Origin of the sequence: Micromonospora sp. LOL_021, from assembly GCF_048060215.1 — a bacterium.
In the GTDB taxonomy this organism is placed as follows: Bacteria; Actinomycetota; Actinomycetes; order Mycobacteriales; family Micromonosporaceae; genus Micromonospora_E.
Map to the genome: position 1 here is coordinate 1 of NZ_JBHMIN010000003.1, position 230,686 is coordinate 230,686.

Annotated in this window: 194 protein-coding genes, 2 tRNA genes and 2 pseudogenes (1 of these 198 cut by a window edge); 74 read left to right on the forward strand and 124 right to left on the reverse strand. The window is 71.3% G+C overall.

Annotation, left to right across the window (positions count from 1 at the left end; translation table 11 throughout):
* Positions 1-129 precede the first annotated feature (129 nt).
* Positions 130-1,083, reverse strand: coding sequence for an ABC transporter substrate-binding protein (locus tag ACFHWT_RS03740; protein WP_416593338.1), 954 nt, complete (start codon positions 1,081-1,083; stop codon positions 130-132).
* Positions 1,084-1,746: 663 nt separating this feature from the next.
* On the opposite strand from ACFHWT_RS03740, the gene ACFHWT_RS03745 reads away from it, so the two are divergent.
* The 4 genes from ACFHWT_RS03745 (at position 1,747) to mmsB (ending at position 7,000) form a co-directional block, all read left to right on the forward strand.
* The gene (locus ACFHWT_RS03745) at positions 1,747-2,730 is read left to right on the forward strand and encodes a LacI family DNA-binding transcriptional regulator (protein WP_416593339.1); all 984 of its coding nucleotides are present in this window, start codon (positions 1,747-1,749) and stop codon (positions 2,728-2,730) included.
* A gap of 409 nt (positions 2,731-3,139) precedes the next feature.
* Positions 3,140-4,261, forward strand: coding sequence for a multiple monosaccharide ABC transporter substrate-binding protein (chvE, locus tag ACFHWT_RS03750; protein ID WP_416593340.1), 1,122 nt, complete (start codon positions 3,140-3,142; stop codon positions 4,259-4,261).
* Positions 4,262-4,271: 10 nt separating this feature from the next.
* Positions 4,272-5,822, forward strand: coding sequence for a multiple monosaccharide ABC transporter ATP-binding protein (gene mmsA / locus ACFHWT_RS03755; RefSeq protein ID WP_416593162.1), 1,551 nt, complete (start codon positions 4,272-4,274; stop codon positions 5,820-5,822).
* Complete coding sequence (gene mmsB, locus ACFHWT_RS03760; RefSeq protein ID WP_278170952.1) at positions 5,819-7,000, forward strand: multiple monosaccharide ABC transporter permease; 1,182 nt, start codon at positions 5,819-5,821, stop codon at positions 6,998-7,000. Before mmsA ends, mmsB begins: the two co-directional genes overlap by 4 nt.
* Positions 7,001-7,220: 220 nt before the next feature.
* On the opposite strand, the gene ACFHWT_RS03765 is transcribed toward mmsB, so the two are convergent.
* Complete coding sequence (locus tag ACFHWT_RS03765; RefSeq protein ID WP_416593163.1) at positions 7,221-8,639, reverse strand: condensation domain-containing protein; 1,419 nt, start codon at positions 8,637-8,639, stop codon at positions 7,221-7,223.
* Between the two features lie 183 nt (positions 8,640-8,822).
* Between ACFHWT_RS03765 and ACFHWT_RS03770 the strand changes: the two genes are divergently transcribed.
* The 5 genes from ACFHWT_RS03770 (at position 8,823) to ACFHWT_RS03790 (ending at position 20,889) form a co-directional block, all read left to right on the forward strand.
* Positions 8,823-14,450 carry an amino acid adenylation domain-containing protein gene (locus ACFHWT_RS03770; RefSeq protein WP_416593164.1) on the forward strand — a complete coding sequence of 1,876 codons (5,628 nt, stop codon included), beginning with the start codon at positions 8,823-8,825 and terminating at the stop codon, positions 14,448-14,450.
* Positions 14,451-14,482: 32 nt separating this feature from the next.
* A complete protein-coding gene (locus tag ACFHWT_RS03775; RefSeq protein ID WP_416593165.1) occupies positions 14,483-16,036 on the forward strand; it encodes a class I adenylate-forming enzyme family protein in 1,554 nt (517 codons plus the stop codon).
* 93 nt (positions 16,037-16,129) lie between these two features.
* Entirely contained in the window at positions 16,130-19,255 is a 3,126-nt protein-coding gene (locus ACFHWT_RS03780) for a non-ribosomal peptide synthetase (protein ID WP_416593166.1), read from the forward strand.
* A 44-nt stretch (positions 19,256-19,299) separates the two neighbouring features.
* Positions 19,300-19,581, forward strand: a complete 282-nt coding sequence (locus ACFHWT_RS03785) for an acyl carrier protein (protein WP_282231970.1) — start codon at positions 19,300-19,302, stop codon at positions 19,579-19,581.
* A 105-nt stretch (positions 19,582-19,686) separates the two neighbouring features.
* Positions 19,687-20,889, forward strand: coding sequence for a PP2C family protein-serine/threonine phosphatase (locus ACFHWT_RS03790; protein WP_416593167.1), 1,203 nt, complete (start codon positions 19,687-19,689; stop codon positions 20,887-20,889).
* A 64-nt stretch (positions 20,890-20,953) separates the two neighbouring features.
* On the opposite strand, the gene ACFHWT_RS03795 is transcribed toward ACFHWT_RS03790, so the two are convergent.
* Positions 20,954-21,664 (reverse strand): iron transporter, encoded by a 711-nt coding sequence (locus ACFHWT_RS03795; RefSeq protein ID WP_416593168.1) that lies wholly within the window; start codon positions 21,662-21,664, stop codon positions 20,954-20,956.
* 181 nt (positions 21,665-21,845) lie between these two features.
* On the opposite strand from ACFHWT_RS03795, the gene ACFHWT_RS03800 reads away from it, so the two are divergent.
* Positions 21,846-22,043, forward strand: coding sequence for a hypothetical protein (locus ACFHWT_RS03800; protein WP_416593169.1), 198 nt, complete (start codon positions 21,846-21,848; stop codon positions 22,041-22,043).
* Positions 22,044-22,130: 87 nt separating this feature from the next.
* Here ACFHWT_RS03800 and ACFHWT_RS03805 read toward each other — a convergent pair whose 3' ends face one another.
* The 3 genes from ACFHWT_RS03805 to ACFHWT_RS03815 all read right to left on the reverse strand — a co-directional run bounded on the left by ACFHWT_RS03805 (position 22,131) and on the right by ACFHWT_RS03815 (position 23,901).
* Complete coding sequence (locus tag ACFHWT_RS03805; protein ID WP_416593170.1) at positions 22,131-22,559, reverse strand: hypothetical protein; 429 nt, start codon at positions 22,557-22,559, stop codon at positions 22,131-22,133.
* A 238-nt stretch (positions 22,560-22,797) separates the two neighbouring features.
* Positions 22,798-23,193, reverse strand: coding sequence for a hypothetical protein (locus tag ACFHWT_RS03810; RefSeq protein WP_416593171.1), 396 nt, complete (start codon positions 23,191-23,193; stop codon positions 22,798-22,800).
* 36 nt (positions 23,194-23,229) lie between these two features.
* Positions 23,230-23,901 carry a DUF433 domain-containing protein gene (locus ACFHWT_RS03815; protein WP_416593172.1) on the reverse strand — a complete coding sequence of 224 codons (672 nt, stop codon included), beginning with the start codon at positions 23,899-23,901 and terminating at the stop codon, positions 23,230-23,232.
* Positions 23,902-24,128: 227 nt separating this feature from the next.
* On the opposite strand from ACFHWT_RS03815, the gene ACFHWT_RS03820 reads away from it, so the two are divergent.
* A tRNA-Arg gene (locus tag ACFHWT_RS03820) sits at positions 24,129-24,201 on the forward strand.
* A 9-nt stretch (positions 24,202-24,210) separates the two neighbouring features.
* Here the strand turns inward: ACFHWT_RS03820 and ACFHWT_RS03825 are convergent.
* Positions 24,211-24,417 (reverse strand): hypothetical protein, encoded by a 207-nt coding sequence (locus ACFHWT_RS03825; RefSeq protein WP_416593173.1) that lies wholly within the window; start codon positions 24,415-24,417, stop codon positions 24,211-24,213.
* 156 nt (positions 24,418-24,573) lie between these two features.
* On the opposite strand from ACFHWT_RS03825, the gene ACFHWT_RS03830 reads away from it, so the two are divergent.
* Positions 24,574-26,118 carry a trypsin-like peptidase domain-containing protein gene (locus tag ACFHWT_RS03830; RefSeq protein ID WP_416593174.1) on the forward strand — a complete coding sequence of 515 codons (1,545 nt, stop codon included), beginning with the start codon at positions 24,574-24,576 and terminating at the stop codon, positions 26,116-26,118.
* Here ACFHWT_RS03830 and ACFHWT_RS03835 read toward each other — a convergent pair whose 3' ends face one another.
* The 17 genes from ACFHWT_RS03835 to ACFHWT_RS03915 form a co-directional block, all read right to left on the reverse strand.
* Positions 26,119-27,360: a DUF1501 domain-containing protein gene (locus ACFHWT_RS03835; RefSeq protein ID WP_416593175.1), complete on the reverse strand. Its 1,242-nt coding sequence runs from the start codon at positions 27,358-27,360 to the stop codon at positions 26,119-26,121. It lies immediately after the preceding gene.
* A gap of 1 nt (position 27,361) precedes the next feature.
* Positions 27,362-28,633 (reverse strand): DUF1800 domain-containing protein, encoded by a 1,272-nt coding sequence (locus ACFHWT_RS03840; RefSeq protein ID WP_416593176.1) that lies wholly within the window; start codon positions 28,631-28,633, stop codon positions 27,362-27,364.
* Between the two features lie 61 nt (positions 28,634-28,694).
* Entirely contained in the window at positions 28,695-30,113 is a 1,419-nt protein-coding gene (locus ACFHWT_RS03845) for a Wzz/FepE/Etk N-terminal domain-containing protein (RefSeq protein WP_416593177.1), read from the reverse strand.
* Positions 30,114-30,188: 75 nt separating this feature from the next.
* On the reverse strand, positions 30,189-31,574 hold the full coding sequence (locus ACFHWT_RS03850) for an O-antigen ligase family protein (RefSeq protein WP_416593178.1): 1,386 nt from the start codon (positions 31,572-31,574) through the stop codon (positions 30,189-30,191).
* Complete coding sequence (locus ACFHWT_RS03855) at positions 31,574-32,716, reverse strand: glycosyltransferase (RefSeq protein ID WP_416593179.1); 1,143 nt, start codon at positions 32,714-32,716, stop codon at positions 31,574-31,576. The genes ACFHWT_RS03850 and ACFHWT_RS03855 overlap by 1 nt, the downstream gene beginning before the upstream one ends.
* 1 nt (position 32,717) lies before the next feature.
* Positions 32,718-33,623: a glycosyltransferase family 2 protein gene (locus tag ACFHWT_RS03860; RefSeq protein ID WP_416593180.1), complete on the reverse strand. Its 906-nt coding sequence runs from the start codon at positions 33,621-33,623 to the stop codon at positions 32,718-32,720.
* Positions 33,616-34,773 (reverse strand): lipopolysaccharide biosynthesis protein, encoded by a 1,158-nt coding sequence (locus ACFHWT_RS03865; protein ID WP_416593181.1) that lies wholly within the window; start codon positions 34,771-34,773, stop codon positions 33,616-33,618. The genes ACFHWT_RS03860 and ACFHWT_RS03865 overlap by 8 nt, the downstream gene beginning before the upstream one ends.
* A 98-nt stretch (positions 34,774-34,871) precedes the next feature.
* Complete coding sequence (locus ACFHWT_RS03870) at positions 34,872-35,756, reverse strand: hypothetical protein (protein ID WP_416593182.1); 885 nt, start codon at positions 35,754-35,756, stop codon at positions 34,872-34,874.
* 135 nt (positions 35,757-35,891) lie between these two features.
* Positions 35,892-37,115, reverse strand: a complete 1,224-nt coding sequence (locus tag ACFHWT_RS03875) for an MFS transporter (RefSeq protein ID WP_416593183.1) — start codon at positions 37,113-37,115, stop codon at positions 35,892-35,894.
* 49 nt (positions 37,116-37,164) lie between these two features.
* Positions 37,165-37,854 (reverse strand): GntR family transcriptional regulator, encoded by a 690-nt coding sequence (locus tag ACFHWT_RS03880; protein WP_416593184.1) that lies wholly within the window; start codon positions 37,852-37,854, stop codon positions 37,165-37,167.
* 116 nt (positions 37,855-37,970) lie between these two features.
* Positions 37,971-39,314 carry an MFS transporter gene (locus ACFHWT_RS03885; protein WP_416593185.1) on the reverse strand — a complete coding sequence of 448 codons (1,344 nt, stop codon included), beginning with the start codon at positions 39,312-39,314 and terminating at the stop codon, positions 37,971-37,973.
* Positions 39,315-39,318: 4 nt separating this feature from the next.
* Positions 39,319-40,509, reverse strand: coding sequence for a M24 family metallopeptidase (locus ACFHWT_RS03890; RefSeq protein WP_416593186.1), 1,191 nt, complete (start codon positions 40,507-40,509; stop codon positions 39,319-39,321).
* Positions 40,510-40,617: 108 nt separating this feature from the next.
* Positions 40,618-42,387, reverse strand: coding sequence for an ABC transporter permease (locus ACFHWT_RS03895; RefSeq protein WP_416593187.1), 1,770 nt, complete (start codon positions 42,385-42,387; stop codon positions 40,618-40,620).
* Positions 42,388-42,392: 5 nt separating this feature from the next.
* The gene (locus tag ACFHWT_RS03900) at positions 42,393-43,508 is read right to left on the reverse strand and encodes an ABC transporter substrate-binding protein (protein ID WP_416593188.1); all 1,116 of its coding nucleotides are present in this window, start codon (positions 43,506-43,508) and stop codon (positions 42,393-42,395) included.
* The gene (locus ACFHWT_RS03905; RefSeq protein ID WP_416593189.1) at positions 43,505-44,227 is read right to left on the reverse strand and encodes a cysteine hydrolase family protein; all 723 of its coding nucleotides are present in this window, start codon (positions 44,225-44,227) and stop codon (positions 43,505-43,507) included. The genes ACFHWT_RS03900 and ACFHWT_RS03905 overlap by 4 nt, the downstream gene beginning before the upstream one ends.
* A gap of 42 nt (positions 44,228-44,269) precedes the next feature.
* Positions 44,270-45,031, reverse strand: a complete 762-nt coding sequence (locus tag ACFHWT_RS03910) for an isochorismatase family cysteine hydrolase (protein ID WP_416593190.1) — start codon at positions 45,029-45,031, stop codon at positions 44,270-44,272.
* Positions 45,032-45,080: 49 nt separating this feature from the next.
* Positions 45,081-46,289, reverse strand: a complete 1,209-nt coding sequence (locus ACFHWT_RS03915; RefSeq protein ID WP_416593191.1) for an ABC transporter ATP-binding protein — start codon at positions 46,287-46,289, stop codon at positions 45,081-45,083.
* Positions 46,290-46,522: 233 nt separating this feature from the next.
* Between ACFHWT_RS03915 and ACFHWT_RS03920 the strand changes: the two genes are divergently transcribed.
* Positions 46,523-47,353 (forward strand): siderophore-interacting protein, encoded by an 831-nt coding sequence (locus ACFHWT_RS03920; protein ID WP_416593192.1) that lies wholly within the window; start codon positions 46,523-46,525, stop codon positions 47,351-47,353.
* An 18-nt stretch (positions 47,354-47,371) separates the two neighbouring features.
* On the opposite strand, the pseudogene ACFHWT_RS03925 reads toward ACFHWT_RS03920, so the two are convergent.
* From ACFHWT_RS03925 to ACFHWT_RS03935, 3 genes and pseudogenes are all read right to left on the reverse strand, one after another.
* A pseudogene (locus ACFHWT_RS03925) lies at positions 47,372-47,518 on the reverse strand (ATP-dependent DNA ligase); the annotation flags it as partial.
* 287 nt (positions 47,519-47,805) lie between these two features.
* Positions 47,806-48,165, reverse strand: a complete 360-nt coding sequence (locus ACFHWT_RS03930) for a hypothetical protein (RefSeq protein ID WP_416593193.1) — start codon at positions 48,163-48,165, stop codon at positions 47,806-47,808.
* A gap of 70 nt (positions 48,166-48,235) precedes the next feature.
* Positions 48,236-48,937, reverse strand: a complete 702-nt coding sequence (locus ACFHWT_RS03935; RefSeq protein WP_416593194.1) for a TetR/AcrR family transcriptional regulator — start codon at positions 48,935-48,937, stop codon at positions 48,236-48,238.
* A gap of 268 nt (positions 48,938-49,205) precedes the next feature.
* Here ACFHWT_RS03935 and ACFHWT_RS03940 point away from each other — a divergent pair, with 268 nt between their 5' ends.
* A complete protein-coding gene (locus ACFHWT_RS03940; protein ID WP_416593195.1) occupies positions 49,206-50,801 on the forward strand; it encodes an MFS transporter in 1,596 nt (531 codons plus the stop codon).
* A gap of 121 nt (positions 50,802-50,922) precedes the next feature.
* Positions 50,923-51,948: a ketoacyl-ACP synthase III family protein gene (locus ACFHWT_RS03945; RefSeq protein ID WP_416593196.1), complete on the forward strand. Its 1,026-nt coding sequence runs from the start codon at positions 50,923-50,925 to the stop codon at positions 51,946-51,948.
* Positions 51,949-52,028: 80 nt separating this feature from the next.
* On the opposite strand, the gene ACFHWT_RS03950 is transcribed toward ACFHWT_RS03945, so the two are convergent.
* The 4 genes from ACFHWT_RS03950 to ACFHWT_RS03965 all read right to left on the reverse strand — a co-directional run bounded on the left by ACFHWT_RS03950 (position 52,029) and on the right by ACFHWT_RS03965 (position 57,130).
* Positions 52,029-52,652, reverse strand: coding sequence for a response regulator (locus ACFHWT_RS03950; RefSeq protein ID WP_123603269.1), 624 nt, complete (start codon positions 52,650-52,652; stop codon positions 52,029-52,031).
* Between the two features lie 336 nt (positions 52,653-52,988).
* Positions 52,989-53,786 (reverse strand): AfsR/SARP family transcriptional regulator, encoded by a 798-nt coding sequence (locus tag ACFHWT_RS03955; protein WP_416593197.1) that lies wholly within the window; start codon positions 53,784-53,786, stop codon positions 52,989-52,991.
* Positions 53,787-53,870: 84 nt separating this feature from the next.
* Entirely contained in the window at positions 53,871-54,665 is a 795-nt protein-coding gene (locus ACFHWT_RS03960; protein ID WP_416593198.1) for a thioesterase II family protein, read from the reverse strand.
* Positions 54,662-57,130: a beta-ketoacyl synthase N-terminal-like domain-containing protein gene (locus ACFHWT_RS03965; RefSeq protein WP_416593199.1), complete on the reverse strand. Its 2,469-nt coding sequence runs from the start codon at positions 57,128-57,130 to the stop codon at positions 54,662-54,664. Before ACFHWT_RS03965 ends, ACFHWT_RS03960 begins: the two co-directional genes overlap by 4 nt.
* A gap of 272 nt (positions 57,131-57,402) precedes the next feature.
* Here ACFHWT_RS03965 and sbnA point away from each other — a divergent pair, with 272 nt between their 5' ends.
* From sbnA to ACFHWT_RS04030, 13 genes are all read left to right on the forward strand, one after another.
* Positions 57,403-58,389, forward strand: a complete 987-nt coding sequence (gene sbnA / locus ACFHWT_RS03970; RefSeq protein ID WP_416593341.1) for a 2,3-diaminopropionate biosynthesis protein SbnA — start codon at positions 57,403-57,405, stop codon at positions 58,387-58,389.
* 17 nt (positions 58,390-58,406) lie between these two features.
* Complete coding sequence (locus tag ACFHWT_RS03975; RefSeq protein ID WP_416593200.1) at positions 58,407-59,363, forward strand: TauD/TfdA family dioxygenase; 957 nt, start codon at positions 58,407-58,409, stop codon at positions 59,361-59,363.
* A 5-nt stretch (positions 59,364-59,368) separates the two neighbouring features.
* On the forward strand, positions 59,369-59,884 hold the full coding sequence (locus ACFHWT_RS03980; protein ID WP_416593201.1) for a GNAT family N-acetyltransferase: 516 nt from the start codon (positions 59,369-59,371) through the stop codon (positions 59,882-59,884).
* A 2-nt stretch (positions 59,885-59,886) separates the two neighbouring features.
* Positions 59,887-60,417 carry a hypothetical protein gene (locus ACFHWT_RS03985; RefSeq protein ID WP_416593202.1) on the forward strand — a complete coding sequence of 177 codons (531 nt, stop codon included), beginning with the start codon at positions 59,887-59,889 and terminating at the stop codon, positions 60,415-60,417.
* Positions 60,414-62,258: a non-ribosomal peptide synthetase gene (locus ACFHWT_RS03990; protein ID WP_416593203.1), complete on the forward strand. Its 1,845-nt coding sequence runs from the start codon at positions 60,414-60,416 to the stop codon at positions 62,256-62,258. The genes ACFHWT_RS03985 and ACFHWT_RS03990 overlap by 4 nt, the downstream gene beginning before the upstream one ends.
* On the forward strand, positions 62,255-62,467 hold the full coding sequence (locus ACFHWT_RS03995; protein WP_416593204.1) for an MbtH family protein: 213 nt from the start codon (positions 62,255-62,257) through the stop codon (positions 62,465-62,467). The genes ACFHWT_RS03990 and ACFHWT_RS03995 overlap by 4 nt, the downstream gene beginning before the upstream one ends.
* 98 nt (positions 62,468-62,565) lie before the next feature.
* Positions 62,566-63,591 (forward strand): 2,3-diaminopropionate biosynthesis protein SbnB, encoded by a 1,026-nt coding sequence (gene sbnB, locus ACFHWT_RS04000; protein ID WP_416593205.1) that lies wholly within the window; start codon positions 62,566-62,568, stop codon positions 63,589-63,591.
* Positions 63,592-63,682: 91 nt separating this feature from the next.
* A complete protein-coding gene (locus ACFHWT_RS04005; protein ID WP_416593206.1) occupies positions 63,683-64,753 on the forward strand; it encodes a 3-oxoacyl-ACP synthase III family protein in 1,071 nt (356 codons plus the stop codon).
* Complete coding sequence (locus ACFHWT_RS04010; protein WP_416593207.1) at positions 64,743-66,752, forward strand: HAD-IIIC family phosphatase; 2,010 nt, start codon at positions 64,743-64,745, stop codon at positions 66,750-66,752. The genes ACFHWT_RS04005 and ACFHWT_RS04010 overlap by 11 nt, the downstream gene beginning before the upstream one ends.
* Positions 66,742-67,011, forward strand: coding sequence for an acyl carrier protein (locus tag ACFHWT_RS04015; protein ID WP_278171030.1), 270 nt, complete (start codon positions 66,742-66,744; stop codon positions 67,009-67,011). The genes ACFHWT_RS04010 and ACFHWT_RS04015 overlap by 11 nt, the downstream gene beginning before the upstream one ends.
* Positions 67,008-68,270 carry an FAD-dependent monooxygenase gene (locus tag ACFHWT_RS04020; RefSeq protein ID WP_416593208.1) on the forward strand — a complete coding sequence of 421 codons (1,263 nt, stop codon included), beginning with the start codon at positions 67,008-67,010 and terminating at the stop codon, positions 68,268-68,270. The genes ACFHWT_RS04015 and ACFHWT_RS04020 overlap by 4 nt, the downstream gene beginning before the upstream one ends.
* A 76-nt stretch (positions 68,271-68,346) precedes the next feature.
* A complete protein-coding gene (locus tag ACFHWT_RS04025) occupies positions 68,347-74,745 on the forward strand; it encodes an SDR family NAD(P)-dependent oxidoreductase (protein ID WP_416593209.1) in 6,399 nt (2,132 codons plus the stop codon).
* 20 nt (positions 74,746-74,765) lie between these two features.
* Positions 74,766-84,179, forward strand: a complete 9,414-nt coding sequence (locus ACFHWT_RS04030; RefSeq protein WP_416593210.1) for an SDR family NAD(P)-dependent oxidoreductase — start codon at positions 74,766-74,768, stop codon at positions 84,177-84,179.
* Between the two features lie 115 nt (positions 84,180-84,294).
* Here ACFHWT_RS04030 and ACFHWT_RS04035 read toward each other — a convergent pair whose 3' ends face one another.
* Positions 84,295-85,167, reverse strand: a complete 873-nt coding sequence (locus tag ACFHWT_RS04035) for an alpha/beta fold hydrolase (protein ID WP_416593211.1) — start codon at positions 85,165-85,167, stop codon at positions 84,295-84,297.
* 260 nt (positions 85,168-85,427) lie between these two features.
* Here ACFHWT_RS04035 and ACFHWT_RS04040 point away from each other — a divergent pair, with 260 nt between their 5' ends.
* Positions 85,428-85,676 carry a DUF5988 family protein gene (locus ACFHWT_RS04040; RefSeq protein WP_416593212.1) on the forward strand — a complete coding sequence of 83 codons (249 nt, stop codon included), beginning with the start codon at positions 85,428-85,430 and terminating at the stop codon, positions 85,674-85,676.
* A gap of 54 nt (positions 85,677-85,730) precedes the next feature.
* Here ACFHWT_RS04040 and ACFHWT_RS04045 read toward each other — a convergent pair whose 3' ends face one another.
* On the reverse strand, positions 85,731-86,879 hold the full coding sequence (locus ACFHWT_RS04045; protein WP_416593213.1) for a sensor histidine kinase: 1,149 nt from the start codon (positions 86,877-86,879) through the stop codon (positions 85,731-85,733).
* A 131-nt stretch (positions 86,880-87,010) separates the two neighbouring features.
* The gene (locus ACFHWT_RS04050; RefSeq protein WP_416593214.1) at positions 87,011-88,186 is read right to left on the reverse strand and encodes an FAD-dependent oxidoreductase; all 1,176 of its coding nucleotides are present in this window, start codon (positions 88,184-88,186) and stop codon (positions 87,011-87,013) included.
* Positions 88,187-88,446: 260 nt separating this feature from the next.
* On the opposite strand from ACFHWT_RS04050, the gene ACFHWT_RS04055 reads away from it, so the two are divergent.
* Positions 88,447-89,508, forward strand: coding sequence for a YihY/virulence factor BrkB family protein (locus ACFHWT_RS04055; RefSeq protein ID WP_416593215.1), 1,062 nt, complete (start codon positions 88,447-88,449; stop codon positions 89,506-89,508).
* A gap of 30 nt (positions 89,509-89,538) precedes the next feature.
* Here the strand turns inward: ACFHWT_RS04055 and ACFHWT_RS04060 are convergent, their stop codons facing one another.
* The 3 genes from ACFHWT_RS04060 to ACFHWT_RS04070 form a co-directional block, all read right to left on the reverse strand.
* The gene (locus ACFHWT_RS04060) at positions 89,539-90,273 is read right to left on the reverse strand and encodes a Clp protease N-terminal domain-containing protein (protein WP_416593216.1); all 735 of its coding nucleotides are present in this window, start codon (positions 90,271-90,273) and stop codon (positions 89,539-89,541) included.
* A gap of 53 nt (positions 90,274-90,326) precedes the next feature.
* The gene (locus ACFHWT_RS04065) at positions 90,327-90,746 is read right to left on the reverse strand and encodes a roadblock/LC7 domain-containing protein (protein ID WP_416593217.1); all 420 of its coding nucleotides are present in this window, start codon (positions 90,744-90,746) and stop codon (positions 90,327-90,329) included.
* A 133-nt stretch (positions 90,747-90,879) separates the two neighbouring features.
* Positions 90,880-91,251: a hypothetical protein gene (locus ACFHWT_RS04070; RefSeq protein WP_416593218.1), complete on the reverse strand. Its 372-nt coding sequence runs from the start codon at positions 91,249-91,251 to the stop codon at positions 90,880-90,882.
* Between the two features lie 227 nt (positions 91,252-91,478).
* Between ACFHWT_RS04070 and ACFHWT_RS04075 the strand changes: the two genes are divergently transcribed.
* Both ACFHWT_RS04075 and ACFHWT_RS04080 read left to right on the forward strand, forming a co-directional pair.
* Positions 91,479-92,504 carry a glutathione S-transferase family protein gene (locus ACFHWT_RS04075; protein WP_416593219.1) on the forward strand — a complete coding sequence of 342 codons (1,026 nt, stop codon included), beginning with the start codon at positions 91,479-91,481 and terminating at the stop codon, positions 92,502-92,504.
* 36 nt (positions 92,505-92,540) lie between these two features.
* Positions 92,541-92,825, forward strand: a complete 285-nt coding sequence (locus ACFHWT_RS04080) for a putative quinol monooxygenase (protein WP_416593220.1) — start codon at positions 92,541-92,543, stop codon at positions 92,823-92,825.
* Positions 92,826-92,876: 51 nt separating this feature from the next.
* Here ACFHWT_RS04080 and ACFHWT_RS04085 read toward each other — a convergent pair whose 3' ends face one another.
* Complete coding sequence (locus tag ACFHWT_RS04085; protein WP_416593221.1) at positions 92,877-93,101, reverse strand: hypothetical protein; 225 nt, start codon at positions 93,099-93,101, stop codon at positions 92,877-92,879.
* A gap of 10 nt (positions 93,102-93,111) precedes the next feature.
* Positions 93,112-94,497: a dipeptidase gene (locus ACFHWT_RS04090; protein ID WP_416593222.1), complete on the reverse strand. Its 1,386-nt coding sequence runs from the start codon at positions 94,495-94,497 to the stop codon at positions 93,112-93,114.
* A 91-nt stretch (positions 94,498-94,588) separates the two neighbouring features.
* Here ACFHWT_RS04090 and ACFHWT_RS04095 point away from each other — a divergent pair, with 91 nt between their 5' ends.
* On the forward strand, positions 94,589-96,067 hold the full coding sequence (locus ACFHWT_RS04095) for a plasmid pRiA4b ORF-3 family protein (RefSeq protein WP_416593223.1): 1,479 nt from the start codon (positions 94,589-94,591) through the stop codon (positions 96,065-96,067).
* 42 nt (positions 96,068-96,109) lie between these two features.
* On the opposite strand, the gene ACFHWT_RS04100 is transcribed toward ACFHWT_RS04095, so the two are convergent.
* From ACFHWT_RS04100 to ACFHWT_RS04125, 6 genes are all read right to left on the reverse strand, one after another.
* A complete protein-coding gene (locus tag ACFHWT_RS04100) occupies positions 96,110-97,216 on the reverse strand; it encodes a M48 family metallopeptidase (protein ID WP_416593224.1) in 1,107 nt (368 codons plus the stop codon).
* A gap of 31 nt (positions 97,217-97,247) precedes the next feature.
* The gene (locus ACFHWT_RS04105; protein ID WP_416593225.1) at positions 97,248-97,958 is read right to left on the reverse strand and encodes a uridine kinase family protein; all 711 of its coding nucleotides are present in this window, start codon (positions 97,956-97,958) and stop codon (positions 97,248-97,250) included.
* Positions 97,955-99,565: a cobyric acid synthase gene (locus ACFHWT_RS04110; protein WP_416593226.1), complete on the reverse strand. Its 1,611-nt coding sequence runs from the start codon at positions 99,563-99,565 to the stop codon at positions 97,955-97,957. Before ACFHWT_RS04110 ends, ACFHWT_RS04105 begins: the two co-directional genes overlap by 4 nt.
* A gap of 31 nt (positions 99,566-99,596) precedes the next feature.
* The gene (locus ACFHWT_RS04115; protein WP_416593227.1) at positions 99,597-100,622 is read right to left on the reverse strand and encodes a cobalamin biosynthesis protein; all 1,026 of its coding nucleotides are present in this window, start codon (positions 100,620-100,622) and stop codon (positions 99,597-99,599) included.
* A 137-nt stretch (positions 100,623-100,759) separates the two neighbouring features.
* On the reverse strand, positions 100,760-101,620 hold the full coding sequence (locus ACFHWT_RS04120) for a single-stranded DNA-binding protein (protein WP_416593228.1): 861 nt from the start codon (positions 101,618-101,620) through the stop codon (positions 100,760-100,762).
* Positions 101,621-101,866: 246 nt separating this feature from the next.
* Positions 101,867-102,304 (reverse strand): SRPBCC family protein, encoded by a 438-nt coding sequence (locus ACFHWT_RS04125; protein WP_416593229.1) that lies wholly within the window; start codon positions 102,302-102,304, stop codon positions 101,867-101,869.
* Positions 102,305-102,615: 311 nt separating this feature from the next.
* Here ACFHWT_RS04125 and ACFHWT_RS04130 point away from each other — a divergent pair, with 311 nt between their 5' ends.
* A complete protein-coding gene (locus tag ACFHWT_RS04130) occupies positions 102,616-103,053 on the forward strand; it encodes a nitroreductase/quinone reductase family protein (protein ID WP_416593230.1) in 438 nt (145 codons plus the stop codon).
* A gap of 88 nt (positions 103,054-103,141) precedes the next feature.
* Positions 103,142-103,621 (forward strand): winged helix-turn-helix transcriptional regulator, encoded by a 480-nt coding sequence (locus ACFHWT_RS04135; protein ID WP_416593231.1) that lies wholly within the window; start codon positions 103,142-103,144, stop codon positions 103,619-103,621.
* Positions 103,622-103,771: 150 nt separating this feature from the next.
* Here the strand turns inward: ACFHWT_RS04135 and ACFHWT_RS04140 are convergent, their stop codons facing one another.
* The 3 genes from ACFHWT_RS04140 to ACFHWT_RS04150 all read right to left on the reverse strand — a co-directional run bounded on the left by ACFHWT_RS04140 (position 103,772) and on the right by ACFHWT_RS04150 (position 107,648).
* Positions 103,772-104,956 (reverse strand): acyl-CoA dehydrogenase family protein, encoded by a 1,185-nt coding sequence (locus ACFHWT_RS04140; RefSeq protein WP_416593232.1) that lies wholly within the window; start codon positions 104,954-104,956, stop codon positions 103,772-103,774.
* A 281-nt stretch (positions 104,957-105,237) separates the two neighbouring features.
* Positions 105,238-105,975 (reverse strand): SDR family NAD(P)-dependent oxidoreductase, encoded by a 738-nt coding sequence (locus tag ACFHWT_RS04145; RefSeq protein WP_416593233.1) that lies wholly within the window; start codon positions 105,973-105,975, stop codon positions 105,238-105,240.
* 44 nt (positions 105,976-106,019) lie between these two features.
* Entirely contained in the window at positions 106,020-107,648 is a 1,629-nt protein-coding gene (locus ACFHWT_RS04150) for an FAD-binding oxidoreductase (protein ID WP_416593234.1), read from the reverse strand.
* A gap of 584 nt (positions 107,649-108,232) precedes the next feature.
* Between ACFHWT_RS04150 and ACFHWT_RS04155 the strand changes: the two genes are divergently transcribed.
* Both ACFHWT_RS04155 and ACFHWT_RS04160 read left to right on the forward strand, forming a co-directional pair.
* Entirely contained in the window at positions 108,233-109,252 is a 1,020-nt protein-coding gene (locus ACFHWT_RS04155; RefSeq protein WP_416593235.1) for an alpha/beta fold hydrolase, read from the forward strand.
* 355 nt (positions 109,253-109,607) lie between these two features.
* On the forward strand, positions 109,608-110,099 hold the full coding sequence (locus ACFHWT_RS04160) for an SRPBCC family protein (protein WP_416593236.1): 492 nt from the start codon (positions 109,608-109,610) through the stop codon (positions 110,097-110,099).
* Between the two features lie 102 nt (positions 110,100-110,201).
* On the opposite strand, the gene ACFHWT_RS04165 is transcribed toward ACFHWT_RS04160, so the two are convergent.
* The gene (locus ACFHWT_RS04165) at positions 110,202-110,612 is read right to left on the reverse strand and encodes a PPOX class F420-dependent oxidoreductase (RefSeq protein ID WP_416593237.1); all 411 of its coding nucleotides are present in this window, start codon (positions 110,610-110,612) and stop codon (positions 110,202-110,204) included.
* 116 nt (positions 110,613-110,728) lie between these two features.
* Here ACFHWT_RS04165 and ACFHWT_RS04170 point away from each other — a divergent pair, with 116 nt between their 5' ends.
* Together ACFHWT_RS04170 and ACFHWT_RS04175 are read left to right on the forward strand one after the other, a co-directional pair.
* Complete coding sequence (locus tag ACFHWT_RS04170) at positions 110,729-111,754, forward strand: alpha/beta hydrolase (RefSeq protein ID WP_416593238.1); 1,026 nt, start codon at positions 110,729-110,731, stop codon at positions 111,752-111,754.
* Positions 111,755-111,810: 56 nt separating this feature from the next.
* A tRNA-Arg gene (locus ACFHWT_RS04175) sits at positions 111,811-111,883 on the forward strand.
* On the opposite strand, the gene ACFHWT_RS04180 is transcribed toward ACFHWT_RS04175, so the two are convergent.
* The 7 genes and pseudogenes from ACFHWT_RS04180 to ACFHWT_RS04210 form a co-directional block, all read right to left on the reverse strand.
* A complete protein-coding gene (locus ACFHWT_RS04180; protein WP_416593239.1) occupies positions 111,872-112,027 on the reverse strand; it encodes a hypothetical protein in 156 nt (51 codons plus the stop codon). The genes ACFHWT_RS04175 and ACFHWT_RS04180 overlap by 12 nt on opposite strands.
* Positions 112,024-112,161 carry a hypothetical protein gene (locus ACFHWT_RS04185; protein ID WP_416593348.1) on the reverse strand — a complete coding sequence of 46 codons (138 nt, stop codon included), beginning with the start codon at positions 112,159-112,161 and terminating at the stop codon, positions 112,024-112,026. The genes ACFHWT_RS04180 and ACFHWT_RS04185 overlap by 4 nt, the downstream gene beginning before the upstream one ends.
* A gap of 122 nt (positions 112,162-112,283) precedes the next feature.
* A pseudogene (locus ACFHWT_RS04190) lies at positions 112,284-112,349 on the reverse strand (hypothetical protein); the annotation flags it as partial.
* A gap of 2 nt (positions 112,350-112,351) precedes the next feature.
* On the reverse strand, positions 112,352-112,819 hold the full coding sequence (locus tag ACFHWT_RS04195; RefSeq protein WP_416593240.1) for a histidine kinase dimerization/phosphoacceptor domain-containing protein: 468 nt from the start codon (positions 112,817-112,819) through the stop codon (positions 112,352-112,354).
* 11 nt (positions 112,820-112,830) lie between these two features.
* Entirely contained in the window at positions 112,831-113,289 is a 459-nt protein-coding gene (locus tag ACFHWT_RS04200) for a hypothetical protein (protein ID WP_416593241.1), read from the reverse strand.
* Between the two features lie 27 nt (positions 113,290-113,316).
* Positions 113,317-113,937, reverse strand: coding sequence for a SigE family RNA polymerase sigma factor (locus tag ACFHWT_RS04205; protein WP_416593242.1), 621 nt, complete (start codon positions 113,935-113,937; stop codon positions 113,317-113,319).
* Entirely contained in the window at positions 113,934-114,602 is a 669-nt protein-coding gene (locus ACFHWT_RS04210) for a permease-like cell division protein FtsX (RefSeq protein WP_416593243.1), read from the reverse strand. Before ACFHWT_RS04210 ends, ACFHWT_RS04205 begins: the two co-directional genes overlap by 4 nt.
* A 137-nt stretch (positions 114,603-114,739) precedes the next feature.
* Here ACFHWT_RS04210 and ACFHWT_RS04215 point away from each other — a divergent pair, with 137 nt between their 5' ends.
* Both ACFHWT_RS04215 and ACFHWT_RS04220 read left to right on the forward strand, forming a co-directional pair.
* Entirely contained in the window at positions 114,740-116,506 is a 1,767-nt protein-coding gene (locus ACFHWT_RS04215; protein ID WP_416593244.1) for a sulfatase-like hydrolase/transferase, read from the forward strand.
* Positions 116,507-116,697: 191 nt separating this feature from the next.
* Positions 116,698-120,144: a M12 family metallo-peptidase gene (locus ACFHWT_RS04220; protein WP_416593245.1), complete on the forward strand. Its 3,447-nt coding sequence runs from the start codon at positions 116,698-116,700 to the stop codon at positions 120,142-120,144.
* A 102-nt stretch (positions 120,145-120,246) separates the two neighbouring features.
* Here the strand turns inward: ACFHWT_RS04220 and ACFHWT_RS04225 are convergent, their stop codons facing one another.
* Both ACFHWT_RS04225 and bluB read right to left on the reverse strand, forming a co-directional pair.
* Positions 120,247-121,899: an FAD-dependent oxidoreductase gene (locus ACFHWT_RS04225; RefSeq protein ID WP_416593246.1), complete on the reverse strand. Its 1,653-nt coding sequence runs from the start codon at positions 121,897-121,899 to the stop codon at positions 120,247-120,249.
* 100 nt (positions 121,900-121,999) lie between these two features.
* The gene (gene bluB, locus ACFHWT_RS04230) at positions 122,000-122,614 is read right to left on the reverse strand and encodes a 5,6-dimethylbenzimidazole synthase (RefSeq protein WP_416593342.1); all 615 of its coding nucleotides are present in this window, start codon (positions 122,612-122,614) and stop codon (positions 122,000-122,002) included.
* A 78-nt stretch (positions 122,615-122,692) separates the two neighbouring features.
* Here bluB and ACFHWT_RS04235 point away from each other — a divergent pair, with 78 nt between their 5' ends.
* Positions 122,693-123,241, forward strand: coding sequence for a GNAT family N-acetyltransferase (locus ACFHWT_RS04235; RefSeq protein ID WP_416593247.1), 549 nt, complete (start codon positions 122,693-122,695; stop codon positions 123,239-123,241).
* A gap of 4 nt (positions 123,242-123,245) precedes the next feature.
* Here ACFHWT_RS04235 and ACFHWT_RS04240 read toward each other — a convergent pair whose 3' ends face one another.
* The 3 genes from ACFHWT_RS04240 to ACFHWT_RS04250 all read right to left on the reverse strand — a co-directional run bounded on the left by ACFHWT_RS04240 (position 123,246) and on the right by ACFHWT_RS04250 (position 124,263).
* Positions 123,246-123,512, reverse strand: a complete 267-nt coding sequence (locus ACFHWT_RS04240; RefSeq protein ID WP_416593248.1) for a hypothetical protein — start codon at positions 123,510-123,512, stop codon at positions 123,246-123,248.
* Between the two features lie 132 nt (positions 123,513-123,644).
* Positions 123,645-123,845 carry a hypothetical protein gene (locus tag ACFHWT_RS04245; RefSeq protein ID WP_416593249.1) on the reverse strand — a complete coding sequence of 67 codons (201 nt, stop codon included), beginning with the start codon at positions 123,843-123,845 and terminating at the stop codon, positions 123,645-123,647.
* Complete coding sequence (locus tag ACFHWT_RS04250; protein WP_416593250.1) at positions 123,835-124,263, reverse strand: hypothetical protein; 429 nt, start codon at positions 124,261-124,263, stop codon at positions 123,835-123,837. The genes ACFHWT_RS04245 and ACFHWT_RS04250 overlap by 11 nt, the downstream gene beginning before the upstream one ends.
* Positions 124,264-124,489: 226 nt before the next feature.
* On the opposite strand from ACFHWT_RS04250, the gene ACFHWT_RS04255 reads away from it, so the two are divergent.
* Complete coding sequence (locus ACFHWT_RS04255) at positions 124,490-125,002, forward strand: mycothiol transferase (RefSeq protein WP_416593251.1); 513 nt, start codon at positions 124,490-124,492, stop codon at positions 125,000-125,002.
* A 116-nt stretch (positions 125,003-125,118) separates the two neighbouring features.
* Positions 125,119-125,772, forward strand: coding sequence for a class I SAM-dependent methyltransferase (locus tag ACFHWT_RS04260; protein ID WP_416593252.1), 654 nt, complete (start codon positions 125,119-125,121; stop codon positions 125,770-125,772).
* Positions 125,773-125,836: 64 nt separating this feature from the next.
* On the opposite strand, the gene ACFHWT_RS04265 is transcribed toward ACFHWT_RS04260, so the two are convergent.
* Positions 125,837-126,511 carry a potassium channel family protein gene (locus ACFHWT_RS04265; RefSeq protein ID WP_416593253.1) on the reverse strand — a complete coding sequence of 225 codons (675 nt, stop codon included), beginning with the start codon at positions 126,509-126,511 and terminating at the stop codon, positions 125,837-125,839.
* Positions 126,504-127,997 (reverse strand): TrkH family potassium uptake protein, encoded by a 1,494-nt coding sequence (locus tag ACFHWT_RS04270; RefSeq protein ID WP_416593254.1) that lies wholly within the window; start codon positions 127,995-127,997, stop codon positions 126,504-126,506. The genes ACFHWT_RS04265 and ACFHWT_RS04270 overlap by 8 nt, the downstream gene beginning before the upstream one ends.
* Here ACFHWT_RS04270 and ACFHWT_RS04275 point away from each other — a divergent pair.
* Positions 127,996-128,814, forward strand: a complete 819-nt coding sequence (locus tag ACFHWT_RS04275) for an ion channel (protein WP_416593255.1) — start codon at positions 127,996-127,998, stop codon at positions 128,812-128,814. The genes ACFHWT_RS04270 and ACFHWT_RS04275 overlap by 2 nt on opposite strands.
* 63 nt (positions 128,815-128,877) lie before the next feature.
* On the opposite strand, the gene ACFHWT_RS04280 is transcribed toward ACFHWT_RS04275, so the two are convergent.
* The 5 genes from ACFHWT_RS04280 to ACFHWT_RS04300 all read right to left on the reverse strand — a co-directional run bounded on the left by ACFHWT_RS04280 (position 128,878) and on the right by ACFHWT_RS04300 (position 138,311).
* On the reverse strand, positions 128,878-129,756 hold the full coding sequence (locus tag ACFHWT_RS04280; RefSeq protein WP_416593256.1) for an LLM class flavin-dependent oxidoreductase: 879 nt from the start codon (positions 129,754-129,756) through the stop codon (positions 128,878-128,880).
* An 81-nt stretch (positions 129,757-129,837) separates the two neighbouring features.
* Complete coding sequence (locus ACFHWT_RS04285; RefSeq protein ID WP_416593257.1) at positions 129,838-131,907, reverse strand: glycogen debranching N-terminal domain-containing protein; 2,070 nt, start codon at positions 131,905-131,907, stop codon at positions 129,838-129,840.
* On the reverse strand, positions 131,904-132,335 hold the full coding sequence (locus tag ACFHWT_RS04290) for an SCP2 sterol-binding domain-containing protein (protein WP_416593258.1): 432 nt from the start codon (positions 132,333-132,335) through the stop codon (positions 131,904-131,906). Before ACFHWT_RS04290 ends, ACFHWT_RS04285 begins: the two co-directional genes overlap by 4 nt.
* Before the next feature lie 109 nt (positions 132,336-132,444).
* Positions 132,445-133,107, reverse strand: a complete 663-nt coding sequence (locus ACFHWT_RS04295) for a GNAT family N-acetyltransferase (RefSeq protein ID WP_416593259.1) — start codon at positions 133,105-133,107, stop codon at positions 132,445-132,447.
* Between the two features lie 137 nt (positions 133,108-133,244).
* Complete coding sequence (locus tag ACFHWT_RS04300; protein WP_416593260.1) at positions 133,245-138,311, reverse strand: NAD-glutamate dehydrogenase; 5,067 nt, start codon at positions 138,309-138,311, stop codon at positions 133,245-133,247.
* Positions 138,312-138,560: 249 nt separating this feature from the next.
* Here ACFHWT_RS04300 and ACFHWT_RS04305 point away from each other — a divergent pair, with 249 nt between their 5' ends.
* Positions 138,561-140,486, forward strand: coding sequence for a penicillin-binding transpeptidase domain-containing protein (locus tag ACFHWT_RS04305; protein WP_416593261.1), 1,926 nt, complete (start codon positions 138,561-138,563; stop codon positions 140,484-140,486).
* A gap of 45 nt (positions 140,487-140,531) precedes the next feature.
* On the opposite strand, the gene ACFHWT_RS04310 is transcribed toward ACFHWT_RS04305, so the two are convergent.
* The 9 genes from ACFHWT_RS04310 to ACFHWT_RS04350 all read right to left on the reverse strand — a co-directional run bounded on the left by ACFHWT_RS04310 (position 140,532) and on the right by ACFHWT_RS04350 (position 154,097).
* On the reverse strand, positions 140,532-140,906 hold the full coding sequence (locus ACFHWT_RS04310; RefSeq protein WP_416593262.1) for a type II toxin-antitoxin system VapC family toxin: 375 nt from the start codon (positions 140,904-140,906) through the stop codon (positions 140,532-140,534).
* Positions 140,903-141,157, reverse strand: a complete 255-nt coding sequence (locus tag ACFHWT_RS04315) for a type II toxin-antitoxin system Phd/YefM family antitoxin (protein WP_416593263.1) — start codon at positions 141,155-141,157, stop codon at positions 140,903-140,905. The genes ACFHWT_RS04310 and ACFHWT_RS04315 overlap by 4 nt, the downstream gene beginning before the upstream one ends.
* A 75-nt stretch (positions 141,158-141,232) precedes the next feature.
* On the reverse strand, positions 141,233-142,429 hold the full coding sequence (locus ACFHWT_RS04320; RefSeq protein WP_416593264.1) for an arginase family protein: 1,197 nt from the start codon (positions 142,427-142,429) through the stop codon (positions 141,233-141,235).
* 9 nt (positions 142,430-142,438) lie between these two features.
* A complete protein-coding gene (locus ACFHWT_RS04325) occupies positions 142,439-143,359 on the reverse strand; it encodes a tetratricopeptide repeat protein (protein WP_416593265.1) in 921 nt (306 codons plus the stop codon).
* Positions 143,360-143,365: 6 nt separating this feature from the next.
* Complete coding sequence (locus ACFHWT_RS04330) at positions 143,366-146,434, reverse strand: FtsX-like permease family protein (RefSeq protein WP_416593266.1); 3,069 nt, start codon at positions 146,432-146,434, stop codon at positions 143,366-143,368.
* Positions 146,431-149,553, reverse strand: a complete 3,123-nt coding sequence (locus ACFHWT_RS04335; RefSeq protein WP_416593267.1) for an ABC transporter permease — start codon at positions 149,551-149,553, stop codon at positions 146,431-146,433. Before ACFHWT_RS04335 ends, ACFHWT_RS04330 begins: the two co-directional genes overlap by 4 nt.
* A 5-nt stretch (positions 149,554-149,558) precedes the next feature.
* Positions 149,559-150,470: an ABC transporter ATP-binding protein gene (locus ACFHWT_RS04340; protein ID WP_416593268.1), complete on the reverse strand. Its 912-nt coding sequence runs from the start codon at positions 150,468-150,470 to the stop codon at positions 149,559-149,561.
* Positions 150,471-150,607: 137 nt separating this feature from the next.
* Entirely contained in the window at positions 150,608-152,296 is a 1,689-nt protein-coding gene (locus ACFHWT_RS04345; RefSeq protein WP_416593269.1) for an acyl-CoA mutase large subunit family protein, read from the reverse strand.
* 94 nt (positions 152,297-152,390) lie between these two features.
* Positions 152,391-154,097, reverse strand: coding sequence for a proline--tRNA ligase (locus tag ACFHWT_RS04350; protein ID WP_416593270.1), 1,707 nt, complete (start codon positions 154,095-154,097; stop codon positions 152,391-152,393).
* Between the two features lie 91 nt (positions 154,098-154,188).
* Between ACFHWT_RS04350 and ACFHWT_RS04355 the strand changes: the two genes are divergently transcribed.
* The 4 genes from ACFHWT_RS04355 to ACFHWT_RS04370 all read left to right on the forward strand — a co-directional run bounded on the left by ACFHWT_RS04355 (position 154,189) and on the right by ACFHWT_RS04370 (position 157,737).
* A complete protein-coding gene (locus tag ACFHWT_RS04355; protein WP_416593271.1) occupies positions 154,189-155,745 on the forward strand; it encodes an arylsulfotransferase family protein in 1,557 nt (518 codons plus the stop codon).
* A gap of 57 nt (positions 155,746-155,802) precedes the next feature.
* Positions 155,803-156,732: an LLM class F420-dependent oxidoreductase gene (locus tag ACFHWT_RS04360; RefSeq protein ID WP_416593272.1), complete on the forward strand. Its 930-nt coding sequence runs from the start codon at positions 155,803-155,805 to the stop codon at positions 156,730-156,732.
* Positions 156,733-156,854: 122 nt separating this feature from the next.
* Entirely contained in the window at positions 156,855-157,256 is a 402-nt protein-coding gene (locus tag ACFHWT_RS04365; RefSeq protein ID WP_416593273.1) for a hypothetical protein, read from the forward strand.
* 73 nt (positions 157,257-157,329) lie between these two features.
* Positions 157,330-157,737 carry a hypothetical protein gene (locus tag ACFHWT_RS04370; protein WP_416593274.1) on the forward strand — a complete coding sequence of 136 codons (408 nt, stop codon included), beginning with the start codon at positions 157,330-157,332 and terminating at the stop codon, positions 157,735-157,737.
* 142 nt (positions 157,738-157,879) lie between these two features.
* On the opposite strand, the gene ACFHWT_RS04375 is transcribed toward ACFHWT_RS04370, so the two are convergent.
* The 3 genes from ACFHWT_RS04375 to ACFHWT_RS04385 all read right to left on the reverse strand — a co-directional run bounded on the left by ACFHWT_RS04375 (position 157,880) and on the right by ACFHWT_RS04385 (position 160,892).
* Positions 157,880-158,548, reverse strand: a complete 669-nt coding sequence (locus tag ACFHWT_RS04375; RefSeq protein ID WP_416593343.1) for an ABC transporter ATP-binding protein — start codon at positions 158,546-158,548, stop codon at positions 157,880-157,882.
* A gap of 128 nt (positions 158,549-158,676) precedes the next feature.
* Entirely contained in the window at positions 158,677-159,660 is a 984-nt protein-coding gene (gene meaB / locus ACFHWT_RS04380) for a methylmalonyl Co-A mutase-associated GTPase MeaB (RefSeq protein ID WP_416593276.1), read from the reverse strand.
* Positions 159,661-159,704: 44 nt separating this feature from the next.
* A complete protein-coding gene (locus ACFHWT_RS04385) occupies positions 159,705-160,892 on the reverse strand; it encodes an acetyl-CoA C-acetyltransferase (RefSeq protein WP_416593277.1) in 1,188 nt (395 codons plus the stop codon).
* A 76-nt stretch (positions 160,893-160,968) separates the two neighbouring features.
* On the opposite strand from ACFHWT_RS04385, the gene mce reads away from it, so the two are divergent.
* The 3 genes from mce to ACFHWT_RS04400 all read left to right on the forward strand — a co-directional run bounded on the left by mce (position 160,969) and on the right by ACFHWT_RS04400 (position 165,315).
* Positions 160,969-161,454 carry a methylmalonyl-CoA epimerase gene (gene mce / locus ACFHWT_RS04390; RefSeq protein ID WP_416593279.1) on the forward strand — a complete coding sequence of 162 codons (486 nt, stop codon included), beginning with the start codon at positions 160,969-160,971 and terminating at the stop codon, positions 161,452-161,454.
* A 468-nt stretch (positions 161,455-161,922) separates the two neighbouring features.
* Positions 161,923-163,173: a DivIVA domain-containing protein gene (locus ACFHWT_RS04395; RefSeq protein WP_416593280.1), complete on the forward strand. Its 1,251-nt coding sequence runs from the start codon at positions 161,923-161,925 to the stop codon at positions 163,171-163,173.
* Positions 163,174-163,422: 249 nt separating this feature from the next.
* Positions 163,423-165,315 carry a hypothetical protein gene (locus tag ACFHWT_RS04400; RefSeq protein WP_416593281.1) on the forward strand — a complete coding sequence of 631 codons (1,893 nt, stop codon included), beginning with the start codon at positions 163,423-163,425 and terminating at the stop codon, positions 165,313-165,315.
* Positions 165,316-165,348: 33 nt separating this feature from the next.
* Here the strand turns inward: ACFHWT_RS04400 and ACFHWT_RS04405 are convergent, their stop codons facing one another.
* Entirely contained in the window at positions 165,349-165,960 is a 612-nt protein-coding gene (locus tag ACFHWT_RS04405; RefSeq protein ID WP_416593282.1) for an acyltransferase, read from the reverse strand.
* 394 nt (positions 165,961-166,354) lie between these two features.
* On the opposite strand from ACFHWT_RS04405, the gene ACFHWT_RS04410 reads away from it, so the two are divergent.
* The 8 genes from ACFHWT_RS04410 to ACFHWT_RS04445 are packed head-to-tail and all read left to right on the forward strand — an operon-like array spanning position 166,355 to position 174,662.
* Positions 166,355-167,410 (forward strand): Gfo/Idh/MocA family protein, encoded by a 1,056-nt coding sequence (locus ACFHWT_RS04410; RefSeq protein ID WP_416593283.1) that lies wholly within the window; start codon positions 166,355-166,357, stop codon positions 167,408-167,410.
* Positions 167,407-168,450, forward strand: a complete 1,044-nt coding sequence (locus ACFHWT_RS04415; RefSeq protein ID WP_416593284.1) for an SDR family NAD(P)-dependent oxidoreductase — start codon at positions 167,407-167,409, stop codon at positions 168,448-168,450. Before ACFHWT_RS04410 ends, ACFHWT_RS04415 begins: the two co-directional genes overlap by 4 nt.
* Positions 168,447-169,595: a DegT/DnrJ/EryC1/StrS family aminotransferase gene (locus ACFHWT_RS04420; RefSeq protein ID WP_416593285.1), complete on the forward strand. Its 1,149-nt coding sequence runs from the start codon at positions 168,447-168,449 to the stop codon at positions 169,593-169,595. Before ACFHWT_RS04415 ends, ACFHWT_RS04420 begins: the two co-directional genes overlap by 4 nt.
* Positions 169,592-170,338, forward strand: coding sequence for an acetyltransferase (locus ACFHWT_RS04425; RefSeq protein WP_416593286.1), 747 nt, complete (start codon positions 169,592-169,594; stop codon positions 170,336-170,338). Before ACFHWT_RS04420 ends, ACFHWT_RS04425 begins: the two co-directional genes overlap by 4 nt.
* On the forward strand, positions 170,335-171,465 hold the full coding sequence (locus tag ACFHWT_RS04430) for a DegT/DnrJ/EryC1/StrS family aminotransferase (RefSeq protein ID WP_416593287.1): 1,131 nt from the start codon (positions 170,335-170,337) through the stop codon (positions 171,463-171,465). The genes ACFHWT_RS04425 and ACFHWT_RS04430 overlap by 4 nt, the downstream gene beginning before the upstream one ends.
* 14 nt (positions 171,466-171,479) lie before the next feature.
* Complete coding sequence (locus tag ACFHWT_RS04435) at positions 171,480-172,757, forward strand: MFS transporter (protein ID WP_416593288.1); 1,278 nt, start codon at positions 171,480-171,482, stop codon at positions 172,755-172,757.
* Positions 172,757-173,776 (forward strand): hypothetical protein, encoded by a 1,020-nt coding sequence (locus ACFHWT_RS04440; RefSeq protein WP_416593289.1) that lies wholly within the window; start codon positions 172,757-172,759, stop codon positions 173,774-173,776. The genes ACFHWT_RS04435 and ACFHWT_RS04440 overlap by 1 nt, the downstream gene beginning before the upstream one ends.
* A 19-nt stretch (positions 173,777-173,795) precedes the next feature.
* Positions 173,796-174,662 (forward strand): DUF6492 family protein, encoded by an 867-nt coding sequence (locus tag ACFHWT_RS04445; RefSeq protein WP_282232069.1) that lies wholly within the window; start codon positions 173,796-173,798, stop codon positions 174,660-174,662.
* Between the two features lie 8 nt (positions 174,663-174,670).
* On the opposite strand, the gene ACFHWT_RS04450 is transcribed toward ACFHWT_RS04445, so the two are convergent.
* A complete protein-coding gene (locus tag ACFHWT_RS04450) occupies positions 174,671-176,071 on the reverse strand; it encodes a hypothetical protein (protein ID WP_282232070.1) in 1,401 nt (466 codons plus the stop codon).
* A gap of 241 nt (positions 176,072-176,312) precedes the next feature.
* Between ACFHWT_RS04450 and ACFHWT_RS04455 the strand changes: the two genes are divergently transcribed.
* The gene (locus tag ACFHWT_RS04455) at positions 176,313-177,386 is read left to right on the forward strand and encodes a glycosyltransferase (protein ID WP_416593291.1); all 1,074 of its coding nucleotides are present in this window, start codon (positions 176,313-176,315) and stop codon (positions 177,384-177,386) included.
* 67 nt (positions 177,387-177,453) lie between these two features.
* Here the strand turns inward: ACFHWT_RS04455 and ACFHWT_RS04460 are convergent, their stop codons facing one another.
* The 4 genes from ACFHWT_RS04460 to ACFHWT_RS04475 all read right to left on the reverse strand — a co-directional run bounded on the left by ACFHWT_RS04460 (position 177,454) and on the right by ACFHWT_RS04475 (position 185,836).
* A complete protein-coding gene (locus ACFHWT_RS04460; protein ID WP_416593292.1) occupies positions 177,454-178,569 on the reverse strand; it encodes a glycosyltransferase family 2 protein in 1,116 nt (371 codons plus the stop codon).
* 11 nt (positions 178,570-178,580) lie between these two features.
* Positions 178,581-180,146 carry a lipopolysaccharide biosynthesis protein gene (locus ACFHWT_RS04465; protein WP_282232073.1) on the reverse strand — a complete coding sequence of 522 codons (1,566 nt, stop codon included), beginning with the start codon at positions 180,144-180,146 and terminating at the stop codon, positions 178,581-178,583.
* Positions 180,136-181,350, reverse strand: coding sequence for a glycosyltransferase (locus ACFHWT_RS04470; RefSeq protein WP_416593294.1), 1,215 nt, complete (start codon positions 181,348-181,350; stop codon positions 180,136-180,138). Before ACFHWT_RS04470 ends, ACFHWT_RS04465 begins: the two co-directional genes overlap by 11 nt.
* Before the next feature lie 67 nt (positions 181,351-181,417).
* Positions 181,418-185,836: a DUF4082 domain-containing protein gene (locus ACFHWT_RS04475; protein WP_416593295.1), complete on the reverse strand. Its 4,419-nt coding sequence runs from the start codon at positions 185,834-185,836 to the stop codon at positions 181,418-181,420.
* On the opposite strand from ACFHWT_RS04475, the gene ACFHWT_RS04480 reads away from it, so the two are divergent.
* Positions 185,829-186,191, forward strand: coding sequence for a hypothetical protein (locus tag ACFHWT_RS04480; protein ID WP_416593296.1), 363 nt, complete (start codon positions 185,829-185,831; stop codon positions 186,189-186,191). The genes ACFHWT_RS04475 and ACFHWT_RS04480 overlap by 8 nt on opposite strands.
* Before the next feature lie 196 nt (positions 186,192-186,387).
* Here the strand turns inward: ACFHWT_RS04480 and ACFHWT_RS04485 are convergent, their stop codons facing one another.
* The 4 genes from ACFHWT_RS04485 to ACFHWT_RS04500 form a co-directional block, all read right to left on the reverse strand.
* Complete coding sequence (locus tag ACFHWT_RS04485; RefSeq protein ID WP_282232076.1) at positions 186,388-187,758, reverse strand: O-antigen ligase family protein; 1,371 nt, start codon at positions 187,756-187,758, stop codon at positions 186,388-186,390.
* Positions 187,759-187,777: 19 nt separating this feature from the next.
* Positions 187,778-188,989 carry a hypothetical protein gene (locus ACFHWT_RS04490; protein WP_416593297.1) on the reverse strand — a complete coding sequence of 404 codons (1,212 nt, stop codon included), beginning with the start codon at positions 188,987-188,989 and terminating at the stop codon, positions 187,778-187,780.
* A gap of 305 nt (positions 188,990-189,294) precedes the next feature.
* Complete coding sequence (locus ACFHWT_RS04495) at positions 189,295-191,325, reverse strand: DUF4082 domain-containing protein (protein WP_416593298.1); 2,031 nt, start codon at positions 191,323-191,325, stop codon at positions 189,295-189,297.
* Positions 191,326-191,661: 336 nt separating this feature from the next.
* Entirely contained in the window at positions 191,662-192,591 is a 930-nt protein-coding gene (locus tag ACFHWT_RS04500) for a glycosyltransferase (RefSeq protein ID WP_416593299.1), read from the reverse strand.
* A 114-nt stretch (positions 192,592-192,705) separates the two neighbouring features.
* Between ACFHWT_RS04500 and ACFHWT_RS04505 the strand changes: the two genes are divergently transcribed.
* Both ACFHWT_RS04505 and ACFHWT_RS04510 read left to right on the forward strand, forming a co-directional pair.
* A complete protein-coding gene (locus ACFHWT_RS04505; protein ID WP_416593300.1) occupies positions 192,706-193,635 on the forward strand; it encodes a WecB/TagA/CpsF family glycosyltransferase in 930 nt (309 codons plus the stop codon).
* A complete protein-coding gene (locus ACFHWT_RS04510) occupies positions 193,632-194,606 on the forward strand; it encodes a glycosyltransferase family 2 protein (protein ID WP_416593301.1) in 975 nt (324 codons plus the stop codon). Before ACFHWT_RS04505 ends, ACFHWT_RS04510 begins: the two co-directional genes overlap by 4 nt.
* Positions 194,607-194,660: 54 nt before the next feature.
* Here ACFHWT_RS04510 and ACFHWT_RS04515 read toward each other — a convergent pair whose 3' ends face one another.
* The 4 genes from ACFHWT_RS04515 to ACFHWT_RS04530 form a co-directional block, all read right to left on the reverse strand.
* Entirely contained in the window at positions 194,661-195,476 is an 816-nt protein-coding gene (locus ACFHWT_RS04515) for an alpha/beta hydrolase (protein WP_416593302.1), read from the reverse strand.
* A gap of 43 nt (positions 195,477-195,519) precedes the next feature.
* Positions 195,520-195,879: a hypothetical protein gene (locus ACFHWT_RS04520; RefSeq protein WP_281551343.1), complete on the reverse strand. Its 360-nt coding sequence runs from the start codon at positions 195,877-195,879 to the stop codon at positions 195,520-195,522.
* Positions 195,880-195,914: 35 nt separating this feature from the next.
* A complete protein-coding gene (locus tag ACFHWT_RS04525) occupies positions 195,915-197,528 on the reverse strand; it encodes a 3-hydroxyacyl-CoA dehydrogenase family protein (RefSeq protein ID WP_281551344.1) in 1,614 nt (537 codons plus the stop codon).
* A 70-nt stretch (positions 197,529-197,598) separates the two neighbouring features.
* Complete coding sequence (locus tag ACFHWT_RS04530) at positions 197,599-198,141, reverse strand: FHA domain-containing protein (RefSeq protein ID WP_281551345.1); 543 nt, start codon at positions 198,139-198,141, stop codon at positions 197,599-197,601.
* A gap of 327 nt (positions 198,142-198,468) precedes the next feature.
* Here ACFHWT_RS04530 and ACFHWT_RS04535 point away from each other — a divergent pair, with 327 nt between their 5' ends.
* Positions 198,469-199,971: an aldehyde dehydrogenase family protein gene (locus ACFHWT_RS04535; RefSeq protein ID WP_281551346.1), complete on the forward strand. Its 1,503-nt coding sequence runs from the start codon at positions 198,469-198,471 to the stop codon at positions 199,969-199,971.
* A 7-nt stretch (positions 199,972-199,978) separates the two neighbouring features.
* Here the strand turns inward: ACFHWT_RS04535 and ACFHWT_RS04540 are convergent, their stop codons facing one another.
* Both ACFHWT_RS04540 and nucS read right to left on the reverse strand, forming a co-directional pair.
* Positions 199,979-201,373, reverse strand: coding sequence for a DUF2786 domain-containing protein (locus ACFHWT_RS04540; RefSeq protein WP_281551347.1), 1,395 nt, complete (start codon positions 201,371-201,373; stop codon positions 199,979-199,981).
* A gap of 119 nt (positions 201,374-201,492) precedes the next feature.
* Positions 201,493-202,149, reverse strand: a complete 657-nt coding sequence (nucS, locus tag ACFHWT_RS04545; RefSeq protein ID WP_278171154.1) for an endonuclease NucS — start codon at positions 202,147-202,149, stop codon at positions 201,493-201,495.
* A gap of 69 nt (positions 202,150-202,218) precedes the next feature.
* Between nucS and ACFHWT_RS04550 the strand changes: the two genes are divergently transcribed.
* Positions 202,219-202,836, forward strand: coding sequence for a DUF4126 domain-containing protein (locus ACFHWT_RS04550; protein ID WP_281551348.1), 618 nt, complete (start codon positions 202,219-202,221; stop codon positions 202,834-202,836).
* Between the two features lie 31 nt (positions 202,837-202,867).
* Here ACFHWT_RS04550 and ACFHWT_RS04555 read toward each other — a convergent pair whose 3' ends face one another.
* The 5 genes from ACFHWT_RS04555 to ACFHWT_RS04575 are packed head-to-tail and all read right to left on the reverse strand — an operon-like array spanning position 202,868 to position 206,512.
* Positions 202,868-203,611: an ABC transporter permease gene (locus ACFHWT_RS04555; protein WP_416593303.1), complete on the reverse strand. Its 744-nt coding sequence runs from the start codon at positions 203,609-203,611 to the stop codon at positions 202,868-202,870.
* Entirely contained in the window at positions 203,608-204,510 is a 903-nt protein-coding gene (locus tag ACFHWT_RS04560) for an ABC transporter ATP-binding protein (protein WP_289213523.1), read from the reverse strand. Before ACFHWT_RS04560 ends, ACFHWT_RS04555 begins: the two co-directional genes overlap by 4 nt.
* Positions 204,511-204,531: 21 nt before the next feature.
* Positions 204,532-205,257: a hypothetical protein gene (locus tag ACFHWT_RS04565; protein WP_281551351.1), complete on the reverse strand. Its 726-nt coding sequence runs from the start codon at positions 205,255-205,257 to the stop codon at positions 204,532-204,534.
* Entirely contained in the window at positions 205,254-206,147 is an 894-nt protein-coding gene (locus ACFHWT_RS04570; protein ID WP_289213524.1) for an ATP-binding cassette domain-containing protein, read from the reverse strand. Before ACFHWT_RS04570 ends, ACFHWT_RS04565 begins: the two co-directional genes overlap by 4 nt.
* Positions 206,144-206,512, reverse strand: coding sequence for a GntR family transcriptional regulator (locus ACFHWT_RS04575; RefSeq protein ID WP_281551353.1), 369 nt, complete (start codon positions 206,510-206,512; stop codon positions 206,144-206,146). Before ACFHWT_RS04575 ends, ACFHWT_RS04570 begins: the two co-directional genes overlap by 4 nt.
* A 146-nt stretch (positions 206,513-206,658) precedes the next feature.
* On the opposite strand from ACFHWT_RS04575, the gene ACFHWT_RS04580 reads away from it, so the two are divergent.
* Together ACFHWT_RS04580 and ACFHWT_RS04585 are read left to right on the forward strand one after the other, a co-directional pair.
* On the forward strand, positions 206,659-207,519 hold the full coding sequence (locus ACFHWT_RS04580) for an ABC transporter ATP-binding protein (RefSeq protein WP_282232093.1): 861 nt from the start codon (positions 206,659-206,661) through the stop codon (positions 207,517-207,519).
* Between the two features lie 29 nt (positions 207,520-207,548).
* The gene (locus ACFHWT_RS04585; RefSeq protein WP_416593344.1) at positions 207,549-208,391 is read left to right on the forward strand and encodes an ABC transporter permease; all 843 of its coding nucleotides are present in this window, start codon (positions 207,549-207,551) and stop codon (positions 208,389-208,391) included.
* 163 nt (positions 208,392-208,554) lie between these two features.
* Here ACFHWT_RS04585 and ACFHWT_RS04590 read toward each other — a convergent pair whose 3' ends face one another.
* The gene (locus tag ACFHWT_RS04590) at positions 208,555-209,109 is read right to left on the reverse strand and encodes an AAA family ATPase (RefSeq protein ID WP_282232094.1); all 555 of its coding nucleotides are present in this window, start codon (positions 209,107-209,109) and stop codon (positions 208,555-208,557) included.
* 293 nt (positions 209,110-209,402) lie between these two features.
* On the reverse strand, positions 209,403-209,621 hold the full coding sequence (locus ACFHWT_RS04595) for a winged helix-turn-helix domain-containing protein (RefSeq protein WP_281551357.1): 219 nt from the start codon (positions 209,619-209,621) through the stop codon (positions 209,403-209,405).
* Between the two features lie 354 nt (positions 209,622-209,975).
* Between ACFHWT_RS04595 and ACFHWT_RS04600 the strand changes: the two genes are divergently transcribed.
* A complete protein-coding gene (locus ACFHWT_RS04600) occupies positions 209,976-210,380 on the forward strand; it encodes a DivIVA domain-containing protein (RefSeq protein ID WP_281551358.1) in 405 nt (134 codons plus the stop codon).
* Positions 210,377-211,042 carry a GNAT family N-acetyltransferase gene (locus ACFHWT_RS04605; protein WP_416593304.1) on the forward strand — a complete coding sequence of 222 codons (666 nt, stop codon included), beginning with the start codon at positions 210,377-210,379 and terminating at the stop codon, positions 211,040-211,042. Before ACFHWT_RS04600 ends, ACFHWT_RS04605 begins: the two co-directional genes overlap by 4 nt.
* A gap of 13 nt (positions 211,043-211,055) precedes the next feature.
* Here ACFHWT_RS04605 and ACFHWT_RS04610 read toward each other — a convergent pair whose 3' ends face one another.
* From ACFHWT_RS04610 to murA, 3 genes are all read right to left on the reverse strand, one after another.
* On the reverse strand, positions 211,056-211,343 hold the full coding sequence (locus tag ACFHWT_RS04610; RefSeq protein ID WP_282232097.1) for a type II toxin-antitoxin system RelE family toxin: 288 nt from the start codon (positions 211,341-211,343) through the stop codon (positions 211,056-211,058).
* A 107-nt stretch (positions 211,344-211,450) separates the two neighbouring features.
* Positions 211,451-212,299 carry a 3-hydroxyacyl-CoA dehydrogenase family protein gene (locus ACFHWT_RS04615; protein ID WP_416593305.1) on the reverse strand — a complete coding sequence of 283 codons (849 nt, stop codon included), beginning with the start codon at positions 212,297-212,299 and terminating at the stop codon, positions 211,451-211,453.
* Positions 212,300-212,422: 123 nt separating this feature from the next.
* On the reverse strand, positions 212,423-213,838 hold the full coding sequence (murA, locus tag ACFHWT_RS04620) for a UDP-N-acetylglucosamine 1-carboxyvinyltransferase (protein WP_416593306.1): 1,416 nt from the start codon (positions 213,836-213,838) through the stop codon (positions 212,423-212,425).
* Between murA and ACFHWT_RS04625 the strand changes: the two genes are divergently transcribed.
* Positions 213,837-214,409, forward strand: coding sequence for a cob(I)yrinic acid a,c-diamide adenosyltransferase (locus tag ACFHWT_RS04625; protein ID WP_416593307.1), 573 nt, complete (start codon positions 213,837-213,839; stop codon positions 214,407-214,409). The genes murA and ACFHWT_RS04625 overlap by 2 nt on opposite strands.
* Before the next feature lie 25 nt (positions 214,410-214,434).
* Positions 214,435-214,842 carry a VOC family protein gene (locus ACFHWT_RS04630; protein WP_416593308.1) on the forward strand — a complete coding sequence of 136 codons (408 nt, stop codon included), beginning with the start codon at positions 214,435-214,437 and terminating at the stop codon, positions 214,840-214,842.
* 4 nt (positions 214,843-214,846) lie between these two features.
* Here ACFHWT_RS04630 and ACFHWT_RS04635 read toward each other — a convergent pair whose 3' ends face one another.
* From ACFHWT_RS04635 to prmC, 15 genes are all read right to left on the reverse strand, one after another.
* Positions 214,847-215,284, reverse strand: coding sequence for a DUF2550 domain-containing protein (locus ACFHWT_RS04635; RefSeq protein WP_278171179.1), 438 nt, complete (start codon positions 215,282-215,284; stop codon positions 214,847-214,849).
* 13 nt (positions 215,285-215,297) lie between these two features.
* Positions 215,298-215,588 (reverse strand): F0F1 ATP synthase subunit epsilon, encoded by a 291-nt coding sequence (locus ACFHWT_RS04640; protein ID WP_416593310.1) that lies wholly within the window; start codon positions 215,586-215,588, stop codon positions 215,298-215,300.
* Positions 215,589-215,673: 85 nt separating this feature from the next.
* The gene (locus ACFHWT_RS04645) at positions 215,674-216,816 is read right to left on the reverse strand and encodes an LCP family protein (protein WP_416593311.1); all 1,143 of its coding nucleotides are present in this window, start codon (positions 216,814-216,816) and stop codon (positions 215,674-215,676) included.
* 215 nt (positions 216,817-217,031) lie between these two features.
* Positions 217,032-218,486 carry a F0F1 ATP synthase subunit beta gene (atpD, locus tag ACFHWT_RS04650; protein ID WP_278171181.1) on the reverse strand — a complete coding sequence of 485 codons (1,455 nt, stop codon included), beginning with the start codon at positions 218,484-218,486 and terminating at the stop codon, positions 217,032-217,034.
* Positions 218,486-219,415, reverse strand: coding sequence for a F0F1 ATP synthase subunit gamma (locus ACFHWT_RS04655; protein ID WP_282232102.1), 930 nt, complete (start codon positions 219,413-219,415; stop codon positions 218,486-218,488). The genes atpD and ACFHWT_RS04655 overlap by 1 nt, the downstream gene beginning before the upstream one ends.
* A gap of 11 nt (positions 219,416-219,426) precedes the next feature.
* Positions 219,427-221,073: a F0F1 ATP synthase subunit alpha gene (gene atpA / locus ACFHWT_RS04660; RefSeq protein ID WP_416593312.1), complete on the reverse strand. Its 1,647-nt coding sequence runs from the start codon at positions 221,071-221,073 to the stop codon at positions 219,427-219,429.
* A gap of 56 nt (positions 221,074-221,129) precedes the next feature.
* Positions 221,130-221,954, reverse strand: coding sequence for a F0F1 ATP synthase subunit delta (locus ACFHWT_RS04665; RefSeq protein WP_281551366.1), 825 nt, complete (start codon positions 221,952-221,954; stop codon positions 221,130-221,132).
* Positions 221,954-222,496: a F0F1 ATP synthase subunit B gene (locus tag ACFHWT_RS04670; RefSeq protein ID WP_278171188.1), complete on the reverse strand. Its 543-nt coding sequence runs from the start codon at positions 222,494-222,496 to the stop codon at positions 221,954-221,956. Before ACFHWT_RS04670 ends, ACFHWT_RS04665 begins: the two co-directional genes overlap by 1 nt.
* 89 nt (positions 222,497-222,585) lie before the next feature.
* Positions 222,586-222,798, reverse strand: coding sequence for an ATP synthase F0 subunit C (gene atpE, locus ACFHWT_RS04675; protein ID WP_123603394.1), 213 nt, complete (start codon positions 222,796-222,798; stop codon positions 222,586-222,588).
* A 113-nt stretch (positions 222,799-222,911) separates the two neighbouring features.
* Positions 222,912-223,712: a F0F1 ATP synthase subunit A gene (atpB, locus tag ACFHWT_RS04680; RefSeq protein ID WP_282232106.1), complete on the reverse strand. Its 801-nt coding sequence runs from the start codon at positions 223,710-223,712 to the stop codon at positions 222,912-222,914.
* Positions 223,713-223,740: 28 nt separating this feature from the next.
* Complete coding sequence (locus tag ACFHWT_RS04685) at positions 223,741-223,956, reverse strand: hypothetical protein (RefSeq protein WP_123603396.1); 216 nt, start codon at positions 223,954-223,956, stop codon at positions 223,741-223,743.
* A 251-nt stretch (positions 223,957-224,207) separates the two neighbouring features.
* Positions 224,208-224,609 carry a hypothetical protein gene (locus ACFHWT_RS04690; RefSeq protein WP_416593313.1) on the reverse strand — a complete coding sequence of 134 codons (402 nt, stop codon included), beginning with the start codon at positions 224,607-224,609 and terminating at the stop codon, positions 224,208-224,210.
* Positions 224,610-224,650: 41 nt separating this feature from the next.
* The gene (locus ACFHWT_RS04695; protein ID WP_416593314.1) at positions 224,651-225,283 is read right to left on the reverse strand and encodes a phosphotyrosine protein phosphatase; all 633 of its coding nucleotides are present in this window, start codon (positions 225,281-225,283) and stop codon (positions 224,651-224,653) included.
* A complete protein-coding gene (locus ACFHWT_RS04700) occupies positions 225,283-225,927 on the reverse strand; it encodes an L-threonylcarbamoyladenylate synthase (RefSeq protein WP_416593345.1) in 645 nt (214 codons plus the stop codon). Before ACFHWT_RS04700 ends, ACFHWT_RS04695 begins: the two co-directional genes overlap by 1 nt.
* A 62-nt stretch (positions 225,928-225,989) precedes the next feature.
* On the reverse strand, positions 225,990-226,892 hold the full coding sequence (gene prmC / locus ACFHWT_RS04705) for a peptide chain release factor N(5)-glutamine methyltransferase (RefSeq protein WP_416593315.1): 903 nt from the start codon (positions 226,890-226,892) through the stop codon (positions 225,990-225,992).
* 102 nt (positions 226,893-226,994) lie between these two features.
* Here prmC and ACFHWT_RS04710 point away from each other — a divergent pair, with 102 nt between their 5' ends.
* Positions 226,995-228,551, forward strand: a complete 1,557-nt coding sequence (locus tag ACFHWT_RS04710; protein WP_416593316.1) for a GGDEF domain-containing protein — start codon at positions 226,995-226,997, stop codon at positions 228,549-228,551.
* 58 nt (positions 228,552-228,609) lie between these two features.
* Here the strand turns inward: ACFHWT_RS04710 and prfA are convergent, their stop codons facing one another.
* The 3 genes from prfA to rho form a co-directional block, all read right to left on the reverse strand.
* Complete coding sequence (gene prfA, locus ACFHWT_RS04715; RefSeq protein WP_416593317.1) at positions 228,610-229,698, reverse strand: peptide chain release factor 1; 1,089 nt, start codon at positions 229,696-229,698, stop codon at positions 228,610-228,612.
* Between the two features lie 98 nt (positions 229,699-229,796).
* A complete protein-coding gene (rpmE, locus tag ACFHWT_RS04720; RefSeq protein ID WP_416593318.1) occupies positions 229,797-230,021 on the reverse strand; it encodes a 50S ribosomal protein L31 in 225 nt (74 codons plus the stop codon).
* A 239-nt stretch (positions 230,022-230,260) separates the two neighbouring features.
* Positions 230,261-230,686 carry the end of a transcription termination factor Rho gene (rho, locus tag ACFHWT_RS04725; protein WP_416593319.1) on the reverse strand. It continues 1,569 nt past the right edge of the window, so only the last 426 of its 1,995 coding nucleotides appear in the window; its start codon lies beyond the right edge, outside the window — the gene reads right to left on this strand; it ends in the stop codon at positions 230,261-230,263.

The window sequence follows — 230,686 nt, forward strand, 5'->3', positions numbered from 1 at the left end:
TTCGGCATCGGCCGGGACGAACTCGCCGGCAGGTATTCGCGGTGGGACGACTTCGCCGACCGGGCCGGCGGCCGGCGCCTGCCCCGTCGTCCCGCCCGGCGCGGTGGCCGGGCGAGACGACGGATCGGCTCAGTACTCCCGGGTGGGCAGTGCTTCCTTGGCCTGCTCCTGGGTGAAGGTGGTCTCCTCGGTGACCACCCGCTTGGGCACCGACTCGCCGGCGTGCACCTGCTCGACCAGCTCCATCAGCTGTGGCCCGAGCAGCGGGCTGCACTCCGCGATGAAGTTGATCTTGCCGTCGGCGAGCGCCTGCATGCCGTCGCGGACCGCGTCGATGGTGACGATCGTGATGTCCTGGCCGGGCACCAGACCGGCGGCCTCGATCGCCTCGATCGCGCCGAGACCCATGTCGTCGTTGTGCGCGAAGAGCACGTCGATGTCGTCGTGGGCCTGGAGGAAGGCCTCCATGACCTCCTTGCCCTTGGCCCGGGTGAACTCACCGGTCTGCGACGCGATGATCTCGAACTTCGGGTCGGCGGCGATCGCCTCACCGAAGCCCTGCTTGCGGTCGTTGGCCGGGGCCGAGCCGGTGGTGCCCTGCAGCTCGACGATCCGCACCGGGCCCGCCTCGTCGGCGAACTCCTCGACCAGCCACTCCCCGGAGAGCCGACCCTCGAGGACGAAGTCGGAGCCGATGAAGGTCTCGTAGAGCGTCTCGTCCTGCGAGTCGACCGCCCGGTCGGTCAGGATCACCGGAATCTCGGCATCCTTGGCCTCCTTGAGCACCGTGTCCCAGCCGGACTCCACGACCGGGGAGAAGGCGATCACGTCGACCCGCTGGGCGATGAAGTTGCGGATCGCCTTGATCTGGTTCTCCTGCTTCTGCTGGGCGTCGGCGAACTTCAGGTCGATCCCGGCCTCGGCCGCGGACTCCTGGATCGACTTGGTGTTCGCGGTACGCCAGCCACTCTCGGCGCCCACCTGGGAGAAGCCGAGGACGATCTGGTCGTCACCGCCGCCACCCCCCTCCGCGCCCGAGTCACCACAGGCGGCGGTGGTCGCCACCATCATCGCCGCGATCATGACGGCGGAAAAACGTCTGAACACTGCCTACCTCCCGCTGAGGCTGATGTCGTCCGCCGGTTGGCCGGACGACCGGCGGTCGAAACGGCCCACGGATGCGGTGGACCGATTGTTAGCGTTAACTTTGTGGCCTGGTCAAACACCCGGCGTGCGCCGAGTTTCCAACCTGTTGACACCCTCCCCAGGTGGCCAGACTGGTCGGGATGCCATCGACGGCTGGGGCTCAACCGCCGCGTTTCAGGAGTGTTACCGTTCTCATCAAGCACGTCAAGGGGGTGGATCGCGGCCGTTACCGCTCTGTTGCGACAACTTTCCTCGGCAGCACCGAGTGGAGCTGGACGATCAGATGAGCGATAACATCGACAACGGTCGCAGACAAGGATATCCGGTCAGGTCCCCGTAGTGGGCAACCGCTGCCGGATCGATGGAACCAGGTTCTCCCCTCGGCTCGCCGCCGGCCGATGGCGGGTCGCGGCGGGTGACCGCTAACCTCGCTGTTGACGGAGCTGGCACGGGCACCGGAAGACAGCCCGGCCCACCCGGCCGGTCCAGCTCCGCGGCCCTGGCACCACGCCGGGTCCGAAGGTCATCGGCAGTGCCGGCACGTCCCGGCCGGACTTGAGGTGGGCAGCGGTGAGCAGCAGAAGCGTCCGGGAACCGGCGATGACGGATGTAGCCAGGCTGGCCGGGGTGAGCCACCAGACGGTGTCCCGGGTGCTCAACGGTCACCCCAACGTACGCGAACAGACCCGGCTGCGAGTCCGGGCCGCCATCGCCGAGCTGGGCTACCGGCCCAACCGCGCGGCCCGCGCCCTGGTCACTGGCAAGTCCCAGGTGATCGGAGTGGTGGCACAGAACTCGACGCTCTACGGCCCGGCGTCCCTGCTCGCCGCGTTCGAGCAGGCCGCCGGGGCCGCCGGGTTCGCGGTCAACGTGGGCAGCGTCCGCAGCCTGGACCGGCAGTCCATCGCCGGCGTCGTCGACCGCCACCTCGACCAGCGGGTCGCCGGCCTGGTGGTGATCGCACCGGTGGTCTCCGCCGGCGAGGCCGTGGAACAGGTGCCGGCCGGGGTGCCGCTGGTCACCATCGACGGTGACCCGCAGCGCAACACCGCGCTGGTCACCGTCGACCAGGCGGCCGGGGCCCGGGCCGCCACCCGGTGCCTGCTGGACGCGGGTCACCCGACCGTCTGGCACGTCTCCGGTCCGGGCGACTGGTTCGACAGCGCCGGGCGGATCCACGGCTGGGAGCAGACCCTGCGGGACGCCGGTGCCGAGGTCCCGCCGCTGGTGCCGGCCGACTGGAGCGCGGCGTCCGGCTACCGGGCCGGGCAGATGCTGGCTCGGATGCGCGACGTCACCGCCATCTTCGCCGCCAACGACCACCTCGCGCTGGGCATCCTGCGGGCACTGAACGAGCGGGGTCGGCGGGTGCCGGACGAGGTCAGCATCGTCGGCTTCGACGACGTGCCGGAAGCCGCCTACTTCACCCCGCCGCTGACCACCGTCCGACCGGACTTCGACGCGGTGGCCAAGGCGAGTCTGGCGCTGCTGCTGCGGCAGATCGAGTCGGGCGCGCGCAGCGACGAGCGGCACACCATCGAGCCGGCCCTGGTACACCGGCGCAGCGTCGCCGCGCCCAGCTGAACCGGTGCCGCCGCACCCAGCCGAACCGGCCCGCCGGCTGCGCGGGCAACACCTCGAGTCAAGCCTGTGAGCTGCGGGAACGTGCTCCGACGGAGGAGTCGGGGTGGCCCTGGTGGAGTCGCCGGCCAAGCCGGTCGGATGTTTCGCATCGGTTTCCCCAGGATCGCGTAGGGGCCCTTGACAGCGATCTTGTGAGCGATAACACTGCGACTCACATTGCCACCGATAGTCGCAGCAACCCGACAGCGTGACGGGGTCGCATGGCCAGCGGGCCGTCCGCCGTACCCGGGTCCCCGCCCAGCGGCCCGGCGCCTCATCGCCCGCGGCACCACAACCTCCCGCCTGCGGCGCCACCGCCCGCAGCCCATCCCAGAAGAGGGAGACGTCCGTGCAACTGCGCACCAGCACCATGATTCGACGGCTGGCCACGATCGGCGCAGCCGCTGCCCTGGTAACCAGCCTGGCCGCCTGCGGCTCCAGCGAGAAGACCATCGACCAGGAGACCGCCGACGGCGACAACGCGGGGGCCCTGATCGGCGTCACCATGCCCACCAGGTCCTCCGAACGCTGGATCAGCGACGGCGACAACGTCCAGACCGCGCTGGAGGAGCTCGGCTACGAGGTCGACCTGCAGTACGCGGAGAACGACATCCCGACCCAGGTCAACCAGATCGAGAACCAGATCACTCAGGGCGCCCGGCTGCTGATCGTCGCCTCGATCGACGGTAAGGCGCTCACCACCCAGCTGCAGCAGGCCGCCGACCAGGGCATTCCGGTCATCTCCTACGACCGGCTGATCCTCGGCAGCCCCAACGTGGACTACTACGCCACCTTCGACAACTTCCAGGTCGGCGTACAGCAGGCGACGTCGCTGCTGGTCGGGCTCGGCGTGCTCAACGCGGACGGCTCCGCCGGCGAGGCCGACGGACCGTTCAACATCGAGCTGTTCGCCGGATCGCCGGACGACAACAACGCCACCTTCTTCTTCGACGGCGCGATGTCGGTGCTGCAGCCGCACATCGACTCGGGCAAGCTGGTGGTCCGCAGCGGCCAGACCGACTTCGACACCGTCGCGATCCTGCGCTGGGACCCGGCCACCGCGCAGCGGCGGATGGAGGACCTGCTCACCCGCACCTACCAGGGCGGCGTCACCGTAGACGGGGTGCTCTCGCCGTACGACGGGCTCTCCATCGGCATCCTGTCCGCGCTCAAGAGCAGCGGGTACGGCACCGCCGGACAGCCCTACCCGGTGGTGACCGGGCAGGACGCCGAGGAGACCTCGGTCAAGTCCATCCTGGCCGACGAGCAGTACTCGACGATCTTCAAGGACACCCGCGAGCTGGCGCAGAAGACCGTCGAGATGGCGCACGCCATCCTCAGCGGCGACGAGCCGGAGGTCAACAACACCACCGACTACGACAACGGGGAGAAGATCGTCCCGTCCTACCTGCTCGAGCCGGTGATCATCGACAAGAGCAACTACGAGGTGCTGATCGACAGCGGCTACTACTCGGCCGAGCAGCTGGGCTGAGTCCACGATCATGCCGACCGACGCCATCCTGCAGATGCGGGGCATCACCAAGACGTTCCCCGGCGTGCGTGCCCTGCACGACGTCAATCTGACCGTACGCCGGGGCGAGATCCACGCCATCTGCGGCGAGAACGGCGCCGGCAAGTCGACCCTGATGAAGGTGCTCTCCGGCGTCTACCCGCACGGGTCGTACGCCGGGGAGACCACCTTCGACGGCCGGCCGGCCCGGTTCGCCGGGATCCGGGACAGCGAGCACCGGGGCATCGTGATCATCCACCAGGAGTTGGCGCTCTGCCCGCAGCTGACGATCGCCGAGAACATCTTCCTCGGCAACGAACAGACCCGCCGTGGGCTGATCGACTGGAACCACACCAACCACCAGGCGGCCGAGCTGCTGCGCCGGGTCGGGTTGACGGAGAATCCGACCACCCTGGTCGCCGAGATCGGGGTGGGCAAGCAGCAGCTGGTCGAGATCGCCAAGGCGCTGTCCAAGCAGGTGAAGCTGCTGATCCTGGACGAGCCCACCGCCGCGCTCAACGACGAGGACTCCGCGCACCTGCTCGACCTGCTCCGCGGGCTGCGGGACACCGGCATCACCTGTGTGATCATCTCGCACAAGCTGAACGAGATCCTCGCCATCGCCGACACGATCAGCATCCTGCGCGACGGCGAACTGATCGAGACGCTCGACCTGGCGACCGACGACGTCACCGAGGACCGGCTGATCTCCGGCATGGTGGGCCGGTCGATGGAGCACCGGTTCCCGCCGCGCACCCCGAAAATCGGCGCCGAGGCGCTGCGGATCGAGGAGTGGACGGTGCGGTCCCCGGACGGCGACCGGGTGGTCGTCGCCGACGCCAACCTCACCCTGCACCGTGGGGAGGTCGTCGGGCTGGCCGGGCTGATGGGAGCCGGCCGCACCGAGCTCGCGATGAGCGTCTTCGGCCGGGCGTACGGCCGGGACATCAGCGGCCGGGTGTACAAGGACGGCCGGCAGATCCAGCTGCGCTCGGTCCGCGAGGCGATCGACCACGGCATCGCGTACGCCACGGAGGACCGCAAGCGGTACGGGCTGAACCTGATCGAGGACATCCAGCGCAACGTGTCGGCGGCCGGGCTGACCCGGCTGGCCCGTCGCGGCTGGGTCAACGAGGGCGCCGAGCACCGGACGGCGCAGGAGTTCCGCCGCAGCATGAACATCAAGGCGCCGAGCGTGGCGAGCATCGTCGGCAAGCTCAGCGGCGGCAACCAGCAGAAGGTCGTGCTGTCCAAGTGGATCTTCACTGAGCCGGACGTGCTGATCCTGGACGAGCCGACCCGGGGCATCGACGTCGGCGCCAAGTACGAGATCTACTCGATCATCAACCAGATCGCCGACAACGGCACGGCGGTCCTGGTCATCTCCTCTGAGCTGCCCGAGCTGATCGGGCTGTGCGACCGGATCTACACGTTGTCGGCCGGCCGGATCACCGGCGAGGTGCGGCGGGCCGACGCCACCCAGGAGCGACTCATGCAGCACATGGTGCAGGGACAGGAGCAGGGATCGGGGGCCGACCGGTGAGCGTCGCCCGGATCAACGTCCGCGAGAGCGGCATCTACATCGCGTTCGGGCTGATCGTCGTGCTGTTCGCGGTGCTGACCGACGGGGCGCTGCTGCAGCCGCAGAACCTGTCCAACATCATCGTGCAGAACTCGTACGTGCTGATCCTGGCGATCGGCATGATCCTGGTCATCATCGCCGGGCACATCGACCTGTCGGTCGGCTCGGTGGTCGGCGCGACCGGGGCGATCGCCGCCGTACTGATGGTCGAGCACGACCTGCCCTGGCCGTTGGCCCTGCTGATCACCCTGATCGCCGGTGCCGCGATCGGCGCCTGGCAGGGCTTCTGGATCGCGTACTTCGGCATCCCGGCGTTCATCGTCACCCTCGCCGGGATGCTGCTGTTCCGGGCGCTCACCCTGAGTGTGCTCGGCAACCAGGGCATCGGGCCGTTCCCGGATCCGGTGCGTACCCTCGCCAACGGCTTCACCGAGGGCTATCTGGGCAACATCGGGTTGGGCCCGCTCGGCGGCGCCGATCTGGTCAGCCTGCTGGTCGGTCTGGTCGCGGTCGGCGGTATCGCGGTCAGCCAATGGCGGGCCCGGGTCGCCCGGCTCGGCTACGACCAGGCGGTGGAGCCGATGCCGGTCTTCCTGTTCAAGATCGTCGGCGCCTCGGCGGCGGTGCTGTTCGTGATCGTGCAGCTGGCCCGGTTCAAGAACCTGCCGTGGGTGCTGGTGCTGCTGGCGGCCCTGGTGCTCGGCTACTCGCTGCTGACCAAGCGGTCGGTGTTCGGTCGGCAGATCTACGCGGTCGGCGGCAATTTGCAGGCCGCGGTGCTCTCCGGGGTCAAGGTCAAGTCCGTCGTGTTCTGGATCTTCGTGAACATGGGGGTGCTCTCCGCGCTGGCCGGGATCATCTTCGCCGGCCGGCTGAACCTGGCCGGCCCGACCGCCGGCAACACCTTCGAGCTGGACGCGATCGCCGCCGCGTTCATCGGCGGCGCGGCCGTGCAGGGCGGGGTCGGCAAGGTGGTCGGCGCGGTCACCGGCGGCCTGATCATGGGCGTGATCAACAACGGGATGTCGCTGATCGGCGCCCCCAGCGAGAACGTCATGCTGGTCAAGGGTGCGGTGCTGCTCGCCGCTGTCGCCTTCGACGTGTGGAGCAAGCGCCGCGCCGGCGTCGCGTCCCGCTGAATCGGCCGACCCATCCGTACCACCGAGGCGCTGCCAACCGGTGATGCGGCGCAGCTCACCATCACCCAGCGCGGCGGGGCCTCACGCCACGGGCGTCGCTAACCTGCTGGGGCTCGTAGGTAACCACGCCTACCGCGATCCGCCCCGCCCTCACACGACGAGGGCGGGGCAGATCTGTTCGCCCGGTCCGTTCAAACTCGCCGGCCGGCCGGCCGGCGGCTCAGCTCCGCCCACCGGTGCGGCCGGGCTGCCACGGCCAGGGCACGTCCCGGTACGCGGCCTCGACGAGCAGCGCCTCCAAGTCGCGCAGGTACGGCTCAATCGTCTCCGGTGCCAGGAACCGGGTGTCCACCGTGTAGGTGAGGCCGAGCGCGTCCGGCTCGTCCACCACGTGCAGCAGGCGGTGCCAGGAGGCGGCGTCCAGGCCATCGGTCCGGGAGAAGTGGCTGCCGTCGGCGGCCGCCCGCAACCGCTGCTCGGCGACCGGCGGCGCGTCGTCCACCAGATCACCGCCGGGCAGCCGGACGTCGTTGAAATAGTAGTGCGGCAGGAAGGCGGTGGTGTAGTCGTAGCCGAGTTCCTCGAACGTCGTCCGCATCGCGACAGCGTCGTAGTAGGCGTGCAAATAGCCGTCTAGCGCTACCCGATAGATCCGTGGTAAAAGCTCGAAGAATCCCGGTCGATCGGAGATGTCCAGCACGCCGAAGCCGATTTGACCGAGGTTGGCGATCGCATTGACGTACTCGGGCCGGAAGCGGTTGTGCGACATGTTGAACAATCCGCAGACCTGACGCCCGGTCGCCCCGGCTGACCGTGCCGTGGTGGCGGCGAGCAGCACCGTCGAGACGCTCACCCGGTGCCGGGCGGCGACCATCCGGGCGGCGGTGGCGGCAGCCGACGAGACCAGCGTGCCCCGGTGCAGCCGTGGGGTGGCCGGCGGTGCCGGCTCGTCGAGCGAGACGTCGGCGAGCCGCCGGTACTGCCGGAGCCAGTACGCCACGGTACGGGCCGAGCGCCGCTGGTCCGGCCCGTGCTGGCGGCGGGCCACGTCCACCGACTGCAGCCCGGCCGGGGTGCCCAGGTCACCACGGAGCAGGATCAGCCGCAGGTCTCGCAGCACCACCTCGACCGCGTACGCGTCCACGGTCGAGTGACTGAAGATCAGCACCAGCTGGCGTACCACGCCGTCGACCTGCACCACGGCGAACCGCACCGGCCACTCCCGACCGTGGTCGAAGGCGACGTCACCCAGCCGGCGGGTGAGCTCGGCCGCCGCCGCGGCGCCGTCGCCGGTGCCCGCAACCACCAGGACCGGGACCTGCCCGGCCGCCGCAGTCTCCTGCCGCGACGTGCCGTCCGCCGTCCGGCACACCCGGGTACGCAGCCCGCCGTGCCGGCCGACCAGCGTGCCGATCGCCCGCACCACGCTGGACAGGTCGGCCGGGGCCCGACGGGGCACCGCCAGCACCCGGCGCAGGTTGAGGAACAGGTGCTGGGTCCTCGACAGGGTGGCGGCCCGCCACATGACCTGCTGCGCCCAGGTCAACGGCGCGTTCTCGGTCCGACCACCGTGGAATTCCGCGTGGATCAACTCGTCCATGGCCCACTCGGTGGGCACGATGGCATCGGCGAATCGCATTCCTGACGGTACGACGGCACGACGTGCATCGAATCGATCGTTTGTCTGCACCACAGTGCACCAAAAGTTGATTCCGCTGTGCCGACGACGGGAGTCAGGCTGATGGTTCATGTAGACACATCAAAGGCAACCCGGGTGACGAATCTCGACGTACCAGCGCAGGATGTCCCGATCCAATCACAAGTGATTCAGCGCCGAAATGGGGAAAGTCCGGCACTGTCGTTCGGTCAGGAACGGATCTGGTTCACCGAGCAGCTGACGCCGGGCACCGCCGGCTACGTCGTGCACAGCACGGTACGGATGGGTGGCCCGCTCGATGCCGACCTGCTGCGCGCCGCAGTGGACACCGCTGCGGCCCGCCACGACAGCCTGCGGATGCGGTTCACCGAGAACCTCGACGGCGAGCCGCGGGTCGAGGTGGTACCGCAGGTCACCGTACCGTTCACGGTGCTCGACGCCGACGACGAGACACACGCCCGGGAGCTGGTCGACGCCGCCGTGCGGACCCCGTTCGACCTGGCCGTCGCACCGCTGCTGCGGGTGCTCCTGGTCCGGCTCGGCGACGACGACCAGGTACTGCACGTCGGGATGCACCACATCGTCAGCGACGGCTGGTCGCTGAACCTGCTGCTGGCCGAGGTCGCCGCCCTCTACGGCGCGCTCACCGACGGTCTGCCGGTGCCGCCGGCACCGGCCATCGACTACGCCGACTACGCCGCCTGGCAACGGGTACGCGGTGACGGACCGGCCGCCCAGCGGGAACTCACCTACTGGACCGGGGCGCTCGCCGGAGTACCGCCGCTGGAGCTGCCGACCGACCGGCCCCGACCCGCCGTGCAGTCGTACGCCGGCGACGTGCACCGGTTCGGCTTCGATGCCGAGCTCACCGCGGCGCTGCGCCGGCTGAGCCGGGCCCACCGCAGCACCCTCTACATGACGCTGCTCACCGGCTGGCAGGCGACGTTGTTCCGGTACAGCGGGCAGCGGGACTTCGCCGTCGGATCACCGGTCGCCGGCCGGGTGGTGCCGGAGGTGGAGAACCTCGTCGGGCTGTTCGTCAACACGGTGGCGATCCGGGCCGACCTGTCCCGGGCACCGGCCAACAGCGCCGGCGGTGGCGGTGCCGGCGATCGCGGTGGTGCCAGCAGTGCCGGCGACGGCGGTGAGCCGAGCTTCGGTGAGCTGCTGCGCCGTACCCGGGGGCGGGTGCTACGGGCGCTGAGCCACCAGGAGGTCCCGTTCGAACGTCTGGTCAAGGAGCTCAACGTCGCCCGCGACGTCAGCCGGGCACCGGTGTTCCAGGTGCTGTTCACCCTGCAGAACTATTCGCGGGCGCGAAGCAGCTGGCCGCGCGGGATCACCACCGGGGCGTTCGGCAGCGACGCGGCGGCGGCCCGGTTCGACCTGTCGCTCTACGTCAGCGAGACCGATGACGCGCTGCGGGCCATGCTGGTCTACAACACCGACCTGTTCGACGCCGCCACGGTGGCACGGCTCACCGGGCACTACCGGGCGCTGCTGCGCGCCGCGGTGGCCGACCCGGACCGGCCGGTGGTGGACCTGCCGCTGCTCGACGACTCGCAGCAGCGGCAGCTGGCCGAGTTCAGCACCGGCCCGGTGCCCGCCGCCGACCGGCCGCGACCGGCCACCGCCGGTGCGGCCACCCTCGGCGATCTGGTCACCCGGCACGCCACGGCCACCCCGCAGGCACCCGCCGTGGTCTGCGGCGACGACCTGATCAGCTACGCCGAGCTGGACCGACGCGCCAACCAGCTGGCCCACCAGCTGCGGGAGCACGGTATCGCGCCGGGCCACCTGGTCGGCGTCTGCCTGGACCAGTCGGTGCAGTTGGCGGTCGCGCTGCTCGCCGTGCTGCGGGCCGGCGGGGCCTACCTGCCGCTCGACCCCGAGCAGCCACCCGCCCGGCTGCGGCTGATGCTCGCCGACGCCGCCCCGACGGTGGTGCTGACCAGCAGCGAGATCCGCGGCGAGCTGGGCGGCGACGCCGCCCCGGCGGCCCTCGCCGAGGCGACCTGCCTGGACCGGATCACCGCAGACGTCGCGCAGCGGCCGACCGGACCGCCGGCCGGTGCGGCGCGCGGCGACGACCTGGCCTACGTCATCTACACGTCCGGCTCGACCGGCGTGCCCAAGGGGGTCGCGGTCGCCCACCGGCAGGCGCTGAACTATCTGGACGGGGTCGCCGAACGGTTCGACGTCGTGCCGGCCGGCCGGTACGCGCTGCTGCAGTCGCTGTCGTTCGACTTCAGCGTCACCGTGTTCTACCTGGCGCTGGCGACCGGCGGCTGCGTCCATCTGGTGCCGAGGCGGTGCACCGGCGAGGAGCTCGCCGACGCGCTGCGCACCGGGCGGATCGACTACCTGAAGATGACGCCGTCGCATCTGCGGGCGCTGGCCGCAGAGGTGGACAGCGCACGGCTGCTGCCCCGGCGGGCGCTGATCCTCGGCGGCGAGGCGGCCGACCTGGACTGGGCGGCGGACCTGGCCGGGCACGGCGTGCCGGTGTTCAACCACTACGGACCGACCGAGGCCACCGTCGGGGTGACCACGTACCGGGTGTCGGCACACGAGCGAGGGCCGGGCAGCGTGCCGATCGGCCGTCCGCTGCCGTACGCCCGGGTGCACGTGCTCGACGCCCGGCTACGGCCGGTGCCGGTCGGCGTACCGGGTGAGGTGTACCTCGGCGGCGACCGGCTGGCCCGCGGCTACCTGAACCGGCCCGGACTGACCAGTCAGCGCTTCGTCCCGGACCCGTTCGGCCCGCCCGGCTCCCGGCTGTACCGCACCGGTGACCTCGGCGCGTGGCGCGCCGACGGCGAGCTGCTCTTCCTCGGCCGCACCGACCACCAGGTCAAGATTCGCGGCTACCGGGTGGAGCTGGGTGAGGTGGAGGCGGCGCTGCGCGAGCTTCCCGGGGTACGGCAGGCCGCCGTACTGCTGCGTGACGACCGGTTGGTCGGCTACCTGGAACGTTCCCCGCAGGGCCCGACCCCGGAAACGGCACCCGGGCCGGCAGCCACGTCGGCATCCGCGCTGGAGCCGGCCGAGCTGCGCCGGCTGCTCGCCGAGCGATTGCCGGACCACATGATCCCCAGCCGGTACTGCTGGCTGGACCGGCTGCCGCTGCAGGAGCACGGCAAGATCGACCGCCGGGCGCTGCCGGATCCGGGCGACGATCAACCCGCCCGGACGTACGTCGAGCCGGCCGGTCCGGTGCAGACGCTGATCGCCGCCGTCTGGCAGGCGGTGCTGCAGGTGCCCCGGGTCGGCGCCGACGACGACTTCTTCGAGCTGGGCGGACATTCGCTGCTGGCCACCCAGGTGGTCGCCCGGCTGCGCCGGGAACTGCCGGCGGTCCGCGCCTACGACGGCACGCCCCCGGCGGTCAGCGTGATGGACCTGTTCCGGCACCGGACGGTACGCGAACTCGCCGCCCTGCTGACCGACGGTGACGCCGAGCGGGGTCGGCTGCTGCATGAACTGACCGCACCGGCCTCCGCCGCCGAGCGGGTCGCCACCCTGGTCTGTGTCCCGTACGGCGGCGGCAGCGCGGTGGTCTACCAGCCGCTCGCCGAGGCGCTGCCGGCCGGCTGGCGGCTGCTGTCGGTGGCGATGCCCGGGCACGACATCGGTCTGGCCGACGAGCCGGCGCCGATCGACGAGGTCGCCGAGGGCGTGGTCGCGGAGATCCTGGACCGGGTAGACGGACCGCTGATCCTCTATGGCCACTGTGGGCCGGGCGGGGCGCTCGCCGTCGAGGTGGCCCGCCGGCTGGAGGCGGCCGGGCGGGAGTTGACCGCGGTCTACCTCGGTGCGATCTTCCCGTTCGGCCGGCCGACCGGCGGGTTGCTCGGTCCGCTGCTGCGGCTGCGGTTGGTGGAGCGGGTCCGCAGCGACCGGATCTACCGCACCTGGCTGCAGGCGCAGGGCACCTCGATCGGCTCTCTCGATCCGGACGAGGCGGCGTTCCTGATCCGGGCGATGCGTCACGACGCCCGGGTCTCCGAGGACTACTTCACCGCGCTGATGCGCGACCAGGTGACCCCGCTGCGCGCCCCGGTGGTCTCGGTGGTCGGGGAACGCGACCGGGGCACCGACTTCCACGAGGAACGTTTCCAGGAGTGGCACTTCCTGTCCGACCGCACCGCGCTGGCGGTGATCGACGAGGCGGGGCACTACTTCCTCAAGTACCGGGCCGGCGAGTTGGCGGAGATCGTCACCGGCGTCCATCTGCGGCTGGACTCACCGCCGGCGGGCGAGACGCCGCTGGACGTACCGGCCGAATCCGACGTGCCACCCACCGACGGCGCGGGGGTGGACGACCCGGCGTGGCGGCTGCACGCGATCTCCGCCCGAGGCCCGGCAGCCGACCCGCCGGGGGCCCGGTCCGGACCGTCGGCACCGGACCGGGCAGCGACCGGACCGGACCGGGCAGCTGGGCCACAGCCCAGCCTGCGCCGGTTCGGTCTGGTCGCGGCCGGCCAGATCATCACCACCACCGGCACCGCGCTGACCAACTTCGCCGTACCACTGTGGATCTACCTGGAGACCGGTTCGCTGGCCAGGTTCGCCCTGTTCTCTATCGTCAGTCTGCTTCCCGGGCTGCTGATCGCACCGCTGGCCGGCGCGCTGATCGACCGGACGAGTCGCCGCCGGGTGCTGCTGGCCGCCAGCGTCGCCGCTGGTGGCGCCAAGGCGGTGATGGCCGGGCTGCTGATCGCCGACCGGGCCGAGATCTGGCACTTCTACCTGCTCGTCGGCTGGCTGTCGGTGGCGTTGGCGTTCCAACGGCTGTCGTTCGTGTCGGCGGTGCCGCAGCTGGTGCCGAAACGCTTCCTCGGCCACGCCAACGGCCTGACCCAGACCGCGGTCGGGTTGACCCAGTTCATGGTGCCGCTGCTGGCGGTCGCGCTGCTGGAGGCGGTCGGACTGCGCGGCATCATGATCATCGACGTGGTGGCGTACGTCTTCGCCATCGCGGTGCTGATCGCCATCCGGTTCCCCCGCACGCTGGCGCTGCAGCGGCGGGAGAGCCTGGGACAGGAGATCCTCGGTGGGTTGCGCTACTCGCTACGCCGCCGGGAGTTCCGCGGCATGCTCGCCTTCTTCGCCGCCCTCAACCTGTTCCTGTTCCCGGTGCTGTTCCTGCTCTCCCCGCTGGTGCTGGGCTTCGCCGAGCTGGCCGAGGTGGCCCAGATCGCGCTGACCGGCGGGGTCGGCGCGGCCGTCGGCGGGCTGGTGATGCTGGTCTGGGGCGGTCCGCGCCGCTACCGGATGCGGGCCGTACTGATCGGCACGCTGGGCATTGCGGTGGCCTGCGCGGTGACCGGGCTACGCCCCAGCCTGCTGGTCATCGGCGCCGGAGCGTTCGGCATGTACTGCGCACTCGGCCTGGTCAACGGCATCTACAACACGATCATCCAGATCAAGGTGCCGCCCCGGTTCCACGGTCGGGTGTTCGCGCTCAACCAGATGGTCGCCTGGTCGACGATGCCACTCGGCTGGGGGGTGATCGCCCCGCTGGCCACCAGCCTGATGGAGCCGCTGCTGATGCCGGACGGGGCGCTGGCCGGCACGGTCGGGCAGGTGATCGGGGTCGGTCCGGGCCGGGGCATCGCCCTGCTCTACATCGCCTTCGGCGTCTGCATCGCGCTGACCGCGATCGTCTCGATGCGCACCCGGGTGCTGTCCCGGTTCGACGACGAGGTGCCGGACGCTCCGCCGGACGACCTGGTCGGCATCGAGACCCGGCAGGCCCGGGTGGCGGCGACCCACGGCGGTGGCCAGTGAGCCCAGCAACCGGCGACCCCCGGCGGTGGCGCATGAGCTCAGCACCCGGTGTCCCCCGGCGGCCGGTCGCCGCGCCGGCCGCCCGGACCGTACCCGAACTGCTCGACTGGCGCTGCGCGCTGCACCCCGACCGGGTCGCCGTCGAGGTCCACGGCGTGGACCAGCTCACCTTCGCCGACTGGCGGGCCGGGGCGCTGGCGGTGGCCGCCGCGCTGCGGCGGGCCGGTGTGGCCCCGGGTGACCGGGTCGCGCTGGTGTTCGCGGCGCGGGAGTGGACCGGGTACGCCGTGGCGTACTGCGGGGTGTTGCGGGCCGGCGCGGTCGCGGTGCCGCTGTCCGACCGCCTCGCCCCGGCCCAACTGGAGTACGCGGTACGGCACTGCGCCGCCCGGCTGGTGCTGCACGGACCGCTGACCGGCCCGGCCGGACCGGCGCCGGCCGTACCCACCGGGGTCGCGCCGCTGGCCGTCGCCGACCTGGTCGCCGACGGCCCGGTCGCCGACGGCACCGGCGCGCCCACTCCCCCATCACGGCCCGGTGACCTGGCCCAGGTCCTTTACACCTCGGGCACCACGGGACGGCCCAAGGGCGTCGGCGCCAGCCACGCCAACCTGGTGGCCGGGGCCCCGAACCACCCGCGCCGGCTGGCCCTGGCCCACTCGGAACGCTTCCTGCACGCCTTCCCGATCGGCACCAACGCCGGGCAGACCATGCTGTTCAACGCGTTGACCGCGAAGCCGGCCGCGCTGACCCTGCCCCGGTTCACCCCGGCACGGTTCGCCCGCCTGGTGACCGCCCCCGGCACCGGCACCGTCTTCCTGGTCCCGTCGATGGCGATCGAACTGCTCGACTCCGGTGCTCTCCAGGGTCGGGACACCTCCGGCGTCATGCTGATCGGGTCGACGGCGGCGGCGCTCGCACCGGCGGTGGCCACCCGGCTGGCCGCGACGTTCCCGGCGGCGACGATCGTCAACTACTACTCGTCGACCGAGGCCGCCCCCGCCCAGACCGTGATGATCTTCGACCCGGCACGGCGGGCCGCCGTGGGCCGTCCGGCCGACGGTCAGCTGATGATCGCCGACGAACAGGGCCGGCCGCTGCCGCCGGGCACCGTCGGCGAGGTCTGGCTGCGCTGCCCGCACTCGCGCTCGTACTACCGCGACGGGCCCGCCACCGAGGCGACGTTCCGCCAGGGCTGGGTCCGGATGGGCGATCTCGGCCGGCTGGACGCCGACGGCTACCTGTACCTCGCCGACCGGCACCAGGACATGATCAAATCCGGTGCCTTCAAAATCTCCTCGCTGGAGGTGGAGGCCGCGCTGCACGAGCATCCGGCGGTCGGCGAGGCGGCGGTGGTGGCCGTCCCGCACCCCGTACTCGGGTCGGCGGTCGGGGCGGTGCTGGTGCCCCGCGCCGGGCACCCGCCGCACGAACTCACCCTGCCCGCGGTGCGCGCCTTCCTGGCCGACCGGCTCGCCGACTACCAACTGCCGGCCCGGGTGCTGGTCACCGAGGCACTGCCCCGCAACGAAGCCGGCAAGGTCCTCAAACGGACGCTGGCCGCGCTGTTCGACCCACCGGGCTGAGCACATCCCGGCCCGGCCCTGCCGGGCTGAGCATATCCCGACCTGGCCGATCCGTCCGACATCGACAACCAGCAGCAGCACCAGGAGGATCCCGTGGGCACCGCCGAAGCGACGTACGCGCAGCACGCCGTCTGGTTCACCGAACAGGCCAGGGTGGCGGGTACGGCGTACCACATGGCTGTCGGAGTGTGGTTCGCCGCCGGCCTGGACCAGGCGGCGCTGGCCACCGCGTGCGCCGCCGTCGTCGACCGGCACCCGGTCCTGGCCGCCCGGGTCGACGACAGCGACGGCGTACCGCGACTCGCCCCGGCCGCCGACCGCCCGACGCTGCGGCGGCTGACGCCGCCGGCCGGTGGCGCGGACGCCGACCGGCTGATCGCGGCGGAGATCGCCCGCCGCCACGACCTGCGTGCCGGTCCGCTGGCCAGGTTCAGCCTGATCCCCACCGCCGACGGTGACCGGCACCTGCTGCTGATCACCGCCCACCACCTGGTCTTCGACGGCACGTCCAAGGACGTGCTGGTCCGGGACCTGGCGGCGGCGTACGGTGCCGCCCGCGCCGGTCGCCCGGCCGAACCACCGGCGGCACCGACCGGCGGATACGCGGGACGAGCCGGCGCCGAACGGGACCGGGTCGCGGCCGAGTCGGCGGCGGCCGCAGAGCACTGGGCCACCCGCTGGTCCGGCCCGCGTGGGCTGGTGCTGCCCGGTCTCGCCCGGGTGCCGACCGACGCCGAACCCGGCCACGCCGTACCGGTGGTGTTGGAGCCGGGTCTGGTCGCCGGGCTCGACCAGGCCCGGCGCAAGCTCGGGGTCACCCGGTTCGAGCTGCTGCTGGCCGCCGTGCACGCGCTGCTGCACAGGTACGGCAACCAGCAGGTCCCGGTCGGGGTCGGGGTGTCGACCCGTACCGCCGACGACGCCGACGAGGTCGGACTGTTCGTCAACGAACTGCCGGTGACCGGTTCGGTACCCGACGACGCGGGTTTCCGCGACCTCGCGCATGCCGTCCGCGACGAGACGCGGGCGCTGAACCGGTTCCGGGCCGTCCCGCTGGCGCATGTGGTCACCGGGCTGCGGCCGGCACCCGCACTCACCCCGGTGTCGATCGGCTACCGCCGCCGGGCGGCGGAACCCGTGTTCGACGCGGTGCCGACCACCGTCGACTGGGCGATGTTCAGCGGCGCGGCCCGCAACGCCCTGCACATCCAGGTCGTCGACGGACCGGCCACGGACAGCGGCCAGGAGCATCTGGAGATCAACCTGCAGTTCAGCCCGACGGCCGTACCCGCCGACGCCGTCACCCGGATCGGCGACCACCTGCGGACCCTGCTGACCGCCGTGGCCACCGACCCGGAACAGCCGGTCGCTGACCTGCCGGTGCTGCCCACTGCCGAGTCCGAGTTGGTCTGCCGCAGCTGGAACGCGACCGACCGCGACTACCCGGCCGACGCGACCGTGCCGCTGCTGTTCGCGGCGGCGGTACGGCGGACACCGGACGCCGTCGCGGTCGTCGACGGTGGACGTCGGTTGGGCTACGCCGAGCTCGACGCGGCCAGTGCCCGGCTCGCCGGGCTGCTGCGTGCCCGTGACGTCGGGGCGGGATCACTGGTCGCGGTGCTGCTGGACCGCTCCTGGCAGGCGGTCGTCGCGCTGCTCGCGGTGCTGCGCAGCCGGGCCGCGTACGTTCCCGTCGACCCCAACTACCCACCGGCCCGGCAGGCGATGATCCTCGACGACGCCGCGCCGGCCCTGGTCCTGACCACCACCGGTACGGCGGCGGCTCTGCCCGCCGGGTCACCGGTGCTCGCCCTCGACCAGCTCGACCTGACGACCGCTGCCCCGGGGACGGCTGACCCGGCGGCCGGTGGCCTGCCCGGCCCTGACGACCTGGCGTACGTGCTCTACACCTCGGGTTCCACCGGGCGACCCAAGGGGGTACGTGTCCCGCACGGCGCGCTGGCCAACCTCCTGCTCGGCATGCGGGACCTGTTCGACAGTGGACCAGCCGACCGGTGGCTCAACCTGACCTCGCCGTCGTTCGACATCTCGGGAGCTGAGGTCTACCTGCCACTGACCACCGGCGGACAGGTGATGGTGGCATCCGGGGTCAGCGCACTCGACGGCGCCGGGGTGCTGCGGCTGGTCCGCGAGACCGGGGTGACACACGTGCAGGCGACCCCGTCGGGTTGGCGGGTGCTGCTGGAGGCCGGGCTCGACGACCGGGTGGTGGCGGTCACCGGCGGCGAGGCGCTGCCGGTCCCGCTGGCCCGCCAGTTGCGCTCACGGGTCGCCCGGCTGGTCAACGGGTACGGTCCGACCGAGGCGACGATCTACGCGACAATGGCAGAGATCCCGCCGGAGCCGGACGAGGTCACCATCGGCCGGCCGGTGCCGAACACCACCGCGTACCTGCTGGACGGGCAGCAGCGGCCGGTGCCGATCGGGGTGCCCGGCGAGCTGTACCTGGGCGGGCGGGGCGTCGCCGACGGCTACCTCGCCCGCCCCGAACTGACCGCCGAGCGGTTCGTCCCCGACCCGTTCGCCACCGATGCCGGCCGCCTGTACCGCACCGGCGACCTGTGTCGCTGGCTGCCCGACGGCCGGTTGGAGTTCCTCGGCCGGGCGGACGACCAGGTGAAGATCCGCGGCCACCGGGTGGAGCTGGGTGAAATCACCGGCCGGCTGCTGGAGCATCCGGCTCTCGCCCAGGCCGCCGTACTGCTGGGCGGTTCGGACGACGCGTCGCCGCGGCTCGTCGCCTACCTGGTGCCCCGCAACGCCGCGCCGACCGTCGCCGAGCTGCGCCGGCACCTGACCGAAACGCTGCCCACGGCGATGGTGCCCACCGACTGGGTGCTGCTCGATCGGCTACCGGTGAGCCCGAACGGAAAACTGGACCGGGCCGCGCTCCCGGCACCGACGACCGGCGGTACGGACTCGGTCGACGCCCCAGACCCCGTCGGCGCCCCAGACCCCGCCGAGGCGGACCCGGTCGTCGAGGCGATCCGGTCGATCTGGCAGGACGTGCTGCAAATCGCCGAGATCGGCATCGACGAGGACCTTTTCGACCTGGGCGGGCACTCGTTGACGATCACCCGGATCAGTAGCCGGATCCACCGTCGGCTCGGCGTCGAGGTGCCCCTGGACGCGTTCTTCGACACGCCGACGATCGCCGAGATCGCCGACCTGGTCCGCGAGGCCGGCGGCCGGTGCTGACCGGGCGGACGACGCCGAACAAGGTGGAGACGAAGGAGGATTCGGTGGACACGACGACGCTGCGGCAGCGGGTGATGGAGCTGGTCGACGAGGCGACCGGCGGCACGGTGCCGGTCGACCAGCTGGCCGACGGCGGATCGCTGATCGCGCTGGGAGTCGACTCGCTGGGCCTGCTCCGACTGGTCGATGCCGTCGAGGCCGAGTTCGGCGTCGAGGTGGAGTTCGACGGCCCCGGCCAGCGGATGGACACTCTGGACGACCTGGTGGCCGCAATCGTCGACGCCCGCGACGAGGCGGAGCCGGACCGGGTCGCCACCACCGGGTGACGAATCGGTCATTACCCGCCAAGGCACCGGCTTTCGATGCCTGTCCGACACGGCGTCACTGTCCGTCGGTGCCGGATGAGTCGGATGCTCGACTAGGCTGCGTTCGTGTCAGTCGAGGGTGGGAACGCGGACGAGCGCCTCAAACGCATCGAGGCGATCACCGACCCTGCCCTGTCCCGGCTGAGCTTTGACGCGCTGCTGGTCGAGTCACTGGCCCGCACCGGCGGGCTGCTCGGCGCCGACTCCGCCGCCGTCTGCCTGCTCGACGCACACTCCCAGCAGCTGGTCACCGCGGCTGCCTGGGGCATCGAGGCCGGCCACGAACCGCCGGCCCGGCTGCCGCTGGGGCGCGGGTACGCCGGCAAGGTGCTGACCACCGGTGACACGGTCATGCTGACCGACCCTGACGACGACGCGCTGGCGCATCCGGCGTTGCAGGGGCAGGGCATCCGGTCGCTGCTGGCGGTGCCGGTGACGATCGGCGGCTCGGTCGGCGGGGTGCTGCACGTGGCAACCCGACGACGCGGGCCGGCCTGCGACGACGAACATATGTTGCGGCTGCTGGCCGACCGGATCGCCCTGGCCGACCAGGCCCGCGAAAGCCAGGTCGACCGCGCCGCCACCCTGGCGCTGCAGTACGACCTGCTGCCCACCGAACTACCGGCGGTCGCCGGGCTGGAGTTCGCCGCCCGGTACGTAGCCGGCCACGACGCCGGGGTCGGCGGTGACTGGTACGACGTACTGCCGCTGCCGAACGGATGGGTCGGCGTGGCGATCGGCGACGTCACCGGACGCGGGCTGCACGCGGCCACCGTGATGGGCCGGCTGCGCAGCGCGCTGCGCGCGTACGCTCTGGAAACCACCGATCCGGCCGACGTGCTCGCCCGGCTGGACCGCAAGGTGCAGCACTTCGAGCCGGGCATGATGGCGACGGTGTGCTACGCGACGATCGACCCCACCCGGACGGTCTTGTCGGTGTCGACGGCCGGCCATCCGCCGCCGGTGATGATCGGCGCTGGCCACGCCGCACACAGTCTGCCGGTGCTGGCGGACCTTCCGCTCGGCACCCGCATCCACCGGCCACGCCGGGCGCGCAGGCACCCCCTCGAGCCCGGCGCGCTGCTGTTCTTCTTCACCGACGGCCTGGTGGAGCGGTGGGGGCCGACCATCGACAACGGCCTGCGTCAGTTGTGCGACTCGTTGGTCGCCACCAGCGCCGAAACGGCCTGCGCGGAGACAATGGGCGCGCTGGTGGACGGCCGACCGCTGGTCGACGACATCGCCATGTTGGCGCTCCGCCGCCGGTAGCCATTGTTCGCGCCCCGCCGCCGACAGCCATTGCGGCTGGTGCTCGGCCCCGCTGTCACGGGCGTTACCAGCGGCCGATCGACGGCACCCCGGCGGCGTCGTGCGGGGTGCGGGCACCGGCATCGTCCGAGGTACGGGAGGCGGCAGCGGTGTCCGCCCAGTCGCGTGGGCCGGCACCCCCGCCGATCGTCGGGGCGTCGGCACCACGGGGCTGCGCGTCCGGGCTGGCCTTGCGCCCGTTCGCGAACATCACCTGGTCGAAGCGCACCTCGACCGGAGTCGCGTACCGCTTGCCGTTGACCGGGTCGTGCCGCATGAACTGCGGCGGCGCGATCCGGACCGTCACGTCGTACGGGCCGGGACCGGGCACCGAGGCGTTGCCGCCATAGTGGTACAGGAACGGGTGCCACAGGAACGGCAGGCCGGCGGAGGCGACCGGTTGACCGTTCCGGCTGACCGTGATCCGCACGTCCAGACCGGGGATGAACCGACCATCGGCGGCATCCGCGACCGCGACCTCCAGATGCACGTTCGCATCCGGGGCAGCCTCCCGCCAGACCAGCTGACCGCCGGAGAGCTCGTACATGCCCTCCGCCTCCTCGTTGACGAACGCCACGAGGTAGTCGCCGGCCAGCTGGCTCAGCGCGCCGTCCTCCTCGGCCATGGCGCGCAGCGCGCCGCCGTACGCCTGACCCTGCCGCCGGGCGACGGCGAGCTGCTCCTCGGTGGCCTCGTTGCTGGTCCGCATGGGCGGCTGCGCGGCTGGTGTCGTCATGGTGACCCTCCGGGTCGATCTGGTTGCCTTCTCACCTGGGTCTACCCCGCAGCGGCCGCGCTATTACTTCGCCCCACACCGGGCAGGCCGGCTCACCTGGTGGGCGGCACCGGTCACCCACCGGTCAGCGTTAGCCACGCCGTCGGCCGGGAAGCCGAGGACATCGGGGCACGCCGGACGCGTGCCGTACCGGATCCGGGAGGTCGAGATGGGTAACCGCGATCAGCTGCACGATCTGCGGCGGCAGGCACACGAGGCCGGCATCGAAGGCAACTCAAAGATGTCCGAGGCCGAGCTACGCCAGGCGCTGAAGAAGGTCGGCAAGGGCGCAGACCCGCAGGCAGCCAAGCAGACCGCGAAGCAGGCCATGAGCCGTTGACCAGCGGCCGCGCCAGCCCGGACGGCTCCGTGCCGTCGGCGGGCTGGTGCGCTGATGTGTCGCTGCCGCTGTGCTGCCGCTGCCGAGTCAGCCGTTACCCGGCGGCAGGTCGTAGCCGGATGCGACGCACTGGGCGTTGAGCGTGCCGTCCGAGACGGTCCAGTAGAGATGCGCCGAGCCGCGGTTGCCGCTCGTACGGGTGAAGATCAGGACGTCATCGTTCGTGGTCCCGGCGGTGCCGTTGTCGGAGATCACCACCGACCCGAGGGGCACACCGCCGAACACCCCTACCAGGGAAATTGGGGTCAGGTCCGGGTCGGCGGCGTGGTCGGTGACCGGGATGGTGACCGTCCCGCCGACCGTAGCGGGCAGGTTGAAGCCGACGCTGTTGCAGATCGGGCGACGGTTGGCCGCCGTGGAGCCCGTGGCACTGGCAGAGCTGGCTGCGGTGAGCGAGACGGCGGCCAGGCCGACCACCGTCGCCGTTGCCACCCGCGCCGCGTACGGCCTTCTCATGTGTTCTCCTCCTCTGGATCGGTCCGACCGTCGCAATGGACAGCAGAATGCTACGGCCGTAGATATCCACCTGGACACCGACGGTGAGGGGACGTCATCGTTCCGTAAGAGGTTGGCCCGGATGCGGACCGCTTGCCGACCGAGCCAGGCGACCGGCGACGAGGCCCACCGGCCCGGACGAGCCACCGCCACCGGTCGCTCCGCTTATGCCCGTGGGCGATGGCCTCTCACGACCGCGTCAGGTCAGCGGGATCTGCCGCATCGTGGTTCGGGTGGCTGCGTAGATGAAGGGTCGCGGCTCGGCAAGGCAGCGCTCGATATCGCGCCAGCGGCTCATCACGACCTCCAACTGGCCGAACACGCTGCCCGCGTCGGCGGCTGTCAGGGCGACCATCTTGGCCCGGTGCTCTCGCACGGCGGCGATCTCTAGGCGGTGCTCCTGGATATGGCGGTCCCGGGTAATGATCAGCCAGCCGCGGCCCGCGACCTCGGGGATCCACTCCGAGTCCCGAGGGCGAGGCAATGGGACACGGAGGGCGTTGGCGTTTGTGGATGACCGTGCCAGGGTCGCCGGGATAAGTGACGTCGGAGCGGAGATCGGCGAGGACGCGCGCAAGGCCGAGGAGGTCGGCATCGATATAGAACCGGACCTCGGCAGGCTTGATCCTGCTCACGCGGCGCGTTGGGAGTTCTCGTACGCCAGCGCCCACCGCACGTCGGGCACGTCGAGCTGGTACGTCTCGGCAATCTCCTCGACGCCCAGCCCTGCCTCGTCCTGCTCCCAGATCACCTCAGTGCTGATCCCCTTGATCGACGGCCGACCGAACCGGACATCCGGCAGGATACGCACCGGGGACTGGGGGTTGGGGTCCGGTCGCCAGCCGGCAGCGACATCCCCGTCCCAGGTGACTCGCTCGACGAACGCCGCCGACGGAGGAGTGAGCAGCAACTGGTTACCGACTGCGGCCACCAGGCAGTACTCCGGGTCGAGACCGGCCTCCGCCTGAGTTTGCAGCACGAGTTTCTTGCCTGCGACGTACGGTCGGCGGTCGGCGAGTGGGTAGGGCACCCCGAATTCCTCCCGGAGCAGGTCGATGAACGCCCGCAACTCGACCATCGGCACCCGGTGGGTACGGCGGTACTCGCGCAACAGCCCCGCCTCGACGAACTCGGCCCACGTGGCCGAACGGGCGCCGCGCGGCTCGGTGCGTAGCACGGGTTTGTGCCGGCGTCCCTTACGCTCGTCGCCCTCCAGCCAGTAGTGCAGCGTCGACTGCGCCACCCGCAGAAGCCGGGCAGCCGCCGCCTCCGAGAAGACCTCACGCTCCAGGACGCTCACCACCGTGCCAGTCTCCCACGCATCGGCTTCTCCGTGGGTATGCCAGACGGCCCTGTGCGACGCCTTCATGGCTGTGCAGCCCGCGTAGGGCGGACCGCCGGTAGCAGACCGGGATTCGTGTGCTCGAGCTGTGGTCCTGGCCTGGGAGAACGGGGGCGGGTGGCGTGGGTGAACGTGGGCGACTCCCTGCCACCCAAGGTGAACCCCAGGTCGCTAGACTGGGCCCTCGCGCCCTCGTAGCTCAGGGGATAGAGCAACGGTTTCCTAAACCGTGTGCCGCAGGTTCGAATCCTGCCGGGGGCACCCCAGAGATCAGCGAAACGCCAGCTGACCAGCGCGTACGCAGATCGCGGTCGTAGGCAGCAGGATCTGCAGCCAGCCAGACTCGGCTCGTACGCCCCAGATCCGCTCAGCGTCGGCGTCCGCGCGGTCCTGCGCCGCTTCCAGCTTCGCAAGCTCGTGGGCGCCCCAGCGGCAGCGCCACTTAGCCCAGGGCAGTCGCCAAGCGCGCTCGATCACGAGTACACGTTGTGACGGCCGGCACGGCAGCCCGGAGAGTCGTTTCGGGGTGCCACAGCCACAGTGCCGGAGGCCCGTCACCTTACGCGGGTGTTTCGCGACTAGTGCGTAGGGTGGAAGACGCTACCAGCACCAGCCCAACCTGTGAGTCCAAAAATGACTGTTAGGCGAGTTTCATCCCGGACGCTCGGCGCGGGCGCGGGCGCGTCGTGGCCGACCGGCGTCGTCGCGTACGCGGCGGCGGTCGCCGTGGCGCTGGTGGTCCTTGTGACGCCGGCTCCGGCGGCCGCAGCTCCGCCGTACACGCTGGATGAGCGTGCCCTGGCGATCGCCTCGCCGTCACTGGTCTACGTCGAAGTGGTCTACACCGGATACCTGCGGGACAAGCAGTCCAGCGCACCACTGCGCGCGTCGCCGATCACCTTCACCCGGCGGTGCAGCGGCTTCGTCGTCGGCACCGGCGGCGAGGTGATCACCAACGGGCTCTGCGTTCGGCCGGCGAAGGACACCGCAGCGCAGAACGCCCTCTACTCGCTCGGACGCATCCTGATCGCGGAGAACTCTCTCGAGGCCGACGCGCTCGACCGCTACGTCGCCGACAACCTCCACCAGAGCGTCTTCACCGGCCTCGAAGCCGCAGCCGAGCCGGACCATCAAGTGTACGGGCAGCTCGGCGTCGCGCCCACGGGCGGTCTGACGGAGAGCCCGGCGATCCCCGGCGAGGTGGTCGAGGTGCTGGACGCCGACGCCGGCAACATCGCCCTGGTCAAGCTGGAACAGCAGAACCTGCCCACGGTCGAGCTGGCCTCGTCGGGCACCCTCGACCCGGGGGCCTCGCTGGTCGTGGTCGGCTACGCCACCGACGAGGTCGATCCCCGCACGGCGACGTACTCGCTGCGCTCCAGGCCGGTGAAGGTCATCGGTACCGGCAGCCGCGGCTCCGCGTCGGTGTACCGGGTCAACGAGGACGTCGGCATCCACTCGCTTGGCGGGATGGCCATCGACACGAACGGCCACGTCGTCGGTGTGCTCGACAACGACCTGGAACTGCCCGACCGGGCGAACCGTGCGCTGGTGCCGATGAACATCATCACCGCGCTGCTCACCGAGGCGGGCGTCGACAGCGCGTTGGGCGAGACCGATCAGCTGTTCCGCAGCGGGCTCGACGCCTACTTCGCCGGTGACTACGAGACCGCCATCAGCCAGCTCGGCACCGTCATAGAGAACGCGCCGGTGAACTCGGTCGCCCAGACGTACCGGCAGAACGCCACCGAACTGCAGAAGATCGAAGACAGCTTCTCCGACGGAGCCGGCTGGCTGATCTGGGCCAGCGGCGCGGCCGGCGGCGCGCTGATGATCGGGCTGGTCATGCTCGTGGTGTTGATTCTGCAGCGCCGTGCCCGCCGCCGGGCCGCGTCGGCCCAGCTGGTGTCCCCGGCCGCGACGTACCCGTTCTCGCCGGTGTCCGGGTACCCAGGCCAGCCCACGCCCGGGTACCCCTCGGCACCCGCCTATCCGGCACGACAACCAGCGCACGAATACCCGCCCGCACCCATCTACCAGCCGCCAGCGCCCGTCTACCAGCCGCCCGCACCCACCTACCAGGCACCCACCGCGCGACAGGGGACAGCGCCCGACGACGAGACGTGGCCCGACGACGAGATCGGCCCCGACCCACACGGCCCCGACCGCCGCCACTAGCTACGGCGTGAGCAGGGACAGCGGCTTTGGCTGGTACCCCTCCAAGTAGCGGGCCGGATCGGCGTGCAGTACGGAGGTGAGTAGCGTGCCGAAGACGTCCCGGAAGTCGGTGGTCGCCTTCAGGTCGCCGTCGTCGAGGTCGGTGAGGCTCGGCTGTTCGCCGTGGAAGCCCCCGGCTACCCGGGGACCGAGTACGAAGACCGGTCCGGCGGTCCCGTGGTCGGTGCCATCGGAGGCATTGGCGCGCACCCGGCGGCCGAACTCACTGTAGACAACGACCGTGACGTTGCGCCCGGCCGGGCTCGTCGCCAGCCGGTCCATGAACATGGCCAGCGCCCCGTCGACCTCCTTGAGCAGCCGCTCCTGCGCGGGCCGCTCGTCGGCGTGCGTGTCGAAACCGCCCAGGCTGACCGAGTAGACCTGAGTGGGCACGCCTGTCTCGATGCAGCGGTGCACGAGCGCGAGTTGGGTGGCCAGTGACGTCTCACCGCCCGTACCGGTGGCCGGGAGGTGTCCGGCCGCACCGGCCTCGAACGGCTGATCGGACTCCCGTACCCATCGGATCAGGCCGTCGACCCGCAGGAAGTCGTGCAGCGCGGTCGCCGCCCGTGCCTGCAGGACGTCTTCGCCCCGCTGTTCGCGCCCGAGCGCGCGGACCATGTCCGCGCTGATCCCGGAGGGCAGTTGGGGTGCGCCGAGCGTGACACTCGCTCCCGCCCGCGTCTCGCCTGTCAGCAGTGGCGGAAGCACCGGCTCGAAGCTGACGGCCGCCTCCGGCGATGACTGGATCCCGTCGAGCCAGCGCCCCACCCAGCCGGTCCGGATCGGCGTGTCCGGCGACGCCGTCTGCCAGATGTCCATCGACCGGAAGTGGCTGCGGTCCGGGCGGGGGTATCCGACGCCGAGGACGACTGCCAGCCGCTTGTCGTCCCAGAGCCGCTTCAGCCCGCCCAGCGCGGGGTTGAGGCCGAGCGCGCCGTCGAGGTGCAGCACCTCCTCGGGGGCGTAGGCCAGCTCCGGCCGGGCGGAGTGGTAGGCCGAGTCGGCGTACGGGATCACGGTGTTCAGCCCGTCGTTGCCCCCGTACAGCGTCACGATCACCAGGGTGTCGGCCGGTCCGGGCGCGCCGTCCTTGTCGCCCTTGGCGAGCAGCTCGGCGATGCCCAGGCCGGCTGCGGCGAGGGCACCGCCGCCGACCGCGCCGGAGGCCAGCAGGAACCTGCGTCGAGTCAACGGATCCATGCTAGTTCACCAGGTATTCCGGGCTGGCCAGGCCGAGTGTGATCAGCTCTCGCGGTGTCGTCGCCTGCTTCAAAGCCGCGTACGTGCGGTTGGTCCAGGTCGGAATTACGAGTATGTCGGCCAGCCGCTCCACCGTGACCGATGGGCCGTCGGCCAGCTCGGCGAGCACGCCGGCGAGGCCCAGCCTCACCTGGGCTGCCGAGGAGGTCAGCCAGGCGGTCCCGCTCGGCCAGCCGGCCACACTCGGCGGCGCGAACGGCACCTGTCCGAGACCTTTGAGCCCAGTGACGACAGCGTGGAAGGCCTCGCCGGAGAGTCGCGCCGGGCGGATGCCGAGCTGCCGCATCGCCCCGACCAGCCACTCCATCGGCTGTTTCACCATCCGGTAGCGCCCCGAGCGGAACTGCTCGTCTTCGACCAGGGCGCGCAGCATCGAGATGCCCACCGGGAACGCCGCGACCATCTTCCCCCGGGTGGACTCCGGGATCGGTTCGGTGGCGGACGCGTACCGGAACCATAGCCGGTCCGCGATGAACCGGGGGCAGGCCGACCGGGCGGCGAGGTGGTCCACCAGCGACAGCGCATCGAACTTCGCGGTGGCGCCGAGAATGGTCTTGGGACCGGCGTCATGGTCCTCGGGCACGAAGATCGCCGTCGCCGGCACGCTGAGGTCGGTCTTCCAGCCGGTCAGTGCCCGGCCGGCCGCCTTGACGTCACGTTCGCTGTACTGCCCGATGCCGAGCATGAACAGTTCCATCAGCTCTCGGGCAAGGTTCTCGTTGGGTGCCCGCCTGGTGTTCGTGTGCCCGTCGAGCCAGTAGACCAGCGCCGGGTCGGTCACCAGTTTGCGGGCCATCGTGGTGAATGTCGGCGAGCTTCGTATCTTCTGGTGTTGCGCGAGCATGAACTGCGGACTTCCGACCTTCCGTATCGAGGTCGCCCAGTGCCCGTGCCAGAAGAACAGCAGTTTCTCGGTGGCCTGGTGGTCGGCGACGGTCAGCCGGTCGAGCCACCACCGGATGATCGTGTCGGTCTGCTGGCGGCGGAGCGCCTCCGCGGCGGCGCGCCGCTCGGCGCCCGGGTCGGGCAGATCGTCGAACGCGTCGGGGCCAAGCTCCGGCATCGGCGCCGCCGCAGCGCCCCGGTCCGGCTCCGCGGGATCCATCAGGCGCGCCACGGTGGCCGCGTACCCGGCCTTGGACGCGGCGGCCAACTCGGACGCGGTCGGACCGAACCCCGCACGTCGCAGGAGCAGCGCGACGCTATCGCTCATGTGGACCAACGTACGCGACTGTGCCGGCGACCGGGTAGCGCCTACGACCGGCGGGCAGCGTCTAGCGCCCGCGCCGCGTCGCCACCAGGCCCAACAGGTTGGCCGGTAGCGCACGCAGCACGTCGGCGGCGGCGGCCAGTCGATCAGCGCGGGTGAAGCCGACCCGGGCCACCAGCATCGTCGCGTCGGTCGCGCTGGCCAGCAGCAGCGTCTCCGCATCGGACAGTAGCGACGGCGCGTCAACCACAACGAACCGGCCGCTGAGCCGCATCGACTCCAGCTCCGAGGCCAGCGCATCCGAGGCCAGCAGTTGCTCGCTCGGCCCAGGCTCGGCCGGACCGGCCGGCAGGACGTACAGCGGCAGGTCCGGGTGCCGGTGCGTGGCCTGCTCGGCCGCGACCTCGCCGCGCAGCACGCTGGTCAGGCCGACCGTGTTCGGCACGTCGAAGAGCCGGTGTACGCCGGGGTCGCGTACGTCCGCGTCGACCAGTACGACCGTCTCGCCGGCCCGGGCGAACGCGATGGCGATGTTCGCCGCAGTAGCCGTTCTTTCTTCCCCCGGCACCGAGCCGGTGACCGTGAGGCTGGCGAACCGGCGCCCGGCCGCGCGCAGCCGCAGGTTGGCGCGGATCTGCCGGAACGTCTCGACGCGCGGCTGCGGGTCGTCGCCGGTCACCAGCGGCGGCCTCCCCCCGCCGGCCGCGACGGCACCGAGCAGGACGGTGCCGGCGACCTCGGCCGCGTGGCTCTCGTCGCGTACGGTGCGGTCGCGCGCATAGCCGACCACCGCGACGAGGACTCCGATCGCAAGGCCCCCGGCTGCGCCGAGCCCGGTGTCGGCCGCGACCTGCGGCGTGGCCGGGGCCGACGGCGTCGTCGCCGACCGGGTCACCGAGACCTTGACCGGCGACTCGTCGATGCCGGTCGGCTTCTCCAGGCGCTCGACGTATGCGGGAAACTCCGCCGCGATCGCGTTGGCGATATCGCGTGCGCGTACCGGATCCGGGTCACGGACCTCGACGGTGAGCACCGCCGTGCCGGCCGCGCCGGTCACCGTGACCCGGTCGGTCAACTCCGAAGGCTGGTACGGCAGCCCGAGTCGCCGTACGACGGCGTCGGCCACCTCGGGGCTGTTGCCCACCTCGGCATACGAGCGCACTCGCTGCAGGATGTAGTTGCCGCCCTCGTTGAGTTGGCCGATGTCGCGGGTGGTGAAGTTCGGCGCGAAGAACAGTTGGGCGTCCGCCCGATACAGGGGTTTCTGCTGGGCGGACGCGAAACCCGCGCCTGCGCCGCCGAGCAGCACCAGCGCCAGCACCAGCCACCGCTGCGACCACACGGCTCGCAGATGACGTCCGAGCGTGAGCTGCCGCCACTGCTGGTGCCACTGCTGCTGTACGGATGGCGCGCCGTCGCCCGGCCCGTCGGAGGCGGGCCGGCTGAGCAGCCGAGCCGGGGCGATCCGTTCGGGAAGCTTCACGCTGAACCTCACACCGTTACCTTTCAGTGCGTTCTGGTGGGCACCCGGTCGGCTCCAGCAGCAGGTCCGCTCCGCTCATCGTCGGAAGGCCGTCAGCGTCGGGCCGGGGACCCTCCGGTCGACGGGTCGCAGCGACTCGGCGGCGCCGATGCCGACGGCGAGGAGCAGCACCCCTGCGGCGGCCGGCCACAGGTAGAAGTCGAAGAACCAGATCTGTACGGCGAATCCGACGATGAGCATCCGTGCCGTCAGCGACCTGAGCTTGACCAGCACGACCGCCAGGATGGACACGAACACCAGCAGCGCGACCACGCCGAAGTCGTACCAGAGGGTGAGGTAACTGTTGTCGAACGCCTGTGCCTGCCCGTCGGGGATGCCGATCTGCTGGAAGAACCGCACGTGCGCCTCCGGGCCCAGGCCGAACAGCGCACTGCCGGCACTGTCCATGATGCCGGACCAGGCCTCTTCCGTACGGCGGTAGCGCGCCGTCGCCGAACTCGATCCACTGACGTTGGTGAGGCGGGCCCGGACGAGGTCCGTCAGGTCGCGCACCGGCTTGGGACCGATGGCCACCAGCACGGTGCCGGTGGCGGCGAACGCCGCGACCAGGCCGACTCCACGCCGGGTGAGTTTCCGCGGCTGGGCCAGGTACCAGACGCCGAGCGCGCAGGCCGTACCGATCCACGCGCTGCGCGACCCGGACAGCAGCAGGCCGACCGCGCCCGCGGCGAACGGCACCTGCCAGAGCCGGCCGCGCAGGCCAACGGCCACGCAGATCGCCAGCATGCCGTACGTGCCGTAGACGATCGGATGTCCCATGGTGCCGGCCGACCTGCCGGCTCCCGCCTGTGCCGTGAACGCGTTGCTGACGGCCAACTGGTCGAGAATCGGCCAGGTGCCGGACATCCGCTGGTAGACGGCCAGCAGGGTGATGGGTACGGCGACCCAGGCGAACGCCCGCGCCAGGCGGACCACCGGCGCACCGGCCCGCGCCTCGGCCACGACATGCCAGCCGACCAGCGCGTAGCAGACCAGCGGCGCGACAGCGATCAGGATGTCCTTCGGGCCGGTCCACCACACCCGGCCGGTGAGCACGCAGACCGCCGGGACCGCGAATCCCACCATCCCGATGGACGGCAGCGGCGCGTACGGCTGGAAGCGCTGGACCCGGCCGAGTGCGGCGATCGCCGTCGCCGTCAGCAGCACGATCCATACCGGATCGGCCGGGTATCCGGGATCGGCGGTGACCGGGACGAGCAACAGGACCGCGAACAGCGTGTAGTTGAGCCTCTCCGGGGTCCACAGCCCCCAGCCGAGCAGGCCGACCACGGCCACGGCGGCGAGCGCGAGCGGCTGCCAGGTCGCCACCACACCGACCGCGACGGCAGCCGCCCCGGCGACGACCGCCACGGCCGTGTCCGCCGGACGGGACGCGCCGCGCAACGTGGGCAGGTGCGACATCAGCTGACCGCGCGCAGCTCTTCGAGGTACGCGACGAAGCGTGCGGCCGGGGACGGTTCGGTGGCGAGCTCCCGCCCGCGCCGGATCGCCTCGGCCGTGAGCCGCCCGAACGCCTCCCGGTCGGCGGCCAGCTCCAGCAACGCCGAGGCGAGCGCACCGGCGTCGGGATCGACCAGCAGTCCGCCACCACCGGCGAGGATCTCCGTCGTGGCGCCCGCCCGGTAACCGATCACCGGTGTTCCGGAGCGTAGCGACTCCAGCGTGACGCGGCCGTAGGCCTCGTTGCGGGACAGCATCAGCGTCGCGTCCGCCCGCGCGTACAACCCGGCCGGGTCGTCCGTCCACCCGACGGTCTCGAGCTGCGTCTCGACGCCGTACCGGCCGGCGAGGTCGGTGAGGTGCCGCCGCGCTTCGCCGTCGCCGACCCCGGCCAGCGTGAGAGTGAACGCGCGGCCCTGACCCGCGCAGATCGCCAGCGCCTCCACCGCGTCCTGCTGGCCCTTCTCGGCGCTGTGCCGGCCGAGCAGCAGCAGCCGCTCCAGTGCGGCCGGACGGTCCACTGCGGGCTCGGATGCACCGGCCGGCCCGGATTCGACCGGTGGCGGGATCACGCTCAGCTTCGCCCGCGCCATCGGCACGGCGCTCGTCACCTGACCGGCGGCGTACGTGGAAACCGCCACGACGCCGTCCGAGAGGCGCGCGATGAGCCGGGCGATCACGGCCCGGGGCAGCGCAGACCGCAGGCTCGGGTTGCTGAGCAGGCTCTCCCGCACCACCCAGACGTGCGGCACCCGGGCGATCCGCGCGGCGATCGCCCCGGCTGGTACCACCGCTGAATTGGTGACCACGACGTCCGGCCGCGTTCGTTCCAGCAGACGCCGGTATCGGGGAACCGACGCGAGCGTTTGAAGCAGCCGGACCGCGCCGACCGCGGGTCCGTACCGCCGGCCCATCCACAGCCGGGTCGGCAGCACCACCACTTCGGCACCGGTCGCAGCGAGCTGCGCGCGCAGCGGCCCGTCCCCGGGTAGCGTGACGGTGACCTGGTGACCGCGCGCCCGCACCGCCTCGCCGACCAGGGCGGCCAACGAACGCTCCGCGCCCATGAGTTCGGCGGAGTGGCTGACGAACAGGGCGTGCACGTTAGAACCTCTCCGTCGGGCCGTGCACTCCACGCAGCCCGTCCCAGTAGCCGGCGAGGACGGCGAGCGCTCGGTGCCGGTTCTTCCGGCCGCCGGCGACGAGGCGGAGCACCGACCCGGCCAGGTTCTTGTAGTGGACCGGCTCCCCGATCAGGATCCGCCGCAGCGGACGGGGGTAGTGCTTGCGTACGTAGAGGATCTCGTTGCGGTGATGGTAGTACTGTGCGCGAGGGCTCGACGCGGCCAGGCTGCTGCCCCGCCGGTGCCACACCTGCGAGGCGCACACCAGGCCGATCTGGCCGCCTGCCGCAGCGATCCGCCGTACCAGGTCGAACTCCTCCTTGTAGTGGAAGAACCGCTCGTCGAACAGGCCCACCTGGACGGCCCAACCGACGCCGAGCAGGATGGCCGCGCCGGTCACCACGTCCACATCGTGCGCACCGGCCTCGCACCCGGCGCAGCGCAACGGCCGTACCCGGCCGCCCGGCAGCGTCGCGGCGACGACGTACGGCTCCGGCCCGGGGTCGTCGGGTCGCGCGGACGTCGTCTGAACCGATGTGGACACCGCGAACCGGTCCGCGTGCGCCAACAGCGCCGACAGCGTGTCCGGCCAGGGTACGCAGTCCGCGTTCAGCAGCCAGACGAAGGCCGCGCCGCGGTCGTGCGCAAGCCTGATGCCGGCGTTCATCCCGCCCGCGTAGCCGAGGTTGGTGTCGAGCCGGACCAGCGTCACCGCGTCACCCAGCGCGCGCAGCTTGGGAATGGAGTCGTCGGTGGAGCCGTTGTCGACGACGACCACCTCTGGCACGGCGCTGCCGGCGACGACCGCCCGGACGCAGCGGATCGTGTCGTCCGCGCAGTTCCAGTTGAGCACCACCGCGACGACGCCGGTTCCGTCGCTATCCACGCCCACCACTCCCGTCCCCCGCCACCCGACGACCGGCCCCGGACCGGACGGCGAGGCCCAGTACCGTGCTGTGCGCGGTGAACAGAGCCACCGACAGCGCGGCGACGCCCCACGCCCCGTACGGCGCGGCGACGAGAGGATAGCCGACCACCGCGGCCAGCGCGGTGCCGAGCGCGATCACGGCCGTGGTGCGCTCGCCGCCGAGGTTGACCAGGCGCGCGCTGAGGACCTTGCCGACCGACACCGCGACGCTGCGCGGCACCAGCAGCGCGCCGAGCAGCACCGCCGCCGCGTATCCGCTGGTCAGGACCCCGATGCCGGCCAGCCCGACGAGCACCAGCACTCCCATGCCGGCCGCCAGGTAGACGGCCCGGCGCAGCATCTTACGCAGCCGATCGGCCGAGCCTTCCTCATGGTCGCGCAGCGTCCGCTGGGCTGCGACGACCGCGCCGGCCTGGGAGAACTCGATCGCCGCTACCGCCAGGGAGTAGATCGCCAGTGCGTCCGCGCCCTGGTAGCGGGCCAGCGCGAGTTGGTCGAAGCGGTAGGTGAAGATCTGTGCCACCGCGCCGGTGTGGGTCAGGCCCAGCCGGGCGAGGCGTTCGGGCTCCGCCGAGGCGCGCCGCGCCATCGCGCCCAACGGTGCCCCGTGCGCCGCCCACATCGCGACGGCCATCACCGCCTGGCAGCCCAGCCAGGCCAGCAGCCAGACCGTCGCGTCGTCGACCGAGGCGAGGATGAGCACGAGGTAGAGCACGGGCGCGGTGGCGGCGAACAGCGCGCGCTGGCGGTAGACGGCGACGAACCGCCCGAGGGTCAGGCCCGCCGCCGCGGGCATGGTGCCGGCCGCGACGCACGCCGCTCCAGTCGCCGCGAGTGCCGGTGACGCCGCCTCCGCGTACCAGGCGAAGACCCAGCCCAGCGTGGCCGACAGCGGCACCGTGGCGGCGTAGACGGCGAGGCTGCGCCGCCCGGACCGCTCCCGTAGCCAGTCGCTGCCCTGAGCGAGCATGAACGTCTCCAGCGACAGGCCACCGACCGCGACGCCGACGGTCGCGCTCGTCGTCGTCGCGACCAGCAGGCCGCGCTCTGCCGGCGGCAGCGCGACGCTGAGCAGGATGGCGAACCCGGACATGGCCAGCGCGGCCACGTACATCACCGTCGCGCTGCCGATAGCGCGCCGGATCGCGTACGCCGCCGGCCTGGGCCGGCCCGGACTGGACCGGCCCGACCCGGGCCCTCGGCGCGTCAAGCCCGCAACCCGGCGACGGTGCCCCGGATGACGGCGGTCGCCGCGTCGGGGCGGCGGGCGAGCAGCGCCTTCGCGGCGTAGCCGAGCCGGGCCGCGGCGGCGAGCGGCACCCGGCGCCGGTAGTGCTTGCGGAAGAAGACCATGCAGCTGCGGCTGGCGTGAAAGTACGTCGTGGTCGACTTGACCGCCATGTCCGCCGTCGCCCCGGTCGCTACCCCGCCGACGTGCTGGACGGCCAGGTCCGGGACCACCGTGGTCGGGATGCCCAATCGGGCCGCACGTAGCGCGATGTCGGCCTCCTCGTAGAACAGGAAGAAGTCCTCGGAGAACCCGCCCAGATCCTGCCACGCGCGGCGGGTGACGAGCAGCGAGTGGCCGGCCGCGTAGACCATTTTGCTCGGTCCGGCCACCCCGCCGGCGGGCGGTCGGCCGCTCTGGCCGGTCCACAGGTCGACCATGCCGAGGTCCGGTCCACCGCCCGGTGCGACGCAGGCCGTCGCGCCGATCGCCCGGTCGCCGACGTGCAGCACGTCGAGGGCCGAGGCGAGTCCGCCGCCCACGATCCGAGTATCCGGGTTGAGCACCCAGATGACGTCGGCGCCCTCGGCCAGCAGCCAGGCGGCGGCGAGGTTGTTGCCGGCGGCGTACCCGACGTTGCCGTGCCCGGCGATCACCCGGACCGTCACGCCGGCACGCTCGGCGTACCCGGCGGTCTCGCACAGTTCGGCGGTCTGGTCGCTGTTGTCGACGATCGCGATCGCGACGCGCGGGCCGGCGGTCCGTGGACCGGTGGCCCGCGCGGCCACGATGGAACGGATGAGGCCGGCGGTGTCGCCCGCACTGCGGTAGTTGACGACCGAGATGCCGAGCAGACCGCTCACCGTGCCCCCACCGCACCATCACCCGCCACACGCCCAGGACAGGAGTACGAAACAGCCTCCCGATCGACCTGTCAAGTTCCGTCCCCGATGCTGCTGCCCATCACGGTCTGAGGGTCAGGCGGTGGCCAGCCTCGGTCAGGCCTTGGCGGTGAAGATGTTGCGGGAGGCGGCCAGCCCGAGCAGGGTCGCGCCGAAGACGACCACGCCGACCGTACTGACGCCGCCGACGGCGACCAGCGCGCCGACGGCGATCGGGCCGGTGGTCTGACCGACGCTGCGGGAGAGGGTGTCGGTGGCGGCGGCGGTCGCCCGCAGCTCCGGGTTCCAGTTGACACTGATCGCCATGGACAGCGGCATGAGCGCGCCCAGGCAGGTGCCGAGCAGGACCAGGGTCAGTGCGACGGCCACCACGTCCAGCCCGGCGAACGCGACCGCCGCGTACGAGGCCGCCGCGAGCGGGATGACCAAATAGAGCCGGGTGAACAACTGTTCGCGGCTGATCCGTTTCAGCGACATTCGGTTGATGAAGCTGCCGGTGAAGACCCCGCAGGGGATGAGGATCGACACGCCAATCCGTTCCACTGTGCTCAAGTTGGGTAGCCGGTCGAGAAGCACGCTGATGCCGAAGTGGCTGCCCTGCATGATCAGACCGATGCCGATGCTGGACAGGATCAGCCAGCGGCGGCGCCGTTCGCCCAGCATCCGGCGGATCGCCCGCAGGGTCAGCTGGATCCGTTGTCCGAACGGGACGTCGGCCGGATGGGTGGCGGGCGGGCGTTCCCGGCCCAGTCTGGCGACGAGTACGACGGTCAGCAGCACGGTCGCGTAGCCGGCGCCGACCGCGAACACGATGACCGGCTGCTGCAGCGACGCGGCGAACGCGCCCAGCGCGAGCGCCGAGGCGGCGCCCATGCTGACGAACGTCTGCAGCATCGAGTAGCCCCGGTCGCGGGCCTTCGGGTCGCCCTGGGTCAGGTCGGCCACCAGCGCCTGGCCGCAGAGCGCCACGGCGCCGCTGGCGAAGCCGGTGAGCAGCCGTCCGACGGTGAGTACGGCGTAGCTCTGGTACAGGCACAGCAGGATCGACACGACGGCGTTGACCAGCATCCCGGGCAGCAGGATCCGGCGGACCGGGACGAGGTCGAGCAGCGGGCCGGTGAGCACACCGGCGGCCGCCGTGGCCACGCTGTGCGCGCCGATGGTGATGCCGATCTGGGCCGGACTCAGGTCGAGGCTGCGCCCCAGTCCGACCGAGATCGGGATGTACGCCAGCTGGGTGAGCGGGTTGAAGAACACCAGCAGCGGGGGTACGGCGGCGGCCAACGGGGTCCGGGCCGGGCGGCGGTCACCGCCGCTCACGGCCGGCCTCCGCCGAGGTACGGCCGCGCCAGCCGGGACGGCCGGGGCGTCAGCCGGTCGGCTGGCGTTCCAGCATGGCCGCCATCTCGTCGAAGGCGAGAGACGAGTGGGTACGGAAGATCGCCTCTGCCGCGTCGAGGTCCCGGTCGCGGCAGGCTTTCAGGAAGCGCCGGTGCTCGTCGAGCCCGTCGAGCCGCCGCTCCTTTGACCGGGTGAACGCCACCGACAACATGCCAGGGGTGGCCGACCGCAGCGACAGCAGCATCTGGGTGAGACGCGGCGACCGTGCCGCATTGTACAGGAAGACGTGAAACGTCCGGTTCAGCTCGACGTACTTGCCGAGGTCCGGATCGCGTTCCATCTCCTCCTGCATCCGTTCGGCCTCGGCGAGCTCCGCCTCGGTGATCCGTTCGGCGCACAGTCGGGCCGCCAGCGCTTCGAGGGTTTCCCGCAGTTGCCGGATATCGCGCAGCTCGTCCGCGTCGATGGCGGTGACCGTGGCCACCTTCCGGGCGTGCACCTTGATCAGGCCCTCGGCGGCCAGGTCGCGCATTGCCTCGCGTACCGGTGTGGGGCTGACCCCCAGCAGCTGCGCGATCTCGGTCTGGACGATCCGTGACCCGGCCTTGAGCGTTCCGTCGACGATCGCCGAGCGCATCCAGTCCCGGACGCGTTCGTGGACGGTCCCGGAGATACCGGCGAAGGACGTTGCCTCGTGGTTGTCGGACACCACTGCCATGCCCTCGATTCTCCTCACCCCGCGGTACACCTCCCGGCGTACCGTCCGATAGCTCGATTCTACAGAGTCGAGTCGTCAGACCATCGCGGTTGCGGGGTTCCGTGCAATCCGCCACGTCAGGCCCCGTCCTCTCGGCGTTCGGCACCGGCACCCGCGCCGGTCTCGGCATCGGCGCCCGCACTGCTCTCGGCATCGGCGAGCGTCCACCGGCGCAGCGCGGTCAGCCGCCAGCCGAGGATGCCCATCACCGCCGCACAGGCCAGCCCGCCGGAGACCATCGCGAACGCCGGACTACTGAAACTCGCCGTCGCCCCGGCCCGCGCGTCGCCCAGCAGCGGCCCCCCGGTGACCACCCCGATGTGCACGGCGGAGAGCCGCCCCCGGAGGTGGTCCGGGACGCTGAGCTGCAGCACCGTCTGCCGGAACACCGCCGAGACCACATCGGCGGCACCGGCCACCATCAGCAGGGCGATGGTCAGCGGCAGCCAGTGCGACAGCCCGAACCCGGCGATCGCCAGGCCCCAGACGATGATCGAAATGATCACGGCGCGTCCGTGGCGGGTCACCGACCCCACCCAGCCGGAGGTGAGGGCCCCGATGAGTGCCCCGGCGCCCGGGGCCGCGTGCAGCAGGCCGACGGTCACCGCGTCGCCGCCGAGCTGGCCGAGGGCGATCGCCGGGAACAACGCACGGGGCATGCCGAAGAACATCGCGTTCACGTCGGCGAGGAAGCACCCCATCACCGCCGGCTTGCTCCGCAGGTAGGTGAGGCCCTCGATCACCGACTTGAGCCCCGGCTTGGTCACCTGGTGGGCGGGCGGCATCGGCCGCATCCGGGTGAGCACCGTGATGGACACCAGGAACGTGACGACGTTCAGCGCGTACGTGGTGGACAGGCCGAGCGCCGCGATGACCACGCCGGCGACGGCCGGCCCGACGATCGCGCCCACCTGGGTGAGGGTCTGATTCAACGCGAACGCGGACGGGAGGATCTGCCGACGGACCAGGCCGGCGACCGCCGCGCTGCGCGCCGGGCTCTCCAGCGCCGAGAGTCCGGCCGTGACCGCCACCAGCACGAAGATGGCCCAGATCGGCGGGCTGTCGAGCAGCGCGAGCAGCGCCAGGCCGCCGACGACGACGGCGAGCAGGCCCTCGGTGACCACCAGCAGCTTGCGGCGGTCGACCGCGTCCGCCACCGAGCCGCCGAACAGCGAGCAGACCATCAGTGGGATGAGCTGCGCCAGGCTCGCCAGGCCGACCATCAGCGTCGAGTCGGTCAGCACGTAGACCTGGTACGGCACGGCGACCCTGGTCATCTGCGTGCCCAGGATGGCGACGGCGTGGCCGGTCCAGAGCCGCCGGAAGTCCGGTGACTCGCGCAGCGGGGTGACGTCGATGACCAGGCGTCGACGGACGGCCCCGCTGCGCTGCGTGCGTCCCTGGTTGTCGGTGGCGGTCACGCGATCAGCCGCACCGGAAGAACTCGCGCGGCACCGAGTGCAGCGATTCGAGACCGGACGCGGTGACGGCGAACATCTCGCCGTACTGGACGCCGGCGAGGCCGTCGGAGGTCACCACGTTCGGTTGCACGACCAGGCACATGCCTTCCCGGTACACGAAGCCCTCCGGTTCGCCGCGGTAGGTTTGGCGGGTGCGGACGATGGCCGGCAGCTGTGCGCAGCCGTGCACCAGGTCGTCGTAGATGGTGTAGCCGTGTCGCTGGGCGACCTCCGCCGCGTCGAGAATGTCGGACACCGTCGCGCCCGGCTTGATCACCGAGCTGACGGCGTCGAACACCTCGAGCGCGACGTCGTGCAGCTGGGCGTAGAGCGGGGTCGGGTCCGCGCCGACGGTGTAGCTGCGCAGCACTTGGGCGGAGTAGCCCGCGAAGTTGGTGCTGAGCTCCGCGACGAGCGCGTCACCGACCTCGAGCCGGCGGTCGGACTGGTGCTGGCACGGCACGCCGCCACGCGGGTCGGCCATCTGGGTGGCCACCATGAAGTGGATGCCGTTGATCCCGCCGTCGGCCAGGTAACTGTCCTCGATGATCCGGGCCAGCTCGTGCTCGGTCATGCCGGGCCGGGCCTGCTCGGCGATCGCCATCGCCGACGCGTCGCACATCCGCGCCGAGACGGCCAGCCGCTGCATCTCCTCGGCGCTCTTGATCTGACGCTGATCGGCCAGCTGCCCGCCGAACTCCACCCACTCGACCCCGGGGAAGGCTGCGGTGAGCCGGGCGAACTCGCGCCAGGTGACGGTCCCGGCCAAGCCGACGCGGCCGGTCGAGACGCCGCGTTCCCGCAGGCATTCGATCAGGGTGGGGGTGGTGTCGACCGAACCGGTCGGCGCCGAGCCGCCAAAGCGCACGTCCGGGAACCGGGACATCCGCCGGGCCAGCGGCAGATGGTTCGACAGCTGGATCAGCATCGTCGGGTCGCCGTGCCGGGGGAACAGGACCCAGGCCTCCCGCGTCGACCACCAGTCGCTGAGGTACAGCACGTTCGGGTCACGCCCACCCCGGCCGCAGACGACGACGAGTTGAAGGTCGAGGGCGTCCATTCGGGCGCGGATCTCGGCGTCGCGACGGTCGAACTCGGCGGCGGTGAAGCGGGGATAGTCACGGTCGGTCAGTGGCAGCGCGGCGGTGGTGGTCATAGGTCCTCGCTAGAGTGTTTCGAAGGGTGGACGCCGGCCGACGGGGTGGGGCGACGGCCGGCACGGGGCCCGGTCGGCAGGGGTAGGGCCCGGGGCCCGAGGGCGGCCTCAGAGGCCGCCATCGAGTCCCATCCGGGCGTTGAGGCGGTTGTAGCCGACCAGCCCCACCAGCAGTACGGCGAAGGTGACGATGCCGAACGCCGCCACGGTGGAGAACTGTCCGTCGCCGGCCATGTCGAACATGACGACCGCCGCGGTACGGGTCTGCGGACCCGCCAGGTAGAGAGTGGTCTGCAGCTCACGGAAACTCATCACCATCGTGATGAGCGCGCCGGCAAGCAGTGCCGGCGACAGCAGCGGTACGACGATCGTCCAGATCGCCCGCGCGAAGCTCGCCCCGGCCACCTGAGCGGCCTCCTCCAGCTCCGAGCTGATCTGCAGCATGCGGGCGCTGACCAGCCGTGACACCACCGCGATGATGATCGTGATGTACGCGATCACCAGTGCCCAGTGCGTCGAATAGATTGGCAGCGGCGTGATCAGGAAGATCCACAGGAAGCTGACGCCGACGATGACGTTCGGCAGCGCCATCGGCACCGACGTCAACAGGTAGAGCAGCCGGCCGCCGGGAACCCGCCGGGCGGAGAACCACGCCGCCAGGGTCGACAGGGTCAGCACCCCGACGCTCGCCAGTACGCCGACCAGCAGACTGTTCACGAACCCCTGCAGGATGTTGGGCGTCTGCAGGGCGGCCACATACGACTCCAGTGACAGCGACGTCACCGCCTCCCAGCTGAACTGCCGGAAGAACGGGTTGAGCGACATCCACAGGAGCATGAACAGCGGCAGCAGGATCACCAGGGTCAGCACGGCGAAGGTGAGGATGGTCACCGGCACCCGCCACCGGCCCAGGTCCATCCGTACCGAGGAGAAGTTCTTGCCGCTGATCACGGCGTACCGCTCCCCCGCCTGGTTGAACCGGTCGTACCACCAGATCATCACCACGGCTCCGAGGAGCATGAAGACCGCGTAGGTGGAGACGAGACCGACGTTGCTCGGCGGGGTACTGGTCCGCAGGTAGATCTCCGAGGCGTAGGTGAAGATCTTCTCGTTGACCCCGAGGAACCACGGGATCTCGAACGCCTCCCAGGCCCGCATCAGGGCCATGATCGCCACGGCGGCGATGCCGGGCGCCGCAAGCGGGAGCGAGATGTCCCGTACCGCGCGCAGTTTGGAGGCTCCCGACACCTCGGCGGCCTCCTCCAGCGAGGAGTTCATCGAGGAGAAGACGGTGACCACGAACAGGTAGACCATCGGCACCATGGTCAGGCCGTTGACCAGGGTCAGACCCTGCATCGAGTAGACGTTGAACAGGGTGCCGTCGGTGCCGGTGAGGTTGCGCCAGGCCACGTTGATCGCGCCGATCTTCGGGCTGGCCAGGAACGTCCAGGCGACCGGGACGAGGATCCCCGGCACCGCCATCTGGACGATGGTGAGCACTCCGACGAGGTTGCGCAACGGCGCGTCCGTACGGGCGACGATCCAGGCCAGGAACGTCCCCAGCACCAGCGCGACGAGCGTGGATCCGCCGGCGAACTGCACCGTGGTCCAGGTGACGCTGAGCAGCCGGCCGGAGGCGAACGCGTCGCGGAAGTTCTCCAACGTGAAGCTGAGGGAGAAGAAGTCCGCGTCGGTGGGTCGGGCGTCCTTGAAACTGGTGAACAGCAGGATGGCGATCGGCAGCGCCACCTGTGCCAACAGAATGATCAGGACCAGGCCGTAGACCACGCTGCGGGGGGTGAAGACCCCCCGCAGCGCGGGGAAGCGGGTGACCCGACCGGTGGTGAGCCGGGCCCAGCTGTCCACGAGGGTGGTCATGTCGATCAGCCCGTCACAAAGATCGACTGGTGCTGTTCGACGCGGGTGTCGTAGTCACCGAAGTTGTCGGTGGTCTCGAAGAACAGTTCGCTGCCCAGGATGCCCTCGGCCGACGAGGGGATCGGCGCACCTTCCTTGATCGGCACCTTCACGACGACCTCGCCGACCTTGTTCTGCCATTCGTCGCTCATCAGCCACTCCATGTAGAGCCGGGTGGTGGCCGGGTGCGGCGCGTTCTTCAGCGGGAAGTACATGTCCGGCTGGGCGATGGTCACCGGCGTGGTGACGATCTCGATCGGTGCCCCGTCGGCGATCAGATCCCGGACCGTGCGGGTCGCGCTCTGCGGGAACGCGATGTCGAACTCGCCCGCCGCCAGCTTCTCCAGGCCGTCGGCGCCGGCGTAGACGACCGGCTCGTTGGCCGCGATCGCCTCCATCAGCGCCAGGCCGTCCTGCTCGCCCATCTCGGCCAGCACGCCGGCGAACCAGTCGAGCTGGTCGATGTTGATGCCGAACCGGCCCCGCCACTTCGGATCGGTGAGGTCCTCGTACGTCTGGGGAGCCTCGGCCGCGCTGACCTGGTTGGTGTTGTAGGTGATGTGGAACGTGAAGAAGTCGGCCACCGAGCAGCCGCAGTCCGCGTAGGCGCGGTCCGCCGGCAGGTCAGCCTCGCCACGCGGGTCGTACTCCAGGCAGAGCCCTTCGTCGCGGCACAGCGTGTTGTCCTCCAGCGGGCCGCCCTGCAGCACGTCCGCGCTGGGGCGGCCGGCCGCGTTCTCGGTGATGACGCGCTCGATCAGCTCGAGGGTGCCGCCGGAGGTGTACTCCAGCTCCACCCACGGGTACTTCTCGATGAACAGGTTGATCTGGTTTTCCGCAGCGGCGGCGGGGGCGCTGAAGTAGTAGCTGAGTACACCACCCTCCGCTTTCGACGCCTCCTCCAACGCCGTCATGTACTCGGCGTACTCCTCGTCGGTCATGTCGACCGTCGAGGCCACCGCGAGTTCCTCCGGCAGCGCCGTCGTCGCGGCGTCGTCACCGCCGCCGCAGGCGGCCAGCACGAACGCCGCCGCGGTCAGCGGCACCGTGAGCTTCAGCATGGTCGTTCTGTGGTGTCTCATGCCGGCACCTCCATCGCGGCCGGGGCGGAGTTGAGCTTGCCGGCGAGCTCCGCCAGCGACAGCACCCAGCCCTGGCAACGTCCGAGCTGCTGCAGGCCGAGTTCCTGCAGGTCCTCGCCGAACCAGGTGGCGACGCACTCCGCGACAGTGATCACCTTGTACGCCTTGCAGCTCGCGTCGTACGCGGTGGACTGGATGTCCGCGTTGGTGTTCGCGCCGGCGAGGATCAGCGTGTCGACGCCGAGCGCCTTGGTGAGCCACTCCAGGTCGGTCTGGTAGAAGGCGCTCAACGACTTCTTGGTCTTGATGATGTAGTCGCTGTCGGCGACCGAGACCGCGAAGTCCGGCTTGAACGTGCCGTCCTGCACGTCGACCGACTCGTCGGGCACCGGGCCGTACGGGCTCGGCGACTCGCCGATCGCGGCCCAGGCCCGGCCGACCCGGGTGTTGGCCCGGGCCTGTGCCTCGACCGGCCGCAGCGCCGACAGGACGTGGATCACGGCGGTGCCGCTGGACCGCGCCAGGGTGAGGAGTTCCTCGGTGTTGGCGAGCAGTTCGTCGCGCACGCCGGGCGGGAACGGCGCGGTGGGCGTGAGCCGACGCTTGGTCATCTCCACCGTCACGACCGCGGAGCGGGCCGGGATGATCGGAACGGCGTCGTTGATGACCTGAAGGAATTCCTTACGGTCGTACACGTCGACCGTGGGTCCGGTGAGCATATGTCTTCCCCTCGATTGGTGTGACGATCAGTGGCGGGCAGGTCAGATGCCTGCCATCGCGGTGTCCGCAGCGGCGGCCTTGGCGGCGGTGAGTCGCTCGACGGCCTCGGCCGAGGACATCGCCAGTCCGATGGTGCGGGGGTAGTTCTGCAGTGCGAACTCGTGCAGGTCCTTGCCGTGTGTGGAGCCCACCGCATCGGTGACGATGATCGGCGTCCACATCCGGTTGTAGGCGTCGAACGAGAAGTTGGAGACGCAGTTGTTGGTGTTGATGCCGACGACGAAGAACGTGTCGACGCCGAGACAGCGGATCAGGTGCTCCACGTCGGTCGACAGGAAGCTGCTGGTCATCTGCCGTTTGGTGTTGATGATGTAGTCGCCCGGCTTGGGGCCGAGGATCGGCATGACGTCCCACTCGAAGTAGCCCTCTGGGGCGTCCGGGTGGTAGCCGGGCCGGGGCGCCTGGCCGTACGGCGTACCGTGCCGGCCGGTGCTCTGCACGATCGCGGTGCGCGGCTGCATGCCCCGCTCGACGAGCCGTTGGTAGACCATGACGTGGATGACCGGTAGCCCGAGTTCGCGGCCGGCGTCCAGGAAGGCGGCGGCGTTCGGCAGGATCCGCTCGGCCACGTTCTGCGGGAACGAGGACCAGTCCTTGTCGATCTGCCGTACATGCATGTCGATCTGCACGACGGCGGTCTTCGCGAAGTCGATCTCCAGGGCGTCGTTCAGCTTGCTGAGCGTCGCAGTGCGGTCGATGATCTCGACGGCGTGACTTTTCGGGTGCACCTGGTTGTATGTCATGTCGTTCTCCTCTGGTTGCTGGGTCATCGCGCTGGTCTTGGTCGCCTTGTCACTGCGTGTCGTGGCCCGTCGGCGAACGGTCCGGGTGCAGCACCACGTGGTGCGGTTCGATCCGCACGTGCACCCGGCTGCCCAGTGCCGCGCCCGCACCGCCGGTCACCCGGGCGGTGACCAGGTGGCCGGACTCCAGTTCGACGACCAGTTCGGCGAACGGGCCGAGGAAGGATGCCGAGCGCACCGACCCGGCGATGGCTGGCACCGGGGTGTCCGACACCGCCTCCCGCAGTTGCAGGTGCTCCGGACGGACGGTGAGCACGACGGATTCGGAGACCCGTACGGTGTCGTGCGGCTGTCGCGCCACGTGGAGCTGGCCGATACCGGTCTGTACCAGCCAGTGATCGTCGTCGGCGTCGACGACGGTGCCCGGCAGCGTCTCGCTTTCGCCGACGAAGTTCGCCGCGAACACGTCGGCGGGGCGCGAGTAGACCCGGGTCGGCGCGCCCTGGTCCTTGATCTCACCGCTCTCCAGCACCAGGATCCGGTCCGAGACCGCCATCGCCTCTTCCTGGTCGTGGGTGACGTAGAGGACGGTGATGCCGAGCCGCTGCTGCAGGTCGCGGATCTCCTGGCGAACTTCCTTACGCAGCTTTGCGTCGAGGTTCGACAGTGGTTCGTCGAAGAGAATGAGTTCGGAACGGGACACCAGCGCGCGGGCCACCGCGACGCGCTGCTGCTGTCCACCGCTGAGCTTGGTTGCCGGGCGCTGCGCCGCGTGGTCGAGGCCCAGCATTTCGAGTACCTCGGTGGTCCGGGCGATGATCTCGGCCTTGCGCAGCTTGCGCCGCCGCAGCGGGTAGGCCACGTTGTCGAAGACCGACATGTGCGGCCAGATCGCGTACGACTGGAACACCATGCCGATCTGTCGCTGCGCCGGGGTGAGCCGGATCCGGCGGTTGGACGAGTAGACGGGCCGCCCGCCGATGGCGATCTCGCCGGACGTTGGTGTTTCCAGTCCGGCGACCGAGCGCAGGATGGTGGTCTTGCCGCAGCCGCTCGGGCCGAGCAGCGTGACGAACTCGCCTCTGGCGATGTCGAAGCTGATCCCTCGTACGGCGTGAACATCTCCGTCGGCGGTGCGGTATTGCTTGTGGAGGTCGACGATCGACACCATGGGCGCAGGTTCAGGGGCACTCGATGCCAGCATCTCGTTGTGGGTGCCAGCCGCCTCGACGAGGGCCGCACTCTGCGTAGTGGTCATCTCGCTCCCTTCTCTATAGACTAGAGACGAGATTAGGTAGAGCTTGTTACGGCCATGTCGCCCTGAGTGTTGCGGTGCGGTTAGGAAGCCATGACGGAGCCGATACACGACGAGGTCGCCCGGGTTCGCACGCACCGGTGACACGGCACCACACCGACCCCCGTCGTCGCGGCGCACGCCGCGACGTAGCCTCGCCTAACCTAAGAAGGAGTGGCGACGGAGAGGAACACGGGATGGCGACGGCACAGCGGCAGACACCCAATCAGCACGTACTCACGGTCGAGTCCACCGAGTGGCTGACGCCGCACCTGGTGCGGGTGGTCCTCGCCGGGGCGTCGCTGGCCGAATTCGGCTACGCCGGCCACACCGACGCGTACGTGAAACTGCTGTTCGTCGACCCGACGCTCGGGCTGGAGCCGCCCTACGACCTCGCCGCGCTGCGGACCACCCTGCCGGCCGGGCAACGGCCGTTGACCCGTACCTACACGGTCCGCTGGCTCGACCGGGCCGCCCGGCGGCTGGCAATCGACTTCGTGACCCACGGCGACGCCGGGGTGGCGGCCGTATGGGCGGCCCGAGCCACGCCGGGCGACCGGCTGGTGCTGTCGGGTCCCGGCGGGGCGTACGCGCCCGACCCGGCGGTCGGCTGGCACGTGTTCGCCGGGGACCTGTCCGCGTTGCCAGCGATCGCCGCGTCCCTGCAGGCACTGCCGGAGCACGCGCGCGGCGTCGCGCACCTCGAGATCACCGATCCGGCCGACATCATCGACCTCGAACACCCCGCCCAGGTGACGGTGAACTGGCTGGTCAACACCGACGGCGGCGACACGGTGTTCCTCGCCCGCGCGATGGAGGACTGGCCCTGGCCGCCCGCTGCGGACTCCCCCGGTGCCGTGCAGGTCTTCGCGCACGGCGAGCGTGAGTCGATCAAGGCCGTCCGCAAGGTGCTCCAGGCTCGGGGCATCCCCCGCGAGGCGATCTCGATATCCGGCTACTGGGCCCGCGGCCGCACCGAGGACGTGTTCCAGGCCGAGAAGCGCGACCCGGTCGGCCGCATCGACTGACCGTCGTACCTGCCAGGGTCAGCCTGGCCCGCCGTCGGGCTCCCCGGCCTCGCGCCTACGGCGTTCGGTCGCGCGGCGCTTGCCTTCGTGCATCGCGACCACCCGCGCGATCGGGATGCCGTGGCCCTGCTCGACCAGGCCGGGGTCGAGACGCTGCGGCGGCGGACGGTCTGCCCGGCCGGGCCGGTGGTCACGGCGATCGACGCGGTCCCGGCCACCAGGACAGCGAGCGTCGCCGCCCACCGGCTCCGAACTCGCGTCCGCTGCGTGAGTACGCGACTTGCAGGTACGTGCCGGGTACCGATCAGCACGGTGCACTCCCCCCGTCAGGCCTCGCTCAGATGGCCTATGAAGGATGGGCGCGGCTTCCATCGACGGTCAATGACATCGATGGAAGCCATCGCACCCATGTGCAACCGTGCTCCGGCGACCGGCGCCGGACGCTGCGGGCGTCAACGCATCAGCTGGAGTACCAGGACGACCACGCCGAGGGAGAAGAACAGCGGGAAGTCGGGGGGCAGGATGCCGCCGAGGTTTCGGTAGAAGCGCAGGATCAGCATCATGCCGAAGAAGGCAACTGTGTAGCCGGCGGCGATGGCACCGATCTCCGGCCGCCAGATGCCGATCACCAGACCGGCGGCGGCCAGGGTGTCGAGGACCGCGATCAGCAGGGTCAACGCCCGGCTGGGGCGGAACCCGAAGTGGTTCTGCAACGGCTGGATGCCTGCCTCCATGCCGATGTACATGGCGAGGCCGTGCAGGACGAACTCCATGATGAGCACGGCTGAGCAGATGATGACGATGATCCGCACGGACAGTCTCCAGTTGTTCGGGCGTGGTGTTCCGAGGTGTGCCGCGGTGTTCCGGCGTGGTGGTGTCGGGTCAGGTCGGCAGTCCGGCCAACTCGGCCAGGCGGGTCAGGGCCTGGTCGAACAGGGCTGCCCGGTCGTCGATGATGTTGTTGAAATGGCCGAACAGCTCCAGGTTGAGCATCCCGAACAGCCCGCTCCAAGCGGCCAGCGCGGCGATGACGGCCTCGTCGGGCACGGCCGGCAGCACGGCCGACCGCACCCGCTCGAGATCACCGCCGAGCGACTCGGGCGTGGCCTGGGCGCTCGGCGGGGTACGCAGCACTTCGGCCCGGTGCGCGTCGCTGATGATCCGACCGAGCACCACCTTGTCCCGCATCGCCGCCGGCAGTGTGGTCTCCGGGGCGTGGTAGCCGCGTACCGGTGAGCCGTAGAGGAGTGCGTACTCGTGCGGGTGCTCGATCGCCCAGCGGCGCAGCGCCTGCCCGACCGACCGCCACCGGCCCGCGAAGTCGTCGGCCGCCGCCGCCTCGTCGGCCTGCTCGACGGCGGTGCCGACGGAGTTGTAGCCGTCGGTGACCAGCGCGGTCAGCAGGTCGTCGCGGCTCGGGAAGTAGCGGTAGACCGCTGAGGAGACCATGCCGAGGTCCCGGGCGATCGCCCGCAGGGAGAGGTTCTCGGCTCCCCGGTCGGCGAGCTGCGCCTTGGCGATCTCGACGATCTCGTCGGTCAGTTCCTTGCGGACGCGTTCCCGCAGCGCGCGTGCGGAAGCCAAGGCCTCTCCTCCTTCGAGCGGTCCCGTCGGTCCCGGCACCGGGCACCCACTGCACCGATCGTGCAGGTCAGTACCGCCGAAGCTTACCCGACCGGGTACCACGAATTAGAGCACGGGTCGTACTCACGAGCAATAGTCTTGACAGAGAGCACCGCTCCTGTCAGCCTCGTATCGAACCTCACCACCCTCGCAGGTCGGTATCAACCGCCGGTCCTGCCAGCTCTGCGGCACAGCCATCCCCGAATCCATCTCAGGTCGAGAGGAAGCCATGACAAGCCAGGAACAGAAGGCCGCTGCGCCGGTCGGAGCGTCCGGCGGGCCCGTCCCCGACAGCCGGCGCTGGCTGGTGCTGGTCGTCGTCTCGGTCGGGCAGCTGATGATCGCGCTCGACACCACCGTGGCCAGCGTGATGGGCCCGGAGCTGCAGCGCGACCTCGGGTTGTCCCCGATCGGGCTGCAGTGGGTCTTCAACAACTACATCATCTTGTTCGGCGGTCTGCTGCTGCTCGGTGGCCGACTCAACGACGTGATCGGCCGGCGCCGAATGTTCCTCGGCAGCCTCGCCCTGTTCACCGCAGGGTCGCTGCTCGCCGCGATGGCGCAGACCGACGACCAGATCCTGATCGCCCGGGCCATCCAGGGTCTGGCCGCCGCCGGCCTCTCCCCCGCCTGCCTGAGCATCCTGGTCGTCTCCTTCCGGGACCCGGCCGAGCGGGCCAAGGCGTTCGGCGTCTGGGGCGCGGTCATCGGCGTCGGCGCCGGGCTGGGCACCCTGCTCGGCGGTGCCATCGTCGACGTCAACTGGCGGTTGGCGTTCTACATCAACATCCCGATCGCGGTGGTGCTCACCATCGGCGCGCTGTGGCTGATCCGCGGTGGCGCACCGACCGGGCCACGCCCCAAGGCCGACATTCTCGGTGGACTCACCGGCACCCTGGGCCTCGGTACGTTGGTCTTCGGCATCGTCAGCGTCACCGATCACGGCTGGACCGACGTCCGTACCCTGGCGGCGTTCCTGGTCGCGGCTGTGATGCTGCCCGCGTTCATCGCCATCGAGCACCGGGCGGAGGCACCACTGCTGCCGCTGCGGCTGTTCAAGCTGCGCGGTGTGGTCGCCGGCAGCCTGGGTGAGTTCTTCACCGCGGGTCTGATGATCCCGTGCTTCATGCTGTTGCCGATCTACATGCAGACGATCCTCGGCTACTCGCCGCTGGAGACCGGGCTCGCGTACCTGCCGACGACCCTCGCGATGATGATCGTGGCCGGTCCACTGTCCAAGGCGATCCCGAAGATCGGCGCGCAGATCCCGTACGTCGTCGGCACCGTGCTGCTGGCCGTCATGCTGGTCCTGCTGATGCGCACCCCGACCAGCGGGTCCTACTGGACGATCATGCTGCCGATCACCACGCTGCTCGGCGTCGGCCTGGTTCTCTGCCTGATCCCGACCCCGACGGTCGGGACCTCGATGGCCACCGAGGACGACGCCGGCACCACGTCGGCCGTGCTGAACGTCGCCACCCAGGTGGGCGGGGCGCTGGCCCTGGCCATCTCCGCGTCCGTGCTGCAGGGCCGGCTCACCGACCTCGCCGAGCAGGGCCAGGTCGGGCCGGAGGCGCTGAACGAGGCGCTGCACCTCGGCATCGCCACCCTGTTCGTCTGGGTCGGGCTGAGCCTGCTGACCGGTCTGATCGGCTTCCGCGGTCTGCCGGCCGCACCGCCGCCGGCCGCCGGCACCTCCCCCGACGGGTCTGCCACCGACGGTGCCGACGCACCGGCCGATGCCGGCGGCAGCGACGGTGCCGGTACGACGGGCCCGGCCGGCGGCAGCGACGCCAAGCCGGTCGCGGCACCCGCCGCGTCCTGAGCCGGTCGGACGGGGTCGGGCACCGCGTCGGTGCCCGACCCCGTCCGGCAGACCGGCTCAAGGTCCGGTCGAGTGGCAACCGGTTTGCTGTCGGTGGACCGATTTCGCCGAAGGAGGCACCGTGCGTTGGGACAACATCTATCTGGCCGGCACCGGGCTGTACCTGCCGGAGAAGCAGTACACCGCCGAGCAGGCGGTCGCCGACGGCGTCTATGACGCCTCGGCCGCGGAGACCAACGGCATCCGGGCGGTACGGGTGGCCAACGACGACGAGGCCGGCGTGGTGATGGCCGCCGCAGCCGGGCAGCAGGCCATGTCCCGCTCCGGTCATGACCCGCAGGACATCGACCTGGTGTTGCATGGGTACGTGTCGCACCAGGGCCGGGAGATGTGGAGCCCGGCCCACTACGTCCAGCAGGAGACGGTCGGAGGGGGCCCCTCGGTCACCATCGAGATGCGACAGGGCTGCAACGGGCTGCTCGCGGCGCTGGAGCTCGGCGCGTCCTACCTGGCCGCCCGGCCGGACACCACCGCCGCGCTGCTGACCGCCGGGGACGCTTTCCGGCTGCCGTACATCGACCGGTGGAAGAGCGACGACCAGACCATCTTTGGCGACGCGGGCAGCGCCCTGGTGCTGTCCAAGCGGCAGGGCTTCGCCCGGCTGCTGGCGACGGCGAGCACCACCGAGCCGAGCCTGGAGCCGCTGTACCGGGGCGGTGGGCCGTGGACCTGGGCGCCGTTCGACACCGGCAAGCCGGTCGACCTGACCGCACGCAAGGACGAGTGGCTGATGCGCTACGAGGACGCGTACGACGACGCCCTCGAGTTGGTCAACCAGAAGCTGACCAGTGTGCTCGACCAGGCAGTGACCGAGGCGGGGACCAGCGTCACCGAAGCCGACTGGTTCGTGCACGCCAACCTGATCCAGCCGATCGTCGAGTGGGGCTTCCACAAGTCACTCGGCCTCGACCCGGCCCGGACGACCTACGAGTGGGGGCGCGACCTCGGACACATGGGCAACAGCGACCAGATCGGCGGGATCAACCACCTGGTCGAGACCAACCAGCCGAAGTCCGGCGACAAGCTGATCACCGTGGGCGCCGGCATCGGATTCATGTGGACGGTGGCGGTGCTGGAGTTCGTCTGATCCGCGTCCGGTCCGGTCCCGGGTCTGCGGTACCGGGCCGGCCGGGGGGGCATCCGACCTGCGTCGGGACGCCGGCCGGATCAGAGAATCCAGCCGGCGTCCCGGGCGATCCGCACCGCGTCGACCCGGGTACGGGCATCGAGTTTGGTAGCGATAGAAGTCAGGTGGTTACGTACGGTCCCCGCCGAGAGATAGAGCATCGCGGCGATCTCCTTCGCCGAGTGCCCGTTCGCCGTCAGTTTGAGGATCTCGATCTCCCGGGGCGAGAGCGGGCTCGTGGACCGCTCGTTCAACGCGGCAAGGGCGATCTGCGAGTCGACCACCCGTCGCCCGGCGGCAACCTCGCGTACCGCTTCGGCGAGACTTGCGGGTGGGGCGTGCTTGAGCATCAGACCGGTCACCCCCGCTTCCAGGCTGCGCCGCAGCATCCCCGGCCGGTCGATGCCGGTGAGGATCAGCGTTCGGCAGCTGGGAAGCTGGTCGTGCACCAGCATCGCCGCCGATAGTCCGTCGATCCCGGGCAGGTTGACGTCGATGATCGCTACGTCCGGACGGTGGGTCAGCGCGGCCGGCAGGATCGCGTCGCCCCGCTCGACCTGAGCGACGACCTGGATGTCCGGTTGCAGTTCGAGCAGGGCGACCAGCGCCCCACGGACCATGTGGACGTCCTCAGCCAGTAGGACCCGCAACGGGCACGTCTGCATGACTCGTTTCCCGCCTCCTGCACGACCGTTGCGTCACGGTCGACGACGCACCGTACTAATGCCGCGATCAGCCACGCGGGCGGGGCCACCATTTCCGGCACACCGATTTCAGGCTCCACCGGAAAGGGCTGAAGACCTCATCCGCGCTTCCCTCCCAAAACCGACATCAGGTCCGCGTTCCGACATCAGGTCCGCGTTATTGACCCGATCCGCCGACTCGGCGACCGACCACAGGATACCCCCTGCCTTCAACCATTGCCGGGAACGGAAGCGGGTTAGGTCGGAATATACCGAATTTACCCGGACCCATCTGTCACTCGGGTAGTGCTCTGCCGGCTATGCCGCGCCGACCAGGTCACGCCCCGGCAGCGGAACGCCTCCGCTGAGGATCACCTGCTGCAGTTCGTGCAGCCGACGCGCCGGCTCGACACCCAGCTCGGCGACGAGCAGCGTACGGATCCGGCGGAACTCCCCGAGCGCTGTACCGACGTCACCGGACAGGTAGAGCGCCGTCATGTAGTGAGCGGCGAAGCTCTCGTTGAGCGGATGCTGGGCGGTGAGGGCACGCAGCTCCCCCAGCACCTCCAGGTGCCGACCCAGCCGCAGGTCGGCCTCGATCCGCCGATCCAGAGCGGCGAGCCGCAGGTCGCCGAGGGACAGCGCGTGCATGGCCAGCTGCGGTCCGAACTGGATGTCCGACAGCATCGGCGCCCGCCACAGCGCGAGGGCGTCGCCGAACCGGCTGCTCGCGGCGTGGTAGTCATGCCGCTCGAAGGCCTCACTGCCGGCCCGGCCCAACCGTTGGAACTCCTGCACGTCGGTGAGACCACCGGACATCCGCAGCGAATAGCCACCACGTTCGGTCACCAGAACGCCACGGGAATCGCCCGACGGGTCGCCGGCCATCGCCCGGCTGATCTGCCGCCGGAGCTGGTGGATGTAGGTATGCAGGGTCGTCGTGGCGCTGTGTGGCGGGTTGTTCTCCCAGAGTTCCTCAAAGATCGCGGATTTGGTGACCAGCCGGTCGCCGTTCAGGGCCAACAATGCCAGAATCTGGCACGGTTTGGCCGCAGACGGCACGATCGACGTGTGGTCAATTGTCGCCTGCAATGGTCCGAGCAGGTTGATTCGCATGACTCGTTCCCCGATTCGCCATCAGACTTGGCAACTCATTGAAAACAGTCTGCGACGGATCGGGGCACGGATCCAGTGACACCATCACCTGCCGACCGTGAAGAACTCATGCCGTTGCTCGGCCGCGCCGCGCACGGCCGTCACCTCGGTACGGATCTCCCGGGCGAGCTGCGGGTACGCCGCGCCGTGGAAGTAGAAGTGTCCACCCGGGAAGAAGCACTGACGCAGCTGGTGAGCGGTCTCCACCTGCCAGGCCGGTAGGCAGTCCAGCGGCGCCCAGGAGTCGGTCAGCCCGCTGAACACGGTCAGCGGGCAGGGCAGCGGCTGGCGGTCCGGCTCGGGCCGGTACGAGTCGACCGCCTGCAGATCAGCACGCGCGACCCGGAGAAACTGCTCCCGCATCTCCGGCAGCTCGAGCAGCCGGTGCGGCGTGCCACCGAGGCCCAGCAGGACCTCCAGCAGCTCGGCATCGGCCAGGTCGCCGAGCCGCCCGAGACCGGGCACCGGCGGGGTCGGCGTCGTCGGGGCCGCCCGCCCGGACACCCCCACCCACAGCGGCGCCGCGCCGACCGTCGACAACCGGCGCCCGGCCTCGACCGCGACGACCGCACCCATACTGTGCCCGAACAGCACGTACGGCCGATCGGCATGCGGTGACACCGCTCGGGTCGCCTCGTCGACGACGGCGGTCATCGCCCGCAGCGGCAGTTCTGCATACCGTCGGCCGCGCCCCGGCAGGTCCAGCAGCAGCACCTCCCAGTCCGGCGGCAGTTCCCTTGCCAACGGGTGGTAGCCGGCGGCGGATCCACCGGCGTGGTGGAAGGCGATGAAGCGCAAGGTGGCGTCACCGGCCGGGCGGGGCCGGACGAACCAGCTCATCCCCGCACCGCCGCGCTGGCGACGTCCCGGGCCAGGCCGGCGAGCAGCGCCGACAGTGGTTCGTCCACGGCGAGCTCGGCGGTGGACCCGTCGAGCTGGTAGCACTCCTGCACCCGGCTGAGGAACAGCATCGCGGTGAACGAGTCGCCGCCCAGCTCGGCGAAGGTCAGCCGCAGGTCCAACTCGCCGTTCGCCTTCAGCACCTCGGCCAACTCCGCACGCAGGAAGCTCTCCACCGCGGCCCGATCGCCCGCATCCGGGGCCACGCCGGTGACGTCCGCGGCCGAGTTGGCGGCGTCCGGGGCCGCCGACCAGGCTTCGTCCGGCGGTGCGGCGACGCCGGTGCCGCGCGCGGACGGCGACGGTGCGACCGGCTCCGGCACCCAGCAGCGGCGTCGCTGGAACGGATAGGTCGGTAGGTCCCCGACGAACCGGGCGTCCGATGCCCGCAGCCGGTCCATCCGCAGGTCGGCACCGGCCCGGAACAACGCCGCCAGCGCATCGAGGAACACGGCGGTCGCCCGGTCCGGATCGGCCGGCACCAGCGCCACCCGCTGGTCGCCGAGGTCAAGCAGAGCAGGGTGGACATGGTCGGCCCCGGGGCCGGCAGCGTCCGCGTTCGGTTCCCGTACGACCGTCGGTACGCCGAGCAGGTCCAGCGCCCCGGTCAGCCAGCCGGCCGGGTCGAGCTCCGGTGTCCGGCCCTCGTCGGTCAGCAGCGGCAGCTCCGAGGCGATCGCCGCGACCCCCTTGACCAACGCGTCCGAGGCCGCAGGGTGCAGTACCAGGGCCGGACCGGGCAGCGGACCGGTCGGCTCCGGCGCGGCGTCGACGGCGAGGCTGGCCTTGCGGGCGAGGTCGCGCGCCGAGGTCCCGGTCACCGCCAGCCGGTACGCCAGCGGCGCCCGCCCGGCGCGCAACGTGTGGCAGACCGAGGACAGCCCGGCCGGGTCGCTGCGGAAGAGGTAGGTGCCGACCGAGGCGGCGAGCGCCTGCAGCGCCTGCGGGCTTCGGGCGGACAGCACCAGCAGCTCCGGACGCCCCGGCTGGGCCGTCGGGTCCGACGGCCCAGCCGGGACCGGGTCCGCTGCCTGGACGATCACGTGCGCGTTGGTGCCGCTCAGCCCGAACGCGCTGATCCCGGCGATCCGCCCGGCGCCGGACCAGTCGGCCGGCCGGCGCGGTATCTCGATTCGGCCGTCCGCCCACGACACGAGCGGGTTCAGCGGCCCGTCGGCCTCCGGCACGTCGGCCACGATCCGCTCGTGGCGCAGCATCAGCACCAGTTTGATCAGCCCGGCCAGGCCAGCGGCCGCCTCCAGGTGACCCAGTCGGGCCTTGACGCTGCTCACCAGCAGCCGGGGCCGGGCGTCGGACCGCGGCCGGCCGTACACCGCGTCGAGCGCGGCGACCTCGATCGGGTCGCCCAACGCGGTGCCGGTGCCGTGCGCCTCGACGTAGCTCACCTCGGCCGGATCGGCCCCGGCGTCACGAAGGGCGGCCCGGATCACCTCCTGCTGGGCCGGACCGTTCGGCACGGTCAAGCCGGACGAGGCACCGTCGTGGTTGACCGCGCTGCCACACACCACCGCCAGCACCGGCCGGCCCTCGGCGACCGCGTCGGCCAACCGCATCAGCACCACCGTGGCGACACCCTCGCCGCGACCGTAGCCGTCGGCGGCGGCGGTGAACGGCTTGGACCTGCCGTCCGGGGCCAGCGCCCGGCTCTGGCACAGCGACACCATCAACCTCGGCGAAAAGATCAGATTCGCCCCGCCGACCAGCGCGTACCGGCACTCTCCCGACCGTAGGCTGCGGGCTGCGGAGTGCAGCGCCACCAGCGACGACGAGCACGCGGTGTCGAGGGTGACCGCCGGGCCGCGCAGTCCCAGCGCGTAGCTGATCCGGCCGGCGGCGAAGCAGTGCCCGCCGCCGGTGCCGAAGTACGGGTCGAGCCGGTCCGGGTCGGCGTCGGTGAACCGTTCGCCGTACTCGGCGGCCATCAGTCCGATGAAAACGCCGACGTCCAGCCGGTCGGCCCGGCGGACCGCGACGCCAGCCCGTTCCAGCGCCTCCCACGAGGTCTCCAGCAGCAGACGCTGCTGCGGGTCCAGCGACTCGGCCTCCCGCTGGGAGATACCGAAGAAGTCTGGGTCGAAGCCGGCCACGTCGGCCAGGAAACCGGCTCGTTTGACGTAGGAGTGGCCGGGGCGGCCCACCTCCGGGTGGTGCACCGAGCGTAGACCCGGCCGGTCGGTGGGGATGTCCTGCGGCCCGGACGCCGGGCCGGTGAGCAGCTCCCAGTACTGCTCGGGGGTGGTCACGCCGCCGGGGAAGCGCAGCGCCGTCCCGACGACGGCCAGGGGTGCCGCGCGCTCGGCTTCCAGCTCGCGGATCCTCGCCCGTAACCGGTGCGACAGTCGCAGTTGCTCTTCGACAAGCGTGCGCAGGTCTGTTGTCTCCACGTCGATCCTCGATGTCCGTTGGCCGGGGTGGTGATCGAAGCTGGCCGAACGTAACCGGCGACGCTTGAGTGGACCTTGGGACCGCCGGCCAGACCACCGGCCTGCGAGGGCGTCAAGGTTCGCTCAAGCATCCCCGGCAAGACTCGTTGCCGTTCACGCCTGCACCGCAATGCGTACGCGGTTCGAGGCGACCGGTCGGCACGAATGGCGCGACCAGAGGGGGCGACGTGACCCAACGCACCGAGCAAGGGATTCAACGCAGCGTGCAAGGGATTCTCGGATGTATCGGGAATACGCCGCTGGTCGAGCTGAACGGACTGCTGCGGGACATTCCGGCGCGGGTGTTCGCGAAACTGGAGCTGGCGAATCCGGGCGGCAGCATCAAGGACCGCACCGCATTGAACATGCTGCTCCACAAGATTCACGCGGCGGAGCTGGTGCCGAACCGTTCGGTGGTCATCGAATCCAGCTCCGGCAACCTGGCGATCGGCATCGCCCAGGTCTGCCGCTACTTCGGGCTGCGCTTCATCTGCGTCGTCGACGCCAAGACGACCGCGCAGAACATCGCCATCCTCCGGGCGTTCCAGGCCGAGATCGAGATCATCGACCGGCCCGACCCGGTCACCGGCGAGTACCTGCCGGAACGCATCCGCCGGGTCCGCGAGCTGCTGGCCGAGCATCCGGAAGGCTACTGGCCGAACCAGTACGCCAACCCGCTCAACCCGGCCGCGCACCACCGGACGATGCAGGAGATCATCACCGCCCTGCCGGCCCCGCCGGACTTCATCTTCTGCGCCACCAGCACCTGCGGCACGTTGACCGGGGTCCTCGACTACGTCCGGGAACAGGCACTGGCCACCCAGGTGGTCGCCGTCGATGCGGTCGGCAGCGCGATCTTCGGTGACGAGAGCCGGCACCGGCTGATCCCGGGCCACGGCGCGTCGGCCCGACCGCCGCTGCTGGCCGCCACCGGGACGTACCCGGTGGTGCACGTCTCCGACCTCGACTGCGTCGTCGGCTGCCGGCGGCTGATGGCCCGGGAGGCCATTCTCGCCGGCGGCTCCTCCGGCGGGGTCATCTCGGCGTTGGAACGGTTCCGCGACCGCATTCCGGCCGGCGCGACCTGCGTTCTCGTCTTTCCCGACCGCGGGGAGCGGTACCTCAACACAATTTATTCCGACCAGTGGGTTCAACAGAACTTCGGCGACGTGTCACATCTGTGGAAAGAGTCCGGGATCGCCGCCGCCGGCCGGCACTGATCAGCGAAGGGGAAACCATGTTGGTAACCGCACTGCCGGGGCAGAGCCTCCCCGCAGTCATCGAACCGGACAACGACCTGTCGATTCTCGACGTCATCAAGGAGAACCGGGCGGAGATCCGTGCGCTCATCACCCGTACCGGGGCGGCGATGTTCCGCGGTTTCGAGGTGGGTGGCGTCGACGGGTTGCACGACGTGGTCCGGGCGCTGTCCGGCGCTCCGCTGGACTACACCGAGCGGACATCGCCGCGCAGCAGCCTCTCCGGCAACGTCTTCACCTCGACCGACTACCCGCCGACCGAGGAGATCTTCCTGCACAACGAGTGCTCCTACCAGGCGCAGTGGCCGATGAAGGTGTTCTTCTACTGCCTGCAGCCGGCCGAGACCCAGGGCGCCACCCCGTTCGCCGACGTCCGAGAGGTCTACCGCCACATCGACCCGTCGGTCGCCGAAGAGTTCATCCGGCGCAAGTGGATGTACGTGCGCACGTTCAGTGAGATGGGCGGCAGCTGGCAGTACTTCTACGACACCGAGGACCGGTCGCAGGTCGAGCGGTACTGCCGCAGCCAGGGGATTGACGTCGAGTGGGTCGGCACCGACGGGCTGCGTACCCGGGCGGTCCGCGACGCGGTGCACCCGCACCCGGTGACCGGCGAACCGGTCTGGTTCAACCACGCCACGTTCTTCCACATCAGCACTCTGCCGCAGATCTACCAGGAGGAGATGCTGGAGATGTACGGCGAGGAGAACCTGCCGACGAACAGCTACTACGGCGACGGCGCGCGGATCCCCGACGACGTGATGAAGCACCTGCAGGAGGCGTACCGCGCGGCGCTGACCCGGTTCGACTGGCAGGCCGACGACCTCGTGGTGATCGACAACATGCTCACCGCGCACGGTCGGGAGCCGTTCACCGGCGGCCGCCGGATCGCCATCGCGATGGCGGAGGCCTCCGACGCGCCGGTCGAGCCGTAGCCGCCGTGGCATCCCCCGCGACGGACGTTCCGACCGACTTCGGCGTCCGGCCGGCCACCGTCGACGAACTCGACACGCTGGTCGGAATCGAGCAGGGGCCGGAGACGACCCGGTACCTCGGCATCACCGGCCGGGCCTACCACGAGCGGGCCTACGCCGATCCGGACCAGGAGCAGATCGTCGCCGAGGCCGGCACCTCGGTGGTGGGCTTCGTCGTGCTGGCCGGGCTGCGCCGGCCGGACCGCGTCGTCGAGCTGCGCCGCATCGTGGTGTCGCACCGGCACCGGGGCGCGGGGTACGGGCGGCGGCTGTTCCGCGCCGCGGTGGCCCGGGCCTACCGGGTGCACGGTGCCCGCCAGGTCTGGCTGGACGTCAAGCCGGACAACGCCAGGGGCCGGACGCTGTACGCGTCCGAGGGCTTCGTGCCGGACGGGACGATCCCCGACCCGATGTGCCCCGACGGGGTGCTGCTGCTGATGCGGCACACCCCGCAACCGCCGACCACACCGAGACAGGAGTAACGATGCGAGAGAAGCTCGCGGTTGTCGATCCGCAGGCGGCACCGCTGGCCGGTGCGACCGCCCCGCAGACCGCGTTCACCGCCGGCCAGGCCGGTGACGCGGGATGCCCCCGCTGCGTCGCCGAGCTGGCCGTCGCCGGCGAGGAGTTCGACCGGGCGTTCGCCGAGCGGGACTACGACAAGTTCATCTCGTTCTTCATCAACGAGAACGCCACCGGGCTCGGTGCCGACGGGACCGTCGGGATGAACCGGGACGCGTGGGGGCGCATTCTGCGCGAGTACTTCGACGAGCCGACCTGGACGCTGCACGTCACGCCGATCAAGTCGGTGGTGCAGAACTGCATCAGCGGCCAGATCCTCGAGGTGGTCCGCTTCGACTCCGCCGACGCCACGATCACCTTCGTGCACGTCACCTGCTGGCTGCGCGACCACGACCGGTGGCGGGTAGTGCTGCAGACTGAGGCTGGCCCGCTGCAGGACACCGAGGCACTGCTGGCGCAGGTCGCCGCGCAGCAGGAGGCGGCCACCCGATGACCCAGACAGTTGAAGCGCCCACCGCGCCACCCGCCGACCGGCGCGGCCGGGCGGAATGGCACGGGTCGGCGATCGCCGCGTTCCAGGAGGTGGCCGCCGCCCACCCGGACCGGGACGCGGTGATCGCGACCGACGGCCGGCTCAGCTACGCGCAGCTCGACGACCGCAGCGACCGACTCGCCGGCATCCTGACCGGCCGGGGCGCCGGCCCGGAACGCGCCGTCGGGGTGCTGCTGCCCCGGTCGGTCGACCTGCTGGTGGCGATCCTCGGCATCCTGAAGGCCGGTGCCGTCTACGTTCCGTTCGACCCGGAGCAGCCGGCGCAGCGGCTGGCCCGCATCGCCCGGGACGCGGACCTGGTCACCACGATCACCCACGCCGACCTGATCGGGTCGGTGCCGGACACCGGCGTCGGCGACGCGGTGGTCCTCGACCGGATCGACTGGGACGCACATCCGCGTACCGCGCCGGTACCGCTGCATCCGGACAACCTGGCGTACGTCATCTTCACCTCGGGTTCGACCGGCCGGCCCAAGGGAGTGGAGATCTCCCATCGGGCGCTGGTCAGCTTCCTCAACGGCATGGAGCAGGGCGGCTTCTTCGGCCCACCCGGTGCCCGGTTGGCCTGGAACGCCTCGGTGGCCTTCGACGCGTCAGTACAGGAGTGGGTCCGGGTGCTGCGGGGCGACACGGTCGGGGTGCTCACCGACGACATGCGCCGCGACGCGGAGGAGTTCGCGGAGTTCATGGTCGAGCACCGGCTCACCGAGGCCGACATGACGCCGTCGCACGCCCAGATGCTGATCGAGGAGCTGGCCACGATAGCCGCCAAGGACCAGTTCCTCCGGCTGTTCATCGCCGGTGAGGCGGTGCCGCCGCCGTTGTGGGCCGCCTTGGAGCAGTTGATCTCCGACGGGGTGCTGACGGCGATGAACCTGTACGGGCCGACCGAGGCCGCGGTGAACGTGGCCGGCACCCCGATCGTGCCGGGCGAGGCGCCGCACATCGGCCGTCCGCTGGCCGGAGTGCAGGCCCGGATCGTCGACGCGACGCTGTCACCGGTGCCCGACGGCACCCCCGGTGAGCTGTGCGTCGCCGGTCCGTACCTGGCCCGCGGCTACTCGGGACGGCCAGGCCTGACCGCGGCGAAGTTCGTCCCGGATCCGCTCGGCGACGACGGTGCCCGGATGTACCGCACCGGTGACCGGGTGGTCCGCCAGGCGGACGGCACGCTGCGCTACATCGGTCGCACCGACGACCAGATCAAGATCCGGGGACACCGGGTGGAGCTGGGTGAGATCGAGGCGGTGATCGCCGACCATCCGGGGGTCGCCCGCGCGGTGGTGCTGTACCACCCGGAGGTGGACAGCGGTCAACTGTCCGCCGTGGTCCGGCTACGCCCGGATGCCGACCTGGCCGCGGTACGCGAACACGCTGCCAGCCAGCTGCCGTCCTGGATGCGCCCGGGCAACTACACGGTGGTCGACACGATCCCGTTGACCGTCGGCGGCAAGGCCGACCGGGGCGCACTGATCAACCGCCTGACGTCCGGTTCGGACGGATCAGGACCCGACAACGACGAGGAGCCTCCGATGCCAGTTGACGCCGCCGAGACGGTACGCACCGTCTGGTGCGAGATTCTGAAGATCGACACGATCAGCGACACCGACGACTTTTTCGACATCGGCGGTCACTCGCTGAGCGCGATGCAGGTCGCCAGCCGGCTGCGGACCGAGCTGGGTGGCGTCAAGGTGCCCACCCAGCTGCTGTTCCGCAACCCGACCTTCGCCGGCTTCACCGAGGCGGTCAACGACCGGCTCAACCAGGTGGCTCCGGCATGAGTGGCGAACCCGTTGAGCGGTGGGCCGTGCTGGTCAACCACGAGGAGCAGTACGGGCTCTTCCCGGCCGACCGGCCGGCACCCGGCGGGTGGCGACCGGCCGGGTTCGAGGGCACCGAGGACGAGTGCACGGCACACGTCGACGAAACCTGGACCGACCTGCGCCCGGCCGGTCTGCGCCGGGCGATGGCGGCGCACTCGACCGACTGACCGGACCGACGACCGGCCGGGTGCCCGACCCGGCCGGTCGTACGCCGACGACCGCCGCCCCCGACAAGGCGGTCCCGAACGACGGAGCACACCATCCCATGGCAGAGATTCCGCCCTTCGCCGTCATCTCCGGCGCCCAGGTGCACGACACGATCAGTGGACGTGAGCCGGAGGTCACCGAGCTGATCGAGTCCGCGTACCGGTTGCACGGGGCCGGGGAAACCACCAACCCGGACTCGTACTTCCTGCGGTTCCCGGACCGCCCGAACAGCCGGATCATCGCGCTGCCCGCTTCGGTACGGGGCAAGGTCGAGGTGCACGGCATGAAGTGGATCTCCAGCTTTCCGGACAACGTCTCCGGCGGAATCCCCCGGGCCTCGGCCGTACTGGTCCTCAACGACTACGAGACCGGGTACCCGATCGCCTGCCTGGAGTCGTCGATCATCAGCGCGACCCGGACCGCCGCGTCCGCCGCGTCGGCCGCGCTGCGGCTGTCCGCCGCCCGGGGCGGGGTGCCGCGCCGGGTCGGCTTCGTCGGCACCGGCCTGATCGCCCGCTACATCCACACCTACCTGGTCGGCAACGGGTGCGAGTTCGACAGCGTCGGGCTGTACGACCTGTCCGCCGAGCACGCGGGCGGGTTCCGCGACCATCTGGTCCGCGGCGGGCAGGACGACATCCGGCTGTACGGCAGCGCCGAAGAGCTGGTCCGGTCGTACCCGCTGATCGTCTTCGCCACCGTCGCCGGCCGGCCCCACCTGTCCGACCCGCAACTGCTCGCGCACCATCCGCTGGTGCTGCACGTCTCGCTGCGTGACCTGTCCCCGGAGCTGATCCTCGCCTCGACGAACGTGGTCGACGACGTCGAGCACTGCATGAAGGCGGACACCTCGGTGCACCTGACCGAGCAGCGGGTGGGGCACCGCCGGTTCGTCGCCGGCACGTTGGACGACGTGCTGACCGGGCGGATCGACGTACCCGCCGACCAGCCGGTGGTCTTCTCCCCGTTCGGGCTCGGCGTGCTGGACCTGGTGCTCGCCAAGCATGTCTACGACAGCGTCGCGGCGGCCGGCGGACTGCACACCGTGCCCGGCTTCTTCCACGACGTCAGCCGGTACGGCTGACCCGGCCCGGCGCCGTAGCCGGCAGGTCGCCACGGCGGCCCGCCGGCAACCCGATCCCCGTACCCGCACGAACCGACGTAAGGACGCAGCCGTGCGACTGGTATCCCTCAGCGAGGTACTTCCCGGCGAGCCGGTCACCAACGCGGACATGGCCGCCCGGTTCGGCCTGCACGAACGGTGGCTGGACGCGATGACCGGCAACCGCACCCGCTACTTCTGCCGGCCGGACGGCCCGCCCGGGGTGCCCCGGTCCACCGGCGATCTGGCCACCGCCGCCGGCGAGCAGGCCCTGCTGCGGTCCGGTCTGGACCCGGCCAGCCTGGACTTCGTCATCCTGACCACCGCGTCGCCCGACCACCTGATGCCGGCCACCGTCAACCTGGTCGCCGACCGGCTCGGACTCAACGACATCCCGACCTTCCAGCTCACCTCGGGCTGCGCCGGCGCCCTGCAAGGGCTCTACACGGCACGTGCCCTGCTCGCCGCCGGAGAGCTGCGGCGGGGCCTGGTCATCGGGGCCGACACCTGCCGCAACCTGTGGCCGTCGGACGGCGCGATCGCCCAGCTGCGCCCGGCCGAGATGGTGAGCTTCGCGCTGTTCGGCGACGGGGCCGGGGCGGCGGTAGTGGACGCCGGCATCGACGGGCCGGGACTGGTCGTCGAGCACCTGTTCACCCGTACCGTCGGCAAGGGCCGGTCGCCAGCGCAGATCGTCCGTTGGTACGGCGCGGAGGGTGCGCCGATGGTCTCCGGTCCACGCGGCGAACCGGTCCGCGAAGCGATGTCCGAGGAGGACTACAAGGCGATCGAGCAGCACGTGCCGGAGGCTGCCCGAGCGATCCTCGACGAGCTGGTCGCGGTCACCGGCTGGCCCGCCGACGACGTCGAACACCTGCTGATCCCCCAGCTCAACGGGGTGATGACCGAGAAGATCCGACGCTACCTGGGGGTCCGACCCGAGCAGGCGGTCAGCTGCGTCGCCGACACCGGCAACAACGGCAACGCGCTGCCGTTCATCCAACTCAACCGGGCGATGCGGCGGATCGCGGCGGGCACCGGCGTCGGCGGTCGGCTGCTGGTCACCACCGTCGAGTCGTCCAAGTGGGTGCTGACCGGCATGGCGCTGCGGCACCGGCCCGAGGAGGCCGACAATGTCCGTTGACAGTGTCTCCGCGCCGACGTCGACCGGCCCGCCGCTGGCCGAGCTGCGGGCGCTGATCCGGGCCGGGTCGGCCGGCGACATCCGGCGGCTACGGCCGATCCTGGACCGGCTCACCGACCCGCTCGACCTGGAGGCCGCCGGCTCGCTGCTGCGCGGCCGCCGGGCCGCTGAGCAGCTGCGTGCCGAGCTGGCCCCGACCCGGGTCGCGCTGCTCGGCAGCGCCACGCTCGACCCGCTGCCGGCGCTGCTCACCGCGGCCGGCGTGCGGTACGCGCTGCTGCCCGAGATCCGCACCGCCGGCTTCGACCAGTGGCGGCTGGAGATCGCCGCCGGTGCGCCGGACCTCGCCGAGCTGCGGCCCCGGATCGTCGCCCTGCTGCTCGACGACTCCGCCGTACTGTCCGGGCTGGCCGACCCGGTCGACGTCGACGAGATCGCGGCCCGGTGCGCCGCGTTCCCGGCCGAGCTGGCATCCTGGCTCACCGCGTGCCGGCAGGCGCTCGGCGGGCTGACCGTGCTCGGCACCGTACCGCTGCATCCGCTGCGCCGGCACCGGCTGATCAGCTACGCCGCCCGGGCTCGGCTCGACGCGGTCTGGTCGCGGATGAACGCCGCGATCGCCGACCTCGCCGCCGACCATCCGGCGACGGTCGTCCTGTCAGCGGCGGACCTGGCCGACCGGGCCGGGATCACGTTCGCCGACGACCGGATGCGGCACGTGGCCGGCCACGCGTACTCCCCCGGCTACCTGGCGGCCTTCGCCCACGAACTGGCCCGGGTCGCCGCCGCCGACCTGGGCCGGGCCGCCAAGTGCCTGGTGCTCGACCTCGATGAGACGCTGTGGAGCGGGGTGGTCGGGGACATCGGCCCGGACGCCGTCACGGTGGGTGGCGGCTACCCCGGTTCGGCGCACACCGAACTACAGGAGCTGGCCCGGGACCTGGCGGCGCAGGGCGTACTGCTCGCCGTCGCCTCCAAGAACGACCACGACGTCGCGGTAGAGGCGCTGGCCCGGCACCCGGAGATGGTGCTCCGGCCGGACGCCTTCGTGGCTACCCGGATCAACTGGGAGCCGAAGCCGGACAACCTGCGGGCGATCGCCGAGGAGCTCAACATCGGTCTCGACGCGCTGGTCTTCGTCGACGACAACCCGGCCGAGCGGGACCTGATGCACCGGCTCGCGCCGCAGGTCGGCACCGTCGACCTGCCGGGTGAGCCGGCCGGGTACGCCCGACGCCTCGCCGCCCGGGGCGACTTCACCGTGCTCAGCCTCACCGACGAGGACCGGCAGCGGGTCGCGATGTACCAGGCCAGCGCCCGCCGACGGGAGCTGGTCCGGGATGCCGGCAGCCTGGACGACTACCTGGCCGGGCTGGAGTCCCGGCTCACCGTGCAGCCGCTGGACCGGCACAACGCGGGCCGGATCACTCAACTGTTCGCCAAGACCAACCAGTTCAACCTCACCGGGATCCGGTACGGCACCGCCGAGTTGGGCGACGGCGGTGGTGACCTACCGGGCGGCAGCGGCGTGTCCGGTAGTGGTGGCGCGCCGGGCGGCGCTACGGGCTTCTACGGTGCCCGGTTGACCGACCGGTTCGGTGACAACGGGCTGATCGCTGCGCTGGCCCTGACCCGACGCACCGACGGTGCCTGGAGCATCGACAACCTTGTCCTCAGCTGCCGGGTTTTCTCCCGGGACGTGGAAGGAGCGATTGTCGGCCTGGTGCTGCGCAGCGCGCTCGCCCGGGGGGCGCCGGCCGTGTACGGCAGCTTCCGCCGCACCGAGCGCAACGCCCGGTTCGCCGACTTCTACCCACGGCTCGGCTTCCACCCCGTCGACCCGACCGACCCGACCGACCGCACCGCCGACGCCGACCGCACCGCCGACGCCACCGAGCCGGGGGGTGCTGCCGAGTTCCGCCATGACCTGCGCGACCTCGTCGAGCTGCCCGGCTGGATCGAGATCACCAACAACGAGGAGCCCTTCGATGTCCGCTGACCGGCCTGACTCCGGCGTCGATCTGATCGCCGACATCCTCGCGGACCTGCTGGACCTGGAGTCCGAGCAGGTCACCGCCGACACCCCGCTGACCGCGATCGACGGCTGGGACTCCGTGAACGCCCTGCGGGTGCTGGTCTACCTGGAGCGCAGCAGCGGCGCGTCGGTGGACTACGAACGGTTCACCGCCGCCACCACCGTTGCCGACCTGGCGGCGCTGGTCGCACCGGTCCCGGCGAGCGAAGGGCCGGTCCGGTGAGCGACCAGACGATGCAGACCGACGTCCTGATCGTCGGCGGCGGCCCGGCCGGCGCGCTGCTCGGTCACCTGTTGGCCCGGCGCGGGATCGACGTGCTGGTCGCCGAGCGGCAGACCAGCCTGGAGCGCGAGTTCCGCGGCGAGACGATTGCCGCCCCGTCGGTGGTGACCCTGCGCCGGCTGGGCTTCGGCCCGGCGCTGGACGGCCACGGCTACCTGCCGACCGAGGGCGTCACCATGCGGATGGAGGGGCGGCGGGTGATGCACGTCGACTACCGCCGCTTCGGCGTCGGCGAGGTGCCGATCGACATCCCGCAGCCCGCCCTGATCAAGATCTTCATCGACGCCGGGCAGCAGCATCGCGGGTTCGACTACCAGTTCGGGACCACCTTCACCCGGCTGATCGAGCAGGACGGCGCGATCCGCGGTGCCTGGCTGCGCCGCCGCGACGGCTCGTCGGTCGAGGTCCGGGCCCGGCTCGTGGTCGGCGCCGACGGACGGTTCTCCAAGGTACGGCACGCCGCCGGGCTGACCGCCGACGTACAGCAGATGGCCCGCGACTTCCTGTCGTTCCGGCTGCCGCGGCCGCCGCAGTGGGGGCAGCAGGCCGAGCTGGTGATCAACCGGGACCGGCACCTGGTGGTGCTGCCCACCTTCCCCGACTCGCTGCGGATCGGCACCAACCTGCCGAAACGCAGCCTCGGCGCGCTGCGCAAGGCCGGCTTCGACGCGTTTCGCGCGGTGGTAGCCGCCCTCGACCCCCGGCTCGCTCCGCTCGTCCAGCAACACCTGCGGACCTGGGACGACACCTCGTTCCTGGAGATCTTCACCGCCGAGGTGCCGCAGTGGAGCCGGGACGGGCTGATCCTGGTCGGCGACGCCTCGCACACCTGCACGCCGATCCTCGGCCAGGGCGTGAACGTGGCCATCCAGGACGCGGTCTGTCTCACCCCGGTGATCGCCGCCGCGCTGGCGGTTGACCGCGGCCCGGTCGTCACCGCCGCCGACACCGCCGACTTCGTCACGCAACGGCAGCGGCACAAGGCCTTCGTCACCCGGTTCCAGCGGATCCAGGAGTCCGCCCTGGCGCAGGGCGGCACCGTCGGGGTGCTGCTGCGTCGGGCCCGCTACCGGACCCTCGACGTACTGCCGCTGAAGTACCGGATCTTCGGCAGCGTGCTCAACGCGCCGCACCAGATCGACCCGGCTGATCTAGCCGAGGACGTTCGGACCGGGCCCGCAGTGGGCACCGGCGACTGACCCCGGCCGGCCTGCGCTCGTACCTCCATCAGACCCGACCTGCTCCCGCACCCCTGTCTCCCGAGGCGGTCTCGCTATGTTCGACAACGACGGTACCGACCCGACCCAGCTCATTGCGGTCGTCGGCATGGCCGGCCGGTTTCCCCAGGCACCGGACGTGGACAGCTTCTGGCGGCTGCTCCGCGACCGGGGCGACGCGATCGCCCCGGTGCCCGGCGACCGGTGGGACGCCAGCGCCCAACTCGACCCGGAACGGCACGTCCAGGACGTGGGCGGATTCGTCGACGAAGTCGACCTGTTCGACCCCGGCTTCTTCGGGATCTCCCCTCGGGAGGCCGAGGACATCGACCCGCAGCAGCGGCTGATGCTGGAGACCGTCTGGCGGACGCTGGAGGACGCCGGTCAGCCGGCGGCCGGACTGCGCGGCTCCCGTACCGGGGTCTATGTCGGAGCCTCCTGGCACGACTACGAGATCCTGCGCAAAGAACGCGGTCTGGGGGCCACCACGCACAGCGCGGTCGGCAACGCTCTGGACGTGATCGCCGCCCGAGTCTCGTACTTCCTGCGGCTGACCGGGCCGTCACTGGTCGTCGAGACCGGGTGTTCGTCGTCGCTGGTGGCGTTGCACCTGGCCGGTCAGGCGTTGCGCGCCGGCGAGACCGACGCGGCGCTGGTCGGCGGAGTAAACCTGATCCTCGCCCCGGACGTGTCGATCGGGCTGACCGCCTTCGGCGGGCTCTCCCCCGAAGGTCGGTGCAAGGCGTTCGCGGCCACCGCCGACGGGTTCGTCCGGGCCGAGTGCGTCGCGGCGCTGATGCTGAAGCGACTCGACCGGGCGATCGCCGACGGCGACCGGATCCGCGGCGTCATCGTGCGCACCGTGGTGAACAACGACGGCGGCGGGGAGAGCCTGGTCACCCCGAACCCGGCCGGTCAGGAGGACCTGCTGCGCCGGGCGTACCAAGGGCTGGACGGCGTGGTGGACCGGCTGCGCTACGTCGAGGCGCACGGCACCGGTACCGGCCGGGGCGACCCGATCGAGGCCGGCGCCATCGGCCGGGTCCTCGGCCGGGCCGGCAGCCGGACCGGTGACGGCGGTCAGGTCGGTGCTCCGCTGGCCATCGGCTCGGTGAAGACCAACATCGGGCACGCCGAAGCCGCCGCCGGGCTCGCCGGACTGGTCAAGGTGCTGCTCGCCCTCGAACACCGGGTGGTGCCGCCCAGCCTGCACTCCGCCGAGCTCAACCCCGCCATCGACTTCACCGGTCTCAACCTGCGGCTGGTCCGCGACCCGCTGCCACTGCCGGTCGACGAGGCGGTCTGCCTCGGCGTCAACTCGTTCGGCTGGGGAGGCACGAACGCCCACGTCGTGATCGCCGACCCGCCGGCCGGCACCAACCGCCGGCCGGAGCAGGCCAGCGCCGCGACCGGACCGGGGGTACCCGCCGTCCTGCCGGTCTCCGCACACACCGGTCAGGCCCTGACCCAGCGTCTGCGGGAGCTGCGTGACCGGCTCGCCGCCGGGGCCGAACCGCGGCGACTCGCTGGCGCGCTGGCACACCGCCGCGACCACTTCCCGCTGCGTACCGCCGTGGTCGCGGCCGACGCCGAATCGGCCGTGACGCTGATCGACGCCCATCTGGACGACCCGCAGGCCGACCTCGCCGGGGTCGCCGCCGGCCGGGCCGACACCGCCGGCCGGACCGCGTTCATCTTCCCTGGGCAGGGCGCGCAGTGGGCGGCCATGGGACAGCGGCTCTACGCCGAGGTGCCGACCTTCGCGAAGGTCATCGACCGGTGCGCCGCCGCGCTGCGCCCGTACGTCGACTGGGATCTGACCCAGGTCGTCTCGGGCGCCGCCGGAGACGGCTGGCTGTCCCGGGTCGACATGTTGCAGCCGGCCCTGTGGGCCACCTCGGTTGGGCTGGCCGAGCTGTGGCGGGCCAACGGTGTGGTGCCGGACGTGGTTGTCGGGCACAGCCAGGGCGAAGTCGCCGCCGCCACCGTCGCCGGCATCCTCAGCTACTCCGACGCGGCGATGGTGGTGGCCCGACGCAGCGCGCTCGCGCTGCGTACCTCCGGCAACGGCCGGATGCTCGCTGTCTCGCTGGACCGGGAGGCGGCCCTCGACGCGCTCGCCGGGTTTGAGGAACTGGTCTCCCTGGCGGTGCACAACGGTCCCAGCTCGTGCGTACTGTCCGGCGAGACCGAGGCGGTGCTCACCCTCAAGGAGCTGCTCGACGCCGACGAGGTCTTCTGCCGGCTGGTCGACGTCGACTACGCCTCGCACAGCCCGCAGATGGACGCGCTCACCGACGACCTGCTCGCCGCGCTGCACGAGGTGCAACCCGCTCGGGGCGAGGTCGAGCTGATGTCCACGGTCCGGGTCGCCCCGCTGGCCGGGCCGGAGATGGACGCCCGCTACTGGGTGGACAACCTGCGCCAGCCGGTACAGTTCCACGACACGATGGGCCGGCTGTTCGACGACGGCGTCACCCACGTCGTGGAGATCAGCCCGCACCCGGTGCTGGTGCCGGCGCTGGAGCAGCTCGCGGCGGCCCGGCCGGAGCCGCCACGGGTGCTGTCCACGCTGCGCCGTGACCAGGGCGGCCCGGCCGACCTGGCTGCCGCGTTCGGCCGCGGTTACGTCGCCGGACTGGCTCCGTTCGCCGCACTCCCCGACGGGTTCGGCGTCGACCTGCCCGGCTACCCGTGGCAGCGGTCGGCGCACTGGCCGTCGGCCGCCCGGCGGCGCTCCCGTACCGCCGGCACCGAGATCGCCCTGGTGCCGTCCCCGTCAGAGACCGACCTGTGGCAGGCGGAACTGGAACTCGCCGTCGACGACCAGCCCTGGCTCGACGACCACCGGGTACACGAGGCGGTCGTGGTACCCGGCGCCGCGATGATCGTGCTCGGTCTCGGCACCGGCCGGGCCCGTACCGGCCGACTGCCGGCCACCCTGCACCGGACCACCTTCCACGGTGATCTGACGCTGGCCGACGGACCGGCCCGGCTCAGCCTGCTGTGGCGCGACGACGTGACCGAGGGCGGTTCGTTCGTGCTGCAGTCGCTCGGCTCCGACGGCACCAGCTGGTTCCGGCACGCCACCGCCCAGGTCCGGCACACGACCGAGGCGGCAGGCCCGGTGGAGTTTCCCGGGCAGCGGCTCACCGACTCGGCGACCGAGATCGGACCGGAGACCTTCTACGCCGGCTGCCACCAGCGCGGACTACGCTACGGTCCCGCCTTCCAGGGGATCCGGCGGCTGCGCCACGGTGCCGACTGGGCGTTCGCCGAGCTGACGCTGCCTGACCGGTGCCGGGCCGGGGCGGCCGCGTACCCGCTGCACCCGGCGCTGCTGGACGCGGCGCTGCAGGCGAGTCTGGCACTGCACGCCGGCCCGGCGACCGTGGTACCGACCGGAGTGGACCGGATCGATGTGCACGGCGAACTCGCCGAGCCGACCGTGCAGGCCTGGTCGTACGTGTTCCGTCGCGACGACGGCCGGTACGACGTGCACCTCTACGACGCCGACCGGACCCCGCTGCTCAGCCTGCACGGGCTGACGTTGCAGGAGTTGGACGTGTCCGGGCCAGCCGATCCCGACGCCGGCCTGCTACACCAGCTGCGGTTCCTGCCGCGACCGGTGCAGCAGCCGAATGCGCCCGCCGGCCGCTGGCTGGTCATTGCCGACGGCTCCACCGACAACGCCGCCAGCGGCGTCGCCGCCGACCTCGCCGACGGCGTCGCCGGCGAGCTACGCCGGGTCGGGGCCGCCGCGGACGTGCCGGCCGCCGACGGCGAGGCCGACGCGGTACGCGACGGCGACCTGACCGGCCTGGTCTACCTGGCACCGCCCGCCTCGGCCGGCCTGGACCGTCAGCGGCAGGCCCTCGCCAGGCTGGCGGACCTGGTCCGGGCCTGTCTGAACCGCCCAGCACCACCCCGGTTGGTGCTGGTCTCCGTGGACGCCCAGACCGCGACGGCGGCCGACCGGCCGGACCCTGGCTCCGCCCTGTTCTGGGGTTTCGCCCGGGTGCTGCGCCGGGAGCACCCGGAACTCGCCGCGACCGTCGTCGACCTGACCGGTGTGGCCGACACCGCCGCAGCTGCCAACGCCCGGTCGACCGGGGTCGCCGAGGGCTGGCCGACGGAGGCCGCCGCCGCGCTGGTCGCCGAACTCGGTGCCGCCGACGGCGACGACCAGGTGGTGCTGCGCCCCGACGGCCGGTACGTCGGCCGCATCCTGGCCACCGGCCGGGCCGACCTGGACCGGTTCGCCGACGGTACGCGGCCGCGCTGGCGTTCCCCGCGTCAACCGTTCCGGCTCATCCCGGCCCGCGCCGGTGGCTGGGACGGCCTGGAGTTCCGCCCGCTACGCCGCCGACGCCCCGGTCCCGGTGAGGTCGAGGTCGAGGTCACCGCAGCGGCGCTGAACTTCATCGACGTGATGAAGGCCGTCGGCACCTACCCCGATCCGGTCGGGGCCGGGCTGCTCGGCGGCGAATGTGCCGGCCGGGTCACCGCGCTGGGTGCCGGGGTCACCGGCCTCGCCGTCGGGGACCGGGTGGTCGCCTGCGTCTTCGGTGCCCTGGCCTCGCACGTCACCGTCAGCACCGGCCGGGTCCGGCCGATCCCGCCGGAGCTGTCCGACAAGGACGCGGCGGCGCTGCCACTGGTCGGAGTGACCGCCTGGTACGGCCTCGCCGAGCTGGGTCGGACCGGCCCCGGCGACACCGTCCTGGTGCACTCGGCCGCTGGCGGGCTGGGGCTGGCCGCGATCGCCGTCGCCCGGCATCTCGGCGCCGAGGTGATCGCCACCGCCGGCACCGAGGGCAAACGGGATCACCTACGTCGGCTCGGCATCCGGCACGTGTTCGACTCCCGCGACCTGTCCTGGGCCGAGCAGGTGCTGGCGGCGACCCGCGGGCGCGGCTGCGACGTGATCCTCAACTCGCTGACCGGGGCGGCGATCACCCGTGGCCTGGACGTGCTGGCCGAGGACGGTCGGTTCATCGAGGTCGGCAAGAAGGACATCTACGCCGACCGCACCATCTCGTTGAGCGCGTTCCGCAAGGGAATCTCGCTCGCCTCGGTCGACGTGGCCGGTCTGATGCAGCGCCGGCCGGCCCGGTTCACTGAACAGTTCGGGCAGGTGTGGGAGCTGGTTCGGACCGGCCAGCTCGGCCGGCTTCCGGTGATCGACTACCCGTTCGACCAGGCCACCGAGGCGCTACGGGAAATGTCGCAGGGGCGGCACATCGGCAAGTTCGTGCTCAGCCGGCCGGACAGCGTGGCGTCGGTGGCACCCGAGCCGCTGCCCGGCGGCCGGTTCCGCGACGACGGCACCTACCTGATCACCGGTGGCCTCGGAGCGCTGGGGCTGTCCCTGGCGGAGTTCGTCGCCGCCGCCGGCGGCGGGGCGATCGCGCTGCTCGGCCGTTCCGCGCCGGACGCCGACGCCGCCGCGCGCATCGACGCGGTCCGGCGCGGCGGCGTCCAGGTACGCACCTACCAGGTCGACGTCGCCGACCGGGCCGCGCTGGCCGATGTGCTCACCCGGGTACGCACCGACCTGCCGCCGCTACGCGGGGTGGTACACGCAGCCGGCGTGCTGGACGACGCCACCATCGCCACGCTGCACACCGGACAACTCGACCGGGTGCTCGCCCCCAAGGTCGACGGGGCCCGCTACCTGGACGCCCTCACCGACACCGATCCACTGGACCTGTTCGTCCTGTTCAGTTCGGCCGCCGCGCTGGTCGGCAACGCCGGGCAGGCGGCGTACGCGGCCGCGAACGCGTACCTCGACGGGCTCGCCGAGGACCGTCGCCGACGCGGGCTCGCCGGGCTTTCGGTGCAGTGGGGGCCGTTCGCCGGGGTCGGGCTCGCCGCCCGGGACGGCAACCGGGGTGACCGGCTGGCGGAACGCGGCATGGGCAGCTTCCCCGCCGAGCAGGCCTGGCCGGCGTTGACCCGGCTGCTCGCCACCGACGTCACGGTCGTCGGCTACCTGCCGCTCAACCTGCGGCAGTGGTTCGACGCCTACCCCGACACCGCCGCACTACCCAGCTGGCAGGAGCTGCGCGCCGGCCGGGCGGCGGCAGCGGCCGGCGGTGACGGCGGGCAGTTCCTCGACCAGCTGCGCAACACCCCGACCAACGACCGGGTCCCGCTAGTCGAGGCCAAGGTACGGGAGCTCACCGGCCGGGTGCTGCGGATCGACCCGACGGCAATCGACCGGGACACCCCGTTCAAGGCGCTCGGCCTGGACTCGCTGATGAGTCTGGAACTGCGCAACCGACTGGAAGCGGCCTTCGACCTGAAGCTATCGCCGACCCTGCTGTGGACCTACGGCACGTCGGGCGCGCTCACCGGCATGCTCTGCGACCGGCTGCCCGCCGGCGACGACGAGCGGCCGGAGTCCACACCCGACGCCGTGCCCGCACCCGACGCCGTGCCCGCCACCGAGTAGCGACCTGCGGAGGAAACGCTGTGACGACCACACCGAACGGCACGACGCCGTCCGCGCCGACACCGCTGTCGCGCGCCCTCGACACGATCCGCAAGCTGCGGGCGCAGCTGGAGGCCAGTGGCGACAACCAGCCGATCGCGGTGATCGGTGTCGGGCTGCGCCTGCCCGGCGGAATCGACACCCTCGACGGGTTCTGGCAGGCCCTGGCGCAGCGCCGGGACCTGATCGGGCCGCTGCCGGCCGCCCGGCGGGCCCCGTTCGAGCGGGAGTGGGCACAGCTGCCGCAGCTCGGCGGGTTCCTCGACGAGGTCCTCGACTTCGACGCGGCGTTCTTCGGGATCAGCCCGCGGGAGGCCAAAGCTCTCGATCCGCAGCATCGGCTGCTGCTGGAGGTCTGCCACGAGGCGCTGGAGCATTCGGCCCGGCCGGCGGAGCAGCTACGCGACACCCGTACCGGCTTCTTCGTCGGCATCACCCACCAGGACTACCGGGACTGGGAGCCGCACGGCGCCGACGCCTACTGGGCAACCGGAAACGGGCACTGCTTCGCGGCCGGGCGGGTGGCGTACGCACTCGGGCTGACCGGCCCGGCGGTCGCCGTCGACACCGCCTGCTCGTCGTCGCTGGTCGCGATCCACCAGGCCAGTTCGGCGCTGCGGCGCGGCGAGTGCGAGGTGGCGCTGGCTGGCGGAGTCAACCTGATCATGTCCCCCCGCTCCACCCGGCTACTCGGGCCGCAGATGGGTGCGCTCTCCCCGGACGGGCGGTGCAAGGCGTTCGACGCCCGGGCGAACGGGTTCATCCGGGGTGAGGGCTGCGCCGTGCTGGTGCTCAAGCGGCTGGACGCCGCCCGGCGCGACGGTGACGTGGTGCACGCCGTCCTGAACGGATCCGCGGTCAACCAGGACGGGCGGTCGTCCGGGTTCACCGCGCCGAACGTGCTGGCCCAGTCCGCACTGATCGGGGCGGCGCTGGCCGACGCCCGGCTCACCCCGGCCGACATCGGGCTGATCGAGACCCACGGCACCGGCACCGCGCTGGGCGACCCGATCGAGATGGAGGCGGTCGCGACGGCTCTGGGCCGGCCCACCGACACCGACGACCCGTTGTACGTCGGCGCTGCCAAGACGAACGTCGGTCACCTGGAGGCGGCCGCCGGCGTGGTCGGTGTGGTGAAGGCGATCCTGTCACTGCGGTACGGCGCCGTACCGCCGCTGGTGCACTTTTCCACCCTGAACCCCCGGATCGACCTGACCGGCACCCGGGTACGGATGCCCACCGGACTGCTGCCCTGGACGGGCCGGCCGGGCGGCCTCCGGCACGCCGGGGTCAGCTCGTTCGGGATGAGCGGCACCAACGCGCATGTCATCGTCGGCGAACCGGAGCCGGCCGAGGCACCGGCCGGCTCCGCGCCAGGCCACCAGCCAGTCGCGGGTGACGCCGTGCCGGTCACCGGGTTCGAGATCTCCGCCGGCGGCCGGCCGGCGTTGCGGGTACTGGCCGCCCGGTACGGCCGGCGGCTGGCCGAGCTGCGGCCGGAGCAGTACGCCGCGTTCGCGTACACCGTCACCGCTGGCCGGACCCGGCACGCCGTCCGCGCCCGGGTCACCGCCGCCGACCCGGCGGCGGCCGCCGCCGCGCTGTCCGCGCTGTCCGACGGCACCGACGCCCCGACAGTGCAGGTCTACGAGGGCGACCTGCCGACGGCACTGCCCGACCTGCCGCGACAGGTGGTGGAGCTGCCGCACTACCCGTGGCAGCGGCAGCGGTACGCCCCACCGGTCGAATCCGGACCCGCGTCGTCCGACGTGGCGTCGCCGACGGCACCCCTGTACGAACTGGACTGGCAGCCGATCGCCGGCCGGGATCCTGACGGCGCCAGGCTGGTGCTCGCCGGTGACGACGGCGAGCTGCTGACCGCGCTGGCCGACGTGGCCCGGACGGACGGCTGGCCGACGGTCGTCCTCGGCCCGGCCGGGCTGCCGGCCGCGACCGAGCCGCTGCCGGCCGACGGCCAGCAGTGGCAGGCGTTCTGGCAGCGGCGTGACCCGGCCGAGAAGGTGCTGGTGCTGCTCGCCATGGCCGCCGAAGCACTCCCCGCCGAGCTGCCCGCCACCGAGCCAGTCGCCACAGGCAACGGTGGGCTGGCCGGTGCCGGCGCGGCGCTGTGCGCGGCGGTGACCACCGCCGTACGGGCGCTGCCCGGTGGTGCGCCCGACCGACGGATGGTGGTGCTGACCAAGGGTTCCCGACGGATCGGTGCCGACGATCCGGTCCGGGCCAGCACCCACGGCCTGCTGCACGGGCTGGCCCCGGTGCTCGGCCTGGAGCTGCCGGCCTGGGGGGGCCTGGTCGACCTGCCGGTCGACGCCGGGCCCGCGGACCTGCGGGCGGCGCTACGGGCACTGCCCGGCGACGGCGGGGAGGACCTGCTCGCCGTCCGCCGGGGCACGGCGGCGACAGCCCGGCTGCGTCCGGTGCCCGCCGACTACGCCCCGCAGCTGCCGGTCGACCCCGACGGCAGTTACCTGGTCACCGGTGGGCTCGGTGGCGTCGGCCGCTGCCTGGTCCGCGACCTGGTACGCCGGGGCGCCCGACGGCTGTTGCTGACCGGCCGCCGGGCTGCCGACGACATCGCGCCGGCCGCTGCCGAACTGCTCGCCGAGCTGGCCGACGCCGGCGTCGAGGTGCGCTACCGTACGGCGGACTGCGACGATCCGGCGGCGCTGACCCGAGCGCTCGCCGACGACCTGCCCCGGCTGCGCGGCGTCGTACACGCCGCCGGTCATCTCACCCGTACGCCGCTGGCGGACGCCGACCGGGCCGCCTTCGAGCAGACCCTGCGCGGCAAGTTCACCGGCGCCTGGTGGCTGCATCTGCTGCTGCGGGACCACCCGCTGGACTTCTTCCTGACGGTCTCGTCGGTGTCGGCGCACTGGGGAGCCGACGGCTACGGCGGCTACGCCGCCGCCAACGGCGGGATCGACATGATCGCCAACCACCGGGTATCCGCCGGCCTGGCCGCGACGAGCATCGCCTTCGGACCGTGGACGGTCGACGGCATGGTGGACGCGACCGAGCTGGCCGAGCTGGCCCGCGGCGGTGTCGACCCGGTCACCGCGCAGACCGGTGCCGCCAGCCTGACCGCCCGCACGGCCGGGCCGGACGCGGTGCTGGTCTGTTGCCCGGTCCGCTGGGACCGGTTCGCCGCGGTGATGTCGGCCCGTCGGCCCCGGGCGCTGTACCGGAACCTGACCGCCGGACCCGCCGCCGGTGGCGGCGCCCTCTACCCCCCGGCCGGGCCGGCGTCGGGACCCGCCGACCCGGCCGGGGCCCACGTCACCGACCTGCCCATCGGTACCGGGGCGGCGGGACGCGAGCGTCTGCTGGCCCTGCCCGTGCTGGCCCGGCCAGCGGCGCTTCGGGACCAGGTCGGTACGGTCGTCGCCCGGATCCTCGGCTACCCGGACGGCGAGCAGGTCCGCCACGACCAGGGATTCTTCGACCTCGGCCTGGACTCGATGATGGCAGTCGATCTGGTCGACGACCTGGCCGGCGAGTACGGCGTACCGCTTCAGGTGGCCGACGTCTTCGACCACCCGACGATCTCCGACCTGGCCGAACTGATGCTGGGTCGGGTCGACTCCGGCACCGTCGGGCCGGCTAGCGGGCAACGGCAGCGTCCGGCGGTACGGCCGGCCGAGCCGGGCGCCCCGGAGCCGACGCGGCCACTGGCCCCGGCTCCGGTACTCGCGCCGCAGCCGGCCGACACCAGGCCGGACGCCGTAGCCGACGCCGATGCCGATGCCGATGCCCACCGTCACCCGGTGGCCGACGCCGACACCGCAGCCGGGGAGCCGATCGCGATCATCGGGATGGCCGGCCGGTTCCCCGGTGCCGACTCCATCGACGAGTTCTGGCAACTGCTGGTCGACGGCCGCGACGGAGTGGGCGCCGTGCCGCCGCACCGGTGGAACGGTGCCGCGCTGCACGACAGCGACCCGATGAGCACCGGCACGATCACCACCGACCAGGGCGGCTTCCTCAGCGACGTCGACCGGTTCGACGCCGGGTTCTTCGGGATCCCCGCCCGGGAGGCGCAGAGCCTGGACCCGCAGCACCGACTGCTGCTCGAGTGTGCCTGGCACGCGCTGGAGGACGCCGACGTCGACCCCGCCGGCCTGGCCGGCGGCCGGACCGGTGTGTACATCGGCATCTCCAACTCCGATTACGCCCGGCTGCTGCAACGTGGCGGGCTCGACCAACTGGACGCGTACTTCGGCACCGGCACCTCGCTCAACGCGGCCGCCGGCCGGATCGCGTACCTGCTCGGTCTGCACGGGCCGGCGATCGCGGTCGACACCGCCTGCTCCTCGGCCCTGGTCGCGCTGCATCTGGCGATCCGGTCGCTGCGCAGCGGTGAGACCGACACGGCTCTGGTCGGCGGGGTGAACGTAATCGTCTCGCCGGAGGCGTCGGTCGCGGTCAGCCGGGCCCACATGCTCTCCCCCACCGGCCGGTGCAAGACGTTCGCCGCCGACGCGGACGGTTTCGTCCGTTCCGAGGCCGCCGCGGTGGTGCTGCTCAAACCGCTGTCGGCCGCGCTGCGCGACGGCGACCGGGTGCTGGCCGTGGTACGCGGCAGCGCGGTCAACTCCGACGGGGCGTCGTCCGGCCTGACCGCGCCGAACGGGACCGCGCAGCAGGCGGTGCTGCGCGCCGCGCTCGCCGACGCCGGGGCGTCCGGCCCACAGGTGTCCTATCTGGAGGCGCACGGCACCGGCACCGCGTTGGGCGACCCGGTCGAGGTCCGGGCCGCCTGGCAGGTACTCGGCGACGGCCGGGCACCGGGTGAGCCGCTGCACCTCGGGTCGGTGAAGAGCAACATCGGCCACTGCGAGTCGGCCTCCGGCATCGTGTCGGTGGTCAAGACCGTCCTGGCGTTGCGGCACGGCCGGCTGCCGGCCAACCTGCACTGTGCCGAGCTGAACCCGCAGATCGGCTGGGCGCAGATGAACGTCCGGGTACTGGACGAGCCGGTACGGTGGCGCTCCGGCGGTCGACCCCGCCTCGCCGGGGTGTCCAGCTTCGGTTTCTCCGGCACCAACGCGCACGTCCTACTCGCCGAGGCACCGCTGCAGGAGCCGGCCGGGCGACCGGTGACCAACGGGCCTGCCGAGGACGAGCCCCGCGGCCCGTGGTTGCTGCCGCTGTCCGCGCCGGACGAGGCCGGGCTGGACCGGTCGGTGACGGCCTGGGATGAAGTGCTCGCCGGCAGCACCGACGCGGACCTGCCGGCGGTGGTCGGCAGCGCCGGTGCGGGCCGGGCGCACCTGCCGGTCCGCCGGGCCGCGCTCGGTTCGTCCGTCGAGGACCTGCGCCGCGCACTGGCCAAGCGCACCGCGCCCGCCGGGGCAGCCGGGGCCGGCCGACCGCCCCGGGTGGCTTTCCTCTTCTCCGGCCAGGGCAGTCAGTACTTCGGGATGGGCGCCGAACTGCACCGGACCGAACCGGTGTTCCGGGAGACGTTCGACGCCTGCGACCAGATCCTGGCTCCGCGACTGGGCAGCTCGCTGCCCGAGCTGATGTGGCATGGCGCGCGGCCGGAGCTGCTCGACCAGACCTGGGCGACCCAGCCGGCGCTGGTCGCGCTGGAGCTGTCCCTCGCCGCCCTCTGGGCGAGCTGGGGGGTCCAAGCGTCGGCGGTGATCGGCCACAGCGTCGGGGAGATCTCCGCCGCGATCCACGCCGGCGTGCTCGACCTCGCCGACGGACTGGCGCTGGTGGCTCGACGGGCGCGGCTGATGCAGGACACCCAGCCGGGCGCGATGCTGGCCGTCGCGGCCGAGCCGGACCAGGTCACCGAGTGGCTGGTCGGCACCACGTTGGACGTCGCCGCGATCAACGGCCCTCGCGCGGTCGTGGTGGCCGGGCTCGCCGAGGAGATCGCCGACTTCGCCGCCAACTGCCGGACGAAGGGGGTCCGTTGCCAGCAGCTGGTGGTGTCGCACGCGTTCCACAGCAGGCTGATGGAGCCGATGCTCCCCGACTTCGGGCAGGCCCTGGCGTCGCTGCCGAGCCGCCCGCCGGCGCTGCCGATCGTGGCGAACCTGACCGGGCAGCTCGCCGGGCCGGACACCTACCTCGGCGACTACTGGTGCCGACACGTACGTCAGCCGGTCCGCTTTCATGACGGCATCGGCCAGCTGCGCCAGTTGGGCGTCGACGTCTTCCTGGAGATCGGGCCGGGACGTACGCTGGCCGGCCTGGTCACCGCAGGAGGGTCGGCACCGGACGGCGGGGTGGTGACTTCGCTGCGGCGGGGCGCCGCTGACCGGGCCGCGCTGCTGGACGCGGTACGCAGCCTCTACCTCGCCGGTCAGCCGGTCCGGTGGGCGGCGGTGCAGCCGCGGCGACCACGACCGGCCGGGCAGCGGGCCGCGCGGTACCCGTTCGCCGACACCCGGTACTGGACACCGCTGGCCGACCAGCCGCCGTCATCGTCAGTCACGGCTACAGTGGACGAGCGGCCGACGGCACAGTCGCACGCAGCGGCGACCGGGCAGTCGACCCAGTCGCACGTCGGGCGGGAACTGCGTTCGCCGGCGCTCCGGGGGCGGGTTTTCGAGTTCACCCGCAGCGCCGCGTTCCCGGCCTACCTGACCGATCACCGGCTCTACGGCACGGTGGTCACCCCGGCCGCGTCACATCTGGCCACCCTGGTGCAGGCGTTGGCACCGGACGGCAGCCCGGTGACGCTGACCGATCTGGTCTGCCCCCGGGCACTGGTGATCACCGAGCAGGAACGGTACGACGTCCAGCTGACCGTCGACCGGGCCAGTGGCCGGCTCGCGGTGAGCAGTCTGGTCGACGCCGACCGGGACCTCTGGCAGGAGCATCTGGCGGCCCGGGTACGGCCGACGGCGACGACGACAAGCCACGCGGCACCGGATCCAGCGGCACCGGACCCAGCTGCCGACCGGGCCGCCTTCATCGCCTCGGCACAGCGGCACGTCACCGGCGCACAGTTCTACGCGTACTTCCGCGACCTCGGCTACACCCTCGGTCCGTCGTTCCGGTGGATCGTCGACATCTGGCTGGGCCGGGGCGAGGCGCTGGTTCGCTACGTTCAGCCGCCGCTGCCCGACGACCCGGCGGACTACCAGCTGTACCCGGGACTGATCGACTCCTGTTTCCAGAGCATCGCCGGTTTCCTCGTCGACGAGGTCGCCGAGGAGGCTCCCGCACTGGCCATCCCGTTCGCCGCGGCCCGACTGGAGTTCCCGGCCCGGGACCGGATCGACGGGGAGCTGTGGGGGCGGGTCCGGGTCCGCGACGCCGAGCCGCTGCCTCGTGGCCGCAGCCGGGTCACCGCCGCCGATCTGCGGCTGGCCACGCCGGACGGGACGACGCTGCTCACGGTCGACGACTTCCGGGTCCGGCACGCGCCCCGGGAGCTGCTGCGCCGGAGCCTGCGCGACGACCGGGCCGGCCTCTACACGGTGCGGTGGCAGCCGGCTGACGACGGCCGAATCCCGGACGCCGAGTCGGCGGGTTCCGACGGGCGCGACACGACCGCACCGACGGGTGCGGCCCTGTCGGGCGGGTCCCGGTCAGTGCTGCTGGTCGGCCCGGCGACCGACTTCGCCGAGGCGCTGGCGGCTGAACTACGCGACCTCGGACACACGGTGGACGTCGACCGGTCCGGACCCGAGTCCGGGGCCGACCTCGTGGTCGACCTCAGATTCCTGGCCGTGGGCCGGCCCGGCACGGACCCGACCGGCGACCACCCGACCGGCGATGCCGCCGGGCCGGTGCCCGCTGCGGTGCTGGCGCTCGGCGAGTCGCTACGGGCCCGGTCGACGTCGACGCCGTACGTGGTGGTCTGCCCGGCCGGCGCCGACGCCGCATCCGACCGGGAGGCGCTTTGGGGGATGCTGGCCGCGGTCGAAGCGGAGGAGTCGCAGCGGCGCCTGCTGCGGATCGACCTGGCCGAACCGGCGTCGGCGGCCGCGGCCCGGCTGGGCCGGCAGCTCGACGCGGTACTGACCAGCGGCGTCACCGAGCCCCGGCTGCGGTTGCACGCCGACGGGGTCGAGGTGCCCCGGCTGGCCGCCGTCGAACCCGGTCCGGTGTCGAGCTGGCCGGACGGTGTCCTGATCAGTGGCGGTCTGGGCGCGCTGGGGTTGAGCGTCGCACGGATCCTGGCCGACGGTGGCACCCGGACGATCACGCTGGTCGGCCGGTCAGCCCCGGGTGCCGACGCCCGGGCCGCCATCGACGAGCTGGTCGCCCGGGGGGTACGGGTCGAGGTGGTCGCCGCGGACGTCGCCGATCCGGCCGGCTGTGCCACGGCCGTCGCCGCGGCGGGCCGACTCGGTCCGCTGAGGGCCGTCCTGCACCTGGCCGGCACGACCGACGACGGCGCTTTCGCGACGCTGCCCCGGTCGGCGTACGAGAAGGTCTTCGCCGGCAAGGTGGGCGGTGCCCGGGCACTGGCCGACGCGGTACGCGGCCTCGACCTGACCGCCTTCGTGCTCTTCTCCTCGGTGTCGAGTGTGTTCGGCTCCGCCGGTCAGGTGAACTACGCGGCCGCCAACGGTTACCTGGACGGGCTGGCGACCGCGCTGCGCGCCGACGGCGTACCGGCGGTCAGTGTCAACTGGGGTCCCTGGGAACCGGCGCAGGGCAGCGGGCTGGCCGCGACCGAGGCGGTCCGCCGGGCCGCCGGTCAGCTGGGCGTGCGTGCCCTCACCGACGCGGAGGCGGCCCCGCTGCTGGCCGCTGCGCTCGGCGCGCAGCGCACCCGGCTGGTCGCGGTCGCCGTGGACCTGGCCCGGTACGCCGGGCGGGCCGCCGGGCACCCTCGGGCTGCGCTGGTCCGCGAGCTGGTCGCCGACGTCTCCGGTGCGGCCGACGGCCGGGCGGCGGGCGACCGGCCCACGGACCAACCGGTGGAGGCCGGCCGGCGGGCGGGTTGGCTGCGCGGCATGCTCCTCGGGCTGGCCGGCCCGGACCGGCAGGACCGGCTGCGTTCGGCGATCGCGGACCTGGTGGGTGAGACGATCGGCGACACCGGACGGATCGACGACAGCCGGGGCTTCGCCGAGCTGGGCCTTGACTCGATCATGGCGATCGACCTGCGGGCCAGGCTGTCACACGCGCTCGACGTCGAGTTGCCGGCAACCGCCGCGTTGGACCACCCGACGGTACGGGCGATGACCGCCTTCGTGGACAGCCGGCTCTCGGCAGCGGACCAGCCGGGCGGCGCACCGGCTCCGCCGGCCCCGGTAGAACTCGCACGGCCGGAGTCAGCGGTTCCGGCAAGGCCCGCGCGGCCGGCGGAGTCGGCGGTGGACGCCGCCGATCTGGCCTCGCTCTCCCTCACCGACCTGATCGAGGCGGCCCAGGCCGATCTCGCCGCCGGATGCTGATGATCACGCCGGTGGTGTGGTGCCACGTCGTGGCACCACACCACCGGCGGCGACGGTCGCGGCCGGCGCCCGGGTGTCCGCTGGCGGGCGGTCCGTCAGGCCGGAACCAGTCCGGTCAGGCCGGGACCAGCTGGCGGATGTGGTCGATCACGTCGTTCCACAGATCGCGGGGCAGGATGCCGTGCCCGAGCCCCGGATAGGTGACGAGCCGGGCACCGGGAATCGCCGCTGCCGTCGCCTCGCCGCCGGGCAGCCGCCAGATCCGGTCCGCCTCGCCGTGCACCACCAACGCCGGGATGCGCAGCTTCGCCAGGCCGGCCCGCCGGTCCCGGGAAGCCATCAGAGCCGCCTCGTGCCGTAGTCGCCCGGCCTGGTCGTAGCCGCGGTCGAAGGCCCGCCGGCCCATGTCGCGTAGCCAGTCCACGTCCATGTCGTGGCCGGGCGAGCCGATCAGGTCGTACAGGTCCACCATCAGTTGACCAGCGTCGTCGCGGTCGGCGACCGGCCGGTCCTGCATCCGCTGCAGCTTCATAGCGGTTCGCATCGAAAGCCGGCCGATCCGGGGCGTCGCGGTCGCGGCGATCGATGTGAGGCTGAGCAGCCGGTCCGGATGGTCGATCGCCAACTGCTGGGCGACCATCGCGCCGAGGGAGATGCCCACCACGTGCGCCCGCCGCCAGCCGAGCGCGTCGAGCACGGCGAGCGCGTCGCCCGTCATGTCCTCGATGCGGTACGTCGCGGTACCCGGTCGAAGCATCATCCGCAGGATGGTCGGTCGCCCGTCGGCGTGCAGATGGGTGGAGGCACCGACGTCGCGGTGGTCGAATCTGGCCACGGCGAAGCCCCGCTCGGTCAGCGCCGAGCAGAAGTCGTCGTGCCACATGATCATTTGCATGCCGAGGCCCATGATGAGCAGCAACGGTTCACCCTGCGGGTCACCGAGACGCTGGTACGCGATCTCGATCTCCTCGGGACGCGTCGCGCTCACCCGCGACGTCGCCGTACCCGTCACCTGGGCAGGTCCTGGTCCAATCGTCATATGTCGAGCGTGCTGCGCCGCCCTTGAGCACCGGTTGACCCGGCCGCCACCGGCCGGTGCGACCGGTGCCGGAGCTGCTCCCACGCTGCTCAAGGGCCTCTCCAGCGCCGATCGTTAGCGTCAGAGCAACAGCCACCGAACACCGCAGCCGGGTCGGCCGCCAGGTAGCGATCGGCCGGCAGGTGACTCGCAGAAACCCGGAGGTGCCGATGTCCGACCACCCCAACCCGGTCCACCCGGCCGGAGTGGACCCCGCGATGGTGACGGCCGTCCTGCACGGCGGTCCGGCGAGTCTCACCGCCGAGCAGCGCCGCCGGCTGGTGGCTCCCGAACAGCGGAAGATCAAGATTCCGTGGCTCGGCGGCTACGAGCACTTCGAGCGCGATCTCGTCACCGGCGTCGATCACGGAGCGGCCGTGGTCTTCCAGTGGACGGCCCGCACCCGAGTAGCCGAGTAACCATCAGGTCCGGCCGACGAGAGCAGCCACTGCCTCCGGTCGAGGCGGATCCGGTCAGCCCCGGACCATCGGCGCCACGGTCTGCGGCAGCTCGGCACGCAGCACGAACCAGCCGTCGCGGGGACCGACGCACAGGTCCCCGCCGACGAGCTCCACCCGTTCGGCCAGGCCGGTCAGCCCGGTACCGGACGGTGGAGCGCCGGTCAGCCCCGCGCCCACCCCGTCGTCGTGTACCTCCAGGATGAACCGTCCCTCGTGGCGGGTCACCGCGATCGCACAGCGACGCGCGTGGGCGTGCCGGACGATGTTCGTGGCGGCCTCCCGGATCAGCCAGGCCGCGCACTCCTCGATCGGCTCCGGCAGGTCGTCGAGGGTGCCACGGACGCTGACCACGACCCCCGACGCCTGCAACAACGCCTCGGCGGACTGCGCCTCCACCGCCAGGGAGACCTTCCGGTAGCCGGAGACCGCTGCCCGTACCTCGGCCAGCGCGTCCCGTGCCACCTCGGCCACCTCAGCCATCTCGGTCACCGCCCGGTTCGGCGCCGAGTCCACCATCCGGGCGGCGAGATCGGCCTTGAGGGTCACCGCAGACAGCCGCTGGCCGAGGATGTCATGCAGGTCGCGGGCGATCCTGAGGCGTTCCCTGGCCACCGCCAACTGGGTCAGCTCGGCCCGCGCCTGCAGTAGCTGCATCGAGGTGTCGATCTGGTTGTAGATCGCCACCTGCACGCCGCTGGTGATGGCGATCAGCAGGATCAGGATCACGACCGAGTCGGCGCTGACCCGCAGCCAGCCCACCGCGATGGCCACGAAGACCACGGTGTGGCCGACCACCAACGCCGGCCACCACCGCAACGGGCAGTTGATCAGCAGCATCACCAGGCTGAAGAAGGCCAGCCCGGACAGCCAGTCGTAGCGCAGTTGCGGCACCATCGCCAGGCCACAGATCAATGTCACGGCGACCGTCACCGGCGCACGATTGGCGTGCAGCTGCGGAGTGTTACGGACGACCACCCGGGCGTAGCCGAGCACGAAGAGCGCAAGTCCTACGTAGAGTGCCTTGTTTCGGTCGTGTACGACGCTCAACGGAAAGGCGAGAAAGGCCAGGCAGGACAGGGCGAACAGACGTACCTGGATGCCACGTCGGCGGAGCCAGAAATCCCGTCCAGGAGAGACCTTCGCCTCCGCAGCGGCGCTCATGCCGGCCATTCAACCACGTCACGTCCAGAGGATCCGCCAGCTGATCGTCCAGCGTCGATCAGGACCGAACGGTTCGATCGACGTCGAACGGGCGGCGGCCCGGATCGGTCGTTGCGGCCACCCGACGGTGGTCAGACGCGGACCTGGCGGTGCCACTCCACGTCGTACGCCAGCAGCCAGGAGGATGCCCCACCCCAGAAGTACCGGCGGTAGATCGGCGCGAGAGCGACGTCGAGCCAGCCGCGGCCGGGTAGGTTACGGAACCGGCCGTACCGCGTACCGGCGCGCAGCGCCCGCTCCGTCCGGGACCGACGCATCGACTCGTACGCGGCCAGCGCCATCGGCACGTCGTCGATGTCGCGCAGACAGCGGCCGAGCACCACGGCGTCCTCCAGGGCGAGCCCGGCACCGAGCCCGTACCCGACGGGGTGGGCGGCGTCGCCGAGCACCACCATCCGGCCCCGCCGCCAGTGCGCCAACCGCTGCGGCAGGTAGAGCGGCGCGGGGCGGCCCAGCGTCGCGCACTGCGCGATCAGTGCGGCGCACGGGGTGTCGCCCTGGCCGTACTGCGCGGACAGTCGGCTCCGCCAGCCCTGCTCGCTGATGCCGGCCAGCTCTGCCGGATCGAGGTCGCCGGTGGGCACCAGTGCGTTCCACCAGACGGTGCCGTCCGGCTTGGCGGTGTACTGGAAGCAGCCCTGCCGGCTGACCACCAGATGCAACGTCCCGGCCGCGATGCCCGGCAGCCGGGTCACCCCGTCGATCGCGCAGTGTCCGCCGTACTCGGGCGGTGGCGCCGCGTTGCTGATCACCCTGCGCACCCGCGAATGCGTCCCGTCGGCACCGACGAGCACGTCGCACTCCACCCGGGCCCCGTCGATGAACTGCGCGGTCACCCCACCGGTGCTGCTGGTGGCACCGGCCAGCCAGCGGCCGGTGTGGACCTCCGCTCCGGCCCGAACCGCTTCGTCGCGCAGTACGGACACCAGGTCGCCACGCATGATCGACAGATTCATCGTCCGGTTGGCCAGGCGACCGGCCCGAGACAGTCGGCCCAGCAGCCGGCCTTCGCCGTTCCACAGGCACAACCGGTTCACCACGATCCCGCGTGCCTGTATCTGCTCCAGACAGCCGACCGAATGCAGCGCACCGAGCGCGTTGGCGGTCAGGTTGAGAAAGCCCCCGGTCGTCCCGGCCGGATCGAGGTACGCCTCGTAGACGGAGGTTCCGACGCCGGAACGGGCCAACGCGACCGCGGTCAGCGATCCGGCGAGCCCGGCACCGACGATCGTGGCACGAAGTGTCATCGGATTCCTTCCGTCGTGAATGTCACGCATCCAGAAGTGTGCCGCCAGGTACTGCAGCGCCCCTTGAGATGCAGCCGGCAAGGGCCGGCCGCCGTCGTTCATCGTCTCATCCGGCCCGGGTTGTGTGTCCGACCCGATTGACAATTCAGGGCTTGCCCTGGACTCGATCGGCCCGGCCGGTGCCGGTAGGCGACCCGAGGATTGGCCGGGACGACGGTTGGGCAGGATCCCTCGTACCGTACCGATCGGAGGTCACCACGATGTCGACAGCGGGCACCACAGGGACTCAGCCGGACCGGGACGGGCCGGCGACCGACCGCCGTGACCCGGACGATCCCGGCCGGCCGCCGGTGGGGCCGGACGACGGGCCGGCCAGTCCTGCCCGGCTGTCAACTGCGTCGCTGTGGGCGGCCGCTCGGCGTACGGTCCGCGAGGTCACCGCCGACGCGGTACCTGACCTGGCCGCCGGGCTCACCTACTACGGCGTACTGTCGATCTTTCCTGGTCTGTTGGTGCTGGTGGCGGTGCTCGGGCTGCTCGGCGGCGGTGCCACCGATGACGTCCAGGGCGTGATCGGCGGTCTCGCGCCGGGCGAGATCGGTGGCTTCCTCGACGAGTCGATTCGCCAGGTCCGGGTAAATTCCGACACGGCCGGCCTGGTGGCCGTCGTCGGTCTGCTCGCCGCCTTCTGGTCGGCGTCCAGCTACATCGGGGCCTTCATGCGGGCCGCGAACGCCATCTACGACGTGCCGGAGGGTCGCCCGATCTGGAAGACGTTGCCGATCCGGCTGGGCGTCACCGCGATCATCGGGCTGATGCTGATCGCCAGCGCGCTGATCGTGGTCTTCACCGGGGAGTTGGCCGCCCGGACCGGGGAACTGCTGGGTGTCGGGCCGGAGGCGGTCGCCGCCTGGGACGTCGCCAAGTGGCCGGTGCTGGTGGTCCTGGTCAGCCTGATGTTCTCGATCCTGTACTGGGCCACGCCGAACGCCCGGCAGGGCGGGTTCCGGTGGGTGAGCCCGGGCAGCGTCCTGGCGGTGCTGCTCTGGCTGCTGGTCTCTGCCGGATTCGCGTTCTACGTCGCCAACTTCGGGTCGTACAACGAGACCTACGGTGCCATCGCCAGCGTGATCGTCTTCCTCGTCTGGTTGTGGCTGACCAACATCGCGATCCTGCTCGGCGGCGAGTTGGACGCCGAGCTGGAGCGGGGCCGGGCGATCGCGGCCGGTCATCCGGACGACCGCGAGCCGTACCTTCAGCTGCGGGACACCCGCAAGTTGCCCGCCAACCGCCAACCATCGGCCGCCGAGACCGACGGCTGACGGCGTGCGGCCGCGACCGCCGCTGGCCGGTCAGGCCGCCGGCGGGTCCTCCCGGGAGGCCGCAGAGCGGACGTAGGTCTCGACATCGGGTTTGGTGACTCCCAGATCGGCCAGCGGGCCGACCCCGGCGGCGTACTCCAGCAGGGCGAGCAGGACGTGGGCCGTCCCGACCATCCGGTCGTCGAACCGTAGCGCCTCGCGGAAGGTCAACTCCAGCACCTTGCGCACCTGGGCGTCGAACGGGACGAGCTCCGGCACGTGGTCGACCGCCGGCGGCAGGGCGGTCACCGCCACCTGACGAATCCGATCCGGGTCGCCCACCCGGTCGGCCAGAACCCGGGCGGCGAGGCTGTCCGGTTCGGCCAGCAGGGCCAGGACGAGATGCCCGGTGGTGATCTCGTCGTTGCCGGCCCTGCGGGCCTCGTGCTGGGCGGCGACCACCACGTTGCGGGCCTGCGGAGTGAACCGGCTGAACCCCTGCTGTGGGTCGAGGTCATTGGGTTCCTCCGGGGTCCTCGGCACGAACCGCTTCTGCGCGGCCTGCTTACTGACCCCGATGCTGCGCCCGATGTCGGTCCAGGACGCGCCGGACCGGCGGGCCTGATCGACGAAGTGGCCGATCAGGTGATCGGCGAGTTCGCCGAGGTGGTCGCCGACGACGACGGCGTTGCTGAGCTGGGCGAGTCGATCGTCACTGGCTCGTTTGATCCCGGCGATCAGGTCGTCGAGGCGGACCGGATTGCCGAGCGGCAGGTATTCGGACATGCGTCAACCATAGGTTGACGCATGTCTCACGTCAACCCATGGTTGACGTTTTCTCAGAGCCGCACCTGGTTGGCCAGATGCTCGTCGAGCATGGTGGTCAACCGGCCGGCCACCCCGCGCGCCTCGATGTGCAGCCGGGCGACGTTCAGCCCGTCGGCGCCGAGCACCGCGAGCAACGCCTTGTCGTTGATCGCGTACACCGAGAAATAGCCCTTGTGGCTGCGGACGGTGGACTCCCGAAACGGGCCCTGCCGCAACGCGAGGCCGGTCTGCCGGCCGAGTCCGAAGGTCGCCGCCGCGAGCGCCGCCAGGTCGTGCGGCTCTGTCCCGTCGGTCAGATCGTGCAGCAGCAACAGCCCGTCGACACCGGCGATCACCGAGCCGATCACGCCGGTGACGCCGTATTTCAGCGAGGCCAGTTCAGCGGACGCCGGATCCGGAGGTGACGGCACACTGCCGTTGGTTCCAGACATGACTGATCTCCGTTCGACGGTACGGTGCGGGTGTCGTCGTCCCACCCGGGCAGCGCACTCGCCGGGGAGGGCGGCCGAGCGCGCCCGGCCGCCGCCCACCCCGGCGAGCAGAGGAAACTCCTACTGATCCCGGTCAGAGCTCGATCGAGGCCTCGATCTGTCGCAGCTGGTGCCGGGCCAAGGCCAGGTTCGACCGGGAACGGCTCAGCGCCAGGTAGAAGAACAGGCCCTGACCGGACCGGGAGGAGACCGGGCGGATGAGGTGGTACTGGGTGTCCAGTGTGATGAGAATGTCCTCGATGCCGTCGGCGATCTTCAGCATCTCCAGGGTGCGCATCTTGGCCCGGACCACGTCCGTGTTCCCTGCTGCGGCCACCGCGAGATCCATCTCAGCAGAGCCACCGGCGGTGCCGAGTGTCATGCCGCTGGAGTAGTCGACCAGCGCGGCACCGAGGGCACCCTCGATGCCCATCGCGTCCTTGAGTGCCGTGTCGAGTGAAGCCATGCCCTGCCTCCGGGGTGATTTCAGGTGGGTCAACGCCCACCGGAGAGTTGCACGACGATGAGCCAGGGTGCACGTCGCCGGGCGATAACTGGCTGAGCAGACTACCAATCCCCGTCCGACGTCCGCCGAAGTCACCGACATGACCGATACCGCACGGTGAGCTGTCGCCGCCGACCCGACTGCGTCCGGACCAGGTGCGGCGCGCGTCGAATGGGTACGGTGCAGACATGGCGAAGACGGCAGACGGCAGCTACGTCAACCCCGGCGGCGAGTTCACCCGCGATCAGCGGTACATCGCGACCCGGATCACCGCCGACGGTCGCGACGGTTACCCGGTGGAGTCGGATCGATACCGACTGGTGGTCAGCCGGGCGTGCCCGTGGGCAAACCGGGCAATCATCGTCCGCCGGCTGCTCGGTCTGGAACAGGCCCTGTCGATGGGCGTGGCCGGGCCCACCCACGACAAGCGCAGCTGGACCTTTGACCTCGACCCGGACGGACGCGATCCGGTACTCGGTGTCGAACGGCTACAGGACGCCTACTTCGCCCGGTTCCCCGGCTACGAGCGCGGCATCACCGTGCCGGCGTTCGTCGACGTGCCGACCGGGCAGGTGGTGACCAACGACTACGCCCAGATGACCCTCGACCTGTCCACCGAGTGGACCGCGTACCACCGCAGCGGCGCGCCGCAGCTCTACCCGGAGCCGCTGCGCGCCGAGATCGACGAGGTCAACTCAGTGGTCTTCGCCGACGTGAACAACGGGGTCTACCGCTGCGGGTTCGCCGGCAGCCAGCAGGCCTACGAAGCGGCGTACCGACGGTTGTTCGACCGGCTCGACTGGCTCTCCACGCGACTGGAGAACCAGCGTTACCTGGTCGGCGACACCATCACCGAAGCCGACGTACGGCTGTTCACCACGCTGGTGCGCTTCGACCCCGTCTACCACGGACACTTCAAGTGCAACCGGCAGAAGCTGACCGAGATGCCGGTGCTCTGGGCGTACGCCCGGGATCTGTTCCAGACGCCGGGATTCGGGGACACCATCGACTTCGACCACATCAAACGGCACTACTACGAGGTCCACCGGGACATCAACCCGACCGGGGTGGTACCGGCCGGACCGGACCTGGCCAACTGGCTGACCCCGCACGGGCGCGACAGGCTCGGCGGACGCCCGTTCGGCACCGGCAGCCCTCCAGGGCCGCCACCGGCCGCCGAGCGGGTGCCAGCCGACCACACCCCACTGAGCTGAGACCGAGCTGGCCAGCGACCGACGCAAGGAGCGGCATTGATCATCATCGCCGGTGCACTGCACGTAGAGCCCGCCGGCCGGCAGGCGTACCTGGCTGAATGCCAACCGGTGGTGCAGGCGGCCCGCGCCACCACCGGCTGCCTCGACTTCAGCCTCAGTGCCGGCCTGGTCGAGCCGGACCGGATCAACGTCTACGAACGGTGGGAGTCCGGGGCAGACCTGCTCCGCTTCCGGGACTCGGGCCCGTCGGCGGAGCAGACGGCGGCGATCCGCGACGCCCGGGTCGAGCGCTTCGAGGTGTCGTCCGTCGGCTCGCCATGACGCTCGCCGTCGGTCGGCCGTGACCCGCTCACGGCCGACCGACGGACCAGGTCACGTCCGACTCGAGACGCCGGCCGTGGCCGGCTCCTCAACCCGCAGGCCGTGGGCACGCACCTCATCGGCCACCCGGGCCAACGCGGAATCAATGGCGCAGAGGGCGACCGAGACCTCGCCGAGCTGGGCACGCAGCGACTCCTCGGACCAGGCGGAGACGCTGACGCCCAGCAGAGCACTGACCGCGGCGTCGAGCCGCGCAATCACCTCGTTCGTACTCATGTTCGAAACACTAGCGTACCGACCGAAGCCCGCGCAGCTGAATCGCCGGATCCGCCACCGCCGCAAGCAGGAGCGCCTCGGCCAGGCAGACCCGGGCGAACTCGCCCAGGTGCAGGCTCTCGTTCGGCCCGTGCGCGGCGGTGTACGGGTCCTCCACCCCGGTCACCAGGATCGCCGCGGCCGGGAACATCTCCTGGAACGTGGCGATGAACGGAATCGAACCGCCGACACCGACATCCACCGGCGCCACGCCGTCCCACGCCGCCGCGAACGCCGCACGGGCCGCGTCGAAGTACGGACCGGTCGCGTCGATCACACAGGCGTCGCCGTCACTTTCCAGGCTCACCTCGACCCGTGCCCCCCACGGGGCCTTCGCCCGCAGATGTGCGGTCAACGCCGCGTACGCCGTCGACGGATCGTCGCCCGGAGCCAACCGCAGGCTCAGCTTGGCCCGCGCCGCCGGCACCAGGGCGTTCGGGGCGCCGTCGGTGGCCGGGGCGTCGATGCCGAGCACGGCCAGCGCCGGCTTGGTCCACAGCCGGTCGGTCAACGCTCCGGTACCGGTGAACCGCACCCCGTCGACCATGCCGGCCTCGTCCCGCAACCGCTGCTCCGGCAGGTCCACGACGGCGCCGGTCCGGCCGACCAGGCCCGGCACCGCCACATCGCCGGCCTCGTCGTGCAGGGTGGCCAGCAGTCGGCAGAGCGCGGTCAGCGCGTCCGGCACCGGACCACCGAACATGCCGCTGTGCACCGCCTGCTCGAGAGTGCGCACCTCGACGAAACAGTTGACCAGGCCACGCAGTGACGTGGTCAACGCCGGTACGCCGATCTCCCAGTTCGCCGAGTCGGCGATCACGATCACGTCGGCGGCAAGCTCGTCGCGATGGGCGTCGAGCAGTCGGGACAGCGACTCGCTGCCGTACTCCTCCTCACCCTCGACGAAGAGCACCACGCCGACCGGCAACGCGTCGCCGAACGCCCGCAGCGCGGCGAAGTGCGCCATGACTCCGGCCTTGTCGTCGGCGGCGCCCCGCCCGTACAGCCGGCCGTCCCGCTCGACCGGCTCGAACGGGTCACTGGACCACAGTGCCGGATCGCCGACCGGCTGCACGTCGTGGTGGGCGTACAGCAGCACCGTCGGGGCGCCGGGCGGCGCCGGCCGGCGGCCGAGCACCGCCGGCTGCCCGCCGGCCCGGACCACCTGCACGTCCAGTCCGCAGCCCCGGGCCAGCTCGGCGACCGCCGCGGCGGACCGCTCCACCTGGCTGTGGTCGAACCCGTCGAAGGCGATACCGGGGATACGGATCAGCCGCTCCAGGTCGGCGCGGACCCCGGGCAGTTCCCGGGCGATGGCGGACCGCAGGTCGGCGGCGGTGGGGATGGCAGTCGTCATCCGACGATGGTAGGGGCCGTCCGTTGCTCGTTCGGCGACACGCCGGGGACCTCGCCTCGCGCCGCCGCGAGCGGACGGGCACACTGGCGCGATGGACGGCACCGACAACCCCGAACCGTGCGACTGCCCCGGCTGCGGTGCGGAGACCGACGACGTCATCGGCACCCTGCTGAGCGGCGCCACCGCCCTGGTCGACGACGACGATCCGATCGCCGCCGAACTCACCGGGGCGATGTTCGTCGCGATGGTCGGCGACGAGCCCGACCCCGACGGCGTCCGCCCGCTCCGCGACGGGCTCATCCCGCAGCTCGCCGACCGAGGCGGCCCCGAAGCGGTGGCGCTGCTGACCGCGATCGCCGCGGTGTCCCCACCGCCCGCCGCCGAGGTGGCCAGAACCGCGGCGACGGCCCTCGCCGGGACCGGCGTACCGATGCCGAAGTGGGCCGACGAGGTCGCCGCCGAGGTGACGGTGGACGACTGCTGGCGGATCGACAGCCCCGACGGGACCGACTCGGTCTTCGCCGTCGCCTTCCGGCGGGCCGGCCGCACGCACGCCATGATGGTGATCGTCGACCACGCCGACTGCGCAGCCGCTCAGGACATCCTGCTGCTGGACGGTGACCAGCTGCCGGCGGCCCTGAACGAACTGACCCGGGATCCGGGCACCACCCAGACCCGGCTCGACCCGGCCGACCTGCGGTGGCACGTCGAGCAGGCGTTGGACGCCCGCAGCGTGCACGACGAGGCCGGCGCCGAACTCGACGACGAACCGGAGCCCGACGACGACGAGGGACCGCCGTACCCGGTGCTGGCCACCCTGCTGGACGCCCGGCTGGCCACCATGCCGAAGTCGGACCGGCCGCCGGCCCCGCACCACGACGCCGGTCCCGACGGCCTGGCGGACCTGCTCCCCGGCCTGCTGGACAGCGGCGGCTTCCCCGCGCAGCGCCGTCCCGGGTCGCTCCGGCCGGCACCGACGCGGAAGCTGCCGGCCAAACGGAAGAAGTCACAGGGACCGGCGCCGGTCTACCGGGTCGACGTCGTGCTGGCCGACAGCGAGCCGCCGGTCCGGCGGCAGCTGGAGGTCGTGGGTGACACTCCGCTGGAGGACCTGCACCAGGTGATCCAGTCGGCGTTCGACTGGGACGACAGCCACCTGCACCTGTTCGAGACGCCGTACGGTGATTTCGCACCGCCAGGCGACCGGACCGGGCACCAGTCGGAGCGCAAGGTCACCCTGGAGCAGGTCGCCCCGGCCGTCGGCGACACGATCACCTACCGGTACGACTTCGGCGACGACTGGACCCACAAGATCACCGTCGCGGCGGTCACCGACCGCGACCCGACGGCGGTCTACCCCCGGTGTACGGGAGGCGAGCGGGCCGCCCCACCGGAGGACTGCGGCGGCGTCTGGGGCTACGCCCACCTGCTCGACGTGCTGGCCGACCCGTCCCATCCGGAGTACGCGGACCGGCGCGACTGGCTCGGACTCGACGACGGGCAGGCACCGCTGGACCCGGGGCGGTTCGATCCCGACGTGGTCGAGCGGCGGCTGGCCGCGCTGCGCTGACCGGCGGCAGCTCGGCCCGCCGGCCACCAGGCCGGCCTGAAGTCAGCTCTGCCGGCCACCAGACCGGCCGGTGGAGCTGGCCGCGCTCATCCAGGACCGGGCGCGGCCGGCGGCCCCGCTGGCCCACTCGCCGACGTCGGCCGCGCCGGAACCCAGCCGACGCAGCAGGCCGACCAGCGGATCCTGACTGCGACCGAACTCCTCGCGGTACGCCTGCGCGGCGGCCTTGATCTCATCGGTCACCGAAGCGGTCGGGTCGTCGGCACGGCGCGGGTAGTCGCCGGCCAGCACCTGCGCGTACCCACCGGAGTCGATCCACTGCCGCAATGCCGCGGCCCGCGCCACCGGCACCGGGTGGGTGCTCCACGCGGTCATCCGGAACTTGTGCAGGCTGTCCCGCAGGTCACCGCCGCCGTCGTACTCGGCGGCCTGCTCCAGGAACGCGGCGGTGTCGATCTGGCTGAGGTCGCCGCCGCCGGCCAGCTTCATCAGCAGCCGCTGCGCCGCCGCCGGGTCCTGACCGGCGAGCAGCCCGGCACGGTCGCCGGACAGCTCCGCCTTGCGCCACCACTCCAGCATCGCTGCGATGATCGCCCGCAGCGCGATCGCGCCGACCGGCAGCCAACTCAGGTTCGCCGCCCAGCGGGTCAGGATGGTGAGAATCGTCTGGTAGACGGCGTGACCGCTACGGACGTGCCCCAGCTCGTGGCCGAGCAGCGTCCGCAGCTCGGCGTCGTCGAGCTGCTGTACGCAGGCGGTGTTGACCACGATGAACGGTTTGTCCAGGCCGATGGCCTGGGCGCCGAGTACCGGGGACTGGGTCACGAACAGCTCCGGCAGTTCCGGCACGTCCAGCGCGGTCGCCGCCTCGGCGAGCAACCGGTGCACCCGGGGGTACTGGCGGTGGTCGACCCGGATCGCCGACGCCAGGTAGCTAAGCCGGAAGGCGCGCTCGTTCCACATCCCGAAGAACGTCCGCACCACGTCGTCGAAGCCACGCAGCTCACGGAGCGCGGTCAACGCGCCCCGATCGGCCGGGTGCTCCCAGGCACGGGAGCTGATCCCGGTCAAGGTGATCCTCCGCCGGTCCGGGGTGGTGGCGTCGCTGGCCGCGGCCGTTGGCGTGGTGCCGTCGTCGGCTGCGGTCATGGCAAACGCTCCCCGGGATCGGCTGACTGGCCTACCCGGCCGATGGTGCCCCACCGGCGCCACCGGCGTCTACGTCCGGCCAGTCCCGGATCCACCCGTACGCCAGCTGGCCGGACGGGAGCTCAGCAGCGCCGTCAACGAGCAGGTCGACCGAACCGGGCGTACCGTCGGCGATGAAGAACCGCTCCTCGGCCCGCCGCCAGCGGTCGAGCGTCGGCTGAATCGCGGTCCCGTCGCGGGTGAGCGACCGGGCCAGGCGCACCGGTTCGGGTGCGGTGACGTAGACCGACAGCGTCGCGGCCGGCCGGACCGCCGCGCGGGCCGCGCTCACCCCTTCGACAAGGAGTACGGCGGGCGGTTCGATCACGGTCCAGCCGTCGCCGAACCGCCCGGCGGCCCAGTCGTATCGTCGGTAGCGGGCCGGCCGGCCGGTCCGCAGCGGGTCGAGCACGCAGGCGCTGAGCCGGGGCCAGAAGGTGAACTGGTCACGCCAGCCGTCCAGCAGGTCGTCGGTGTGTACGACCGCCACGGCCGGTCCGGCGACAGCGCTAGCCGGCTTCATGGCCGGCTTCGGGCCCGTCGCTGCGACCGTCGCGCAGGCGGTGGCCAGGCGGTCGGCGAAGGTGGACTTGCCGGCGCCGCTCGGGCCGTCGACGACGATGAGCCGGACCCGGCCGAGGCGGGCCGGGGCGACGTACACCCGGCGGGCCAGACTTTCGAAGGTCGAGATCCCCCGCGTCACCGGGGAGCTCCGGGTGGGATGAACGGTAGTCCGGCCGGCGGCCCGGACTCGATCAGCTGCCACAGCGCGGCGGTGTCCAGGTGCTGCTCGACCAGGTCGCCGAGCAGGTCCAGTCCGCGTTGGCGCAGCGCCGCGAAGCAGGTGTCCGGCGCGACGGTGAAGCCGTGCCGACCGGCCTGGCGGGCCATGTCGGTAAGGTAGCGGCGACGGAACTCGTCGGACTCGAAGGCACCGTGCCAGTGGGTGCCGCACACCGAACCGAGCCGCACGCCCTCAGTGCCGCCCGCCGCGCCAGGGCCGGCTCCCGGGCCGGTGCCCACCTCGGTGCCGGTGCCGGTGAACAGCGGCGAGGTCGACCCGTCGGACCGGGAGACGTACCCGTGGTGAATCTCGTAGCCGCGCACCGGCACGTCGCGGTAGGCCCGCCCCGCGCTGCGGGTGACGGTCTTGCGCCCGGCGAAGGTGATTTCGACGGGCAGCAGGCCGAGCCCCGGTACGCTGCCCCGGCGGCTCTCCACCTCGTCGTGGATCACCCGGCCGAGCATCTGGAACCCACCGCAGATGCCGAGCAGCGGGCGGCCGGCGCCGGCGTGCGCGGTCACCGCCGCAGCCAGCCCGGTCCCCCGCAACCAGGCCAGATCGTCCACAGTCGACCTGGTGCCGGGCAGGACGACGAGGTCGGCGGCGGCGACCTCGGTCGGGTCGACGGTGAGCCGGACCTGCACGCCCGGCTCGGCGGCGAGCGCTTCGAGATCGGTGGCGTTGGAGATCCGGGGTAGTCGCACCGCCGCGACCCGCAGGATGTCGCGGCCGCGCGGCGCCGTGGGTCGGCCGATCGTCTGGCCGTACGCCAGCGAGTCCTCGCCGTCCAGCCAGAGATCAGGCTGCCAGGGCAGCACCCCGTAGGTGGGTCGGCCGGTCACCTGGTGCAGCATGTCGACCCCGGGGCGCAGCAACTCCTGGTCACCACGGAATTTGTTGATCACGAACCCGGCGATGTGTGCCTGGTCCTCGGCGCTGAGCAGGGCGACGGTGCCGAACATGGCGGCGAAGACGCCGCCCCGGTCGATGTCACCGACGACGATCGCCGGCAGCCCGGCATGCCGGGCCAGCCCGAGGTTGACGAAGTCGCCCGCCCGCAGGTTGATTTCGGTTGGGCTGCCGGCCCCTTCACAGATCACCACGTCGTACTCGGCACGCAGCTCGGCGAGGGTGGTGTGCACGGTGTCGGCGAGGCGGGAGCGCATCGCGTGGTAGTTGGTCGCGGTGACGGTGTCGACCGCCTCCCCCAGCAGCACGACCTGGCTGGACCGGTCACTGCCCGGTTTGAGCAGGACCGGGTTGAACCGCATCTGCGGCTCCAGCCCGCAGGCGGCTGCCTGCACCGCCTGGGCCCGACCGATTTCCCCGCCCCGGCCGTCCGACCCGACGACCACCGCCGAGTTGTTGGACATGTTCTGCGCCTTGAACGGCGCGACCCGCACACCGTGCCGGTTCAGCCATCGACAGATCCCGGCGGCGAGCAGGCTCTTGCCCGCGTCGGAGGTGGTCCCGGCGACCAGTAGGCCACCACCACCGCCACCGGCGGGGCCAGCACTCCCCGGCACCCCGGACTCCCTTCCACTCCTGGTCCTGCCGCTACCGGCGGCGGATGGTCCGCACGACGGCCCTGACCATCTGCACGGTCAGCTGTGCGGCGGCCACCTGCACGACCGGCGCCGCGAACGCGGACGCGACGGCGGCGGTGTCGCCGACCCGCCGGGACAGGTTGGCTGCCCGGCGGATCTGCCGAGGCGAGGGACGCGGACCGTCACCAAGATACGGACGCACCTCGGAACGCCCGAAGTAGATGTTGCGGCCACCGAGCCGGACCCCTAGCGCCCCGGCGAACGCCGCCTCGCACTGACCGGCGTTGGGGCTCGGATGGTCGGCGCGGTCCCGACGCCACACCCGCCAGGCCCGTGTCCGGTCGCCCTTGACCGCCGGCGACCACCACACGGCGGCCAGCCCAGTGAGCCGCGACGGCACGAAGTTCAGCAGGTCGTCGAGTCGCGCCGCAGCCGTGCCGAACCGTTCGTAGCGCGACGACCGGTGCCCGACCATGGCGTCCAACGTGTTCGCCGCCCGGTAGCCGACCAGGCCGGGCAGACCGGCGACGGCACCCCAGAACAGCGGCGCGACCACGGCGTCCGAGGTGTTCTCGGCGACTGATTCGACGGTCGCCCGGGCCAGCTCCGGCGCGTCGAGCGCGGCCGGGTCCCGGCCGCAGAGGTGGTTGAGCCGGCGTCGGGCCGCTGGCACGTCGGCCCGACGCAGCGCCCGCGCCATCACGTCCGCCTCGGTTCGCAGCGTACGGCCGCCGAGCACCGCCCAGGTGGTGCCGGCGACGAGAGCCGCCCGGGCGACCGGATGCCGCCGGGTCAGCACCGACGCCGCCACGGCGGCGATCACCGGCCCCCCGACGGCCACGGCTGTGTAGGCGACGCCGGCCCGACGAGTCGGCCGGTACAGCCGGCGCTCGGCGGCGCCGGCCAACCGGCCGTACCCGGCGACCGGATGCCAGCGGCGGGGGTCGCCGAACAGGGTGTCCAGGGCGTAGCCGGCGACCAGACCGCCGGCCGTGGCGGCGGCCGACACCTTGCTCCTGGCAGCGCTGGTAGCCACTCCGGCAGCCTACGTGGGGCCGGTGACGGGTGACCGGTCGGCTGAGGGTCACCCGCCACCGGTCGGTCGACCGCCGGCGCGGTGGTACGGCAGGCTGGCCCGCACCACCGCGCTCGTCGGGATGGGCCGGGCCAGGGTCAGACCGGCACCGCCGTCCGGCTGCGCGACCGCCGGGCCCGGCTGGACGAAGCCGGCCGGTCCTCGGCCCGCAGTTCCTCGACCGGCAGCGGATCGCCGGTCGGGTCGTCGGGTTCCCGGTCGCCGCCCGGCGACCGCGACGCCGGCGTGTCCACCGGCAGGTCCGATGGCTCGTCGCGGTGACCGGCGTCGTCGCCGGTCGTCGTGGTGCCGGCTCCGGTGTCCTCGGGCGAAGCGGCTGCTGCGTCGGCCTGAGTCGAGGCGGCCTCGGCGGCGAGCACGTCCACGGCCAGGGTGATCGGCCGGCCAGCCGGGCGGTTCGGTTCCCCTTCGACCGGCGACGGCACCGACGGTTCCAGGAACATCGGGTCGTCGTCACCGTCGAACAGCTCGTTGCGGGTTGCCGGCGCCTCGTCGGCCGGCACCTCGGCGGTGGCCTCGCCCTGCACCCGCCGCTCCGGGTCGTCCCCGTCGACCTCGCTGGTCGCCAACGTCGGCCGGTTACGGGTGAACCGGCCCCGTCCACGCGCCAGGTCGTGCCCGACCGCCACCGCCTCCATCTCGTACTGCAGGCGGTTGTTGCCTTCGCCGTCGACCCAGTCGCGGGTGTAGAGCCGGCCGACCACGACGACCGGGTCGCCGAGCATGACCGAGGAGCAGACGCCTTCGGCCAGCTTGCGCCAGCAGTTCACCCGGACCCGCAGGCTGTTGCCGTCGACCCAGCGGTTGTTCTCCCGGTCGAGCCGGCGCGCCGTCGAAGCCACCTTGAAGTTGGCGACCAGCGTGTTGGTCTGGGTGGTACGCCGCCACTCCGGCGTGGTCAGCACATTACCGATAACCGTTACGTACGTATCGAACATCGCATCTCCGCAGGGGGCTCGTCGGGTTGATCTGATCGAGTCGACTCGACGCTCAGCCTCGATGGACGGCACCCCTGCCGGCCAGCCGCAGTCCGGCGGCGCTGTGGACAGAACCCCGGCTGTGGACAACCGCTCCGATACCGAGTTGATCTGTTAAGACGCGCCATGGAACCGGCGGGTGGGCCGCTGCTCAGCGGCCCACCCGCCGGATGGAAGTCGGATGGTGTCCGGTGGTGACCGGTAGGCTCAGCTACCAACCTCGGACCGGCTCTTGGCGATGAACTTGGGAAGACTGTCCTTGACGTAGTATCCCCAGGCGTCACTGCACCCGTCGTAGCACTCGAACTGCGGCACAAGCCCCTCGTGGGTGAATGTGACCTCCGTCTTGCCGTCCTTTTCCGCGATGTCGAAGACGACCCGGGTGTCCTTCCACTCCGTCCGGTCCGTCACGAAGGTGATGTCAGCCTCGGTGACGAGCCAGACGACCTTCTTTCCGGGCACGAACTCGGTGACCTTCTGCTTCGAGTAGTGCAGCGCGCCGTGTCGGTAGGTGAACTCGGCGCCGAGACTGTCCGCCGATCCCTCGATCTCCCCGTCCCACCACCCGCGTACGTCGTTGATGGCGTGGAAGACGTCCTCGGGGCTCTGGTGCACGCTGAAGGACGTCGTGTAACTCTCGCTCATGTCTTCCTCCTGGTTGGGATGTTTCGGTGGACGCAGGCGCCCCGGATGCGAACACGACACTGCGTCGGGCGGGCCATTGGTCCTCGCCGCCCGGCGAGACTCACGCCTTCTTCCCGCCAGCGTACGGCGCACCACCCGATCCCCGGGTACTCTGCTCTACATTGGGCAAAATCGGAGAACTGCGGGACCGGTCGTCGAACCGGTGACGTTCGCGGTGCCCTCGCCGCCGCACCGGATCGGTACCGTGGAAAGCTGGAGCAGCCGCGGATGCCGGCCGTATGGCCTCTCAGCCCACAAGTTGGAGTGAACCCATGCCACTGATGCCCAGGGACGAGGCCATCGACTTCAACCGAAGGGTCATCGAGGAGTTCCGCGCGAACGCGGGCCGCGTCGGTGGAATCCTGGCCGACTCCCGCGTGATCCTGGTGCACCACGTCGGCGTCCGGACCGGGATCGCCCGGATCACGCCGCTGATCTGCTTTCCGTTCGACGACCAGCGCCGCTACGCTGTCATCGGATCCAACGGCGACTCTCCGGTCCACCCAGCCTGGTGCGCGAACCTGGCCGCCATGGCGAGCACGACCGTCGAACTGGGCGAGGAGACCTTCCTGGTGGCTGTCGAGTCGCTCGGCGATGAGGCCCGCAGCCGGCTGTGGTCGGAGCTGTTCGGCGAGACGACCGGCCCGGACGAGTTCGCGGCCAGGACCGGACGACGGCTGCCGATGTTCCTGCTGACCCGGACGGACTGACGGCGCGACTCCGGTCACCGGGGCGGTCACCCGGTCAGTTCAGCACATCCACTTGCACCACGCAAGCCGGCATGCCAGACTTCGACTTGTGCTGGGACGCCTGTACGCCAACGAGGTCTGCTCTGCCGCGCGGACACTCGAGGTCGTCGGCGAGCGCTGGAGCCTGCTCATCATCCGCAACGCGATGTTCTTCGGGATGACCAGGTTCACGGACTTCCAGCGGGACCTGGGTGTGGCCACGAACATCCTGGCCAAGCGGCTGAGCGAGTTCGTCGAGGCGGGCGTCTTCGAGACCCGGCCGGGTGCCGGTGGCGCCCACGTCGAATACGTGCTCACCGAAAAGGGTCGCCAGCTGCAACCGGTCATCATCGCGCTCACCGAGTGGGGTGACCGCTGGGCCAATCCGGAGGGGCAGCCGGTCACCTTCGAACACGAAGGCTGTGGCGGCCACGTCAGCCTGCAGGCCGGGTGCGCGGGTTGCGGCGGCTCTCCGGCGCCCAGCGACGTAGCGGCGCGTGTCGACTCCCGGTTCATCGCGCTGCGCGAGCAGCGCAGGCAGCGACGCTGACCCCGCCGCACCCTCGACCGTGCTGCTGGTTCGACCGGGCGGTTCGACTGTGCCGTGGTGTGGAAGAACAGGCTGGCCGATCTGCTGGTCGCCCGCGCAGACGAACGCGTGGCCGGACCATCGGGTCCGGCCACGCGAACGAGGCACCGTCTACAGGAACATCGTGTTGGGCTGCAGGCCGCACAGGACACGGCCGTAGGTTTCCAGGTTCGTGTTCGGGTGCATGATGCCGTGCAGGTTGATCGTCTGGACGTCCCGCTCGATCCGCTGGATCGGCACCTCGGAGTACACCGACGAACCGCCACTGGCGTTGTTCAGGATGTCCACGGCCTCCTTCGCCCGGGCGCAGACGGCACCGGCGTCCATCCGTGCCGCAGCGCGGTCCTCCAGCGTCCACGGCTCGCCGCTGAGGGCCTTCTCATCGAGTCGGCGCACCGCCCGGTGCAGGTGGAACTCCGCTTCGTCGATCTTGACTCGCGCCTCGGCGACCTGCAGGTGGGTCAGCGTCGCCTCGATCTGCTTCTCGTAATTGGTGTAGGTGATCCGCCGGCTCGGCAGCCGCTCCATGAAAGCGTCCCAGGCGGCCCGCGCCATGCCGAGCGCCGGCGCGGCCGCCACGGCGACCGCGAACTGCAGGAACGGCACCCGCCACGCCTGATAGTCGGCGTTGATCTTCGACGCGTGCTGGTTGTGCATCATGACCGGCACCATGTTCAGCACCCGGTTCTCGGGCACGAACAGGTCCTGGGCGATGGTCGTGACGCTGCCGGTGCCGCGCAGGCCGACCGTGTGCCAGTCGTCGACGATCGTCAGGTCCGAGACCGGAACGACCGCCATACCCGGCACCATGTTGCCGTCACCGAGGTCGATCATGATGGAGTGCGTGTCCCACTGCGCCTGCGGGGCACCGGTGTTGAAGTGCCACCGACCGTTCAGGATGTAGCCACCCTCGGTCTTCACGGCGACCCCGTTCGGGCCGACCGAGCCGCAGAACCGGTCCTCCGGGTTCGCGAAGATCTCGTCCTGCGCCTCATCGGGCAGCAGGCCGGCCAGCCAGGCACCGATCGTCATGGTGCTGATGGTCCAACCGGTGGAGCCGTCGCCGTGGCCCAGCTCGGCGACCACATCCACCACCGTACGCGCGTCCGGCACGGTGCCGCCGTACCGCGCCGGGAACCGCAACCGGAGCAGCCCGGCTTCCTTCAGCGCGTCGAGCACCTCCGAGTGCAGGACGCGGTTCTCCTCCTGCCACGCGGCGTGCTTCTGGATCAGCGGGACCAGGTCCCTGGCTCGCTGTACGAGTTCGGGCTGTGGCGCGGACTCGATTACCGTCATCTTTACTCCTCCAGACGAAGGCAGAAATGGGTGCCTGGCGCAGCTACTGCGGCAGGATGTCGGGGGGACGTCCCGTCGTCACAAACTCTGGCATGAGGCCCCTACGGTCCACATCTCTCACGTTGCTCAGGAACGATCTGCAAAGTGAGCCGCCGGCCGAGTTCCAGTCCGACAGAACATTCGTGGACTTGACGCAGAAGGGCAGCGGACGCCATTTCGACGGCGCCCACTGCCCTTCACTGACCTGTCCTCGGGCGGTACCGCCCGTCGTGGCCTGTCGCTCAGGCGGATTGAGCTGCGGCGATCTGCGCCGCCATCTGTGCGTACTGGCGCTCCAGGTTCTTTCCCCCGCCCGAACGCCAACTGTCGGCCAGCGGCTCGGCCATGGCATCGGGGAAGATCTCCTCCTCACCCTTTTCCAGCCCGTCGTAGACGTTCTTGGCCACGTGCTCGGGTGCTGCCTTGGCCATCACGTCGAATCCTTTGGTCATGTCGGTGTCGACCAGCCCGGTCATGACGGCATGCACACCGATGCCCTTACCCGCCAGCAAACCGCGAAGCGACTGCGACAGGTTGAACGCCGCCGCCTTGGCTGCCGAGTACGACGACACCAACGGAAACGGCGCGAACGCGTTCACCGAAATGTTGTTGATGATCGCACCCTGGGACCGGATCAGCGCCGGGAGGAACGCCTGAATGGTGTCGTACACCCCGAAGAAGTTCACCGCGAACATCTTCTCGAGCACCGCGCGATCGCTCAGGTCGTCGAACGTGACCTGGCCGGCGTTGTTCACCAGCACGTCGAGTTCACCGACGGTCTTCGCGGCCTGTTCGATCTGCCCCGCGTCGGTCACGTCCAGCGTCACCGCGGTGACCCGCTCGTCCGGGTGGTCGAACGGCTGACGGGTCCCGGCGTACACCCGCTTCGCGCCCCGGTTGAGCGCCTCCTCGAGCAGCGCCCGGCCGATGCCACGGTTGGCGCCGGTCACCAGGACCGTCTTACCGGTGATCGTGTGCATTCCGTACTCCCTTTCGTCTGGACGTTCTTCTGACACCCGTCCGATCAGGACGGGAGTTCGATCGACTGGCGGTGGCTGAAGAAGTTCCGTGGGTCGTAGGCCTTCTTCACCGCCTGCAGCCGGCGGTAGTTTTCCTTGTAGTAAAGGTCGTGCCAGGCGAAGGCCGACCCGTTCCAGGCCGGATCGCTCAGGTCGGCGTCCGGGTAGTTGACGTAGCAGCCGTCGGTCTGGTCGTTCGGTACGGGTACGCCACCGGTGTCCGCGAAGGTGTCCCGGTAGGTTTCCCGGGCCCACGCGATATTCGCCGCGTCGTCCGCCGGGTTGGCCCACTGCGCCTGCCAGAGCAGTTTGTAGGCGGCCTCCCGGTGCGGGATCGCCGTCGCGGCGTTGGGCACGGCCGCGGTCTTGCCGCCGTACGGGCTGATGACGATGTTCAGGTTCGGATTGTTGATGTCCGACCGGGTCATCGCCCGGTAGATTGCGGCGGCCTGAGCCGTGGTGAAGGTGTCCTTCATGAACGCGGACTTGTACTCACCGCGTAGCGTCGGGTCGTTGTTCAACGTGTTGGTGGTACCGGTGAGCCTGCAGAACTGCAGCCATGGCATGGTGCTCTGCGAGGCGAAAACCGCCGGCGTCACACCGTTCTGCAGATGGGCCAGGTAGCTGTCCAGCATCTGTTGCGCGTTCGGCACGGCGGAGTCGACAAAGGCGTACATGTGGATCTCGCCGTTGGACCGGTGGAACGACTGAATCAGGCTCGTCACCTCGCGGGTTGGGCTGTCCGGGGAGATGTTCGCGACGTGCCAGCTGGCGTAGTTCTGGAGCAGGCGGATGTAGTCGGCCTCGGTCATGGTGCTCCAGCTCCACAGGGCGAAGCTGGACAGCACCTTGGACGGCGGTTTCGGCAGCAGCTGCGCCGGGGTCCGGCCGTGGGCCCCCGGTGAACGGAAGAAGTAGCGGGTGACGACGCCGAAGTTCCCACCGCCGCCACCGGTGTGGGCCCACCAGAGATCGCGGTGCGGGTCCCGCCTGTCCCGGGTGGCGATGATCGTGTTGACCCTGCCGGCGGCGTTGACCGTGACCACCTCGACGGCGTACAGATGATCGACGATCAGTCCGTTGCGGCGGACGAGCCAGCCCCAGCCACCGCCGGCGACGTGGCCGCCCATCCCGACGGAGTAGCAGACGCCACCAGGCAGTGTGACACCCCAGGTCTGGTAGAGCTTCTCGTAGACGTCGAGCAGAATGGCACCGGCCTCCACCGCGACAGCTTTCATCCTCGCGTCGTAATAGATCCGGTTCATGTTCGTCATGTCGATGATCGTTTCGACTTCGCTGTTGTAGACGAAGTCTTCGAAACCGTGACCGCCGCCTCGGACGGTCAGCTTGGTTCGGCGACGCACCGCACGTCGGACGATCGGGGCAACCTGGTGCGGGGAATCCACCACGTACACCGAATCGGGCGTCGCAGTCCACCGGTTGTTCAAGCCCATCACGAGGTCGGGGTATTGCGGGTCAGCCGGGGTGACGGGTGCCACCAGCGCGATCGACTCTCCATTTCCGTGCGCGTGCGCCGTACCGGGCAGTGCGGCACCAGCCAGGGCGACGCCTCCGGCCCCTGCCGCACCGGCAAGGAACGTACGCCGTTCAAACTTCCGCTCTTCGTCAGTCATGGCAATCCCGTCCTCTCGGAATCAGAGACAGTGAGAGCGGACGACACCAATGTTCGCCGGCCACGTCCGCACATCGGTCGCCAGGCTATGAGCCGCCGACGCCGGCTTGCTTCCTTGAGATTGCCCTCTCCCGGAGACAGCTTCTTTCGCCGCTACTCGATGCGGTTGATGGAAATTTCCGGCAGGCAGGATCGCGATTAGACCGGGGAGCGGGAAGAGCCGGCAACCAACAGGGCAATACCGAAGTGGCCGAGGAACACGAAAGATTGGCAGAGTCGAGCGCGCGTCCCGGTTCCGGGCGGCGACCCGAATCCACCGTCCGACATGGGTGACCAGTGGCCAGGTGACCGCTCCACGGGGCGGGACCAGCCTCGTACCGGCGTTGCTGCGGCACCCCATGGTCTGCGCCCGCAATGGGCTGGCGGGGCTGCGGAGAGACAGCAATCGAGAAGAATACATTCTTCGCTAATCGTCATAGCTTGGACGCAACCCGCCACATGCGGTCGACGAGAGGAAGAGGTAGAGCCATGTCGTCACGGTTGGTCGATGCTCGTGTCAGGGGATCGCGGTTGACACTCAAACGGATGATCGTCGGAGGAATCACCGCCCTGGCGGTCACCGTCGGTAGCGTCGGGGCAGCGGTGGCTCATGACGCGAACGGCACCGCCGACGCCACCGCGGCGCGAGGTGGACACGCCCAGCGCGAGCCGGTCGTCGGTCGCGCGATCTTCGACCGGACCTTCCGCCACGGTCTGGTCCACACCGACGGTGGCAAGGTGCACTACGTCAAGGGCGGTTCCGGGCCGGCCCTCGTGCTGCTGCACGGCTGGCCCGAGACCTGGTGGGGTTGGCATCTGGTGATGCCCGAGCTGGCCAAGTCGCACACCGTGATCGCGTTCGACCTGCCCGGACTCGGTTACTCCGCGATCCCGCGGGACGGTTACGACCAGAAGACCACGGCCGCACGTCTGCACCAGGCGGTGAACCGGCTCGGGTACCGCGAGGTGAAGGTCATGGGGCACGACATGGGCGTGCTGGTCGGCTACGCCTGGGCCCGGGACTACCCCCGGGAGGTGACCCGCCTGGCGATGCTCGACTCGCCGCTGCTGGGCTTCGGTCTGGAGGACGCGTACCCGCTCAGCTTCCACTTCAAGCTCAACATGGCGCCGTCGCCGGTTCCGGAGAAGATCGTGGACAACAGCGACGTCGCCACCTACCTGAACTACGTCTTCGAGTTCGCGGCGGTCCCCGACGCGATCGACCGTGACAGCCACATCCGCGCCTACCTGCACCCGGCCCGGCGCAGCGCCGGCTACAACTACTACCGTGCGTGGCCGGAGAACGCAGAGGACACCAAGGCCCACGCCGAGTCCAAGCGCCTGACCCAGCCGGTGCTCGCGATGGGGGCCGAGTTCGTCTTCGGCCTCGGTGTCGCGGCGTCGTTCGAGCAGGTGGCCGAGGACGTCCGTGGTGTCGTGGCCCCCGGCGCCGGCCACTGGATTCAGGAGGAGACCCCGGAGTTCCTGATCGACTGCGCCAACCTCTTCTTCGGGCCTGAGGGCGTACCCGCACCCACCGAGCCACTCTCGAGCTGCGTCGCCTGACCTGCCTCGCGGGCACGGTCCGCCGGGGTACCCGGTGGACCGTGCCCGCGTCGTGGCCAGCGGTTACACCGGCGCGGGTGAGCCAGTTACATCGATGTATATCACTGCCGGAGAGTGCGTATTGCCAGCATGTGAACCTTGCTTGACGGCACGCCGACACGCTCCACACGTGACTTGCGTGACACAAGTGGGCGCATTAGCCTAGGTCAGTGGGTGCGCGACACAAGCCGGTCATCCGAAAAGGATGCCGACGTTCCGACAGCTCCGCCCGATGCGGAGCATTGCCGACTTCCGCGACACACGCTCGCGGGACGTCGCCAACCCCTTTTCCGCATATCACGAATGCGAGGAAATCATGACCGGGCCGAGTTACACCACCGAGTTCTCCGTGGACCAGTCCCCGAAGGAGGCCTACGAGGCCATCGCCAATCCGCAGGGATGGTGGTCGGCCGAGATCGAGGGCAGCGCCGAGAAGGCCGGCGACGAGTTCCGGTACCACTACGAGGACCTGCACCGCTGCACGATCCGGGTGACCGAGTCGGTCCCCGGGGAGAAGGTCGCCTGGCACGTGGTGGACAACTACTTCTCGTTCGTCAAGGACAGCTCCGAGTGGGTCGACACCACGATGACCTTCGACATCTCGGAGGAGGGTGGCAAGACCAAGGTCGTCTTCACCCACCACGGGCTGGTGCCCGAGTTCGAGTGCTACAACGCCTGCCAGGAGGGGTGGGGCAACTACATCAACGGCAGCCTCAAGGACCTGATCGGCAAGGGCCAGGGTGCCCCCAACGCCACGGGCCAGGCCCAGACCACCGCTGAGGTAGAGCTCGGATCGGCCAGCCGCTGATCCGTCGTGGGGCCCCGGTCAACCCGACCAGGGCCCCACGTGCCGGCCGTCCGGGTTGTCCCCCGGCACGTCCGAACTGTCACCTGTACACGTCCGAGACCATCACCCGTGCACGTCCGGACCAGCATGAGTGACGCTCACCCGGATCGCCACCCGCTTGTCGCGGCGCATCGCAGCCCGGTAGTCGTCCCAGTCGGAATGCTCTCCGGAGATCCGTCGGTAGTAGTCGACCAGCACGTCGAGGGCTTCGGGCAGCCGTACCACCTCTGCTTCTCCGTCGATCTGCACCCAGTCGCCGAAGAACCGGTCCGTCATCACGCAGAACGTGACCCGTGGGTCGCGCAGCAGGTTGCGGACCTTGACCGCGCCTTCCCTGGTGCTGACCAGCACCCGACCGGCGTCGTCGACCGCGACCAGCACCGGACTGGTCTGCGGCCGGCCGTCCGGATGCCGGGTCACCATCACCGCCCGATGATTCGCCCGCAGGAACGCCGTCGCCTGTTCGGCCTTCATCTCGCACCTCCTCGCGCCGCGCACCGCCGCTCGGCCGCTGGCAGTGCCGCCTTCGATTGTGCGACGCGCAGCGCGGTCCTACCCGGAGGTAACCGTCCGGCGGTACGGTCGAGGTCGTGCAGCCTGACATCCTCGGACTCCCGTACGAGCAGCAGGTCATCGAGCTGGACCCGGACGACGAGGGTCCGGTCGTCGCGACCCTGGTCCGCCGCCGGGCGGACCGCCCGGCCGGGCGGGCGGTGCTCTACCTGCACGGCTTCGTCGACTACTTCTTCCAGACCCACCTGGCAGACCACTTCGTCCGCGGCGGCTGGGATTTCTACGCCCTCGACCTGCGCAAGTACGGCCGGAGCCTGCTGCCGCACCAGACCCCGAACTTCTGCCGCGACCTCAGCGACTACTTCCCGGAACTGGACGCCGCCGCCCGGATCATCCGCGAGCAGGACGGCAACGAAACGTTGCTGGTCAACGGCCACTCGACCGGTGGGCTGATCGCCGCGACCTGGGCCGACGCGCGGGCCAGCCAGGGCACCGCACCGGACGGGTTGTTCCTGAACAGCCCGTTCTTCGACCTCAACGCACCCTGGCTGCTCCGCCGGCCGGTGGCGGCGGCCGTCTGCCGCCTCACCGGCCGCTCGCCCTACCGCGTCGTCCCGGTCGGGCTTTCCCCGGTGTACGGGCAGAGCGTACACGCCTCCCAGCGCGGACACTGGAACTACGACCTGGAGTGGAAGCCGCTCGCCGGGTTCCCGGTGCGGGCAGGTTGGCTGACCGCCATCCGACGCGCCCAGCGGCGGCTACGTGCCGGACTGCACATCACCGCGCCGGTCCTGCTGGCCTGTTCCTCCCGGTCCTACCGCAGCCACAGCTGGCACGATTCGGCTACCCTGGCCGACGCGGTACTCGACGTCGAGCACATGGCCCGGTGGGCCCCCCGGCTCGGCCGGCACGTCACCGTGGTCCGCATCGACGGCGGCCTGCACGACCTGACCCTGTCCCACCAGCCGGCCCGCGACGAGCTGTTCAGCGAGCTGGACCGCTGGCTGCGCGGCTACTTCACCACCGAGCCGTTGGGCCCGGACCCTGGTCAACCGGTGGAGGCGCAACGCCCGGTCGACCGAGGGTTACCGGAAACCGACTGACTCGTCACGGCAACCTGCGACCACTACTATGTGCACGCCAGGACGAAGATCAGCAAGCGCCCGTAGCTCAGCGGATAGAGCAGGGGACTTCTAATCCCAAGGTCGTAGGTTCGAACCCTACCGGGCGCGCCCAGACAACCCCAGGTCGGAGCTTCGACGCTCGCGGGGCAGGCTGTCCGATGGAACGGCCATGTCCGGTTGGGCGGCGGGCACCATCGCGAATCCGGCGCGGACCAGTTCCTGGTCGTCGACGAGGAACACCCTGATGGTCACGACGTCACCTCCGTCGGCACCGTCCCGGCCCGCGCCGGGGAGCTGATCGGCAGTACGGCGGCCACCTGCCAGCCGCCGTCGGGGCGTGGTCCGGCGGTGAACTCGCCGCCGTGCACGGCCACCCGTTCCCGCATCCCGAGCAGCCCGTTGCCGCCGGATGCCGATCCGAGGCGTCTGGTCGGTGGCCGGCCGGGCGGTGGCCGTCGTCGATGACTGTCAGCTCGGCGGCGTCCGCTCCGATCCGCACGGTCACGGTGACGGCGGCGCCGGGTCCGGAGTGTCGCAGAGCGTTGGTCAGCGATTCCTGCACCACCCGGAACATGGTCAGCTCCTCGGCGGGCGACAGCCGGGCCGGTTCGCCGTCGATGCGCAGCTCGACGGCGAGACCGCTCCCCTGGTCCGCTCAACCAGGGCACTGAGCTGGGCGATTCCGGCCCGACGCCGGTCGGTGTCGGCGGGCCCGGCCGCCTCAGGCTCCGGGGCGTTTGGCGAGGCATCGACCCGGCGCAGGACGGCGACGATGCGGCGCATGTCCTCCAGTGCGTCACGGCCGGTGTCACCGATGGTGACCATTGCCTTGCGGGCCTGCTCGACGTCCAGGTCGATCATGTAGCTGGCGCCGTCCGCCTGCACGGTCATCACCGCCAGGCTGTGTGCGACGACGTCGTGCAGTTCGCGGGCGATCGCGGCCCGTTCGTCGGCGGCGGCCAGCCGGGCCAGCTGGTCGCGTTCCCGCTCGGCGGCGGCCGCCCGTTCGGCCGCGACCGCCGTCTGCTCCTTGCGGGTCCGCAAGGTGTACGCCGTCAGTCAGATCGCCGCGCAGCCGAGGGCCAGCACGCCGTACTCGCTGAAGTCGGCCAGGCCGACCGGGTGCCGGTCATCGGAGAGCAGCACCCGGTCAACAGCCACCACCGCGACTCGACCAGCACCAACCCGCCGGCCAGCCAGCCGTACACCGGTGGGCCGGCGTGGGTCACCACCGCGACCATCGCGATCAGCACCGCGACGTCGTACAGTGCCGGCACGTCCGGACCGGCGAACAGCTGCAGCCCACCGAGCACGGTCACGGCCAGCATCACGCTCACCGGTCGGCGCCGCCGCCACACCAGCGCCACCGCCATGCCGAAACCGATCGCCAGGTCCGCCAGCGAGGCACGGTACTGCCAGGCGACGGTGGCCACCGCCGTCGCGACGACCAGGTCGAGCAACGTCCACCGGTACGGCGACGCCGGCCGGTACGGCGACGCCGACCCGGGTGGCATGCCGCCCAGCCTAGGTCGCGGTCCCGATCAGCTGGTCGGGAAGTCCTCGCCGAGGGCGGTTCGCAGCCGCTGCAGCGCCCGCATGCTGCACATCTTCACCGCCGAGGTGGTGATGCCGAGGATCTCGGCGACGGTCTGCACGCTCTGATCCTCCCAGTACCGCAGCACCAGCACCGCCCGGTCGCGCACCGGGAACTCTGCCAGCGCCTGCAGCAACGCCACCTGCAGCTCGGTCGAGCCGCCAGCGGCCGGCCGGGCCGCCGGCTCGGGCGGCTCGGCGAGCACCACCTCGGTGCGGCTGCGCCGCGTCATCGCGTCGGAGACCGCGTTGATCAGGACCCGACGGCTGTACGCGTCCAGGTTCGCCGTGGGCCAGATCCGGTTCCACGAGGCGTACATCCGGGTGAAGGTGATCTGGGTGAGGTCCTGCGCGAGATGCCAGTCCCGGCACATCAGGTACGCGACGCGGCGCAGCCGGGGAGCCGCGTCGACAACGAACGCGGTGAACGCCTCGTCCCCGGCCACTCGCTGCCTCAGGCGGCTGGCAGCCCACCGGGCCAGCGGTCCGCCGCCGCGCTCAGACCTCGTCGGTGCCGGCTCCGCCGGCAGGTCCGCGGCGACCGGCGCTACGACCCGGACCCCACTCACTCGTCCACCTGCTTGTCCGTGCCGTACAGGCAGAACCAGCCGGTGACCGTCTCGACGCCGGGCATCGCCTGTAGTCCGCCGCTGACCTGCTGGTACGCCGATGGGTTCGCCAAGGTGAACCGAAAAGACTCTGGCAACTGATCTGGGGTCACCTTCTCCATCAGGTCGGGATGATCGAGCAGAACAGCAGGATCGTCCTGGTACCGCCGTACGAACCGCTGGTATGCGTCCTGCCGGCTCTCATACTCCACCGACCCGACCTGCGGGTCGGCCCGCAGCGCCGCGTCGACAGCGCGCCGCTGCTCGGCGGTCACGTCGACGCTCAGGTAGACGGCGGCTTCGGTCGCCACGTCAGCGCTGGTGGGACGCACCAGTTCGCAGCCGGGCGAGACCGACGGCATGGCGGCCGGCGCCGGCACGGGCACAGGCGCGTCCCTGACCGGGAGCAGCACGCCCACCGCGACGAGCGCCACGGCAGCGACGGTCGTCGTGGCGGCGTACCCCATCTGTCTGCGTCGACGTAGTCGGCTCCCGCCGGCCATGGCCGCTCGGGCCAGGTCGTCCGGTGGCGCCGGTGGTGCCGGTTCGTTGTCGAGCGCTCGGTCGAAGTACGTCCGCAACTGTTCCATGCAGAAGTAGACCGGTCGACGCGGCGGACCGGTCACGGCCGGGAGCCGGTGTTGCGCAGATCGATCCGGTCCGGCTGGTCGTGCGTATTTGTGGGTGCCCGGTGGTACGGATATCGTGCTGAGTCCGGTCCGGCAGGGCGCACCGCCTGGCCGACTACCAGGAAGGCCTGAACTTGTCCTCCGCCACGAACTCCGCCCCGGTCACCGCCGACGACGTGACGGACCAGACGTCGGCGACGGCGGACCGGGCAACGGCGGCGGCGGACCAGGCAACGGCGGCGGACGAGACGGCACCGCGAACCGAGGGCTGGTGCCAGCGGGTACGGCGTACCGCCCGATGGTCGGCCGACGTGCTGGCGGTCGGCGGCGTGCTGGCCGCGATGACCCTGCCGTACCAGCTGGATCTGGTGGTCCCGGTCGCGTTCGCCCGCATCCCGGTCGAGGCGCTGGTCGCCGCCGCGCTGCTGCTGGTGCTGCCGGGCCGGGTCCGCACCCCGGTGGCTGCCGCGCTCGGCGCGCTGCTCGGCGTACTGATCACGCTGAAGATCGCCGACATCGGCTTCTTCTCGGTGCTGGACCGGCCGTTCGACCCGGTTCTGGACTGGGGTCTGCTGGCCGACGGGTACCGGTTCGTCGACGCCTCCTACGGCCGGGCCGCGGCGGTCGGCGCGGCGGTCGGCACCGTCGTGCTCACGATCGGGGTGCTGACGCTGCTGGTCGCCGCGACGCTGCGGCTGGCCCGGCTGTTGGCCGCGCACCGGCGGATCGGCGGCGGTACGCTCGGCGCGCTGACCGCCGGCTGGCTGGTGTTCGCCCTACTCGGCACGCAGGTGGTGGTCTACCGGGACGAGTGGCGCACGATCGGGCTGCCGGTCGCCGACCGGGCGACCGCCCGACTGGCGTACGACCACACCATGCAGATCGGCGCGAGCCTGCAGGACCGGCAGGAGTTCGCCGAGCTGGCGGCGGTCGACGCGTTCCGGGACGTGCCCGGCGACGAGCTGCTGACCGCACTGCGCGGCAAGGATGTGCTGCTGGCGTTCGTGGAGAGCTACGGCCGGGACGCGGTCACCCACCCCGACTTCAGCCCGCTGATCGGCGACCTGCTCGACGACGGTACGCAGCGGTTGGCGGCGCGGGGGTTCCAGTCGCGCAGTGCGTTCCTCACCTCGTCGACGGTCGGGGGCAGCAGCTGGCTGGCGCACGCCAGCACCCTGTCCGGGCTGTGGGTGGACAACCAGCAGCGCTACCGCAGCCTGGTGGCCAGCGACCGGCTGACGCTGACCAGGGCGTTCGGCCACGCCGGCTGGCGGGTCGCCGGCTTCTTCCCCGGCAACACGCGGGCCTGGCCGGAGGGGGCGTTCTTCGGCTACGACCAGGTCTACGACTCGCGCAACATGGGGTACGCGGGCGACAGGTTCAACTTCGCCTCGATCCCCGACCAGTATGTGCTGTCGGCGTTCGACCGCTTCGAGCGGCGGGACAACGACCAGCCGGTGATGGCCGAGGTGGCGTTGCTGTCCAGCCACGCGCCGTGGACCCCGCTGCCGCAGCTGGTCAACTGGAACACGGTCCGCGACGGTTCGGTCTTCGACCGGGAGGCGATGGCCGCCGGCCAGGCCAACAAGTCCGCGGAGGACGGGTTGCGCAGCGACTACCCGAAGGCGGTGGCGTACTCGTTGAGCACGATCATCTCCTACATCGAGTCGCAGGGCGACGACGATCTGGTGGTGGTCTTCCTCGGCGACCACCAGCCGGCGCCGGTGGTGACCGGACCGGCGGCCAGCCACGACGTGCCGGTCACCATCGTCACCAGCGATCAGGCGGTCCTCGACCGGGTCGCCGGCTGGGACTGGCAGGAAGGGCTGCGCCCCGGTCCGCAGGCCCCGGTGTGGCAGATGGACTCGTTCCGGGACCGGTTTCTGACCGCCTTCGAGTAGGAGCCCCGCTCGTCACGTGAGTCGGTCTCGTAAGGCCGGCCATCATGCACTGTCTCAGCCGTACGGATGATGGCTGTACCCGCTGCTCGGGGCCTAGCGTCGACTCTCGACCCTTGAGAGCCACGGCTTATCGGCCAGCACACCCCTGGCCATTCGGGTCGTGGTTCGTCACGGACTCCCGAGGAGACATTTTGAGGAAGCCCTCGACGAGGCGCCACTCGTCGCCGAACGGCCGTCCACAGCCACCGCCCGGGACCGGCCGGTCCGGCAACCGCCGTCTGATCGCCCTGCTCGTCGCCGTTGTCGCGGCGGCGCTGCTGCCGGCGGTCGGCCCGACCACGGCCGCCAGTGCCGCGCCGCAGGAAGGTACGCCGATCGCCGGTACCCCGTGGGCCGTGCTCGACGACGTACCGACGGCCAGCCGGTCCGGTCGCGCGCCGGACATCCAGGCGCATCGGTTCGCGGCGTACACCCTGGACCGGGATGCGATCGCCGTCCAGCTGGACCGGGCGCCGGACGAGTCGGACCGGGCCGCCGCGACGGCGCCGCTGGTGCTGGCCGTGCCGGATCCGGACGGCGTGGTGCAACGGTTCGCGGTGGTCGACTCTCCGGTGATGCAGGACGGGCTCGCCGCCCGGCACCCGGACATCCGGACGTACGCCGGGACCGGCGTCGACGACCCGACGGCGACGATCCGGGCGGACCTGACCCCGCTGGGCTTCCACGCCTCGGTCCGGTCGTCGACCGGGTCCTGGTACGTCGACCCGTACCACCGAGACCAGAGCGTCTACGCCAGCTACCACGCCGGTGACCTGATCAACCGGCACGGCCCGCTGACCGAGCGGGGCGACGTCGACGCGGCCGCCGAGCAGATCGGCGCGGAGATCGACCAGGCGCAGGCCGACGACCCGGCCGGGCCGCTGGTCAAGCTGCGCACCTACCGGCTGGCGTTCCTCACCGACCCGTCGTACGCCGACTACTTCGGCGCGGCGAACGTGACCGCCGCCAAGGTGACGCTGGTCAACCGGGTCACCCAGATCTACGAAGACGAGACCGCGATCCGGCTCGTGCTGATCAGCGACACCGACAAGACCAACCTGAACACCGTGGCGGCGGCCACCGGCTCGGACGGGCCGTGCGGTTCCGCGCCGTGCTTCTCCGAGGCTCAGCTGACCGGCTGTTCCGGTGCGACGCTCAACCGTAACCGGATCGTGCTGGGCCAACTGGTCGGGGCGAGCAGCTACGACGTCGGGCACATCGGCTTCGGCCTGCCGGGTGGCGGGGTCGCCGGGCTGGGGGTGGCCGGCGGCGACGGCAAGGCGCGCGGCTGCACCGGTCTGCCGAACCCGATAGGCGACTTCTACGCCGTCGACTACGTGGCGCACGAGATCGGCCACCAGTTCGCCGGTAACCACACCTTCAACGGCACCCAGTGGAACTGCTCGGGCGGCAACCGCAGCGCCACCAACTCGTACGAGCCGGGCAGTGGATCGTCGATCATGGCGTACGCGGGCATCTGCCAGCAGGACAACCTGCAGCCGCACACCGACCCGTACTGGTCGCAGCGCAGCCACCACGAGATCACCACGTTCGTGAACTCGACCCGGCCGGCGATCAACGAGGTGCAGACGGTGTCGCTGCGCGACTTCGACACCGACGGCGACGCGTTCACGATCGTCTACGACGGGCAGTCGTCGGCGCCGATCGTCCGGGGGGTCAACTACACCACCGCCGGCATCAAGGCGGCGATCGAGGCGATCACCGGGTGGCCGGCCGGCGCGACGGTGAGCGTCGCGGCGTTCGGCGGCGTCGGTGCGCTCACCGACGCCGGTTTCCAGGTGACGTTCGACGGCGGCGCGGTGGCCCGGACCAACGTACTGCCGCTCGGGTTGGCCGACCTCGACGGTGCCGCCGGTTTCGTCGGCGAGACCGCCAAGGGCGGTCCGGTCGACAACGGCGGCTGGCGGGTCACCGAGACCAGCAACCACGCGCCGGTGGTGACCGTGCCGGACGCGTTCACGATCCCGGTGCGGACCCCGTTCGCGTTGACCGGCAGCGCCACCGACGCCGACGGTGACGCCCTGACGTACATGTGGGAGCAGAACGACCGCGGTGGCATCGCCGGGGTCACCACCGCCGGCACCGCGTTGACCGACAACGTCAAGACCAACGGCCCGCTGTTCCGGGTGTTCGGCACGGCGGCGCTGGTCGGCCCGGACGACACCGAGCAGTACTACTCTCCCGGGTTGAACGCGGTCGACGACGACCCGACCCGGGTCTTCCCGGACATGGCGCAGATCCTGGCCGGCAACACCAACGCGGTGACCGGGGCCTGCCCGGCCGCGCTGGCACCGCCGGCCAGCGGCAGCGCGTCGAACCTGCCGCAGGCGCTGGTCGACTGCTACTCGGAGTTCCTGCCGACCGCCGACTGGGTGGGCTACGACAACGACCGGACCATGCATTTCAAGCTGACCGCCCGCGACGGTCGGATCGGCGGCGGCGGGGTCGGCAGCGCCGGGACGAAGCTGGTGCTCGCTCCGCAGGCAGGCCCGTTCCTGGTCAGCTCGCAGTCGGAGCCGTCGTTCTATCTGGGCGACTCCCGGCAGGAGATCACCTGGGACGTGGCCGGCACCGACGCGGCGCCGGTGAACGCGGCGCAGGTGCGGATCTCGCTGTCGACCGACGGGGCGAAGACGTTCCCGTACGTGCTGGCCGAGGCGGTGCCGAACGACGGTCGCGCCGTAGTGCGGATGCCGAACATCGACACCACCACCGGTCGGATCAGGATCGAGGCGGTCGGCAACGTCTTCTTTGACGTCAACGACGCAGACATCCGCATCGACCGGGTGCAGCCGGCGCGGTACTTCCACTACGACGGGGACACCCTGGTGCACCCGGCCCCCGGTGCCGACGAGGCAGCGGTCCTGCTGCGGACCATCGTGGCCGTGGACGAGGGCGACGTACGCGGCACCCGAGTCTCCTTCACCTCCGGTGACACCGCACTGTGCGACGCCGAGGTACGGTCGGCGGTGCACGACAGCGACAGCGACACCATCATCGGGTCGGCCAGCTGCGAGGCCATGCTGCCGGTCGGCGAACATGTGGTGACCATTACCCTGAGCGGGCGGTACACCGGGTCCGGCAGCTCGACGATGACTGTCGCCCCGACCACCGGTTGGAGCGTCGACGGGGTCGGCTACCTGCGTAGCCAGCAAACCGACGGTGTCTACCCGCTCGACCCGGACCATCGGCTCGAGTTCGACTTCGACGGGCGGTTCGGCAACGGTGGAAACCTGGCCGGCAAGGTGCTGGTGGGCTACCGCAGCGGGGACAAGCGGTACAAGTTCCAGGGCTCGACGCTGGAGGCGTTGGGCTTCTGGTCGAGGGCCGGGATACCGCAAGCGTATCTGCGCTACCAGGTCACCCTGTACGACCTGTCCACCCCGCAGCAACCGGTACCGGTCGCGACCGACCTCACCCTGCAGATGGAGGTGTCCGATGCGGGGCACGGTCGCCAGGACTCCATCGCGATCACCATCTGGGACGGTGACCTGCTGATGTTCTCGTCGCGGTGGACCGGCCACGGCTCCAATCGGGTCAATCCGACCGGGGCCCCCGGCAACATCGTCATCGGCTGACCGTCGGTCGGTCCCGGTGGGGGGCGTCGGGCACCCTGCCCGACGCCCCCACCGGTTTCCTGCCAAACGCCGCCGCCGGCTTCTGGTCGGACCCGGCCGGAGTCAGCGTCGGCGGACGGCGTGCAGCACCGCGTCGTGGATCGTGATCGGGTTGCCGTCCGGGTCGGTGGCCGACCGGGGTGCCGTCTCGGCCCGGATGCTGGCCCACTGCCGCGGGTCCAGCACCGCCGCCACCTGCTCGGCGGTGAACAGCAGGTCCCGCATCCGGGGCCGGCGCACCCCCGGCACGTCCAGGTCGGACGGGTGGTGGCCGACGATCAGCAGGGTGCCGCCGGGGCGTACCGCCGCCGCGAGCCGGCGGTGCAGCATCGCCCGGTCCGGGTCCGGCAGGTGCATGAACTGGGCGGTGACCAGGTCGAACCGGTCCGGTCCGGGATCCCAGGTACGGATGTCGGCCGGCTGCCAGGTGAGCCGTCCGGCGACGTCGTCGCCGGCCGTCGCCGCCTGCTCGGCACCGCGGCCCAGCGCCACCGCCGACACGTCGACGGCGGTCACCGACCAGCCCCGGCCGGCCAGCCAGATCGCGTCGGCGCCCTCGCCCGCACCGACGTCGCAGGCGGTGCCCGCCGGCAGCTTGTCGACGACGGTGACCAGTTGCGGGTTCGGGTTGCCGCTCCACACCCGGTCGACGGAGCCGTAGCGTTCGTCCCAGAACTCCTGGCTGATCATGGCGGCCACGTCCGCCGGCCCGTGGTGCACCGGCAGGCCGGAGTCGTCCTCACCGGCGGCGGCTGCCCGGTGCCGGCGTACCGCGTCGGCGGTGTCCTCCTCGGCCAGCTCGCCGTTGACCGCCGCCGCCGCCATCGTGCCGGCCGCAGCCGCCGCCATCACCTGGCCGAACGGGTTGGTCAGGTTGCCGGCGGCCCAGACTCCCGGGATCGCGGTACGCCCGGTCGGGTCCGCCTCGACCTGTTCGGCCATCCCGCTCGGATGCCTGGTCACCGGCACCCCCAGCTTGGTCAGCAGCCGGTCGTCGACCCGCAGCCGGGAGGCGACGGTCACCGCCGACCGGGGCACCACGGTCCCGTCGGCCAGCCGTACCCCGGTGAGCCGGTCGACGGTCACCTCCAGCCCGACGACTTCGCCCGGCACCACCCGGACGCCCCGGGCCGCCAACTGTTCGGCCTGCTCGTCGGTGAGGTCGACGCCGGTGTGGGTGAACAGCACCAGGTCCGAGGTCCACTGCCGGAACAGCTGCACCTGGTGCAGCGCCATCTCGCCGGTGGCGAGCACCCCGACCGGCTGGTCCCGGATCTCCCATCCGTGGCAGTACGGGCAGTGCAGCACGTCGCGGCCCCAGCGGTCCCGCAGCCCGGGGATGTCGGGCAGTTCGTCGACCACGCCGGTGGCGAGCAGCAGCCGCCGGGCGGCCACCGTACGGCCGTCGGCCAGCCGGATCTCGAATCCGCCGTCGACCCGCTCGACCGCCTCCGCCCGGCCGGGCAGCACCACGCCGCCGTACCGTTCGACCTCCTGCCGGCCGGCGGCGACCAGCCCGGCCGGGCTGATGCCGTCGCGGCTGAGGAAGCCGTGCACGCCGGCCGAGGGCGCGTTGCGGGGTTCGCCCGCGTCGATCACGATCACCGCCCGCCGGGCCCGGGCCAGGGTCAGCGCCGCGCTCAACCCGGCGGCACCGCCGCCGATCACCGCCACGGCGACCCGGTACGTGGGTTCCCCCACCTTGTTGTCAGCCATCCTGACCACCTCCGGCACCCACGATCCGCCGCCGCCAGCGTAGCGGCAAACTTCCTTGCCGTTTTGGCAAACGCCGGTAGTCAGCGGGCTCCGCGGAGCTTCACCACCGGTCGTGGTGCAGGGCGTCGGTCACCGGTCGGCGCCGCCGCCAGCCGTGCCGTTCCAGGTCGGGTTCGTCGGCCAGCCGGCTGACCGGCCCGACGCAGAGCCAGGCCACCGGTCGGATGCCGGCCGGGATGGCGAGCAGGTCCCGCAGGAACGGCTCCCGGTAGAAGGAGACCCAGCCGACCCCGAGACCTTCCGCGGTGGCCGCCAGCCAGAGGTTCTGAATGGCCAGGCAGACCGAGTACAGGCCGGCGTCGGCGATGGCGTGCCGGCCGAGCACCGCCGGGCTGCCCCGCTGCGGGTCGTAGGTCACCACGATCGACAGGGTGGCCTCCCGTACCCCGTCGATCTTGATGTGCGCGAACCGGGCCGCCGCGACCGGGTCGAGGGTCTGCGCGAACATCCGCCGTTCCTGCTGCACGTGGGCGTGAAAGGCATCCCGCGTCACCGGATCGCGCACCAGCACGAAGTCCCACGGCTGGGTGAGCCCGACACTCGGCGCGGCGTGCGCGGCGGTCAGCACCCGGTGCAGCACCTCGTCGGGCACCGGCGCGCCGGTGAACTCGGCCCGCACGTCGCGGCGCCGATGGATGATGTCGTACAGGTCGATAGGCATCGCGTCCATTGTCCCGCGCCGCGCCGGGAATCCGGTTGCCGGCCAGTGGCCCGGGCTGATCGGATGACGGCCATGCTGGTCAGACGGGAACGAGCCGGCGACGTCGCGGCGGTCCGGGCGGTGGTGGCGGCAGCCTTCACCCGGCCTGCGAAGCCCGACGACCGACCGGAGACCGTGGCCGAGACGCCGATCGAGGTCGGGCTGCTGGACGAACTTCGCGCCGACCCGGGGTGGATCCCGGCGTTGTCGCTGGTCGCCGTCGACGGCCAGATCGACGCGGGCGAGATCGTCGGGCACGTGGTCTGCACCCGGGGGCAGCTCGACGGCCGGCCGGTGCTGGGCCTCGGCCCGCTGGCGGTACGCCCGGACCGGCAACGCGCCGGCGTCGGCTCGGCGCTGATGCACGCGGTGCTCGCCGCTGCCGAAGCCCGCGACGAGACACTCGTCGCACTGCTCGGCGAACCGGCGTACTACCGCCGGTTCGGGCTGCGGGCGGCCAGTGACTTCGGCATCGTCGCGCCCGATCCGCAGTGGGGGCCCTACTTCCAGGCCCGGCCGCTGGGCGGGGCTGCGCCGACGCCGGGCCGGTTCCGCTACGCCGGACCGTTCGAGCGGCTCTGACCGCTCAGGTGTTCACCGGCCGGCGGGCCACCAGCAGGACGTGGGTGACCGGCCAGTCCAGCGGACGACCATCCGGGGCGGACAGGGACGCGACCGGGGCGAGCCGGTGGTCGACGATCCAGTCGTTACGCCACGCGCCGCTCGCCGGGTCGATCTCGAACCCGACGTCGGCCAGCAACGCCTTCCAGTCGGCGTACTCCAGTCCGCAGAACTGCTCGCGGGTCTCCGACAGCCAGTTGTCCGGGTAGTCCTCGCGGGTGAGGAAATCCATCGCCGCGCCGAGCGTCGTCTCGACGACCCCCGGTGCCCGTCCACCGGCCGATGATCGAACGAAAAGGCGAAGTCGACGGCGAACCGGTCCAGCCGGGCCCGGGTGGACAACCCGCGCAGGTACGCGGCGACCTCAGCCGGTGGGGCACCGGCGAGGTCGGTCCGGGGTCGCGCCGGCGCCGCAACCGATGTCGACGATCCGGCCGGGTCGCACGTACCGGCGTACCGCGTCCCACTTGCGCCGGGCGGCCTCGGCGAATGCCTCTGCGTAGCTGCGGTAGTCGCGGGTCGCGGTGAGCCCGCCCTCCGCACCGACCACCGGATCATCGACCACCGACCGGACGTGGCCTTCCAGCCCGTACCGGTCGAAGACGTCGACGCTCGCCGGGTGGGCCAGGTCCCGCCAGCTGTCGTCGCCGGCGGCCAACCGCAGCAGCACGTCCACGGGCGCGGCGCGGCGGGTCGACGTCGGCCTCGACCCCGGCCACCGGGAATCCCAGCCGCCGGTACATCGCCGCCACTTCCGGCGTCGAGCAGGCCAGCACGGTGTCCGCCGGGGTCAGCTCCAGCCCGGTCACCGCCGCCACGGTCTTCACCGTCACCTCGGCGAACCGGTCGGTGGCCACGACGTCGAAGACCGGCACCACCACCGAGCGCAGCCCGGTCAGCACGCTGAACCGCTCGATCGCGGCCTCCCGCCGGTGGTACGGCACCGGGTTGCGCCGGGTGTTGCCGTGGTTGGCCGACGTCACCGCCCCCAGACGACGGTGCACGGCCCGTCGGACGCCGCAGCCTCGCGGGCGGCCAGCCGGCTCAGATGTCGGCCTGGAACCGGGTGAGTACGTGGTGCCGACCGGGAAAGAGCAGCAGGTAGCGGGCCATGGCACGTTGATAGCCTACGGCCGCCGTGACCGGCCGGGCAGGGTCGCCACGGCCCAGGACCGGGGACGTCGACGCCCCAGGGAGGAGACAGGCACGGTGAATGCGAGCGCCCTGCTGGTGGAGACCTTCGACCGGCTGCCCGAGCTGGTCCACGCGGCGGTCGACGGGCTGAGCCCGGAGCAGCTGTGCTGGTCACCGGCGTCGGGCACGAACCCGATCGGCTGGCTGGTCTGGCACCTGACCCGGGTCCAGGACGACCATCTGGCCGAGGTGATCGGCGAGCCGCAGGTCTGGGTCGGCGACGGCTGGGCGCGGCGGTTCGGCCTGACCGCCGATCCGGCGGACACCGGGTACGGGCACAGCGCCGAGCAGGTGGCGGCGGTGGCGCCGGAGAGCGCCGCCGCACTGGTCGAGTACTACACGGCGGTCGCCAACCGGACCCGGCGGTTCCTGTCCGGCCTGACCGACGCCGACCTGGACCGGATCGTCGACGAACGGTGGGACCCGCCGGTCACCCTCGGCGCGCGGCTGGTCAGCGTGGCCAACGACGACCTGCAGCACGTCGGTCAGGCCGGGTGGCTCCGGGGCCTGCTCAGCGCGACCGGCTGACCGCGACCGGCTACCCTTTTGACACGGTGTGCCGCAATAGGCATGCTGTGTCTCCGGCCCGAGGCATGCCCTGTCTCCCCGGCTCGCCGGAGCACCCGCGCAGAGGAGTCCCCCTCATGTCCGTACCCGTGTCGGAGAGTGCCACCACGCCGCAGCCCGCGCCGGTTCCGGCTGCCCGGCGCGGCGGCGACGCCGGGGCGTTCCTCCGCGAGTTCCTCCGGTCGCCCACCCGGATCGGTGCGGTCGCCCCCAGCTCACAGCGGTTGGCCGAGGCGATCACCGCGCCGATCCCGGAACGCGGCGACCCGGTTGTCGTCGAACTCGGGCCCGGCACCGGTGCCTTCACCGGGGTGATCCAGCGCCGGCTCGGCGGCCGGGGCCGGCACCTGGCGATCGAGCTCAGCCCGACCCTCGCCGGCCTGCTGGCCGACCGGCACCCGCAGGTCGAGGTGATCGTCGGCAACGCCGCCGACTGCCGGGCACTGGTGGCCGGGCAGGGTCTGGCCACCGCCGACGTGGTGGTCAGCGGGCTGCCGTGGGTCTCCTTCCCGCGTGATCTGCAGTTGTCCGCCCTCGGTGCGGTGTGCGACGTGCTGGGACCGGACGGGGCGTTCACCACGTTCGCGTACGTGCTGACCGCGCAGACCCCGCCGGCCCGTCGGTTCCGGCAACTGCTGCGGGACCGGTTCGAGGAGGTGGTGATGGGGCGTACGGTGCTCGGCAACCTGCCGCCGGCCTTCGTCTACCACGCCCGCCGGCCGCGCCGCTGACCGCACTTGCCGGACGCGGCTACTGACTGCTCGGCCCGGCCGCTGACCGCTCGCCCGCTGGGCGTCAGCCGGACTCGGCGAACCGCTCCACGTCGTCGATCCTGCCCAGCACCAGGACGATGTCGCCGTACATCAGCACGGTGTCCGGGGTGGCGTAGGTGAACCGGGCGTCCGGGCCGCGCGCCTCGCTCTTCACCGCCACCACCGTCACTCCGTACCGGGACCGGACCCGCGACTCGCGCAACGGCACGCTGACCGCGTCCTGCGGCGGAGTCGTCTTGACCATCGCGAAGTCCCGGTCGACCTCAACGTAGTCCAGCAGCCGCCCGGTCAGCAGGTGGGCGACCCGCTCGCCCATGTCGTGCTCCGGCAGGATCACGTGATGGGCGCCGACCCGTTCCAGGATCCGGCCGTGCTGCCGGCTGATCGCCTTCGCCCAGATGTCCGCCACGCCGAGCTCGGCGAGCAGCGAGGTGGCCAGGATGCTGGCCTGGATGTCGGTGCCGATGCCGACCACCGCCCGGTGGAACTCGTTCACCCCGAGCTGGCGCAGCGCCTCGACGTCGGTGGCGTCGGCGGTGGCCAGGTGCGGCAACTGCCCGCTGTAGCCCTGGGTGGTCCGGGCATCGCCGTCGATACCGAGCACCTCGGTGCCCCGGCTGTTCAGTTCGACGGCGAGCGCCCCGCCGAACCGACCGAGCCCGATCACCACCACCGGTTCGTTGCGTGAGTCAGCCAACAATGACCCTCTCCTCTGGAAGTTCGTAGCGCCGGCTCCGTTCCCGCAGCGCCAGTGCCGACGCCACGGTCAACGGCCCGATCCGGCCCATGAACATCAACACGATCAACAGGACGTCGGCCGCTGGTGGCAGGCCGGCGGTGATGCCGGTGGACAGCCCGACGGTGCCGAACGCCGAGACGACCTCGAACAGCACCTGATCGAGCGGGTACCGGGTCATGGCGAGCAGGGTGAAGGTGGCCACCGCCACCGCGCCGAGGGACAGCAGCAGCACCGCGAGCGCCTGCCGCTGGTTGCCCTCCGGCACCCGACGGGAGCCGACGTTGACCCGGGTCTCGCCGCGCATCTCGGCCCACAGTACGAAGGCCAGCAGGCCGACCGTGGTCACCTTGACCCCGCCGGCGGTGCCGGCGCTGCCGCCACCGATGAACATCAGGATGTCGCTGAGCAGCAGGCTCTCCGGCCGCATGGCGGCGATGTCGACGCTGTTGAACCCGGCGGTACGGGTCATCACCGAGGCGAAGAAGCCGGCCAGCACCTTGTGCGCGCCGTCGAGCGGGCCGAACGTCGCCGGGTTGCGCAGCTCGACCAGGGTGAACACGATGGTGCCGAGGATCAGCAGGCTGGCCGTCAGCACCACGGTGATCCGGGTGAGCACCGACCAGAGCCGGGGACGGCGCCAGCACCGGAGCAGTTCGAAGACCACCGGGAAGCCGAGTCCGCCGACGATCACCGCCAACGCGACGGTGGTGGTGATCCAGGGATCGGCGACAAAACGCATCAGGCTGTCGGCGTACAGGGCGAAGCCGGCGTTGTTGAACGCCGAGACCGCGTGGAACACCCCGTGGTACGCGGCCCGACCCCACGGGTAGTCGTAGCCGACCGAGAACCGTACGGTCAGCACCACCGCGACCACGAGTTCACTGGCCAGGCTGAACAGCACGATGTTGCGCACCACCCGGCGGACGTCGCGCAGGCTCAGCGTCTTGGTCTCCGCCTGGGCGAGAAACCGGGCCCGCAGGCCGAGGCGGCGGGACAGCAGTACGGTGAACAGCGTCGCCAGGGTCATGATGCCCAGTCCGCCGATCTGGATCAGGCCCATGATCACCAGTTGGCCGAACGCCGACCAGTGACCGGCCGTGTCGACCACCACCAGCCCGGTCACGCAGACCGCGGAGGTCGCGGTGAACAGGGCGTCGATCAGCGGCGGCGAGGTGCCGGACCGGCTCGCCGCCGGCAGCATCAGCAGCGCCGTACCGAGCGCGATGGCGGCGGCGAACCCGCCGGCGATCACCTGGGCCGGGTGCTGGAACCGGTCGGCGCCGCGCCGCCACATCGGTACCCGCCACCGGCGACGCTGGACGGCCGGTGCGGACGGCCGACCACCGCGCCGGATGCCGCGCCCACGCCCGGACCGGTGGTCGACCGAGGTCGCGGCGGGGCCGGTGGCGGGCCGGTTGCCGCCATCGGGCAGCCTGTCGGGCATGTCTCTCCAGAATCCGGGGCCCGGCCCCCACCGCGAGGACCGAACCGCCAGGTGGGAGCGCCAGACAGCGGCCGGGTTGACCGTACTCGCCGTAGCGTTCCTCGCCGTCTATGCCGCGCCCACTCTCTACCCGCAGATGCCCGAGCGGTGGCGTGCGGCATGTGTCGCTGCCAACATCGTGATCTGGGCGCTCTTCTGGGTCGACTACCTCGTCCGGCTGTGGCTGGCCGGCGACCGGTGGCGGTTCGTCCGCGCCAACCTGTTCGACCTGATCGTGCTGCTGCTGCCCATCCTCCGGCCGTTGCGGATGCTCCGGCTGGTCACCGCGGTGCTCCTGCTGACCCGGCGCACCGAGGTCTGGGCCCGTGGCCGGCTGGCGCTCTACGTCGGCTCCACCACAGTACTGCTGGTGATCGTCTCCGCGCTGGCGGTGCTGGACGCCGAACGCAGCCACCCAGACGGTGCAATCAACACCTATCCGGACGCGCTGTGGTGGTCAGTGGTCACCATCACTACGGTCGGTTACGGCGACTACTACCCGATCACCAGCACCGGCCGGTTCGTCGCGCTGGCACTGATGATCGGCGGTATCGGCCTGATCGGTTTCGTCACCGGTTCGCTGGCCAGCTGGATCGTGGAACGCATCTCCGCGGCGTCGAGTGAGGCCGACACCGCGAAGTCGCCGGCGACCCGCGCCGACGTCGTCGCGCTCACCGAGGAACTCGCCGCGCTGCGGGCCGAGGTGGCCGCGTTGCGGGCCGACCGCCAGCCCGGCGCCGGGCTGCCCGAACCACGGCCCGCCGACCGGTCCGGTTGACGCCTTGTCGGCGGGCGGCCCGCCGTCGATGGTCGACGCCTCGTCGGCGGTCGGCGGGCAGAGTCAGGCCCGCACCTGGGGCAGTACGTCGGTCGCCACCTCGGCCAGCACCCGCTCGTCGCCGGCGTACCAGCTGCTCCGGCGCGGCCAGTGGGTGATCACGTCAGTGAAGCCGAGCGCGGCCGCCCGACCCACCGCGTCGGCGAAGAAGTCGGCGCTGGTCAGTGAGAAGACCGGTGCCGAGTCCAGCGACAGGTACCGGCGCAGGTCGCCCCGGTCCCGCCCGGCCCGGTCCAACGCCGCGTCGCACCGCCGCGCCAACTGGGCCACCGAGGCCCACCAGGCAGCCAGATCGTCGAAGACGGTGCCGGTGGTCACCCACCCGGCCCCGTACCGTGCGGCCAGGTCCATCGACCGGGGCCCGTTGGCGGCCAGGACGAACGGCACCCGGGGCCGCTGGCGGCAGCCAGGCGTGCTACGGGCGTCCACCGCCTGGAAGTACCGGCCCTGCCAGGTCACCCGGTCGGTGCGCAGCAGCAGGTCGAGTAGCTCGACGAACTCGGCGTACCGGTCGACCCGGGCGCGTGGCGGCAGCGGCCCGACGCCGAGCACCGTGGCGTCGAATCCGAGCCCGCCCGAGCCGACCCCGAGCAGCAGCCGGCCGGCGGAGATGTCGTCCAACGCGGTGACCTCGCGGGCGAAGTGCACCGGGTGCCGGAAGTTCGGCGAGGCGACCAGGGTGCCGAGCGGGATCCGGGAGGTGACGGACGCGGCGGCGGCCAGCGTCGGTACCGCGTCGAACCACGGCCCGTCGACCAGGTCCCGCCACCCCAGATGGTCGTAGGTCCAGGCGTGGTCGAAGCCCCACTCCTCGGCCTGGCGCCAGCGGCGCGACGTCACCGACCACGGCTCGTCCGGCAAGATCACAATCCCTACCCGCACGGTCGACACCCTACGCCCGGATGCCCCGGCCGGCCCCGCTGGCCAGGCCGCCGGGTGTGCCGGTCAGGCCCGGCTGGCCCGTCAGGCCGGCTGGCGCTCCTTGCGGTGGATGTCCATCCGGCCGCGACCGAACGCGTCGATGTGGCCCCACCGGCCGGGAATGTCCAATAGTTCGATCCGGCCCATGCTGATCGGCAACGCCGGGTCGACCACCAGGTGCTCACCCTGCGGCTCCAGGCCGAGCAGGGTCCGCAGCAGCAGCAGGGTGGCCCCGGTCGACCAGGCCTGCGGGCTGCAGGAGGTCGGATACTCCACCGGATACTTGGTCAGCGCCCGGTCGTAGCCGCCGAACGCCTCCGGCAGCCGGCCGTTGAAGTACTGCGCGGCGTTGATGATCCCGTCAGCGATCCGGGCCGACTCCTCGACGAAGCCGTACTTGCGCAGGCCCCAGGCGATGAACGAGTTGTCGAACGGCCAGACCGTGCCGACGTGGTAGCCGATCGGATTGAACCGGCCCTCCCCCTCGGCAAGGGTCCGCACCCCCCAGCCGGAGAACATCCGCGGGCTGACCAGGTGCTTGGCGATCTTCTTGGCCTTGCCGACATCGACGATGCCGCTCCACAGCAGGTGGCCTATGTTCGACGACAACGCGTCGACCTGGCCACCCTCCGGGTCCAGCGCGAGCGCGAAGTACTCCCCGTCGGCGACCCAGAAGTCCCGGTTGAACCGATGTTTCAGGTCGGCCGCCTCCCGCTCCAACTGGTCGGCGTACCCCGGGTCGTGCCAGATCTCGCGGGCCAGCCGGGCGCCTCGCATCTTGGCGTCGTACGCGTACCCCTGCAGCTCACAGGTCGCCCGGGGGTAGCCGGGCAGCCGGCCGTCGCGGTAGCAGATCGCATCCCAGGAGTCCTTCCAGCACTGGTTCTCCAGCCCGGTCTCCTCGTTGCGCCGCTCGTACCACAGGTAGCCGTTGTTGAGCAGATCACCGTAGGTGTCGATCCAGCACAGCGCCTGCCGGGCCTCGGCCTCCAAGGCCCGGACCAGCTTGACATCGCCGCTCCACCGCTCGTACTCGTCGAGCAGCACGACGAACAGCGGGGTCGAGTCGGCTGCTCCGAAGTACGGAGTGTGCGGCTGCTCCTCGAAGGCCGACGACTCGCCGTACCGGATCTCGTGCAGGATCTTTCCCGGTTCCTCGTCCCGGAAGTCGTCGAGCTTGCTGCCCTGCAACCCGCCGAGCAGCCGCAGGGTAGACGCCGCCAGTTCCGGAGCGAACGGCAGTGCCTGCAGGCTGGTGAAGATGCTGTCCCGGCCGAACATGGTGGCGAACCACGGCACACCGGCGGCCGGCACCGACTGGCCGGCCAGCGACAACGGGGTGTAGCGCAGCGCGGCCAAATCCACCAGGCTCCGCCGGTACGTCGACGCGAGCGGCTCACACTCGCAGGACAGTCGAGGTGCCCGGGCGATCCACTCGTCCAGTTCCCGGCGCATCTCCGGCTTGGCCCGGTCAAAGTGCTGACCGAGCATCCCTTCGCGCAGGTCACGACCGTCCGGACCGATCGCCGTGGTCTTCACCTTGATGTGGGTGATCCACTTGCCGTGCGGCTCGATGACGATGGCGAAGCTCAGTCCGTGCTCGTCGATCGCTGCCGGCTCGCTGCTGGAGATGACCGTCTCCCGGTGGAAGCTTTCCCGCTGGTAGCCGAGCCGCAGGCAGTCCCGGTCGACGTGGGCGTAGTGCTTGCCGACCTTGTTCCGGACGTCCTTGATCTCGAACAGGTCGGCGAAGTCACTGCCCGCCTCCAGCCGGACGTTCAGCTCCACCGGCTCCTGGGCATGGTTGAGAATGGTTATTTCCTCGTCGAAGCTGCCGCCCACCCAGCGCTGCCGGATCACCGACATCTCGGCGTCGACGTAGTGGGTCGGCTCGCCGGGCACCAGGAAGAACCGTGCCTCGAAGTACTGCAGGTCATCGACCGACAGTGAGGACAGCCGCTCACCGTCAATGGTCAGCTGCCACTTCGACAGGAACCGGGTGTCGAACGAGAACAGCCCGGTGGGTGCCGCCGGAGAGGCGTCGATGTCGCCCTGACTGTCACTGACCACGAAGGTGTTACCGTCCAGGATACTGACCATTCCCTCGGTCATTGCTCAGTCCTCTCCCGCCGGGCGAACGCGCGTGGGTCGTGGGAACCGGGTGGGCCGGGCATCATCCGCTCGATCAGGATCAGCAGGCGAAGATCGCCGAGCACCATGATGTCGCCGCGTAACATCGCCGCCATCGGGTTGATCTCGCCCCGGGCCATCCCTTCGAAGACCTCCTGATCGGTACGCAGCACGCTCTCTGCGTCCCGCTGCTCGCGCACCAGGCTGGCCCGGCCGTCATCGAAGGTGACGAACCAGTAGTCCACCTGTTCGTCGTGTGCCAGGTCGAACCGCACCGTCCCGGAGATCTGCCGCAGCAGCGCCGCGTTCTCCTTATGGCCGAGGCGGTCGAAGAACTCCCGCGTCGCCGGCATCGGTTCACGCGCCGAGGCCGCCCGTGTGGTCTGCGCCCGCTGCGTCGTCTGCGGCATGATCCGCTCCCTCCACCCAGTGGCAGGGTCGCGGCCGATCGGGTGGCACGGCATCACCCGTACCGGGTGAAGCCGGCCCGGTTGTCGGGCCAGGAGCGCCGGTGCTCGATCAGTCGGCGGAGATGCCGTACGCGGTCCAGCCCCGGTCGCGGAACCCGGCGGCCGAGGCCACCTTCGCCGACGCGGCGTTGCCCACCGCGTGCAGGTAGGTGGGGACGGCGCCGCCGTCGAGCACCCGACGGGCGGCCTGGGCGACCAGCCGGCGGGCCAGACCACGATCACGCGCCGCCGGTACGGTGCCGACCGCAATCTCCTGGCCGTGCGCGTCGTGCCGCTTCAGCCCGACCCCGGCCAGGAACGTCCCGTCGGCGTCCCGGGCGACCAGTACCGGGTTGGTGAACTGCCGCAGCCAGGGCGGTAACGACTCGTCGGCGGAGTCGATCCAGTCCCCGGCGTCGGGCAGCGGTGCCGGCGCCAGACAGTACCGGAACACCGTGCGCTGCGCCCGCCAACCGGGACGGCCGACCGCGGTGGGCAACTTGGCCAGCAGGTCGGTGAGCGGCAGGTCGGCCAACGCGCGTACCGCCTCGACCTTGTCGGGTGGTACGGACAGCACCGCGCCGCCGGGTGCCCCCACGCCGACCACCGGATGCGGCCGGCCGTCCCAGCCCGGTCGGACTCGCCGCTCCGAGCCGACCACCTGCAACGCCCGACCGGCCGGCCACTGGCCCAGCCAGCTGACCAGATGGTGGTAGAGACGCTTGTCCAGCATCCTGCCTGCCTCCTGCCGTACGGGGCGGCCCGCGCGCCGCCCTGATGGAGAAGCCGTTCACCCGTCCGGAAATGCCGCTGTCCGGAAACGCCGCTGTCTACCCTGCCGAAAGTATGCAGCTTTTCCGGCCGATGTGGTCAGTTGGCCGAAGATGTGCGAACCAATGTCCGGATCTGGCGCAACAGCACCGATAATGCGGCGAGGTCGGCCGGCGACTGGGCGAAGTCCTCCATCGCCCGCCGTACCCGGGCCACCGCGCTGGCGTTGTCCTGCTCCCACTGTTCGGCCCGGTCCTGCACCGCCAGCTCGCCCGGGGTGGCGGTGAGCACTTCGACGGTGAGCGCCGCCAGCGCGGCGTACAGGTCGTAGCGCAGCGCGGTGCGGGCCAGCGTCTGCCACCGGTCCTCGCGCGGCAGCAGCGATATCTTGCTCAACAGCCAGTCCACCCGGAACCGTTCCGAGAGCATGAAGTACACCGAGGCGACCTCGGTCACGTCCCGGCCGGTGTCGGCGGCGGTCTCCACCACGTCGAGCAGCCCGAAGCTGTACATGATCCGGGTCGCCCGGTCGGCGAGATCCGGGGGCAGGCCGCGACCGGTCATGGTGTCGACGTGGGCGCGCAGCGACTCCCGCTCGTCACCCCGGAAGTAGTCGCCCAGCTGCGGCAGCAGCCGGGACACCCCGTCGCGCAGCCGGGCGGTCTCTCCCGGCACGTCCAGTGGGGACTTGCGGTTGGTGACCAGCCAGCGGACCGCCCGGTCCAGCAGCCGGCGGCTCTCCAGGTAGACCGAGACCTGCGCGGCGGTGCCGACAACGTTGTCCAGCGCGTCGATGTCTGCCCACAGCGTGTCGAGCCCGAACACGTCGCGGACCACCACGTAGGCCCGTAGCACGTCGGCGGCCGACGCCCCGGTCTCCTCCATCGTCCGGTAGACGAAGGACATACCACCCCGGTTGACCGCCTCGTTGACCAGGCTGGTCACCACGATCTCCCGGCGCAGCCGGTGATCGGTCATCCGGGCGGCGTACCGCTCGCGCAGCGGGGTCGGGAAGTAGTCGACCAGCACCCGATCGGTCCACGCCTCGTCGGGCAGCCCGTCGGCCAGCACCTGCCCCTCGACGGAGATCTTGGCGTAGGCGAGCAGCACCGCGAACTCGGGCAGGGTCAACCCGTCCGCGCCGGCGCGGATCCGCTCCGCCAGATCGTCGTCGGACGGCAGCGCCTCCAACTCCCGGTCCAGCTGCCCGGACTGTTCCAGGTCGGTAATCATCCGCCGGTGCACCGGCAGCAGCGGACGTGCCTGGGCGCAGGCGTTGGCCAGGGCCCGAGCCTGGTCGTAGTTGTCCCGCAGCACCAGCGCGGCGACCTCGTCGGTCATCTCCACGAGCAACGCGTCACGCTGCGGTACGGTCAGTTCGCCATCGGCCACCGCGCCGCCCAGCAGGATCTTGATGTTGACCTCGTGGTCGGAGCAGTCCACGCCCGCCGAGTTGTCGATGAAGTCGGTGTAGATCCGCCCGCCGGCGGTCGCGTACTCGATCCGGCCACGCTGGGTGAGCCCCAGGTTGCCGCCCTCGCCGACCACCTTCGCCCGCACCGACCGGCCGTCGACCCGGATCGGGTCGTTGGCCTTGTCGCCGACGTCGGCATGCGACTCGCCGGAGGCCTTGACGTAGGTGCCGATGCCGCCGTTGAACAGCAGGTCCACCGGGGCGCGCAGGATCGCCCGGATCAGCTCCGGCGGGGAGAGCAGGTCGACCCCGTCGTCGAGGCCGAGCGCCGCGCGGACCTGCCGGCTGACCGGCACCGACTTGGCGGTACGCGGGTACACGCCACCGCCAGCCGAGATCAGCCCGGTGTCGTAGTCGGCCCACGACGACCGGGGCAGGTCGAACAGCCGCCGCCGCTCGGCGTACGAGGTGGCCGCGGCCGGATCCGGGTCGAGGAAGATGTGCCGGTGGTCGAAGGCTGCGACCAGCCGGACGTGTTCGGACAGCAGCATCCCGTTGCCGAACACGTCGCCGGACATGTCACCGATGCCGACCACCGTGAAGTCCTGCCGTTGAACGTCCACCCCCAGGTCACGGAAGTGCCGCTTGACCGACTCCCAGGCCCCCCGCGCGGTGATCCCCATCTTCTTGTGGTCGTAGCCGGCCGACCCGCCGGAGGCGAACGCGTCGCCCATCCAGAAACCCCGGGAGATCGAGATCGCGTTGGCCACGTCGGAGAAGGTCGCGGTGCCCTTGTCGGCGGCGACCACCAGGTACGGGTCGTCGCCGTCGTGGCGCACCACCCGCTGCGGCGGCACGATCTGCCCGGCGACGATGTTGTCGGTGACGTCCAGCAGACCGGAGATGAACTGCTGGTAGCAGGCCACCCCCTCAGCCTGGGCCGCTTCCCGGTCCGGTGGCTCGGCCGCCGCCCGACCGCGCGCGGTACCGCCGGGCTGCTTGACCACGAAGCCGCCCTTGGCGCCGACCGGCACGATCACCGCGTTCTTCACCATCTGCGCCTTGACCAGGCCGAGCACCTCGGTACGGAAGTCCTCCCGTCGGTCCGACCAGCGCAGCCCGCCCCGGGCGACCTCACCGAAGCGCAGGTGCACCCCCTCGAACCGGGGCGAGTAGACGAATATCTCGTACGCCGGCCGGGGCGCCGGCAGGTCCGGCACGGCCTGCGGGTCGAGCTTGATCGCCACGTACGGGACCGGGCGGCCGTCGACACCCCGCTGGTAGAAGTTGGTCCGCAGGGTGGCCAGGATCAGCGTCAGGTAGCTGCGCAGGATCCGGTCCTGGTCGAGGCTGTCCACTTCGTCGAACTGGCGGCCGATCACGGCGACCAGTTCCTGGCCGCGCCGGCGGCGGCGCTCGTCGTCGACGTCGGGCCCCGGCGCGAACCGGGTCTCGAAGAGCTGGATCAGCAGCGCGGCGATCGCCGGGTAGGCGACGAAGGTGGACTCCATGTACTCCTGGGAGAAGACCGCGCCGGCCTGGCGCAGATACTTCGCGTACGCCCGCAGCACCACCACCTGCCGCCAGGTCAGCCCGGCGCGCAGCACCAGCTCGTTGAGGCCGTCGATCTCCGCCTCACCGCGCCAGGCCGCCGAGAACGCGTTCTCCACGTGCGGCCGGACCTCGGCCATCGCCCGGGCGCCGACCGGCAGCCGCAGCCCGAAGTCGTACAGGTAGATCCGCTGGTCGACCCGGTCGATCTCGTACGGCCGTTCGTCGATCACCTGCACGCCGAGGGAGTGCAGCACCGGCAGCACGTCGGACAGCACCATCGGTTCGCCGTACCGGTAGACCTTGAACCGCACGTCCCGCTCGTCGACCCCGGCGCCGCCGGGTGGCCGGAACAGGTGCATCTCCAGCTGGCCGGGCTCCTCCAGCAGTTCCAGCTTGGCCAGGTCCTGGACCGCCTCGTACGCGGTGTGCTCCTCCTTGTACCCCTCCGGGTAGGCGTCGGCATACCGCCGGTGCAGCGACTTGGCCGACTCGTCGCCCAGCTTGCGTTCCAGCACCAGCCGGAAGTCGTCCTCCCACAGCCGGGTGGCTTCGGCGAGCAGTTCGGCGAGCCGGTCCGGGTCCAGCTCGGCGGGCGGCGACGCCGGGTCGGTACGCACGATGAAGTGCACCCGGGCCAGCATCGACTCGGTGACCCGGGTGGTGTAGTCGACGCCGACCCCGTTGAGCTCGCGCAGCAGGATCTGCTGCATCCGCAGCCGGTTGTGCGTGGTGAACCGGTCCCGGGGCAGGTAGATCAGGCAGGACAGAAACCGCCCGTACCCGTCGGAGCGCAGGAACAGCCGCAGCTGCCGGCGGCCGGCCATCCGCAGCACCCCGAGTACGGCGTGGTAGAGGTCGTCGGTGCGGATCTGGAACAGCTCGTCGCGCGGATAGGTCTCCAGGATCTGCAGCAGGTCCTTGCCGGAGTGGCTGCGTGGGCTGAGCCCGGAGCGCTCCAGCACCTCGGCGACCTTGCGCCGGACCACCGGCAGCTCCTGCACGCTGGTCCGGTACGCGGCGGTGGAGAACAGCCCGAGGAACCGGCGCTCGCCGACCACCGCGCCGGCCGGGTCGAAGACCTTGACGCCGACGTAGTCGAGGTAGGCGGCCCGGTGCACGGTGGCCCGCGAGTTGGCCTTGGTGATGATCAGCAGCCGCTGTTCCAACGCCTTCGCCGCCGCCTGCGGGGTCATCGAGGTGAGCGGGCGCGGCCGGGTCTGGTCCTGGCGCAGGATGCCCAGCCCGGAACCGAGCACCGCGACCAGCGCCTTGTCCCCGTCTCCGCTGTCGACCAGCCGGTACTCCCGGTAGCCGAGGAAGGTGAAGTGGTCGTCGGCCAGCCAGCGCAGCAGCTCGACCGAGTCGGTGAGGTCCTTCTCCGGCACCGGCGGCGCGTCGGGTGATCCGGGCTCCGCCCGGTCGAGTTCGTCGGCCAGGGCCAGCGCCCGCTGCCGCATCCGGGGCCAGTCCTCCACCGCTTCCCGGACGTCGGTGAGGACCCGCTGCAGGTCGCGGCGCAGCCGGTCCAGGTCACCGGCGATCCGGATTGGGTCGATCTCGATCCGGATCCAGCTCTCCACCAGGTCGCCGTCGATCGCGTCGTCCGGCTCGACGTCGGCCGCCACCTCGGTGAGCTGGCCGAGTGGTTCGCGGCGGACCACCACCAGCGGGTGCACCAGCAGATGGACGTCGAAGTGCCGTTCGGCCAGCAGCGCGGTCACCGAGTCGACCAGGAACGGCATGTCGTCGGTGACGATCTCGACGATCGTGTACGGCCGGCCGTCGCCGGGCGGGGTCAGCCGCAGCTTCAACTCGCCGGGCAGCCGGTGCCCGGCCAGCTCCCGGTGCGCTCGGGCGGCGTCGAGCATCTCCTGCGGACGGCAGCCGACCAGCTCCTCGTCGGCGGCGAACCGCCAGAACCGGTCCACCAGGGATGCGGCGTCGTGGTCGGTGTCGGCCAGCGACACCGCCTGGGCGATCAGCCGCTCGGCGCTGGGCATCGGTTCGTCGTACCCGTTGTCGTCGGTGTCGTCGACCACGGCGGCCAGCGCCGACTCCGGCGGCGCGAACGTCTGGAGGTCGAACACCTCGTCCGGATCCGGCTCGGACTGGCGGTGCGGCCCGGCGCTCTGCCGGCGACGCTGCCCGTCACCGCCCGAGGCCTGGCGTTTCGACTTCGTGACCGGACGGCGGTTCATTGGCGCAGACTCCCCTCGGCCCCACCACGCTGTGGGGTCAACCTCGGCCAAGCCTATTCCTCCCGGATCGTCGTTCCGACGGCACACCGGCCCCCCGTCGTCGGCTTGGCGACACCGTTTGACCACGTCGTGTGATATGCCCTGGACGCAACGGGACAGCGGTTCATCCGGTACCCCGGGGGACAGCGGTCCATGCGCGCACGTACTACCGTTCCGGTGTCCGCCATGCGTCCGGAAGGGGGCCGTCGCATGCGCCGCAAGGCGACCGTCGCGATCGCGCTGCTACTCGCCGTCACCACACTGACCAGCTGTTCCTCCGATGACGGACCGGACGCCACAGTCGCGGCCTTCGTCGACGGATGGCACTCCGGTGACCTCACCGACATCGGCTTCATCACCCCGGCCGGCGAACGGGTGCCCGCCACCGACGTCACCGAGGAGCTGACCGCCCTCGTCGGCGATCTGAAGGACACGCCGCCGCAGCTGCGTCCGGACGGCGACGCCGAGGTGACCGAGGACATCGCGACCGCCACCGTCGCCGTCGAATGGACGCTGCCTGGCGATGTGCGGTGGAGCTACCCGACGTCGGTCCGGCTACGCCGGGGCGCCGACGACGCCTGGCAGATCATCTGGGAGCCGGCGATCGTCCACGAGCGGCTCGGCAGCGGCGACCAGCTGGCACTGAACCGGCTCGCCCCGCCCCGCGGCGCCATCCTGGACGGGGCCGGGCAACCGATCGTCGCGCCGCGCCCGGTGGTGGTGGTCGGCGTACAGCCCAGCGAGGTCGACGACCCGGCCGCCCTGGCCGACCAGCTCGACGCCGCGTTCCGGGCGATCCGACCGGCGATCAGCCCGCCGGTCGACGTCTCCGGGCTGGCGGACCGGCTCGACGCGGCGAAACCGGACGCCTTCGTCGAGGTGGTCACCCTGCGCGAGGAGGCGTACGAGCAGATCCGGGACCGGATCTACGAGCTGCCCGGCACCAAGTTCCGCCGGCAGGAGTGGGACCTGGCCCCCACCCGGGAGTTCGCCCGGGCACTGCTCGGCACCGTCGACCCGGTGCAGCGGCAGGACATGGAGGCGCACCCCGGCCGGTACGAGGTCGGCGACCTGGTCGGCCACGGCGGCCTGCAGGGCGGGTACGAGGAGCGGCTACGCGGCGTACCCGGGTATTCGGTGCAGATCGTCGGGACCGCCCCGGACGGCACCGTCTCCAGCGACGAGGTGGTGTTCCGCGCCGACGCCCAGCCGGGTGAGCCGCTGCGGACCACGTTGGACACGGCCGTGCAGACCGCCGCCGACGCCGCGCTGGCCGACGAGGGGCAGCGGGCCGCGCTGGTGGCGGTGCGGGTCAGCGACGGCGCGCTGGTCGCCGTCGCCAACGGCCCCGACGGTGGTACGGAGAACCTGGCGTTGACCGCGCAGGTCCCGCCCGGCTCCACGTTCAAGATGGTCAGCGCGCTCGGGCTGCTCGAAGCCGGCGCGGTCGACCCGGACGCGCCGGTCGACTGCCCGAAGACGGCCACCGTCGACGGACGCTCGTTCACCAACTCCGACGGCTTCGAGCTGGGTCGGGTGCCGTTCCGGACCGCCTTCGCCAAGTCGTGCAACACCACCTTCGTCGAGCTGGCCCCGCAGCTGGAGGCGGACGGGCTGGCCGAGGCGGGCCGGCTGCTCGGGCTGGAAGGCGAATGGCGGCTCGGCGTGTCCGCCTTCACCGGCGCGGTCTCCGCCGGTGGCCCACCGGCGGAACGGGCCGCCGCCGCCTTCGGCCAGGGCACCACGCTGGTCAGCCCGGTGGCGATGGCCGGCGCCACCGCGGCGGTCGTCCGGGGGCAGTGGCGCCAGCCGACGCTCATCGTCGAGCCGCCGCCGCCGTCGGCTGTGCCGGACGGCCCGCAGCTGGACCCGGCGGCGGTGCAGGCGCTGCGGACGATGATGCGTGAGGTGGTCACCGACGGCACCGGGCAGGCGTTGCGGGACGTGCCGGGCGAGCCGGTGCACGGCAAGACCGGCACGGCCGAGTACGACGACGACCCGGCGAACACGCACGCCTGGTTCGTCGGCTGGCAGGGCGACCTGGCCTTCGCCGTCTTCGTCGAGCAGGGCGGCTCCGGCTCCGGGCGGGCGGTCCCGATCGCTGAGCGGTTCCTGCGCGGGCTCGCCACCGACTGACCCCGGCAGCGGCCCCTGGTTGGCGGACTCGATCCGACCGGCTCGTCACACCTTCAGAATGTCCACGTCGTACAGCGCTACCGACGAGTCGCGGGAGGCGAGCGTCGCACCCTCGACGATCGCCTGCGCCACCAGCATTCTGTCGAAGGGATCTCGGTGATGCGCAGGTAGGCGACCAGCCGCGATCGCGTGAGCGTGGGTCACCGGCAGCTCGACGAAACCCATGTTCCGCACCTGCTCGGCGAGGTCGGTCGGGCCGGTGAGCTTTCCGGTGGCCTGCTTGATGGTGATCTCCCACAGGCTGACCGGAGACAGGAAGATGTCCGGGTCGTGGCGGAGCCGGTCGAGGAGGTCGTCGCCGAGGGTGGCGTCGCCGGTGATGGCCCACAGCGCGACGTGGGTGTCCAGCAGCAAGCTCATGCGCCGACGCCGAAGTCGGCGGCGATCTCGGCGTTGGTCTGGGCCGAGTCCCAGTCCTCGGACAGGTCCAGCTGCCCCGCGAGTGAGCCGACCGCGGTCCGATTGGCCCGACGTACCAACGGCACCACCTTCGCCACCGGGGTACCTGCCCGGTCGATGATGATCTCCTCGCCGCGCTCCACCCGCTCGATGATGCGCGAGAGGTGGGTCTTGGCGTCGTGCATGTTGTAGTGCACGGCCTCGGCAGACATGACTAGACCTCCCAGTTAGCTAGCATCTTAGTCCACCCCGGCATGGTGGCGCGACGATTCCCCAGCGGTAACAGATCACGTGTCGGTGGCGGGCGGAGCCGGCGGTTCGGCGGCCGGCGGTTCTTGCGGCGACGGCTCGGTGGAGTCAGCGTCAGAAAGCTGCGGGGACGGCGCCTGTCGCCGCAGCCGTCCGGGTTTCGCCGCCCCACCATTTGATGCGCTCCGATCCGCGACCGTCAAGGTCACCGCCGGAGGCGGCACCGCCGGCCGCAGCCCGGCAACCGCCGGTGTCTCCTGCTCGGCAGGGGCGGCAACAGTCGAATCGGCTGCCTGTGACGGTGTCTCCTCAACCGGAACGCGGTCGGCGTGCACCGGGCGCAGGCCGGCCACCAGGGTCGAGACGATGTCGGCGGCGTAGCTGCCGTCCGGGTCGTAGTCGGGGTCGAAGACGGTCAGCTCGACGCCGAGGCAGTGCGGGGTGTCGACCAGGTCCGCGAGCAGCAGTTCCAGCTCGGCGAAGGCGATGCCGCCCGGATCCGGCGCGTCGACCGCCGGCATCACCGCCGGGTCGAGCACGTCCACATCGACATGTACCCAGTAGCCGGCGCAGTCGGCCAGCTGGTCACGGGCCCACTGGGCGCTGCGCGCCGCCCCCTCCGCGCGCAGCTCCGGCACCGGGCGGGTGACGATACCGGCCGCCTGCAGATCCAGCCGGTACTCGTCCTGGGCCCGGATACCGAGCACCACGACGTCGATGTCGCGAAAGTACGGCCGGCGGCCCTCGATCCCCGCCAGATCCGGCTGGCCCCGGCCGGTGACCAGGGCCAGCCCTTCGCCGGCTGCCGCACCGACGTAGGAGGCGTTGCCGGGATGCCGGAAGTCGGAGTGCCCGTCGACGTAGACCAGGCCGATCCGCCCGCCGACCGCCTCGCCGAGCCGGTGCATGGCGAGCGCCCCGCCGAGCAGGATCGAGCAGTCGCCGCCCAGCACCACCGGGAACTCCCCGGCGTCGATGACGGCACCGATCCGCCCGGCGAGGGCGATCGTGTACGCCGAGATCGACCCGGCGTGGCAGACCCCGTCGCCGGGTCGCCAGTCCGCCGGGTCGTACCGGGGCGGGGTCAGACACCCGGCGTCGCGGGCGCCGAGGCGACCCACCAGCTGATGGTCCCGCAGTGCGCCGGGCGCTTTCGCGCAGCCAGGCACCGACGTCCCGGTCGGCGGTCGCAGACCGAGATTCGACGGTGCGTCCAGTACGGCGATCCGGCGCATCTGCGGGGCTCAGAACAGTGCGCTGGCCAGCGCCCGGCGGGCCCTGGTCACCGCCGGGTCGTCCGGACCGGCCATGATGAACAGCGACACCAGGTGTTTGCGGACGGTCTCCCGGTCGTCACCGGCGCTGCGCCGGACCAGGCCGATCAACCGCTGGTACGCCTGCTCCGCCTGACCGCCGAGCACCTCCACGTCGGCGGCGAGCAGCTGGGCCGGTACGTCGTCCGGGGCCGACGCCGCCGCGTCGAGCGCGGCCGCCGGCTGCACCCCCTGCACCCGGCGGGCCAGGGCGACCTGGGCCAGCCCGGCCTCGGCGGCGGTGTCCGCCGGCGCCTCGTTGAGGATCTTCCGGTAGGCCTGCTCGGCGGCGTCCAGGTCGCCCATCATCAGCGCCTCGTCGGCGGCGTTGAGCAGCGGGTTCTCCGGCTCCTCGACGGTGACGCCGCCGGCTTTGAGCACGGCGCCGAGCCACTGCCGCAGCTGGGCCTCCGGCACCACACCGGCGAACGCGTCGACCGGCTGGCCGCCGACGACGGCGTACACCATGGGGATGCTCTGCACCCGGAACATCTGCGCCAGGCGCTGGTTGCTGTCCACGTCGATCTTGGCCAGCGTCCAGGCGCCACCGCCCTCGGCCGCGAGTCGCTCCAGCAGCGGCGACAGTTGCTTGCAGGGCTCGCACCACTCGGCCCAGAAGTCGATGACCACCGGTGTGGTCATCGACCGTTCGAGAACCTCGGTCTGGAAGGTCGCCTCGGTGACGTCGATGACGGCACCGGCTGCCGCCGGTGCGCCGGTCGCCGGGCCGCCACCGGCCCGGGTCGGGGTCCCGTCCGGCCGGTTCCCGCCGGCCGGCGCTGCGCTGCGCAGCGAGCTGAGGTCTACCGCGCCGCGAGTGAAAATCGACGGGGTGGTACGTGGGTCGCTCATGGTTACCTAGTCTCGCACGCGCAGGGCGCGTCCCAACGCCAGCGCCACCGCCCCGAACAGCAGCATGACGCCGATCACGGGGAGCAGCACGGCGACCGGCCGGGGCCACTCGACCGGGGCGAGCGCGATGTCGCCGTCGGTGGCGACCGGCAGGTAGCCCCCGGTGGCCCACCAGGCGAGCAACGCGGCGCCGAGCCCGGTCACGGTGGCCAGCACCACCGCCGGCAGCGCGCTCCAGCGCAGCGACCGGGCCGCGGTCCGCGCCGGCAGCCCCTGGACGGTCAGCGCCGTCAGGTCCTCGCCCCGGCGGCTCCGTTCGACCACGGCCAGCAGCACCATCCCGGCGCAGGCCAGCACCACGGCGAGCGCGGCGGCGAGCAGGTGGAACCAGATCGCCAGGGCCGGTGCCGTCCGGTCGAGCCGCTGGCGCACCCGCTCGGGGGTGACCTCGCCGGTCACGGTGAGCCCGGCCGCGTCGAGCCGCTCGGCGACGTCGGCCGGGGCGTCCCGGCTGAGCCACACCTGGGCAGCGTCGAGCACCGTGTTCTCCGGCACCGACCGGACGGCGTACTCCAGGTCGACCAGGAGGCCGCGGGTGCCCAGGGCCGGCAGCACCTCGACCGGTGCCTCGGTCACCGACTCGACCGGTGCGCCGGTCTCCAACCGCATGGTGGTGCGCTTGAGCCCCTGCGGCCGGTCGTCGACCCGGGTGACCAGGGCCGGCAGCGGGAGCGGGACGTCGGCCGGCAGGATCCACGGGTCGGCGGCGTCGCCGGGGCGTACCCGCAGCCCGGCCGGGTCGACATCGACGGCGCCGCCGGAGGGCAGACGCCAGCGGGTCTCGTCGGCCAACGCGGCCGGGTCGAGCAGCCGGGTCCCGTCCACGGCCAGCCCGGTCACCGTCACGTCCGGGACCACCCGGAAGGTGGTCTCCTCCGGCGACGTCGCCGCGCCGCCGCCCGCCTCGGGCCGGACGGAGAACCCGGCCAGCTGGCAGCCGTCGGCACAGTCGACGGGCATCGGATAGCTGCGCTGCCCGGCGCTGGCGGTCACCGACGCGGCGACCATGCGCCCCGACGGGGACCGCAGGTGCACGGTGAACCGCACGTCGCCGACCGGTGGTGCGTCGTCGTCCGGCGGCCCGGCTGCGGTACGCCCCGGGGCGGCGAGGGTCAACTCGACGGCCAACTCGGTCCCGGTGACGGCGACCGGCGCGCCCGCCGGTGTCCGCAGCCGGTCGGCGACCTCAGCCGAGTCAGCGGGGCCGAACTCCGGCCGCCACTGGGCGGTGGCCGCCAGGGCGGCGGTGTCGGCCAGCAGCACCGGAATGTCGGCACCGGTCCCGGCGTCGGCACCGGCCCGCCCGACGGCCATGGCGTACCGGCCGTCGGGGTCGACGCTGCGCACGGCGGTCAGCAGGGTCCCGGCGGGAACCGGCAGCACGGTCAACGCCCGGTCGGTACCGGCCTGGACCTCGGCCCGCGCCGACCGGGACTGCTCCGCCACGTCGAACGCGACGGCCGCGTAGCCGGTCACCGCGACGGTGACCGTGAGCAGCGTGAACAGGCGTTGACCGGCCGGCTGGCGGGCCAGGTGCAGCAGCCCCAGGGCGGCGGCGAGCCGGCCCCGGCGCAGGGCGGCGGCACCGAGTCGCCCGGTCAGTGGCGCCACCAGCCGGGCGGCTACCAGCGCCACGGTCACCCCGATCAGGGCCGGCACCAGCAAGGACAGGCCGACCAGTTCGCTGTCGAAGAGCCGCAGCTGGGCTACGGCGACCACGGTCAGGGCCAGCATGACCGCCTCGACCAGCAGTGATGCCCATCGCCGGGTCCGGGGCGGCACCCGCCGCAGCAGGTCGACCACCGGGCTGGCCAGTTCCCGGCGCTGGGCGAGGATCGCGACAGCCAGCGCACCGACGAGCGTGGCGCACCCGGCCAGCACGGCCGTACCGGAGGTGACCGGCGCGAACCGGCCCTCCAACCGCAGGCCGGCGAGGACGCCGACGAACACCGACCCCAGCAGGTAGCCGACCGGTGCGCCGAGGGCGATCGCGACCGCTGGTTCGCCGGCGGCCAGCAGCCAGCGGGCCCGCCGGGGCGTACCGCGCAGCGCGAGCAGGCCCAGTTCGGTACGGCGGGCAACGGTTCCGGCGGCGACCGCCATGAAGACGACGAACAGGCAGAGGATCACCAGCGGTACGGCGGCGACCGGCACCACCTGACGGGTCAACGCCTGGGCCTGCGCGATCCGGTCCAGCAACGAGCTCACGCTGTCGGTCAGGTGGACGAACCCGCCGCCCTCGGCGCTGAGCCGCTCGCCGATGTCGTCGAGTTGCCGGTCGAGGGCCGGCAGCCGCTCCGGTCGCAACGCGTCGTCGCTGGCCAATGCCTCGACGCTACGGAAGTCGCCCGGCCGGTCGATGTCGTCGACGGTGAACCGGCCGGCGAAGACCGGTTCACGGTAGGCGTCCAGCGTGCCCGGGACGAAGTACGGCGTACGGCCCCAGTAGAGCGCGTCCGGATCGAGCGGCGCGTAGAGGCCGACCACGGTGACCTGGGCCGGTGCGCCGGCGGGGCGGTAGATCCGTTGCCCTGGGTCGTACTGGGCCACGGTGATGGTCATACCCTGGCCGGGGACCACTCCCAGCCGGCGGGCCGTGTCGAGGCCGAGGACCACCTCGTACGGCGACATCAGGCACCGGCCCTCGACCATCCGCAGGTGGGCGCAGACGTCCTCGCGGAAGACCAGGTACGACACCTCGGTGGCGACGGATTCGACGCCGAGGATCGGCGACTGCACCGAGTAGACCGTACGGAACCCGGGCAGGTCACCGACCGCCTTCGTGACGGCCCGGAACGCGCCCTCCTGGCCCGGGGGCAGGTCGGGAACGGACAGACTGACCGTACGCTGTGACCGGCCGGTCGCCGACGTCTCCGCCGCCACCACGGCCCGGTCGGCGGCGGCCAGGTACGCCGGGCCGGTCACCGCCGCCGCCGTGGCGAAGACGCTGAGTACGCAGACCACGACCGCCTGACCGCGCCGGGCGGCCACCATCGACAACAGCAGTGAGATCATCGGTGGCTCCGGTCGGCGGGTCGGGTGTCGACGGCAGGCTCCTCGGCGGGGGATTCGACCGCACGGACCAGGCGGTGGCCCGCGAATACGGCGGCGCCGCCGAGCACGACCGTCGCGGTGATCAGGGTGATCAGCAGTGGCACCGGTCGCGGGCCGATCCGCAGCGGCAGCACCGCCCAGTTGTCGACGAAGACCGGCATCGTCTGCAGGACGGGCAACCGGCCGACGACGGTCACCAGCAGCCCGACCACCGCCGCGAGCGCCGCGGTGACGACGTACCCGCCGTAGGCGATCCGGGCCACTGCTCTGGCCGGCAGACCCTGCGTCCGCAGCGCTGTCAGCTCCGCGGACCGGTCGCCCCGCTCCACCGCCGCGACCACCATGAGCGCGCCGGCCGCCAGCAGCAGCCCGATGAGGCCGGCGGCGAGTTGGAACCGCAACGCCGACGGTGCCCCCTGCCGGCCCAGCTGCTCCACCACGTCGGCCTGGGACTCGACGCCGACGACCGTCAGGCCCTGCGCGGTGAGCCGGTCGGCCAGGTCAGCGGGGGCGTCGGGGGCCAACCACACCTGGGGGACGTCGCCACTGCCGGCGCCGCCGGCCAGCCGGTCGGCCAGCTCCAGGTCGACCAGGTAGCCGCGGACCCGGGCCTGCGGCAGGGCGTCGGCCACTGCCACGTACCGCACCGGCAGGTCGTCGGCGCCGAAGACCGCCAGCCGGGGGTCGCCGGGCAGCTGCGGTGCGAGTTCCGGGCCGGAGCGCACCACCGGCAACGGCACCGGCGTCTCGATCACGTGGACCCGGGTGGACCGGTCCCGGCCCGGCCCGGGCGCGGTGACGGTCAGGCCCCCGTCGACGACGGTCAACGCGGGCCCGATCGCGCCGGCCGCGACCGGGCCGCGCCAGTTGCGCAGGTCGGCGAAGAAGGCGCGGTCCAGCACGGGGGTGGTGGTGCCGGCCAGTTCCCGCAGGGTGACCGTCAGCCCCGGCTCGGCCGGCACCGGTCGACCGTTCCAGCCCGGTTGCCGCAGCTCCAGCGCGGTGAGCCGGCAGCCGTCCGGTCCGCACCCGTCGACCGTCGCGCGATGTTCGCCGGGGGTCGGCCCGAGCGGACCGAAGACCGCCGTCACCGGGTCGCCCACCTGGTCGACCAGGTGGGCGACGACGCTGACCGGTACGTCGGCCGGCCCGGCCGCCGTCAGCCGCAGCTCACCGTCGGCCACCGTGACCCCGGTGACCGGGGCGGTCAACGCGGCGGCCACCTCGGCGGCCGCCGGCCCGTACCAGGGGTGCCAGGCGGCGACGGCGGCGAACCTCGCGGTGTCCACCGCCAGGATCTGCTGGGCGGAGCCGGGGGCGTTGCCCACCACCGCCATGGCCTGCCGGCCGGACGGGTCGGCTGCCCGGACCGCGGCGAGCAGGTGGGCCCGGCTGCGGGCCTGCACGGTGAGGACCTGGTCGGTGCCGACGGCGTGGGTGGCCCGGGTGGCGCGGGCGTCGACCGACTCGGTCCAGCCGGAGATCGCCGTCCCGAACAACGCCACCGCGACGGTGAGCAGCGCGACGAGCCGGGCGATGCCCGGGCGGCGGGCCAGGTGCAGCGCGGCCAGCGCGGCGGGCAGTCGGCCCTGGCGCAGCAACGCGGCACCGGAGCGGGCCGCCCCCGGGGTGGCGAACCGGCCGGTGATCAACGCGACGGCGAGCGCGAGCAGCGCCGGGGCGAGCAGCACGACGCCGCTGACCTCGCCCGGCGCGGTGGTGGCGGTGTACGCCTGGTAGAGCCCGGCGGCGGCGACCGCGACGGCGATCAGGTCGACGACGTCGGCCCGCCAGCCGCGATGGCGCGCCGGGACGTGCCGGAGCAAATCCACCACCCCGGCACGGGCGTTACGCAGGTCGGCGGCGATCGCGGCGGCCAGCGCGCCGACGACCGCCGTACCGGCCGCGGCGGCGGCGAGCCGGGCGGCGGTGGCCAGCCGGTCCGGGTCCGGGCCGGCACCGGCGAGCAGCCGGGCACAGAGCACCCCGGCGGCGAGGCCGACCAGCGCGCCGACGAGCATCGGCAGCCCGCTCTGCCCGAGGGTGAGCAGCCAGACCCGCCATCGGGCACCGCCCCGGAGTTTGACCAGCCCCAGGTCACGGCGGCGGTGCTCGGCGGTGTGCCGCACGGCGAAGAACAGGGCGAACCAGGACAGCAGCAGCAACTGCCCGGCGGCCACCCCGACGCCCAGGTTGACCAGTTGACGGTGCCGGGTGATCTGGTTGACCAGGACGCCGGCGTCGGTACGGGTCAGCCAGCGTCCGCTGCCACCACCGGCTGATCGGCGCAGCGCGCTCGCCACGTCGACCCCGTCGACGAAGGCGGCGCCGGGCAGGATCAGATGGTGGTCGACGGAGAGCGCCGAGGCCGGGGTGGCGGCCAGGGTGCCGGCGGTGGCGTACGCCGGGTCACCGCTGTCGGCGCTCGCGTCGTCGGTGCCGGCCCCGGTGCCGAGCAGGCCGAAGGCCCAGTACGGCGAGTGCGGGTCGGCGACCTGGTAGGTGCCGGTGACGGTGAGGGCGATCGCCGCCTGGCGGCTCGCCTGGTGGGTCAGCCGGTCCCCGACGTCGACGCCGAGCCGCTCGGCCGTCCGGGCGCTGATCAGGACGTCGCCGGGGTCGGCGGGGCAGGCACCGGTGATGGTGAGGTGGGTGCAGACCTGCTCCCGGTGCACCAGGTCGGCCAGGAGCCCGACCTGTCCGGAGGCGAGCGTGCCGACGCTCCACACCGAGCTGCTGGCCTGCGCGTCCGGGAATCCGATGACCGCCGAGCCGCCGTCGCGGGCCTGGGCGAGCAGCTCCGCGCCGGCCGTGTCGCGGGCGGCCCGGTCCCCGGTGGTGGGATCGATTACCACGTCACGCGGCAGGTCCGGGCCGTCGAGCTCGATCCGGCCGGTCGCCCGGGCGGCCAGCTGGCCCGGCCCGGCGCCGGCGACGGCCGCCTCGGCGACCGTACGGGTGGCCGCCGCGGCGTACCAGGGGGCGGCGGTGGTCGCGGTGACCGCGAGTGCGGTCAGCACCAGCAGGGCGACGGTCTGGCCCGTCCGGGCCCGGAGTGCCCCGAGAATCAGTGCGAACATCGCGATCAGTCCACAGCGGCGCGGTTGGCGCCGCTGGGCAGCGGGCCGGGCGGGGCCGGATCACCGGGTAGCAGGTGCGGTGGGGCGGCGTCACTGCCGACGACCAGGGTCACGGCGCCGTCGACCTGGGCCACCCGCAGCAGCGTGCCGGGTGGGAAGTCGCCGAGCACCTCGGGCGGCAGCTGCACCGTACCGTCGCCGGCGACGACGGCGAAGTCCTCACCGTCGCGGCCCTCCGCACCGACCCGACCGTCGCGGATGGTCACCGCCCGGCCGAGTCGGGCACCGACGGCGGCGTCGTGGGTGACCACCACGATCGTGGTGCCCCGCTCGGCGTTGACGGTCTCCAACGCGTCGAGCACCTCGTCGCGGCCCCGGGTGTCGAGCTGACTGGTCGGTTCGTCGACCAGCAACAGGCCGGGCGAGGCGGCGACGCCGACCGCCAGCGCCGCCCGCTGCCGGGCACCGGGGGTCAGGTCGGCGATCCGGGCACCGCCCTGACCGGGCAGCCCGACCAGGTCGAGGATGCGATCGGGATCGTCCAGATCGACGCCGGCGGTGGCGGCGGCCCGCCGCTGCGCCAACCACACGTTGCGCCGCAACGTCGCGTACGGCAGCAGGTTGCGCACCGCGCCCTGCAGCACCACCCCAATCTGGGTTCCCCGCATCCGGGCGACCTCCCGGTCGGAGAGCTTGCCCAGGTCGTACCTGCCGACGCTGACCCGCCCGGCGGACGGGCGCATCAGCCCGGCGAGCAGCGCCACCAGGGTCGACTTGCCGGAGCCGGAGGGGCCCACCAGGGCCAGCATCTCGCCCGGATTGATCGTCAGATCGACACCGGAGAGCGCGACCACGTCGCCTGCCTCGCCCCGGTAGATCTGCACGACCCGTCGACAGCTCACCGCAAGTCCCGTCACGGCGTACTGCCTACCACGATCACGCCGGGACCGCTGACCCGGAACAGCTCCGCCCCGGGCCGGCGGCACGGCGGGCAGCCGAAACCGCTGGGTCCGCGCCGAAACCGCCGGAAGTCTCGTCGGGATCCGCGTCAGGATCAGAAGCGCGCCGGCTCGTGGTAGACGCCCCACTCGGCGCGCAGCGCGTCACAGATCTCGCCGAGGGTCGCCTCGGCACGAACCGCGTCGAGCATCGCCGGCACCATGTTGTCGCCGCCCCGGGCCGCGGCGACCAGGTCGTCGAGGCGGCGGCGGACCAGCGGGTCGTCCCGGTCGGCCTTGCGGGCGGCCAGCAACCGGCGCTGCTCGGTCTCCACCTCGTGGGAGATTCGCAGGATCTCCAGCTCCTTGGCGGCCGTACCGGTGTGGCAGTTCACGCCGACGATCTTCTTGCGGCCGTCCTCCACCGCCTGCTGGTAGGCGAACGCCGCCTCGGCGATCTGCCCGGTGAACCAGCCGTCCTCGATGCCGCGCAGGAGGCCGGAGGTCATCGGCCCGATCGGGTGCGGGCCGTCGCCGCCGAGCTGGCGGATGCGGGCGAAGATCTCCTCCGCCTCGGCCTCGATCCGGTCGGTGAGCGCCTCGACGTACCAGGCACCGCCGAGCGGGTCGGCGACGTTGGCCACCCCGGTCTCGTCCATCAGCACCTGCTGGGTACGCAAGGCGATCTCCGCAGACTCGTCGGTGGGCAGCGCCAGGGTCTCGTCGAGGGCGTTGGTGTGCAGCGAGTTGGTGCCGCCGAGCACCGCAGCGAGCGCTTCGACCGCCGTACGTACCACATTGTTGACCGGTTGCTGCGCGGTCAGCGACACCCCGGCGGTCTGGGTGTGGAACCGCAACCACAGGGCCCGCTCGTCGGTGGCGCCGTACTCGTCGCGCAGCCAGCGGGCCCAGATCCGCCGGGCGGCGCGGAACTTCGCGATCTCCTCGAAGAAGTCGACGTGCGCGTCGAAGAAGAAACTCAGGCCGGGGGCGAACCGGTTGACCTCCAGCCCGCGGGAGAGCCCCAGCTCGACGTAGCCGAATCCGTCGGCGAGGGTGTACGCCAGCTCCTGCGCGGCGGTGGAGCCGGCCTCCCGGATGTGGTAGCCGGAGACCGACAGCGGCTTGTAGCGCGGGATCCGCCGCGCGCAGAACTCCATCAGGTCGCCGATCAGCCGCAGATGCGGCTCGGGGCCGAACAGCCACTCCTTCTGCGCGATGTACTCCTTGAAGATGTCGGTCTGCAGCGTACCGTCCAGGGTGGCCAGGTCGGCGCCCTGGCGTTCGGCGGCGACCAGGTACATGCAGAACACCGGCACCGCCGGCCCGGAAATCGTCATCGACGTGGTGACCGCCGCCAGGTCGATGCCGTCGAAGAGCACGTCCATGTCGGCGGCGGAGTCGATCGCGACCCCGCAGTGGCCGACTTCGCCGAGCGACTGCGGGTCGTCGGAGTCGCGGCCCATCAGCGTCGGCATGTCGAACGCCACCGACAGTCCGCCGCCGCCGGCGCCGAGGATCATCTTGTACCGCTCGTTGGTCTGCCGCGCGTTGCCGAAGCCGGCGAACTGCCGGATGGTCCAGGTCCGCCCCCGGTAGCCGGTCGGATACAACCCCCGGGTGTACGGGTACTCGCCCGGCCAGCCGATCCGCTCGAAGCCTGGGTGGTCGGCGCCGTCGGGCGGACCGTAGATCGGATCCACCGTCGTGCCGGACAGCGTGGTGAAGTCCGCGTCGCGTTTCTTCGCGGCGTCGTAGCGGGCCTGCCAGCGGGCGCGACCGGCGGCGATCTGTTCGGCGTCCATCGAAGGGCCTCCTCGGGTCCGGGCGGATCCGAGTCTAGAGCCCGCACTGAACGATCGCTAAGCCCACTGGCTGAGATCGTCGACGGATGCGACCTCAGCCCGCCGGCCGCAGCAGCCGCCGGAGATGGTCGACCACCTCGCCCACCGGCACCCGTACCGTCTCCCCGGTGGCCCGGTCGGTCACCTCGATCACCCCCTCGGCCAGCGACCGCTTGCCGACGGTGACCCGCAGCGGGATGCCGACCAGCTCGACGTCGCGGAACTTGACCCCGGCCCGCTCCGCTCGGTCGTCGATCACCACGTCCACCCGCTCGTCGCGCAGCCACCGGTAGATCCGCTCGCCGGTTTCGGCCACCGGACCATCGTCGACCTGGGCGACGACCACCGCCACCTCGAACGGGGCGACCGCCGCCGGCCAGACGATGCCCTTGGCGTCGTGGTGGCTCTCCACGATCGCCGCCATCGCCCGCTCCACCCCGATCCCGTAGCTGCCCATCACCACCGGAATCCGGTTGCCGGCCGGGTCGAGCACCGACGCGTCCAGCGCCTCGCTGTAGCGCTGGCCGAGCTTGAAGATGTGCCCGACCTCGATCGCCCGGCGTACCCGCAGCGGCTCCCCGCATGGCACGCACGGCTGGCCGGCGGCCACCTCGCGCAGGTCGGCCCAGGTGCCGACGGCGACGTCCCGGTCGACGTCGACGCCACGCAGATGGACGCCGTCGACGTTGGCGCCGGTGAACATGTCCCGCCGGCCGCGCAACGCCTCGTCGGCGATCACCGGCAGACCCGTCACCCCGACCGCGCCCAGGCTGCCCGGGGCCGCCCCCAGCGCCGCCCTAATCTCGTCGCCGGCGGCCGGCCGCAGCTGCGCCGCGCCGGTGGCGTCAGCCAGTTTCTGCTCATTGAGCGGGTGGTCGCCGCGCAGCAGCACCAGGGTCAGCTGGCCGTCGAGCACGTACACCAGGGTCTTGATCTGCCGGTCGGCCGGCGCGGCGAAGCGCACCGCGAGGTCGTCGATGGTCCGTACGCCCGGGGTGTCGAACGGCTGCGGGGCGGCGGACCCGGCGGCGTCCGACGAGGGATCGAGCCGCGAGGTCGCCTTCTCCAGGTTCGCCGCGTAACCGCAGGCCGGGCAGTCGACCACCTGGTCCTCGCCGGTCGGCGCAGGGCACATGAACTCGACCGACGCCGACCCGCCCATCGCGCCGCTGGACGCCTGCACCGCCACCGCCGGGATACCCAGTCGTTCGAAGATCCGCCGGTACGCGTCGTGGTGCAGGTCGAAGGACCGGTCCAGCCCGGCCCGGTCCAGGTCGAAGCTGTACGAGTCCTTCATGGTGAACTCGCGGGTGCGCATCAGCCCGGCCTTGGGCCGCGGCTCGTCCCGGAACTTGGTCTGGAACTGGTACCACAGCTGCGGCAGCTCCCGGTAGGAGTTCAGCTCCCGGGCGAGGGTCGTGAACACCTCCTCGTGGGTCATGCCCAACGCCAGATCGGCGCCTCTGCGGTCACGCAGCCGGAACATCTCCTCGCCCATCGAGTCCCACCGACCGGTCCGGCGCCAGATCTCCGCCGGGTGCATGGCGGGCAGGCTGAACTCCTGGGCTCCGATCCGCGTCATCTCGTCGCGGATCACCTCGACCACCTTCGCCCGTACCCGCACCGCCAACGGCAGCAGCGAGTAGTGCCCGGCCATCAGCTGCCGCAGGTAACCGGCCCGCAGCAGCAGCCGGTGGCTTGGCGCGTCGGCCTCCGCCGGGTCCTCACGCAACGTGGGTACGTGCAGTCGGGACCAGCGCATGGTCGTCTTCCTCACTTCAGGCGGCGGCGTTCAGCAACAACACAGGGTAAACCTGGGCAGGTTCCAGGTAGCGGTGGCACGGTCAGCCGAGATGACCGACAACGGCGGGAACGAACCCGTACTCCGACGGCGGCTGAGCCGACGCGGCCTGCTCAGAGCCGGCGGTGGACTGCTCACCGTAGGCGGCCTCGGCGGTGCCGCCGGCTACGGTCTCGCCCGACGCGCGACCGGCCCGGCCACCGACGACGGCGGTACGGGCGGCGGCGGGACCGACCGCGTCCGGTCCTACGCCACCCGCCCCGACCTGCGAATCCCGGTCGTCGAGACGACCGTCACCGGCCCGGTCACCGACGGGCTGATCTTCCTCACCCCGGCCGCCGGTGCCGGCGGCCGGGGCCCGCTGATCGTCGACGGCGACGGCGAACCGGTCTGGTTCCGCCAAGTGGCCGGGCCGGCGCAGGTCGCCGTCGACCTACGGGTCCAGCGGCTCGCCGGCGAACCGGTGCTGACCTGGTGGGAAGGGGCGATCACCAACGGCATCGGCGGCGGGGAGTTCGTGATCGCCGACACCGCGTACCGGGAGATCACCCGGATCCGCGCGGACGGTGACCTGCCGACCGACCAGCACGACTTCATCCTCACCGCCGACGGCACCGCGCTGTTCTTCGTCTACGAACTGGTCGCCGCCGACCTGTCGACGGTCGGTGGGTTCACCGACGGCGCGCTGTACGACGGGGTGGTCCACGAGGTGGAGGTCGGCACCGGGCGCACCGTCCGCCGCTGGCAGGCCCGTGACCACGTGCCGCTCACCGAGTCGTACGCCGAACCGCCGGAGGGTGACCGAGCCCGCACCCCGTTCGACTACTTCCACCCCAACTCCGTTGACGTCGACACCGACGGGAACCTGCTGATCTCGGCCCGGCACACCTGGACTGTCTACAAGGTCGACCGCGACAGCGGCGCGGTGCTGTGGCGGCTCGGCGGCCGCAACAGCGACTTCGCCCTCGACGACCGGGCCCGCTTCTCCTGGCAGCACGACGCCCGTCGGCGGTCCGACGGAACCATCGGGATCTTCGACAACCGGGCCGGCATCACCGACGAGGCGGACCAGTCACGCGGGCTGATCCTCGCGGTCGACGAAACCGACCGGACCGCGTCGGTGGTCCGGGAACTGACACCGCCGCAGGCGCTGCTCGCCCGGACGCAGGGCGGGGTGCAGGAGCTGACCGGCAATGGATCGTTCGTCGGCTGGGGCGCCAGACCACACTTCTCCGAGTACGCCGAGGACGGCACCATGGTGCTCGCCGGTCAACTTCCCGACGACAACGGCTCCTACCGGGCGTACCGGTTCGCGTGGACCGGGCAGCCCACCGACCGGCCCACCGTGCTGGCCCGGGCCAGCAGCGACGAGGCGGTGACCGTGCAGGTCAGCTGGAACGGCGCCACCGAGGTGACCAGTTGGCAGGTCCGCGGCGGCCGTCAGCCGGACGGGCTGGCCGTACTCGGCGAGGCCGACCGGACCGGGTTCGAGACCACCGTCACCGTGCACGGTCCGGTCGCGTTCGTCGTGGTCGACGCGCTCGGCGCCGACCGGCGGACCCTGGCGTCGTCGCTGACCGTGCCGGTGCGCCCGGCCGGGTCGTCCTGACCTGCACCGTCGTCCTGACCGGCCCTTGGGCGGACTGACCGGCCTATGCTCGACGGCGTGGACTTGCGGATCTTCACCGAACCTCAACAGGGTGCCAGCTACCAGCAGCTTCTCGCGGTGGCCCGATGCGCCGAAGACGCCGGATACGACGCGTTCTTCCGGTCCGACCACTATCTGGCGATGGGCGGCAGCGACGGGCTGCCCGGCCCCACCGACGCCTGGACGACGCTTGCCGGGCTGGCCCGGGACACCAGTCGGATCCGGCTCGGCACCCTGATGACCGCCGCTACCTTCCGCTACCCCGGCCCGCTGGCGATCACCGTCGCCCAGGTCGACGAGATGAGCGGCGGGCGGGTCGAGTTCGGCATCGGGGCCGGCTGGTTCTCCGCCGAACACACCGCGTACGCGGTCCCGTTCCCGTCGCTGGCCGAGCGGTTCGACCGGCTCGACGAGCAGCTGGCGGTCATCACCGGTCTGTGGGAGACCCCGGTCGGTGACACCTTCGACTTCCAGGGCAGGTACTACCAGGTCACCGACTCGCCGGCGCTGCCCAAGCCAGTGCAGCGGCCCCGGCCGCCGGTGCTGCTCGGCGGAAAGGGCCGCCGCCGGACCCCGCAGCTGACCGCCCGCTACGCCGACGAGTTCAACGTGCCGTTCGAGAGCCTCGCCGAGTCGGCGCGGCTGTTCCAGCAGGTGCGAACGGCCTGCGCCGAGACCGGCCGCGATCCGGACGGCCTGCGGCTGTCCAACGCGTTGGTGCTGTGCTGTGGGCGCGACGACGCCGAGGTGGCGCGGCGGGCGGCGGCCATCGGCCGGGAGCCGGACGAGCTGCGCGCGAACGGCCTGGCCGGCACGCCGGCCGAGGTGGTGGACAAGATCGGCCGGTACGCCGAGATCGGCGCCGAACGGATCTACCTGCAGGTGCTGGACCTGGCCGACCTCGACCACGTCGAGCTCGTCGCCGCCGAGGTGGCACCACAGTTGTGACCGATCGGCGGGCCCGGCGGTGGGCTCGCCGATCGGTCTGTCACCGGGGCCCACCGGTGCCGGAATGCCGGCCGTGTCGGCTTGGTGGCTGCCGCAGCCGGCGCAGCGCCGAGAATCACCCGATGAGGTTGCCACGGAACCTTCCCGCTCCGCACGCGGATGATCTCGACTGGCTGGTGTTCGAGCAGTCCGGCGTACTCACCTCGACGCAGGCCACCGAGCACCTGGGCCGGTCCGGGCTGCGCCGACGGATCGATCGTGGGCAGTGGCGGCGGATCTGTACCGGAATCGTGTCCACCAGCAACGGGCCGCTGACCGCCGAGCAGACGCTGTGGGTGGCTGTGCTGTTGGCTGGTTCGACGGCGGTGCTGGGCGGGCTCACCGCGGCCCGTGAGGAGGTCCGCGGTTCACGGGCGGTGCGGGTCCGATCCAGGTACTGGTCGACGGTGACCGGCAGTATCCGGATCTACGTCGTCGGCTGCCCCTCGACATGCCGGCCGTGCTGGTCCGGCGGACCACGGTGATGCCCGAGGAGCATCGCCAGGTGGGTCGTCCGATGCGTACCAGGATGGCGCGGTCGCTGGTCGACGCCGCCGGATGGGCCGTTCCGACGACGCGGCGCAGGCGATCATCGCCGCCGGATGCCAGCAGCGGCGGGTCGTTCCGGCGGAGATCCTCGCCGCCCTGCGCTGGCTGCCCAGGGTCCGGCGACACCGGCTGATCGCCGCTGCGGCGGCGGACGCCGGTGGTGGGGCGACCGCGCTGTCCGAGATCGATGTTGTCCGGCTCTGCCGGCGGTACCGACTGCCACCACCGGACCTGCAGCAGCGGCGCAAGGACCGGGCCGGACGGGTGCGTTACCTCGACGCGTACTGGCGTCGGTGGCGCCTGCACGTGGAGATCGACGGAGCGCACCACATGGACGTACGCGAGTGGGCGGCGGACATGCGGCGGCAGAACGACGTGTGGATCGCCGGCGACCGGATTCTCCGTTTCCCGGCCTAGCTGATCCGGGTACGCCCGGCCGAGGTCGTCGACCAGTTGAGCGCAGCACTCCGTGCGGAGGGCTGGCCGGGCTGAATCTGCCGCGCCGGCTGAGTCCGCCGCGATTTAGAAGAATGATGGTCGATATACCGGCCAGATCCTTCTAGATCACTCGTAGATCGGGCCACGGCCGGGTCAGTTCGGCCCGGCCGTCGAGCAGGTGCAGCTCGGCGTCGCAGGCGGCAGCCGCCTCCGAGTCGTGGGTGGCGAAGACGACGGCGGCACCCCGGTCGGCCTCGGCCCGCAGCAGGTCGAGGACCAGTTGACGGTTGGCCGCGTCCAACTCGCTGGTCACCTCGTCGGCGAGCAACACGTCACTGCGCAGCGCCAGCGCCCGGGCCAGCGCGGTCCGCTGCTGCTGGCCACCGGAGAGCTCCTCGACGAGTTGGTCGGTCTGCCCGGCGAGGCCGAGCCGGTCGAGTGCGGCCGCGCCGGCCCGCCGCGCCTCCGCCGGGCTCATCCCGACAGCGATCAGCGCCACCTGCAGGTTCTCCCCGGCGGTCAGTACGGCGGCGAGACCGTTGTCCTGTGGAACCAGCACGACCTTGCGGTCCACGGCGTGGTCGCGGTCGCGCAGCGGTTCGCCATTGAGCGAGATGGTCCCGCCGATCGGCCGCAGCAGGCCGGCCATCGCCGACAGCAGGGTCGTCTTGCCCGCACCGGACGGCCCGGTGACCGCCAGCAGGTGACCGGGTCGCACGGTCAGCGTCACCTCACGCAGCACCGGCTCGGCACTGAGGTAGCCGACAGTGGCAGCCGCGAGCTCGATGATCGGCAGATCGACGGTGGTAGGCACCCGCCGACCCTAGCGGACCTCGCGTCGGCGCGCCGACCGCGCGTGCGGGAGCAGCCGGGCCAGCGCGGGGCGGCAAGCGGGGGCGGAAACCGGGAGCAGCCGGGTCAGCTCGGCGTACGGGTGGGCCCGGTCAGCTCGGCGAGCAGCCGGTCGGCGGCGGCGTACGGGTCGAGCCGGCCGGCGAGCACCTCGGCGGCGAGTTCGGCGAGCAGCGTACCGCCGCGCAGTGAGCTGATCCGCCCGCGCAGTGTGCCGAGCGCGATCGCCTCGATCTCGACGGCGACCCGCCGGGCCCGACGGGCGGTGAGCTCGCCCCGGCCGGCCAGCCAGTCGCGGTGGCGTTCGATCGCGCCCACCAGATCGTCGAGACCGTCGCCGTGGGCGGCCACGGTCCGCAGCACCGGCGGGCGCCAGCCGCCCGGAGCGGTGGCGGTGAGTGCGAGCATGCCCTTCAGGTCCCGTACGGTGCCGTCGACACCGTCCCGGTCGGCCTTGTTGACCACGAAGATGTCGGCGATCTCCAGGATGCCGGCCTTCACCGCCTGCACGGCGTCGCCCATGCCGGGAGCGAGCAGCACCACTGTGGTGTCGGCCAGCCCGGCCACCTCGACCTCGGCCTGCCCGACGCCGACCGTCTCGATCAGCACCACGTCGCAGCCGACCCCGTCGAGGACCCGCACCGCCGCCGGGGTCGCCGACGACAGCCCGCCGAGGTGGCCCCGGCTGGACATCGAGCGGATGTACACGCCCGGGTCGGTGGCGTGGTCCTGCATCCGGACCCGGTCGCCGAGGATCGCCCCGCCGGTGAACGGGCTGGACGGATCAACGGCGAGGACGCCGACCCGCAGGTCCCGCCCGCGCAGCACCCGGACCAGTTCGCTGGTGGTGGTCGACTTACCGACGCCAGGAGCGCCGGTCAGCCCGACGATCAGGGCGTGACCGGTGTGCCCGGCGAGCTCGGCGGCGATCTGCGGCAGCTGCGGCCCGCCGGACTCGACCAGCGTGATCAGCCGCGCGACGGACCGGGCGTCGCCGGCGCGGGCCCGACGGACAAGATCCGGTACGTCGCGGGAGCCGCCCCTGTTCACCTGGCGGCCGGCAGCCGCGGTCCCTTCACGGTCGGCACCTGCGGTCACTTCGCGGTCGGCACCCGCAGGATCAGGGCGTCGCCCTGCCCGCCGCCGCCGCAGAGCGCCGCCGCGCCGGTGCCGCCGTCACGCCGCCGCAGCTCCAGTGCAAGAGTCAGCGCCAGCCGGGCGCCGGACATGCCGATCGGGTGGCCGAGGGCGATCGCACCGCCGTTGACGTTCACGATGCCCGGATCGACGTCGAGGTCGCGGGTCGACTGGACGCCGACCGCAGCGAACGCCTCGTTGATCTCGATCAGGTCGAGATCGGCGACGGTCATCCCGGCCTTGCCGAGGGCGTGCCGGATGGCGTTGGACGGCTGGGAGTGCAGTGAGTTGTCCGGGCCGGCGACGTTGCCGTGCGCACCGATCTCGGCGATCCAGTCGAGGCCGAGCGCCTCGGCCCGGGACCGGCTCATCACCACCACGGCGCACGCGCCGTCCGAGATCGGTGACGAACTACCGGCGGTGATGGTGCCGTTTGGGGTGAACGCCGGACGGAGCCGGGCCAGCGTCTCGACGGTGGTGTCCGGCCGGATCCCCTCGTCGTTGAGCAGCCGGACCGGGTCGCCCTTGCGCTGCGGCACCTCGACCGGGGTGATCTCCTCGGCGAAGACGCCGTTCTTCTGGGCGACAGCGGCCCGCTGGTGGCTGGTGGCGGCGAAGGCGTCCTGCTCGGCCCGGCTGATGCCGAGTCGGGTGCCGTGCCGCTCGGTCGACTCGCCCATCGCGCAGCAGTCGAACACGTCGGTCAGCCCGTCCAGAGCCATGTGGTCGGCGACCACCACGTCGCCGTACTTGTAGCCGGCGCGCTGGCCGCGCAGCAGATGCGGCGCGTTGGTCATCGACTCCATCCCGCCGGCCACCACGACGTCGAACTCGCCGGCCCGGATCAACTGGTCGGCGAGCGCGATCGCGTCGAGACCGGAAAGGCAGACCTTGTTGATGGTGAGCGCGGGTACGCTCATCGGGATGCCGGCGCCGACCGCAGCCTGCCGGGCCGGCATCTGGCCGGTGCCGGCCTGGAGCACCTGACCCATGATGACGTACTGCACCTGTCCGGGGTCGACGCCGCCGCGACCGAGGGCGGCGGAGATCGCGGTCGAGCCGAGGGCGGTGGCTGGGAAGTCCTTCAGGTTGCCGAGCAACCGGCCCATCGGGGTGCGTGCGCCGCTGACGATCACCGAGGTCATGGATTCCGCCTCCGCACAGTGGGACAAGGCCGGGGTGCCGGCAACAACTTAACGATGGTTCGGTCAGACTATCGCCATGACGGAAGAAGCTCCCGCCGAGGCCGCTGCGGACTATGTCACAGACATCGGCCTGCTGAAGATCGATCATGTCGGGATCGCGGTGGCGGATCTGGACACCGCGCTCGATTTCTACACCCGGACCTTCGGCATGCGCTGCGTACACCTGGAAGTCAATCACGCCCAGGGGGTACGCGAGGCCATGCTCGCTGTCGGGCCGGTGCCCGACGGCGGTCAGGTGCAGCTGCTCGCCCCGCTGTCTCCCGAGTCGACCATCGCCAAGTTCCTGGACCGCAACGGCCCAGGGATGCAGCAGCTGGCGTACACGGTGGTGGACATCGACGCGGCGTGCGCAGCGCTGCGCGAGCGCGGACTGCGGCTGCTCTACGACGCGCCCCGGCCGGGCACCGCCGGTTCGCGGATCAACTTCGTGCACCCGAAGGACGCCGGCGGCGTCCTGGTCGAACTGGTCCAGCCGGCCGCGCCGCCGGCACAGCCGACCTGAGCCACGGACCGGGCCGGTCGCGCCAACCGGGCCGACCAGTTCCGGTCCGCGGATGGCGATCGACGGACCGGAACTGGCCGGTCGGGAATGCCGAAAGGAAGTGGGCCGGACAACTTCACCGGTTTTCGGGTACGGCGTCCGGCGGCGGGCCACCCGGCGTGACACCGGCGGCGGAACGGTTCCTCATGCCCGGCCTGCGGGCCGGGCATGACCCCACCCGACGTTGCCTGGGCCGGCCGGAACCACCCAGTGAAACCGCACTGAGCTGGGCAGACGTCGCCCTGACCGGGCTCCGGACAGGGTGCACGGCGGTGACCCCGCCATGAGAAAGACTTCGTTGCGTACGCACACGCCTACAATTCGTATACCGATCGCCGGTCGGCCAAGAAAAGATGACCATGTCGGCTATCGTGGTGACGGGCAGTTCGCTCTTGCGAAACACCCAGGTACGTCTGCCACTATGTCTCAATGCCCCAGCAGCAGTCCTCCCTTGCGTTCTTCGATAACGCCAGCGCTCCGCACGACTTCACCGTCGTGCTTCGTGGCTACGACCGCAACCAGGTGGATGACCACCTGCAGCGCCTGGTAGCCGCCCTCACCCAGTCGGAGCAGGCTCGAGCTGAGGCCGAGCAGCGGATGAACGACGCGCAGCGCCGGCTCCGCCAGGCCGAGCAGCGGCTCAACGCGGTCGAACAGAAGCTCACCGACACCAACAAGCAGCTCGAGGAGAACAACCGGCCCACCCTCTCCGGCCTGGGGACCCGGGTGGAGCAGATTCTCCGGCTGGCCGAGGAGCAGGCCAACGACCACCGCGGTGAGGCGAAGCGGGAGTCCGAGGGCATCCTCTCCGCAGCCCGGCTGGAGGCCCGGGAGATCACCGACAAGGCGCGGGCCGAGGCCGCCGCGATGAAGGCCGGGGCCGAGCGGGAGGCGGGCAGCGTCCGGACCGCAGCCGAGCGGGAGGCGGCCGAGGTCCGGGTGCAGGCCCGACGCGAGGCGGACACGCTGCGGGCCGACGCGGACCGGGAGACCAAGCAGCTGCGGGCGGTCACCGCCCACGAGGTCGCCGAGCTGAAGTCGACCGTGGAGCGTGAGGTCGCCACCCTGCGGGCCACCGCAGAGCGGGAGATCACCCAACTGCGGGCCAAGGCTGCCCGGGAGGCCGAGGAGAAGCGGGCCGAGGCGACCAAGCTGCTCACCGACGCCCGCGACAAGCGGGACAAGGATCTGCAGGCGCTGGAGCTGCAGCTGGCCGAACGCCGGGAGAAGGCTGAGCGGGAGGAATCCGAGCGGCACGCCGCCCAGGTCGCACAGACCCAGCGGATGGTCGCCGAGGCCGAGGGGCGCGCCCGGGCCGCCGAGGACCGGGCCAAGGAGATCGAGCAGCGCGCCGAGGCACGCCGGATCGAGTCGGAGCGGTCCGCCCAGGAGACCGTGGACAAGGCGAAGTCGCTGGCGGACAAGACGCTCAACGAGGCGCGCAGCGAAGCCAACCGGCTGCTCACCGAGGCCCGGACCGAGGCCGAGCTGACCACCCAGGCCGCCCGCCGCGAGGTCGAGGACCTGAACCGGCAGAAGGACGCGGTCACCTCGCAGCTGGGCCAGATGCTCTCCGGCCTGGCCGGTATCGTTCCCGGCGTGCCGCAGGGCGGCGCGGACGGCGGCAAGGCCAAGGCCGACGAGAACGCCGAACCGGTCAACGCCAAGTCGGCGAGCTGACCATCTGAACCAAACCGCCGAAGGGCCGCGCCGGACCACCGGCGCGGCCCTTCGCGTTCGGTGCCCGGTCCCTGCTGTACGTGTCCCGCCAGCCTGCCGCCCGGCGGCGACGCGCCTGGTCACCGCCGGTGGTGCGACATACCCGCTGAGCGAATGGTTCACACCTGGCAAATCCTCCGAAGTGACTCGCGTCCTGTCAGGAGCATGGGTATCGCCCCGCAACAGGGCGTTGCGTGTGAGGATGGAGCCATGGCGCAAGGCGAAGAACTCTTCAACCTTGACGGGGACTCCGGGTCCGGGCCCAGCTTCGAGTTGGCGCTCCGGGGGTACGACAAACGTCAGGTCGACCGCTACATCGCCCGTACCGAGAACGAGCTGGCCACGCTCGGCGCGGAGCGGGAACAGATCTACGTGCAGATGCACACCCTGGCCGCGCAGATCGAGCAGCTCCAGGCGGATCTGACCGAGGCCCGGCGGGAGACCAGCTTCTTGGACCAGGTGTCGTTCCGGCACCTCGGCCCCCGGGTCGAGCAGATCCTCGGGCTCGCCGAGGACCAGGCTGAGGAGATTCGGTTCAACGCCGCCGAGGAGATCGACGCCCGCCGCGCCGAGGCCGAGCAGGTGCTCGCCGACGCTCGGCAGCAGGCCGACACCGCGATGCGCGACTTCGAGCTGGCGCTCGCCGCCCGCCGCGCCGAGGAGGACCGCGCCAACGCCGCCCGCCGCGCCGAGGCCGAGGCGACCGTGACCAGCGCCCGCGAGGAGTCGGACAACCTGCGCGCTGCGGCCGAGGCGGCGCTGGTAGCCGCCCGCGAGGAGGCCGACCAGCTCATCGCCACCGCCCAGCAGCAGGCCGACGACGCGCTGCACGCGGCGCGGCGCGAGGCCGACGACACCGTCAAGGCCGCGCAGCGGGAAGCCAGGGAGACCGTCACCGCCGCCCAGGAGCAGGCCAGCAACGCGGTGAGCACCGCCCAGGAGACCGCCGACCGGACCCTGGCCGACGCCCAGGCCGAGGCCGAACGGCTGGTCACCCAGGCCCGGATGGACGCCAGCCGGATGGTCACCACCGCCCAGGAGGAGGCGACCAATCTGCGCGAGGCCGCCGAGGCGGCGGTCGCCGCCGCCCGGCAGGACGCCGAACGGATCCGTACCGAGGGCGAGGCCGCCGCCGAGTCGGCCCGCCGGGAGGCCGCCCAGGCCGTCGAGCAGGCCACCGAGTACGTGACCCGGACGCACGCCGAGACGGACGCGTTCGTCGCGCAGACCCGTGCCGAGCTGGACCAGGAGCTCACCGCCCGCCGCGACCAGGTCGAACAGGAGGTGACCGCGCTGCGCAGTACCGCCGAAGCGGAGGTCGCCGAGCTGCGCGACGGCGTACAGCAGGAGGTCGACCGGCGCCGCGCGACGATGGAGCAGGAGATCGGCGAGTTGCGGACCGCCGCCGAGCAGGAGGTGGAGCAGTGGCGCAGCACTACCCAGGAGATCATCGCGAACCAGCGCGGTGAGGCCGAGGAGTACGCCACCCACATCCGCTCCCGGGCCGAGGAGCAGGCGGTGACCATCCGCCAGCAGGCCGAGGAGTACGCGCTGAGCACCCGGGGCAGCGCCGACGAGCACGCCGCGAGTGTCCGGCGTCTCTCCGAGGAGCACGCGGCGATCGCCCAGCGTCAGCTGGCCAGCAGCCAGCAGCAGGTGGCGTCCGCCCAGCGTGAGGTGGTCTCCGCCGGTCAGCAGCTCACCGAGGTGCTACAGGAGGTCGCCGAGGCGCAGCAGGTCCTCGCTGACCTGCGGCACCAGATGGTGCTCACCCGGCAGGAGTCCGACGAGGCGCGGCGTACGCTCAGTGCGGTCCAGGCCGAGTTGGCCAGCGAACAGCAGCGCCTCGCCGGGATGCGGGAATCCGAGCCGGCGGCGCAGGCCCCCGAGGAGGCGGCGCAGGAGCCGGCACAGGAACCAGAGCCGACCGCACAGCAGCCTGAGCAGGCACCGACGACGGCGCAGGCCCCCGAGGAGGCGGCGCAGGCCCCGGAGGAGACCCTGCCGGTCGACGCGGTCCCGACCGAGGCGGTGTCGGTCGATCAGACCGCCGAGAAGGTCGCCGCTGGCGCGCCCGAGCGCAAGCGCCGTACCCACGCCTGACTCCGGGTGGACCCGCCCGGGGCTCGGCCGGGTTCACTCCTCGGTGAGCAGCCCGTCGCGCTCGATGTGACGCTGCCCGGTGCGGGGGCAGACGTACCGGCCGTCGCCGTCGGCGACCAGCGGTACGCCGGCCCGGCCGACCCAGCCGACCCGGCGCGCCGGCACCCCGACGACCAGGGCGAAGTCCGGTACGTCCCGGGTGACCACGGCACCGGCGGCGACCGTCGCCCAGCGGCCGATCCGCACGGGCGCGACGCAGACCGCGCGGGCACCGATCGCCGCCCCGGTGCCGACGGTGACGCCGACCGCGGTCCAGTCGTCGCCGGTCTTCAGCCGCCCGTCCGGGGTGACCGCCCGGGGGTACTCGTCGTTGGTCAGCACCGCCGCCGGCCCGATGAACACTCCGTCGTCGAGCCGCGCCGGCTCGTACACGAGGGCGTAGTTCTGCAGTTTGACGTTGTCGCCGAGGCGGACCCCCGGACCGACGTACGCTCCTCGGCCGATGATGCAGTTGCGGCCGACCGACGCGTCCTCGCGGACCTGGGCCAGGTGCCAGACGCGGCTGCCGGTGCCGATGCTCGCCGTGTCGGCCACGTCGGCGGAGCCGGCGACGGTGGTGCCCGGGTGCGCTGCGGTTGCACTCATGAGCAGTGATCCTCCCTGGTCACCGGCAGTGTGTCAGAGCTGCCGGAGGTGCGGCGCACACGGTAGGGGGTCGCCGGCACCGCCGATGTCGGGAAACCGACCCTGCGCCGCGAAGCGGCCAACTCTCCGGCTGGAAGGAACCGACCCTCCGGGCCGGCACTGGCCGACAGGTGGGCCCGGGCCGACGAAGGTACCTCGTGACCGCGCGGTTGTGCCGGGTTTACGTCACAGTGCTGGCGTCGGCGTGGCAACGCTCGGTAGCTTCCCGAACGGACCCTCTCCGCCGGGCCCACCGGTGGGCCGCGCCCATCCGGCGGTGGCCCGGGTCGGCCCGGCTCCGCCCGGGTCAGCATGCCCCCCGACGAAATGGACATCCGTGACTCATCCGCCTGCCATGCCGGACGAGCCCATCGGCGTAGCCGTCATCGGCGCCGGCTACTGGGGCCCCAACCTGGTCCGCAACTTCATGTCCAGCCCGGCGTTCCGGCTGCGCTGGCTCTGTGACCTCGATCTCGGTCGGGCCCGCGCGGTGCTCGGCGACTACTCGACGGTCGGCGCGACCGACGACCTGACCCGGGTGCTCGCCGACGACTCGGTGCGTGCGGTGGCGATCGCCACGCCGGCCGGCACCCACCTCGAGGTCGCCCTCGCCGCGCTGCGCGCCGGCAAGCACGTGCTGGTCGAGAAGCCGCTCGCCGCCAACCACGCCGACGGGACGCGGCTGGTCGCCGAGGCCGAGCAGCGCGGCCTGACCCTGATGTGCGACCACACCTACTGCTACACCCCGGCGGTGCTGCGGATCCGGGAGATGCTGCACTCCGGCGAGCTGGGTGAGCTGCACTACCTCGACTCCGTACGGATCAACCTGGGCCTGGTGCAGCGCGACATCGACGTCGTCTGGGACCTCGCCCCGCACGACCTGTCCATTCTCGACTTCGTGCTGCCGCCGGGGGTACGGCCGGTGTCGGTCGCGGCGCACGGCGCCGACGGCATCGGCGCCGGCCGGGCCTGCGTGGCGTACCTCACCCTGCGGCTGAGCAGCGGCGCGATCGCCCACGTGCACGTCAACTGGCTCTCCCCGGTCAAGATTCGTACGACGATCATCGGCGGGTCGAAGCGGACCCTGGTCTGGGACGATCTCAACCCGGGTCAGCGGCTCGCCCTGTTCGACCGGGGCGTCGACGTCGCCACCTCCGACGAGCTCGGCACCGAGGCCCGCCGGGACATGCTGGTGTCGTACCGCTCCGGCGACATGGTCGCCCCGGCGCTGACCGAGCGGGAGGCGCTGCGCACCATGGTCGACGAATACGCCCGCGCCATCCGTACCGGCACCCCGGCGCTGACCGACGGCCGCTCCGGCCTGCGGGTGCTGGCCATCCTGGAAGCCGCCACCCGCAGCCTCGCCGCCGGCGGCACGATGATCCCGCTGGACGAGGAGCCCGCCGCATGACCGTCGAATCCTCCGCCGCCACCGCCCCGGCGGTCGACCTGGCCAACTCCACCGTGCTGGTCACCGGCGGCGCCGGTTTCATCGGCTCACACCTGACCGAACATCTCGTCTCGCTCGGCGCGCAGGTCGTGGTGCTGGACAACTTCCGCAACGGCACCCGGGAGAACCTGACGTTCCCCGGCGCCGAGTCGGTCCGGGTGATCAAGGGCGACATCTGCGACCCGCAGACCTGTCGCGACGCGGTCGCCGGGGTCGACGTGGTGTTCCACCTGGCCTGCCTCGGGGTACGGCACTCGCTGCACAGCCCGGTGGAGAACCATCAGGTCAACGCGCTCGGCACGCTGAATGTGCTGGAGGCGGCGCGGGCCGCGCAGGTGTCCCGGCTGCTGTACGTGTCGACCTCGGAGATCTACGGTCGGGCGCTGGAGTTCCCGATCACCGAGGAGACCACCCCCTGGCCGCTGACCGTGTACGGCAGCAGCAAGCTCGCCGGCGAGCACTACGCCCGCTCGTACCTGGAATGCTGGGGACTGCCGGTGGTCTGCGTCCGGCCGTTCAACAACTACGGGCCACGGTCGCACTTCGAGGGTGACTCCGGCGAGGTGATCCCCCGGTTCATCCTGCGGGCGCTGGCCGGGCAGCCGCCGGTGGTCTTCGGTGACGGCAGCGTCACCCGCGACTTCCTGTACGTGAAGGACTGCGTCGAGACGCTGGCCCGGGTCGCCGAGTCGACCGACCTGGTCGGCGAGGTGGTCAACCTCGGGTACGGCGAGGAGCTGACCATCGGGCTGCTGGCCCGAACGGTGCTGGAGGCGGTCGGCCGAACCGACCTGCAACCGGTGTTCGAGCCGCCGCGCCCGGCCGACGTCCCCCGGCTCTGGGTGGACACCTCCAAGCTGCGCAAGACGGTCGACTTCGCCCCCCGGGTGTCGTTGGCCGAGGGCATCGGCCACACCCTCGAGTACTTCCAGCGGTTGCTGCGCGAGCAGCCCGGTGCGCTGAAGCGGATGCAGACCAGAAACTGGAGCCAGCCGGCATGAGCGAAACCAGTCCGCGCCGCATCCAGGTGATGCTGCCGATGCTCGGTGAGGAGGAGGAGCAGGCCGCCGCCGCGGCGATCCGCTCCGGCTGGGTGGCCCAGGGCCCCCGGGTGGCGCAGTTCGAACGCGAGTTCGCCGCCGTCGTCGGCGCCGACCACGGGGTGGCGGTCAGCTCCTGCACCACCGCGCTGCACCTGGCGCTGGTGCTGCACGGCGTCGGCCCCGGCGACGAGGTCGTCGTGCCGTCGCTGTCCTTCATCGCCACCGCGAACGCGGTCCGGCACGCCGGTGCCGAGCCGGTCTTCGCCGACGTCGACCTGGCCACCGGCAATCTGACCGTCGAGACGATCGAGGCGGTACGCACCCCGCGTACCCGGGCGGTGATCGCGGTCCACCAGGGCGGGGTGCCGTTCGACACGGCCGCCCTGCGTGCGGCGGCCGCCGGTTGGGGCGTACCGCTGATCGAGGACGGTGCCTGCGCGGCCGGTTCCCGCGCGTACGGGCAGCCGGTGGGTGCCGGGGCAACGATCTCGGCCTGGTCGTTCCACCCGCGCAAGGTGATCACCACCGGTGAGGGCGGCATGCTGACCCTGGCCGACGCCGACGGCGCGGCCCGGCTGCGCCGGCTGCGCGAGCACGGCATGAACGTCTCCGCCGCCGACCGGCACACCAGCACCCAGCCGGTGCTGGAGGCCTACCTGGAACCGGCGTTCAACTACCGGATGACTGACATCCAGGCCGCGGTCGGGCTGGTCCAGGTGGGCCGGCTCGCCGGCCTGGTCGCCGGCCGGCGGGCGCTCGCCGCCCGCTACCACCAGCTGCTCGCCGGCATCGACGGCCTGGTGCCGGTGGTCGACCCGGTGTACGGCGAGACCAACTTCCAGTCGTTCTGGGTGCGGATCGACCCGGAGTTCGGCGTCGGCCGCGACGACGTGCTCACCGGGCTGTCCGACGCCGGGGTGTCGGCCCGGCGCGGCATCATGGCCGCCCATCTGGAGCCGGCGTACGCCGATGTCACCCCGGCCCCGCTGCCGGTGACCGAGCGGCTGACCCGCGACTCGCTGATCCTGCCGCTGCACCACGCGCTCACCGAGGCCGACCAGGACCACATCGTCGCGGTGCTGCGCAAACTGGCCGGCCGATGAGGGATCTGCTGATCGTCGGGGCGGGCGGTTTCGCCCGGGAGACCGCCGCCGCCGTCGCGGCGGTCAACGCGGCGGCGCCGACCTGGCGGCTGCTCGGGTACCTCGACGACGACCCGGCGCTGCACGGCACCCGGCGGGTCGGCGTACCGGTGATCGGCGGCACCGACCTGGTCGCCGAGCTGTCCGACGCGGCCGTGCTGGTCTGTGTCGGCAACCCGCGCAACTACCGGTCGCGGCGGCGGCTGGTCGAGCGGTTCGGTCTGCCGCCGCAGCGGTACGCCACCATCGTGCACCCGGCCGCCCGGATCGGTGCCGGCTGCACCGTCGGGCCGGGCAGCGTGCTGCTGGCCGGCGTGGACCTGACCGCTGAGGTATCCGTCGGTGCGCACGTCGCGGTGATGCCGCAGGTGGTGCTGACCCACGACAACGTGATCGGGCCGTACGCCACGATCGCCTCCGGGGCGCGCCTCGGCGGCGGGGTGCGGCTCGGCGACGGCGTCTACGTCGGTGCCGGCGCGCTGCTGCGCGACGGGATCACCGTCGGTGCCTGGTCGCAGCTGGGCATGGGCTCGGTGGTGCTACGCGACGTACCCGTCGGCGAGGTGTGGGTCGGCGCGCCGGCCCGCTTCCTGCGCCGCGCCAACGCGCCGGTTGACGCCCCGGGCGACCACCCCACCGACGCCTCGGGCGACCACCACCCCGCCGATCGAACGAACGAGTCGCAGTTGAGGAGTCACGCGTGAGCAGCATCCCCCTCGTCGACCTGGCCGCCGCCCACACCGAGGTGGCCGAGGAGGTCGACGCCGGCTTCAAGCGGGTCCTCGCCGGCACCGCGTTCATCGGCGGCGCCGAGGTGGCCGCCTTCGAGGCCGAGTACGCCGCGTTCAGCGGCGTGCCGCACTGCGTCGGGGTGGCCAACGGCACCGACGCGCTGGAGCTGGCCCTGCGGGCGGTCGGGGTCGGCCCGGGCAGCGAGGTGATCCTGCCGGCCAACACGTTCATCGCCACCGCCGAGGCGGTCGCCCGGGCCGGTGCCCGGGTGGTGCTGGTCGACTGCGACCCGGCGACGTACCTGATCGACGTGGACGCGGCACTGGCCGCGGTCACTCCGGCCACCCGGGCCATCGCCCCGGTGCATCTGTACGGCCAGCTCGCCGAGGTGGACCGGCTGCGCGCCGGGCTCGCCAGCTTGTCCGCCACCGGGCAGGAGATCGCGATCGTCGAGGACGCCGCGCAGTGCCAGGGGGCCACCCGGCACGGCCGGGGTGCCGGCGCCGACGGGATCGCCGCCACCAGCTTCTACCCGGGCAAGAACCTCGGCGCGTACGGCGACGCCGGCGCGGTGGTCAGCGCCGACGCCCGGCTCGCCGCCGACGTCCGGCGGATGTCGGCGCACGGCAGCGTCCGCAAGTACGTGCACGAGGTGGTCGGCTTCAACAGCCGCCTCGACGGGCTGCAGGCGGTGGTGCTGCGGGCCAAGCTGGCCCGGCTGGCCGGCTGGAACGACCGGCGCCGCGCCATCGCGGCCCGCTACCACGAGCTGCTGGCCGGGCTGGACGTGGTCCGGCCGGTGACGCTGGACGGCAACGTGCACGTCTGGCACATCTACTGCGTCCGGGTGCCCGGTGGGGCCGAGCGCCGCGACGCTGTGCTGGCCGCGCTGAACGCCGCCGGGATCGGCGCCGGCATCCACTACCCGGTGCCGGTGCACCTGACGCCGGCCTTCGCCGACCTCGGCTACCCGGCCGGGTCGTTCCCGCACGCCGAGTCGACCGCGCCGGAGCTGCTGTCCCTGCCGATCTATCCGCAGCTGACCGCCGGGCAGCAGGACCGGGTCGTCGAGGTACTGGCCGCCGCGCTGGCGGGCTGACCGGACAGTCCACCGTGTACGTCACCCTGCGCGACCGGCCCGGCGCGGACTCGGGCAGCCCTGGCCGGGCCGTCGGCCGGCGGGTGTCCGGCACCGTGCTGCTACTCGGCACGGTCAGCCTGCTCACCGACGTCTCCTCGGAGATGGTCGCCTCGGTCCTGCCGCTGTACCTGACCGCCGTGGTGGGGCTCAGCCCGGTGGCGTACGGCTTCCTCGACGGCGTCTACCAGGGGGTCAGCGCGCTGGTCCGGATCGCCGGCGGGTACGCCGGGGACCGTGGCGGGCACCCGAAGTGGGTGGCGGTGGTCGGCTACGGCGCGTCGGCGTTGAGCCGGATCGCCATGGTGCCGGCCCAGGGGTTCGCCGCGATCACCGCGGTGATCACCACGGACCGGCTCGGCAAGGGGCTGCGCACCGCGCCCCGGGACGCGCTGATCGCCGCCTCGTCGGATCCGGCGCTGCTGGGGCGGGCGTTCGGCGTGCACCGGGCGTTGGACACCTTCGGCGCCGCGCTCGGGCCGCTGGTGGCGTTCGCTCTGCTCGCCGCGGTCCCGGGCAGCTACGACTCGGTGTTCCTGGTGTCGTTCGCGTTCGCGGTGGTCGGCGTGGCGGTGCTGGTGCTGTTCGTGCCGAACCTGTCGACCACGGTGGGCGCGGTGCGGTTCGGCGTAAGGCGGATGGTGGCCGAGGTGACCGGAGCCCGGCTGCGCCGGCCGCTGCTCGCCGCCGGTCTGCTCGGTCTGTCGACCGTCGGCGACGGGTTCCTCTACCTGACGTTGCAGGACCGCGACGACTTCGCCGCGTTGTACTTCCCGCTGCTGTTCGTCGGCACCAACGTGGCGTACCTGCTGTTGGCGGTGCCGATGGGCCGGCTGGCTGACCGGGTCGGCCGGGCGAAGGTGATGGTCGCCGGGCACGGCGCGCTGCTCGTCTGCTACCTGCTGGCCGCCGCGCCGGCCGGCGGCGTCGGGTTGACCGTCGCGGTGCTGCTGCTGCTCGGCGTCTTCTACGCCGCCACCGACGGGGTGCTGCCGGCGCTGGTCGCCCGGTTGGTGCCGGCCCCGGCCCGGGGCAGTGGGATCGCCGCCGCGCAGACGGTGGTGGTGCTGACCCGGTTCGTCTCGTCGATCGCATTCGGTCTGCTGTGGTCGGTGACCGGTCCGGCCGGTGCGGTGCTGATCTTCGCGGCGGTCCTGGCCGGCGGCATCCCGGTGGCCTGGTGGCTGCTGCGTGGCGTGGACCGGGCTCCGGCGGCCGGCGACGCCGTCGTACCGGCGGGTGAGGGGTCCTGATGGGGCTGCGGGTCCGGCTGGCGGTCCTCGTCGCGATCGTGCTGCTGGTGACGTTCGGCGCCGGCGGGTACGTGTGGCAGGTCCGGCAGTCGCAGGCCCGGGTGCAGGCCGATGCCAGCCCGGTGCCGGTGCGGGCCGACCTGGCGGCGGTACGCGCCGAGGCACATCTGGTGTTCCGCTCCACCGCACTCGGCACCGGCTACGGCGAGGTCGCGATGACGCCACTGTCCGATCCGGACGGGCCGCGGGCGCTGACCGGGGCGAGCTGCGAGCGGGTGTACGCCACCGACTCACAGACTCTCTGCCTGTCCGCCGAGCGTGGGCTGCTCACCGTGTACCGGGCGCGGCTGCTGGACGCGGGGTTCGAACCGAGGCTGGACCTGCCGTTGACCGGGATCCCGTCCCGGGCACGGCTGTCCCGCGACGGGACGCTGGCCGCGACCACATCCTTTGTGGCCGGCGACTCCTACGCCAACCCGGGCGAGTTCTCCACCCGTACGGTGATCAGCCGCACCGACGGCGGGGTGGTCGGCGACATCGAACAGTTCCCGCTGTACGTCGACGGCGAGCCGGTCACCGCGGCCGACAAGAACCTGTGGGGGGTCACCTTCGCCGACGACGACCGGTTCTACGCCACCGCCGCGTCGGGCGGCCGGACCTGGCTGGTCGAGGGAAGCATCGGCGAGCGCCGGGTGGACGCGCTGCGGGAGGACGCCGAGTGCCCGTCGTTGTCCCCGGACCGGACCCGGGTGGTGTTCAAAAAGCGCGGCGACCTGCCGCCCGGCCAGTGGCGGTTGGCCGTATACGACCTGGCCACCGGCGCCGAGACCATGCTGGCCGAGACCCGCAGCGTCGACGACCAGGTCGAGTGGCTCGACGACGGGAACGTCATCTACGGGCTGCCCCGCGACGCGGACGGCGGCGCGGCGACCAGTGACGTATGGCAGGTCTCGGCGGACGGTTCGGGCGCACCGCAGGTGCTGGTGCATGATGCCTGGTCACCGGCGGTGGTCCGGTGACCCGACGAAGGAGATCATCTTGACGGAGCTTGCCGTGGTCACCCCGAGCTTCGGCCCGGATTTCGAGTTGTGCGCCGCGTTGCACCGCTCGGTGCTGGCCCACTCCCCCGCCTCGGTGCGGCATCACATCATCGTGCCCCGGGCGGACCTGCCCCGCTTCGGGGCGCTGCGGGGCGACCGCACGGTGCTGCACGACGAGGCCGAGTTCCTGCCGTCGTCGGTCCGGTCGCTGCCGGGGACGAAATACTCGGTGAACCTGCGCCGACCGTTCCCGCCGCTACGCGGCTGGATCCTGCAGCAGGTGATCAAGTTGTCGGCGGCGGCCCGGATCCCGGCGGACGTCGTGGTGCTGGTCGACTCGGACATCGAGTTCGTCCGGCCGTTCTCCGCAGCGACCTTCCGCCACGACGACGTCGTACGGTTCTACCGCCAGCCGGACGAGGTCGACCAGCGGCTGCCCCGACATGTCCGGTGGCACGAGGTGGCCCGCGAGTTGCTGGGGTTGCCGGCTCAGCCGCCACCGTACCCGGATTACGTCTCGTCCCTGCTTGCCTGGGATCCGGTGATCGTCCGGGGGTTGCTGCAGCGGATCGAGTCGGTCACCGGGCGACGGTGGGCCGATGTCGTCGGGGCACAGCTGCACTTCTCCGAGTGGACGCTGTACGGCGTCTACGTCGACGAGGTGCTCGGCGGCCAGGCCGCGACCGGGTTCGCCACCACCGACAGCCGGTGCCACGCGTACTGGGAGGAGGTGCCGCTCGACGAGTCGTCGGTGGCCCGTTTCGTCGCCGGGATCGGCCCGGACGACGTGGCCGTGATGATCTCGGCGAAGTCGCGGACGCCGCTGGAGCTGCGCCGCGCGGCGATCACCGCGCTCACCGGCTGAGCGACCGGTCAGTACGCGCCGCAGCTGGAGCCGCCGTCGACCCGGTAGACGTGCACGGCGTTGCCGTCGATGAACGAGTCGGTGAACTGGCCGTCGTCGGCGAGCAGGGTGCGGTCCTCGTCGAGCACGGTGATCCGGGCGTCACCGACGCACGGCAGTTGGAACGTCGCCTCGGCGACGCTGCCGCCGGCCGAGCTGGCGAGCAGGTAGAAGTGGCCGTCGTACCACTTGGTGGCCAGGTCGACTCCGGTGGAGACGCTGGCCACCCCGTCGGCGTACGGGGCGTTGAGCACCGGCGCGAGCCGGGTGATCCGGTCGTTGACCCCAGCCACGGCCGACCGCACCGGCGCGTAGCAGGGTTCCCGCAGGGCATGCTGGCTCTGGCAGGGACCGCTGAAGCTGTGGTTGAAGTAGACGATGCCCCGGGCACCGTGGATGATGCTGCTCCAGACCGCCGCGACGACCTGCTCCGGGGCGATCGTCGGGTAGTGCTCCTCGTTGAACGGACGCCCGACCTCGACGAAGCTCCAGACCGGTCGGCTGCCGGGCGGCGAGACCAGGGACCGGACCCGGTCGACGGTACGGCCGTAGTTCGCGGCCCGGTGGCACAGCTCGGCGGGCAACCGATCGGCTCCGTCGACGGTGGTGAGCTGGTCGGGGTCGAAGAACCGCCCGCCTTCGCTGTGCCCGCAGATGCCACGGTCGGTGAACCAGTAGGTGTCGACCGACACGACGTCGGCGAACTCGTTGACGAAGCGGGCGGCATCGGCGTCGCTCTGCCAGAACGCTACGCCCTTGCCGTAGTTGACCATCCGCAGCCGCTGGTCGTCCGGCAGCCGGTCGAGGATGTCACGCTGCACGGTGTAGCCGCACTCGCCGTCGGACGGTTGGCAGATGTCGCCCTGCCCCGGGAAGTTGCCGGTCCATGGGTCGTCGCCAGGCCCGGCCCACATATCGGCCTCGTCGGAGATCAGCCAGCCGCCGGTCTCGTCACCGTGTTCGCCGATCGGGCTGGTGATCGTGTGCATCCCGGCGGCCCGGACCAGGTCGAGATTGGTGGTGCCGGTCAGCTCGACGTAGGTGTTGAGGCCGATCTCGACGTCCTTGGCGGTGTCGGCGGGGTCGGTGACGCTTTCCAGCCAGACGCCGATCGGAAAGAACTCGGGACTGGTGGGCAGTGATGGGGAGAAGCGGTCGTAGAAGTCCGGGCCGCCGTCGACCGGGCGCAGCGTCGCGCCGGCGCCACCCGCGGTGGCGACCGTACCGGGGGCGATCCCGGCGGCGACCGGACCGCGGACGGTGCCACCGATCGCCCACGCTGTACCGGCGACGACGAGCGCGCCGGCGACGACGCTGGCGATCAGGATCCAGCGCCGGCGCGGGCGGTGGGGTCCGGTAGCGACGACCATGGACGACCTTTCGAACGGTACCTGCCAGCACCGAGGGGGGGTGCCGACCAGCAGTAGTCGGACAACCACCCTGAGCGGAACATCCGATGCTAGCAACAGCCGGCGTCGACAACTGCCCGCTTTGCCCACTACAGTCCGTGTTCGGTGGCCGCCTGTCCGGCAACCGACAGTAGTCGAAGCGGTGGTAGCGGCCGGGTACGATCACGCCGGTACCCCGACCCCCGCTGCACGGAGTTCTCACGTGATCAACCGTCTCGCGGACCAGGCCAAGGGCCTGGTCCGGTCCCGCCTTACCGCGGCAGAGCTCAACCGGCGGCAGGTTCCGACCTTCCGGACCACCGACGTACGGACCGGCACACCGACCGTCTACTACCTCGCGCCGGACAACCCACAGCCCAGCGGCGGGGTACGGGTCATCTATCGCCATGTCGACCTGATCAACGACATGGGCATCCGGGCGTACGTCATGCACAAGGACCCGGCGTTCCGCTGCACCTGGTTCACCAACCAGACGCCCGTCGTCGCGGCCGCGAACGCCACCCTCGGCCCGACCGACATCCTCGTCGTCCCCGAGTGGTACGGACCCGGTCTGACCACGATCCCGCGCGGGCCGCGCCTCGTGGTGTTCAACCAACGGGCGTACGACACCTTCGACCACATCCCGTACCCGGACACCCGCCCCGGCGCGCCCTACGCCGACCTGCCCGGGATGACCGCGCTGCTGGCCGTCTCGCACGACAACGTCGAGCTGCTCAGCCACGCCTTCCCGGACATCCCGGTCCGGCTGACCCGCAACGTGATCGACCCCGACGTGTTCGCTTTCGGCAGCTGGCCCCGGCGACGGCACATCGCGTACGTCGGGCACCGGCGGGCCGACGAACGCGACCAGTTGCTGCACATCCTGCGGTCCCGCCGGGTGCTGGACGGTTGGGAGGTCACCCGGATCGCCGGACGCACCGAGCAACAGACCGCGGAGATCATGCGCGACTGCGCCATTTTCCTGAGCTTCAGTGACCGCGAGGGGTTCGGTATGCCACCGGCCGAGGCGATGTCCTGCGGCGCGTACGTGGTCGGCTACCCCGGCCTGGCCGGCCGCGAGTTCTTCGACCCGGCCCACTGTGCGCCAGTGCCCGATGGTGACCTGCTGGCCTTCGCCCGAGCCGTCGAGCAGGCCTGCGCCACCTGGGTCACCCAGCCGGAGGAGCTGGCCAGGCGGGCGGGTGCCGCTTCGGCGGCGGTGCAGGACCGTTACACCGTCGCCGGCCTACGCGAAGACCTGACCGCCTTCTACCACCCGCTGCTGACCCCCGGCTGACCGGTCCGCACGGCCCGCCGCCCCGCCGGTCCCCTGCCCGTCACCGGGGCCGCAACCCGCTCGGTCGTCAGATGCCGTGCCGGATCCAGGTGCGGTAACGGGCGTCGTTGCGCAGTCGACGCTGCACCACGCTGGCGGCGAAGCCCGGCACCAGCGGGGCGAACCGCGCACCGACCGCCCGGCGCCGCTGCAGCCCAGCCCAGTGCGGCAACTGCTCCGCGGCCAGATACGTCTCCCGGGCGAACTCCACGTACCACTCGACCGGCTCGCGGTCGGTCAGCCGCCGGTCGTAGGCGTGGCATGCCGATTCGAGAGCCTCGGTGGCCAACGCCCGACGGGCCAGGTCGTGCAGCTCCCGGGCCCGGGGCAGCTTGCCGCCGGGACCGTCGAACAGTACGTCGAAGGCGGTCCGCCGCTCGATCAGGTCGGTCCGCCGGCCGGACGCGGCGGTGACGCTGACGCTGGCCGCGTGTTCCCGGTGCCAGGCCTGATCGGCACCGTCGACGTGACCGACGTCGGAAACCGCCGCCACCCGCATCCAGGCCTCCATGTCGCAGGCGTAGCGCATCCGGCTGTCCCACGGGCCGACCTCGGCGTAGACGCTGGCCCGGACCACCGCCTCGGGAGTGGTGATGCAGTTGACGCCCAACCGGCACCGCTGTGCGATCCAGTCCTCACCGGACCAGATCGTCCAACCGGTGACCTCGGACCGGGACTCGGTCGGCACCGCCCCGTGGAAGTGCACCGGATGGCCGTAGACCAGACCGACCTCGGGGAACTCGTCGAACAGCCGCGTCGCGCGGGTCAGCGCCCCCGGGGTCAGCAGGTCGTCCGCGTCGAGTCGGACGACGAACTCCCCTGTCGCCACCGCCAACCCGTCGTTGAACGCCACGCAGGGCCCGTGGTTGGTCTCGTTGTGCACCACGACCAGCCGAGGTTCGTCGGCCCGGAGGGTGGTCAGCACCTGCCGGGTGTCGTCGGTGGAGCAGTCGTCCACGACGACCACCTCGACCTCGACGCCCTGCTGGGCGAGCGCACTGCCGATGCTCGACGGCAGGAACCGCCCGTAGTTGTAGCTCGGGATGATCACCGACACCCGTGGCGTACGGGCCGGATCACCGGCCGGGACCGGTGCCGGAACCCGGGTGCGGGGCGGCAGCGCGCGGCGGGCTGGCAGAGACACGTACACCTCTTTCAGGGTCGGACCGCCGTGGCGAGCGGCGTCGTCGGGGCAGGCGGCACCGGCGGGGGCGGACCGGTGGCCGGGCCGCCGTCACTCGATCCACGGTCGGCTGGCTCGCCGCCGCCCGGCTGGTCGGCGACCTGGCCGGCCGCCTTGAGGTCCCGCAGTCGGCGCCGCAGCCAGGGCAGCAACGGCCCGGCGAACGCCACGGTCATAACGGCGCCACCGGCCAGCAACTGCCACAGCGTGCCCGGCACGGTACGCACCATCAGCAGGCCGAGCGCCACCGCGGGCACCGCCACGGCCAGCGGCAGCACCAGCGCACCGGCCAACGCCCGCAGTCGGACGCCGTGCCGACGCAGCGCGAACGCGTACATCGGCAGGATGATCAGCGCGCAGACCAGCGCATGCCCGAACCCGGCACCGACCAGGCCGTACCAGCGCACGCCGAGGATCACTGCGGGGAAGAGCGCGACCAGCCAGACCACCTGGGCGACGAACAACGCCCGGCTCGCGCCGACTGCGATGAGGTAGGTCGCCACCAGGTCGAACAGCACCCGGAACGCCCCGAAGAAGGCCAGACCGGCCAACGCGTCGGCCGCCATCGACCAGCGTTGACCGTACAGCAACGGCACCACGACACTGGCCAACCCGGACAGCAGTACGCCGACGAGCAGCGCGACGGTCCAGGTCAACGCGGCGGCCGAGACGAATCCGGCAGCCTTACGCCGGGGGTCGGTCACGGTGGCGAAGGCCGGCAGCGCCACCGCCCGGATCGCCACCCCGAGGGCGCTCATCGGCCACGTGGAGATGTTGAACGCCAGGGTGTAGAGGCCGAGCATCACCGTTCCGGCGGTGGCGCCGACGGTCAGGTGACCGACGTTCATCACCACCCAGGACAGTACGTTGGCGCCGGCCAACGGCACGCCGAACCGGATCAGGCTGTGGGCCACCGCCGAGTCGAACCCGAACGTCGGCCGAGACCGGGTCAGCACGAACTGCAGCACGGTGACCATCGACTGCGCGACCACCCGGGAGATCGCCAGCGACATCGCGCCGAACCCAAGCAGCACCAGAGCGACCGTGACCGTGGTGCTCACCACCAGGCTGGCACCGTCGAGGCCGAGCTGGGCCCGTTGCCGGAACTCCCGCTGCATGACCGCGTACGGCACCACCGACAGGCCGCTGAGCACCAAAGTCAACGACATCACCTGCACCACCGGGGTGGCCTGCGGGCTGTCCATGGCCACCGACACCGGCCCGGCGGCCAGCGACATCGCACCGGCCAGGCCCAGGCTGGTCAGCAACGAGATGGTGGTGACGGTGCCGGCTCGGCCCTGCACCCCGTGCCGGATGATGTCCGCGCTCATCCCGAGGTCGGCCAGGGACATCACGATGGTCTGCACGGTCAGCGCGACCGCGAAGACACCGAACTCCTCCGGAGCGAGCAGCCGGGCCAGCAGGACGCCGACGCCGAGGCTGCCGATCCGCAGGGCGATGCTGTTCAGGGTGCTCCACGCGAGGGCACGCTTGACCCTGGCACCGAGCGGGGCCGGTGCGGCTGCGTCAGCTGTCACTACCGCTCCCGGCCGCGGTCCGCCCGGCGGCGAACCGCTGCCGGGCCAGACTCGCCTTGAAGTTGAGCAGATGGGCGGTCGGATGGGCCATGGCTCCGGCCCGGCGCGGCAGGTTCAGCCGTTGCTCCACGGCGCGGGCGTAGATGTCCGTCTGCCGCCGGCCGGCGGCCTGCAGACTGAACCGCTCCACGACGGTACGGCGGCCGAACTCGCCCAGCTCGGCCCGCTGCCGTGGGTCGGCGGTGCCGAGTTCGGTGAGCGCGTCGGCGACCCGGCCGGTGCCGTCGGTGCCGTCGCCGAGACCATAGAACCCCTGGTCGAGAAAGACCGGCAGGGTCTGCGGGGTGAGCGGTAGCCAGAACCCCTGCTCGCCCTGCACGACGACCGGCTTGGCGAAGGCCATCGCCCGCAACGCCGACGACCCCATGCCGATGACGATGTCGGCGGCGGCGTACGCGTCGTGCGGGTCGAGCATCGCGCCGGTGAGGGTGACCACCTCTGCGCCCCGCTCGGCGTTGGCCTTGTCGGCCGCCTGCTGAATCTCGGCGCGGGCCTCACCGTCGCCGACGATCAGCAGCCGCATCCGCAGCGCCGGGTCGATGCCGACCATCGCCCGGGTCGCGGCGAGCAGTCCTTCGAGTTTGAGCGCCGCCGCCAACCGGGACACCGACACCACGGCGATCTCGTCGGCGGCGATGCCGAGGGCACGCCGGGCCGGACCGGGATCGGTGACCGGGGCGTTGGCGTCGGTGTCGATAGGCGGTTCGATGACGTGCACCTCGGTCCGGTGTGGGCGTTCCTGGGCGGCGATCTGCTCGGTGCCGACGATCAGTGGCAGGTGCCGGGGTACCCAGGCCGGGACCTCCATGGAGAGCACAGTCACCACGAGCGGCACCCCTTGGCGCAGGTACGCGCCGTAGGCTGCCTCCAGGCTGGGTGCCCACTCGTAGGCGTGGACCAGGTCGATGCGGCGGTGCCGGACGACGTCGGCGATGGCGGCGACGTTGCGCGGTGACGGTGCCTCGCCCTTCGGTGGTGCCTGGACGAACTCCAGGCCCCACTCGTCGACCATGCTCCGCAGCTCGCCGTCCGGGCCGTAGATGATCACCTCGTGCCCGAGCCCGGCCACTGTCGCCGCGATCTCGATGGCGTTGATCTGGCTCCCGCCGATCTCCATCGTGTGCAGGCAAGTGAGGATACGCACCTAGTGTCCCTTTCAATCGCGGCGAAGCCGCCCTGCCGATGATTCAACGGCTTCGCCGCGACTGTCCTCAAGAGTTAGGCGTGAACACGACATCTACCCAGTAGTTGTGGTTGACCGACTGGCCGGGGAACACCCAGCCGTACGGGTCGTAGTGGTACGCACCCCCGCCGACCAGCACATGCAGTGGCGAGCGGTCCAGCTCGGCTTCGGCGAACTGGTTGGCGGTCACGGCGTACTGGCCGACCGACGTGTGGTATGAGGCCACATAGGTGGTGTTCGCCACAATGGGCACCGGCTGATCGAAGGTGACCGTCTGCCAACCGGATTCCGTCTCGTCGGTGAACACCGCCGTCGCCAACCGGACACCGTCCGCCGTCCAGAGCGACCCGCGATGCGTCCCGGTGTTGGCTGGGCCCTTGTAGAACCGGACACCGGTGACCTGACCGGCGACGTCGGAGCGGAACCGCACCCCCACCTCGACCGCGTCCTCGTCGGCCCAGTTCACCGCGGCGGGCACGTCCTCCGGGCCGAAGATGCTGACCGGCGGCGCCGACGGATCGGGGCTCGGCGTCGGTTCGGGGCTCGGCGACGGCGACCCGGTCGGGGTCGGCTCCGCGGTCGGACTTGGCTCGGTCGACGGCGACGGCGACGGTCCTGCCGGTGACGGGCTGGGGGTCGGCGTCGGGTCGGCGTCGGGGTCACCGGGTACGTACAGCGGGTCGACCCAGTAGTTCGCCGAGTTGTACGTTCCGGTCGGGAACCCACCGCCGGAACCGTACCGGTAGACCCCGTTGTCCCCCGCCGGGGCGCTCAACTGGCCACGGCTGTAGCCGGAGCCGAAGAAACCGCCATCGAACGCATAGTTGCCGTTCGGCGCGTAGTACGACAACACGTACGTCGTACCCGCCGACACCGCCACCGGCTCGGCGAACGCCGCCGACTGCCAGCCCGTGACGCCGCCCTCCGGGAACGTCACCTCCGCCAACGGCGCACCACCACCGACCGGCCACAACCTGCCGACCTGACTACCCACGTTCCCCGGCCCCCGGTAGAACCGCATCCCGACCAGCTCACCGTCCACCGACGGGGTGAACTTGACGCCCACCTCCACCGGGTCGCTCTCCCCGACCGAGGACTGCTGCGGAACCGCGTCCGGCTCGAACAGGGTCACCACGTCGTCGCCGTAGGTCGTGGTGAACGACCAGGTGTACGGCTGCGCCATCGTCGTCCCGTCGCTGCTGGCCCGCACCGATGCGGTGTAGGTGTGCAGCGACCGCAGCGCGGTCGACGGGGTGAACGTGGCGAGCCGGGTCGCGCCGTCGTAGGCGACCGTGCCGGCGACCGGCTCGGAGGCCGCGTCGACCAGCTCGAACTCCAGCGACGACTCGTCGATGTCGATGTCGAAGTGTGCGGAGGCCACCGTCTCGGCAGCCACCCCGGTGGCACCGGGTGTCGGCACGGTCGCGGTCACCGCCGGTCCGCTCTCGTCCGGCCGACCGGACGGCGACGGGGAGGGAGACGGGGACGAACCGTCACCGGTCGGCAGGAAGTACGGGTCGATCCAGTAGTTCGCCGCACCGTAGGTCAGGGTCGGGAAGCCACCACCGGCGGTGTAGTTGAACACACCGTTGTTCTCCGCGGTGGCGGTCAGCGGGCCACGGCTGTAGCCGGAGTCGAAGAATCCGGGGTCGTAGGCGTAGTTGCCGTTCGGCGCGTAGTACGACAAGACATAAGTCGTACCCGCCGACACCGTCACCGGCTCAGCGAACGCCGCCACCTGCCAACCCGTCCCCTCACCCTCCGGGAACGTCACCTCCGCCAACGGCGCACCACCACCGACCGGCCACAACCTGCCGACCTGACTACCCACGTTCCCCGGCCCCCGGTAGAACCGCATCCCGACCAGCTCACCGTCCACCGACGGGGTGAACTTGACGCCCACCTCCACCGGGTCGCTCTCCCCGACCGAGGACTGCTGCGGAACCGCGTCCGGCTCGAACAGGGTCACCACCTGATCGGAGAAGGTCGAGGTGAACGACCACGAGTACGGCGCGTTCATCGGCACGTCGGCCTCGTCGCGCGCGGTCACCGTCGCGGTGTAGGCGGTCTGCTCGGTCAGCGGCACCACCGGGGTGAAGGTGGCCCGACGGGCCGCACCGTCGTAACTGACGGCACCCGCCACCGGCTCGTCGGCCGGGCCGGCCAGTGTGAACTCGATGGTGGTCTCGTCGACCGGCTTGCTGAACACGATCGACGGGGTCACATCCGCCGGAACGTTCGCCGCGTCCGCGATCGGCACCGTCGACGACACCGTGGGCGGTGCGTCGTCGGCGGTCACGAAGGTCACGTCGGCGTAGTAGTTCGTCGAACCCCACGAGTTGTTCGGGAAGCCGGGTCCGTCCTCCCGGTAGACACCGTTGCCCACCGTGCCTGCAGTGGCGGGCGCCAGGAGGGGTCCCGAGACGTGATCGGTCAGGAAGTAGCCGCCGTCGCTGGCGTACCGCCCTTGCGGTGCGAAGTAGGAGACCACGTAGCTGGTACCGGCGGAGACCGGGACCGGGGTCGGGAGACTCACCTGCTGCCAGCCGGTCTCGGTCTCGTCGGTGAACACCGCGGTGGCCAGCACTGAACCGCCGTTGGTCCAGAGCGTGCCACGATGCTCGCCACCGTTGCCCTCGCCCTTGTAGAAGCGCAGTCCGGTGACCAGACCGTCGATCTGAGGAGTGAACCGCACCCCGACCTCGACCGCCGGCTGAGTGCTCAGCGGCTCGCCGTCTGGCCTGCCATTGTCGGTCTCGACGAACGCCTGGGTGTCCGGCACCGCTTGGCCGAACAGCGAGTACGGTCCGGAGACCGACAGGGCGACCGGATCGGACGGTGCGCCGAGGTTGCCGCTGTCGTCGACTGCCCGCGCCAGCACCACGTGTGCGGCGGTGTCGGTGGGCAGGAACTCGTAGGTCCAGGAATGCGTACCGGTGGTGGCCGGGTGCCAGGTGTCGCCGCCGTCGGTGGAGATCTCGACGCCGGCGACCAGCCCGCCGCCGGCGTCGGACGCGGTGCCGGTGACCGTCACCGGCGCGCCGTGGGCCACGGAGCTGCCGTCGGTCGGTCCGGTGATCGTCACGGTGGGTGCCAGCGCGTCGGCGGACTGGCTGGTCACCACGATGCCGCTCATCGGGGTGGTCGGCCCCGCACCCATGTCGGCGAAGAGGTTGACCGTGGCCTGCTGGATCGCGTCATCGGCGGGCGCGCCCGAGCCACCGTCATGGTAGGCGTCGAGCCCCCACGCCCACTGGATGGTGCCGGCCCCGAAGACCAGCGCACCGCTCGGTGCCCGGTACATGGTCATGTGGTGGGTGGTCTCCCCCGGCTTGTTCTCCGGGCCGTAGCCGACCAGGTACTCGGGGGTATGACCGGTGGTGGTGGAGAGCCGGAAGGTGCCGGCCGGTCGGAAGCCGTTGTCCAGGTCCTCGTTGGACTCGTAGCCGACGGTGTGTGGCGCCAGGGTGGCGGTCTGGCCCGGAGCCAGCTCGGCCACGCCGGTGTGTCGCCAGAACCGTAGCCGGCCCTGCTCGGCGGGGACCTGCATGGCCAGGTCGGTGTTGTTGGCCATGTAGAGGTTGCCGACCAGGGCGTTCTCCGGCTCGCGCACCTCTCCGGTCGGGAAGCGTGGGTCACGCCACACGCCGGTCCACTCGTCTGACGGGTCGATCCGCGCGTTGTCCCAGGTCTCCTTGTAGCAGACCAGGGTGCGGTACGGCGTACCGTCACCGTCGACGCTGTCCTCCCAGCGGACCTTCCAGTAGACCTCGTTGCCGGTGAAGAACGCCAGGTGCACTCCGGCGTCGCGGGCCGCCTCGACATTGGCCCGCTGCTGCGGGGACCAGTACTCGTCGTGCCCGACGGAGACATACACCTCGTGGTTGAGCAGCAGTTCACCGCGCACGTCCGCGTCGAGCCCACTGACGTAGCTGACGTCGTACCCGTTGCGCTCCAGGAAGCGGATCATCGGATACTCGTTGGCGAAGAGAAAGTCGCGCCCCTGCTGAGCGCCGCGGGTGGCGAACGGCCGGTTGTAGCTCAGCTTGTAGGCGCGGTACGCCGGACCTTCGCCCCAGTAGAAGTCCGCTCCGCCGTAGCGGTTGTACGCCTGCCAGGTGGTGTCCGAGGTCTGGAACACCAACTGCGAGGTGCTGGTGTCATCTCGCACGATGAAGGGGATGTGGCTGTCACCGCCGGTGTCCGAGCGAATGAGTCGGGCGATGTAGACCCCGGAGACGGCGTCGGCCGGCACGTTCCAGGTAGCGCCGACCTGCCAGGTGCCGCAGTCGAAAATCTGGGAGTCGGTGGCGCGCACGCAGTCCGCGTCGGTGTTGGCCGCCAACGGCAGGCTCGGGGTCAGCGTGGCCCACTCCCGTGCGCCGTCGCCGCCGTACCAGCCGAGCCGGTAGACCTTGATCGTGTACGCGGACGCCTCGGTGCGCACCTTGAAGCCGATCTGTTCCCCTACATTCACGCTTATCGAGGTCGCAAAGCCCTGGATCGTGGGATCGCCGACCCCGGAAATGTCCCACACCGAACTCGGCGTTCCCGACTTGCTGTTCTCACAGGCAATCACGTTGACCGGAGGCGCGCACGGATCAGTGGACGCGGATGCCGCTGGCATCGCGATCATCAGGGTCGCCATCATGACGATGGCGGTCGCGACGGCGACGAAGTGCCGACTGCCACGATCAAAAAACTTAAATACGCCCGCCCTCACCGAATGTCCCTTCAGGAGCCAGCCCGACGCGATACCGCGTGCCTCCCCCAGCTACGCAGCGCCGACGCTACCAGCGTGAGTCAAGCTCACAACCGGGCATGTATCTGACCCTCGGCGCGACCCGGACAGCCCGCCCATCGCCCATTCGGACAACTGGCCCCAGGCAATGCGTAATGATCTGCACTCACACAGTTAATCGATAGACGATCTTTGAGATGCCGGATCGACGACCGGCGGCGGTTGATCCGGCCCGGGCGCGGGCTCCGGTGCCGGCGCTACGAACCGAACCACCGAGGGGTCGACGTGCGCACCTTGAGCGCCGGGTGGCTGAGTCGCCACACCGCACCACACATACCCACCATGAGTGACATCGCCGTGGCGTAGGTGCTGAAGCTCAGTGAATCGAAGGTGAAGCCTGCCGCGATCGCCACCAGCTGCACCGCGACGAGGATGGAACAGAGGTGCCGGTCACGCTCCGACGTCGACCGGCGCCGGGCGAGCAGCGCGACGACGATCGCGGTGACGTGCAGCGCGACGAGGACCACGACCCCGATCACGCCGTTGGTGAGCGCGAAGGCGAGCCACTGGTTGTCGAGGTACTGGTACTGCGGCGAGACCCAGGTCCCGGTCCCCCGGCCGAGCCACGGTCGCTGCGCGAAGTAGTACCCGACCATCTCGTACCGCTCGGTCCGCGAGGTGATGCTCGGGTCCGTGCTCGCCCCAAGGAACATGTTGGTGATCGTGGTGACGAGTGACGGCTTCGCCACCGCCATTCCGGCGAACATGACCAGACCCAGCGCCATCATGTTGTAGCGCATCCGCCACGCCCAGGTGGGCATCAGGACGAGCAACACGATCGCCAACGCCACGAATCCGGTCCGGGACATCGTCGCCGGGATCGCCGCCGCGATGAGCAATGCCAGAAATGCGAACATCTGCCGCTGCCGGGAAGTGGCCGAGAAGCGCGCAAAGTGGATCGCGAACGGCAGCGCCATCGCCATCAACAGACTGAACTCGATGTAGTGGAAGGTTGTGCTGGGCACCCGTACACCGCCGCCACGGATCTCCAGGCCGACGATCCACCCTTTCATCTGCAAACCGGGCACCCGCATGTACTGGGTCAGATCAAAGTACAAGAACGCCTGAATCAGCCCGACCACGGCGACGAAGGCACAGCAGTAGACAAACACCCGCAGTACGCCGTCAAGACGGTCCCAGTTGGGCATGCCGTCGGCGGTCAACAGGATCACCCCGGAGATCGCCGCCGCAGTCAGCATCCAGCGGTCCGCCGAGTTCGCTTCCATCACCGTCAGACCACGGAGGAACCCGATGGCGTACGACAGCAGCATCGACAACAGGAAAGCCAGGATCGCCCACCGCAGCGGCTGCGGGCCGGTGAGCACCAACCGGGAGTTGAGCCGGGCGGTCATCCACCAGAACCACATCAGAATTGCCACAACCAGCGCAGGACGCCCCAGGTCGGTCATTCCGGGCAGAATCAGGTGCGATGGGATCAGGGTCAGCAGGCAGACCATGAGCGACAACATGACTGGCGCGTCGATCCTGGTCAGCCGGCGCCGGGTGATGTAAGTGCGCTCGGCGATCCACGCTGGTTCGAGGTCTGCCGGGTGCACCCCGGATGACATCACCGGGTCCTGGCCTCGGTCATCGCGCCTGGCTGCCGTTCTTGGACGTCTCAGGCGGCGTCCACTGCTCACGGCCGGCTCCGGCCTTGGGCAGGATTATCGTCGCGTCGTCACGGACCGCGCGAATCACCGCGGTCTCGTCGTTGGCCGACGACGCGGGCGGCTGGTGGGGGGCCGACTGCGGCGTGCCGGGCTGCGGCGTGGCCGGCTTCGATCCGGTGCGCTCCTCGCCTGCCCCGTCGGCCCGGTCGTCGACCGCGCGGAAGGTCAACGAACCGTTGCCGACCAGTACCTGACCGCCGGCCAGTCCGCTACCAGCCACCGGCGCCTCGCCTGGCGAAGACCCGGCACCCTGACGCTCCTCCGGACGGTTCTCCCGCCGGCCTTCCTGACGCCCCTGCGAGGCGTTGCCGGAGCTTTCCTGACGCCCCTGCGAGGCGTTGCCGGAGCTGTAGACACCGCCGGGCTTGCTCGCGCCGTCGCGATCGCTCGCCCTCTGGTGCGGGACCGGTTGCGGGCGCGACACCGACCGGGTCTGATCGACCCGCCCGGCCATCGGTGGGATGGCGATCGTCTCATCGGTGCCAGCGGCGATCGGCACACCGGCCGCAGGTCGCGGCCGGCGGCGCCGCAGCAGACCGTCGATCCCGATGGTGAGCGCCGCGCTGAGCAGGACGCCGACCCCGGCGACCGCGATCATCGCCCGGTTGACCTTGGAGTTGGCCTCCTGGATGTTGTCGCCCCGGTCGAGACGGCGAGCGGTGATGAAGCTCTCCTCGCTCGCGCCGTAGTCGGCCTGCAGCCCGACCACGCTCGCCTCCAACCGGCGGACGACCTCCTCGGTCGTCTCGGTGGCCTGGTCCTCGGACTCGCCGACCACCTCGATCGTCATGATCGGCTGCTGGTTGTCGAGGGTGATCGCGACGTTCTCGCTGAGGCCGGCGGCGTCCAGTTGCTTGAGCACGGCCTGGTCCTGCACGGTGAGGGCAGCGGCCCGGCTCAGCGATCCCAGCCCCAGCTCCAACCAGGGGTTACGGGGCGTAACCGGGGCATCCTCATCCGGGGCTGTGTTGGCGGCGGTGGGCGGGATCAATTGAACATAGGATGTCGCGATATAGTCCGGTTCGACGCTCATCCGGGTCCATCCGGCAGCCGCTACCGAGATGAGCAGCAGCGGCGTCGCGACGTACCAGCGCCGGAACAGCAGTTTGGTGAGATCCCAAAAGTCCACTGCTGTCCTTCCATTGGGTGGCGAGGTCGGGGCGCTCGTCTTCCATCGTATGGCCAGCCGAGAAGCATGAAGGTACGGCGTGGCACGTCGAGCCCTCCGCCGGGTTCAGTGTCCGGCCGGGCGCGGCGCCTCCGCAAGCCTCCGACCGCCGCCCCATCCCGGACATATGTCCTGTAACGCCGCACCGAACGACCGAGCCACGCCGAGAGTCGCCAACACGACAGCACAGACTCGGCCGTCAGGGGGACCGACCAATGGGCCGGGTGGACGCCCTGCAGCGTCCACCCGGCCCGTCGGATCGAGCCTTACGGCGTGATCTTGTAGATGTGGTACGTGTGTTCCTTCGCGAAGGTGTCCCGGATCGCACCACCGCTGATCGGCACCGAGCGGTTCTCGAACAGCACCTCGGCGGTGTCACCAGTCACGCCGGGCGGCAGCGCCAGCGAGTGGCCGCCGGTCGGGGTGTCCTTGCCGAGCATCGCGAAGACGTAGAACGAGCCGTCGTGGGCCTTGAGCATCGTGTCCAGCCCGTTGTTGAACTCCCACTCGTACGACTGGGTGTTCAGCACCGGCGCCAGGCTGGCGATGCGCTTGTTCACCTCGGCAACGGCCGGCCGGACCGCGTCACCGCACCGCTCCCGCAGCACGTGCTGGGAGATGCACGACCCGCCGAAGTTGTGGTTGAAGTACTGGATGCCCCGCGCCTCGTTGATCAGCGAGTTCATCACCGCACCGGTGATCTGCTCACCGGTGATGGTCGGCGCCCAGTCCTCGGTGAACGGGTGCCCCACCTCGACGAAGGCCCACACCGGCTGCCGCTTGCCGTCCATCGCGTCGAGTTCACGCATCCGCTGCATGGTCAGCCCGTAGTTGGCCGCCCGCCGGCAGTTGTCCTTGTTCACGCCGTACGTCGGGCCCTCTGCCGGGGCGGTGCAGACGTGCGGGTCGGTGTACCAGTAGATGTCGTTGGAGACGACCGAGCTGAAGCCGTTGACGAACTTGCCGGCGTCGGAGTCCGACTGCCAGAACATCACGCCCTTGCCGTAGTTGGCGTAGCGCAACCCACGGTCACCGGACGGAACGGTGCCCGACTCCTTCTTCATCACGTCCAGCCCGCAGCCGTCCCGACTTGACGTACAGATCGGGCCCTGGCCGGGGTAGTTTCCGGTCCACGTGCCGTTGCCCGGCCCGCCCCACATATCCGCTTCGTCACCGATCACCCAGCCGACGCTCTCGTTGCCCCGGTCACTGAACGGCTGCGGGATAAAGGCGTACATGCCGTTGCGCCTGATCAGCGCGACATCCGACTGATCGGTCAGCATGACGTAGGTGTTGAGGCCGGCCGCCTTGTCCCGGTCGATGTCCTGCTGGGTGTAGACACCCTCGTACCAGACGCCGATCGGGAAGAACGACGGGTCGGTCCAGCCGGAGGCACGGGCCTGCGGGAAGTTCGCGTAGTACGCGGGGCCGCCTTCCCACGGCACCCGGGGCAGGTCGAGCACGGCCGGCGTACCGCCGGTCGGCGAGGCCGACGGGGTGGCCGACGGGGTGGCGGTCGGGCTGGCCGACGGCGACAGCGACGGCGACGGCTCAGCGGAGGCAGTCGGCGACGGCGACGGTTCCGGCTGCTGCGACCCGGTCGGCTCGAAGGCGAGATCGACCCAGTAGTTGCTGGCCTTCCAGGTCTGGCGGGGGAAACCACCCGATCCGTAGGCGTAGACGCCGGCGGTGCCGTCGGCCCGCAGCGGACCGGCGGACACCGGTCGTTCGAAGTAACGCTGGGTGGCCCGGTACCGGCTGGTGTGGTACGAGGCGATGTACACCTCGCCCGCCTCGACCTCGACCGGCTCGGGCAGCACGACGTGCTGCCACCCGGAGCGGGATTCCCGCTTCGGTACGGCGGTCGCCAGCCGCTCGCCGTCCGCGTTCCACAGGTTGACCCGGTGTCGACTGCGGTCACCCTTGGCCTTGAGGAAACGCACCGCGGTGACCACCCCGTCGCGGTCGGCGGTGAAGCGCACGCCGAGTTCCACCGGCCGGGTGTCCGGGTCGACCGGCACCCGTGACACGTCCGTCTCGGCGAACAGGGTGAAGCCGTCGACCTGCTCCCCGGCAACCGAGGCGGTGACCACCGTCGCGGTGGCGAGGAAGCTGACGACCACCGCGCCGATCATCACCAGCCGGCCGCGACGACCGGTGGGGCGCCGCAGCATCCGCCGCCGGCCGCGACCCGACCCGGCCGCGCTAGCGTGCCGGCCGGCCGCGTCCGGTCCGGCCGCGGCGGTGGGACGCGGCGACGGGCGACCGGCCCGCCGGGCGCGCGGCGATCCGGGCAAACCGGACGAACTACCCGTGGACGACCCCGGGAACGGCTCGTCCCGCCCCCCGTCCGGCTCGAAAGAATCCTTGCTTACCACGAGATGTACACCTCTCGGGACATGGTCCGTTGTCGGTACTACGTTCGGTGGATCTCCCCCAGGCACTCCCCGTCCCGACCGATCGCAGCGCGCTACGCCGCCCCATCGGGACCGAGGCTGACGTTAACCCAGGCCACGAACCTTCCCAAGGAACTTAATGCTCTCTTATGGCAAGCCGGCACGACCCTGAGCTCACCCGCAGCGAACGTGAATGATGAAATCCGCTCACCTCGAACATCGACAGATCGAGATCGTTTACCGGCCGCTCGGGCCGGCTCCGGAGGCGTCGACCGCGGAATGTGGATCAGCGGGACCACCGGTCGGCACACCGGCAGTGGTCCGTCCCCAACCGGAGCGCACGCTCCAACCAGGAGAACGCCGCCTTAACTCTGCCGCAACGGTGATCGCCACATAACAGAACGCGGCCGGAACAAGGTGTGGCGCCGTGAGTACGACCCTCCGCAACCAGGACCACGGACGGGAACCGGGCACCGGATCGAGTGCCAACTCGGCGCCCCGCGGATCCGTCCGGACAAACTCCCAGAACTCTGCGTTACCGGCCCGGGACCTGGCCACTCGTCGGACCAACTCACCCGTACGCCGTGGTGCCACCACCCGTACGGGCAGGTCAACGTCCCGCTTTTCGTCGGCTCTGACCACTGCGTCGAGAAACATGTCGTCGGCGATAATGTCCGGAAAATTGGTGAATCGCGCCCGCGCAGCGGCGGAGATTGCGATCAGCCCACGACCGAAGAGGCGGCCGCTGAATACCGGCAACCGCGCATTGATCGCGTAGTAGGCCCGCACCGGCCAGGTACTCGCCGAGGTGTCGATCACCGGTCGCGGCGCCGCCGCCTCCACGCCGGGTTCGGCGATCACGGCGGCGAGCGCGCGTAGAAGTTCCACCGATACCGCGATGTCCGCATCCAGGTAGATCCGGACGTCTCCCCCGGCAATCTCGTCGGCGGCGTTGAGCGCGGCGATTTTCGACGGCGTGGCGATCTCCAGCACCCGGGCGCCGCAGGACCGGGCGACCGCCGCCGTCCGGTCGGTGCAGCCGTTGGCGGCCACGATGATCTCGACGTCCGGCCCGAAGGACGGCGATTCGGTCATTGCACGCAAGACCGGGCCGATCCCTTCTTCCTCGTTGAAGGCCGGCATGATGACGGTAATCTGCACAACCACGATGCTTCCATTCACGGACGATGCGACAACCAGTCGAATGGGCAACCTCACTATCGCCTAGCTGACACCGATTGGCCCATCCGGTGGACCACTACGCCGAGTACGGTGCAGCTTGTGCCTCGTGACCAGTACCCCGTTACCGCAAATAGGCATCGGATCACTCTGAGCAATGTCGCTTTTGATCCCGTTCGGGAAGAAGACGTCATCCGCCACGTCGTCGCCGCACTGGACGCCGGAACCGGCGGCCAGATCATCACCCCGAATGTGGACATCCTGCGCCGCGCCAACCGCGAAGAGGAGTGCCACAGACACATAGAGTCATCAACTCTGGTAGTCGCGGACGGTGCGCCACTAATCTGGGCCAGCCGGATCAGCGGTGACCCACTGCCGGCCCGGGTCCCCGGGTCCGACCTGATCTGGAGCTTGTCCCGGGCGCTCGGCGAGCAGCGCCGGTCGGTCTACCTGCTCGGTGGCGAGCCAGGCACAGCGGTGCAGGCCGCCGCCGTACTCCGCCGCGAGTTTCCCCAGCTCACCATCGCCGGCCAGCTCAGCCCGCCGTTCGGGTTCGACCGGTCCGAGGAGCAACTCAGCCAGATCTGCGCCGAGGTGGCCGCCGCCCGACCGGACCTGATCTTCGTCGGGCTCGGCTTCCCCAAACAGGAACGGCTCATCGCCCGGCTCCGGCCGATGCTGCCGAACACCTGGTTCATGGGTTGCGGAGCGGCGATCGGTTTCGTCGCCGGGGTACACCGTCGGGCCCCCCGGTGGATGCAGCGCACCGGGTTGGAGTGGATGCACCGGCTGCTCCGCGAGCCACAGCGGCTCACCCGCCGCTACCTGCTGCACGACGTACCGTTCGCGCTGCAGTTGCTCGGCGGCAGCGTCCGAACCCGGTGGCGGCGCGGTGACCAGGCGACGAACACCGGCAGCGTGCCGGCGCTCCCGCCGACCCGGCACATCCCGGCCCCCCGGGGCAGTCAGGACAGCCAGGACAACCGGGACGCCAACCGTCCCGACCCGGTCGGCTCCGGGAACCGCCCGTGAGCCGCCCCGACGTCTCGGTCGTCATCGTCTCGTACAACACGAGCCAGCTGATCGTGCGCTGCCTGACCGAGCTGTACGCGAGCCTGACCCCGGACGTCACAGCGGAGGTGGTGGTGGTCGACAACGCCTCCACCGACGGTTCCGCCGACACCATCGCCGACCGGTTCCCGCAGGTCCGCCTGGTACGGCTGACGGAAAACGTCGGTTTCGGCCGAGGCATCAACCGTGGGGCGGCGGTCAGCACCGGGCGCTACCTGCTCTGTCTCAACCCGGACACGGTTCCGGTCGGCCATCCGGTCACCGAACTGGTCACCTTCGCCGACCAGCATCCCGGTCACGGCCTGTACACCGGGCGCACACTGCACCCCGACGGCACCGACGACAACTACTCCTGCTGGGGCGTGCCCACGGTATGGAGCATCTTCGGCTTCGCCAGCGGGCTGTCGACGGCATTCCGCGGCCGAGCCTGGGCGGATCCGGAGGCGCTGCCCGGTTACGACCGCAAATCGGTACGCGAGGTGCCCGCGCTGTCCGGCTGCATGCTGCTCATCGAGCGGGACCTGTTCGGCCGACTTGGCGGCTTCGACCCGCAGTACTTCCTCTACAGCGAGGACATCGACCTCAGCACCCGGGCCAGGGCGCTGGGCGCCCGCCCGGTGCTGACCCCGACCGCTCAGGTGGTGCACCTGGTCGGCGCCTCGTCCAGCTCCGAGGGGCAACGGATCCGGATCCTGCGCGGCAAGGCCACCTACGTCCGACGGCACTGGTCGCCGCTGCGGGCCTGGACCGGCGTCCGGCTGCTGGTCGCCGGGGTCGGTCTACGGGCGGTGGGCAAGACGCTGCTCGGCCGGGATCGGTCCCGGGGCGTCGACTGGATCGAGGTCTGGCGTTCCCGCCGCGACTGGGCGGCCGGTTACCCACCGGTCGAGGAGGATCGGCCGACCACCGAACGGCTCGAACCGGCCGGCTGACCGCCCCGGACATCGCATCCCACGGTCACGTCGTTCGTGGGCATACCCGTGCGGTCACCCTTCGTCGGCCTGCCGCTGCGGCGGCCCGGCGACCGGGACGTCGGCGAACGCCGCCACCGTACGGTCGGCGTACGCATTGGCGTCGCCGTACTCCATCGGGCCGTCCCAGCTGGTCGGCAGCGGCACCGTGACCTGCGGCGCGACCCGACGGACCACCTCGTCGAGCACCCGCTCCACCTGGCCGACCCAGAGATGGCGGGCACCATCGACCCCGACCACCTCCACGTGCCCGACCACGGCGAACCGCCGGGTCGCCTCGTCCGGCCGCAGGTAATCGTCCAGCTCCGGGACCAGCGCGGTGAGTGGTTTGCCGGACGCCGACCAGGTGGCCAGGTCGGCGTCGGTAGCGAAGCGCAGCGGCGGCGACAGCAGGATCGCTCCCTCGACCACCGGGTCGCAGCCGTAGCGCAGTGCCAGGTCGGTGCCGAACGACCAGCCGAGCAGCCAGATCCTGGGCAGCTCGGCGAACTCGGCGTACTCGATCGCCGCCGCGACGTCGAACCGCTCCCCCTCGGCCGAGTCGAAGCTGCCGCCGCTGGTGCCGCGCTCGCTGCTGGTGCCCCGGGTGTTGAACCGGAGCACGGCCACGTCGGCCAGCGCCGGCAGCCGCCAGGCGGCCTTGCGGAACACGTGGCTGTCCATCATTCCGCCGTGGGTGGGCAGCGGATGCAGGCAGACCAGCGTGGCGACCGGCGGACGATCGGCTGGTAACGCCAACTCACCGACGAGGGTAAGCCCGTCGGCGGTGTGCAGCTCGATGTCGCGGCGCTCGGCGGGCAGGATCGACATGGACCGGATCGGCTCGCTCACCCGGCCAGTCTCGCACTGCCCTGACCCGCCGGACCGTCGGGGATCAGCCGTAGCGGGGCGCGGAGCGGGATCGCTCGACCGCCGGCCGCCGCTGCTCGCGGGCCCGCCAGCAGCCGGAGTGCCAGTGCCGCCGGTCGGTCAGGTCGCCCCGGCCGTCCGCCGGCCAGGCGACCACGTGCGGCACACCCGGCCGGATCTCCTGCAGACACCCCGGGCAACGGTACGTCTTGGTCGCCGCCGGACCGGGCACCGACCGCACCATCCAGTCGCCGTCGCTGAACGACTGCACGGCGGCGACGCCCCGGCGCACCCGCTCCGGGTCGACCGGCTCGGGCTGGCCGGAATCGCCGTGGCCGGCGCGACCGGCGGACCGGCGGGTCGGACGGTTGCGGCGCGGACTCATGATCGCAAGGGTACGTCGCCGCTGTGGCGCCCTGCTCAGCCGGCGTGGTCGCGGAAACCGCCCCCGGTGCGCCGGCCGAGCCGACCGGCGGTCACCAGGTTGCGCAGCAGCGGGGCGGGTGCCAGCCCGGGCTCGGGCAGCTCCCGGTGGATGGCGGTCTGGACGGCCAGCGCCACGTCCAGGCCGACGGTGTCGAGCAGCTCGAACGGCCCGGCGGGATAGCCACAGCCGAGTTTCATCGCCGCGTCGATGTCGTCCGCCGTCGAATAGTTGCTCTCCAGCATCCGGACCGCGTCGTTGAGGTACGGCACCAGCAACGCGTCGGCGATGAAGCCGGCGCGGTCGCCGCAGGTCACCGCGGTCCTACCGAGTGCCGCGCAGAGTTGGTGCGCGGCCCGCACCGCGCTCGGCGAGGTCCGGACGGTACGCACCACCTCGACCAGGCGGGCCCGCGCCGCCGTACCGCCAACGAAGTGCAGTCCGACCACGTCGGCCGGCCGGCCGGTGGCCATCGCCACGTCGATCACCGGTGCCGTCGACGGGCCGACCACCACCACCAGGTCGACGGCGGCCAGGTCACGCACGGCCTGGTGGTGGTGGTCGGCCGCCGGGACGCCACCGGGGTCGGCCACCGCGACGACGTCGACTCCGGCGGCGGTGAGGACGTCCGCGACGTCGGTCGCGGCGCTGCCCGACCCGACCACCCCGACCGTACGGGGTGCCGGCTCAGCGGCCTCAGCGCCGGCCACCGGGCTGAGGTCGTCCGGGGCGAGCCGCGACGAGCCCGGTGCCTGGTAGGTGTAGAACCCCCGGCCGGACTTGCGGCCGAGCAGCCCGGCGGTGACCATCTGCCGCAGCAGCGGCGCGGCCGCGTGCCGGCGGTCGTGGCCACCACGCTGGTACATCGTCTCCAGCACCTGGTAGGCGGTGTCCAGGCCGATCAGGTCGAGCAGCGTCAACGGGCCCATCGGCAGGCCGTGGCCCTGCTGCATGGCCGCGTCGATGTCCTCCCGGCTGGCGTACCCGGCCTCGTACATCCCGACCGCCTGGTTGAGGTACCCGAACAACAGCGCGTTGGCGATGAAGCCGGCGCGGTCGGTGACGCTCACCCCGACCTTGCCGAGCCGGGCGCAGAGCGACTGGACGTCGCGGGCCACCTCCGGCGCGGTCACCACGGTGCTGATCACCTCGACCAACCGCATCACCGGTGCCGGGTTGAAGAAGTGCAGCCCGATCACCTGGCCGGGACGTTCGGTGGCGACAGCGATCTCGGTGACGCTCAACGACGAGGTGTTGGTCGCCAGGACGGCCCCCGGTGGGCACACCCGATCGAGCTCGGCCAGCAGGCGTCGCTTGAGATCGAGCCGCTCCGGGACCGCCTCGACGGCAAGGTCGACGTCGCGGAGTGCGTCGAGTCCGACCGCGAAGGTCACCCGGGCGTGCAGTGCGTCCCGGTCGGCCGGATCGAGTTTGCCGCGGGCGACGGCCCGGTCGGTGGACGCCGTCAGGTTGACCCGGCCCTTGTCCAGCGCCGCCCCGTCCACCTCGACGGCGACCACGTCGACGCCGTTGCGGGCGAAGACCTCGACAATCCCGGCACCCATCGTGCCGAGCCCCACCACTCCCACGGTGTTGAACTCGCGCGCCATCTGGTCTCCGTCCGTCACCTGCGTCGGCCCCGATGCATGGCGAGTCTGCCACGAGCCGCCGCGCCGCCGCTCAGGAGAGCACCACGACCAGCCAGGTCAACCAGCCGACCAGGAAGATCCCCGCCAGCCCGGCCATCAGCAACGTGCTGGGCCGGCGTCGGGGGCGCATCGGCTGGGTGGGCTCGCCGAGCGCGGTGTGCAGCGGCGAACCCGGCCCGGTGGTCGGGCGCACCGGTGCGCCGGGCAGCGCCGCCGTGGCCGGTCGGGGGATCCGGGTGCCGACCGGGTCGGTGAGCGCCGAGGCCGGGTCGTAGAACCGCAGTTCCACGCCACCGATCCGGATCCGGTCCCCGTCGCGCAGCTCGGTCGGCTGCCGGATACGCAGGTCGTTGACCCAGGTGCCGTTCGTCGACTCCTGGTCGGTCAGCACCGTACGGCCGCCACCGGCGGTTAGCACCGCGTGGCACCGGCTGACCTTGATGTCGTCGATGGTGATGTCCAGGCCGGCGTCCCGACCGATCACCCGTTCCCCGGGGGACAGCCGGTAGCTGGCCCCCGGAGTCGGGCCGGTTATCACCTGAAGGAGAGGTAGCAGCGACTGGTGTTCGGACATCAGCTGGTGAAGTGCCTTCCCCCCTCGACAGCGACGCACGTCGCGCCACCCGTTGCAGCCTGCCAGCTCGCGCCGACCCGGGACATGGTCCCTTGTCCGGTGTTGGCCGCCGGCCGGGTCAGGTCCGCGCCACCGATTCGACGGTGGTCCGCGACAACCGGACACCCGCCCTGACGCCAGGTGGCCAAGGCTGTCATTGCATCGCCAAGAATCGAAGTCTCGCTACCCGCGAGTACCCTTCACGGCTAACCTCGGACAATACTGCGCGGCGGGCAGGCGGAGCGATCCGGGGCCGGTGCGCAGCCGCAGCTGGTGGAGGAGGCCAAGGTGACGGTGGTACGGAACCCAAGCCTGCCGGTGGTCGACGACGGGCACCTTCTCTCCTGCCACCCGGCGACCGGTGCGCAGGTGGGCCGGGTCCCGATCGCCGACCGCGATCAGGTCGCGGCGGCGGTGGCGGCGGCCCGGACCGCCGCCGATTGGTGGGTCGGAATCGGCCACGCGCAACGCCGCCGCCGGCTGCTGCGCTGGCGGTCGCTGCTCGCCACCCGGATCACCGAACTCGCCGATCTGGTCAACCGGGAGTGTGGCAAACCGGTGGCCGAGGCGGTCGTCGAGATCGCCGCCGCGATCGAACACATCGACTGGGCGGCCCAGCACGCCAGGCGGGTGCTCGGGGTCCGGCGGACCCGCACCCGGCTGATCACCGCCGAGTTCAGCGGTCACCTGGAGTACCAACCGCTCGGAGTGATCGGGGTGATCGGCGCGTGGAACTACCCGGTGCTCATTCCGATCGGCCCGATCGCGTACGCGCTGGCCGCCGGCAACACGGTGGTCTTCAAACCCAGCGAGTACACCCCGGTGACCGGACAGTGGCTGGTCGACACGCTCACCGAGGCGGTCGGCGCGGAGTCGGTCCTGACGGCCGTACACGGGCTTGGCGACGTCGGCGACGCGTTGTGCCGGTCCGGCGTGGACAAGCTCTCGTTCACCGGCTCACCACGGACCGGCCGCCTGGTCATGGCGGCCTGCGCCGAGACACTCACCCCGGTGGTGATCGAGGCCGGCGGCAAGGACGCGATGATCGTCGACGACGACGCCGACATCGACGCGGCGGCGGAGGCCTGCGTCTGGGGAGCGATGACCAACGCCGGGCAGAGCTGTATCGGCATCGAGCGGGTGTACGCGCTGGCCCCGGTGTACGACGCGTTCGTCACCGCGGTGGTGGACCGGGCCGGCCGGCTGACTGTCGGTAGCGGGCCGAAGGACCAGGTCGGGCCGATCGCCGTGCCCGGCCAGCTCGACGTCATCCGACGGCACATCGAGGACTCGCTGGCCGCCGGTGGGCGGGCGGTGCTCGGCGGTGCCGCAGCGGTACAGCCGCCGTACGTGCATCCGACCGTACTGGTCGACGTGCCGCCCGACTGCGCCGCCGTCCGGGAGGAGACCTTCGGACCGACCGTCACGATCCACCGGGTCGAGACCATCGACGAGGCGATCACGGCGGCCAACGACACCCGCTACGGGCTGGGCGGCGCGGTCTTCGGCAAGCGGCGGGGGATCGCCGTCGCCCGCCGGATTCGCAGTGGAATGGTGTCGATCAACTCGGTGCTCACCTTCGTCGGGTTCAGTGAGCTGCCGTTCGGCGGAGTCGGCGAATCGGGTTTCGGCCGGGTGCACGGTGAAGACGGGCTGCGGGAGTTTACCCGGTCCAAGGCGATCACCCGCCGCAGGGCACCGTCGCTGCTGCCGACGATGACGTTCGAGCGGACCCCGACCGACGTGGCCCGCATCGTCAAGGTGATCAAGCTGCGGTACGGCCGCGACTGATCGCGGGTCAGCCGGCGATCGGCTGGTGCGCGCCGAGGCTGGCCTGGTCGGCGGCGGTGGTGCCGGCGATCCACCCGGCCCGGTTGTGACCGGCGATCGACCGGCTGGTCACCGTCGGGAAGAGCCGCTCGGTGGCCCGGTCCACCTGCTCGTCGCGGGCCGCCAGCACCGGCACCAGCGCGGTGCCGGTCCGCGCGGCCGCCTCTCGACCGACGTCGTCGGCGGCGGTACGCAACCGCTGCCCGATCCGCACCGCGTACGCCTCCAGGAAGGACTGGCGGAACGACCGGGTGGTCGACTGCCCGCCCCGGCCACGCTGCGGGCCGTTGCGCAGCATCGCCGCGGTGGCCTGTACCAGCAGCGAGGTGTGCAGCAACTCAACCGACTCGCAGTCGGCGGCGAACCCGACGACGGTGGCGAAGCCGAGATTGTTGGACCACACCGACCGGCAGCCGTTCGCCTCGGCGACCTGCTGCAGCAGCAACGCCTTGGCCTGCTCGTACGGTGCTTCCAGACCGATCCGGACGGCCACCGGGTCGACCTGTGGCCCGCCGGCACCGGTCTGCTGCGCGACGAGCAGCGCATGGTCGATGCGGTGCCGGGTCATCAGCTCCTGGGCCTTGGCCGACAGCGCTTCGGCCTCCTCCGCGAATTCGGTCGACTCGGCCTTGGCCAGCAGCGCCCGGATCCGGCCGAGCTGACGCTCGTCCACATCGTCCGTCCCGGCCGCCCCGGAGGGTGCGGCGGGGGTCGGCCGCCGACGCTGCTGCGTCCCGTCGTCACCGGGGCGGACCGTGCCGGGCAGCGGGGCCACCAGCTCCAGTCTCGGCAGGCCGATCAGCAGCCCGGCCACTCGCACCGCGAGCAGCACGGCAGCGGTCCGGTCCAGCTTGACTCCGGCCGCCCAGGCGGTCAGCCGGTGGTCGGGCCGAGCAGCACCCCACACGTCGAGGTCGAGATCACGCAGCTGGCGGTGCCAGCGGTCGGCGACCGTCGCCGGCGCGTACCCGCGCAGCTGCGCCGCGACGTACCCGGCGGTCAGGCTCACCGCCCGCTTGCCGAGCTCGCGGCCGGCCACCCGCAGCACGTCGGCCGGCATCCAGCCGTGGCCCCACAGCCCGGCGGCCACCTGCCGCAACGCCTCGTCTACCGCCTGGTCCACCAGCCGGCCGTCGGCTGCGACCAGCGCGGCCACGCACTCGTCGAGGTCGTCCGGTCGGTCGGCCGTCGCCATTCGGGCCGCCCGGCGCAGCAGCTCGTCGACCCGCTGCGCCTCGGTCGGTGGCTGGTAGAAACCGAACCCGTCGGGGTACGCCGCGCCGGCGGCCTGCGCCCGTTGGCGTTGCCGCTGCTCCCTGGCTTTCTTCTTGGCGGCTCGACGTTGCTGGTTGCGCACACCCATCGGGGAACTCCAGAAGCTCGGTGTCGGAGCTGGTCAAAGTTCGGAGCTGGTCAAAGTTCGGAGCTGGTCAAAGTTCGGTGCTGGTCCGAAGGTTGCTGCTGGTCGAAAGTTGACGGTGGTCAGAACAGGGTGAGCTCGTCCCGCTCGATGCCCCGCAACTTGTCGTAGTCGACCACCACGCACCGGATGCCGCGGTCTTCGGCCAGCACCCGGGCCTGCGGTTTGATTTCCTGTGCCGCGAAGATGCCGGTCACCGGCGCCAGCAGTGGGTCTCGGTTGAGCAGTTCGAGGTAGCGGGTCAGCTGCTCGACACCGTCGATCTCGCCCCGACGCTTCACCTCGACCGCGACGCTCGCCGCGCCGTCGCGACAGAGCAGGTCCACCGGGCCGATCGCCGTCATGTACTCCCGCCGCACCAGGGTGAAATCGTCACCGAAGGTGGTCGGGTTGGCGGCGAGCAGTTCCTGGAGATGCGCCTCCACCCCGTCCTTGCGCAGACCGGGGTCGACACCCAGGTCGTACGACATCTCCTGGAGAATCTCCTCCAGGGTGATCCGCAGCTCCTCGCCGGCCTTGTTGACCACCCGCCACATGCCCGGCGTCTCCTCCAGCCGGCACGGCGGGCTCATCCAGTTCAGCGGCTTGTACGCCCGATCGTCGGCGTGAATCGAGACCGATCCGTCCGCTTTGACCATCAACAGCCGGGTGGCCGGCGGCAGATGCGCCGAGAGTCGACCGACATAGTCCACCGAGCATCGAGCAATCACCAGCCGCACCCGACGAGGGTAGCGCCAGCGGTGCCCGCGTACCGCGCAGGGCTGGCGCGGCGGTGCGATCCTGGTGACGTGTTCGAACTGCTGACCGGGACCGGGCTGGCCTCATCCGCGGGGCTCAACGCCTACATCCCGCTGCTGACCGTCGGCGTGCTCGCCCGCTACACCAGCCTGATCACGCTGCCGGACGGCTGGCAGTGGATGTCCGACGAATGGGTGCTGGGCATCCTCGCCGTCCTGCTGGTTGTCGAGGTCGTCGCCGACAAGGTGCCGGTCGTCGACCACGTCAACGACGTGGTGCAGACGGTCGTCCGGCCGACCGCCGGCGGGCTGGCGTTCGGAGCGGGGTCGGCGTCGGAGACGGTGACGGTCAGCGACCCCGGAGGGTTCTTCTCCTCGGACCAGTGGGTTCCGGTGCTGGTCGGCGTGCTGATCGCGCTCGGCATACATCTACTCAAGGCGACCGCCCGACCGGTGATCAACACCGCCACCGCCGGGATCGGCGCGCCGGTGGCGAGCACTGCCGAGGACGCGACCAGCGTGGTGATGTCGGTCGTCGCGATCCTGCTGCCCGTCCTGGTGCTGGTCTTCCTGGTGGCATTGCTGATCGGCGGGCCGCTGCTGATCCGCCGGGCCCGGCAGCGCCGCCGGGATCGGCAGGCGGCCCGGGCCGCCGGATACCGGGTCTGACCGGACATCCCGGGCCGCGCATCGCATCGCCTCACCGCCAGCGGAACAAGCGGGCCGCCAGGGCACCGACCACCGCCAGGTAGCCGACCATCACCAGCAGGTGCAGCGGACGAACCGCCTGCCCGGCCCAGCTGGCCTGCAAGGCCTGGCTCAGTGCGCCGAGCGGGGTGAGGTCGCTCAACCGGCGGATCGTCTCGGGCATCATCGGCCCCGGGGTCCACACCCCGGCGAAGAACAACATCGGGAAGTAGACCAGCATGCCGATGGCGTTCGCCGCCCGCCCGGTCGACGCCAGCGCCGCGATCAGCAACCCGACCGTGAAGGTGGCCGCCCCGCCCAGCAGGAACACACCGAGGAAGCTAACCGGATGCTCGGGCAGCGGCACCCGGAACGTGACCGCCGCCGCGGCGACGGCCAGACCGACCGCGAGCGTCGTCGCGGCCACCGAGACCAGCAGCTGGGCACCGAGCAGCTTCGCCGGGCGTACCGGGGTGGTGGCCATCCGGCGCAGCACCCCGCGTTCCCGGTACCCGGCCACGGTCGTGGGCAGGGTGGTGATCGCGACGGTGGCGACCGCCATCGCGACCACCACCGGCAGATAGATGTCGATCGGCCGCAGCCCGGCGAGCTCCGCCACCGGGGTACGGAAACCTGGCATCACCCCACCCAGCACGACGACCAGCAGCATCGGGAAGGCCAGCGACATCACGATCGCCGCCGGGTCCCGCAGGAACAGTTTGGCCTCCATCACGGTGAGCCGGCGCAGCGCGGTCACCGGTCACCTCCGGTGAGGGCGAGGAACGCGTCGTCCAACGTCGCCTGCTGCAGGCGCAGCTCGCGCGGCGTGACGCCGTGCCGGGACAGCGCCGCCGCGACGGCGAAGAACAGCTCCGCACCGCCGTCGACAACGACCTCACGACCTTCGATGGTCACGGCGGTAACCTGCGGCAGCTCGGCCAGCAGGGCGAGGTCGAGCGGTCGGTCCGGGACGAACCGGATCCGCTGCCCGCTGTCGACGCTGGCGGCCAGCCCGGCCGGGGTGTCGAGGGCGACCACCCGGCCGGCGTCGATCACCGCGACCCGGTCGCAGAGCCGCTCCGCCTCCTCCATCAGGTGCGTGACCAGCACCAAAGTGACGCCCCGGTTGCGGACCGATTCGACAAGTCCCCAGGTGTCCCGGCGGGCCGCCGGGTCCAGCCCGGTGGTCAACTCGTCGAGGAACGCCACCTTCGGGTCGCCGACCAGGGCCAGGGCGACGGACAGGCGCTGCTTCTGCCCGCCGGAGAGCTGGCCGAAGCGGGCGTCGTGCCGAGCGGACAGGCCGAGCAGGTCGAGCAGCTCCCGCCAGTCGGCCGGCTGCCGGTAGAAGGAGCTGTAGAGCTCCAGCGCCTCCCACACCTTGATCCGCTCCGGTAGCTGGCTTTCCTGCAGCTGCGCCCCGAGTCGCTGGCGCAGCCGCGCGCCGTCGCGTTGCGGGTCCAGGCCGAGCACCCGTACGGTGCCCCGGTCCGGCCGGCGCAGCCCGAGCGCGCACTCCACAGTGGTGGTCTTGCCGGCACCGTTACGGCCGAGGATCCCGAAAATCTCCCCCTCATCGACGGTGAACGACACGTCGTCCACCGCGATCAGGTCGCCGTACCGCTTGTGCAGCTGCTCGATCTCGATGACGGACATGGCGTCGCTCCTCAGCTCTCCTCAGCCGGAGATCTTCTTCAGTGGCAGCCGGCGGACCAGCAGCCAGGTGACGGCACCGGCGACCAGCAGGGTCAGCAGCGCGATCGCCGTTCCGGTGCCAGCGTGTGCCTCGTCGTCAAGGCCGAGCATCCGGGCGAGGCCGAACCCGGTCCATTCGGTACGGAAGCCGATCTCGACGACGAACGCCGGCAGCAGCACCACTGGCAGCAGCAACGTCCCCCACCACGGATTGAGCAGGTGGTAGACGATCGCGGTCAGTACCCCGGCCGCCATGTAGCCCAGGTTGACCAGGCTGTACTCCAGCCAGATCGCGGCGGCGTCGCCTGCCGAACCGACCAGGTACGGCTCGGTGAGCCCGTCGAGCAGACCGAAGACGTCGAGGGTCAGGTATTCGAGGCCGAAGCCGAGCGTCGTCAGGGTGGAGAAACCGAGGGCGTACGGCACGAGGAAGCCCCAGGAGCCAATCAGCGCGTCCCGCCGGGTGACGCCGTGGGCGACGAACATCGGCAGGTAGGTGCCGACGGCGATGATGCCGAACACGAAGGTGAACCAACGCGGTGCCTGCAGGCCCATGTTCTGCCACATGCTCGCTTCGACCGTGCCGAACCGGGCGATCAGGCCGACGACCACGGCCCAGACCAGGTAGATGATCGTCCAGTACCACCCGGCCAGCGGCAGCGACCGGCGCAGCAGCGTACGGGTGACCTTCCAGGCGGTGGCGTTCATCGCCGGGCCTCCTTGTCCGTGGTGTCCGCCGTGAGGTGTACGAACAGGTCCTGCAGCCCGATCGGGCCGAGCTCCAGGCCGGCGGCGCGGGCGGCGGCCCGGTCGCCGTCGTCGACGGCCCCGAAGACGGTGGTGGACCGGGTGCCGCCGAGCTGCTGGCTGCCGAGCACGGTGCGTCCGGTGACGAACGCGTCGACGGCGGCGGCCGGGCCGGTCACTGCCGTCCCCCGGGCCCGCAGCGTCTCGGTCTCCTCGTGGGCGACCAGCCGACCCCGGTGCAGCACCACCACCTCCTCGAACAGCGACCCGACCTCCTCGATCAGGTGGGTGGAGAGCACAATGGTGCGCGGGTGCGCGAGGTAGTCGTTGAGCACTTCCTCGTAAAAGGCGTACCGGCTGGGTGCGTCGAGGCCGAGGTAGGCCTCGTCGAAGATGGTCAGCGGTGCCCGGGCGGCCAGCCCGAGGGTGACGCTGAGCGCCGACTTCATGCCCCGGCTCAGCCCGTTGAGCCGCTTGCGCATCGGCAGGTCGAACCGCTCGACCAGACGGGCGGCGTAGTCGGCGTCCCAGTTCGGACGCAGTGTCGCGGCGAGGTCCAGGATGCAGCTGACCCGGTCGGTGTCCTGGGCGTCAACCCGGTCCCGGACGAACGTGATCTGCGACATGATCGCCGCGTTCTCAAACGGGTCGGCGCCGCCGATGCGCGCCGTGCCGCTGGTGGCGGCCCGGAAGGCGGACAGTACGGCGAGCAGGCTGGTCTTGCCGGAGCCGTTGCGGCCGAGCAGTCCGTAGATCTTGCCCGGGACGAGAGTGAGGTCGAGCGAGTCGACGGCGACGGTGTCGCCGTAGCGGACGGTGAGATTGCGGGTCTCGATGCCCAGGCCGGTCACTGGTGTTCCCCTCCTGCTGCGTGTTGAATGCGGGCGACGACCTCGGTCAACGGGATGCCGATGATCCGGGCCTCGGTGACCATCGGGTCGACGACCTCGGTGAAGAACCGGTCGCGGCGTTGGCCGCGCAGCGTCTCGCGGGCGTTGGGGCTGACGAACATCCCGATGCCCCGCTTCTTGAACAGCACGCCCTCGTCGATGAGCTGGTGGAAGCCCTTGGCGGCGGTGGCGGGGTTGATCCGGTAGTAGCTGGCGTACTGGTTGGTGGACATGACCTGCTCGCCCTCCTGCAGCGCCCCGCTCAGGATGTCGTTTTTGATCTTGTCGGCTATCTGCTGATAGATCGGACTTCGATCATCGAACACGGGAGCACCTCTGGTTCACTGGTTCATTACTCGTGTAATGAACCGTAGCACCGGCGAACCAACCCAGTCCAGCCCGCCAGCGGTGTCCGTCACCACCACGACACCCGGGCGCCTTCCCCCGCACGGCAGGGGCGATAGTTGACGCCATGAGCGACAAGGCGGCGGACGCGCCGGCCATCGAGGTACGCGGGCTGCGCAAGATGTACGCCGGGACACCGGCGGTGGACGGGGTCGACCTGACCGTGCGGCGCGGCGAGGTGTTCGCTCTGCTCGGCCCGAACGGCGCTGGCAAGACCACCACCGTCGAGATCCTGGAGGGCTACCGCCGCCGCGACGCCGGCGAGGTGCGGGTGCTCGGCGTCGACCCCGACCCTGGTACGCCGCAGTGGCGCTCCCGGATCGGCATCGTGCTGCAGGGCACCGGCGAGTTCGACGAACTGACCGTCGCCGAGGTGGTCGGCCACTTCGCCGCCTTCTACCCGACACCGGACGACCCGGCGGCGGTGATCGACCGGGTCGGCCTCGCCGGCAAGGCCCGCGCCCGCACCCACACGCTGTCCGGCGGGCAGAAGCGTCGCCTCGACGTGGCGCTCGGCATCGTCGGCCGACCGGAGCTGCTCTTCCTCGACGAGCCGACCACCGGCTTCGACCCGGAGGCCCGCCGTGAGTTCTGGGAGCTGATCCGGTCACTCGCCGGTGCCGGCACCACCATCCTGCTGACCACCCACTACCTGGACGAGGCCGAAGCCCTCGCCGACCGGGTCGGGGTGATCGCCGCCGGTCGGCTCGTCGAGGTGGCACCCCCGGCCGAGCTGGGTGGTCGGCGGGACGCCCTGGCCACCGTCGCCTGGCGTACCGCCGACGGGACGGCGCACCGCGAGGAGAGCGCGACGCCGACGAAGCTGGTCGCCGAGCTGGCCGCGCGCTTCGACGGCGAGGTCCCCGGCCTGACCGTCACCCGGCCCACCCTGGAAGACGTCTACCTGCGGATGATTGGACACAAGTGAACGCGACCACCGGCGGCACCGCCGGCGCTGTGACCTCGCCGGCGGCCGGCACCCCCGGCACCTCATCGGCCGTGCAGCGGATCGGGCCGGCGCGGCTCGGGCTGCGGCAGGGTCGGCTGGAGATCCGGCAGTTCATGCGCAGCCGCGAGTCGGTCGTCTTCACGATGGCCTTCCCGGTCATCATGATCCTGATCTTCGCGTCGATCTTCACCGGCGAGATCACCGACGGTGTCCGGTTCACCCAGTACTTCATCACCGGCATGATCGCCACCGGGCTGATGACCGTCGGCTTCCAGAGCCTGGCCATCCAGATCCCGATCGAGCGGGACCGGGGTGTGCTCAAGCGGCTGCGCGGCACCCCGATGCCGAAATGGGTCTACTTCGCCGGCAAGGTCATCATGGTGGCGGTGATCGGCTTCGCCGAAACGGTGCTCCTGCTGGCGGTCGCGACGCTGCTGTTCGACCTGCAACTGCCGGACACGGCGGTCAAATGGTTCACCCTGGGCTGGGTGTCGGTGCTCGGCATCACCGCCTGCACGCTGTGCGGCATCGCCTTCTCGTCGCTGGCGCGCAGCGGTCGCAGCGCGTCCGCGGTGGCCACCCCGGTGTCACTGGTGCTGCAGTTCACTTCCGGCGTCTTCTTCGTCTTCACCGCGCTGCCCGGCTGGATGCAGCAGATCGCCGCGCTGTTCCCGCTCAAGTGGATGTGCCAGGGGCTGCGCTCGGTCTTCCTGCCGGAGGCTTTCGGCACGCAGGAGCCGGGCGGCTCGTTCGAGCTGGGCATGGTCGCGCTGGTGCTGGCCATCTGGTGCGTCATCGGCCTGGTGCTCTGCCTGACCACGTTCCGCTGGACCACCAAACGCGACGGCTGACGCCCAGGGGCACCAAGGTGCGCGCCGAAGACGTGATGCCGCAGGTGCATCTTGATGCACCTGCGGCATCACGCTCAACCGGCACCCCCAACCCGACGAGCTGGCACGACCGCCGACACCTGGCCGTGGTCGAGGACCACGACGGAATGGGACCACGGTCGGCTCACCGTCCGGCGTTCACGAAAGCGACGATCTCGTCGAGCCCAGGACGGTAGCCGTCGTTGGTGTCCACTTCGATCTCGGGTACGTCGAGTCGGACGGGCTGGAAGCCGTGGTGGCCGACGGTATGGGTCTGATGGTCACCGAGGTACGTATCGGCGTGGGCGCGCCGGGTTGCGTTTTCGTCCTGCCGCCGCTGGACGCGGTCGAAGGCCGTCTGCGCGGCGACCCGGCAGTGCACCACCCGGATGTCGGCGATTCCGATCAACGGCTGCAGGCCCGGCCGCCACAGGCGGTCCTGGAAAGCCGCCTCGGTGACCGTGGTGACCCCAGCGGTCAGCAGCAGTCGCAGCACGTTGAAGAAGGTGGGCAGGGTTCGAAGGGTCAGCTCGTCGCTCGGTGCGGCGATGATGCCGCCGGCAGTGTGGACCATGCCCTCCTTGATCTCGTCGCGGCAGATCGCCGGGCAGCCGATCCGCCGGGCGAGCAGGTAGGCAAGCGTCGTCTTGCCAGCCCCGGGTGGTCCGCTGATGACGACAAGGGTCGGCTTTGTTTCCACCACGTCGTTATAGCGCGGCGGCCGGTGCACGGGCAGGGACGGCCCTGAGTAGTCGGCCCTGAGTAGTCATAGTCATCTACGGCCAGAAATATCCCCGCCAACTGGCCACCAGCGAAGACCGAACTGGCCACCGACACACCGCCGGCTGACGCGGATGATCATCCGCGCCCTGCCGAACGCTATCGAGGTGAGGCCTACGAACGTTATTTTCGCGTTTTAACGTGCGTAGGCCTCACCTGATCATGAACTACGGCCGCCCGAGCCACCCCTGTCCGCCCAACGCCGACACGCAGTCACTTTGGTTCGGCCACGAACACGCCGACTCCTTCGAGGGTCTCGGTCAGCCCGGTGGCACGGAGGATCATCATCGCCTTGCCGACGACGGTGTCCGAGACGTCGTACTCGCGGCAGAGCTGTGAGCGGCTGGGCAGCTTTGTGCCCGGTGGCCACTCGCCAGACTCAATCTTCGCTCGTAGCTCGTCGGCAAGAACTTGGTACTGCTGCTTGGGCATACACACTCCCCGGATGGCATGCCCATTTGATCACGCTTCTACCTCCGACCTCAACCAGTTGCACGTTGCTCGTTGACCTACAACCGGTGGCGATTGTAGGTTGATGGCGAACGCCCCCGGATGGCTCTTGGGGCGGTCACCTCCGGTCGGGGCGTGTAGCGAGTCACGCCGTTGGGCGTCCCGGCCCCGAAGGTTCGCCCTGGTCGCCGTACCGCCGAGGAGGGCTGCGGTGATCGGGGTGGGGGTGGCCCCGCCGGCATCGGCAAGCGGCAGGGCCACCCCGTCCACCCACCAACAACACCCAGATGAGCGGAACCACCAGCGGCAGCAGCGAGCAATGGGGAGGAACACGAGATGCGTGAACTGTGGCGCCGGTGGCAGGTCCGCCGGCAACGACGCACCATGGCCGCCACACCACCGGCCGCCTGGCCCGCCGGCAGCGCCACCGGCGTCTACCGGACACCCGGCAGCCCCGCCGGCCACAATCAGCGCGGGTCGGCGTACCGGCCGATCCGGCCCTGGCAGGTCCGCAGCCACCGCTTCCCGACGGTCCCCCGGCGCGGCGGCGGCCGAGGCCTGGACCCCAGCGAGGTCGCCGCGTTCCTCGACCGCGTCGCCCACGATCTTGGCGTCGTGTACGCCGAGCTCGAACGCACCTGGGAGCAGAACGACCGGATCAAGGACGCGCTGCGCCGCTGGCAGTCCGCGCAGGCAACGCCCACCCGGCACGGCGTCTACCAGGCCGGCGCGCGCCGGTGACCGGGTCGACGCCAGCGGCCGGCAGCCGTGGCGGTCCGGCGCTGACCGTACGGACCGCCACGGCCGCCGACGTCGAACCCCTGGCCGAGTTGCTGGCGCAGGCGTGTGTGCTGGACCCGGTGGTGTCCTGGCTGATCAGCGACCACGCGTTGCGGTACCTGACGATGCACCGGTTCTTCGCCGCCGAGCTGGAGTACGCCGTCCGGCACGGCATCGTCGACGTGGTCGGGCACTGCGACGGCGTGGCGATCTGGTACCCGCACCCGGCAGACCGGCTCCTGTCGGCGGAACATCAGCGGCGCCGGTTGCGGGCCTGCGGTGACCGGCACGGCCCGTACGCGCACTACACCTTCACCGCCGGCCGGCTGGAACCGACCGGCCGACACCACCACCTGGCGTTCCTGGCGGCGGCGCCGTGGCTACGCCGCCAAGGCATCGGGTCGGCGCTGCTCACCGCGCATCATGCCCGGCTGGACCGGATCGGCATGCCGGCGGTGGTCGAGGCGAGCAGTCCACGGTCCCAGGCGTTCCACCTGCGCAACGGCTACCGGATCGTCCGGGTGGCGCACCTGCCGGCCGGCGGGCCGCCGCTATGGGCGATGCGCCGCTCCGGCGACCCGGTCGACCAACCACCTCTGGCAGCAGCACTACGCGTCAGCTGAACCGATGCGACTGCTACGGACGGTAGACATCCGTTTGGTGATCGATGCGGGTAACATGAACCGTTCGGTTGTCCTCGTCGATCCGGTAGATCACCCGATACGCGCCGCGTCGTGCCGAGTGATAATCGGTCAGTTCGCGGGTCAACGGCTTGCCGACCACATAGGGCCTTTCCAGCAACGGGCCGGTCAGGAACTGACCGACGGCCATCGCGACGACCAGCGGCAGGCCGACAGGTGGTCCCTTGGTCAGGGCTCGCCGGGCAGCGGGCGCTACGGAAAGTCGGTACGCCTCGTCGCTCACTGCTGTTCGCGCTCCGCGCGGTCAGCAAGCTGGCGCAGTAGTTCGTCAGCGTCGACGCCGTGGCCAGCGGCGATGTCAGCCTCAGCCTGCCGGATCTGGCGTCGAGGTCAGTAGCTGTAGAAGCCCTGGCCGGTCTTGCGGCCCAGGTCGCCGGCGGTGACCATGCGCTGCAGCAGCTCCGGCGGGAAGAACTTCTCGTCGGCGGTGTCAGCGTAGATGTTCTTCGCCGCGTGCAGCAACACGTCCGCGCCGGTCAGGTCGGTAGTGGCCAGCGGCCCCATCGCGTGACCGAAGCCGAGCCTGCAGGCGGTGTCGAGATCCTCGGCGGAGACCACGCCGGACTCGACGAGCTTGACCGCCTCGACGACCAGCGCGGCGATCAGCCGGGTGGTGACGAAGCCGGCGATGTCCCGGTTGACCACCACGCAGGTCTTGCCGATCTCCTCGGCGAACGCCTTCGCGGTGGCCAGCGTCGCGTCCGAGGTCTTGTAGCCGCGGACCAGCTCGCACAGTTTCATCATCGGCACTGGGGAGAAGAAGTGGGTACCGACCACCGATTCGGGGCGTTCGGTGACCGCGGCGATCTGGGTCACCGGGATCGCCGACGTGTTGGTGGCCAGCACCGCGTCCGCCTTGCAGATCTTGTCGAGTGCCCGGAACACCTCGTGCTTGATCTCGATGCGCTCGAAGACGGCCTCGACGACCACGTCCGCGTCGGCCGCTGCCTCCAGCTCGGTGGTGGTGGTGATCCGGCCCATCGTCGATTCGACGTCATCGGCGCTGATCACGCCCTTGCCGGCGAACTTGTCCAGGGACTGGCGGATGCCGGCGACGCCCCGGGAGGTCGCCGCGTCGTCCAGGTCGCGCAGGATGACCCGCCAGCCCGCCTGGGCGGCAACCTGGGCGATGCCCGAGCCCATCAACCCCGCGCCGATCACTGCCAGCTGACCTGCCATCTCTGCATCTCCTCGTCCACGCGCCTCGACCGGATGTGCCAGCTGGCAGCTTATCCGGCGCGCCTGAACGATCGCTAACCCGGTAGGGGCGGTCGGCCGCTGGCCTTACGGCACACCCAGCGGTCAGCCCGCCGCCGACCCGCCCAGCCGCTGCACCTGAACGCCGAGCGAGCACAGGTCGGCCACGTAGTTCGGGTAGCCCCGGTCGATGTGGTGCACGTCGGCGATCTCGGTCACCCCTTCGGCGCAGAGCCCGGCGATCACCAGCCCGGCCCCGGCCCGGATGTCGGTCGCCCGGACCCGGCCGCCGACCAGCCGTTCCCGGCCGCGTACCACCGCGTGATGGCCGTCAGTCCTGATGTCCGCGCCCAGCCGCAGCAGTTCGTCGACGAACTGGAACCGGCCGTCGAAGATGTTCTCGGTGACCAGTGACGCCCCCTCGCTGACCGAGGCCAGGCCGATCGCCATCGGCAGCAGGTCGGTGGCGAAGCCGGGGAACGGCAGAGTGACCACATCCACCGCCCTCGGCCGGCGCTCCATGCGTACCCGGAAACCGTCGCCGGTGGTGTCGACGGTGGCCCCGGAGGCCGCCACCTTGTCGAGGGCGACCGCCAGGAACGACGGGTCGACGCCGCGTACCGTGACGTCGCCGCGGGTCATCGCGGCGGCGAACGCCCAGGTGCCGGCGACGATCCGGTCGCCGATGGTGGAGTGGCGGACCGGCCGCAGCTCCGGCACGCCCTCGATCCGCAGGGTGGCGGTGCCGGCGCCGTCAATCTGGGCGCCCATCTCGGTGAGCATCGCACAGATGTCGACGATCTCCGGCTCGCGGGCCGCGTTGTCGATCTCGGTGATCCCGTCGGCCAGCACCGCCGCCATCACCAGGTTCTCGGTGGCGCCGACGCTCGGGAAGTCCAGCCAGATCGTCGCGCCGTGCAGGCCCCGGGCGGCCGAGGCGACGACCAGCCCGTCGGCGGCGGAGATCTCGGCGCCCATCCGGGCCAGGCCGGCCACGTGCATGTCGAGCCCCCGCGAGCCGATCGCGTCCCCGCCCGGTTGGGCGACTGTGACGCGTCCGCACCGGGCGAGCAGCGGGCCGAGTACGCAGATCGACGCCCGCAGCCGGCGGACCAGATCGACGTCGGGCTGACAGCTGGGTGCCGGCGGCACGTCGATGATCACCGTGTCGGCGCGGGGCGAGCCGGCAACCGGCCGCATACCGGCGGCCAACGACGGTCCGGCAACCGGCAGCGGGTCGGACTCGCTCATGGTGACCTCGCAGCCGAGTCCGCGCAGCACGTCGGCCATGATGGCGATGTCGGTGATCCGCGGCACGTTGCCGATCACGGTCCGGCCCGGTGCCAGCAACGCCGCCGCCATCAGTTTCAACGCCGAGTTCTTCGCGCCCTCCACCGGCACCGTCCCGGCGAGCCGGCTACCGCCGCCGACCCGGATGACGTCTCCGGACGCGGCCGGCAGCAGAGCTGGCTCGACGGTGGCGCTGCCGGCGCGGCTGAGAATCCGTACCCTGTCGCTCATGGCCGTCCACCTCACCCGCATCTACACAAAGGCCGGGGACACCGGCACGACCAGGTTGAGCAACAACGAACAGGTCGCCAAGACCGACCCGCGCATCTGCGCGTACGCCGACGTCGACGAATGCAACGCCGCGCTCGGCGTCGCCCTTGCCCTCGGCGATCTCGACGAGACGCTGCGCGGGATGCTCGGGCAGATCCAGAACGACCTGTTCGACGTCGGCGCCGACCTGGCCACCCCGGTCGAGCCGGAGCCGGCGTACCCGCCACTGCGGGTGACCGAGGCGTACATCACCCGGTTGGAGGGGTGGTGCGACGAGCACAACTCACGGCTGGCCAAGCTCGACTCCTTCGTCCTGCCAGGCGGTACCCCCGGTGCCGCGCTGCTGCACGTGGCCCGTACCGTCGCCCGGCGGGCCGAGCGTTCGGCATGGGCGCTGATAACCCACGAACCGGAACGAACTAGTGCTCTTCCGGCAAAGTATCTCAATCGTCTCTCGGATCTGCTGTTCATCTTGTCCAGAACCGCAAACCCGGACGGCGACGTGCTGTGGAAACCGGGCGGCGGGCGCTGATCTCGACAAGATCGCGAATCAGCCGATGGCCGGACTGCACCACGTGGAGCTGTGGGTACCCGATCTGTCCGGGGCTGAACCGGGCTGGTCCTGGCTGCTGGGTGAACTTGGCTGGCAGCCGTACCAGCGTTGGCCGGCCGGCCGTTCCTGGCGCTACGGCACGACGTACCTGGTGTTGGAGGAGTCCCCGGCGCTCAGCAACCGGCGGCACGACCGGTGCGCGCCGGGGCTGAACCACGTCGCGTTCCACGCCGGGCCCAGACAGCGGGTGGACCAGCTGGTCGCGGCGGCGCCGGCCCACGGGTGGTCACTGCTGTTCGCCGACCGGCATCCGTACGCGGGCGGGCCGGACACCTACGCCGGGTACCTGGCCGACCGGTACGGCTACGAGGTGGAGCTCGTCGCCGACGGGTCGACGCCCGATGCTCCTTGAGCGGTCAGGCGGCGAGGCTGCGCGAACTCCCGCCCGGCAGGCTCGCCTCTAGCCAGGAGCTGAAGCCGGTGACCGTCGACTCCGCCATGGCGATCTCGACCGGCGCGTGGTGGCTGGTGCACCGCAGGATCACCCAGTCGTGCGGCAACGCGAGCCGCTCCTGCCCTCGCGGGCTGCGCCGGCTCTCCACGGCCAGGCCGTGCCGGGACAGCACACGTTTGGGTCGCAGCGCGAAACTGAACATCCGGTACCAGCGCAGCTCATCACCGGCGAACCGGCCGAATCCGGACGACCAGCCACGGCCGTCAACCATGGTGGAGACCCGGAAGCTCAACTTGATGGTGCCGCGCACCCGGACGACCAGCGCCCGCCGGACGAACAGCACCAGGATCGCGGCGAGCAGGATCAGTACGCCGATCCCGAACCATTGGATGGTCGACATCGACGCGGCCCGCTCAGTGTCCGGATGCGGTAGCGGGGGCGGCCGGAGCGGCTTCCTCCGCGAGGATCGTCACTCCGTTGGTGGTCACCGAGAGGAACCCGCCGGCGACATCGTAAGCGAGCTGCTCCCGCCCCGGCAGCGTGATCCGTACCTGGCCGGGCTCGGCGAGCTGGCCGAGCATCGGGGCGTGGCCGGGCAGTACGCCGAGCTCGCCCTCGGTGGTGCGGGCGATCACCATCTCTGCCTCACCGGACCAGACCATCTCCTCGACGGCGACGAGTTCGACGTGCAGTTGCTTGGCCAACGCGGACTCCTTTGATGGCGAGGACCACCCGAGTTTAATCGGGGCGATGCGCGGACTCCCAGCCGGGTGCCCGCCCGGCCACCCGTTACTTTTCGCGATTGACCAGTTCAGGACGGGTCAACACGAACTGGTCGAGAGTGCCGGCTCGCAACGCGGCGAGGCATTCGTCGGCGTTGTCGGTGAACCGCTCCCCCTGGTACCCGCCGACCGGGTCGGTGACGGCGACGCCCGGCAGGTCCAGCATGACGATGTCGTCGGCCCGCAGTTGGCGCAGCGCCAACGCGAAGTCGACCAGCGACCGGCCCCGGGTGCCCACCACCACCGCCTCACCGGCGGCCTCCAGCACCGCGGTCAACCGGCCCGGTTCGGTGATCAGGTCCCGGCTGATCACTTGCTCGGCCAACGCCCGGACCAGCTGCCGTTGGTGCCGCTGCCGGCCGTAGTCGCCGTCCGGCAGGCTGTCCCGCTGCCGGACGTAGTCCAACGCCTGCCAGCCGCTGAGCCGCTGTTCCCCCTGCTTGTACTCGGCCTGCGGACCGACGTAGCCGGTGCCGTCGGGATTGCCCGGACGCGGCCGGCCGTCCGGTTGGCGGTGCGCCGAACGCACGTCGACGTCGATGGTCATCCGTACCCCGCCGACCGCGTCAACCAGACGTTCCAGGCCAGCGAAGTTGACGATCACACCGGCGTCGAACCGGTCGATCCCGGTGCGGGCCGAGACCGTCGCCGCGAGCAGTTGAAATCCGGTCACCGGATCCGGGTACTCGGCACCGGGCACCCGGCTGCCGTACGCCATCGCGGAGTTGATCCGGTCGACGCCGCCCGGGTGGCCGCTGACACCGAACGCCGGGACGTCCACCAACAGGTCCCGGGGCAGCGAGATCAGGTACGCCCGGGACAGCCCGCTCGGCACGTGCACCAGCAGCACGGTGTCGGCCCGGGGCACCTTCTCCGGCTGGTCGGTCGGCCGGTCGATGCCGGCCACCAGCAGGTTGACCGGGCCGGTGAGCCGGTCGTCCGGGCCGGTGTCCGCACCGGCACCGACGCCGACGTCACCGAACAGGTCCGCGGTGGGTACGGCCGCCGCGTACCGGTCGGCGACGGTGCGGCTCAGCGCCACCACGGCCCCACCGGCGAGAAGCAGACCGACGAGTACGGCGAGCAACGCCAGCCGTTCCGGACGGCTCAGCCTCGGTGGGTGCGCCCGGGTCCGATCCGGTTGCGTCATGCTCCGACCCCCGTCCCCCGCAGAGCCGGTCGGGTACCCCGGCCGGTTGCCGACAAACGCGGGCCACAGGTGAGCGTCGGGTGAAACGACGCGGGCGTCGAGTGAGACGCCACGGGCGTCGGGTGAAACGCGACGAGCGCCCCGCCGCGATGGCGGGGCGCTCGTCAGGCGCAGAGCGGGTCAGCCCTTCCTCCAGGCCGACGGCTTCGCCGTCGTCAGCCCTTCATCAGCTCCTGGGCGTTGCGCTCCAGGTCGTCGAGCCCACCGCACATGAAGAAGGCCTGCTCAGGGAAGTGGTCGTACTCCCCTTCACTGATCTTGCGGAAGGCTTCGATGGTGTCCTTCACCGGCACGTACGAACCCTTGATGCCGGTGAAGACCTCGGCCGCGTAGGTGTTCTGCGACAGGAACCGCTCGATCCGGCGGGCCCGGGAGACGGTGATCTTGTCTTCCTCGGAGAGCTCCTCCATACCGAGGATGGCGATGATGTCCTGCAGGTCCTTGTACTTCTGCAGGATCCGCTTCACCTCGGAGGCCACCGCGTAGTGCTCCTGGCCGACGAACTCCGGGGCGAGGATCCGCGACGAGGACGCCAGCGGGTCCACCGCCGGGTAGATGCCCTTGTCGGAGATGGACCGCTCCAGGTTGGTAGTGGCGTCCAGGTGGGCGAAGGTGGTGGCCGGCGCCGGGTCGGTGTAGTCGTCGGCGGGCACGTAGATCGCCTGCATCGAGGTGATCGCCTGGCCCCGGACCGAGGTGATCCGCTCCTGCAGCTCGCCCATCTCGTCGGCCAGGGTGGGCTGGTAGCCCACCGCGGACGGCATCCGGCCGAGCAGCGTGGAGACCTCGGAACCGGCCTGGGTGAACCGGAAGATGTTGTCGATGAACAGCAGCACTTCCTGCTTCTGCACGTCCCGGAAGTACTCGGCCATGGTCAGCGCGGCGAGCGCGACCCGCAACCGGGTACCCGGCGGCTCGTCCATCTGGCCGTAGACCAACGCGGTCTTGTCGATGACGCCGGACTCGGTCATCTCGTGGATCAGGTCGTTACCCTCACGGGTCCGCTCCCCGACGCCGGCGAAGACCGACGTACCACCGAAGTTGTTCGCGACCCGGATGATCATCTCCTGGATGAGCACCGTCTTGCCCACGCCGGCACCGCCGAACAGGCCGATCTTGCCGCCCTTGACGTACGGGGCGAGCAGGTCGAGCACCTTGATGCCGGTCTCCAGCATCTCGGTCTTCGGCTCCAGGTCGGCGAACGCCGGCGCCTTCTGGTGGATCGACCGGCGCTCGGTCACCTGCAGCGTCTCGCCCTCGGCAAGGTTGAGGCACTCACCGATGGTGTTGAACACCCGGCCCTTGATGCCGTCACCGACCGGCACCATGATCGGCGAACCTGTGTCGCGGACCTCCGCGCCCCGGACCATGCCGTCGGTCGGCTGCATCGAGATGGCCCGGATCACGTTGTCGCCGAGGTGCTGGGCGACCTCGAGGGTCAAAGTCCGCTCGCCGCCGGCAAGCGCGACGTCCACGTGCAGGGCGTTGAAGATGTCGGGCATCGCGTCGCGCGGGAACTCGGCGTCGACGACCGGGCCGATGACCCGGACCACGCGGCCGGTAGCCGATGCGGTCGCTCCGGTTGCCTGGGTTTCTACAGAGGCAGTCATCACACTTCACTTCCCGCCGCCGCGAGCGCGTTGGCGCCGCCGACGATCTCGCTGATCTCCTGGGTGATCCCGGCCTGACGCGCCGAGTTCATTAGCCGCGTGTACTTCTCGATCATTTCCTCGGCGTTGTCGGTGGCGCTCTTCATCGCCCGCCGTCGGGCCGCCGACTCGCTCGCCGCCGATTCGACCAGTGCCGCGTAGATCCGGGTGTTGATGTACTTCGGCAGCAACGCGTCGAGCAGCGCCTCGGCGTTCGGCTCGAACTCGTACGCCGGCAGCACCCCAGCGGCGTCCCTCGGCTCGTCCTTGACCTCCATCGGGCCGAGGATCCGGGGCACCGGGGTCTGCGTCATCAGCGACTTGAACTCGGTGGAGACGATGTGCAACTCGTCCACCCCGAGCACCTGGTCGGCCCCGCCGCCGTCGGTGTCGTCCGCGCCGCGCTGGAACGCCGCGATCAGCGTCTGGCCGACCTCCCGGGCGTCGGCGAAGCCGGGCTGCTCGGAGAAGCCGGTCCAGCTCGCTTCGATCGGCCGGTTACGGAACCGGTAGTACGAGACGCCCTTGCGGCCGATCACGTACAGCACCGGTTCCTTGCCGTCGGCCTTCAGCCGCTCGATCAGCGACTCCGCGGTCTTGATCGCGTTGGTGCTGTACCCGCCGGCCAGGCCCCGGTCACTGGTGACCACGAGCACGCCGGCCCGCCGCACCTTCGGACGTGCGGTCAGCAGCGGGTGATCGACCGAGGCATTGGAGGCCAGCGCGGTGAGCACACCGGTGATCGCGTTGGCGTACGGCAGCGAGGCCGCCACCCGCGCCTGGGCCTTGGCGACCCGACTCGTCGCTACGAGCTCCATCGCCTTGGTGATCTTCTTCATCGACTTCGCCGAGCGAATCCGCTGGCGGAGTACCCGAACCTGCGCTGGCATCCGGAACCGCCCTATTCCTTCTCGGCGTCGGCGTCGGCGACGTACCGGGTGACGCTCTCGCGTTCCTGCTCGCCCTCCAGGGCCTCGGCCGGCGCCTCGTTGACCACCGGCGCCGGGTCCTTGGACAGGAACATCTGCTTGAACTTCTCGACCGCGTCGGACAGCGTCGCGATGATCTCGTCGTCCCAGTTGAGCGCGGCGATCGAGTCCAGCGTGCCCTTGTGCGAGTGCCGCAGGTACTCCAGAAACTCGATCTCAAATCGCCGGACGTCACCGACCGGGATGTCGTCAAGCTTGCCCTCGGTGCCGGCCCAGACCGCGACGACCTGCTCCTGCACCGGGAACGGCGAGTAGTTCGGCTGCTTGAGCAGCTCCACCAGCCGGCCACCGCGCTCCAACTGGTTACGCGACGCCTTGTCCAGGTCGGAGGCGAGCGCGGAGAACGCCTCCAGCTCGCGGTACTGGGCCAGGTCCAGCCGCAGCCGGCCGGCGACCTTCCTCATCGGCTTGACCTGCGCGGCGCCACCGACCCGGGAGACCGACGTACCGACGTTGATCGCCGGCCGCTGGCCCTGGTTGAACAGGTCGGTCTCCAGGAAGATCTGCCCGTCGGTGATCGAGATGACGTTGGTCGGGATGAAGGCCGAGATGTCGTTGGCCTTGGTCTCGATGATCGGCAGACCGGTCAGCGAGCCGCCGCCCAGCTCGTCGGAGAGCTTCGCGCACCGCTCCAGCAGCCGGGAGTGCAGGTAGAAGACGTCACCCGGGTACGCCTCACGGCCCGGCGGACGGCGCAGCAGCAGCGACACCGCGCGGTACGCCTCGGCCTGCTTGCTCAGGTCGTCGAAGACGATCAGTACGTGCTTGCCGGCGTACATCCAGTGCTGGCCGATCGACGACCCGGTGTACGGAGCGATGTACTTGAAGCCTGCCGGGTCGGAGGCGGGTGAGGCGACGATGGTGGTGTACTCCATCGCGCCGTGCTCCTCCAGCACGCCCTTGATCGAGGCGATGGTGGAGGCCTTCTGCCCGATCGCCACGTAGATGCAGCGCACCTGCTTGGCCGGGTCGCCGGACTCCCAGTTGGCCCGCTGGTTGAGGATCGTGTCCAGCGCGACGGTGGTCTTACCGGTCTTGCGGTCGCCGATGATCAGCTGTCGCTGGCCGCGACCGATCGGGGTCATCGCGTCGATCGCCTTGATACCGGTCTGCAGCGGCTCGGACACCGACTGGCGGGCCATCACGTTCGGCGCCTGCAGCTCCAGCTCGCGGAAGCCGTCGTTGGCGATGTCACCGAGGCCGTCGATCGGCTCACCGAGCGCGCTCACCACCCGGCCCAGGAAGGCGTCGCCGACCGGGACGGAGAGCACCCGGCCGGTGCGCTTGACGCGCTGACCCTCCTCGATGCCGGCGTAGTCGCCCAGGACGACCACACCGATGTCACGTACGTCGAGGTTCAACGCCACGCCCAGCGTGCCGTCCTCGAATTCCAGCAGTTCGTTCGCCATCGCCGAGGGCAGGCCCTCGACGTGGGCGATGCCGTCCCCGGCGTCCGCCACGGTGCCGACCTCTTCACGAGACAGCTCCGGCGTGTAGGAGGAGACGTAGCGTTCTAGGGCACCACGGATCTCGTCCGACGAGATGGTCAGCTCGGCCATCCTCTGCTTCCTCTATGTCTAGTGGCCCGGATGAACCCGGAACGGCATGGACTGAATCAGCGCCCGGCGAGCGCCTTGCGAGTGTCGATGAGGCGGCGCCGAACGGTGCCGTCGTACAGGTCGGAACCGATCCGTACGCTCATCCCGCCGAGTACGGCGGGGTCGACCGTCAACTTGACGGATACCTCCCGACCGTACATCTCGGCCAACGTGGCGCCCAGCCGCTGCTCCTCGGGCTGGGTCAGTGGTGCGGCGACCGTGACGTGCGCGACCTGACGGTCCCGCCGGGCGGCGGCCAGCTCGACCAGCCGGCCCAGCCCGGCACCGACGGATCGCCCGCCGAAGCCCCGGACCGCCTGCTCGGCGAGGCGCACCGTGGCCGGCAGCGCCTTTCCGGTGAGCAGCGTGCGGACCAGTTCGACCCGCCGGTCGGCCGGCACGGCGACGTCACCGACCACGGCACCCAGCTGCGGGTCGCCGTCGATGATCTTGCCGAATCGGAACAGCTCGTCCTCCACCTCGGCCAGCTCGCCGGCCGACTCGGCACCGGCCAGTGCCGTGTCGACGCCGAGTCGCTCGGTGGCGTCGAGCAGCTCCGACGGCGCCGACCAGCGGGCTGCGACGACCGCGTCGAGCAGGTCGAGGCTGTCCGCGCCGGTCTTTCCTTCGAACAGGCCGCGCAGCAGCCCGGTCCGGTCGTCGGCGGGCCGGGCCGGGTCGGCCAGCGCCCGCCGCAGCCGGGGCTGACGGCGCAGCAGGTCGGCCACCGAGAGGATCTCGTCGGCCGTGGTCGCGACCGCCGTCGGGGCGGCACCGGCGACGTAGCCGACCAGTCGCTCGGTCACCGCGGCGTAGGACTCCCGGCTGGTGGCGGACTGCATCAGCGGGCCCCCGCGTTCTCCAGGTCGGCCATGAACCGCTCGACGGTGCCCTTACGGCGGGCCTCGTCGGCGAGCGCGTCCCCGACGATCCGGCCGGCCAGGTCGACCGCGAGCGTGCCGACCTCGGCGCGCAGTTCCCGGATGATGGTCTGCCGCTCGGCGGCGAGTTGCTCCTTACCGGCCGCGATGATCCGGTCGGACTCCTCCCGCGCCTTGGCGAGGATGTCCTGCCGGATCCCTTCGGCGTCGGCCCGGGCGTCGTCGCGGATGCGGGCCGCGTCGGTACGCGCCTCGGCCAGCTGGGCCTTGTACTGCTCCAGCAGCTGGTTCGCCTCGGCCTGGGCGGCCTCGGCCCGCTTGATGCCGCCCTCGATCGCCTCGACCCGCGCCTGGTACATCGCTTCCATCCGCGGGAACACGAACTTCAGCAGTACGGCGACGAGCAGACCGAAGGCGATCAGGCCGACGATGATCTCGGACAGCGGCGGGAGCAGGATGTTCCCACCCTCTTCCGCGGCGATGTACGTGACTTCTTCGTACATGGACACTTCCCTTCGCCCGGACCGGCGCTCGCGCAACCGGTCACCGAGTCAGACGCGGCGAGCCCGTCGGCTCACCGGATGCCGGCCGGTCAGTTGAGCGCGAACGCGAGCACCAGACCGAGCAGGGCGAGCGCCTCGATCACGGCGAAGCCCATGAACATGTAGACCCGGGTCAGGCCGGCGCTCTCCGGCTGGCGGGCGGTCGCCTGGATGTAGGCGGCGAACACCAGACCAACGCCGATACCGGGGCCGAGGGCGGCGATGCCGTAGCCGATGGCGTTCAGGCTGCCGGTGATCTCCATGGTTGTTTTCCTCCTGCGTTGAACGCGTGTCCGTCACGCGCACGTTTAGGTGAATGTTCAGTTGTCGTCCACGCGGCTGACCCGTGGACGTGTATCGGTCGAGGGAGGCGGAATCAGTGCGACTCGGCCAGGGAGTGCTGCAGATAGGTCGCGCTGAGCAGGGTGAACACGTACGCCTGGAGAACCATGATGCCGAACTCGAAGAAGGTCATCACGATCGCCATGCCCCAGCTCAGCACCGCGATGGGCTTGATGAACAGGCTGTCGGCCTGGAACAGCGCCACGCCGCCGAGGGTGAAGACCAGCAGGATCATGTGGCCGGCGAACATGTTGGCGAAAAGTCGGACCGACAGCGTGACGGGCCGCAGGATCAGGTTCGAGACGAACTCGATCGGCACCAGGATCGGCTGCACCCACAGCGGCGCGCCGGAGACCCAGCAGACGTGCTTGACGTAACCGACGAAGCCCCACTTGGCGATGCCGTGGCCGATGTAGAGCAGCCAGCTGACCAAGGCCAACACCATCGGGAAAGCGATGTGCGACATCGGGGAGATCTGGGCGAACGGGACGATGCCCCAGAGGTTGTTCAGCAGGATGAAGCAGAACAGCACCGTCAGGTAGGGCGCGAACCGCACCCCGTCCCGGCCGATGACGTCCCGGGCAATGTTGTCGCGCACCATGCCGTACACCGACTCGGCCAGCCACTGACCCTTGGTCGGCACCAGCTTCGGGCTGCGGTAGGTAACCAGGAAGAAGATCATCACCAGTGCGGCGGCGATCCAGAGCAGCAGCGTGATCTTGGTGAAGGCGGCCGCCCAGGCGGTGCCGTCCAACCCGGGGATCAGGCTGCGGAAGTCGAAGGCATCCACGCCGGGAGGGAACTCCGCGGCGAGAACGGTCGGCTGCTCAATCAACGCGCATCCTCCGTTGGTCGGGCCTGGTTCACGCGCCCAGCTTCTTAACGGTCAGGTAGACCCCGGCCGCCGTCCCGCCGATCAGCCCGATCAGCAGCCCGACGTTGGGCAGGTCCAGCCAACGGTCGACGAGCCACCCCGCGCCGCCCCACACGGCCATCCCGCCGAGCAGGTAGCCGATCGCGGCAAACCCGGTGTCGGCCCCCGAGGGACCTGCGGGTTCGGAAGGTGGTTCACCGGCCATGACGCCGGAAACATATCAGGGCAACGATGAAGGCTGTGCGTCACCCCCCGCACAACCCTCGTTGTGTGGGCGACCCGGTCGCACATCAGATGGGTGCACACGCTACTCCTCTTCCGCCCCGGTCGGTATCCACTCCCCACATGACCGGCGATCCCGGCCTCAGCGTAGGTCAAATCCGACAAATCTTCGCGAATATCGTTGATCCTCGCCGCTGACCCCGCCGTCGACGGGCACCCGGGGTCACCGGATGATCAGCGCGGATCGATCTCCACGTACGGGATCCGGGCCCGGAAGGTCCACCACACCTGGGCCGTGATCCATCCCACTGTGGCCACGACGATCGCCACCGCAAGCATCTGCCGCCCCGGCCAGTCTGAGGCCGCCACCGCGAACACCGCCGCCCCGAGCAGCGCGAATTTCAAGCTGTAGGTGAGCAGGCCCACACTGAGCACCATCCGTGGATGCACCGAGTCCGCCCAGGCCAGCGCCAGGCTGGACGCCACATAGCTGGTCGCCACCAACGCGACACCGACGGCACCACCGACCGCCCCCGGGACTCCGTCCCGCCAGCCGCCGACCCCGGCGAGCACCAGCAGCAGCACCGCCGACACCATCGACGGCACCGGCAGGTGCCGCAGCCGACTGCGCATCATCGGACGACCTCCGCCTGCATCCTCGCCCCGCCCCGCCGATCTCAGGGCAGCAGCGCCACGCCGAGCGCCCCCACCGTCTCCTCGATCTCGTCGGCCACCCGGGCGAAGGTGTGGTCGCCGCGCCCCCACGGATCGTCCAGATCGTCCCCCGGCTGTGGGCCGGCGCCGGCCCGGACCGCGTCGACCGCGGCGACCAGCGCCGCGCCCCGGGCGTGCACCGCTTCCGGGGTCACCGACGCGTCGGAATCCGACCGCGCGGCGGGCAGCCCGTCCGGATCCACCGCCGGCAGCAACCGGCCGAACTCGCCGAGCACGAAGGTGCGCTCGGCGGCGTCGGGGCGCAACGCGAGCACGTACTCAAGCTGGTCGGCGGTGGCGGTGAGCACCAGGTCGGCGGCGTCGATCTGGTCGGACCGCAACTTGCGGGCAGCGAAGCCGTCGACCAGCCCGCCCCGAGCGAGCACCTGACGGGCCGCCGGCGGATTCATCTCCTCGCCGGCGTGCCAGCCGCCGGTGCCGGCGCTGTGGCTGTGCAACAGCTCCTCCACCGGCGGCGCGGCCGCCGGACCGAGCCGGTCCAGCCGCTCCTGGAGCGCCAGCACCAGCAGCCGCTCAGCCATCGGCGAACGACAGATGTTGCCCATGCAGACGTGCAGGACGGTGAACGGCGGCACTAGGACTCCGTACCGGTGATGTCCGGGACCACGTCACGCAGCTTCTCGATCGGAATTGCGCCGTCGCGGACCACCCGGGGCACGTCGCCGGTCAGGTCGACAATGGTGCTGGGCACCGGGTCGGGGCACGGGCCGGCTTCCAGGTACGCGCGCACCGAGTAGCCGAGCTGGTCCCGGGCCTCGGCAGCGGTCACCGCTGGCGGCCGGCCGGTCTTGTTCGCCGACGAGACCGCCATCGGCCCGGTCTCCCGCAGCACCTCCAGCGCCACCGGATGCAGCGGCATCCGGACCGCGACAGTGCCGTTGGTGTCCCCCAGATCCCAGTTCAGGCTGGGCGCGTGCTCGACGATCATGGTGAGCGCCCCCGGCCAGAAGGCGTCGGCCAGGTCGCGGGCGGGCTGCGGCAGGATCAGCACCAACCCGTCGAGGGTGTGCCGGGAACCGACCAGCACCGGCGGCGGCATCTGCCGGTCCCGACCCTTGGCGTTGAGCAGCGCGGTGACCGCGTACGAGGTGAAGGCGTCGGCACCGACGCCGTACACGGTGTCGGTCGGCAGCACGACCAGCTCGCCGTTCTTGACCGCCTCGATCGCCGCGGCGATGCCTTTGTCACGGTCGGCGGCGGACCGGCAGTCATAGAGCATCACGATGTGCCAGTCTGCCACGTGCCCGACCGCTGATCCGCACCGATCACCTCCAGCTGCCGTCAGCCCGCCCGGCGGGCGGTCACGAAACGCGGCCGGCCGGCCAGGTCGCGGTGGCTGGTGACAGCGTCGAACCGGCCGGCGGCGGCGACCAACGTGACGACCGCGGCGGCGTGGCCGTCGTCGTGCTCGACACCGAACAGCCCGCCGGGGCGCAGCAGGGTCACGGCGCGGTGCACCACCGGTCGGATGACCGCCAGGCCGTCCGGCCCGCCGAAGACCGCCTCGGCCGGGTCATGCCCGGCGACCTCCAGCGGCACCGGGGTGCCGTCCGGCACGTACGGCGGGTTGCACAGCAGCACGTCCACCCGGCCGGCGAACTCGCCGAGCAGGCCAGGATCCCGGACGTCGCCGGCCAGCACCTCGATCGGCCGGTCCCCGGCGGCGGCCTGTCGCCGGGCGTTGCGGCGCAGCCAGCGCAGGCTGTCCGTCGAACGTTCGACCGCGACCACCCGCGCCGTCGGAACCTCGTGCGCGACCGCCAGTGCCACCGCGCCGCTGCCGCTGCACAGGTCGACGACGATCGCCTCGCCGGGCTGGTCACGCAGCGCGTCGACGCCCGCCCCGGCGAGCAGTTCGGTCTCCGGCCGGGGTACGAAGACCCCCCGCCCCACGGCGAGCTCCAGATAACGAAACGGTGCCGATCCGGTGAGGTGCTGCACCGGTTCCCCCGCCGCCCGGCGGGTCACCAGACTGTGGAACCTGCCGATGTCGGCCTCATCGAAGTCGCCACTCAATGCCAGCCGGCCACGCGGAATGCCCAGCACCGAGGCGGCGATCAGCTCCGCGTCGACCCGGGCGGTGACGACGCCGGCGGCGTCCAGCCGGGCGGCGGCGGCGGCCACCGCGGCCCGGATCGGCGTCCGATCCGGCGATCCGGAGGTGTTCTCTCGCAAGCGGTTCACGACATAATCATGGTGCGTCCACCCGGGCGTCCGTGGAACAGGTCGCGGATCGGGTCGGGTGTGTGCTCCGCCAGATTCCAGCGGGCTCCAGGGAGGTTGTGCGTGGGTTGGCTCGACCGGCTCACCGACCAGGCCGAGGCGCTGATGCAGGCCCGGGCGCTGATGGAGAGCAGCCGTTCGGCCGAAGCCTGCGTCGCCTTCGAACAGGTGATCCGGAGCACAAGCAACCGGTACGTGCGGGCCGACGCGCTGGTGCAGCGGCTCTCCGCGCTGCTCAACCTCGGCCGGTCCGCCGAGTACACGGTGGCCGTCGACCGTGCGTTCGAGGCCGCCCGCGACGTCAGCGACCCGTACCTGCACGGCCACCTGCACGCGTTGGCCGCGCTCGCCGCCCACCAGCAGGGGGCGTTCGACCGGTGCGTCACCCATCTTGTGCACAGCGCACGGGCGCTCGGCGCCGCCACCGACGTGGACCGGGAAACCGCCTGGGGCTGGCACGACCTGGCGATGGCCTACTCCTACCTCAGCTTCCACGGGTACGCGTTGAGCGCCATTGAGCACGCCCGGCAGCTCGCCAACGCCACCGGCATTCCAGAGGAGACCTTCGCCGCGCCCGGCATCCGGCTGCGCAACGCCGTCGCGTTGGACCATCATGGAGACACCGACGGCTGCCTGCGGGTGCTCCGCGACATCGGCGGCGACCTGGCGAAGTTCGTGCACGCCGACCGGACCGGGCGGCTGCGCCCGAGCAGCCGGGTGGCCTACGGGTACGCCCTGGCCCGGCTCGCCGCGCTCGGTGAGCCGGCCCGGCTGCCCGCCGGAGCCCCGGAGGCGACCCGGCTGATGATCGACGGCGGAGACAGTGCCCGGGCCCGCGACCTGCGCCAACTCGGTGCGGTCTGCCTGACCATCGCGGCGGACCGGCCGGCGGAGGCGTTGACCCGACTGTCCACGGCGGTGGTCTCCGCCGAGACGCTCGGTGCCGCCGAGACGGCCCGGCTGCGCAGCGTCGCGCACACCCGGGCCGGCGACCACGCCGCCGCGCACGACGCCGACCGGTATGCGTTCCGGCTGGCCACCCGGCGCAACGACCGGCTGCGCGACATGTACGTCGACGGCATCGCCGCCCGGCTGGACCAGGAGGAGATGCGCCGCTCCGCCGCGCAGTACACCCAGGAGGCGTTGACCGACCCGCTGACCGGGCTGGCCAGCCGCCGCCACCTCGACCTCTACGTCACCGACATGGCCGGCCGGGGCGACCGGGCCATGGTGATGGTCTGCGACCTGGACGGGTTCAAGTCGGTCAACACGGTGCACGGCCACCACTCCGGTGACCTGGTGCTGCAACGGGTCGCCGGGGTGATCAACCGGGTGATGCGCCGGGGTGACTTCGTGGCCCGGTACGGCGGCGACGAGTTCGTGGTGGTGCTGCCCGGCGCCGGCCCGGCCGAGGCGGCCGACGTGGCCCGCCGGATCACCGCCGCGGTGGCCGGTGAGGAGTGGGAGTCGCTGGTGCCCGGCACCCCGGTCGGGGTCAGCGTCGGCTACGCCGAGATCAGCGGCTCCGGTCCGGGGTTGCGCGAAGCGCTCAGCCGGGCCTTCGAGGTGGCGACCCGGCAGATGCGCGAGGCCCGGCAACGGCCCAACCCGGTACGCTGACCGCCAGGCCGGTGCCGGTGAGGCCGCAGTCAGTGCAGGGCCCAGTGCCGGTGACCGGTCAGCGGCGGGTCAGCTCGGTGTCACCGGCCAGCCGGGCTGCCCGGTCCGCCTCGGCGAGCGCGTCGAGGACGCCGTCGAGCTCCCCGCCGACCACCAGGTCCATGTTGTACGCCGTGTAGCCGATCCGGTGGTCGGTGATCCGGTTCTGCGGGTAGTTGTAGGTGCGCACCCGCTCGGACCGGTCGACCGTACGCACCTGTAAACGGCGGGCGTCGGACGCCGCCGCGTCGGCCTGTTCCTGGGCGGCGGCGAGCAACCGGGCGCGCAGGATCCGCATCGCCTGCTCCCGGTTCTGCAGCTGGCTCTTCTCGTTCTGGCAGGAGACGACGATGCCGGTCGGCACATGGGTGATCCGTACCGCCGAATCGGTGGTGTTGACCGACTGGCCGCCGGGGCCGGAGGAGCGGAACACGTCGACGCGTAACTCGTTCGGGTCGATGCTGACCTCGACGTCCTCGGCCTCCGGCAGCACCAGCACCCCGGCAGCGCTGGTGTGGATCCGGCCCTGCGACTCGGTGACCGGCACCCGCTGCACCCGGTGCACGCCGCCCTCCCACTTGAGCCGGGACCAGACGCCGTTGCCGCCCTCGGGCATTCCGCGCGACTTGATCGCAAGCGAGACGTCCTTGACCCCGCCGAGGTCGGAATCCTGCGAGTCGAGCACCTCGACCTGCCAGCCGCGCCGTTCGGCGTACCGCAGGTACATCCGGAGCAGGTCACCGGCGAACAGCGCCGACTCCTCGCCGCCCTCGCCCGCCTTGATCTCGACGATGACGTCCTTGGCGTCGTGCGGGTCCCGGGGGATCAGCAGTTCGGCGAGGCGGGCCTCCAGGTCGGGCAGGCTGGCGGCGATCGCCTCCGCCTCGACGGTGAACGCCGGGTCCTCGCCGGCCAACTCGCGGGCGGCGGCCAAGTCGGCCCGGGCGTGGGCGAGCTCGGTGGCAGCCTTGTGCAGTGGGGCCAGCTCGGCGAACCGGCGACCGACCCGGCGGGCGGTGGCCTGGTCCGCGTGGATCGCCGGATCGGCCAGCTGCTTCTCCAGCTCGGCGTACTCGTCGAGGAGCCCGGCCAGGCGCTCGCTGCTCATACAAGTACTCCTTCATCCACCGGGTGGAAGACCAGGACCGTCCAGACACCGCAGCGCCCGCCCCCGACGTCGGTCGGAAGCGGGCGCCGCGCGCACAGCTACTTGGCCTTGTTGGCCTTCGCCTTGGCGTACTTCTGCTGGAACTTGGCGACCCGGCCGGCGGTGTCGAGGACGCGCTGCTTGCCGGTGTAGAACGGGTGACAGGCGCTGCAGGTCTCAGCGTGGATCCTGCCGCCGGGTGCGGTGCTGCGGGTGGTGAACGATGCGCCGCAGGAGCAGGTGACCTCGGTGGTCACGTACTCCGGGTGGATGTCCTTCTTCACGGGTGGTCCTCTCTTCGTCGGTCGCCGGGTCGCCGTCGACGTCGGCCGCGCCGTTGCGCGGGCCGACTCGGGCGTGAACCGGAACCTGGCCTGCTGTCAGTCTGCCACGGGCCCTGGCAGCGGGTCGCGGTGGGCGGAGCGAACCGCCCACCGTGACCGTCACGAACACCGACGGACGCAACGCCCGACGGACCTGCCGGATTCCCGGCCACGCGGGGCCGGTACCGGGGGTACCCGGATCACTCCCCCGGTGTCGACTTCGCGATCTGCATCAGGAACTCGATGTTGGTCCGGCTCTGCTTGAGTCGGTCCAGCAGCAGGTCCAGCGCCGCCTGGGAGTCTAGCGAGTGGAGCACCTTGCGCAGCTTGTGGGTGATCGCCAGCTCCTCCGGCGCGAGCAGGATCTCCTCCTTACGGGTGCCGGACGGGTGGATGTCGATCGACGGGAACACCCGCTTGTCGGCGATCTTGCGGTCCAGCTTGAGCTCGGCGTTGCCGGTCCCCTTGAACTCCTCGAAGATCACCGTATCCATCATGGACCCGGTCTCCACCAACGCGGTGGCGAGGATAGTCAACGAACCGCCGTTCTCGATGTTGCGGGCCGCGCCGAGGAACCGCTTCGGCGGGTACAGCGCCGTCGAGTCGATACCACCGGACATGATCCG

Excerpts from the sequence above, each read along its gene's own strand:
- ACFHWT_RS03995 (WP_416593204.1), top strand. The coding sequence starts at position 62,255 with ATGAGTGGCGAACCCGTTGAGCGGTGGGCCGTGCTGGTCAACCACGAG.
- ACFHWT_RS03910 (WP_416593190.1), bottom strand. The coding sequence starts at position 45,031 with ATGACATACAACCAGGTGCACCCGAAAAGTCACGCCGTCGAGATCATC.
- ACFHWT_RS04615 (WP_416593305.1), bottom strand. The coding sequence starts at position 212,299 with ATGGCAGGTCAGCTGGCAGTGATCGGCGCGGGGTTGATGGGCTCGGGC.
- ACFHWT_RS04090 (WP_416593222.1), bottom strand. The coding sequence starts at position 94,497 with ATGACGACTGCCATCCCCACCGCCGCCGACCTGCGGTCCGCCATCGCC.
- ACFHWT_RS04595 (WP_281551357.1), bottom strand. The coding sequence starts at position 209,621 with ATGCCCAAGCAGCAGTACCAAGTTCTTGCCGACGAGCTACGAGCGAAG.
- ACFHWT_RS04410 (WP_416593283.1), top strand. The coding sequence starts at position 166,355 with ATGCCGGACGAGCCCATCGGCGTAGCCGTCATCGGCGCCGGCTACTGG.
- atpA (WP_416593312.1), bottom strand. The coding sequence starts at position 221,073 with ATGGCCGAGCTGACCATCTCGTCGGACGAGATCCGTGGTGCCCTAGAA.
- ACFHWT_RS03830 (WP_416593174.1), top strand. The coding sequence starts at position 24,574 with ATGACTGTTAGGCGAGTTTCATCCCGGACGCTCGGCGCGGGCGCGGGC.
- ACFHWT_RS04225 (WP_416593246.1), bottom strand. The coding sequence starts at position 121,899 with ATGGCTGACAACAAGGTGGGGGAACCCACGTACCGGGTCGCCGTGGCG.
- ACFHWT_RS04670 (WP_278171188.1), bottom strand. The coding sequence starts at position 222,496 with ATGTACGAAGAAGTCACGTACATCGCCGCGGAAGAGGGTGGGAACATC.
- ACFHWT_RS03985 (WP_416593202.1), top strand. The coding sequence starts at position 59,887 with ATGCGAGAGAAGCTCGCGGTTGTCGATCCGCAGGCGGCACCGCTGGCC.
- ACFHWT_RS04185 (WP_416593348.1), bottom strand. The coding sequence starts at position 112,161 with ATGCGGGAACGGGTGGCCGTGCACGGCGGCGAGTTCACCGCCGGACCA.
- ACFHWT_RS04370 (WP_416593274.1), top strand. The coding sequence starts at position 157,330 with ATGGGCCGTTCCGACGACGCGGCGCAGGCGATCATCGCCGCCGGATGC.
- ACFHWT_RS04095 (WP_416593223.1), top strand. The coding sequence starts at position 94,589 with ATGGACGGCACCGACAACCCCGAACCGTGCGACTGCCCCGGCTGCGGT.
- ACFHWT_RS04450 (WP_282232070.1), bottom strand. The coding sequence starts at position 176,071 with ATGGTCGTCGCTACCGGACCCCACCGCCCGCGCCGGCGCTGGATCCTG.
- mce (WP_416593279.1), top strand. The coding sequence starts at position 160,969 with ATGACGGAAGAAGCTCCCGCCGAGGCCGCTGCGGACTATGTCACAGAC.
- ACFHWT_RS03775 (WP_416593165.1), top strand. The coding sequence starts at position 14,483 with ATGAGCTCAGCACCCGGTGTCCCCCGGCGGCCGGTCGCCGCGCCGGCC.
- ACFHWT_RS04240 (WP_416593248.1), bottom strand. The coding sequence starts at position 123,512 with ATGGATTTCCTCACCCGCGAGGACTACCCGGACAACTGGCTGTCGGAG.
- ACFHWT_RS04665 (WP_281551366.1), bottom strand. The coding sequence starts at position 221,954 with ATGCAGTCCGCCACCAGCCGGGAGTCCTACGCCGCGGTGACCGAGCGA.
- ACFHWT_RS04415 (WP_416593284.1), top strand. The coding sequence starts at position 167,407 with ATGACCGTCGAATCCTCCGCCGCCACCGCCCCGGCGGTCGACCTGGCC.
- ACFHWT_RS04685 (WP_123603396.1), bottom strand. The coding sequence starts at position 223,956 with ATGGCCGGTGAACCACCTTCCGAACCCGCAGGTCCCTCGGGGGCCGAC.
- ACFHWT_RS04440 (WP_416593289.1), top strand. The coding sequence starts at position 172,757 with ATGGGGCTGCGGGTCCGGCTGGCGGTCCTCGTCGCGATCGTGCTGCTG.
- ACFHWT_RS04700 (WP_416593345.1), bottom strand. The coding sequence starts at position 225,927 with ATGCTCTATGACTGCCGGTCCGCCGCCGACCGTGACAAAGGCATCGCC.
- ACFHWT_RS04010 (WP_416593207.1), top strand. The coding sequence starts at position 64,743 with ATGTCCGTTGACAGTGTCTCCGCGCCGACGTCGACCGGCCCGCCGCTG.
- ACFHWT_RS04395 (WP_416593280.1), top strand. The coding sequence starts at position 161,923 with ATGCCCCAGCAGCAGTCCTCCCTTGCGTTCTTCGATAACGCCAGCGCT.
- ACFHWT_RS03835 (WP_416593175.1), bottom strand. The coding sequence starts at position 27,360 with ATGGATCCGTTGACTCGACGCAGGTTCCTGCTGGCCTCCGGCGCGGTC.
- ACFHWT_RS04580 (WP_282232093.1), top strand. The coding sequence starts at position 206,659 with ATGAGCGACAAGGCGGCGGACGCGCCGGCCATCGAGGTACGCGGGCTG.
- ACFHWT_RS04565 (WP_281551351.1), bottom strand. The coding sequence starts at position 205,257 with ATGAACGCCACCGCCTGGAAGGTCACCCGTACGCTGCTGCGCCGGTCG.
- ACFHWT_RS03795 (WP_416593168.1), bottom strand. The coding sequence starts at position 21,664 with ATGACGACACCAGCCGCGCAGCCGCCCATGCGGACCAGCAACGAGGCC.
- ACFHWT_RS03895 (WP_416593187.1), bottom strand. The coding sequence starts at position 42,387 with ATGACCACCCTCGTGGACAGCTGGGCCCGGCTCACCACCGGTCGGGTC.
- ACFHWT_RS04300 (WP_416593260.1), bottom strand. The coding sequence starts at position 138,311 with ATGAACCGCCGTCCGGTCACGAAGTCGAAACGCCAGGCCTCGGGCGGT.
- ACFHWT_RS04540 (WP_281551347.1), bottom strand. The coding sequence starts at position 201,373 with ATGGGTGTGCGCAACCAGCAACGTCGAGCCGCCAAGAAGAAAGCCAGG.
- ACFHWT_RS04200 (WP_416593241.1), bottom strand. The coding sequence starts at position 113,289 with ATGCCACCCGGGTCGGCGTCGCCGTACCGGCCGGCGTCGCCGTACCGG.
- ACFHWT_RS04285 (WP_416593257.1), bottom strand. The coding sequence starts at position 131,907 with ATGACCGAGGGAATGGTCAGTATCCTGGACGGTAACACCTTCGTGGTC.
- chvE (WP_416593340.1), top strand. The coding sequence starts at position 3,140 with ATGATTCGACGGCTGGCCACGATCGGCGCAGCCGCTGCCCTGGTAACC.
- ACFHWT_RS04645 (WP_416593311.1), bottom strand. The coding sequence starts at position 216,816 with ATGACGCAACCGGATCGGACCCGGGCGCACCCACCGAGGCTGAGCCGT.
- ACFHWT_RS04270 (WP_416593254.1), bottom strand. The coding sequence starts at position 127,997 with ATGCCCGACAGGCTGCCCGATGGCGGCAACCGGCCCGCCACCGGCCCC.
- atpD (WP_278171181.1), bottom strand. The coding sequence starts at position 218,486 with ATGACTGCCTCTGTAGAAACCCAGGCAACCGGAGCGACCGCATCGGCT.
- ACFHWT_RS04060 (WP_416593216.1), bottom strand. The coding sequence starts at position 90,273 with ATGTCCGAATACCTGCCGCTCGGCAATCCGGTCCGCCTCGACGACCTG.
- ACFHWT_RS04075 (WP_416593219.1), top strand. The coding sequence starts at position 91,479 with ATGGCGAAGACGGCAGACGGCAGCTACGTCAACCCCGGCGGCGAGTTC.
- ACFHWT_RS03850 (WP_416593178.1), bottom strand. The coding sequence starts at position 31,574 with ATGTCGCACCTGCCCACGTTGCGCGGCGCGTCCCGTCCGGCGGACACG.
- ACFHWT_RS04530 (WP_281551345.1), bottom strand. The coding sequence starts at position 198,141 with ATGTCCGAACACCAGTCGCTGCTACCTCTCCTTCAGGTGATAACCGGC.
- ACFHWT_RS03890 (WP_416593186.1), bottom strand. The coding sequence starts at position 40,509 with ATGACCACCACCGCCGCGCTGCCACTGACCGACCGTGACTATCCCCGC.
- ACFHWT_RS04405 (WP_416593282.1), bottom strand. The coding sequence starts at position 165,960 with ATGAGTGCAACCGCAGCGCACCCGGGCACCACCGTCGCCGGCTCCGCC.
- ACFHWT_RS04630 (WP_416593308.1), top strand. The coding sequence starts at position 214,435 with ATGGCCGGACTGCACCACGTGGAGCTGTGGGTACCCGATCTGTCCGGG.
- ACFHWT_RS04600 (WP_281551358.1), top strand. The coding sequence starts at position 209,976 with ATGCGTGAACTGTGGCGCCGGTGGCAGGTCCGCCGGCAACGACGCACC.
- ACFHWT_RS04065 (WP_416593217.1), bottom strand. The coding sequence starts at position 90,746 with ATGTCTGGAACCAACGGCAGTGTGCCGTCACCTCCGGATCCGGCGTCC.
- ACFHWT_RS03900 (WP_416593188.1), bottom strand. The coding sequence starts at position 43,508 with ATGAGACACCACAGAACGACCATGCTGAAGCTCACGGTGCCGCTGACC.
- ACFHWT_RS04355 (WP_416593271.1), top strand. The coding sequence starts at position 154,189 with ATGACCGACAACGGCGGGAACGAACCCGTACTCCGACGGCGGCTGAGC.
- ACFHWT_RS04310 (WP_416593262.1), bottom strand. The coding sequence starts at position 140,906 with ATGAGCTTGCTGCTGGACACCCACGTCGCGCTGTGGGCCATCACCGGC.
- ACFHWT_RS03920 (WP_416593192.1), top strand. The coding sequence starts at position 46,523 with ATGGCGACGGCACAGCGGCAGACACCCAATCAGCACGTACTCACGGTC.
- ACFHWT_RS03745 (WP_416593339.1), top strand. The coding sequence starts at position 1,747 with ATGACGGATGTAGCCAGGCTGGCCGGGGTGAGCCACCAGACGGTGTCC.
- ACFHWT_RS04520 (WP_281551343.1), bottom strand. The coding sequence starts at position 195,879 with ATGAGTCCGCGCCGCAACCGTCCGACCCGCCGGTCCGCCGGTCGCGCC.
- ACFHWT_RS04420 (WP_416593285.1), top strand. The coding sequence starts at position 168,447 with ATGAGCGAAACCAGTCCGCGCCGCATCCAGGTGATGCTGCCGATGCTC.
- ACFHWT_RS04305 (WP_416593261.1), top strand. The coding sequence starts at position 138,561 with ATGCGCCGCAAGGCGACCGTCGCGATCGCGCTGCTACTCGCCGTCACC.
- ACFHWT_RS04085 (WP_416593221.1), bottom strand. The coding sequence starts at position 93,101 with ATGAGTACGAACGAGGTGATTGCGCGGCTCGACGCCGCGGTCAGTGCT.
- ACFHWT_RS04425 (WP_416593286.1), top strand. The coding sequence starts at position 169,592 with ATGAGGGATCTGCTGATCGTCGGGGCGGGCGGTTTCGCCCGGGAGACC.
- ACFHWT_RS04560 (WP_289213523.1), bottom strand. The coding sequence starts at position 204,510 with ATGTCCGTCATCGAGATCGAGCAGCTGCACAAGCGGTACGGCGACCTG.
- ACFHWT_RS03915 (WP_416593191.1), bottom strand. The coding sequence starts at position 46,289 with ATGACCACTACGCAGAGTGCGGCCCTCGTCGAGGCGGCTGGCACCCAC.
- ACFHWT_RS04400 (WP_416593281.1), top strand. The coding sequence starts at position 163,423 with ATGGCGCAAGGCGAAGAACTCTTCAACCTTGACGGGGACTCCGGGTCC.
- ACFHWT_RS03740 (WP_416593338.1), bottom strand. The coding sequence starts at position 1,083 with ATGATCGCGGCGATGATGGTGGCGACCACCGCCGCCTGTGGTGACTCG.
- sbnB (WP_416593205.1), top strand. The coding sequence starts at position 62,566 with ATGGCAGAGATTCCGCCCTTCGCCGTCATCTCCGGCGCCCAGGTGCAC.
- ACFHWT_RS04690 (WP_416593313.1), bottom strand. The coding sequence starts at position 224,609 with ATGATGCGCAGTCGGCTGCGGCACCTGCCGGTGCCGTCGATGGTGTCG.
- ACFHWT_RS04525 (WP_281551344.1), bottom strand. The coding sequence starts at position 197,528 with ATGGCGCGCGAGTTCAACACCGTGGGAGTGGTGGGGCTCGGCACGATG.
- ACFHWT_RS04015 (WP_278171030.1), top strand. The coding sequence starts at position 66,742 with ATGTCCGCTGACCGGCCTGACTCCGGCGTCGATCTGATCGCCGACATC.
- ACFHWT_RS04635 (WP_278171179.1), bottom strand. The coding sequence starts at position 215,284 with ATGTCGACCATCCAATGGTTCGGGATCGGCGTACTGATCCTGCTCGCC.
- ACFHWT_RS04165 (WP_416593237.1), bottom strand. The coding sequence starts at position 110,612 with ATGAAGGCCGAACAGGCGACGGCGTTCCTGCGGGCGAATCATCGGGCG.
- ACFHWT_RS03810 (WP_416593171.1), bottom strand. The coding sequence starts at position 23,193 with ATGCCGACCTCCTCGGCCTTGCGCGCGTCCTCGCCGATCTCCGCTCCG.
- mmsA (WP_416593162.1), top strand. The coding sequence starts at position 4,272 with ATGCCGACCGACGCCATCCTGCAGATGCGGGGCATCACCAAGACGTTC.
- ACFHWT_RS04125 (WP_416593229.1), bottom strand. The coding sequence starts at position 102,304 with ATGAGCGAGAGTTACACGACGTCCTTCAGCGTGCACCAGAGCCCCGAG.
- ACFHWT_RS04330 (WP_416593266.1), bottom strand. The coding sequence starts at position 146,434 with ATGATCTCACTGCTGTTGTCGATGGTGGCCGCCCGGCGCGGTCAGGCG.
- ACFHWT_RS04050 (WP_416593214.1), bottom strand. The coding sequence starts at position 88,186 with ATGACACTTCGTGCCACGATCGTCGGTGCCGGGCTCGCCGGATCGCTG.
- prfA (WP_416593317.1), bottom strand. The coding sequence starts at position 229,698 with ATGAGCAGCGAGCGCCTGGCCGGGCTCCTCGACGAGTACGCCGAGCTG.
- ACFHWT_RS03990 (WP_416593203.1), top strand. The coding sequence starts at position 60,414 with ATGACCCAGACAGTTGAAGCGCCCACCGCGCCACCCGCCGACCGGCGC.
- ACFHWT_RS03940 (WP_416593195.1), top strand. The coding sequence starts at position 49,206 with ATGACAAGCCAGGAACAGAAGGCCGCTGCGCCGGTCGGAGCGTCCGGC.
- ACFHWT_RS04365 (WP_416593273.1), top strand. The coding sequence starts at position 156,855 with ATGAGGTTGCCACGGAACCTTCCCGCTCCGCACGCGGATGATCTCGAC.
- ACFHWT_RS04350 (WP_416593270.1), bottom strand. The coding sequence starts at position 154,097 with ATGCGCTGGTCCCGACTGCACGTACCCACGTTGCGTGAGGACCCGGCG.
- ACFHWT_RS04385 (WP_416593277.1), bottom strand. The coding sequence starts at position 160,892 with ATGACCTCGGTGATCGTCAGCGGCGCACGCACCCCGATGGGCCGGTTG.
- ACFHWT_RS04045 (WP_416593213.1), bottom strand. The coding sequence starts at position 86,879 with ATGAGCGCCGCTGCGGAGGCGAAGGTCTCTCCTGGACGGGATTTCTGG.
- ACFHWT_RS04040 (WP_416593212.1), top strand. The coding sequence starts at position 85,428 with ATGTCCGACCACCCCAACCCGGTCCACCCGGCCGGAGTGGACCCCGCG.
- ACFHWT_RS03880 (WP_416593184.1), bottom strand. The coding sequence starts at position 37,854 with ATGGCAGTGGTGTCCGACAACCACGAGGCAACGTCCTTCGCCGGTATC.
- ACFHWT_RS04055 (WP_416593215.1), top strand. The coding sequence starts at position 88,447 with ATGTCGACAGCGGGCACCACAGGGACTCAGCCGGACCGGGACGGGCCG.
- ACFHWT_RS03950 (WP_123603269.1), bottom strand. The coding sequence starts at position 52,652 with ATGCAGACGTGCCCGTTGCGGGTCCTACTGGCTGAGGACGTCCACATG.
- ACFHWT_RS04130 (WP_416593230.1), top strand. The coding sequence starts at position 102,616 with ATGCCACTGATGCCCAGGGACGAGGCCATCGACTTCAACCGAAGGGTC.
- ACFHWT_RS04295 (WP_416593259.1), bottom strand. The coding sequence starts at position 133,107 with ATGCTGGACAAGCGTCTCTACCACCATCTGGTCAGCTGGCTGGGCCAG.
- ACFHWT_RS03960 (WP_416593198.1), bottom strand. The coding sequence starts at position 54,665 with ATGAGCTGGTTCGTCCGGCCCCGCCCGGCCGGTGACGCCACCTTGCGC.
- ACFHWT_RS04025 (WP_416593209.1), top strand. The coding sequence starts at position 68,347 with ATGTTCGACAACGACGGTACCGACCCGACCCAGCTCATTGCGGTCGTC.
- ACFHWT_RS04655 (WP_282232102.1), bottom strand. The coding sequence starts at position 219,415 with ATGCCAGCGCAGGTTCGGGTACTCCGCCAGCGGATTCGCTCGGCGAAG.
- ACFHWT_RS03975 (WP_416593200.1), top strand. The coding sequence starts at position 58,407 with ATGTTGGTAACCGCACTGCCGGGGCAGAGCCTCCCCGCAGTCATCGAA.
- ACFHWT_RS03955 (WP_416593197.1), bottom strand. The coding sequence starts at position 53,786 with ATGCGAATCAACCTGCTCGGACCATTGCAGGCGACAATTGACCACACG.
- ACFHWT_RS04145 (WP_416593233.1), bottom strand. The coding sequence starts at position 105,975 with ATGCACACGATCACCGGTAAGACGGTCCTGGTGACCGGCGCCAACCGT.
- ACFHWT_RS04140 (WP_416593232.1), bottom strand. The coding sequence starts at position 104,956 with ATGACGGTAATCGAGTCCGCGCCACAGCCCGAACTCGTACAGCGAGCC.
- ACFHWT_RS03905 (WP_416593189.1), bottom strand. The coding sequence starts at position 44,227 with ATGCTCACCGGACCCACGGTCGACGTGTACGACCGTAAGGAATTCCTT.
- ACFHWT_RS04275 (WP_416593255.1), top strand. The coding sequence starts at position 127,996 with ATGTCTCTCCAGAATCCGGGGCCCGGCCCCCACCGCGAGGACCGAACC.
- ACFHWT_RS04160 (WP_416593236.1), top strand. The coding sequence starts at position 109,608 with ATGACCGGGCCGAGTTACACCACCGAGTTCTCCGTGGACCAGTCCCCG.
- ACFHWT_RS04625 (WP_416593307.1), top strand. The coding sequence starts at position 213,837 with ATGGCCGTCCACCTCACCCGCATCTACACAAAGGCCGGGGACACCGGC.
- ACFHWT_RS04345 (WP_416593269.1), bottom strand. The coding sequence starts at position 152,296 with ATGGACGCCGAACAGATCGCCGCCGGTCGCGCCCGCTGGCAGGCCCGC.
- ACFHWT_RS04335 (WP_416593267.1), bottom strand. The coding sequence starts at position 149,553 with ATGTTCGCACTGATTCTCGGGGCACTCCGGGCCCGGACGGGCCAGACC.
- ACFHWT_RS04485 (WP_282232076.1), bottom strand. The coding sequence starts at position 187,758 with ATGTCATCCGGGGTGCACCCGGCAGACCTCGAACCAGCGTGGATCGCC.
- murA (WP_416593306.1), bottom strand. The coding sequence starts at position 213,838 with ATGAGCGACAGGGTACGGATTCTCAGCCGCGCCGGCAGCGCCACCGTC.
- ACFHWT_RS04290 (WP_416593258.1), bottom strand. The coding sequence starts at position 132,335 with ATGCCGCAGACGACGCAGCGGGCGCAGACCACACGGGCGGCCTCGGCG.
- ACFHWT_RS03765 (WP_416593163.1), bottom strand. The coding sequence starts at position 8,639 with ATGCGATTCGCCGATGCCATCGTGCCCACCGAGTGGGCCATGGACGAG.
- ACFHWT_RS04100 (WP_416593224.1), bottom strand. The coding sequence starts at position 97,216 with ATGACCGCAGCCGACGACGGCACCACGCCAACGGCCGCGGCCAGCGAC.
- ACFHWT_RS04070 (WP_416593218.1), bottom strand. The coding sequence starts at position 91,251 with ATGGCTTCACTCGACACGGCACTCAAGGACGCGATGGGCATCGAGGGT.
- ACFHWT_RS04155 (WP_416593235.1), top strand. The coding sequence starts at position 108,233 with ATGATCGTCGGAGGAATCACCGCCCTGGCGGTCACCGTCGGTAGCGTC.
- ACFHWT_RS04150 (WP_416593234.1), bottom strand. The coding sequence starts at position 107,648 with ATGACTGACGAAGAGCGGAAGTTTGAACGGCGTACGTTCCTTGCCGGT.
- ACFHWT_RS04260 (WP_416593252.1), top strand. The coding sequence starts at position 125,119 with ATGTCCGTACCCGTGTCGGAGAGTGCCACCACGCCGCAGCCCGCGCCG.
- ACFHWT_RS03840 (WP_416593176.1), bottom strand. The coding sequence starts at position 28,633 with ATGAGCGATAGCGTCGCGCTGCTCCTGCGACGTGCGGGGTTCGGTCCG.
- ACFHWT_RS04320 (WP_416593264.1), bottom strand. The coding sequence starts at position 142,429 with ATGCGCCGGATCGCCGTACTGGACGCACCGTCGAATCTCGGTCTGCGA.
- ACFHWT_RS04235 (WP_416593247.1), top strand. The coding sequence starts at position 122,693 with ATGCTGGTCAGACGGGAACGAGCCGGCGACGTCGCGGCGGTCCGGGCG.
- atpE (WP_123603394.1), bottom strand. The coding sequence starts at position 222,798 with ATGGAGATCACCGGCAGCCTGAACGCCATCGGCTACGGCATCGCCGCC.
- ACFHWT_RS04315 (WP_416593263.1), bottom strand. The coding sequence starts at position 141,157 with ATGTCTGCCGAGGCCGTGCACTACAACATGCACGACGCCAAGACCCAC.
- ACFHWT_RS04325 (WP_416593265.1), bottom strand. The coding sequence starts at position 143,359 with ATGAGCGACCCACGTACCACCCCGTCGATTTTCACTCGCGGCGCGGTA.
- ACFHWT_RS04120 (WP_416593228.1), bottom strand. The coding sequence starts at position 101,620 with ATGTTCGATACGTACGTAACGGTTATCGGTAATGTGCTGACCACGCCG.
- ACFHWT_RS03805 (WP_416593170.1), bottom strand. The coding sequence starts at position 22,559 with ATGAGAAGGCCGTACGCGGCGCGGGTGGCAACGGCGACGGTGGTCGGC.